The organism is Streptomyces sp. NPDC091387 (assembly GCF_044756945.1).
Classification (GTDB): Bacteria; Actinomycetota; Actinomycetes; order Streptomycetales; family Streptomycetaceae; genus Streptomyces.
In genome coordinates, this window is record NZ_JBIVTZ010000008.1 from 172662 (window position 1) to 387285 (window position 214624).

Sequence of the window (214624 nt, forward strand, 5' to 3'; positions counted from 1 at the left end):
AGGTCGGCCGCATCCGCGCGCCACGCCGGATTGCTGAACACGGCGAAGAGCCGCACGCTGTGTCCCGGACCGGACAGCGTCGTCGTCGGCGACACCGGGCGGTCCCAGCCCCCGGTGAACGGGATGGAGACCTCTGCGAGGATCGGCCCGGCCGGGGAGCCGGACCGCAGTTCGAGGGTGCCGCCGATGCCGCCGGAGGCCGCGCGGACCGTGACCGAGCCGATGCTCTCCAGGGACACCGTGCCGAGGCCGATCCAGTCGCCGTCCTCGATCTCCACGGCCCGCTGTCCGCCGGAATCACCGGGGCGGCTTCCCGTCGCCGCGCCCCCGTGCGTACCGCCGGTCGCCGTGAACCACTCCGCCTCGCAGAAGGCTGCTCGCAGCGTCACCGACGCGGACCCGGTGAGTGCGGGCGCGCCCGGGGCCTCGTCGTCCTCGTACCGGGCGGTGAGGCCGAACGCGACATCGTCCGCCGCTCCGCGACCGGTCACCAGCGTGCCGGTGCAGCCGGAGCGGCCGCCGAGCCGGCGCAGTGGCGGGACGCGGCCGAGCGGTGACTCCACGACCACCCGCGAACAGTCGACGGCCCTGCCGTGTCCGTCTTCCGCGTCCGTCACGCCCACGGTGAGCGAAAGCGTGTCGCCCATCCCGAACACGCCGTGATCCAGGGGCTGTTCGATCGACACGACAGGCCGGCTGTTCCCCACCACGATCCGCCGCGCGGCCCGGCTCGTGCGCCCGCCCGGCCCGGTGACGGCCAGCCGGGCGGAGTGCGAACCGTTGCTCCGGTACGTGTGCGAGGGGTTCGCCTCCGTCGAGTCGGTGCTGCCGTCGCCGTCGAAGTCCCATGCGTACGCGAGGTGTCGGGCGGGATGCGTAACGGCACGGGCGTCGATGGCGCCCTCGCCCCTGCCGCTTTCGTTGCGCTCGTCGCCCGTGATGCCTCTGTCGCCTTCGGCGGCGGAAAACGTGACGGTCAGGGGAGCCGGGCCACTGTCCCGGTCGGCGGATATGTGGATCCTGCGCGGCTTCTGCCGAGCTGAACTGCCCTGTGTTGCAACGCAATCGTCAGTGGCCGCGCCCGGCCCGACCTCGCCGAGCAAGTGTCTGGGGGAGGGGTGGGAGAGTCTCTCCTTGGATTCGCCGGCGGCCGGGCACCCGCCGCTCATCCCTTCGTGCCGGACCGTGTTCTGCTCGTCGGCTGCGGGAGCCCCGGCCGGTGCGGGCGACACCGTCGCAGGCACTGCGGGCCGCAGGTGGACGGCCGCGTGCGCCCGGGGCTGCGAGGTCACCAGGAGGGCGAGGATCAGGACCGGACCGGACGCGAGGGCGGCGAGCGGCAGCAGACCGCGCGCCGGGCGCGCCGGACTCCCTGAGGCATGACGGATCGACGGTCGGTGACTCATGGGCGCTCCCTGTGCGGTAGATGCCGGCATGGGGGTTAGAAAGCGCTTTCTAGGGCGCCGTTCAGATTAGGTTCACGTCTTCCGTGCGGTCAATGGGCCGGTGCCGCCCTGCCGTGCCCTCAGTGGCCGAGAAAGTCGCCGATCCGCTGCCGCAGGCCCCGCGGGTCCAGACCGTGAGCGGTGAGATGCTCGTCCATCTGCCCGTACCGGCGCAGTTCCTCGCGGGCGACACCGAGTCCCAGGATCCGGTGGGGGAGTGCGGCGAGCGCGTCGTTGGCCGCGGCCGTGGAGGTGCCCGCCAGGTACGGCTCGACGATCACGACATCGGCGGCCGGCTGGTGGCCCACCGCCCGGCGCAGGCCGTCCGCGTCGAACGGCCGCACCGTCGTCGCGTACAGCACGGTTGTGTCGAGCCCCTCGGCCGCGGCGAGGACGTTGTCGAGCATCGGCCCGACGGCGATCACCACGCCGCTCTTCCCCTCGCGCACGGTGGTGAACCCGCCCGCCCCGCCGACCGGGCGCGCCCGCTCGTTGGACTGCAGCGACAGCCGCACATAGACCCGGTCGTCCCCGGCGGCGGCCTCCCGCAGCAGGGCCTCGGCCTCGTCGGGGTGTCCCGGAACGTGCACCGTCCAGCCGTCGAGGGTGTCCAGGAGTGCGACGTCCCCGGGCGCCATGTGGGTGAAACCGCCGGCCGGCCAGTCGTACGAGGCTCCGGCGCTGACCAGCACCCCGCCCACGCCCTGATGGCCGAAATCCAGCTTCACCTGTTCGAAGGGGCGCTCCACCAGGAAGCTGGCGAAGGTGTGCACGATCGGCCGGAGTCCGGTGAGTGCCATTCCGGCACCGGCACCGACAAGCAGCTGCTCCCGGATGCCGACGTTGACGACGCGGTGGGGGTGGGCGCGCTCGGCCCGTTCGAAGCCGTCCCGGCTGATCTCCGCCAGCACGAGCGCCAGCCGGGGGTCCTCGTCCAGCAGGCGCGAGGTGGTGGCGATGAATCGGTCGCGCATCGTGTCCATGTGAGGTGTTCCTCTTCTTCCGTCCGTGGTTGCGGTGGGTTGCTGACGCGGGGGCTCAGGCCTTGGCGGCGACCCGGGCGACCACGGCCCGCGGCTGCCCGGGATGCGGTGCGGTGAAGGCGCCGTACAGCGCTTCGTGGTCCCGCCCGTCCACGGAGGCCACCGACCAGCCCGCGGTCGCGAACCGGTCGGCGATGCCGCCGGGGCGGCCGTACGACGCCGAAGCGTTGTCGATCACCACGGTGTGCAGCTGATCGAGACCCGCCGGGCCGGCGTAGGCGATCGCCTCGTGGTTGCTGCCCTCGTCCAGCTCGGCGTCCCCGGTCAGTACCCACACGCGGGGACCGGTCAGCCCCTGGGCCCGCAGCCCCAGCGCGGTCCCCACGGCCAGCGGCAGCCCGTGCCCCAGCGAGCCGCTGCCGATCTCGGCGCCGGGCACCAGCAGCCGGTCCGGGTGGTGGCCGAGCGGTGAGTCGTACGAGCCGAAGCCCGCCAGCAGCTCCTCGCCGAAGAACCCGTGCGCGGCGAGGACGGCGTAGTACGCCATCGGCCCGTGCCCCTTCGACAGCAGGAAGCGGTCGCGGTCGGGGGCGTCCACTGTTTCCGGTGTCACCCGCAGCACCCGGTCGTACAGCACCCACAGGGCGTCGAGCGTCGAGGTGGCGGCGGGGCCGTGCTTCTCGTCGCCGGTCATCAGGCTCATCAGCCGGTGCAGATCGCGGTATGCGGGCGTAAGGGTGGCGGTCGATTTCGTCATGTGCCACAGCGTTCAACATCAAGCGTGGTTGAGGTCAAGCACCCAAAGGTGTTCGTAACCACCCGCTGAAGTGCGGTATTGTTCTCATGCACGTTCGGCCACGGGGAAACCCCAGGTCAGGCGGGTATCGGGACGTGGCGCAGCTTGGTAGCGCACTTGACTGGGGGTCAAGGGGTCGCAGGTTCAAATCCTGTCGTCCCGACTGGAGACAGTCGTAGATCAGGGCCGGTTTCGGAGCAATCCGAAACCGGCCCTTGGTCGTTCTTGGGGACCAGCTGGGGACCAGCCTCCTTGACCGGGCCAGCGGGTCATGACGATCGGGCTCGGCAGGGAACGCGGTGCACGGAGCGCGCTGAGGTGTGCGGAGAGGGCTGTGCCAGCTGCCGTGATCTTGTGTACGTCCTCGTGTAGGTACCCGCTGGGTGGTCATCAGTGATCCGTGGCCGGCGATTATGCGGAGGGCGTGCACTTGGACTCCGGCGTCGGCGAACCAGGTCAGTCCCGTGTGTCGGAGGTCGTGGCGGCGCGGGTGCTCGTAGCCGAGTTTGGTGACCACGTCGTCCCGGTGTGTGGCGTCGTGCAGGACGCCGGTGGAGTGTCGGACGGCGACCGGGACAACGGGTTTCTCGGCCATCAGGCCTCTTGGCGCGGGACGGTCCGGTGGCTGTGCAGCCATTCCTCGACGTCGAGCGCGCTGCGTATCACTCGGCACGCGCTGCACTACGACAGCCTCACCGCGATCGCCGGGGGTGCTGAACGCCCACGAAGGCCGGTGCGGCCGTGGAGCGTCAACGCGACGCCGTATCCGATCCGTTGGAGGCGAGGCCAAGGCCACCGCCGCTCGCCGCGGAACCGGCGATCTGCAACGCCTGTAGTGCATCCGAAGTCTGCTCGCCGGCCAGGGCCACCACGCGACGGGCCCCACGCCGGCCCTGCTTTCGAAACCTGCCTCGTCAGAACCATTGACGAAAATATATATATCTTCGTATCTTTCCTGTGGCGCGCGCCACAGCAGCACCTGATTGCAGGGCAACACCGCAGAGCCGAAGGGAATTGCTATGAGCCGAGGTTCGATCCTGATTGTCGGTGGAGGTATTGGCGGTCTCGCGACAGCCATCGCCGTCCAGCAGAAGGGCTACGACGCGACGGTCGTCGAGCTCCACTCCGACGTCCACTCGTCTGTCCACGGCGTCGGCATCATCCAGCCGATGAACGCTCTGCGGGCGCTCGACATGATCGGATGCGCCCAGGACTGCATCGCGGCCGGATACCCGGCCAAGCGCTGGGGCGGTCTCTACTCGACCGACGGCACCTTCATCAAGGAGATGCCGGGCACGCCCGTCCCCGGTGTCGACCTGCCTCCGATGAACGGCCTCACCCGTCCGAAGCTGCACGAGATCCTGACCTCTCACGCCGTCGAGGCGGGCGTGACCATCCGTTACGCGACGACCTTCGCGGAACTCAAGGATGACGGTGCCGGCGTCGACGTCAGCTTCACCGACGGATCCACCGGTCGCTTCGACATCGTCGTCGGTGCCGACGGCGTCTACTCCAAGACCCGCGGCTACGTCGTCGAGGGCGAAGTCGCGCCTTACTACATCGGTCAGTCGGCCTACCGCGTCAACATCCCGCTCCTGCCCGAGATCGACAGCATCATCCTGCAGGCCGGCCCCGAGGGCATGGCCGGTCTCGTCCCGATCGGCAAGGACCTGGCCTACCTCTTCTACAACGCCCACATGGAGAAGCAGGCGCCTGACTCGGGCATGGACAGTGCCGAGAAGCTGCGCGCGTACCTCGCTCCGTTCGGTGGCTTCATGGGCCGCATCCGCGACGAGTTCATCACCGACGACTGCGACATCGTGCTGCGGCCGGAGGAGTCCCTGATCGTGGACGCCCCGTGGCACAAGGGCCGCATCGTCCTGATGGGCGACGCCGTCCACGCGATCACGCCGCACCTCGGACAGGGTGCCGCCCAGGCGATCGAGGACGGCGTCGTGCTCGCCGACTGCCTCGCCGAGCACGACGACCTCGAGGCGGCCTTCGCGGAGTACACCGACCGCCGTTTCGAGCGCTGCAAGCTCGTCGTCGACACCTCGCTCGACATCGCGGAGTGGGAGATGGGTCGCAAGCCGGACTTCGACAACATCGCCGCCACCGATCACGTCCTCGAGGTCATGGCCCAGCCGCTCTGAGCTGTGCTGCCGCGCGCGGCGGTTCGTTACGATGAGCGGGATGAGCCTTACCTCTCACCAGCGTGAGCTGGCCGACGTCCTGCGCGAGCTCGGGTGGACCGTCCACCGACGGTCGCCCGAGCGAGCGGGCGTCGGCCCGATCCCGACCACCGAACTGGTACTGCTCAAGCAGGTCATCGACGCGCCGGGATCCACCGTCGGCGAGCTGGCGCAGGCGCTGGGACTGCGCCAGCCCAACGTGAGCGCGGCGATCCGGGTTCTGGCCGGTCGCGGCTTCGTGGTCAAGGAGACCAGTCCCAAGGACCGTCGCATCACGCTGGTCAGGCCAACCGAACTCGGGCGTTCGGAGCACGAGGCGATCGCGGACAGCTGGGCCGAGCCGATCCGGGAGGCCCTGGAGGGAATCAGCGCGGATCACCAGGCGGCGATCGAGCAGGCCACGGAGGCGCTGGCGGCCCTCCACGAACGCCTCCAGGCCCTCGATCCGGGCGGGGCGCAGACCGGGGCCTCGGCCTGAAGCGTGGTGCGGAAAACTGCGTCCGGGCAGGGCGGGGCCCCATTGTGCGGGGGTTTCTGATCACGCGACGAAGGCGATGCTGTGCATGTGAGCGACGGCCTGGACCGCGTGACGGAGCCCGGTGCCGCGCCGCCGGCAGCCGTCAGCAGCCGCCGAGGATCTGTAACGCTTCATGCGGGCAAAGGCGTGCTTGACGCCGGCCCGCATCCGTCGGTGCGCCTTCACGCCGGACGGCCGGAGCGGAGTCCCGCCATGCCCTTGTCTCCGCCGTGTCGCCGGGAACGGGCCGGGCCGCGGCACCCACGAGTTCCGTGTCCGCGTCGATGATGACCTGCGTGTTCGCCGAGCACCGGTAGGTGCGTGACGAGGCGCCGGCCTTCCGGTCGCGGACCGGGATGGCCTCGACAGCCCGGTGTACTGCGTCGCAGGAGCCGCGGCGAAGAGGGCCCCGGGGAGCGTGGCCACGCTCGGCGAGGCGACGAGTCCGGGGCGGGGTGCGTGAGCGAGGCTGTCCGGGCCGTTCGTCGTATCCGCTCGGCATGCTTCTCCCGCGCCGGCCCGGTGGGCGCCGCGGCGGCTCCGGCCGGCGGGGGTGCACGGCGGGGTGAAGTGGTGCTTCAGCACGTTCGGCTGCCTGATCGTGCCTGATCGCCGGGCGGCCCGTGACCGGCGGCCCGGCGATCGACTTGCTTTACGGCTCGTCAGTGCTTCACGTAGACCTCCGGGACGTACCACCCTCCGGTTTCGAGCGGGGCGTCCTTGGCCGGCCGGTTCGACACCAGCCGGCGCCGCAGGTGCCGGCCGTCCGGGCCGTGCCGCGCGTAGTGGTCGAGCAGCAGGTCGTGACCGAGGTCGTTGTTGAGGTCACGCCAGATCGCGTGGACATGCTGGCCCGCGGCGACCGCGTTGTCGGCCTCGACGAGCAGGTCACGCGTGGAGATCCGGTAGTAGTGGGCGGTATTCGCCTCGCGTCCGCCTGCCCAGGCGAAACGGATGTCGCACGGGTCGGCCGCGAGAAGCTGCTCGCGGTACTGCCGGGACAGCTCGTCGGGACCGGTCTCCACGTAATAGAGGAGAAGATCGCGTACGGCATCGAGCTGATCGCCGGTCAGGTCGGCGCCGCTGATGCCCGACGGGTCGGCCTTCACGAAGCGCAGGCGCTCGCGGTCCTCGTCGGTCGTCTCGTAGCCGACGATCCCGAGGTCGACCCAGTCGGGCCATTCCTCGGCGCCGACGTAAGGCACCTGACGGGTGACGAAGTCGGCAGGCGCGACCTCGTGGATGACGGCCTGTTCCTGTGCGTCGGGGGACAGCGAATGCAGGATCGTCAGAGCCCGGCGCTCGTTCTCACCGAGCGCGTCCAGCACGCCCGCGCCGACGGGCTGCGCGCCCATCGCGAGCGGCGTGACGGTGAGGTAGCGCTGCGCGACGATCGTGTAGTTGAGGGAGAGGTGGTGACCGATGACCCGCCAGCCCCACGTGTCCTCGAAGCCGGGCCGCCCCCAGAAGCTGAACCAGTAGCCCTCGGGATCACGGAAGTTGCCGGCGAGGACGCCGAAGCCGCGCTCGATCACATCGAGTTCGCGCAGCATGTTCTCCGTGGCCATCACGGAAAGCGCCTGGCTGTAGCCGCGCATGCTGAGGCCGGCCTTGAGCAGCGAGTGCGCGATGACCTTCTGGTGGCGGTCGAGCGAGTGCATCGGGATGCCGGCTCGGTCGGGCTTGGGAATGAAGTCCCAGTCGAGACGGCCCGGAGCATCCATGTCGGGCACGATCGCCGCGGCCTTGAGGTCGGGCCGGAGCGAGTCGAGCAGTGCCCAGGTGGCGAAGAGCATCCGCTTGATGGTGACGGGTGCCTCGTAGGTCACGGGGCCGGGCGAGGAGCCGCCGGGGTCGGGCAGGTGCTTCATGGTTCCTTCCTCAGTCGCTGAGCACTGCGAACAGGTCGCAGTGGACGACGGCGCCGCGGTCGAGCTGAGCCGCGATCGCCTGCCGGGCGGGGCGGTTGGCCGGGTCGGGGAACATCGCCAGCCACTCCCGGTTGAGTGCTTCGCGGTCGTTGGGGTCGGCGAGGTGGAACGTCATCTTGAGGATGTCGTCCGTCGTGCCGCCGAGCTGGGCCATCAGGGTGCGGACGTGGGCGAAGACGTGTGCGAACTGCCGGTCGGTGTCCGGGGGCATCTCGCCGGTCACCGGGTCGCGTCCGGTGATGGCGCCGGTCGCGACGAACGGGCCGATCCGGCTGGCGGCCGGGATCGGGTTGACGTGGCTGAACCCGGGGAGGTCGACGCTGGTGCGGGTGCTCATGGCTGCTCAGCCCTCGGCGATGACGCGGTTCTCGATGTGGCCGAGGCCCTGGATCTCCGCGCGGACGACATCGCCGGTCTTGAGGAACTTGCCCTGCATCGCGCCGATGCCCGCGGGCGTGCCGGTGGCGAGGATGTCGCCGGGCATGAGGGTGAAGACCTGCGAGAGATAGGCGATCTGTTCGTAGATGTCGTGGACCATGTCGTTCGTCGGCCAGTCCTGGCGGACCTCGCCGTTGACGCTGAGGGTCATCCGCAGGTCGTGCGGGTCGGCGATCTCGTCGTCGGTGGTCAGCCACGGGCCGATCGGGCCGTGGGTGTCGAACGACTTGCCGAGCGTGAACGTCGGCGACTTCTTCTGCAGCCAGTCGCGGACCGACACGTCGTTGGTGACGAGGTATCCGGCGATGACGGAGCGGGCATCCTCGACGGACACGTGCTTGCAGCGCCGGCCGATCACCACGCCGAGCTCGATCTCGTAGTCGAGGGCGTCGGAGAGGTTGGGCTTCACGATGCCGTCGTAGGGGCCGACGATGCAGGAGACCTGCTTGTTGAACCACATCTGGTTCTCCGGTATGGGGATGCCCGCGGCGCGTGCCTCCTCGGCGTGCTCCTTGTAGTTCATGCCGATGCCGAGGTACTTCTGCGGATTGTCGATCGGAGCCTCGAGGACCACGTCGGCCAGCGCGTGCGAAAGGCTGCCGGCCGCGAGGATCTCGTGCTTCAGCGAGGGCAGCAGGGGCAGGATCGACCGCAGCGACGTGTCCCCGACGACGTCGGAGATGTCGGTGACCCGGTCACCGTCGACACGGCCCAGCCGCGTCGGCCCGTCTGCGGTGTGGAAGCGTGCGATCTTCACTGCTGCTCCTCCTGAGCGATCTTGTCGAGGCCGGCCTTCTCCTCGGCGGTGGGGGCCCAGACGTGCTCGCCGTCCGGGGTCATCTGGAAGCTCACGAAGCGCCAGGCGCCGTCCTCGCAGCGCCGCAGCACCTGGATCACCTGGCCGGCGACCGTGCGTTCGGAGCCGTCCGGACTGCCGAGTCGGTTGATCAGACGGCCCGTCATGATCGCGACGTCGCCGATCACCCGGATGGTCGGATCGCCTCGGGAGGCGCCCTTGTAGGGCGCTCGGGTGGCGATGTGCTCCAGGAGTTGGGCCTTCGTGTGGGTCAGGCCGGGCGCATGGGTGTGGATCAGCGAGTCGTCGTACACGTCGCGCAGCGCGTCGAGGTCGACCTCCAGCAGCGCCCGCTGACGGCGCTCCTCCACATGGAGGATCGCTGCGCGCGTGGCCCTGTCGGCGAGGACCACCGAGGCGACGGTCATGCCTTGGCTCCGTACTCGTCGCGGTCGTTGGTGCGGTAGCCCGTCGCCTCGCCGGCCTCGAAGCCGGGACGAGGCGAACCGACCAGCGCGTGGTACTTGCTGAAGATCTCGTCGGCCTCCGCGAGCGGGAGAACCTCCTCGACGTCCTCGAAGCGAGTGCCTCCGGTGCGCTCGGCGACCATGCGGCGGATGACCTCGTAGCCCTCGCCACGCATGTTCATCACGATTCGGTTGACGCCCTCGCGGCGAGCCGCGTCGTACGCGACGAAGGCCGCGCGCGGGTCGTCCGGGGTCTCGGCGAGCATTTCCACGATGACGCGGGCGTCGAGCATCGCCTGGGTGATGCCGTTGCCGCCGCGGGGGTACATCGCGTGCGCGGCGTCGCCGAGCAGGACGACCCGGCCGTCGACCCAGTTGTCGAGCGGGTCGTGGCGGATCAGGGGGAAGAGGTAGACCTCGCGGGCCTCGCGAATCATCCGGCGGACGTCGAGGAAGGGCAGCTCGACGGTGTCGAAGAGCGGGATGACCTCGCTGATGTCGCCGACCTGGTTCCAGTCCTCTATGGTCTCCTCACCGTTGGTCTCGGCGACCCAGTTGACCAGGGTTCTGCCGGTTCCCTCGAAGTCGTCGGCGATGGGGTAGACGATCATCGAGGCGGTGTTGGGGTCGCCGATGTGCAGGATCGTGTGGCCGTTGCGGAAGGGTTCCATGACCGTGGTGCCGCGCCACATGGTGATGCCGGAGAAGTGCGGCTCGGAGAGCTCGGGGAACATCTGCTTGCGGATGGCGGACTTGATGCCGTCGGCGGCGATGACCGCCGCATGGCGCACTTGCTCCGTGCGGCCGTCGGCGTGCAGGAGGTGGAGCGTCACGCCGGTCTCGTCCTGCGAGTAGCCGGTGACATCGGTGCCGAGGCGGATCGTGTCCGCACCGAGCCGCTCGAGCACGACCTTGTGGAACAGCATCTGGAGGGTGCCGCGGTGCACGAAGCGCTGCTCGTGCCGGTAGCCCATGTGCACGCCGCACTTCTCGGCGTAGATCTCCTGGCCGAAGTGGTTGTAGAAGATCGAGTCCTGCGCGTCGACGGAGATCGCACGGAACTCCTCCAGCAGGCCGAGGTCGTCGAGCTCGGCCGTGCCGACGGTCTTGATGTCGACGCCGACGCCGAGCGGCTTGAGCTCGGGCACGACCTCGTAAACAACCGGACGGAAGCCCTTCTGGTGCATGCGGAGCGCGGTGAGCAGGCCGGCCGGCCCGGCGCCGATGATCGCGATGTCGAGGTCGGTGGTGGTCATGTCGTTGTCCTCGTCGTTTGAGGGGGATGGGTGGGCGGTCAGGAGGCCGGAGCGGAGAGCTCGGCGAGGAAGCCGGTGGTCGCCGCCCAGGCACGCGCGGCGCTGCGCGCGTTGTGGGCGAACACCTCGGGCTCGGGGGAGGCGGCGGCCTTCGGGCTGGTGAAGGCGTGGGTGGTGTCGCTGTAGAGGTGGAACTGGTGGTCCAGCCCGGCGGAGCTCAGGTGTTCCTCGAGCCGGTGCCGCTGGGGAGGCGTCGCCATCGGGTCGTCGGTGCCGATCATCAGCAGCACGGAGCCCGATCCCGGAGTGCTCCAGTCCTGGTCGAGCAGGTCGAGCCCGGGATGCACCGCGGCGACGCCGGCCACGACTGCCCCGGTGCGGAGGTACTCGAGGGCCGAGGAGCCGCCGAAGCAGTAACCGAGGAGGGCCAGTGGACGGCCGGTGAACTCCGGCTGCGCGTCGAGCGCCGCGTGGGCGGCGGCGACGCGACCCAGCCATCGGTCGCGGTCCTGGGCCATGGCACCGATCAGCGGGCCGATCTCGGTGACCGAGGCAGGCGTGGCGCGCTCGCCCCACACGTCGGCCAGAAACACCGGATGCCCGGCCGCGGTGAGCCGCATCGCGTTGCCGATCATCTCCGCGCTGATGCCGAAGGCGTCGTGGATGAGGAGGACCGCGGCGGCGGAGGAGTCGCCGGCCGCTCCGCCCCGAGGTGCCATGGCCAGACCCAGCATGCGGGTCCCCTCGTGCTGGTACTCGACGTCACGGCCGACTGCCTGGGTCACGGTTCCCTGCCTCTCCGAGTACGGGATATGGCTTGCGCCACACGGTGATCCGAAACCGTAGGTCAGATCGTGTACGATTTCAACCACGATTTTTGATGGCATCAGGCCTTGTGTTGCAGGCGATTCTGTATATGGTTTCGTACACGATTCTGAAAGTGTTCGGCACCACAGCCCGTACGTACCAGTCAGGGAGCGCCCGATCCCATGTCAGAGATGCCCACGGCCGCCGGGCCGACCACCACCACCGTGACGTCGCCGCCCGCCCCGGCCTCCGCCCCGGCCGCCCCTGGGAAGCACAGCAGCGGCGGGGTCTGGTTCGCCTCCCGATTCGCCGTCATCGGCGTCTGGATCGCGCTCGCGGTCCTCTTCTCGGTCCTCCGTCCCGACACATTCATGACGTCGGGCAGCCTCAAGGTGATCTTCGGCAGTCAGAACCAGGCGGCGCTCGTCTTTCTGACCGCCGCCCTGCTCTGCACGATCGTCGTCGGTGAGTTCGTCGACATGTCGGTCGCCTCCAACTTCGGGCTCGCCGCCATCATGCTGACGACCCTCCACGTCAACCACGGGTGGAGTGTGGGTGCGGCGGTGCTCGCCTCGCTCGTCCTGTCCACCGCGGTGGGTGCCGTGAACGGCTGGCTGGTGGTCAAGGTCGGCGTCAATACCATCGTGGTGACGCTCGGCATGGGCACCTTCCTCCTCGGAATCGCGCTATGGGTCTCCGACCTGATGCCGGTCAGCGGCCTCCCCACGGATTTCAAGGACATCGCGCTCCAGCCGGTCGCCGGCCTTCCGATCAGCTTCTTCTACGGGCTCGTGCTCATGCTCGGGTTCGCCTACGTTCTGCACTTCACGCCGCTGGGCCGCACCATGCGCTTCGTCGGTGAGAGCCGTGAGGTCAGCCGGCTTGCCGGTGTGCGCGTGACCCGGGTCCGCATCGGGGCCTTCACGACCGCGGGCCTCATCGCCGGTGTGGGAGGGGTGCTCTCCGCTGCGGCCACCGGCGGCTTCGACCCCAACGTGTCGCAGAGCTACCTGCTGCCGATCTTCGCGGCGACCTTCCTCGGCACGGCGATCCTGCAGCCGGGGCGGTTCAATCCGATGGGCACCCTCATCGCTGTCTTCTTCCTGGCGACCGGCGTGCTCGGGCTCCAGCTCCTGGGCGCGACCTCGTGGGTCACGAGCGTCTTCTACGGCGGCGTCCTCGTCGTCGCCGTCACCATCTCGACCGTGCTGCGCAGCCGTTTGCGCTGATCACCCGCCGGTCGCTCTTCTGGATCAGCGGCACCGCGTCACTCTCAGCAAACAATGGAGTTCGCCATGAGACCCGCACGTCCCACCCCTCGGCGACGCGCCCGCACCTGGGCCACAGCCGCAGGCATCGTCCTCCTCGCCGGTCCCCTCGCCGCCTGTGGCGGTGACTCGCAGGACACCGCGTCCGCCGACGCCGGCGGCTCGGCCTACGCAGCCGGCGACAACCTGGTCACGGCGATGAAGCCGCTGGACGCCTACCCCGTCCCGACGGAGAAGCTCGACAACGTCGACTCCGTCGCCGGAAAGACGGTCTTCTACGTCCCGATCACCAAGCAGGCACCGCAGTTCACCACCACCGAGAAGACCCTCGCCGCCGCCGCCAAGACCGTGGGCCTCCGCCTCCAGGTCTGCGACGGCAAGGGAACGCCGACCGACATCGGCGGCTGCATAAGCCAGGCGACGGACGCCAAGGCCGCGGCCATCATCACGGACGCCATCCCGTACGCGCTGGCGGCCAACGGTCTCGACGCCGCGCAGAAGGCCGGCATCCCGGTCGTCATCAGCAACCAGGTGCCCGACCCGTCCCACCCGGCCTCCAAGACGCTCACCTGGGTGCGGGTCCCCGGGAGCGAGCAGCAGATCCGCCTCTTCGACTGGATGGCCTCGGACTCCAAGGGCAAGGCCAACACCCTGGTCAACCAGAGCTCCGACGGCCTGTCGCCCGCCAGTTACGTCGCCGACGGCAAGGCCGCGCTGAAGAAGAGCTGCCCCGACTGCAAGCTGACGGTCAACAAGGTCACGTCCTCCAACTTCGCGCTCATCCCCTCCTCGACCAGCGCCGTGCTGCTCAAGGACCCGACCATCAACTACGTCGACGCGCAGTTCGAGCAGTACCTGCAGCCGACCCAGGGCGGTGTCCAGCAGACATCGCGTACGGACATCAAGGTCGTCACCGGCTCCGCCTCCCTCGGCGGCATGAAGGCCCTCAAGTCCGGTTCGCTGGCGGCCGTCACCGCCCAGGCCGCGGCCTTCCAGGGCTGGGTCGACACCGACGCGGCGCTGCGCCTGATCCTCGGCAAGCCGGTGCCGGAGTACGACATTCCGACCCGTCTGTTCACCAAGGACAACATCGGCGACGTCAAGCTGACCGAGGAGGCCGAGCTCTCCGGCGAGTGGTTCGGCCCGGCCACCTTCACCGACGACTTCAAGAAGCTGTGGGGCGTCGCGTGAGCGGGCTCCATGACCAGGCCCCGGTGGGACGGACCGGTCTCCCGCCGGCCCCTCGCCTCGCTGTCGAGGGGGTCACGATGACCTTCGGCAGCGCCTCGGTCCTGCGCGACGTCGCCATGGACGTGCGTCCCGGAGAGATCCACGCCCTCATCGGGCAGAACGGGTCGGGCAAGTCCACCCTCGCCAAGATCCTCACCGGCCTCTACTGCCCCGACGCAGGCAGCCGTGTCACGGTCGACGGCGTCGGCCTGCAGCTCCCGGTCCGGCCCGACGAGTCCCGTGCCGCGGGGGTCGCGGTCGTGCACCAGAACCTCGGCCTGGTGCCGGACGCCACCGTGCTGGAGAACACCCGGATCGGCCGGTTCAAGGGCTCGCGCTTCCTTCGCCGGATCGACTGGAAGGCCGAGGCCGCGGCGACGCAGGCCGTCTTCGAGCGACTCGGCGCGCGCAGCGTTCCGCTCGACGCCAAGGTCGCCGATCTGCATGAGGACGAGAAGGCGGTCGTCGCGATCGCCCGTGCCGTGCAAGACCTTGAGGACGGCCGTGGAGTCATCATCTTCGACGAGTCGACGCGTGCTCTCGGCCGTGAGTCGCTCGAGCGGTTCTACGCCCTGCTCGACCGCATCGTCGCGACCGGCACCTCGGCCCTGCTCATCACGCACCGCCTGGAGGAGGTCGTGGAGGCCGCCGACCGGGTCACCGTGCTCCGCGACGGCGAGATCGTCGTGGCCGGCAAGGAAGTCGAGGGCATGACGAAATCCGACCTCGCTCACCTCATGCTCGGGCGCGAGGTCGAGGGCCTCGAGCACCGCACGGCGGCCGACGCCGCGGCCGACGCCGCCCCCGTCGTGGTCGACCGCCTCACGGGACGCGCCGTGCGCGAGCTGTCCCTGCGTATCCGACCCGGTGAGGTCGTCGGCCTCACGGGCCTCGGCGGGTCGGGCCACGACGACGTCCCTTATCTGATCAGCGGCGTCAGCAAGGCGAAAGGCGGCACCGTGACCCTGCCCGCAGGGCAGGTCGCGCTCAAGGGCCTGTCGCCGGCCTCGGCGATCAAGAGCGGCATCGCGCTCGTCCCGGAGGGCCGTGAGTCGGCCGGTCTCGTCGGCGGGATGACCGTGACGGAGAACATCTCGTTCCCGCAGACCTGCGCCGCGAGTGCCTCCGGCAAGGTGCGGCCGCTGCGGAGCGGAGCCGAGAAGCGGCTGGCGGCCGACTGGATCGAGCGCCTCGACGTGCGACCCCCGTGGCCGCACGCGGTGCTCGAGAACATGAGCGGGGGCAACCAGCAGAAGGTGCTCCTGGCCAAGTGGCTCGCGACCGACCCGGCGCTGCTGGTGCTCCACGAGCCCACCCAGGCCGTCGACGTGGGCGCGCGCAAGACCATCGTCGAGGCGGTCCGTGGGGCCGCTCGCGAGGGCCGCGCCGTTCTCGTCGCCAGCTCCGACGAGAACGAGCTCGCGCTGCTGTGCGATCGCGTACTCGTCTTCAGCGACGGTGTCGTCGGGTGTGAGCTCACGGGTGAGCTCACACCGCATGACATCGTCCGGACCATCTACACCGACAGCTCGCGCACCAAGCTGCGCGAGCACAGCCCGCAAGGAGCGTCATGACCGTCGTCGACATCAACATCCACCACCTGCCCGAGGACCTCTTCACCAACGAGAAGATCCTCAACGGCTTCCTCAACAGTGCTCCGCGCGGCTTCGGCGAGGTCGCCGACGTCATCACCATGGAGGACGGCAGGAAGCAACTGGTCCTGGAGAAGCCGAAGGGCTACCCCAACCTCAACTACGTCGAGGGCGACTACTCGACCGAGGCGAAGCTGAACGCGATGGACGACGCCGGCGTCGACTACGGCATCATGCGAGTCCCGGTCTGGCAGGAGTGGCTCGGCCTCGAGACCTGCAAGGCGGTCAACGACAACGCCGCCAAGATCGTCGCCGAGTCGAACGGGCGTCTCTTCTCGACCGCCTGCGTCCCGCCGTGGGGCGGCAAGGAGAACATCTACGAGCTCGAGCGCTGCCTCGACAACGGCGCCGTGGGCGTCCAGCTCGCCTGCCACTACGGCCAGCTCTACCTCGACGACGAGGCGTTCAAGCCCTATCTCAAGGTGCTCAACGACAAGAAGGTCCCGGTCATCGTCCACCACACGCCGCTCCCGGTGGAGTGGAAGTCGGTCATCGACTACCAGAACTTCCGCCGTGAGTACGGTCGCATCATGGACCAGGGCATCGCGGTCGGGCGCGAGCTCTTCAGCGGCATGTTCGACGAGTTCCCCGACCTCAAGTTCATCCACACGATGCTCGGCGGCAACTGGTTCGCGGCCACGGCTCTGCTCACCCCGCGCGCACCCAAGGCCGGCGAGGCGATGCAGCGCCTGTCGACGACCGGTGGCGACAAGATCAAGCAGTACCTCGAGAACAACCTCTTCTTCGACCTCACCCACCCGCACTCCTGGGGCAAGATCCAGGTCGAGGCGGCACTGAAGATCAACGGCGCCGACCACTACATGTTCGGCTCCTCGTTCCCCGTCTTCCGCTCCTGGATGAGCCAGGGCGTCGACTTCGTCAAGAACGAGCTCGACATCAGCGACGCCGATCGCGAGGCCGTGTTCCACGGCAACGCGAAGAAGATGTTCAACCTCCCGATCTGACCCTCACCCGAGCAGAGCGAGACCGATGAACGCCACACCTGACGAGGACATCGACGGCTTCTTCACGACCTCCCGCACGACGGGCCGTGAGGAGGCGGTCGAGCTCACCGACGAGAGTTATCGCACCTTCCTGCTGGGCCTCGACGACCCCAAGCTCACCGAGGTCCGCGGGATGACCTACGAGGAGTTCGCCCAGGACCGCTACCAGGCACCCTTCCTGCGCGACCTCCTCGTCCACTGGGACGGCCTCTACCGTGAGCCGTTCGTCGGGATCACCTCCGACGGCGCGGTGCGCGAAGGGCTCTACGCCCTGCCGGGCACCGCGCGGTCGGACACCGGGAGCGAGCCCTCGGAGGCAGCCGTTCGCTTCCTCGGGATGCTCACGCCCGGCGAGCTGGACGCGGTGTGCCACGACATCGACGCACCCCAGTGGCGGGCATGGAGCAACCCCGAGTTCATGGTCTACCGCGTGGGACTGAGGATGGAGGTGCTCGCCGACGACACGACGTCGGCGATCCACGACATCCTCCGCGCGTCGCTGAGTTCCGACGGCTATGCGCAGGTCTCGGGTGCGATGGAGCTCAACGGCCACCTCGGCGAGCTGACCGGCCTGCCCACGGTCATGAACCGGCACAGCTACTGGTTCTCAGTCTTCGGCGACCCGTCGACGGGCGCGCGGGGTGAGCCGTGGGGCTGGCAGCTCTTCGGCCACCACGTGGCCATCAACTTCGTCTCCGTGGGCGGCCGGCACGTCATCGCACCGGTCTTCCTCGGGGGCGAGCCCGCGCTCATGGACGACGAGGCCGGCGTCCAGGAGCCGCTCTTCGGGACGCGAGAGCGGCTCGCCCTGGAACTGGCCGGTTCCCTCACGGCCGCTCAGCGCGCCCGGGCCGTCGTCTTCGAGTCCGTACTCGACCCGGCGATGCCGGAGGGACGACTGCACCCCGCCGACGAGCGGCACGTCGCGGGCGCGTTCCGTGACAACCGTGTGATCCCGTACGAGGGGGTTTTGGCGGACGAGCTCGACGACGCGCAGCGCCGCCTGCTCCGCCGCGTCGTCGCCGACTTCCTGCACCTGCTGGTCGAAGGGCAGCGGGAGCTCGCGCTGGCGGAGTACGACGCGCACGTCGACGAGACCTGGTTCTCCTGGTACGGCGCGACGGACGGCTCCCAGCCGTTCTACTTCCGGGTGCACAGCCCGGTGCTGATCGCTGAGTTCGATGACCACGCCGGGGTCTGGCTGAGCAACAGGCTGCCCGCCCGGTTCCACGTGCACACGACGCTCCGGCATCCCAACGGCAACGACTACGCCAAGGCGCTCATCGCCCGGTGGCGCGAGCGGGGCGAGTGATCCGTGCCCCCTTCAGAACCGCTGGTCGGGCAGGGTGGCCTCGTACTTCGTGACCGCCTCGATGGTGTTGACCTCGTGCTGCTTCGCGGCCGCCTCGATGGCCTCGGCCGACGCGCCCGACTCGATGAGCTGGAGGATGCCCTCGTGCTCGGCGATGGCGGCCTGGGCGCGCCCGGGGGCGTACCAGAAGGCCGACCTGCGGACGATTTCGAGCCGGGCCCACTCGTTGTCGACCATGTCGACGAGGCGGCGGTCGGGGCAGCGGCACGCGAGCAGCCGGTGGAACTCCCGGTTGAGCCGTCCGAAGCGGGCCGGGTCGAAGTCGGCGAGCGCCTCCTTCATCTGCCGGTCCAGTGTGTGGGCCGCTGTCAGGTCGGCCTCGCTCAGGTGGGGCGCCGACAGGGCCGTCGCGTAGCCGCCGAGGCGCGCCACGATCTGCAGGCCCCGCTGCCACGCGTCGGTGTCGAACGTCGCCACCAGCGCGCCGACATTGGGCACGATCTCCACCCAGCCCCCGGCCTCGAGCCGGCGCAGCGACTCGCGCCACGGCACCGAGCTGATGCCGTGCTCGCGCACCAGCTGGTCGATGACCAGGCGGTGCCCAGGTCCATAAGTGCCGTTCATGATCCGTTCCTTGAGGATCATGAATGCCTGTTCGGTCTTGGTCGCCATGAAGCGAATCCAACCACAATTCCGTACACGATATTGAAGCGAGCTCTCCCTTGAACAGCACACCCGCCTCCCCCCTGACCCCGGCGCTGCGGGCCAAGCTCGAGTCGGCGCCCGTCGCCGGACTCTCGGCCCAGCTGCGCCGCCGGGGCCTCGAGGGCGTGTTCATCGACGGCGTCCGTCCCCTGGTGGCGGGACAGAAGTTCGTCGGCACCGCCCGGACGCTGCGTTTCGTCCCCTTCCGCGAAGACCTCTTCATCAGCCATGGCGCCGGTTACAACGCACAGAAGCGTGCCTTCGACTCCGTGGAGGAGGGCGAGGTTCTCGTCATCGAGGCGCGCGGCGAGAAGGGATCGGCCACGCTCGGCGACATTCTCGCGATCCGCGCCCATGCCCGCGGCGCCGCGGCCGTCGTGACCGATGGCGGGGTGCGCGACGCCGAGACCGTCGCCACCGTGGGCATCCCCGTCTTCACGGCGGGGCCGCACCCCGCCGTGCTCGGCCGCAAGCACGTCCCCTGGGACGCCGACCTCACCATCGCGTGCGGCGGTGCCACCGTGCAGCCCGGCGACATCCTCGTCGGCGACGCCGACGGGGTCGTCGTGATCCCGCCGGGGGTCGCGGCGGAGATCGCCGACGCCGCCATCGCCCAGGAGGAGGAGGACGGCTGGATCGCCCGGAAGGTCGCCGGGGGACACCCCGTCGAGGGGCTCTTCCCGATGAACGCCGAATGGCGGGCGAGGTACGCGGCCGAACGCTCCGCCCGGCCGGACACTGCGCCGTCGGACACGGTGCGGACCACCTCGTGACCCGGACCCGGCCGGCACCGGCCGCGAGCAAGTCGCGGGTCGCCTACGAGTGGATCCGTGAGCGGATCACGTCCGGGGCGTTCGGTCCCGGCTACCGCCTCGTCCTGACGGCGCTCGCCACCCAGCTCGGCATGAGCGTGGTGCCGGTCCGCGAGGCCATCAGTCACCTCACGGCCGAGGGGCTGGTGACCTTCGAGCCCAACGTCGGCGCGAGCGTCTCCATGGTCGACCCGGACCGCTACATCCACGCGATGGAGGTCATCACCGTGCTCGAGAGCGCGGCGACGGCGCTCTCGACGCCGCACCTCACCCGGCGGGACCTGGCGCACGCCCGTGAGCTCAACGCGGCGATGCGCGGCGGGCTCAGCGATTTCGACTTCCGGCACTTCAGCGCCCTCAACCAGGAGTTCCACCACACCCTCTACTCCGGGTGCCCCAACCCCCGGCTCCTCGAGATGGTCGACGCGGAATGGTCCCGGCTGGGCCACATGCGCGACTCGATCTTCGGGTTCGTCCCCCACCGGCCCCGAGAGTCCGTGTGCGAGCACGACGACCTGCTCGACCTCATCGAGGGGGGCGGGACGTCCGACCGGATCGAGCAGGCCGTGCGCCGGCACCGCACCGGCTCCCTCGACGCCTTCCGCACCCACAAGACCCATGGCGCCCACCGCAGTGACCGCAGTGACCGCGTCAACCAAGGAGCCTGACCGTGCTTCCCGACCAGACCCTCACCGAGCTCGCCGCCGAGCTCGAGCGGGCCCACGGCGACCGCGCCGTGCTGCCGCGCATCACCGCCCGGTACCCCGAGGCGACGGTGGAGGACTCGTACGCCATCCAGGGGTTCTGGCGCGACCGGCGGATCGCGGCCGGCCGCCGCGTCGTCGGCCGCAAGATCGGTCTGACGTCCAAGGCCATGCAGGCGGCGACGGGCATCACAGAGCCGGACTACGGCGTGATGTTCGACGACACCGTCTGGGAGAACGGCGCTGTCGTGCCGTTCGACGAGTTCTCCAACGTCCGCATCGAGGTCGAGCTCGCCTTCCTGCTCAAGGCGCCGCTGAAGGGTCCCCACTGCACCGTCTTCGACGTGCTCCGTGCGACGGAGTACGTCGTCCCGGCGCTGGAGATCCTCAACTCGCACCTGGAACTCGAGGGACGCACGATCGTCGACACCATCGCCGACAACGCCGGGTACGGCGGCCTGGTGCTCGGCGGGAACCCCGTCGCGCCCGACGCGGTCGACCTGCGCTGGATCTCCGCGCTGCTCTACCGCAACGAGACGATCGAGGAGACCGGCGTCGCCGCCGGTGTGCTCAACCACCCCGCCACGGGCGTCGCGTGGCTCGCCAACAAACTCCACCAGCACGGCACCGGCCTCGACGCCGGCGAACTGATCCTCGCCGGATCCTTCACCCGGCCGATGTGGGTGTCGCGCGGCGACACGGTGCTCTGCGACTACGGAACGATGGGAACGATCTCGTGCAGCTTCCGGTGAACCTCCCGGCGACCTTTCGCGAGGCGCTCGCCGCCTCCGACCGCCCCCTCATCGGCATGTGGGTGTGCAGCGGCAGCCCGCTCGTCGCCGAGATCTGCGCGGGCAGCGGCCTCGACTGGCTGCTGATCGACATGGAGCACGGGCCCAACCAGCTCGATTCGGTGCTCGTGCAGCTCCAGGCGGTCGCCGCCCACCCGGTCAGCCCGCTCGTCCGGGCGCCGGGCCTGCTGCCGGTCATGATCAAGCAGATCCTCGACCTCGGTGCCCAGAACATCCTGATCCCGATGATCGACACTCCGGAGCAGGCCGAGGCGGCCGTGCGGGCGGTGCGCTACCCACCGCGCGGCGACCGCGGGGTCGGATCGGCCCTCGCGCGGTCGGCCCGGTGGAACCGCGTCGACGACTACCTGGCCAACGGGGACGACCACGTCTCGCTCTTCGTCCAGATCGAGTCGGTCGCCGGAGTCGGGAACGCAGCCGAGATCGCCGCGGTCGACGGCGTCGACGGTGTCTTCGTCGGTCCGTCCGACCTCGCCGCGTCGATGGGCCTGATCGGCCGTCAGACCCACCCCGACGTGGTGGTCGCGGTCGAGCGGGCCTTCGAGGCCGTCCGCGGCGCCGGTAAGCCCGTCGGCGTCAACGCCTTCGACCCGGTCGTCGCGTCCGCCTATCTCGGCCAGGGGGCGTCGTTCGTCCTCGTCGGCGCCGACGTCGCCATGCTCGCCCGAGGCTCCGAAGCCCTGGCCGAGCGGTTCATCGGCGCGCCCGGCCCGGGCCGCGCCGGCAAGTGAAGGAGCACCTCTTGTCCCTCCCCCCGGACTACGGCCGTCCCCGATCCCAAGGCCGCCCCGGTGGCCCACGCCGCCGGCCGCCGCGCCACGTCGAGGTCGTCGACGTCAAACCGCTGACCCCTCGGACGGTGGCGGTGGTGTTCGCCGGCGAGTCCCTCGCCGACTTCGCCGAGCCCGCACCGACGGCGCACATCAAGCTCTTCCTGCCGGACACCGAGGGCAACGTCGCGCGGCCGGTGGTCGGCCCGGACGGCCACCTCGAATGGCCCGACGGCCGACCGACGATGCGGACGTACACCCCCCGGCGCTTCGATGCCGGGGCCGGCACCCTCGAGGTCTGGTTCGTGCTGCACGGCGACGGGCCCGCCGCGTGGTGGGCCGCGCAGGCCGAGCCCGGCAGCCGCGCCGCCATCGGCGGCCCGGCCGGCCGCTTCTCCGTCGATCCGACAGCGACCTCATGGTGGATCGGCGGCGACGAGAGCGCCCTGCCCGCCATCGCCACTCTGCTCGAAGCGCTGCCGGACGACGTCACCGGTCAGGTGCACCTGGAGGTCGAGGGCCCCGAGACCCGCATCGGCTTGCCGGCGCATGCGGGTGTCGAGGTGACCTGGCACCACCGGGTGGGCGAGCCGGGCGCTGCGCTCGTCGATACGCTCCACCGAGATGGCCTCGGGGACGACACGCACGTCTGGATCGCCTGCGAGGCGTCGGCGGTTCGCAAGGCCAGGTCGTACCTCCTCGGCGACCGGGCGCTGCCCCGCCCGCAGACAACGACGCGTGGCTACTGGCGCGTGGGCGAGGCCAACCACCCCGACCACGACTTCGGCGAGGACTGACGGACGTGCCCGTCGTGAGCCGGCGGGTGAAGCCGTCCGGTCCCGCCCGCTGATCGCCCCCGGCCGCCCTGGCGAGGCCGTGCGAACAGCGAGATCAGGCGCGCGCCGCCGGTGGCGCACCCGCTCGTCGAGCGCGTGGCGGCGGCCGGGACGCCCCGCCGGGCGGCTCACGGCCGAATGATGACGTCGGCGAGCGCGCGGCCGTGACGCCCATATGACGCTCCGGCCCGGGGCAGGCCGTTCCGATACCGGGGAAGCAGCCTCTGAACCGCAGAGATCCTGGCGTTCGGATCACCGGCGGATCTTGGCCTCCTGCCGCGGGGCCGGGGCTTGCCGGGCTCGGACCGGAGCGCTGCGGCCGTCATCGCTCGCCCCCGTTCACGAAGGGGCGACGCCGGTGCGGACCCCCTTCCCGACCAGTACGACGCTCTCGTGCCGGGTGCCGGGTGCGGCTGTCAGGCCACTGCGAGCGCGGCGCGGGCGTCGACGCGCTGGTGATGGCGGCGCATGACCTGCCGGGCGACCGGCTGGGCGAGCAGCGCCTCGACGAGGAACGCGATGGTGCAGTTCCGCGGCCACAGGTGGGCGAACTGCTCAAGGGGCTCGGTGGACACCTGCCGCGTCCCGATCCACGTGCCGACCACCGTCATCACGAGCGAGATCAGCAGAACGCTGCACAGGGCGTTCAAGATCATATGGGCGCGGAAGCTGTCGCCCGGGCGCACGAGTCGCGAGGTGAGCAGCTGGGCGGGCTTCATCGTCAGCAGCACGACGGCCACGACCGCGACCAGCAGGACCGGCATCACCCGCAGCAGATCGGTCCACATGGCCACGGTGAAGCCGGCGGTCAGGCCGCCGATCGCCACCGGGATGGTGTTCACCGAGATCAGGGCGATGACCAGCATGAACGTTACGGATTCCTTCGGGTTGCGCGGCAGGTGGGTGTGAAAGGGGTTGTCGCTCACAGTGCAGCTCCTCGTTGTTTGATAGGGAGACCGGCAATAAAAAAACAGCGCCCGTCTCCCGAGCTGACTCGGGAGACGGGCGCTGTTTCGAAGTGCTTGTACGCGCCGGGCTTCGCAGCAAAGAATACAGGCCCGCAGCGTCTGTCGCGGACGAGGACGGCGACGTGCGGCCTCTGCTCATTCCTACGGCAGGGCTCGGACCCCGAGACTTGCGAAGCTGCTCGGCAGCCTGACGTCACCGTTGGCGCCTCTGCCGCAGCGGTACGGCGAGTGACCGCTCCCGCCGCCGAGCGGAGTGCTTGATTCAGCCCACCGTGGCAGGCGTGGTCGGCCAGTGATCATGGTCTGCTGCCGCTTGGGAGCGGTTTCGGCCCGTCCTCGGCCCGTCCTCGGCTGCGCGTCCGGAGCCGTAGACGGGCGCGGGTGGGGGCGCGGGTCCTGCCGCGGATTCCGCTGTGGCGGGCGGCGCCGGAGCGGGTGGCGGGGCGGCGCGCTCGGGGCGGTGGCGGCGCGGGCGGGTGACGGCCGGGTTCGCCGCCTTGACGGCGGTGCTGCTGGTGTTCCCCCGGATGGTGCCGAACACCCCGGGCCGGCTGGGCAGTCTGCTGGAAGCGTTCCCTCCCAGGCTGGCGCTGTGCGTCGTTCCGCTGCTGGCGGTGGCGCGGCGTTCGGCCACCGCGCTGGTCGCGTCGGTGCTGGCGGCGTGGGCGTACGCGTTCGGCGGGCTGTTCCTTGAGGCGCCCGCGCCCTTTTGACGTACGAGAAGGTGCTCGCGCCGCAGTGCCGGTTCCACGAGGTGCGCGGCACCGTCGGCATCTGGTCGAGGCTCCCGCTGTCCGGTACTCGTGTCGCGGACAGCAGGCCGAAGGGCGTCGAGGAGGGCTGGCGCCGGGGCCTGCGGACCGTCGTCCACACGGCGCGATCCAGGCGCTGCCCGCCACAGGGAGCGACCATCTGCCGTTGCTGGCACGAGTGTTGCTGGACTGAGGCTCGGGAAGCCCGGTCCCGTGGCGGGCGGGCACTGTCGGCCCAGGGGCCCTGGCGGCGGGGCGGAGCCCTTCTGGTGCTGCACGTAAACGGGGCAAACTCTGCAATACAGGTGAATTGTATGTGGATTCATTGGATCGATCGACAAGTGAACTGTGTCGGTGAATCGCAGTCAACAAGCGGTTCGTGCCCGTGGGTAGAGTTTGTTATTGATGCCCAATTGTATATTCAATGCCCCGATACCCGGGGTCGCGTGGATAAAAGCCCTCGCAAAATCCGCGCCCGGTGCGATACTCTCCGTGCGCAAGGGTTACTTGGTCATCACATCTGGGGGGAAACGTGAAGATTTCTGTAGGGATTGCCGGCGTTTGTGCTGTCGTTCTTGCCGCGACCGTGGCGGCGCCGGCGGCATCCGCAGCCGACGGGAATTCCCCGACGGGAGGCGCGTCGATCGCGACCGTGAATATTCAGGGGATCACTGTCGACAAGCAGGCCAGCGACACGACCAAGAGCATTATTGCGGCCGACGCGAAGGCCGCCGTAGCCGCCGCGAATGTGTGTGGGGCCGGATATACGATATCCGTGAGAGCGGCCCGGTACGAGACGTACGGCACCACGTACACGTGGACGAATGGAAAGACCACGGGGAGCAGTTACTACGACAAGCCGATCTGTGCCGTGTTCTTCAACGACACCGGGGTCGCCCACTCGATGCGCCTCAAGCTGTCGACCAACTACACGAGCATTCCGGACGTCGAGGACTCGGGGACGTTCAGCAGCTACGCCGGTCCGCTCTACCAGAACCGCGGGTACTGCGGGCAGACGTACTCGTACATGAAGGTCGGCACGAAGGTCGTCGTCGACAACTACATGACCGTCGGCGCGTGCAACTGACGCGATTCCGCCGGTCTGTGCCGCGCTCCATCACCTGGAGCGCGGCACTGCTGGGCACCGTGCTGGTCACGGGATGCTCAAGCTCTTCCCCGTCCGATACCCCGCCGCAGGGCCCCGCCGTGACTTCCTCGGTCTCCCCTCCTGCCGCGTCGAGCGGTGCGCCGAGCGCTCCGGAGACGGATGCGGATGCGGGCGCGGGCTCGGACACGGACGCGGAGGTCAGTGCGGAACCGTCGCCGGTCGTCAGCCATATGGGGAAGACCAAGGTCGTCACGCTCGGGGATGTGGAGGTCCGGGCCACTCGCGGCGCGATCGGCTTCACTGTGGCCTGTAATTACCTCAACAGCAGAAGCCAGACCCTCAATTTCAAGGTCACCGTGAGCATTGGCGACGGCAAGGAATGGGTGCGGAGCACCAAGTTCGACTTTCCGCACCTGGCGGCCGGTCAGACGGGCAGAGGTTCCACCACCGTCATGGGGGATTTCCCCGAAGGTGAATCCCCGGACGATCCGAAGATCTATATCGACTCGGTCATCGAGTACTGAGATCTCGCTCCATTTCCCGCGCTCCATATCCATACCCCATATCTCATACCCTGCACGCCGTGCGGGGTATGTGTAGTTTGCCGTGCTCCATCGAGCTCGGCCCGCCCGATATAGGGAATAATAAATGCGTATAGGACCGAAAAGGCTGGCCACAGTGCTGGCGTTTTCGATAGTGATATCGACACTGTCGGCCTCTGCTCAGGCCGGGGGACCGCAGGTCCCCGAGGACGCTGTGCAAGCCGGCGCGACTCTGCCGGATGTCACCCATAAACCCCGTGAGGTCGCCGCGAAGGACCGTGCCTCGGTGCTGGGCGCGGGCTCTTCCTCGTCCAAGGATGTGGCGCTCTCCACGTCCGGCGACGGCATGGGATTCCATGTACTGGCCGGAAAGGAGCGGGAGGGGTACAAGTTCGGCACGGTCGCCACTCTGCGTGAGGACGGCTTCGACGCGGATACCTGGATCGGCAATACGTGTGTGACGGGGTCGGGGAAGTACGCGGCTGTCGCGTACGCGCCCCGGACGTTCACGAACAACCCGGAGCTGATGGTGCGCGGTGCGTTCACCGCGGTCGTCGAGCTGGGCAGTGGCAAGGTCACCAAGCTGCCGTTCACGGCGTCGCTGGCCTATTTCTCGCCCGGCTGCGGTTCCGGGGACGCTGTGGTGTTCACCCAGCTGAGCCATGACGGGGACAAGGCGCAGCGGACTCGTCTGGTCACGGTGGACGCGGTCACGGGCAAGGGGTCCGAGCCGGTGGCGCTGCCCGGGCAGGTGACGTCGGCCGTTCCGACGCGGCACGGGATCGTGGCCGGTCACGGGAACAAGCTGGTCCGCATCAATGGCCGGAAGGAGACCGTTCTCGCCGCGACGAAGCATGTGCCGTTCCAGATTGCTGCCGACAGCGGTGACGGTGTGACGTTCATCGACCGGGACGCCGACACCAAGGACACCAGGACGCGGTCCTGGGCGAAGCGTCTGGACGCCGCGCAGGTCAAGGGGAGCGGGAAGTCCACCCCGAGGACCGTGGCCGAAGGGCGGCTGGCCGACTGGGACTTGTCGGTCACCCCGGGCGGCACGGTCTTCGTCACGGGCCGGGCTACGAGCAAGGGCGCTCTGCCCGGTTCGGTGAAGAACCCGGGGCATCTGGCCAAGGGCGCCCGTATGTCGAGTCTCGGCCACGCGGGTGTGTCCACGTCCTGGGCCGATGGCAGGACGAGCCTGATCACTCCTGAGGAGACCGGGCAGGTACGCGATGCGCGTATCGCCCTGGATGTGGTCGCCACCGGCAGGGGCACAGAGCTGGACGCCACGCCGCGGCTGTCCGCCGGGCGGGCCGAGGCGGGCAGCAGGCCCTCCCCGGCGCTGGTCGTTCCCACGGGCAGGAAGGCGTCCCCGAAGCCGTCGAGCACGGACGCCGGCGCCACCGCGGACGCCCGGGGCGCCGACGAGGGCCTGTCCACGCAGACCGTGCGTACGCAGGTGCTCGCCGCGTCGCCGACCGGGCCCAGTGAGGGCACCGACGAGCGGTACTGCGCGGTGGCCCGGAACGATGTGAAGAAGCAGGCGTTCCAGCCGACTCCGCGGCAGGTGGAGTGGGCGGTGGACCAGGCCGTCGTCGGTGAGCTGCACGTCAGCCGGCCGGCGAACTGGAAGAACACGGGGATGGACTCGTACACCCCGCAGGGTTTGTTCCCGCCGCTCACGCTGGCCGGTGACCCCACGGGTTCGCTGGACAACGAGGACCCGGACGTCACCGACCGCTGGCACATTCCCTCGCAGGTGATGCTCGGCGTCACGGCGCAGGAGTCGAACATGTGGCAGGCGACCCGCTTCGCGGTTCCCGGTGTCACGGCCAACAGCCTCGTCGGCAACTACTACGGCACGCAGTACACCGCCGACGGCACCCAGGCCGATCCCTGGCGGATCAACTTCTCCGAGGCGGACTGCGGTTACGGTATCACCCAGGCCACCGACGGCATGCGGCTCGGCGGCAAGACCAAGCCGGGCGAGACGGCGCTGCCGCCGGCCACGCAGGAAGCGGTCGCGCTGGACTACGCGGCGAACATCGCGTACGGCGCGACGATCCTCTCCCGTAAGTGGAACGACCTCCACGGCCAGGAGATGATGGTCAACGACGGTCATCCGCAGTGGATCGAGAACTGGTTCTTCGCCCTGTGGGCGTACAACTCGGGCTTCTACCCGGCCGCCGACTCCGGCGGGCACAAGGGGCTCGGCTGGACGAACAACCCGGCGAACCCGCTGTGGAAGGCCAACCGGGTCCCGTTCCTGCAGAATGCCGTCGATCCGCACGGGGACGACTACTCCCACGCCGCTCACCCGCAGGACTGGCCGTACGAGGAGAAGGTCCTGGGCTGGGCCGCGCGTCCGATCTCCGCGATGTTCGGTCCTGGTGACTTCCAGGCCGGCTATCTGGCCGCCTGGTGGAACAGCGACCTCCAGCGTTCCGGGGTGAAGCCGCCGCTGGACACCTTCTGCGACGCCTCTAACTCCTGCGACCCGTCGAAGATCGCGGACAACGACTCCAACGATCCCGGCATGGGCGCCTGCGGGCTGGACGCCGGGGACAGCGACACCAACGCGCACTGGCTGCACTGCTGGTGGAGCAAGTCCGCCGAGTGGAAGGACTGCGACAAGGCCGCCGCGTGCGGGCACCAGGTCCACCGGTTCAACACCAGCTATCCGGAACAGCCGGACGCGGCCTCGTACCCGCCGCAGTGCAGCACCGGGCTGCCGTCGAACGCCCTGGTGGTGGACGATGTCAGCAACGGTACGGCTCCGGCGGGGTCGGCCTCACGCGGCTGCGGGGCGGCCAAGTCGGACGGCACGTTCAGCCTTACGTATCAGCCGTCCGACATCATCGACGCCGATACCGGGCAGTCCGTCACCACCTACCCCGGCAAGATCGACACGCACCAGATCGGCGCCGGCTACGGCAACCACTTCTGGTTCACCCACACCCGCTCCCCGGAGTCGTACCCTCCGCCGGGCGACCGGATGAAGGTCACCGGGACGTGGACCCTGGGACAGGAGCTGACCGCGAACGAGGGTCAGGCCAAGGTGTACGCGTTCGTGCCCGATCACGGGGCGCAGACGGGCGCGGCCCACTACCGGATCACCACGGGCGGCGGTGTCGTCGAGAAGGTGATCTCCCAGAAGGACAACCAGTCCAACAAGTGGGTCGATCTGGGCGCCTACTCGTTCGCCGGGGTGACGCCCAAGGTCACGCTCGACAACTTCAACGGTGGTGACGGGAGCGCGGACATCGCGTACGACGCGATCGCGTTCGTGCCGGGCGACTACTGGGGCCTGCCCAGTGATCTGGCGTTCTCCGATCCCACGGACGAGAACGGTCCCGACCCCGATTTCCCCGAGGACCCGCAGGAGATCACCGGGCACCCGTTCTGGACGCAGGGCGTGGCCGGTCTGACCGTGAGGGACACGGGCCCGCAGATGAAGGGCGGGCCCGCCTCTCTCCGTTCGGCGGCGGGGGCGACGGCCACCGCGGCGGACACGGTGTCGTGTTCGCTCACTCAGCTGTCCATCAACTACAGCCGCACCGACGCGTGCATCGTCAGTTCGATGGGTGTCAGCGGGGTCTTCCAGAACAACCCGATCGACATCGAGTTCAACTACCGCCACGAGATCCATACCAACTACAAGACCAAGACCATCACGCAGAAGGTCGACATCAGCGTCCTCCGTGCCACGGCGAACGTGACCAGCGCGACGGTCAACCTGGACTTCGAGTGCAAGCTCGGCTACTGCAAGAACAACCCTCCGACCTGGACCGGTTCGAAGACGTTCACGGGCGCCAGTGATCTGCACCATCTGACCGCGACGCAGACCACGGAGTGGACCGGGACGGGCAAGAGCAACATTCAGCTGTCGTGGAGCAGTAACGCCAGTGTGAACGGGCTGTCGGCACCGAACCCGATCAAGGCGAGCGAGGACGACCTCGAAATCCGCTGCGACGACCAGCTGACCAGCCGGCCGGCGGGCTGCGTCTTCCCGCGCTACAAGCCGACCTACACGTTCAGTGAGTCCAAGTACCCGGCCGCGGCGGCCCATATCTCGCTGCTTCAGAAGCGGCTCCCCTCCCACTTCGGGCTGAAGGGGAAGGGCGACCCGCTGAACTTCCTGGCCAACGACACACCGCAGAAGAGCGACCCGACCAAGATGCAGAAGGACGTCAACCGCGACGTCATCTGCCCCAGGGGATGGGCCAACCAGTTCAATCCGACGCTCGTCACGCCCACGGACAAGCCGAACTGTGACGAGTTCACCTTCGCCTCCACCTACCAGAGCGGTGGCATGGCCAAGGTCGACAACGGAAAGAATCCCAAACCGGTCGATTCCGGGGCCGAATGCGTCAACACCGTCACCATGAAGGACCCGGACGGCAAGTGGCGACTGCACCCGGCAGCCGGTGAGAACGTCCCGACCTGGACCGAGACCTGTGGCCGGTCCTCCATGTCCGGCCGGCACAACCAGGGGTCCATGAACCGCTTCGGCACCTCGTTCATGTACTCGTACCGGGTGCTCGACGGCGACCCGTACTGGCTGGATGTGAAGGAGCCCCATTAACCCGGGACGCAACAGCGGCAGGGCCCATGGCGTCGTCCGACGCCATGGGCCCTGCCCGTGCGGTGAGGACGTCAGCCCCAGACGAGCCGGCCGTCCTCCACATGTCCGGCCGTAGGCGACGCACCCGCGGAGATCTGCTCCATGAGGGCGACGGTGTCGTCGAACAGGCCGGCCAGCGAAGCGTGGACCTCGAAGGAGGGCGCGTCTCCGTCACCGAATGAACCGATCCGGCCGCTTCGCGCGTCCAGGAACTTTCCGTAACAGGAGTCCTCGTCCGAGACGACCGGAATCCACTGCTCGTGCCAGAAGGGGAACTCCGGATCGTCGGACGGGTCGTCGCGCTCGATCTCCATCTTGAACGCATAGGTACGCTCCATGGCCACGAGCCCCAGAAAGTCCCGGTTCCCGGGCGCGACCCCTTCGGTGGCCTCTCCGGCCCCCGACTCCAGCAGCCAGGCCCGCAGTTCGGCCGGGAACGCGACACCCATCCGGTCCTCCGTCGCGGAGATGTCCGCCGCAGCCGCAGGGCCCGGAACCGAGGCCGCGGTCACGGGAGCATGCGCCTCCAGCCAGCCCGCCAGCCGCCGCCACGCCCGTTGTGCCTCATCCATGACCGGCCCCCACTCCCTCGTCGCGCCTCTCACGGCGCAGCCTACGACACGCCGGACCGGGGGGAGATCCCCGGCCGGCCCGGAACGGACCGCCCTGGACGGGCCCTTCGCCTCAGTCCGTGACCCTCTCGACCATCCGGTTCCCGTGAAGAGAAGGCGAGGTGGGCGTGGGATTCGGTGATGCGGTCCACCGGAAGCAGGCTGTATCCGAGAAGAAGGGCTCCGGGGCTGCCGCTGGACCGTCGTCGCTCGACACCGTTGTGCATCGACAGGAGGGACCGTCCAGATTGTCACCACCGCCCGCCGCCGGCGCTTCGGTTCGGCCGTCACTGGCCCTTGACCGACGTGATCACCAACGCGGTCCAGCGACTCGCGGCTCTCCCGAACCTCGGCTGACCAGCAGCGTCACCCGCCGAACAAGCCTGATCACCCCGCCGGAAATCGTGGAACCCGGCGCCCACCCGACGCGACAGCCGGGCCCTCACCGCACCCGGGACCAGCCACGGAACCGAAACGGTCCGCCGGAGAACCCGACGGACCGTCACGAAAGATCGAGGCTGAAGGACGAAAGGGCTGGCCCAATGAGCGCGAGGCCCGGCTCGACGCAATGTCGCCGGACCGGCACAGCCGAAAGATCTGCACTGCTTCAGGATCTTGATGGCTGGGCTCGCGTCGTAACGAACGAGGAGTGCTGATCAGTCGCCGGACTTCACGGGCTCCAGTTTGATGCTGAAGTGTCGGAGGATCGGGGACTGGCCCGTAACCCGGTAGCCACGGACCGATTCAGGATTCTTCGCGATATCTGCCAGGGTGGCGGCAACGTGGTCGTAGTGGCTGCGGGTGTAGACCCGTCGGGGGAGAGCCAGCCGTACAAGTTCGTAGGGCGCCGTCTTGACAGGGTTGCCGTGCTCGTCCTCTTCACCGAGGTAGAGCGACCCCAGCTCCGCCGAGCGGATGCCTCCGCGCAGGTAGAGCTCGCAGACAAGTGCGGTGCCGGGGTACTGGTGCGGGGGGATGTGGGGCAGGAGGCGCCCGGCGTTGACGTAGAGGGCGTGCAGACCGGCGGGTTCCACGATGTCGACGCCGGCCTCGCGGATGCGTGCGGCGAGATAGGCGGCTATGTCGGCACGCTCGGCGAGGTAGGCCGGCTCGGTCACTTCGAGGAGGCCGCGCGCCATCATCTCGAGGTCACGTCCGGACAGACCGCCGTAGGTGGTGAATCCCTCGGTGGCGATGAGCAGACCCCCGCACCGCTCGGCGAGTTCGGCGTCCTTCAGGCCGATGAAGCCGCCGATGTGGACGATCCCGTCCTTCTTCGCGCTCATGACGCAGCCGTCGGCGAGGCGGAAGGCTTCCTCGGCGACCTGGCGCGGGGTGCGGTCGGCGTAGCCGGGTTCGCGCTGGGTCACCAGCCAGGCGTTCTCCGCGAACCGGGCCGCGTCGAGGATCATCGGCACGTTGTGACGGCGGCACAGTTCGGCGGTGCGGTGCAGGTTGTCCATGCTGACCGGCTGGCCCCCGCCACCGTTGTTGGTGATGGTCATCAGCACGGCCGCAACGGGCGTCTGGGCAGCGTTCTCAAGGGCCTGTTCGAGGGCGATCAGGTCGATGTTGCCCTTGAACGGAAAGTCGCTGTCGAGGTCCTTCGCCTCGGCGCAGGGCAGGTCGTACGCCGTGCAGCCAGTCAGTTCAACGTTGGCGCGGGTGGTGTCGAAGTGCGTGTTTGACAGCACACTCGTGCCGGGCCGCAGCAGCGAGGAGAAGAGGATGCGCTCGGCCGCGCGGCCTTGGTGGGCCGGCAGGATGTGGGGGTAGCCGGTGAGTTCGGAGACGACCTCGTGCCACCGGTAGAAGGAGCGGCTGCCGGCGTAGGACTCGTCGCCCTGCATACCTGCGGCGAGCTGGTCTGCGGAGATGGCACCGGTCCCGGAGTCGCTCAACAGGTCGATGGTGACTTCGTCGGCCCGCAGCTCGAAGGGGTTGTAGGCGACCCGCTTCAGCGCGGCCTCGCGCTCCTCCCGGGTGGTGAAAGCAAGAGGTTCTACGACCTTGATGCGGTAGGGCTCCATGTGACTTCCTTCTGTGCGGTGTGCGGGCTGACGGGGCCGACGGCCTGGCGCCCGAGGTCCAGGACGCTCTGGGGGTGTTGCGCGGGCATCCAGCTGCCCGGCGGGTAGTGCTCCTGCGGCGGCCGGACGCGGTGGGCCTCGGAACTCAGGTAGGCGGTGAGCCGGGGGGGCCGGTCGCGCTCGTACACCAGGGCCAGGTAGGCGATCAGCCCCACGCCGTCGGCGAGGGTTCGCTGTGTGAGCGCTCCCAGACTTCGGTTCAGGACGGTCGGGTCCATGCCGGCCCGGGTCAGCAGGGCTGTGGCGCGGGCGAGGGCCTCTTCGTCATCGCGCACGTAGTCGCGAACGGGAACGTGGAGCGTGAAGCCGCTCGGGTTGCTGTCGCCTTCGGTGAAGGAGTGGCAGGTGAGCGCCGGCCGCCGCACCAGTCGCAGGGTGTCGTTTCCGCCGCGCTCGGACGGCCCGAGGGAGCCCGCGGCCGCGTGGAAGAAGTAGCGGATGTCGGCCGCTGTGGCTCCGGAGGTACGGCTGAGCGCGCAGGCGTCATCGGCTGACATGCGCGGGTGTCTCACGTAGACCTTGACGCGGGGGGACGTCCAGGCGCCCAGGTCCAGAGCGAGGAACGGATAGCCGGCCCCCGGGGGCAGTTGCTCGAAGGCCTGGCCGTAGCCGAGCCGCCGCAGTGCCTCGTGCACGGTGCGGGCCGCGCTTTCCGGGCCGGAGGCGGAGGGATTCAGGTAGACCTTGACACCTGGGACCCCTCCGGCGCGCAGATCGAGCGCGTACCACAGGGCCAGGGGGCCCTGGGCCGCAGCGGGGAAGAACAGGTCGGCGAGGGCGTCGAGCCGGTCGGTGGCGAAGCCCCAGCGGGCGCCCATTGCGCGGATGGCCGCAAGCCCGGCGCGGCCGCTGTCGACCATGTCGTCGTGGGCCCACCCGGGCTCCACGAGCACTCGCAGGGCCGGGGCGGCGCCCGGAGCGCTGGCGAGGGAGAACTCGACGGGGGTGTGGTCGTCGGAGAGGAAGGTGGGCGAGGCCGGCGGCAGGGACAGCGGCCGGTGGGCGGCGCCTGCGAGGGAGCCGATCAGGACCTGTCCGTACAGCTCGGTGTCCGCCTCGCTCAGGCCCACCGTGGCTCCCAGGCGCCGCAGCTGACCGAGTACGTGGTCGCCGAGCGTCGTCTCACCGGGGCTGGCTGCAGGTATGCCGTGGCCCGGGTAGGGGGTCATCGTGTGCCTCGCACATCGTGGCGCGCAACGCGTCTGGACGGTGCGGGTGTACGGGGACGTGCTCCGCCGACAAGGGAGGAGACGAGGGTCAATCCGCTGCCGGGAGCAGCGGGTATTCGGTCCTGCGGCTGGTCGGGGTCGCCGCCCCCGCACGGGTTCCGTCTCCTGGGGGTGGTGCGCTGTGGGCCCGTTCGGGGGCTCGCGGATGGGGGCGCGGAGATGTTTGTGAGGTCCACTGCCTCTCCTTCATCTTGTGTCACTCCAGACACTCCGCGCCGTCCTACCCAGGAAGTTGATCTTTCATGCAGGCAGCGTCAACTGCCTGTGTCACATGCATCACAGGGGGTGTGGGCTACTCGCCCGTCAGCCACTTCTTGAAGCTGCTCCAGCGCCCCGCCTTGCCGGTGGGCTGCGGCGCCGCCGGCGCGGTTGCGGCCGTGACGGGGGGTGCCTGGTAGCGGGGCACGGCCGTCGGCTCCGGTGCGGCCGCGGCGCGCGGGGTGACTGCGCTGAACCGGACGGGCAGGGAGGCCAGGGCCCGGTTGAAGGGGCCGGGCCGCCAGGCGAGGCTGTCCGCGGGAACGGCGAGTTCAACGTCGGGCAGGGCGTTGAACAGCGTCTCCAGGCCCGTCAGGGCGATCAGCCTGGCCGGCTCCTTCGACGGGCAGGCGTGCGGGCCCGCGCTCCAGGCGAGGTGACCGCGGGTGTCGGCACCGCGGTCCGCGAGCGCCGTGTTGGCGGCGGCGAAGGACACCAGCACCAGGTCACCGGCGCGCACCTTGTCGCCGGCCACGTCCGTGTCGACCACCGGGTAATGGGGCGCATAGTTGGACATCGGCGCATTGCGCCACAGAGTGTCGTCCACAGCCTTGTCGAACTGCCCCAGGCGCGCGAACTCCTCGTTGGTCAGCATCGTGTAGAAAGCGTTGCCGATCAGGTTGCCCTCCGGCTCGCCGCCCGCACCGAGGAGCAACACCAGCGTGTGCGCCAGTTCCTCGTCGTTCAGCTGCGCCGGATGCTGCATCAGGTAGGACGTGACGTCCTCCCCGGGCTGGGCGCGCTTGAGCGCCACCAGCTCGCCGACCGCTCCGAGCAGGACCTGGCTGGCCGCCTCGGCGTTGACTCCGTCGAACATGCCGGAGATGCCGAACAGCACCCGGTCACCGATCTCTGCCGGGCAGCCGAACAGCTCGTTGAACACGTACAGCGGGAGCTGCTGGGCGTAGTCGCGGAGCAGGTCGGCGCTGCCGCGGGCGCTGAACTGGTTGATCAGGAACTGGGCTACCTGGCTGACGATCCGGCTCAGCCGCTTGTTGCTGACGCGGGCGAAGGAGTCGGTGATGGCCTGCCGCAGCCGCACATGGTCGGCGCCGTCGGTGAACATCGCGTTCGGCCGGTAGGCCAGCAGCGGGAGGACCGGGCTGTCGGGACGGATGCAGCCCTCAGCCAGTGCACGCCAGCGGCGTGAGTCCTTGCGAAAGGTCGTCGAATCCTGCAGCAGTTCCAGAGCCGCGTTGTAATCGGTCACCAGCGTCGCCTCCACGCCGGGGGCGATGGTGACCGGCGCGGTGGGGCCGAGCTCGCGCATGTAGCGGTAGTACGCGTGCGGATTGGCGGCGAACTCCGCGCTGTCCAGGGGTATGCGCTGCCCGCTGCCGTGTGCGGGGCAGCCGGGCGGAGGTACAGAGGGGGTTGTCATGCGTGCTCCAGGTCGGCGCGCTCGTGCAGATAGCGGACCAAGGTGATCAGGGCGTCGACGGACGACTTCTCGTCGCGCGCGTCGATGGTGACGACGGGGGTGTCGGGCAGCAGGTCGAGTGCCTCCCGGACTGCCTCCGGGGTGTGGACCGTACTGCCGTCGAAGTGATTGATGGCCACGGCGAAGTCGAGGCCGTAGCTCTCGACCAGATCCATGACGTCGAAGGAGTCGGCCAGGCGCTCGGGGTCCACCAGGACCAGGGCGCCCAGCGCTCCGCGGGCCGTGTCGTCCCACAGACTCACGAAGCGCTGCTGTCCGGGGGAGCCGAACAGGTAGAGAACGATGCGCTCGCTCAGCGTCAGCCGGCCAAAGTCCAGGGCGACGGTGGTGGTGGTCTTCCCCTGAACCCCTTTGAGGTCGTCGACGCGCTCCGAGAGCGTCGTCATCCGCTCCTCTGTGGACAACGGCGTGATCTCGGAGAGTGAGCCGATCAGGGTGGTCTTGCCGACGGCGAAATGCCCGACGACCAGGATTTTCACTGCAGTCTGCTGTGCGCCGCTGGGCACGTAGGCATCCTCAGACAGAGAGAGCCTTGAGGCCATCGAGCACCTCCTTGAGCAAGGCCTTGTTGGTGGGACGGGCCGATGGCACCGGCGCCCGGGTCATGAGATAGCCCCCCTCGGCGAGGGAACTGAGCAGCACCTTGACCACCCCGAGCGGCAGTTGGGAGTGCGCGGCGATCTCCGCGACCGAGAGGTAGCCACTGGAGCACATCTCCAGGATCTGCTGCTCCTCGGGCGAGAGCCGCTGGGGGCGCTGCTGCTCGTCGGTGGCCGTCGTAACGAGAGTGATGAGGGCGAACTCGTCCTCATCGGGCAGGTCACGGCCACGGGTGATGACGTAGGGCCGGACCAGTTCTCCGGCCTCGGACACGAACTCGGGCTCGGGAAGGCCGGGTTCCGTCATGAGGTGACCGTGTCGCCGCGAAGGCCGGTCGACATCGCCTTGCCCAGCCGGCTGACCAGCTGCTGCATCCGGTACGTGATGTCCTGCATGTCGACCTCGGCCGACGCCGCCACGGCAAGGTAGCTCCCGCCGCCCGCAGCGTTCAGGAACACCCACCCTCCGTCGAACTCGATGAGGGTCTGGCGCCAGTTCGCTCCGCGCTCACCGCAGAAGAAGCTGACGGCCCGGCTGAGCGACTGCAGGCCGGAGACGGCGGCGGCCACCTTGTCGGCATCGCCCCTGTCTATCTCCGCGGTACGGGACATCTGGAGGCCGTCGGCAGAAATCAGGACCGCGTGGAGAGCATGCGGTATCTGCAGCGCGTCCTCAAGCATCCAGGACAGGTCGTCGCTCACGGGGCATCGAATCCTTCGTGTGAATCGGCAGTGGTGTCACCTTCGGCGGCCGGTACCCCCGCACCTCGGCCGCTGATAGTGCCACGCTGAAACGCGCCCATGGCCGCCACCCGTGCCTCTGCAGACCGGGCCGGCGGCGCTTCGTCAGACCTGCGGCCGCTGTCCGGCACGAGCGCCATGGCGCGCTTGTTCCGTCGCCGGGGCAGCCCGTCCTCTGTTGCCGCAGGAGCCGAACCGCGTCTCGCGGCAGCGGCATTGACTTCTTGCGTGGAAGTGGGCGTCTTGGGCTCGGGCATCTCGGTCAACAACTCCTTCGGCACCATCACCACCGCGCGGACGCCGCCGTAGGGAGAGGTGCTGTCGATGGCGACCGTGAACCCGAACCGCGCACACAGGGCACCGATCACCGCGAAACCGAACGCGGGAGGGTTGCCGAGCTCCGAAACGCTCACCGCGGACCCGCTGGACAGCAGAGCGGTGGCGTTCGTCCGTTCTTCCTCGCTCATGCCGACACCGGCGTCGTCGATCACGATGCAGATGCCCCGGGGCACCGTCCGCACCTCGACCTCGACCATGGTGGACGGCTCGGAATAGCTGGTCGCGTTGTCGAGCAGCTCGGCCACCGTCAGCGCGATCGGTTCGACGGCACGGCTGGTCACCGCGAAATCGACCCGTGAGGCGATTTCGATGCGCTGGTAGTGCCGGATACGGCCCTGCGCTCCGCGGATCACGTCATAGACCGATGCAGCCTCCCGCTGCCGGCCAAGCCACCCGCCGCACAGCACAGCAATGGACTGTGCACGCCGGTTGAATTGCGAGTTCATGTGGTCGATGCCCAGCATGTCCCGCAACACGGCCGAGTCGCCGTACTTCTTCTGCAGCCCGGAGATGGCCCGCTGCTGCTCCGCGGCGAGGCCTTGAAGGGTCCGCATGGCCGACTTCAGTACGGTGTTTGTGGCCTCCTCCGCCTCTTCCTTGGCCTGGCGGACCACCTCGTCGTAGCCGCTGCGCAGCTCGGTGACGGTGGACTCGAGGTCGGCGGCCCTGCCCTGCGATGCGGTCAGCTCACCTTGGAGGCCCTGCTTTTGACGACGTAGCGCCTTGATCGTTTTTCGCTGGCGAGTGAATACCGTGGCGGCGACAGCGACGCCGACGGCAAGCGCCCAGACTGTCGGATCCTGCCAAAAATTCGTCATGTGACTCTCTATTGAGCGGCTGGAGTCCAGCTCTCGAATCTGTCCAAGCGGACCCTCGGCTGTGGGCAGACGTCACCGCCCGGAGAGCCCCCCTGGCTGTAGCCATGCCAAGGCGAAAGCGCACGTGGCATGTGCACGTGAGCGTATCACCAGACGATCATGAAGCTCTGTCAAGTCCGCCACGTCGTCGCCCCGCTGGCGAGAAATGCATGTTCATGTCAGTGAGGGAGGTGTGCCTGCGAGGTGGAGGCCCGCAGTGGCGGAGCGCGCACCATGCCGCTCAGTCGTGTGGCACCTGGGTTCTTGCGGCTCTTCGGCGCATCTCGCCATGTAGCGGGCTGACGCAGCGATGCGGAGCAGGGCGAGTGTCATCCGGCCAACAAGCTTTCCCAGGGCACAAGATGGCCGATTCGAGAGCGGGCCACGGACAGATACACGAGCTGCGACTCAGGACATGTGACGCAGCCTCACGGTCTGGGCTTCCTTGCCGCCAGCAGCCTGTCCAGAACGCGGCGACGCGAGCGACCGAGGGGGAAGCGCCCCCGTGAAGACCGCGTCACCCCGTGATCGCTGACCCGCCCGACTGCGATCTGCACGGACGCCCCGCCTGGACGCCGGTACGCCACCAGACGGCGCATCGAGCCGGACGCGTGTGCTGAAGCAGGTGTGGGCCGAGCTTGTTGGCAGGTGCGGGATCGGATCACGCTGTCATGGGTCGGCATTTCTCGCAGTTCGGCGGCCCGGGAATGTCGAGAACGTGCCACCGGCTCCGTCCCAGGGGTATCAGAGGCCACCACCGGCCGCACGAGAATGAAGGAGAATCCGTCATGGCGATTCAGCGGATGGACAACGTCGGCATCGTCGTCGAGGACCTGGACGCCGCCGTCGCGTTCTTCGTGGAGCTCGGAATGGAGCTGGAGGGCAGGGCGGAGGCCGAGGGCCTTTTCGCCGACCAGTGCACCGGACTCGACGGCGTCCGCTGTGACATCGCGATGGTCCGGACCCCGGACGGTCACAGCCGGCTCGAGCTGGCGACGTACCGCAGCCCCGAGGCGATCAGCGCAGGGCCGCGCAACCGGCCGCACAACATCCTGGGCACGCACCGCGTGATGTTCGCCGTCGACGACATCGAGGACACCGTTGCCCGCCTGCGCCCTCACGGCGCCGAACTGGTCGGCGAGATCGCCCGGTTCGAGGACAGCTATCGGCTCTGCTACATCCGCGGCCCGGAGGGCATCATCGTCGGACTGGCCGAGCAACTGTCCTGAGGAGGAGGAAGCGGCCCCCGCAGCCGGACGCGATCTTCGAGGTTCGGATTCCCGCGGCCGGTCAGGGCTGGTCAGGTGTCCGGGTGGGCATCTGTCTTCAGCCCCCACGCACTGCCTGAGCAGCCTGCCGGGAACGGAGGGAAGCGGTGGCCCTTGACGTCGGTGCTCCAGTGGTGGGCCGCACCGCAGTCACAGGCGTAGATCCCGCTCTCGGGCACGATCTCGCCCGGGTGCCATGTCGTCTGCGCGTCGCTCATACCTTCCGGTGTACGTCGCTCTGCCCGCTCTCGCGACTCGGGCGGGGCGTGGGCCGGGCGGGTGGCGGTACCTGCCGGGCCTGTGCGCTACGGCTGCTGCTCGTCGGGCAGCTGTGGAGCACCGCGGCCCCCTGTCAGGGGCTGACGCGGTCACCCCAGCCGAAAGTGGCGGCGTAGGCCCTCCGAACCGCTTCTCCGCCTCGGCCACCCCTGATGCGGATGATGGTCAGCGCGAGGATGAACCAGGCGGTGAAGCACCCCGCGACGATCAGAGTCCAGCGAGGTCCGGAGAAACCGGCAGTGACGACCAGGGCGATGATCGTGACGGCCAGGCCGATATGACCGCCGCCGATGTCCGTGCTGGATCTGCCGCCGCCCGCCATCAGGGTCTCCCGCCAAAGATCATGCCCGTCCTGTGCCGGAGCAGGCTACGGAGCGCTGTTCCGGCGGCGGACTGGCCTGCCGTGGCGGGATCTGCCCTCCCGCTTCGGCACGTGGAAATCTGTCTATGACCGTCACCGCAGGTGGTCAACGGCGTACGCCCCGTCGAACATCCCTCGATCTTCACAGCAGAGCCCTCACAACCATGAGCACCGACATCGCGACCGCCACCACGGTCAGGCACAGCAGGGTGGCCCACCTGCGCCGCACGTTTTCCGGCATGCTGGCGGTGAAATCAGCTCGCTTCGGCTTGTTCGGGTCGTAAACAACACCCACCAGCCCCGTCGGCTCGGTCGACAGCCCACGCCGCCACAAGGTGTGCTCGTCCCCGTTCGCCGCGAGATATCCGTACTGCACATCGATCCTGCCGTCGCGAGGAATCGTCCGCGGACCGGTCAGAACACTGCCGGCCCGATTCGCGCTGAGGGTAGCTGTCGCCTTCAACCGGCTCCGCGAACAGGCGGACTCCTGGTTCAACTTGACCCGTCGGACAGGCTCCGGTCCGGGCGTGGCTAGACGCTGCCCCTGTCGGAGCCGGCACGACAGCAGAAGTCCGCGTCGGGCCTGACCTGTTGTCAGGCCCGAGAGCTACCGTTGAGGGGTCTTCCCGAGGGGGATTGCACCACATCAGGTGCTGCTGAAGAGGGGGTACGGGTGAAGGTTGTCAGTACGGCAGTTGGGGTACTGCTCCTGGCTCTCGCTGCGGGATGCGGCGAGGACGACTCCTCGAAGCCCGAGACCGCTGACTACGCGGCCTACGGGGCGCGTTCCTGCGCTACCTGGTTCACTTACATGGGCGACGAGGACCGATTCGTGGGCGCCGAGTGGTTGTTGCGCAAGGTGATGGCCGCGAACGGCACCGAGGAGAACGTGGGCTCCGATTCGATGACCGTCGAGCAGTTCATGGAGGGGATAACCGAGGCGTGCGGTCAGGCGGCAATGGACACGCGCCTCGAGACGGTGGCGGATGATGTGTTCGCCGCAAACGAGGACTCCTGAGGCAGCGGCCTGTCACGCGCGGTATTCAGACCGGGCTCATGACACACCGAGCTCGGTGAGGATGTCGGCGACGTCCCTGTCCTGCTCAGTGAGATAGCTGGAGAACTCGAGGCCCGTCATGAAAGCGTCGGTCCAGCCGTGCTTGGTCAGTTCGGCCTTCCACTCCGCGGAGTCGTGCATCGCGGTCAGCGAGTCGATCCAGACCTTCCGCTCGGCGCCGCTGATGCCGGGGGGTGCGACGATTCCGCGCCAGTTGGTGAAGACCAGGTCGATACCCGAGGACTTCAGCGTCGGGGTGCCCTTGAGGACATCGATCGGCTGCTCGCTGGTCACCGCGAGCACCCGCACCTGCCCCGCCTCGATCTGTTCGATGAACTCACCGAAACCGCTGACGCCGAAGGCGATCTTGTTCTTGAGGATCGACGGGAGCAGCTCACCACCGCCGTCGTAGCTGATGTATTCGACCTTCTTCGGGTCGATGCCGACCGTCTTGGCGAGCTGCATCGAAAGGAGGTGGTCCGGTCCGCCGACCGAGGAGCCGCCCCCGACAGCGATGGCCTTGGGGTTCGCCTTCCAGGCGGTGACGAGATCGCTGATCGACTTGTACGGGGAGTCCTTGGGCACGACGATCGCGCCCGCCTCCTCCATCATCCTGGCGATCGGTGTGGTGTCGGCGAGCGTCGCGTTCGACTGCGAGGTGTACGAGGCACCCACGACTCCCAGCCCCATCTGCATGGCGAGGTTGCCGTTGCCCCGTTCGCTCACGGTGCGCTGCAGACCGACCGTGCCGCCGGCGCCCGGAAGGTTGAACACCTCGACGCCGGAAGCGATCTTGGTGTCCTCCAGCACCTTGGCCGCCGCACGTGCCGCGGTGTCGTACCCGCCGCCCGGAGTGTTGGGGACCATGATCCGCAGACCGGTCACGGTCGCACCGCTCTGGCCCGTCTCGTTCTCGCCGGTGGCGCCGCAGGCGCATATCACCAGCATGGACACGGCGGTCAGGGCGCTGACGACAGCGACTCTGCGAGTTCTCATGGTTTGTCCCTTCCACTTCGGACATTCGGGCGCCATGATTATGTGACGTTTGAGACACCGCGTCTGCGTTGTGTCGGCATTGAAGATTGAGTTGATTGTGGTCACAACTTTTCGCCGTCATACCCTCGCGGGCGAGCTGCTGGTGCTCCAGCTCTCCTTCATCGTTGTGGTGCCGATGGCGGTCGCCGCCGTCTCGCTGACCAAGTCGGAAGCGACGTTCGACCGGGGCGGGGCTCGGCGGATCACCGCGCTCGCCGAGCAACTGGCAGGTCACCCCCTGGTGTCCGGTCAGCTCGGCCGGTCGGCGCCGGGCGAGACGCTCGCTCCCCTCCTCCGGACCACGCAGACCCAGTCGGGCGTCACCTCCGTCACCATCGCCGACGGCAGGGGCCGCGTCGTCAGCTCGACGAACCCCACACTGATCGGTACAAGGCTGTCGCTCGGCCCAGGCGTCGCCGACGCCCGCGGCTGGTCGGGGGAGCTGGGCCCGGACGGTGACCGCGAACTGGTGGCCCAGGTGCCGGTGCTCAAAACGGCTCAGCCCCACCTCGGCCGGCCTCTCGGTACGGTGATGATCGGTGAGACGTCACCGACGGTACGGCAGCGGCTGAGTGGCGCGTCATCGGATCTGCTCGTCTGCCTCGGCATCGCGAGCGGGCTCGGCCTGATCGGATCGTGGCTGCTGGCCCGGCTTACCAAACGCCAGATCCTCGGTCTGGTGCCACGGGAGATCGCGGGGCTCGCCGAGCACCGCGAGGCCATGCTGTCCGCGATCGCGGAAGGCGTGATCGCCCTCGACCCGCAGTTGCGGCTCACTCTGGTGAACGAGGTCGGCAGGGAGTTGCTCGATCTGCCCGATCACTGTGTGGGAATGAGCCTGGCCGACCTCCGCATCGAGGGCCGGCTGCACGACGTACTCGCCGGACCCCCCGGTGAGACCGAGCAGCGCGACGAAGTCGTCATACACCGGAGCCGAGTGCTGGTGCTGAACCGGATGACCGTCACCAAGGACGGCCGCCGGCTCGGCTCGGTCACGACCTTGCGGGACCGTACCGAACTGGCACAGCTGGAACGCGAGATCGGCTCGTTCCGCAGCTCCGCCGAACTGCTGCGCGCGCAGGCCCACGAGTTCGCCAATCAGCTGCACACGATCTCCGGGCTGATCCAGATCGGCAGGCACGACGATGTGGTGCAGTACGTCCGCGCGCTGAGCCGACACCGCCAGTCGCTGGACACGACCCTGACCACACGGGTCCGTGACATGGCGGTCGGCGCCCTGCTGATGGCGAAGTCCTCGCTCGCGGCCGAACGGAAGGTCGTGCTGCGCGTCTCGGAGGACACGGCGCTCGACCGGCTGGCGCCGGAGGACTCGGTGGACGTTGCGACGGTGATCGGCAACCTCGTCGACAACGCCGTCGACGCCGCGGCGGCGGGCGCCGACCATCACGAGGCGTGGGTGGAGGTCGCATTGCGGCAGGACACATCCAGCGTGGAGATCGTGGTACGCGATTCGGGTCCGGGCGTGACCCCCGAGCTCGCCCAGCAGGTCTTCCTGCACGGTTTCACCACGAAGGCCGCCCAGGAGGGGGAGCGCGGCATCGGGCTGGCGCTCACCCGGCTAGTCTGCGAGCGCCGGAGCGGCGAGGTCGCGGTGACCAACACGCCCGACGGTGCCATGTTCACCGCGAGAATGTCCGTCGACCACCTGTCCGCCGCGGCACCGGAAGGAGCTTCCCGATGATCGACGTACTGGTCGTCGACGACGACTTCATGGTGGCAAGCATCCACCAGGCGTACGTCGACCGCGTCGATTCCTTCCGGGTCGTCGGGACGGCGAACACCGGCGAGCAGACGATCAAAGCCGTCGGTGAACTGCGGCCCGACCTGGTCCTGCTCGATCTCCATCTTCCGGACATGTTCGGCCTGGACATCATTCCCCGCCTGCGGGCCGACGGGCACGACTGCGACTTCATGGTGATCAGCGCCTCGCGCGAGGCCGACGCGGTCCGCCGCTCCGTCCGCCAGGGCGTGGTCAACTACCTGCTGAAGCCGTTCGACTTCGACGACCTGCACCCTCGCCTCCTGCAGTACGCCACCCAGCGCAACAGCCTGCTCACCGCGGTCGTCAGAGGCCAGGCCGACGTGGACCGGGCACTGACCGGGGGCCATTCGCCGGCCTTGAGTGTCATGCTGCCGAAGGGCTTGAGCGTGGAGACCTCGAAGCTGATCGAACGCACGCTGTGCGGTGCCGACGGAACGCTGTCCGCCGCCGAGTGCGCGGCCCGGACCGGCGTCTCACGGGTCAGCGCCCGTCGTTACCTCGAATACTTCCACGACACCGGCCGCGCCGAACTGTCCCTGCGGTACGGAGCCGCCGGCAGACCCGAGCGCCGCTACGGCTGGCTCGCCTGAGCGCGCTCGCGCCGTACGACTCCTGGCCGGAACCGTCCGATGTGCTGCCCGGAGCGACAACGACCCGGCGCGGCAGTGGCGTTGCCCGCAACGAGCCCCTGAGTGCTGAAGCCGTGCGGGGCAGAAGGATCTCCATCGCGGCCCGCGCGGTACAGGGCCTCGGTGCCGCGATGGCAGCCTCGAACACCCTCGCCCTCATCGCCACCAACTTCGAGGAGGGCGCCTCGCGGACCCGGGCCCTGAGCGTGTACTCGGCCACCACGGCGACCGGCTCGTCCACCGGACTGATCCTCGGAGGCAACCTCACCCCCGAGGCGTCGTGGCGCTGGGTGCGGTACGTCAACGTGCCCATCGGCCCGGCCGTCGTGATCCTCGCACCTCTCTACGTGCGCGAGCCCGAGCGGCACCCGGGACGCGTCGACATCGCGGGCATGGCGACGGCGACCCTCGGCCTGGGCGGCCTCGTCCTCTCCGTCTCAGCCGCCCGCGGCCGCCGGGGACCCCGTCGGCCGTGCGATCTCCGCGATCAGCCCTGCGCGGTCGATGGCGTCGCTCCCGGTGGCCGGGACGGTGCAGGCGTACGCGCCTGCCACCGAGCCGTAGAGAGCGCAGCGGCCCAGGTCCTCGCCCGTCAGCCGGCCGAAGAGGAAGCCGGCGGCGAAGGCGTCGCCCGCCCCGTTGGAGTCGACCACCGGCCTTCGCGGCTCGACCACCGGAACATGGGCCAGTCCGTCGGCGGTCAGCAGGTACGCGCCCTCGGCCCCCGCGGTGGCGATCACGGCCTCGGCCCGTCCCCGTTCCAGGATCCGGCGCATCGTCTTCTCCTTGTCGGCCAGGGCGGCCGTGGACACGAAGACGATGTCCGCGCCGTAGGCGAACGGCTCGTGGTACGGGTTCTCGCCGTCCCAGTCGTGGAGATCGGTGGAGACGGTGACACCCGCTTCGCGCAGTTGGGGAAGGGCGAAGGCGCACGGATACGTGATGCTGACGTGTGCGTGGCGGCTCGCCGACGCCAGGGAGCGGACCAGGTCCTCGGGCAGGCGGTCGGACTCCCGGGAGCGGCTGTCGTCGTAGAGGGAGAGCCGCCGCCCGTCGGGGCCGACGAGGTTGACGGCCCGCTTCGTCCCGCCGGGCAGGGGCACTTCGGTGAACCCGATGCCGTGGTCCCGGTGGAACGCCCGGACGAGGTCGCCGCTGGGGTCGTCCCCGATCATGTCGAGGTGATGTGTGCGCAGCCCCAGCGCGCTCAGGCCCAGGGCCACGAAGTCGCCGGTCTGTCCGGCGCGGGTCTCGATGCCCGGCCGGATCATGTAGCTGTCCGCGTACGGGAGCGGCAGCTCGGGGACGTACACGATCGTGTCGACGCCCGACCCTCCCAGGACGAGGACGTCGTACTCGCTGCTCATCGCTGTTCCTCTCGCACACGAGGGGCGGACCGGTAACTACCTTTGATCGCACGTGAGTCAATCAGCCCACACCGATCCGGGCAAGAAATTGCAGAGTATTTCAGCAACACCTTGCGGTCCGCCCGGGACACAGCCGTCGTTCCACCTCGCCGGACCCCGTGCGCGAGGCCCTCTCATGATTCAGTTGGCCGGCAGCCGCTGATTTCGATCCATCGCCAAAAGAATCGGCCGGCGATGTCGAGAACCCGTGACCGGCTCCGTCCCCGCAGTGAACGCGACCGAAAGAACGGTTCGCACCAGCGCCGAGGAGAACACCATGGCCAAGTACCTGCTTCTGAAGCACTACCGCGGCGCCCCGGCCGCAGTCAACGACGTGCCCATGGACCGGTGGACGCCGGAGGAGGTCTCGGCCCACATGCAGTACATGAACGACTTCGCGGCCCGGCTGGAGGGGACCGGCGAGTTCGTCGACGGCCAGGCGCTCGCCCCCGAGGGGACGTTCGTCCGGTACGACGGCGAGGGCCGCCCGCCGGTCACCGACGGGCCGTTCGCCGAGACCAAGGACCTCATCGCGGGCTGGATGGTGATCGACGTCGACAGCTACGAGCGCGCCGTCGAGCTGGCCGGGGAGCTGTCGGCCGCCCCCGGGGCGGGCGGGAAGCCGATCCACGAGTGGCTCGAGCTGCGCCCGTTCCTGTCCGCGCCGCCCACCATCACGGAGTGACCTCGCCGATGGACGGGGCCCTGCTCCGGAGCCTCACACCGAGCGTGCTCGGTATCCTCGTCCGCCGCGGAGCCGACTTCGCGGCGGCCGAGGACGCCGTGCAGGACGCGCTGGCCGAGGCCGTCCGCGTCTGGCCGGCCGACCCGCCGCGGGACCCGAAGGGCTGGCTGGTCACCGTGGCCTGGCGCCGGTTCCTCGACGCGGCGCGGGCGGACACCGCCCGCCGCCGGCGTGAGGAGCTCGTCGACGAGGGGCCGGCGCCCGGACCCGCGTCCGCGGTGGACGACACGCTCCAGCTCTACTTCCTGTGCGCCCACCCGTCGCTGACGCCGTCGTCCGCCGTCGCGCTCACGCTGCGCGCCGTCGGAGGGCTGACCACCCGCCAGATCGCCCAGGCCTACCTGGTGCCCGAGGCGACCATGGCGCAGCGCATCAGCCGGGCCAAGCGCACCGTCTCCGGTGTGTCGTTCGACCGGCCGGGCGATGTCGCCACCGTGCTGCGCGTCCTCTACCTGGTCTTCAACGAGGGTTACTCCGGTGACGTCGACCTCGCGGCCGAGGCCATCCGGCTCACCCGGCAGCTCGCGGCCGCGATCGACCACCCCGAGGTGGCGGGGCTGCTCGCGCTGATGCTGCTCCACCAGGCCCGGCGCGCCGCCCGGACCACGCCCGACGGCAGCCTGGTTCCGCTGGCCGAGCAGGACCGCGGCCGGTGGGACACCGAGTCGATCGCCGAGGGGGTCGAGATCCTCCAGGCGGCCCTCGCCCGCGACCGGTTGGGCGAGTTCCAGGCCCAGGCGGCCGTCGCGGCACTCCACGCCGACGCACCCACCGCCGAGGAGACCGACTGGGTCCAGATCGTCGAGTGGTACGACGAACTCGTCCGGCTGACCGGCAGCCCGGTCGCCCGGCTCAACCGTGCCGTGGCCGTCGGCCAGGCCGACGGGCCCCGCGCAGGCCTGGCGGCGCTCGCGGAGCTGGACGACTCACTGCCCCGGTACGCCGCGGTGGCCGCGTACCTCCATGAGGGCGACGGCGACCACGCGACGGCGGCACGGCTGTACGCAGAGGCGGCCCGGAAGGCGACCAATCTCGCCGAGCGCGACCACCTGACGTACCGGGCGGCCCAGCTCAACACCCGCCGCTCCGGTTGCTGACGCGAGGCCGGCCGACGCCCGGCGGCGCGGTTCAGTGCGCGGTCAGCGTCATCTCGAACGAGTACCTGGACGCCCGGTAGAGGTGTGAGCCGAACTCCACCGGCCGCCCCGCGTCCCCGAGGACCGTGCGCTTCATGGTGAGCAGGGTGCCGCCGCGGGTCTCGTCCAGCAGCCTGGACTCCGCCGCGGTGGCCCGGCGTGCCCCGATGGTCTGGTCGGCGGTCCGCAGGGCGATGCCGGCCCGCCTGAGGAGTTCGTAGAGGCCGTGACCGGTGACTTCCTCCTCGGTCAGCCTCAGGAGGTCCGCCGGCAGGTGGTTCTCCATGACCGCTATGGGCTCGTCGTCCGCGTAACGCAGCCTGCGCAGCGCCACGGTGTCCGTGCCGGGTTCGAGCTTGAGGGCGGCCGCGACCTCGGCGGAGGCGGGCACGGTCCGCAGCGACAGCAATTCGGTGCGCGGCCGCCGGCCGTCGCGCCTGAGGTCCTCGAACAGGCTGGACAGCTCGATCTGCCTGCGGACCCGGTTGTTGACGACCTGGGTGCCCACTCCCCGCTTGCGTGCGAGCAGCCCCTTGTCGACCAGGTGCTGCATGGCCTGGCGCATGGTCGGGCGGGAGAGCCCGAACTGGTCCGCGAGAGCGATCTCGTTCTCCAGCCGCGTCCCCGGTGCCAGCGTGCCGGACTCGATGAGTTGTTGAAGCTGCTGCGCGACCTGGAAGTACAGCGGCACCGGGCTGCCTCGGTCGATGGTGATCAGCCTGGTGATCGACTCCATGTGGGCTCCTCAAGACGTTGTGCCACGCGCTCAGTATGCCGCACATTCGACTCAAGCTCTGTACGTATTTATGTCAGAACAAATACGGGAAGGGGCCCACACCTGCCCACCCCGCGCCCGCGCGGTGGCGCCTCAGCCGGCCAGCTCGCCCAGCAGCTCCCAGGTCCGGCGCCGGTCGGCGTCGCCGGCCAGGTCCGTCCCCGAGAACACCACCTCCGTGGCCCCGGCGTCCCGGTAGCGCTGCACCTCGGCGGCGACCGTCCGCTCGTCGCCGATCACGGCCACGTCGGCGGCGCGCCGGCCCCCGGACAGTTCCACCACCCGTGCGTAGGACGGGATCTGCTCGTAGAACGCGAGCTGTTCGGTCGCCGCCTCGCGTGCGGCGTCGGGGTCGCCGGTGACCACGCCGTGCACGAGCGCCACGATCCGGGGCGCGGGGCGGCCCGCCTCGCGCGCGGCCGCGGTGACCGCCGGGACGATGTGCTCGGACAGGGCGCGGGGACCGGCGAGATACGGCAGGATCCCGTCGGCCAGTTCGCCGCTGACGCGCAGCGCCTGCGGACCCATCGCGGCGACGAGCAGGGGCACGCCCGCCTCCGCTCCGGCCACGCGGGCGGGGACCGGAGTGGTCGCGGTGAGCAGTTCGCCGTGGAAGTCGGCGCTGCCGGTCTCGGTGAGCTGCCGCAGTGCGGTGAGGAACTCCCGCAGCCGGGCGATGGGCCGCTCGAAGGGGATGCCGAAGCCCGCCTCGGTCAGCAGCTTGGTGCCGAGCGCTAGTCCCAGGTGGTACCGGCCGTGCGTGGCCGCCTGCGCGGTCTGGGCCTGGCTGGAGACGAGCAGGGGGTGGCGGCCGAAGACGGGGATCGCGGACGTGCCCACGTCGATGCCCGGCACTTCCCGCCCGACGATCGCGGCGAGCTGGGGCGAGTCCGCCCCGAAGGTCTGCCCGAACCAGGCGGACCGCAGCCCCGCGGACGCGGCCTCCCGGGCAAGCCGCACGGTCGCGTCGATCTGGTTGTCGGCGCCGGTGGCGCTGATTGCTACTCCAACAGTCATGTCACTTCAGAACCGGGCGAGTTGGGCGCGCATTCCGTCGGGTGTGTGACGAGTTCATGTCTGCCGTGTGTACGCGCCCGAGCCGGAACGGTCCAGGCGAGAGGCCCTGGAGAAGCACCATTTGGATGATCAAAACAGCAGCGGGTTACCATATGAGCGCCCCCTAGCTCGAAAGATAAACCTGTGACTGTCAATGACGACTCGTTCACCAACTGGAAGAACCGCGAGGAGATCGCGGAGTCGATGATCCCGATCATCGGGAAGCTGCACCGGGAGCGGGACGTCACCGTCCTGCTGCACAGCCGCTCCCTGGTGAACAAGTCGGTGGTCAGCATCCTCAAGACCCACCGGTTCGCCCGGCAGATCGCCGGTGAGGAACTCTCGGTCACCGAGACGCTGCCCTTCCTGAAGGCGCTCGCCGCCCTCGACCTCGGCCCTTCCCGGATCGACATCGGGATGCTCGCCGCGATGTACCGGACCGACGACCGCGGTCTCTGCGAGGCGGAGTTCACCGCCGGGGCCGTCGCCGGTGCCACGGGGGACGACAAGATCGAGCGCCGCGAGCCGAGGGACGTCGTCCTCTACGGATTCGGCCGCATCGGCCGCCTCCTCGCCCGGCTGCTCATCGAGAAGGCCGGTTCCGGCAACGGCCTGCGGCTGCGCGCCATCGTCGTCCGCAAGGCGGCCGGCCAGGACATCGTCAAGCGCGCCTCACTGCTGCGCCGCGACTCGATCCACGGCCAGTTCCAGGGCACGATCACCGTCGACGAGGCCAACAACAAGATCATCGCCAACGGCAACGAGATCAAGGTCATCTACTCCGACGACCCGACGACGGTGGACTACACCGCGTACGGGATCAAGGACGCCGTCCTCATCGACAACACCGGCAGGTGGCGCGACCGCGAGGGACTGTCGCAGCACCTGCGCCCCGGCGTCGCCAAGGTCGTCCTCACCGCGCCGGGCAAGGGCGACGTCCCCAATGTCGTCCATGGCGTCAACCACGACATGATCAAGCCGGACGAGCAGATCATCTCCTGCGCCTCCTGCACCACCAACGCGATCGTCCCGCCACTGAAGGCGATGGCGGACGAGTACGGCGTCCTGCGCGGTCACGTGGAGACGATCCACTCGTTCACCAACGACCAGAACCTGCTGGACAATTACCACAGCTCCGACCGTCGCGGCCGCTCGGCGCCGCTCAACATGGTGATCACCGAGACCGGCGCGGCGTCGGCCGTTGCCAAGGCGCTGCCCGACCTCGACGCGACGATCACCGGAAGCTCGATCCGGGTCCCGGTGCCGGACGTCTCGATCGCGATCCTCAGCCTGAAACTGGGGCGCGAGACCAACCGCGCCGAGGTCCTCGACCACCTCCGCGAGGTGTCGCTCACGTCGCCGCTCAAGCGCCAGATCGACTTCACCACCGCCCCGGACGCGGTCTCCAGCGACTTCATCGGCTCGCGCCACGCCTCGATCGTCGACGCCGGCCCCACCCAGGTCGACGGCGACAACGCGATCCTCTACCTCTGGTACGACAACGAGTTCGGCTACTCCTGCCAGGTCGTCCGGGTCGTCCAGCACGTCTCCGGGGTGGAGTACCCGACCTTCCCCGTCCCCGTGCTCTGACCCCGCCGTCCCACCCCGTGTGCGGGCAGCCCTGGAGCTGCCCGCACACGGGACCGGTCGCGCGGACTACCGGGCCGGTGCCGTGTGCGGCGCCGGGGCGTAGCCCGTGGCCCGGGTGGTGAACGTCCCCCGTCCCTGGGTCCGGCTGCGCAGCCGGGTCGCGTAACCGAACAGTTCGGCCAGCGGCACGGTCGCCGTGATCACCGCCGTACCGGGCCGCGCGGTGGAGCCGGACACCTGGCCACGCCGTGCGGCCAGGTCGCCGAGCACCCCGCCGACGGCGTCGTCGGGCACGGTGACCGTGACCTCGGCCACCGGTTCCAGCAGCACCATCGCGCAGCCGCGCAGCGCCTCCCGGAGCGCGAACCGCCCGGCGGTGCGGAAGGCCAGTTCCGAGGAGTCCTTGGGATGGGTGGCGCCATCGGTCAGCGTCACCCGCACCCCGGTCACCGGATGCCCGCCCACGGGACCCTCGACCAGGGCGTCCCGGCAGCCGGCCGCCACCGCCCGGACGTACTCCTGCGGCACCCGGCCTCCGACGACGGCCGAGCGGAACACGAACTCCGCCCCGCCCTCACCGCCTTGACCGCTCTCGGCCCCCAACGGCTGCACGTCGAGGACGACATGGGCGAACTGCCCGGCCCCGCCGTCCTGCTTGACGTGCCGGTAGACCAGACCCGACACACCGCGCACGACCGTCTCCCGGAAGGCGACCTGCGGCCGCCCGACCCGGACCTCCAGACCGTGGGCACGGCGGATCTTCTCCGCCGCCACCTCCAGATGGAGTTCGCCCATGCCCGAGAGCACGGTCTGACCCGTCTCGGCGTCCGTCCGCACCGTCAGCGACGGGTCCTCCTCGGCCAGCCGCGCCAGTGCCGACATCAGCCGCTCCGTGTCGGTGCTCCGGGCGGCCTCGACCGCCACCGACACGACCGGATCGGCCACCGTGGGCGGTTCGAGGACCAGCGGGGCATCCGGCGCGCACAGGGTGGCGCCGGCGCGGGCGGCCTTGAGACCGATCACCGCGACGATGTCCCCGGCCACCGCCTCGTCCACATCGACGTGCCGGTCCGCCTGGACCCGCAGGATCCGGCCGACGCGCTCGCTGCGCCGCGCACCCGCGTCCAGCACGGTGTCCCCCTTCCTGAGCGTGCCCGAATACACCCGCAGACTGGTCAGCCGTCCCGTGGCGGTCGCGGTCACCTTGAACGCCAGCGCGGCGAACGGAGCCGCCGGATCAGCGGCCCGCTCCTGCACCGTGTCGCCGAGTGTGCCGCGTACCGGCGGCACGTCCAGCGGAGAGGGCAGATAGGCCACGACCGCCTCCAGCAGCGGTTCGATACCGCGGTTGCGGTAGGCCGAGCCGCACAGCACGACGACACCCTCACCGCCGCGGGTCAGACCGCGCAACGCCGAGGCCAGCGTCCGTTCGGAGAGCGTGGACCGTGCGCAGAACTCCTCCAGGGCGACCGGATGGAGCTCCGCCACCGTCTCCTCCAGCAGCCGTCGGCGCCGTTGTGCTTCCTCCCGCAGCGCATCGGGCACCTCCCTCTCCTCGTACGTGTCACAGCCGTCGGCCCACACCAGGGCCCGCATGCGCACCAGGTCCACCACGCCGGTGAACCGCTCCTCGTCCCCGATCGGAAGCTGGACGACCAACGGGACCGTGTGCAGCCGCTCCCGGATCGACGCGACCGCCGCGTCGAGGTCGGCCCCCACGCGGTCGAGCTTGTTGACGAACGCGATACGCGGCACCGCGTGCCGGTCGGCCTGGCGCCACACCGACTCGCTCTGCGGCTCCACGCCCGCGACCGCGTCGAACACCGCGATCGCACCGTCGAGCACCCGCAGCGAACGCTCGACCTCGTCGGCGAAGTCGACGTGCCCCGGGGTGTCGATCAGATTGATCCGGTGGCCCGCCCACGTACAACTCACCGCGGCGGCGAAGATGGTGATGCCCCGGTCGCGTTCCTGCGGGTCGAAGTCGGTGACGGTCGTCCCGTCGTGGACCTCGCCGCGCTTGTGGGTGGTGCCGGTGGCGTAGAGGATCCGTTCGGTGACGGTCGTCTTGCCGGCGTCGACGTGGGCGAGGATGCCCAGGTTGCGAACGCCGTTCAGCGTGCTGGTGGGATGACGGTTCGATTCGGTACGCACGGTCCGTGGCCCTTCGGGATGATCCGGAAGAAGACGGCGCGATCCCCGGACGACGAGGCCTGGGTCCAGGCCCGCGGAACCCTTGACCGCGGCACGCCGCAGGGGGCGTCGCCGCGATGACGGTCCGTCAAGGAACGCACAGGGCTCAGGTGTTCGTCACGGGTGTCCGGGGCAGGCCGCGCAGCCGGCGCCGGGCCGGGGTGGACACCAGGATCACCTCGTACCGCGACAGGGGAACGACGACAGCGGTGCGGTAGCGCACGGCAGGCCTCCCCCCACTGGTCACGGTGCGCGCCGGGACGTGCTGGGCGGCGCGCGATTTCGTGGCGAGTCTAGGGAAGCGGGTACGGGCGGGGGAACCGGTTTTCCGCAGGAGGCCGATGCTGTCGCCGGGCCGTGGCCGTCCGGGGACAGGTCCGTGTCACGGAGAGGGGAACCGCGAGGCATCCCCGGCGGTGTCGCGGCGAAGGGCGCCGGCAGACGTTCGGGGCTTCCAGGTCCTGCGGCACCGCCGGAGCGCGCTCCGGCCGCAGCCGCGCCACTCGGCGGGCGAGACGCCGGCGCCCCGACCGCCCCGGGTGATCAGCGCGTTCACGGGCGTATGGGGGTCCAGGGCCATCGTCCGGGCCAGCAGGACACCGATCACCAGCGGAGCCAGGGTGACGGCCAGCGTGGTGCCGGCACTGGTGACGTGCTGGATGCGGGGGCGCGGTGCGTCGGGAGCCATGGTCCCATTCGAGCAGTCACGGACCGGTGCCGGATCGGTCTGCGTACTCAGTCCCGGCGGCCCGGGTACTCACCCGGGCCGTGCGGCGCCCCCGCGGGAGCGCCTATGCCGTGGTGCCGGGGCCGGAACCCGTGCCCGAGGCGGCCTTGATGCCCTTGGTGATGTCGTCCAGGACGGACAGGGCGGGTGCCTTGGCGTTGATGTCGAAGCCCGAACGGACGACGATCAGCATGTTCTTGGCATGGGGGGAGGGGAAGGCCAGCGACTCGACGTACCCGTCGTCGCCGTCCTTCGTCACGACCTTCCAGCGCACCCGGTAGCCCTGCTGGCCGGCCACCGTGACCGCCTCGGACTTCAGCTCCTGGTGCGAGGTGATGCCGCCGTAGATCTTCTCGCCGTACGATTCCTTCGCGTTGGTGGCGATGTCCTTCTCGGCCGTCGCCTTCGCGGTCTTGGTGCTCAGCTTCAGCGCCTCGGCCGGTACGGAGAACACTCCGCCGCGGACGCACGTCTGCTTGGTGTCCCCGGGGCAGGCGTACGAACCGGTGGTCACTCCCGCGCCCATGCCCGACTCGCCCTTCCAGCCGTCAGGGACCGGGATGCTGATTCCGCTCGCCAGGTCCGTCGCGTAGCCGTCCTCGGTCTGCGGCTGCTCGGGGTTCTCGTTCCCGCCGCCGTTGCCGCCACCGCTGCCGCCCGGTGCGCCGGGCTGACGGCTGGGCGCGGGGGAGGACGAGGGAGACGGTGCGGTGGCCGTGCTCTCCGTCTTCTTGCCGGAGCCATCGGTCAGCAGGTACACGCCACCGCCGACGGCGGCGAGTACCACCACACCGGCGGTGATGCCGGCGATGATGCGTATTCGGCGGCTGCGGACGGTCGCCGGTGGCACGCGGAGGTGATCCGTCCACTGGCTGCCGTCCCACCAGCGTTCCTGGATGGGGCCAAATCCTGTGTACCCGGGGTCTGGATGCCAGCCGGGCGGGCTCGTCTGCGTCACGGCAGCCACCGTAGCCGGGTTGCGTGAGAATCCGATGAACCGGATGAAGGGGATGACCGGTTCCGGTCGTGTCCGGCCATGCTCCGGAGCTCATTATGGTCTAGACAATTGATGGCCAAGCTCGCTAGCATCCGCGACGGAGCGCGGTGGTCCTCGGGCGGCGATTCGCCCGGTCCGTCGGCCACGGCAGGATTGAGGGCACATGGAAGCGACTGCTCCAGACCGTCGGTTCGCCGAGGAGTACCGGATCGCCCGGGAGATACCGCGCGACGGACTCACCGCATGGCGCGCGGCCGTCGCGACCGAGGTGCCGCTGGCGCCGGGGGCGGTCGTCCTGGATGTCGGGGCCGGTACGGGGGCCTTCTCGGCCGCGTTCGCCGACTGGTTCGGGGTGCGGGTGCTGGCGGTGGAACCGGCCGCCGCGATGCGCGCGCTGATCCCGCGGACCGCGGACATCGAGGTGCTGGACGGCCGGGCGGAGGCGCTGCCGGTGCCGGACGGGTGCGCGGACGCGGCCTGGCTCGGGTCGGTCGTCCACCACATCGACGATCTGCCCGCCGCGGCACGGGAGGTACGCAGGGCGCTGAAGCCGGGGGCGCCGGTGCTGATCCGCAACTCGTTCCCCGGCCGGTGCACGCGGGACCTGCGGGTGCGGTTCTTCCCAGGGACCGCACGCATCGTCGACGGCTATCCGACCGTCGAGGAGACCTGCGCGGCGTTCGCCGCCGCCGGCTTCACCCGGGTCGCGCTGCACGCGGTGCCGCAGGAGAGCGCGCCGAGCCTGTCCGCCTTCGCGGACCGGATCCGGCGTGACACCGACGCGAAACTCCGGGCCCTCACGGACGAGGAGTTCGCGTGCGGGATGCGGCGGCTGAGGCGGGCCGCGGCGCAGGAACCGGACCGGCCGGCCGTCTGCTGGATGGACCTGCTCGTGCTGGCCTGACCGCGGGGGAACCGGCCGTGCGGGCCCAGGGGATCGGGACGAGAGGCTCTAGGGTTTCCGTATGAGCGGAAACGATGAGGAGGAGCGGTCCGTGCGGGCCGCGATCGAGGGGGAGCTGCGGCTGCTCGATCCACGGGTGCGGGCCCTGCCCGACGCGGTGACCGAACTCCTCGACCCGGAGTTCACCGAGTTCGGCGCGTCCGGACGGCGCTACGACAGGGTGTCGATCCTCGCCGTCACCTCCGCCGACGCCGAGGACGTTCCCGCCCCGGTCGCCGCCACCGGCATGTCCGGTACCCTGCTGGCCCCCGGCCTCGTCCACCTGACGTTCACGACGGAGCGCGACGGCCGCAGGGTGCGGCGCAATTCGATCTGGCGGCGGACGGAGTCGCGCTGGCGGCTCTACTTCCACCAGGGAACGCCGGTCAACTCCCCTTAGCCCCCACGGGAATTCGGCGGACTGCCGACGGCGCGCCGTCTAGGCTCCTCGAATGACGACCCCCAACTATCCCGCCAAGCCCCGGCCCGGTGACCGCGTCGCCGTGCTGTCCCCCTCGTCCGGGCTTCCCGGCATCCTCCCGCTCCCGCACGAGCTGGGACTGCGCAGACTCCGCGAGGAGTTCGGGCTGGAACCGGTGGAGTACCCGTGCACGCGGAAGATGGGCTCCTCGCCCCAGGAGCGGGCCGCCGACATCCACGCGGCCTTCGCCGACCCCGGGATCAAGGCTGTCATCTCCAGCATCGGCGGAGACGACCAGATCACCGTGCTGCCGTACCTGGACCGGGAACTGCTGAGGGCCAACCCCAAGCCGTTCTTCGGCTACAGCGACTGCACCAATCTGCTGGTGTTCCTGGAGAACCTGGGCATCGTCGGCTACCACGGCGGATCGGTGATGGTCGAGCTGGGACGCCCCGGCGCGATGCACCCGCTGACGGCCGACTCGCTGCGTGCGGCGCTCTTCACCCACGAGGACCGCGAGCTCACCCCGGCGAAGGAGACCGGCAGTGTCAACGGCCGCTGGGAGAACCCGCGGACCTTCGACCGCGAACCCGGCATGCTGCCCGCCGACGACTGGATCTGGCACAACGCCGACCGGGTGGTCCAGGGGACGAGCTGGGGCGGCAATCTGGAGATCCTGTCCTGGCTGCTGATGGCGGGCCGGGAGATCCGGCCCGCGGCCGAGTACGCGGGCCGGGTGCTGTTCCTCGAGACGTCCGAGGAGATGCCCGGTGCCGACGCGGTATACCAGATCCTGCGGAACATGGGGGAGCGGGGACTCCTGAAGCAGTTCCCCGCGCTGCTGATGGCGCGGGCGAAGAACTGGTCCTTCGAGAGTCCGCTGGGGGCCGAGGAGGGGGAGGAGTACCGCGCGCTGCAACGGCAGGCGGTTCTGCGGGCGTTGGCGGAGTACGCCCCCGGGACCATGGCCGTCCTCGATGTCGACCTGGGCCACACGGACCCTCAACTGATCATTCCCTACGGCGGCCGGGTGCGGGTGGACGGCGTGGCCCGCCGCATCGTCGTGACGTACTGACGCGCTGACGCACTGAGGAGCGCCAGGAGGGGGCGGCGCCCGTTCTGGTCCGACCACATGTCCTGTGTGACATAGTTGGAGATTCGGACAAGAGCGGCCGGCCCAGGGAACGGCTCCGGCCGCGGCAGGGGGTGACGGATGCCCGTCGAATGGCAGCCCGTACGGCAGTCGCGCACGCATGAGCTGGTGCTCCAGAGCATCGAGCAGCGGGTGTTCGCCGGCGAGCTCAAGGCCGGTGACCGGCTGCCGCCCGAGCGGGAGCTCGCCCCGGTCCTCGGCGTGAGCCGGTCCGCACTGCGCGAGGCGCTGCGGGTGCTGGAGACCATCGGCGTCCTGGTGGCCCAGCCGGGCCGGGGCCCGGACGCCGGGGCGCGGATCGTCCGTAATCCCGAAGGCGCCCTCGGCCGGCTGCTCCGGCTCCACTTCGCCCTCGGCAGCTACAGCCTGGAAGACGTCCTGGAGGCGCGCGTGGTCCTGGAGCGGTCCAGCTTCGAGGCCGCCGCGCGGCACGCCGCCGCGGCCGATCTGGACGAGGCCGAGGCGCTGGTCGTACGGATGGGGGAGCCGGATGTCGAGGTGCCGGAGTTCAACGACCTGGACACCCGGTTCCACGTCAGGATCGCCCGCAGCTCCGGCAACGAGCTGACCTCCACCCTCACCTCCGCGGTGCGGGAGTCGGTCCGGCCGCTGATCCTGCGCGCCCTGGAGGGGGCGCAGGACTGGCCGGCCACGGCCGCCGCGCTCAACGCCGACCACATCGAGCTGCTGCGCCTGGCGCGCGCGGGCGAGGGGGCGCGGGCGGCCGATGTCGTCGAGGCGCACATCCGCGGGCTGCACGGCACGCTGGTCGACGAGAAGCCCACCGACTGACCCCTGACTGCCTGGCCGAGCCGTCGCGATGCCCCCCGGGGGTGCCGCGGCGGCTTTTGCGTGGGCCGGTGCGGGCGGGGATCAGCCGTCCGCGCGTGTTGACCTCTTCTCGGTTCCGGCTTGAGGATAGTATGGTCGGACCATAAAACGCGCTCACGCACCACGTCATGCAACCGACGCCACGCACTGAGCACCACGCACCAAGCCGAGAAACGATCGGGGAGACCCATGCGCATCGGACTCTTCGCCACCTGTCTGGGAGACACGCTCTTCCCCGAGGCGGTGAAATCCACCGCGGTGCTGCTGGCCCGCCTGGGGCACGAGGTGGTGTTCCCGCCGGGCCAGACCTGCTGCGGCCAGATGCACGTCAACACCGGCTACCAACGCGAACCCGTCCCGCTGGTACGCAATTTCGCCGAGCAGTTCGGTGACGCCTCCATCGAGGCCGTCGTGATGCCGTCCGGATCGTGTGCCGGCTCGGTCCGCCATCAGCACGAGATCATCGCCGAACGGTACGGCGACGCGGCGCTGCGCGCGGGTGTCGCCACCGTCAAGGCGAAGACGTACGAGCTGTCGGAGTTCCTCGTCGACGTGCTGGACGCCACCGACGTCGGCGCGTACTTCCCGCACCGGGTCACCTACCACCCCACCTGTCACTCCCTGCGCATGCTCAGGGTCGGGGAGAAGCCGCTGCGGCTGCTGCGGGCCGTCGACTCCATCGACCTGGTCGAGCTGCCGGAGGCCGACGCCTGCTGCGGATTCGGCGGCACGTTCGCCCTGAAGAACGCCGACACGTCGACCGCGATGCTCCAGGACAAGATGCGCAACATCGCCGCCACCGGGGCCGATGTGTGCACCGCCGGCGACTCGTCCTGTCTGATGCACATCGGCGGCGGCCTCTCCCGGATCAGCTCCGGCACCCGCACCCTGCACCTGGCGCAGATCCTCTCCGCCACCCGTACCTCGCCGCATCTCCCGATGGAGGCCGCCCGATGAGCAGCACCTTTCTCGGCATGCCCGCGACACCGCCCCGCTCCCCGTACGGGACGGGCAATCTGCGCGGCGACCGTACGTTCCCCGCGGCGGCCCACGACGACCTCGGCAACGAACAGCTCCGCCGCAACCTCGGCCGCGCCACCCACACCATCCGCGCCAAACGCCTCGACGTCACCGGCGAGCTGCCCGACTGGGAGGAGCTGCGCGACGCGGGTTCCGCCATCAAGACGGACACCATGAACCGGCTCCCCGAACTCCTTGAGGAGCTGGAGCGCAAGGTCACCGCACGCGGCGGCACCGTCCACTGGGCACGGGACGGCGCCGAGGCCAACGAGATCGTCGCGCGGCTGGTCAAGGAGACCGGGAGCGAGGAGGTCATCAAGGTCAAGTCGATGGCCACCCAGGAGATCGGTCTCAACGAGCACCTCGAATCCGTCGGCATCACCCCGTACGAGACGGACCTCGCCGAGCTCATCGTGCAGCTCGCCCACGACAAGCCCTCGCACATCCTGGTGCCCGCGATCCACCGCAACCGCGACGAGATCCGGGAGATCTTCCTCAAGGAGATCCCGGGCGTCGACCCCTCCCTGGACAACGTCCCCGCGCATCTCGCCGCCGCCGCCCGCGCCTATCTGCGCGAGAAGTTCATGACGACGAAGGTGGCCGTCTCGGGAGCCAATTTCGCCGTCGCCGAGACCGGCACCCTGTCCGTCGTCGAGTCGGAGGGCAACGGGCGGATGTGCCTGACCCTGCCCGACACCCTGATCACCGTCATGGGCATCGAGAAGGTGCTGCCGCGCTACCAGGACCTGGAAGTCTTCCTGCAACTGCTGCCGCGCTCCTCCACCGGCGAGCGGATGAACCCGTACACCTCGATGTGGACCGGAGTCACCCCCGGCGACGGGCCGCAGACCTTCCACCTGGTGCTCCTCGACAACGGGCGCACCGCCGCCCTCGCGGACCGGATCGGCCGCGAGGCGCTCAACTGCATCCGCTGCTCGGCCTGCCTCAACGTGTGCCCGGTGTACGAACGCGCCGGCGGCCACGCCTACGGCTCGACGTACCCCGGGCCGATCGGCGCCGTCCTCACCCCGCAGCTCGCCGGTATGCACGCGGCCAAGGACGACCCCAACAGCTCGCTGCCGTACGCCTCCAGCCTCTGCGGGGCCTGTTTCGACGCCTGCCCGGTCAAGATCGACATCCCGTCGCTGCTGGTCGAGCTGCGCCACCAGCACACCGAGCAGTCCGGCATCACGGCCGAGAAGCTCGCCATGAGGGCGGCGGCCGGTGTGATGGGCAGGCCGAAGCTCTTCACCGCGGCGCAGAAGGCGTCGGGACTCGGCCGGGTCATCGCCGGGCGGGACAAGAAGATCTCCCACCTGCCGCCGCCGTTCAACGGGTGGAGCGACAGCCGGGACACCCCGGCCCCGCCCAAGGAAACCTTCCGTTCCTGGCTGGCCTCGGCCGAGGGCACGGCGACGATGCGGGCGGCCGCCGACGAACACACGCGCAACCAGCAGCAGGAGGAGGAGAAGTGACGACCGCTCGCGAAACGGTGCTCGGCCGCGTCCGGGACGCCCTGGCCCTCGCGCCCGCCGCGGAGACCCCGGTCCCGCGCGCCTACCGCACCGGCCGGACCCTCCCCGACGCGGAGCGCCTGGCCCTGTTCACCGACCGGCTCGTCGACTACAAGGCCCAGGTCCACCCCTGCACCGCGGAGCGGACCGCCGAGGTCGTCGCCGAGGTGCTGCGGGAGCGGGGCGCCCGCCGGATCGGGGTGCCCGCCGGACTCGACCCGCGGTGGCTGGCCGCCTATGACGGCGAGGTCCAGCAGGACTCCGCCGACATCCCGGCGCCGCGCCTCGACGCCCTCGACGGTGTCGTCACGGCCTCGGCCGTCAGCTGCGCGGAGACCGGCACGATCTTCCTGGACGGATCGCCCGACCAGGGGCGCCGCGCGCTGTCCCTGGTGCCCGATCTGCACGTCTGCGTCGTCGATCTTTCGACCGTGCGGGTGGGCGTTCCGGAGGCGGTGGCCCGGCTGGTGCCCGAGCGGCCGACGACACTGATCAGCGGACCGTCGGCCACCTCGGACATCGAGCTGGAACGGGTGGAGGGCGTACACGGCCCCCGCACCCTGGCCGTCGTCATCCGTACGGACGTGTGACGAGGCGGGGGTGCGCCGCCGCGTACCCCCGCCCAGGCCTGCCTCAGCCGTGGTCGACGCTCACCGTCACCGGCCCGAATCCGACACGGGTCGTCGCCGCATCCTCGGCCCAGCACACCTCGACCGTGTCCCCGTCGACGTTCACCCCGCTCACCACCGCGTCGAGCGCGGCCGCGCCGGGCTCCGCGGTGAGCGAGGCGAGCGCCACCAGCACCACCGTGCCCTCCGCGTCCGCGCCCAGCCGGGGCAGCACCGCCCAGCGCGTGTACGCCGTGCCCTGCGGGGCCCGTACCTCGTCCCGCGACTCCCAGCCGTGCAGACCGTGCAGGGCCGACGCGACCGCGGACCCGGGACCGGTGGCCCAGCCCGTCTGCTCCACCCGGGCGCCGGACGGGGCGCCCAGCACCCGGTGCACCCGCAGTTCGTACCGGCCGCGGACCACGGTCACGCTCTCCACCCGCAGCCCCGGCACCATCGGCGCGCCGCCGGCGAACACCGGCCGGTGCCAGGAGGCGGCCCAGCCCCAGCCGTCGCCGCCGCCCGCACCGAGCGGACGGATGGCACGGCGGCCGCTGCGGACCCCGTCGACCACGACGGCGAGATGGTTGTCGGCGGCGTTCCCCCGCGCGGTGGGGCCGGTGACCGTCGAGTACGACTGACGGCTGTACAGCGGGTCGTCCTGCACCGCCGACTCGCCCTCATGCGGCCGGACATGGTCGCTGCCGTGGTTGTGCAGCCGGACGATGCCGTCCGCCCGGGTGGACTGGACGAGCAGTCCCGGCGCGGGCAGCGCGAGGACCCGGTCGGGCCCCTCGCTCGGGGCGGGTTCCTCGGTGGCCGTCCACAGCGGATGGTCCGCCGGGGCGAGCAGCGAGACGAAGGCCTTGGACGCCCAGTAGGGGGAGGACGGGCCCGAGTAGGACTGGAGGGTCGCGTCGTGCGGCCCGTGCCAGCCCAGGCTCAGCAGCCCGTCGGTGCCGGTCGCGCCGCGGTCCAGGAAGTAGCGCAGCGCCCCGCTGATCACGCGCCGGGACGCGCCCGGCGCGAGCGGGGTGTGCCCGGTCAGCGCGCCGAGCCCGACCGCGGAACCGGCCGCGAACCGGTAGGACAGCGAACGGCCGAAGTGGATCGGCGCCCCGTCCCCGCCGAACAGCAGCGAGAGGCTCTCCAGATGCTCGCTCAGCCGCGCCCCGTAGTGCGCGGACAGCTCGGAGTCACCCGACAGATGGGCGTCCAGCACCGGGTAGAGGTGCAGCGCCCAGCCGTTGTAGTGGTCGAAGGCCCGGCCGTCGCCGTCCGCGTACCAGCCCTGCCCCCGGTACCAGCCCTCCAGGAGGTCGAGTGCCCGCTCCCGGGCGCGGGCCGTCTCCGCGTCGCCGCGCCCCACCGACTCCAGGAAACCGGCCACCGAGTAGGGGAACAGGTACCAGTTGTTGGGTGCGGGGGTGTGCCGCAGGGAGCCGCGCAGCCACTCCTCTGCACGGTCCTGCACGGCCGGGTCCAGCCGGTCCCAGAGCCACGGCCGGGTGAGCCGCAGTCCGATGGCGACCGAGGCCGACTCCACCATGGGCTGGCCGAACACGGAGTGGTCGCGGATCAGCGGCCAGGACTCGGCGTCGTCCCGGCCCGGCGTACGGGTACCTGCCGCGAGCCCGTCCGCGTACCGGTCGAGCCAGCCGTGCGGGTCCTTGCCGTCCGCGCCCGCGACCCGGAACGCGGCGGCGAGGAAGGTGCGCGCGTAGCCCTCCAGGCCGTCGGAGCGGACCCCGGACGCGGAAGGGCGTCCCGGCAGGTCGAGCAGCGCGCCGCCGGGGGTGGCCCACTGCCAGGCGGCCTTCAGCAGTCCGTCCGCCGCCGCCTCCCAGTGCGCGCGGGTGTAGCCGGTGACCGGGCTCGTCGACCGGTCGTCGGCGGGGAGCTCCAGGGGGGAGTTCGGGTGCGGTCGGTTCATGCGAGGAATGCCAGCCTTTCGCGTCGTACGGGATGGGCGAATCCGTCGCCCGCGGCCCAGCGTTCGGTCTCGCCCACGGCCAGATCGACGAGCCGCCGCCACTCGTTGCCCTGGGAACCCGCGAGATGCGGGGTGATCAGGGCGTTCTCGCATTCCCACAGGGGGTGTCCGGCCGGCAGTGTGTCGGGGTCGGTGACGTCGAGGACCGCCCGGATGCGGTTCTGCAGCAGGACGTCGGTCAGCGCGTCCTGGTCGACGACGGCGCCGCGCGAGGTGTTGAGGAGCACGCCGTCCGGGCGCATGGACATCAGCAGTTCACGGCTGACGAGTCCGTGGGTGGCGGGCAGCAGCGGGGTGTGGACGCTCACCACGTCGCTCCGCGCGAACAGTGCGCCGAGCCTCACCGGCCGGACACCGAGCGCCTCCGCCTCCGCGTCGGAGACGTACGGGTCGTGCAGCAGCACCCGGAGGTCGTAGGGGCGCAGCAGCTCGATGACCCGCCGGCCGATGAGCGAGGCGGACAGGATGCCCACGGTCCGGCCGTAGTTGCCCACCTCCGGAGAGGTGGCCAGCCAGTTGCCGCGGTGGCGTTCGGTCCGGTAGTCGCGGGCCCGTTCCAGGGCCCGTTTTCCGGAGAGCAGGATCATCGCGACGGTGTACTCGGCGACCGGCAGGGCGTTGGCGGCGGCGGCCGACGACACCTCGATGCCGCGCTCCCAGCAGGCCTCCGTGATGTGCCCGCGGACGCTTCCGGCCGTGTGCACGACGGCGCGCAGCCGGGGCGCCGCGGCCAGTGCCGCTCCATCCAGGGGCGGGCAGCCCCAGCCGGTGACCAGCAGCTCCGTGTCCGCGAGCACGGCGCGGGCCCGGTCGGTGGTGAAGTCGTCGAGCACGGGCAGCGGCGCGAGGTCGCACACCCGCGAGAGTGCCTCCAGGGACGGGGCGTCCAGCAGGGCGGCCGCGGCGTCCGGCTTCATCGCGACGGCGGCACGCGGACGGCGCCGCGCGGCAGGGGTGGTGGGGGTGGTGCTGGGCATCTTTCTCCTGGTACGGGGACGGTGTTGCGGGTGGTCCGGCTACTTGACGGCGCCCGCGGTGAGCCCCGACTTCCAGAAGCGCTGGAGCAGCGCGAAGGCGAGGATCAGCGGCAGGACCGCGAGCAGCGAACCCATGATCACCACGGGGTAGTACTCGGGCGAGACGGTGGCGGAGCTGTTCCAGGTGTACAGACCGAGGCTGACCGGATACAGATCCTGGTCGGAGAGCATGACCATGGGCAGGAAGAAGTTGTTCCAGATGGCCGTGAGCTGGAAGAGGAACACGGTGACCAGACCCGGCCCGAGCATTCGCAGCGCGACCCGGAAGTACGTGGTCAGCTCGCCGGCCCCGTCCACCCGCGCCGCTTCGAGCACCTCGTTCGGTACGTAGCCCTGGCTGAATATCCGTCCGAGGTACACGCCGAACGGGTTGAAGAGCACCGGGATGAAGACCGACCAGAAGGTGTTCACCAGACCGGTGCCGGACGCCATCAGATAGAGCGGCAGGGCCAGTACGGTCTGCGGCACCATCACCGCCGCGAGGACCAGGCCGAACAGCTTCTCCTTGTGCGCGAAGCGGTACTTGTCGAAGGCGTACCCGCAGGCGATGCTGATCAGCGCCCCGAGCGCCGCGCCGAGGACCGCGTACAGCAGGCTGTTGCCGTACCACCGGGTGTACAGCCCGCCGTCCATCGCGAACAGGTCCTTGAGGTTCTGCGCGAAGGAGAAGTGGTCGAGCGAGAGCACGTTGCTGCCGAACAGCGCGTCCCGGTCCTTCGACGCGGCGAGCACCAGCCACAGCACCGGCAGCAGTGTGTACAGCACCGAGATGCCGACGACCAGGTTGACGACGGAGCGCCCCAGGAGCCGGGGCCGCAGGGTGGCGGCGGTGCGGGTGGGAGTCGTCACGCTCATCGGGCGTCCTCCTCGGGGGCGTTGGCACGGTTGGTCCAGCGGGTCACGCCGTAGGAGAGCGCGATCGTGCAGACCAGCAGGACGACGGAGGCCGCGGCGGCCAGTCCGTAGTTGTTACGGGTGAACGCGGCGTCGTAGACGTACATGCTGGGCGAGAAGCGCGAGCTGATCATCGGCGTCGCCTGGCTCAGCAGCATCGGTTCGGTGAACAGCTGCAGCGCGAAGATCAGGGTGAACATCGCGACCATCACGACCGAGGAGCGCACCAGCGGCGTCTTGATCTGGAGGGCGGTGCGGACCGGTCCGGCGCCGTCGACGACGGATGCCTCGATGACCTCGCGCGGCACGGCCTGCAGCGCGGCGTAGAAGACCACCATGTTGTAGCCGAGGTTGCTCCACAGCGCGATGTTCACGATCGAGGGCACCACCGTGTGCACCCCGAGGAGGTTGATCGTGATGTCCGCCTTGCCGAGCAGGTCGATCACCGGGCTCAGCCCCGGTGTGTAGAGGTACAGCCAGATGACGGCGGCGATGATGCCGGGCACGGCGTGCGGCAGGAACAGCCCGAGCTGGGCCCAGGAGCGCAGCCGCACCACTCCGGAGTCCAGCAGCAGCGCGAGCGCGAGCGCGCCGATCACCATCAGCGGTATGTAGATCACGCAGTACAGGACGACGGTGCCCAGGCCGCTGAGGAAGGTCGGGTCGGTCAGTACGGCGGTGTAGCTGCGCAGTCCGACGAAGACCGTGCGCTCCGGGCCGAAGCCGAGCCCCGGCTGGTCGTCGCTGAAGAAGCTGAGCCAGACGGCGGTGGCGACCGGGATCAGGAAGACCGTCACCAGGAGGATGAAGAAGGGGGTCATCAGGGCGCCGGCCGCGCCGAGTTCACGGCGGCGGGCGGACTTCCGGGGTGTGCACGGGGACGGGGTGGGTGCCGGCGCCGCCGCGGTGACGCTCGCGGGGGCGGAAGCCGGTGTGGTCACCGGGCTGGTCATCGGTGTCACCTGCCTCTCTGCTGCAGGGAAGGGGGACGGACTGCGGCTCAGCTGCTGTGCTCGGTGGTGGCCAGGCCCAGCGCCCTGAGGTCGGGCATGGTGCCCTGCTGGGCCGCGCGCACGGATTCGAGCAACGAGCCCTGGCCGCCGCTGACCCGGGCGAAGCCGTCCTGCATGACTTTCAGCGTGGCGGTCATCCGGGGCCCCCAGGTCCAGCCGTCCCGGATCTTGTGCGCCTCCTGCTCGTACAGGGTGTAGATGTCCTGGCCGCTGTAGTAGCTGCGGTCGAAGGCCTCGCGGTAGACGTCGACGAGTCCGGGGACGGCCGGGTACTGGCTGCTGGCTCCGCTGGAGAGCCGGGCCCGCAGCGCGTCGGGGTGCGAGACCTGCCACTCGATGAACTCCAGCGCGGCCTCCGGGTGCCTGCTGCTCCTGGTGACCGCGAAGGTGGATCCGCCGTGGGTGCCGAGCGCGGCATCGGCCGGATCCCACTGGGGGAGCGGCGCGATGGCCCACTTGCCCTTCTGGCCGGGCCGGGCGTTCATCTGCGCCCCGGCGTCCCAGGCGCCGCTGAGCCGGACCAGCACCTGGCCGTTGCCGACCTGGGCGTCGTACTGCCTGCTGTCCACGGGTGTCATGAAGACCAGGTCCTGGTCGATCAGCCGCTGCCAGTACGCCGCCACGCGGCGGCTCGGCCCGTCGGTGAGCGAGACGTTCCAGGCACCGTGGCGGGTGTCGAACCACTGGGCGCCGGCCTGCCAGGAGAGCCCGGCGAACTGCGGCCCGCCGTCCGTGGCGAAGGCCGTCAGCCGCCGGCCGGGAGCCTTGCCGCGCACGGTACGGGCCGTTTCCTCGAACTCGTCCCAGGTGCGCGGGACTTCGATGCCGTAGGTGTCGAAGAGGTCGGTGCGGTAGTGCATCACCATCGGTTCGACGTCGAGCGGGATGCTGAAGACGCGTTTGTCGAAGGTGGTCAGTCCCAGGGCCTGCGGCAGCAGTTTGGCCCGTAGCCCGTCGCTCATCAGGTCCGTGAGTTCCAGGGGGACTCCGTCGATGGCGAAGCCCGGGATCTGGGGGTACTCGATCGTCGCGACGTCGGGGGCGTTGCCGGCCCGGGAGGCGTTGCTGAGTTTCGCGTATCCGCCCTGGCCCCCTGAGGGGATCTGCTGGAAGTCGACCTGGACCGTGCTGTGCGTCCGGTTGAACGCGTCCACCACTTCCTGGCTCCCGCGCAGGGCGGACCAGAAGGTGATGTGCGTGGCGTTGCGGCCCTTGTTGCTGACGGTGCTGGTCCTGCTCGTGCTCCCCGACCCCGATGTCCCGCCGCCGCAGGCGCTCAGCGCGCCCGTCAGCGGCAGTGCGGCGATCGTGGCGAGCACGGATCGACGGCTGTGTCGACCGGGCATGGGCGCCTCCCGCGGCTCCTGAATGAAGACACGGGGAATCCTGATCGGCTGATCGGAGGCGGTCAATAGATCGCTCAGAAGAAAATTGAAGCGGTCAAACGATCAGTCTGTGGCGAGGGTGATCGCCTGCGCCGATCCCCGTACCTTCAGCTCGGGCAGCAACTGCGTCCGGCGCACCGGGCCGGCCGCCCCGGCCGCTCCGGAGAGCCGGTGGAGCAGCAGTTCGGCGGCCGCCCTGCCGATCTCCGCCTTCGGCGGCGCCACCGCGGTCAGCGGGGTGCTGCCCAGGGCCGCGACCACATCGTCGTACGCCACCACCGAGCAGTCCCGGGGCACCTGCACCCCGCTCTCGGCCAGCCGTTGCACCAGCATCAGCGCGTCCACGTCGCCGTGCAGCACCGCCGCCGTCGCGCCGCGCTCGCGCAGCAGCGCGGCGAGGTCGAGACCGGGCGCCTGGGCACTGCTCACGGACGGGGCACCGGGCACCGGCCCCGACTCGTCCGGGCCCGGTCCCGGCACCGCGTCCGGCGAGCTCAGCACCACCGTCCAGTCCTCCACCTCGGGCCGGCCGGCCGCGATCCCGGCGAACGCGGCACGCACGCTGCGTGCCGTCGGGCTGTCGTCACGGGCGGCCAGCACGATCCGGCGGTGCCCCAGCGCCACCAGGTGCTCCACGGCCAGGTGCGTCCCGTACCAGTGGTCCGAGCAGACGGAGTCCAGGGCGTGCAGGGCGCTGCCCGGCCGGGGACGCCGCTCCATCAGCACGGTCGGCACCCCCACGTCCGCCAGCCAGCCGTAGTCCAGTTCCTCGGAACGCGCGTTGCGCCAGCGCGGGGCGATCAGCAGCCCGCGCGCCCCGTCCGCCAGGGCCCGCTCCACCAGCGGCCGCTCGGCACCGGCCGACTGCGGTGCGATGTGCAGCGCGATACGGATCCCGGCCTCCTCCAGCACGCTCCGGGCGCCGTGCAGCGTCTCGTACAGGTACGAATGCCGCTCCGGCACGACCAGGGCGACCGCGCCGCCCTCACCGGCCGGCTCACCTCCCCGCGGGGCCGGCACGGCGGCCGCGGCCGGCTCCCGCAACGGCCTGGCCAGGCCGTGACCGCGCCGCAGCCGCCCGGCCCGGGTCAGCTCCTCGACATCGCGCCGCACCGTGACCACCGAGACGTCCAGTTCGGCGGCGAGCACGCTGACCTTGACCGCGCCCCGCGACTCCACCACCGCCATGATCCGCTGACGCCTGAGTTCAACCGGCTCCCGCATGCTGCTGGCCCCCTCGCCGTACCGCTGCGCGTTGTGCGTTTGAACGCTTCGTGTGAGCGCTTGGAGCGCAGCATAGTCATGCGGGTTCCCCGGCTGGGTGCGGGCCGAAAATCATGGCACATTACGATCTGTTCCTGGCATGGACACTCTCACCCTCTGGCAACTGGCGGCACTGGCCGCGGCATCCGCGCTCGTCGGCTTCTCCAAGACGGCCGTCAGCGGTGCCAATACGATCAGTCTCGCGGTCTTCGCGGCGGTGCTCCCTGCCCGCGAGTCCACCGGAGTGCTGCTCCCGATCCTCATCGCCGGTGATGTGCTCGCCGTGCTCACCTACCGCCGCCACGCGCACTGGCCGACGCTGCTGCGGCTCTTTCCCGCCGTCGCCGTCGGCGTGGTGGCGGGCACGCTGTTCATGATGTGGGCCGGCGACGCCGCCGTACGGACCTCGATCGGCGCGATCCTCCTCTTCATGGCGGGCGTCACGGTCTGGCGGCGCCGCACCGCGGCCGGGAGCGCGGAGCCGTCGGCGGACGCGGGCCCGCCGGCCGCGGCCGAACGGCTCAAGGCCCGCTCGTACGGGGTGCTCGGCGGCTTCACCACCATGGTCGCCAACGCGGGCGGCCCCGTCATGTCGCTTTATCTGCTCTCCGCCGGGTTCCGCAAGCTGGGCTTCCTCGGCACCTCGGCGTGGTTCTTCCTGATCGTCAACACGTCCAAGGTGCCGTTCAGCGTGGGCCTCGGACTGATCGACGCGCGGTCGCTGCTGCTCGACGCCTGCATGCTGCTGTTCGTGCTGCCCGGCGCCTGGATCGGCCGGAAGTGCGTGGACCGGATCAACCAGACGCTCTTCGAACGCCTCGTCATCGGGGCGACCGTGCTGGGCGGTCTCCAACTGCTGCTGAACTGAGGGCGGCCCTCCCGGATCGCGGTGATCCGGAAGGGCCGCGGCCGGCGGTGGCCGGTGGATCAGATGATCCCTTCCTCGATCTCCGCCTGCTCACGGGCGTTGCCGTACGCCGACGGCGTGCTGTACGAACGCCGTGCGACGAACCACCACACGGTGGCCAGCACCAGCACGGCGACCAGCGCGATCGACGCGTAGTTCATCGAGTCGATCGTCACCGGCGACGACTGCGGCAGCAGGAACAGCACGGTCACGATGGCGACCCACACCACGGCGATCCAGCCGACCGGCTTCGACCAGCGGCCCAGGTGCCAGGGCCCCCGCTCGAAACGGTCACCGGCACGCAGCTTCAGGAAGATCGGGATCGCGTAGGCGGGCGTGATGCCGATGACGTTGATCGCGGTCACCGCACCGTACGCGGTCGCGGAGTACAGCGACGGAACGGCGAGCAGTCCGGCGACGACGACCGACAGCCACACCGCGTTGACCGGCGTCTGCGTGCGGGAGCTCACCTTGCGCCACAGCGCGGAGCCCGGCAGCGCGTTGTCCCGGCTGAAGGCGAACACCATCCGGCTGGCGGCGGCGACCTCGGCGTTGCCGCAGAACAGCTGCGCCGCGATCACGATGAGCAGCATGGCCGTGGCGCCCGAGGTGCCCAGCGCGTCGATCAGGATCTGGGCCGGCGGAACTCCGGTGGCGCTCTTCTGGGTGCCCGCGTAGTCCTGGATCGCGAACGTCAGCCCGGCGAGCAGCACGAATCCGGCCAGCCACGAGACCCAGATCGAACGGACGATGCCGCGTGGCGCCGAGACAGAGGCGTCCGAGGTCTCCTCGGACAGGTGGGCGGAGGCGTCGTAGCCGCAGAACGTGTACTGGGCCAGCAGCAGACCGATCGCGGCCACGTAGAGCGGGTTCTCCCAGCCGGTGTCATTGACGAATTCGGTGAAGACGAACGACGGCGACTGGTGGTGCGCGGGGACGATGGCCAGCACGGAGACGATCACCGCGACGCCGGCCAGGTGCCACCACACGCTGATCGAGTTGAGCACGCTGACGAGCCGGACACCGAAGAGGTTCAGCACGGCGTGCAGCAGCAGGATGCAGAGGAAGATGACCATGGTCTTGCCCGGGGTGGGGGTGAATCCCCACTGCAGATTCATCAGCGCACCGGTGAACAGCGCGGCGCCGTAGTCGATACCGGCGATCGCACCGAGCAGCCCGAGCAGATTCAGCCAGCCGGTGTACCAGCCCCACTTGCGGCCGCCGAGCCGGTCCGCCATGTAGTAGAGCGCCCCGGACGTCGGGTACGCGCTGGTGACCTCGGCGAGCGCCATGCCCACGCAGAGCACGAACAGGCCGACCCCGGCCCAGCCCCACAGCATCACCGCGGGCCCGCCGGTCGACATACCGAAGCCGTACAGGGTCATGCAGCCGGAGAGGATCGAGATGACGGAGAAGCTGATGGCGAAGTTGCCGAAGCCGCCCATCCGCCGCGCGAGCACCGGCTGGTAACCGAGTTCGCGCAGCCGCTGCTCCTCGTCCCTCGGTGCGTTGGCCTCGGAACCCGTATGGGTCGAGGTGGATATGGACATGGGGGACCTCCGTGAGCGGTGATCTTGCTGGGGACAGAAGAGGGCGGTGCGGGTCCCGGCTCAGCCGTGCGGTCCCCGGCCGGGGTCGCGGGCCGCGGCCAGGGCGCGGCTGCGGGCGCGCAGGAACACTTCCTCCGCGCCGCCGGGGTCCTTGGGCGTACGGGTGCGGTACGCCCAGGGCAGCGAGGTGAAGTAGGGCCCGAGCTCCTTGAACACGGGTGCCGCGTCGGCGAACTGGAGCGCGCCCCACAGCGCGTGCGCCAGATAGTTGAGGTCGAGCAGGGTGTGGGTGGGCGCGGACGTGCGAAGGAACCAGATGTCCAGAGCGCGGACGGCGTCGCGCTCTGCGTCCTCGGTGACCCAGTGCAGGTCCAGAGCCTTCTCATGGCCGCGTTCCCGGCGGTAGCGCTCGACTCGTACGTACAGCGGAAGCACGTGCAGAGCGGAACCGTCGGGCGCCGAGGAGGCCGCCCACTGAACGAAGTTGACCGCTTCCGAGAGGGCGCCCCCGGCCTTGCGGGCATAGACGAACTGCAGCATCCGGTGGTAGGCCTCACGGTTGAACGGATCGCGTTTGTCCGCCTCCGCCAGCAGACCCCACGGGCCCGGAAAGAGCATGGGCCCCGGCGGATGCAGCCGGTGCTCCTCCAGCCGCTGGCGTTCGTCCAGCTGCGAGAGGGCCAGCAGACACACCCAGGGCACCGGGTCGGCGGGCGAGGCGTGGGCGGCCGAGCGGCACGCCTCCCAGGCCTGCTGCCACAGCTCCTGTGCGCGGCGATGTCCCTCGCGGTGGGCGCGGACGGCCCGCTCCACGACGACGCGGGCGTGCATCACGACGGCCGCGACGCTCCGGGGCTCCTCGGTCAGCCAGGCCTGTACCGCGTCCGAACCCGCGGCGACCGCTCCGAGCACCTGGGTGCGCTGGGTCCACCGGGCCCAGTCCGCGGTGCTCTCCAGCAGATTCCGCATGGAGAGCCAGCGGCCCGTCCGTAAGTCCTGTAACGCGGAACGGAGTTCGTTGTCATGGCCGGCCGGATGGTAAACCGGCCGAAAATCACTGTTGGCCATGGATGCCCTCTGGGCATGGTGTCGGTCGCATCGATCCTCAAGGACGTGGGGGGTGAAGTAGCTGTTGAAATATGAACTGCTTTAAATCGTCCGGTTGTTGCTCGGCGGTGAGTGTAGAGCCCGCTGCGTCGAACTCCCGAATGATTCGTGGATCTTATTCAAGTCTCTTGAGGAAACGGGAGGTTGAGCGTCAAAGGGGGGTTCCGGACATAGCCTTTCCGGGTGCTTGACGTAACCGCTGGGCTGCACCACCCTGGGTTCCCGCAACCGAAGATCACGATTCCGTTCAAGCGCCGGAGCTTGCGTACGACTGGGGAGCCGATGACAGGTCCGGTACTCGCCGTGGACCAGGGGACCTCCGGCACGAAGGCGCTGGTGATCTGTCCGGAGCGCGGCGTGATCGGTTCCGGTTCGGCTCCGGTGCGCCCCCGGTTCGGCCCCGGCGGAGTGGTCGAGGCCGACCCCGCCGAGCTGTACGGTTCGGTCGTCGAGGCCGGAAAGCGGGCTCTGGCCCAAGCGGGTGAACCGGTGGCCGCCGTCGGCCTCGCCAATCAGGGCGAGACCGTGCTCGCCTGGGATCCGGACACCGGGAGTCCGCTCACCGACGCAATCGTCTGGCAGGACCGGCGGGCCGCCGGCTTGTGTGCGGAACTCGCCATGCATGAAGAAGAGTTGAAACAACTCACCGGGCTTCCCATGGACCCCTATTTCGCCGCCCCGAAGATGGCCTGGATCCGCCGTGAACTGACCCGCGAGGGAGTCGTCACCACCAGCGACTCCTGGCTGGTCCACCGGCTCACCGGAGCGTTCGTCACGGACGCGGCGACGGCCGGGCGCACCCAGCTGCTCGATCTCGACCGGGTCGGCTGGTCACCCGCCGCCCTGGACATCTTCGGCCTGGGCGGCGAACGCCTGCCGTCGGTGGTGGACGCCGCCGGAGTGTTCGGAACGACGACCGCGTTCGGGGGCGAGCTCCCGCTGACCGGCCTCCTCGTCGACCAGCAGGCCGCCCTGCTGGCACAGAGCGCCCTGGAGCCGGGCGCCGCCAAGTGCACGTACGGCACCGGCGCGTTCCTCCTGGCCCAGACCGGCCCGGCGCCGCGCCGCAGCACCACCGGACTCGTCAGCTGCGTGGCCTGGCGGCTCGGCGGACAGACCAGCTACTGCCTGGACGGACAGGTCTACACGGCGGCCTCCGCGGTGCGCTGGCTCACCGACCTCAAGGTGATCTCCGGAGCCGCGGACCTCGACCCGGTCGGCGGCTCCGTCCCCGACTCCGGGGGCGTCACCTTCGTACCGGCGCTCGCCGGGCTCGCCGCCCCCTGGTGGCGCGGCGACCTGCGCGGATCGGTGACCGGACTGAGCCTGGACACCACCGCGGGCCATCTGGTGCGGGCCCTGTGCGAGGGCATCGCCGCACAGGTCGTCGAGCTGGCCGAAGCGGTCGCGGCCGATCTGGGAGCGCGGCCCGGCGTGCTGCGCGTCGACGGCGGGCTGACCCGCTCCGCGCTGCTCATGCAGACCCAGGCCGATCTGCTGCAACGGCCCGTCGAGGTGTCCGCGCTGCCCGACGTCACGGCGCTCGGCGTGGGCGCCGTGGCCCGGCTCGGCCTCGACCCGGGGCTCACGCTCCGCCAGGCCGTGCCCGACTGGGAACCGGCCGCGGTGTACGAGCCGAGGATCGGCCCCGACGAGGCGGCCGAGCGCCTCGCCGGATTCCGCGCGGCCGTCGACACGCTCCTGGAGCGGTCGTGACCACTGCCGGGGGCCGCCGGTGAACCGCACCGTCACGACGGCCGGGCAGCCACTGCCCGACGGCCCGCCCTACGACGTCACGGTCATCGGCGCCGGAGTCGTCGGCACCGCCATCGCCCGTGAGCTGGCCCGCTACCGTGTCCGCACCGCTCTCGTCGAGGCCTCGGACGACATCGGCAACGGCACCTCCAAGGCCAACACCGCCATCCTGCACACCGGGTTCGACGCCGTGCCCGGTTCACTGGAGGCCCGGCTGGTACGCGAGGGGCAGCGCAGACTCGCCGGATACGCCGCAGAGACGGGCATCCCCGTCGAACGTGTCGGCGCCCTCCTCGTGGCCTGGGACAGCGAACAACTCGAAGCGCTGCCGGCCCTGTTGGCGAAGGCCGAGGCCAACGGCTACCACGCGGCACGGCTCCTGGACGCGGACCGCCTCGCCGAGCTCGAACCCCACCTGGGGCCGGGCGCCCTCGGCGCACTCGAGATCCCCGACGAGTCCGTCATCTGTCCCTGGACCACCCCGCTCGCCTTCGCCACCCAGGCGGTCCTGGCCGGCGTCCATCTGCACCTGGACTGCCGCGTCACGGGCATCGACCCCGGCACCGGCATCCACACACTGACCACCAGCCGCGGCCCGCTCCGCACCCACCGGCTGATCAACGCCGCCGGACTGCACGCCGACGAGATCGACCGGCTGCTCGGCCACGACGCCTTCACCGTCACACCGCGCCGCGGACAGCTCGTCGTGTACGACAAACTCGCCCGCGACCTCGTCCGCCACATCCTGCTCCCCGTCCCCACCGCGGCGGGCAAGGGCGTCCTGGTGGCACCCACCGTCTTCGGCAATGTGCTGCTCGGCCCGACCGCAGAGGACCTCGACGACAAGGACGCCACCGAGTCGACCGAGGGCGGAATCGCGCTGCTGCGGGAGAAGGGCCGCAGAATCCTGCCGCGGCTGATCGACGAGGAGGTCACCGCCGTCTACGCGGGGCTGCGGGCGGCCACCGGACACGAGGACTTCCGGATCAAGGAGTACCCGGACCGGCGCTACGTCTCCGTGGGCGGCATCCGGTCCACCGGCCTGACCGCCTCCATGGCCATCGCCGCACACGTCACCGGCCTTCTCGCCCGGACCGGCCTCGACCTGGGCGACCCGGCCGCACTGCCGCCCGTCACCATGCCGGGCCTCGGCGAGACGAGCGACCGCCCCTACCTGAACGCCGGACTCATCGCCGAGGACCCCGCCTACGGCACCGTGGTCTGCCACTGCGAACGCGTCACCGCGGGCGAGATCCGCGACGCGCTGGACTCCGTGCTCCCACCGCGCTCGGCCGAAGGACTGGCACGCAGGACGCGGGCCGGCAACGGGCGCTGCCAGGGCTTCCACTGCGGGGCCGGGCTCCGCGCACTCATCGAGGGGACGCGGACATGACCCGTCGCGAGCGTACGGTCGACGTGCTGATCGTCGGCGCGGGCCCCGCCGGACTCGGCGCGGCGGCCGAACTCGGCTCCTGCGGGGTGCGGGTGGAGGTCCTGGAGCGCGAGCAGAGCGCCGGCGGCATCCCGCGCCACTGCCACCACGGCGGCTTCGGCAGCCGCCGCGGCACGAGCGGGCCCGAGTACGCCCTGCGGTGCACAGCCGCCGCCGAACGGGCCGGCGCCACCCTGCGCACCGGCATCACCGTCACTGGCTGGGCCGGACCGCGCACCCTCGACGCCACCGGACCGGGCGGACTGGAACGGATCACCGCCCGCGCCGTCCTCCTCGCCACCGGCGCCCGGGAACGCCCCCGCAGCGCCCGGCTCGTCCCAGGCACCCGCCCCACCGGCGTCTACACCACCGGGGAGCTCCAGCAGGCCGTCCACCTCCACCACCAGCACATCGGCACACGAGCGGTCGTCGTCGGCACCGAACCCGTCGCCCACACGGCGGCCGACACCCTGCGCGCCGCCGGAGTCGAGGTGGCCGCCCTGGTGACCGGCCACCCGCCCGTACCCCTCGCCGTGCTGCGCCGGGGCCCCGGCGCCCCGGTGCTCAGCCGCACCACCGTGACCGGGCTGACCGGGCGCGGGCGGCTCACCGGCGTCACGGTGCGCCACCACGACGGCCGCACCACCACGCTCCGCTGCGACACCGTGGTCTTCACGGGAGACTGGATCCCCGACCACGAACTGGCCCGGCGAGGCGCGGTCGCCCTGGACCCCGGCACCCGCGGCCCCGCCCACGACGCCGCGTACCGCACCGGCGCGGAAGGCGTCTTCGCCATCGGCAATCTGCTGCACGCCGTGGAGCGCGCGGGCACGGCGGCGGCCGAGGGGCGGGCCGTCGCCGCCCCCGTACTGCGCCACCTCGCCACCGGGTCCTGGCCCGCCGGCCGTACGGCGCTCACGGTCGAGGCCCCGCTGACGTGGATCGCGCCCAATCTCATCGGCCCCGACGGCGACCGGCCCCTGAACAACCGCTTCGTCCTGCGCACCGAGCGGCGGCTGACCGCCCCGCTGCTCGTGGTCCGCCAGAGCGGGCGGCTGCTGCACCGGCAGCGGCTGCTGCCGCCCGCCCGGCCCGGCGTCTCCCTCCCGCTGTCCGCCGACTGGCTGGACCGGGCCGATCCGCACGGCGACACCGTACGGATCTCCGTGCGCTGACCCCGCAAGGGGCCGGCGCCGCTCACCTCAGGGAATCAGCAGCCAGTCCGAGCCGATCGCCGCCACCAGCCCGATGCCCAGCAGCCAACTGCCCAGCCGGGTACGGCCGTTCCTGCTCAGCTCGATCACGATCCCGCACAGGATCAGCGCCAGCCCGTACACCCCGACCACCAGCACCGAGGACCGGCTCGCGATCCGCAGCCCCAGGACGACCGCCATCGCGGCCATGCCGACGGAGGACAGGACGATGCGCAGCCGTCTCGCCTGGCGCGGCGTCAGCCGCCGCTCCTCGGCGTCGGGTGTGGGTATCGGGGTGTCCACGGCCTGGTCCTGGTCAGAAGTGCTCATGACGCGGGATGGTAATAGCTTCGCGCGGCCCTGTTCACCGCTCTCGGTCAAGCTCTCGGTCAAGGGGAGGGAAAGGACGCGTGTCCGCCGCCCGCCACCGTCCCGGCTACCGGCGCCCGGCCCGCAGCCGCGGCGCCTCGACAGCGGCGTCGACGGGCTCCGCGCCCGCCTCCTCCACCCGCCCGGCCAGCTCCCGCGCCCAGCCGACCAGCGCACTGACACCGATCCCGTGCGCCGAGGGTCCGGAGGAGCCGCCGGAGTCCGCCGACGGGACCGCCTCGGACGGGCGCGCGCCCCCGGACATGCCGGCATCACCGCGCGCGGTGAACTCCGCGAGCGCGGCCGCGCCCCGCCGCAGCAGCCGCGCCCCGCCCGTCACATTGCCCCGGGCGGCATGGGTCAGACCGACTGCCAGCTGGGCCAGCCCGCGCCACAACTCCCTTTCCGCCAGGGGGCCCGACTTCCACGCGTCCTCGAAAACCTCATGGGCGTGGAACGGCATCCCGGCGTCCAGCAGCCGCTGCGCCTCCCGGACGGTCTCCTCCGGGGCACGGACCACACCCTCGGGCTGCCGCTCCACCCCCGGCGAGCCGTACGGCAGAGGGCGCCCCAGCCCGTCACGGGGGCGCGCGTTGTGCGCCCGGCCTTCGGTGTCGCGGTCCCTGCGAGTCTCGTCCACCCCTCGATTGTGCCCCGCACCTGCGGTGAACTCCCGGAACCACTGTTGGTGGGCCCCCGCGCACGACTATTCTCGACAGTTGTCCGTACCACTTTGGGGGAGGGTAGGCATGAAACCGTCCCGGCCGCTGTACGAGCGCGAACCGGAACTGGCCGCCGCCGCGCAAGCAGTCGACGCACTCTGCGGCGCCCAGGCGTCCGGCGGGTTACTGATCTTCAGCGGTGAAGCAGGCATCGGCAAGACAGCACTGCTGGCCGAGATCCAGGCCATGGCGATCGACCGGTGCACCGTCTGGTCCGCACGGGGCGGCGAGACCGTCACCTCCGTACCGTTCCACGTCGTACGCCAACTGCTGCAGCCCGCACTGGAACAACTCCCCACCGACGACGTCCGTGCCCTGTTCGGCTCCTGGTACGAGATCGCCGCACCCGCCCTGGGACTCGTCGAACCGACCGGCCCGCAGCCCGATCCGCAGGGTGTGCGCGACGGTCTCGACTGGGTCGTCTCACGGCTCGCCTCCCGGCTGAGCCACCGCCCGCTGCTGCTCCTCATCGACGACGCGCACTGGGCCGACGGCGAATCCCTCGCCTGGCTGGACTCGTTCACCGCCCGGCTCGGAGAACTGCGGGTCCTGGTCGTCCAGGCACACCGCCCGGAAGAGCTCGCCGCCCGGGAAGCGGCGCGCACCGCCGCGGGCGGCCATCCGGCACAGGTACGGGTCGCCCTGCGGGCCCTCACTCCGGACGCCACCGCGGAACTGGTCCGCGCGGGCCTCGGCGAACATGCCGACGACCCGTTCTGCCGCGAGGTCTGGGCCGTCACCGGCGGCAACCCGTACGAGGCGGTCGAACTCGTCGCCAAGGTCCAGGACCGCGAGCTGGCCCCGTTGGAGGAGTCCGCCGGGCTGCTGCGCGAACTCGGTGCGTCGGCCCGCGGCAGCGGACTCGTCGCCCGGCTCGAACGGCTCGGCACCAATGCCAACCGGTTCGCCTGGGCCGCCGCGGTGCTCGGCACCGACATCTCCCAGGACCTCGCCGCCACCCTGGCCGGAATGAGTCCCGCGGAGGCGGCGGACTGCACGGCCCGGCTGCGCGAGGCCCGCATCGTCAGCGGCTTCGACCCGCTGGAGTTCGTGCACCCGCTGATCGCCACCGCCGTGTACCGCTCGATTCCGCCGGCCACCCGCACCGCCATGCACGGCAGGGCCGCCTGGGCGATCACCCGGGCCGGTCTCGGCCCCGCCGCGGCCTCCCGGCATCTGCTCGAAGTCCATCCGGACGACGACCACGAGCTGGTCGAGCAGCTCCGGGCGGCGGCCAACCAGCACCTCGCGGTCGGTGCTCCCGAGGCCGCCCGCCGCTGTCTGGAACGGGCCCTTCAGGAACCGCCGCGCCACGATGTGCGCGCCACCCTGCTCTACGAACTGGGCTGTGCCACGCTGCTCAGCTCGCCGCCCACCACGGTGCAGCATCTGCGGGCCGCGCTCGACCTCCCCGGTCTCGCCGACGACCTGCGGGTCGACGCCACCTTCCGGCTCGCCGCCGCGCTGTCCCACAACAACCAGCTGAAGGAGGCGGCGCTCGCCCTCGCGGCGGAGGCCGAGCGCACCGCGCCCGGCCCCGGCCTGATGCGACTCCAAGCCGCGCACTTCCTCTGGGAGGGCATGCAGGCGACCGAGGAGGACGGTCCGGGCCGCTCCCGCAGGCTCGCCGCGAACGCCGACCACCTCGCCGGCCGGGACAACGCCGAGCGGGCCCTGCTCACCCTGCGTGCCTTCGACGCCATGCTGCGCGGCGAGAACTCCCAGCTGATCGTCGACCTCTGCGAACGCGCACTGGTCAACGGCCATCCCGCCCGCGGTCTCGGCTGGACCGATACGGAATGGGGCTTCGAGCTCCCCACGCTGCTCGGCATCACCTACGCCTTCACCGACCGGCTCGACCGCGCGGAGGAGCTCTTCGGCGAAGCGGTGCGCGCCTTCGAGATCTCCGGCTGGAGCGGCGCCCACCTGGCCTTCGCCCATACACTCCTCGGCCTGGTCAACCGCCGTCGCGGCCGCCTCGCGGAAGCGGAGGGCTTCCTGCGCGAGGGCCTGCGCCTCGCCGACCGGGTCGGCAGCGGACTGCCCGTCCACTGGGACGCCGCCTGCCTGCTCATCGACACCCTGCTGGCCCGCGGCCGCGTCACGGAGGCCCGCAAGATCGCGGACCAGTACCACTTCGGCCTGCCCTATCCCAGCGCCATGGTCCTCCCCGACGCCCCGTGCGTACGAGGTCGCCTGCTGCTCGCCGAAGGCCGTCTCAAGGAAGCCGTCACGGAGCTGGAAGCCGCTGGACTGGCCCTCGAACCGCGCGGCAGGTTCAACGGCATCTGGGGCCCCTGGGCCGGCGACCTGGCACGCGCGCTCGCCGACGAGGACCCGGCCCGCGCCGCCCGGATCGCCAACTGGGCCCGGGTGCACGCCGAGCGCTTCGGAACGGATACCGCGATCGGTGAGGCACTGCGCTGCGTCTCGCTCTTCGCCCCTCCGGAGGAGGCCGAACGCCTGCTCGGCGAGGCGGTCCGCCATCTGGAGGCGTCCCCGTCCGGCTACGAGTTCGCGGTCGCCCTCGTCGAGCACGGCATCGCGACCCGCTCCCCGCGAGAACTCGCGCGGGCGCACAAGCTGGCCACGGCCTGCGGCGCGGAATCCCTGGCGACCCGCGCCCAGCAGGCACGGGCGTCGATCCGGTCCACCGAGTGAGGTAATGTTTGTCCTGCGCAGCACCCCGGTGACACCGGGGGAGTCGCAGCGGGACGTGGCGCAGCTTGGTAGCGCACTTGACTGGGGGTCAAGGGGTCGCAGGTTCAAATCCTGTCGTCCCGACTGGTGACAGTCGTAGATCAGGGCCGGTTTCGGAGCAATCCGAAACCGGCCCTTGATCATTTCTGGGGACCAGCTGGGGACCGGCGTCCTTGAGAGCGCGGTGCGCGCGCGGCACGCTGAAACGGGCCGAGAGCGCCACCCCGGCGGCCGTGATTCTGCGTACACTCCGCGCCTGGGTCCCGACGCTGCGACAGGAGAGACTGTCGGTGGTGCGATCCCTGCCCACGGCATCTCTCCAGGAGCGTGCAATGCATTCCGAATCGTCGGAGTTCGACCACCTTCTGCACTGCGTCCCCGATGTCGGTGCGGCCACCGAGGCGTACGCGGCGGCCGGCCTTCCCGCGCACGCCAACCCGCCGCACATGGGGTTCCGGAACGGCGCCTGGCGGCTCGACGCCCGCTATGTGGAGATCCTCACCGTGGAGGACCGCGCCGAGTTCGCCGACTCGCCCTTCGGCCGGGCCATGGCCGGGTGGATGCCGCATGTGGACGCGCTCCTCGCCGCGGGCGGAGGTGCGCTGAACTTCGCCGTGCACGTGACGGACGTGAGCGCCACCGCGGAGCGGCTCCGCCGCGCCGGCCACGAGGTGGACCTGCATGTCTTCGCCCGTGAAGGCTCGCCGGTGTCGTTCACGGAAGCCGTGCTGAGGGACGCTCCCGCATGGGCGCCCTTCTTCATCACGTACACCCCGGACCGGCAGACGATCCTCGACCGGTACAGCGTGGGACGAGTCGCGCGCGGGCCGCATGACCTGGCCGGGTTCGTCATCGAAACGCCCCAACCGGCACTGTCCGCAGCCTGGTTGGGTGAACTGGTCGGCATCCCGGTCGACGGAGCAAGGAACGTGGTGCCCCTCCCGGGCGGGGAAGTGCACTTCACGCCCGGTCCCGCCGACGCGCTCACCGCCCTGCTGCTCACCGAGGGCGATCCGCCCTCGGTATCGGTCGCCGGCCTGGATCTCCGCCCCTCCGGGCCGTGATCCGCCGGACCGGCCACAGGCTTCCGCGCCACGCTTCAGCTGGCACGGATGTACGTGGGGATGCACGGGGTCTCCTGTGCCGCGCCGTGCCGTCTGCGCATATCCGGGTGCTGAGCTGAACCCTGCATGAGCAGGTCAAAGAGCGACTCGGTCATCCGTCCGGGAGGGAGGTGAGCTGGTCGACGGTTTCGCGCACCCGATCACGTAGCCGACGTGAGGCCGGATCGTCGTTGACACGGCGGCGCCAGCGCAGCCCGACGTCGGCCTGGGCAGGTCGAGGGGTACCGCGTGGCGGCGCAGGGGCACACCCCGCTCGATCAGGTGTGCGACTGTCACGTTGAGCACGAGGCAGATGACGTTGTGCTCGATGGCCATCAGGGCGCCCACGGCGTAGGAAGGCACGACCGCCGCGACGCGGCGGGAACGCCCGATCCGGTCCCCACGCGGAGGACGGCCGCGCCAGGGGCCGGCACAGGGCGTCCGCGACGAGCGGAGTACGGAAGCCGTCGACCACGACGCGCCTGCAGGGCGACGGCGTTCAGACCGCCATGCTCGGCATCGCCCTGCCGCACAACCTCGCCCTCGCGGGGGGACACCCGCCCCGTACGAGGCCGTAGGCCAGGAAAGGCGGTCCCCGCTTCCCCGGACCGGAGAATGCTCAGTCGATACAGAACTCGTTGCCCTCGATGTCCAGCATCGGGATGCACGCATCATTGCCGTCATACAGCGTTTGCACGTGAACCGCGCCGAGAGGGACCAGCCGCGCGCATTCGGCCTCAAGTGCGGCGAGACGCTCCTTACCCACGAGACCGGTGCCGACCCGCACATCAAGATGCACACGGTTCTTGACGGCCTTTCCCTCCGGCACGCGCTGGAAGTACAGCCGCGGGCCCACACCCGAGGGATCTATGCAGGCGAACCACGCATCTTGCTGCTCAGGTGCCTGCGCACGCTTGAAATCGTCCCAAGTGGCAACCCCCTCGGGTGGCGGTGGCACGACGTACCCCAATACCTCGCACCAGAAGCGAGCGAGACGCTCAGGTTCCGCGCAGTCAAAGGTGACTTGGAACTTCTTGATCGCTGCCATGAGCGCACCCTACCGAGAGCGACGGAACCCTTGGCGTCGCAGCCCATCGGTGGGGCGGAGCGCTGCTGGTCCGGGTCCGTAGCCTTGCCGTATGGAGAACGGAATCGACCGCGTGGAGGACGGCTGGGAGGTCCGCTCAATGCGCGGGGTGGGTGTGGGCGAGGTGATCGTCGGCAACACGATGCGGCTGCACATCGGTTCGAACGGGATCGAGGTGCGGGGTCCTGCCGAGCTGACCGCAGACGGTAAGACGTATCTCGTGGACGCTTCCGCTCGGATCAACCTGGAGTGGGTGCCGAAGCTGCTTGATCAGGTGATCGCTGAGGTTCACGCCGCGGATTCAGGCGTTCTGACGGTGCGCTTTGCCAGTGGGTGGCGGCTGGACGTCCCGGTGGTTCCCGGTGGCCCCGGTTGGACCGTCGCTCTGCGAGGCCGCTGCTTCCTCAGCTCCGTACCGGGTGGCGGATCGGCGCCGAGTACGGCGAGAAGAAGCAATTCCTCGTTCTCACCCTGACGATCAAGAACGTCGAGCACAGTGTCGGCACCATTTCGACGGACGGAGCCGTCAAGTGGGAGGACGTGCGGACGTCCCCGCGGAACGCGACTACTCAGCACACCACGCAGGGCCCCGACGTCAGTGCCGAGGACCGGCCGGGGCAGTCCGTGACGGGCTCCCTCGTCCTCCATGTCGGCCGTAAGGGCGGGACCCTGTCGTACATCGATGACCCGAGCAGTCCGGCGTTCAGAGTGGCCCTGCCTGCCGCGTGATTCCCTTGTCGCGAGGCCACGGAGACAGTGCGCCCTACACTTGGGCTGCTCGGCTTCGGGTTCGGGAGCGCGACACTGACTGGACGGGAGAGCGGCGATGGCGGCAGGTGCAGGCGACTTCGGGGACCCGCCTGCCGAGGTGCTGGCAGAGGCCGCCGCCGCGTTCGGACTGCTGGCGTCACCCGCGCGGCTGCACATCGTCTGGACGCTCGCGCAGGGCGAGAGCGATGTGACGGGACTGGCGGAGCGCGTGGGCGGTGCGCTGCCCGCGGTCAGCCAGCATCTGACGAAGCTGAAGCTGGCCGGTCTCGTGCGCTCCCGGCGGGAGGGCCGGCGGCAGGTCTACTTCGTCGACGACACCGACGTGGTGACGGTGGTGCGGCTGATGGTCGGACAGCTGGCCGACCGTGCCGCGCAGGCTCCGTCCCGCCGGATCCGTGACCTGTTCGCCTGAGGCCGCCGTGGCTCCGCTACCGATCCCGTCGGCCGCCCGGAACAGCGGACATGGAAGACACGGCGGACACGGTGGTCGGACTGGGCGGCCGGTGGCCGTGCCGCAGGTGACCGCCGGTGAGCACCGGCGTCGTCGGCGATGGCCGCCGGGTCCGTTCCGGGCGCCGGACGTACACCGGTACCGCCCAGGGAGGGCCTGAACATGGCGGATTCCGGGGCGCGTCGGCGCTGGCTGGTCGTACCGGTGGCCGCCCTGGCTGTCTGGGGCGTCGCGTGCGGCGGCCACCCCTCCATGCCTGATGCCCCGTCGCGCCCCGCGTCCGGCGCGTCCTCCTCCCCGCCCCGCAGCGCTAGCAGCCCGAGCGCACCGGCACGCGGCGTTCGCTACGATCCGGCGGACTTCGCCGCGCCGGTCCGTTCCGCCTCCCGCCAGGCGGGCATCAACCCCACGTTGCTGATGGCCATCCTCTACAACGAGTCGTACAAACCGCACGACCCCGAACTGGAACGGGCCTGGCAGCGCAGCAAGCCTGAGGCGTCGTTCGGCATCGCCAACATGCACCGGGCGGCCTTCGACGAGACGAAACGCGCGCACGGCTTCGCCGACCGGAGATGGGAGGAGCTGCCCGACGACCGGGGCCTGGCCATCGAGGCGGCCGCCTGGCACCTGCACGACCTCGCCGCCCAGCTGCCCGCCCGGTGGGCCGGTCCGTACACCAGGGACGAACTGTCGGCCCTCGGCTACAACGCCGGGGCGGGCAACATGAGCGCGTTCGCCCGCGGCGTGGCACCGGGCGGCCAGGCCCGCTCCTACCTGGACCGGCTGCACGCCAACTGGGCCGAGGCCGCGGCAGCGCTACGGACATGACCGGCGCCGGTCACCAGTCCCCGCCGCCGAAGTCGCTGCCGGAGTCCCCGCCCCCGAAGCCCGATCCGAAGTCTGCCGGGTTGAAACCGGCACCCGAGAAGTCCCCGCCGTCCGGGAGATCCTCGGCCGGCGCGCCGGTGGCGGCGAATGCCGAGGGCGCGCTGATCACACTGCCGAGCATGGTGCCTACGAGCAGGCCGCCGAGCATGCCGCCCCCGCCGCCGCCGAAGTACCCTCCTGCCCAGGGCGTGTAGGCGGGGCCCGCGTTCCAGTAGGGCTGCCTGCCGTGGCCGGTGTCGACCATCCGGGACTGCGGTTCCCCGCCGTCGGCCATGCGCGCGGCATCCGCGGCACACGCGGGAACGGGCCGCGGCGCGCCTCCCTCCGGGGCCCACCGCACATCGCTGGCCGACGGGCCGTGCCGGGGATCGAAGAAGCAGGGGAGCCGGTGTCCGGGCAGCGGGTCACCGCCGCGCCTGGCGGCCAGGGTGGCCAGGGTGAACCGCCCCTGCTCCAGGGTGCCGGTCACCTGCTGGACGTCGTGGGGCCGGGTGGCCTCGGCCATCTGTGTCTTGGCCCGGTCGTACGCGTCCAGCGCGCGGGTGTAGTCCTGCCGCATGTCGTCCGTCGCGCCCGGCTCCGACGGCGAGAAGCCGAGGCGGTCCAGCTCTTCGCCGAACGCCGTGATGTCCTCGTCCACCACGACACGCAGGGCCTCCAGCTCGGTGCGCTCGCGCTCCTCCTTCTTCTTCCTCGAACGGCGGTGGAGGGCGTACGCGCCCGCTCCGACGGCGACGACCACGCCGCCGGCGACCAGCAGCCCGGTGCCCGAGTCGTCCCCGCCGTCCGCCGCCCAGGAGGACGGCGCGCTGCCGTCGGCCCGCAGGAGCGCCTGTTCGACGAAGCTGTTCAGCTGAGCCCCGGCGTCCTCGGGTGAGGAGCGCCTGGCCGCCCCCTTGAGGTTGGCGACGGCGTCGCGGGACATGACCTGCCCATCGGTGGCCGCGTTGAAGCCGTCACCAAGACGGACCGCGTACACCCCGGTGACACCGGTGAGCGCCCGCAGATCCTTCAGCAGGGTTGCCTGCGGGAACTCGGCGGACTCGGGCAGTACGGCGACGAACACCGGCCGGTCCGCGTCCTCGATCTTCTTCGCCAGTGCGTCGGCGTCGGCCGTCGAGAGCTGCTTTTCGGCCCGCGGGTCGACATAGACGGGACTCTTCCTCAGGGCCTCGGCCACCGTGCCGGTTCCGTCGGCGGCGTGGGCCGGTCCGGGGGCCGACACCGCGGCGAGGGCCAGGAATATCGCGGCCAGGGCCGTGGCAGGGCGGAGCACTGACCGGGCTCCGGTGATGACAGGCATGGGAGTTCTCCTGAAAGGACGAAGGGGGAGAGGGGCGGTGGGGCGGGTGCGGCGCTGGGATCAGCCGTACGAGAGCTTGGCGCAGAGGTCGTCGTCGGCGGAGCGGGCGTCGTCGGCGACCTGGGAGGGCACCGCGGTCGGTGCTGCGGAGGCGGTGGCGGTGGGGTCGTCCGCGTACGACTGCCCGAGGATCACGCTGATGCCCGCGGCCGTGCCGGAGCGGAGTTCCGCGGCGGCGAAGAGCCGGGCGACGGTCCTGGCCCCCTCCTTCTGGCCCGGCCCGTACTCGATGACGGTGGTGCGGTAGTCCTGCGTGCTCGCCGTCGCGGTGCCGGTCACCGTGAAGTCCGCTGCCTTCAGTCCCGCCGCCGCACGGGAGGCCAGACCGGTGTGGGAGGTGCCGTTGTAGACGGCGACGGCGATGCCCGCGCCCGAAGGCGGTTCGTCGGCGCTGGGCGACGGGGAGGGCCGGCTGGAGGGCTTCTCGCCGCCGGCGTCCTGACCGTCGAGGGTGCGGTCGGCCTTCAGCGCCGCCCACAGGGCGTCGGCGTCCGGCTCGACGATCGCGACGCGCGCGCCCTCGTACCGCCAGGGGATGGTGATGAACTTGGTGTTGTGCAGGTCGATGTTCTTCAGGGACATGGCGAAGGCGATCAGTTGCTCGGCCGATCCGAGGCCGGGGTCCACGGTCATGGACTTGGTGGCGGCGTTCGCGAGCGGAAGCAGCTTGGTCGGGGTCAGCCCGTCACTCTTCACCTTCTTCAACAGGCTGGCGACGAAGGCCTGCTGGCGCTTGATGCGGCCTATGTCGGAGCCGTCCCCGATCCCGTGCCGGAGCCGTACGTAGTCCAGGGCCGTCCGGCCGGAGACGGTCTGTTCCCCCTTGGCGAGGATGCGTTTGCCGCGGGTGGCCCGGTTGGGGTTGATGTCCTTCTCGTACACGTCCTGCGGCAGGCACACCTGGACGCCGTCGACCACCTCCGTCAGCTTGGAGAAACCCTTGAAGTCGACGACGACGGTGTGGTCGACGCGCAGCCCGGTGAGCGCCTCCACGGTGTTCTGGGTACAGGCGGGATTGCCCTTGGCGGTCTGGCCCACGGAGTAGGCCGAGTTGAACATGACATGGGACTCGGGCCGGCTCCAGCTGCCGTCGGGCAGTTTGCAGCGGGGGATGTCGACGAGGGTGTCACGGGGAATGGACACACCGACGGCGTGCTTGCCGTCGGCGTACACGTGCAGCACGAACGCGGTGTCGGAGCGGCCGATGTCGCCCTTGTCCCCGCCGCCCAGTTCGCTGTTGCCGTCGGTCCGCGCGTCCGAACCGATGACCAGGACGTTCTGGCCCTTCGAGGCGGCCGCGGGCCGGTTGTCGGAGATCCCGTCGGCACCGAAGGTGTCGATGTTGCCGCTGAGCCTGAAATAGGCCCAGCCGGCCCCCGCGGTCACAAGCGCGAGCAGCGACAGGAATATCCCGAGCACGAGCCGTATCCGGCCGCGCTTGCGCCGCCGGCCGCGGGCGGTCGACCGAGCGCCGCGGCGGTCCGGTGCCGTCTTGTGGCTGCCTGTCATGTGTGCGCTCTCATTCATCCGGTTCATCCAGAGGAGACGACTGCCCTCGCCTCAAGGTTGTACAGTTGCGCAATCTAGCAACCTTAAAGGCGGGTGCGGTCACCGAGGCGCGCACCGGAATGACTGAGGGGAAGGGTGAGTTGACGCATGCTCCGTAACGGACTGGAACCCTGGCATCTACTGATCGCGGCGATCGTGATCATCGTGCTGTTCGGGTCGAAGAAGCTGCCGGACGCCGCCCGCGGGCTGGGGAAGTCGATGCGCATCCTCAAGAGCGAGGCGAAGGCGATGGGGGAGGAATCCCCGTCGCCGGCGGCCGCCCCGGAGCCCGCTCCGGCCGAAGAGGCGCAGGCGCGGACGATCCGGGCCGCCCCTGGTGACGCGGCTTCGGCGCGCCCCGTCCCGGAGGGCGACGTCACCCCCCTCTGAGCCTCCATCGGGGGTCGGTGCGGGAGCCCTCCGGTGGCGGTTCGCCCCGTACCCGGCGGATACGGTGGCCGGTGTGCGGGGTGTCGCGGGCGCGGGGTCCGTCGTGTGATGCGCGTCCATGACAACACCTCAATGGTTGCGCAAGCTCTGAACTATGATGGGGTGTGTCACGCCGGAGCGGCCCACGGCAGGCTCGGCCCCACCTCGCCTCAGGAGAAGCAGCGCACATGGGCGTCAGCCTTGCCAAGGGTCAGAACGTCGTCCTCAACCAGGACGGCACCCCGCTCGCGGATGTCGCCATCGGCCTGGGCTGGGACGCCCGGCCGGTCGGTGGCGGGGACTTCGACCTCGACGCGTCCGCGATCGTCTGCGGGCCGGACCTGAAGGTCGTCTCCGACGAGCACTTCGTCTTCTACAACAACCTCACCAGCCCCGACGGTGCGGTGCGGCACACCGGGGACAACCTCACCGGCGACGGGGACGGCGACGACGAGCAGATCCTCATCGACCTCGACGGCCTCGACGAGAAGGCCGTCCAGGTCGTCTTCGCCGTGTCCATTCACGACGCGGAGACGCGCGGTCAGAACTTCGGCCAGGTCAGCGACGCGTTCATCCGGGTCGTGGACAACCTGACCGGCCGTGAGATGTGCCGCTACGAACTCTCCTACGACGCCGCCGGGGAGACCGCCATGGTCTTCGGTGCCCTCTACCGCAGGGGCGGTGAGTGGAAGTTCCGTGCCATCGGCCAGGGGTACGCGTCGGGCCTGGCCGGGATCGCCACCGACTACGGCGTGAACATCGGCTGAGTCCCTTGCGCGGCAAGGCGGACGACAGCCCTGGGCATCAATCTCACCGGGGGACACGTATGAACGGGCCTGGCCAGGTGCAGCCACGCGACCGGATCCACTTCGAGCGCGTGCTGGATCAGGCGCTGAACTCCCCGTCGGTCCGCGAGGCGCTGAGCCGCGCCGACGGGGCCGTGAACGCCGAACAGCTGCGTACCCGCGCGCTGGCGGCGAGCGCCGGGATCGCAGCCGCCGCGGACACCGAGTACCGCGACCTCCTGCGGATCCGCGGCCGGACGGACACCTCCGGTGGCGCATCGCCGAGCGCCGGGAGTTCGTCGGGCTTCCGGGGCGGGCTGATGACCGCACTGGTGGTGCTCACGCCCAGCGTGGTGGCCGTGGCCGCAGCCCTCTTCCTGCTGCTCGGGTACGGCCTGCGCCTGAGCGGCGCGCAGCCCCATCTCGCGGACGGGCTGGTGACCGCGGGATGGACGGCCGCGCTCGTGGCGGCGGTGGCCGCGCTGGCCGGCGTCATCGCGATGATCGTGGCGGCTTCGCGCAACCGCTCCACCTCCTACGACGCCGGCTCCGGTGACGAGCGTCCCGAGGTGGAGCGGGAACGCGAGCGTTGGCAACGGGTGCTGCTGGAGCGGGGGATGGTGCCGTTTCTGCACCGTGGGGTGCGCGAATCACTGACCGGGGAGGGCGTCCGCCCGTCCGAACGCCCCGCACTGCCCGGACCGGCCGACAGTGCGCGTGACCGTTCGGCTCGCCCGTCGGACCGGGGCTTCACCGCCCCCGGCTACGCGAGCCCGGACTTCGCCGGACCCGGCTCCTCCGGAGCCGAGTAGCCCGGTACCCCTGCGGACGCGGCGGCACCTCCACCGGCTGTGGACTCAGGTGGCGTCGTGATCGAACGGCGGCCGCTCCGCAGGCGCCGGGGTGTCCTTCCCCAGGGAGACCGGGCTCGCCCCCCGGTGTGCGGCGGGCTCCGCCGTGTCGTCGGCCGTGCCGCGTACCGCGTTCGCGACCTCCGTCAGTTCCCGTCTCGGGTCGAGGGCATCGCGGATTTCGTCGAGCCCCGGACCGTCGCCGTCCAGGACGTGTTTGCGCACGAACGTCCTGGGATTCAGATCCTCGAAGTCGAAGTCCTTGAAATCCGGGCCGAGTTCGGACCGGATCTCCTGTTGTGCGTTCTCCGAGAACTCCCGGTACTTCCGGATGAACGCCGACACGTTCTGAATGAGCCCCGGCAGTTTGTCCGGTCCGAACAGGAGTACCGCGAGGATGACCAGTGTCACGACTTCAAGCGGGCCCACATCAGGGAACACGGTGCCACTCCTCGGACCCTCACTGCCCCGCCGCCCTGTGCGCCGTCGGGCATCTCGCTTCGGTCTCCAATACTCTATAGGTTGCGCAAGTAACGAAGTGTCGGGGGTTCGTTCGCGCTCACCGGAGTGGCGGGCGGGAAGCCTTCCGGCCGGTCACGGGTCCGGGAGCCCGCACCGCGCATCCGGGATCCGGGGCCGACGACTACCTGCCGTCCGGGCCCGCGGCCAGGACGCGGCGGGCGCCGCGTACCACCGCCTCGTCGATCATGCGGCCCGAGTCGTCCACGACCACCCTCGAGTCGGACGTCTCGAACCGTTCGATCAGCGCGCGGGCCCGCTCCAGTTCGGCGGCCGCCGGGGTGAACACATCGTTGACGACCGGGACCTGCCCGGGATGAATGCAGCTCCGGCCGCCGAATCCCAGGCGTTTGAGCGCGGTGGTGGACCGGTACAGGGCGTTGAGGTCGCGGAAGTCGGTGCTGACAGGGCCGAGCGGCGGGGCCAGCCGGGCGGCCGCGCAGGCCAGGACGAGCTGCGCCCTGGGCCACAGCAACTCCCTCTGGTCCGGACCGGGTTCGATCCCCGTGTCGGCGCACAGGTCGGCCTCGCCCAGCTGCATGCGGCTCACCCGCGGCCCGCGCGCGATCACCGGGGCGGACAGCAGGGCGGCCGCGCTCTCCAGGAGCGGGCACAGCGCGATCCACGGGGCCGCGGACAGCGCGTCGGCCACGGCGACGAGGTCACCGACCCCTTCTGTCTTGGCCACCATCAGTCCGTTGACGGCCGGCAGAGCCATCCGGCGGGCGTCGGCGACCGCGTCCGTGCCGGGGTTGACCCGCACCCAGATCTCCGGGCCCGCACGACGGACAGCCGGTGCGATGCCCTCCAGCCAGGCCGAGGCGGTCGCCCGCGCGTACTCCTTGGAGCCGGGGGAGACGCCGTCCTCCAGGTCCACGATCACCGCGTCGGCCCCCCTGCCGAGGGCCTTCGCCAGCATGTCCGGGCGGTCGCCCGGTACGTACAGGGCGGATCTCATGCGCCGCTGCCTCTCTGTCCCGCTCGAATGGAATCGGCCGCTGGGCCCGACCGGCACGGCCGCTCGGAGCGCACGTGGTGGGGGAGGGGGCCCTGCCCCCACCGCGGTGCGCGGGCGGCCGTGCCGCGTCGCTCAGCTGCCGGTCGGCCGGTGCAGATAGGAGCCGACCGCCTTGCCGCCGACCTTGCCGTCGGCCATGATCCGGTTCCCGCGCAGGAAGGTGTCGGTGACCCGGGCCGTCAGCTCGAAGCCCTCGAAGGGGGTGTACTCCTGGGCGGACTCCGAGTCGGCCGCGCGGACGGTCCAGCTGCCGTCCGGGTCGACCAGCGCGATGTCGGCGTCGAGGCCGACGGCGATCCGGCCCTTGGTGGGGAGGCCGTAGCGCTGGGCCGGGTTCCAGGCCGTGAGGGCGGCGATCCGGCCCAGTGGCAGGCCGCGCCGGGTGCCCTCGGTGATCATGCCGGGCAGGAGGTACTCGGCGCCGCCGAAGCCGGACTTGGCCAGGAACACGTCGTCCGCGGGCTCGCCGAACTTCAACTCCTCGCGGCAGCAGGCGTGGTCGGAGACGACCCAGTCCACCGTCCCGTCCAGGACGTACTCCCACAGGGCCTCGACGTCCTCGCGGGGACGCAGCGGCGGGTTCACCTTGCCGCCGAGGCCGTGTGCGGTGTCGATGTCGGCCAGCAGGTGGCCGACGGTGACCTCGCGGCGGAAGTCGATGTGGGGGAACGCCCTGCTCATGCGTACCGCCGCGTCGACCGCCTTGCGGGAGGACAGGTGCAACAGGTTGATCGTGGGCAGGCCGGTCTCGTGGGCGAGGTAGGACGCGATGGAGACGGCCAGCCCCTCGGAGTGCTGCGGGCGGGAGGCGCTGTAGGCGGCCAGGCCGGTCAGCTCGCCGCCCTCCTCCACCAGCTTGGTGTACGCCGTCATGATCTCGGCGGTCTCGCAGTGCAGGGACAGCGAGATCTGGTCGGCGATCTCGGGGAACTGCTCACGGGCGGCCTGGATCCCGCGCATCACGAACTCGAAGTGCGCGTAGTCGTAGCGCTCGCCCTCGGGCGTCATGAGGAAGGAGCTCTGGTCGGCCGAGCGGCCGTGCAGTCCGTGGCTGCCGTAGAACATGAACACCTTGAACGAGGTGACGCCGTGGTCACGGACCAGGGCCGGGATCTCGGCGATGTGACCCTTGGACATCGGGGCGAGGTGGTAGGCGTAGTCCACCTGGGCGCGGCCCTCTGTCAGTTCCAGCACCTCGGGGAAGAAGTCGGCGTACGTGCCGCCCTTGTTGAGGTAGTACTGCCCGGTGCGCATGTAGCTCAGTGCCGAGGTGACACCGCCCTGGGCGCAGGCGCGGCTCTCGCTCGCGGCGTCCTGGTCGAGCGGGTTGTAGATGCCCCAGTGCTGGTGGGCGTCGACGACACCGGGGAAGGCCAGCTTTCCCCCGCCGTCGACCACCTCGGCGGCGCCGGTGACGTCGATTCCGGGGGCGACTTCGGCGATCTTCCCGCCCAGGACGGCGATGTCCGCCGCCGCCGGCTCGTCCTGTTCGTCGGTGACGACCCGGACGTTCCTCACCACGAGGTCGTAGTCAGTCATGATGGCCTCCTGCCACTGTCTTCAGCTCGGCCAGGGGGCTGAGCAGATCTTGGATACGGTCGAGTCCGGCGAGGTTCAGACCCCGGTCCATCACGAGAGCGACGGCGGAGCCGGACAGCCGGCCGGCGGTGTTGTCGCGGAACTTCAGGGCGAGTTCGGCGTCCGACAGCGGTCGGTCGGGGCCGCCCCGGTTGCTGAGCACCTCCTGCCGCCAGACGCGGCCGTCGGTGTCATGGGCGGTGAGCACCGCGGGGAACTGCTCGGGGAAGATGCCGGTGGCCATGTCGTCGGCGACGACCTCGACCTTGGCCATCAGCTCCCGGCGGGCGGGGTCGCGGGCGAGTTCGTCGGTGAAGTCGTCCAGCCCCAGGCCGAGTCCGTGCCCTCCGCCGAGAAGCCCGGCGGCCACCATGTAGGGGCCGGAGAACTGGGCCTGATAGCCCGTCTCGGGGGCGCGCTTGCGGTCGATCGGCTGGCCGATCGTACGGACCACCGGCGCCGGCACGCCGAGCACCAGTCGCTCCACGCGCGCCGGGTCCAGGCCCTGCTCGCGCAGCGCCATGGCGGCGTCGGCCGCGGTGTGGGTGAAGTGGTTGGCCGGGTACGGCTTGAAGAAGATGCCGGGTACCGCCCACTCGGTGCCCAGGCCGTTGGTGATGGCCGTGGGGTCGTAGACGCCGTGCAGGAACGCCTCGAAGAACCCGAAGCGCCCCTCCAGGACGGTGGGCGGTCCGGTGAAGCCGCGGCGCACCAGCTGGGCGGCGGTGACGGCGGACTGCGCGGCCAGACCGCAGTGCAGCCGCTTCACCGTGCCGCCGGTGCGGTTCGCCTCGATGATGCCGCCCGCCATGGAGGCCGTGATGCCGAGCACGTCCACGAGGCCCTCCGTGGTGAGGCCGAGGAGCAGCCCGGCGGCGACGGCGCCGCCGAGCGCGCCGCAGATCGAGGTGGCGTGCTGCCCGTGTTCGAAGAAGGTGGAGTTCCCGGAGTCGCGGTCGTAGCCGGCCATGCCTAGCCGTACGCACACCTCCAGGCCCACCGCGATGGCCCGAACGGTGTGGCGGCCGTCCGCGCCGGTGGCCTCTGCGGCGGCGAGCGCGGCGGGGACGACGGAGGCGCTGGGGTGCAGGACGGACGGCAGATGGGTGTCGTCGTAGTCGAGGGAGTGCGCGAGCACGCCGTTGGCGAGAGCGGCGAGCGGGGCGGGCACCCGTGTGCCGCCGCCGCCCACGACCGTCGCCGTCGGCCGTCCGCCCTGTTCGCGGACATGCTCGACGATCGCGGCGGAGGTGGGCAGCCGGTGGGCGGCCACACAGAGGCCGAGCACGTCGACGACCCGTTTGCGGACGCTGTCGTCGACCTCGCGCGGAAGGGCCTCGTACGAGGTCTCCGCGGCGAACTCGGCGAGGTGCCGGGCGAGGGTGGGCTCAGCCACGGCCGTCTCCCGCCGACGGGTCGCTCACCACGGCCAGCGGGCGCACGGGGGACCCGGTGGCACCGAACAGCGGCAGCGGCGACAGGACGAAGGTGAACTCGTGGACCTGCCGGGCCGCGAGCTCCTCCAGGTCGAGCGTCTCGATGATGTAGATGCCGGACTCCACCAGGAGGACTCGGTGCGCGGGCAGGCTGGCGTGACCGGCCCCCGGCGCCAGCCGTTCGAAGGCGATGGAGTCGGCGCCCGCCGCGTGCACCCCGCGTGCGGCGAGCCACTGCGCCCCGGCCTCGCCCACGCCGGGGACGCCGGAGTCGTTGCCTATGAAGCCCTCGCGGTCCGGGCCGTCGAACCGGCGCCCCCAGCCGCTGCGGACGAGCACGACGTCACCGCGCTCCACGGGGGTGCCCTGAAGGCGTTCGGCGGACTCCAGTTCGGCGACGGTGATCTCGTGGCCGGGCTCGCAGACCTCGGTGCCGAGCGCCGCGGGCACATCGAGCAGGACGCCCCGGCGCACCATCGGGGCGATGGTGTGCACCCCGTGGTCGGGGTAGACGCCGCCGATCCCGGCGGTCCGGGCGTCGGCTCCGCCGTACAGCTTCCCGTTGTGGGAGACATGGGCGAGGGCGTCGATGTGGGTGCCGACATGGGTGCCCATGACGAGCATGTCGTTGGCGGCCGAACCGCCGTCCGCGCGCACCCGGTCACCGTGGCGGCGCGGCAGGGTGTGCCAGTAGGCGGGGTGGTTGGGCGACTGGGGCATACCGATGTGGAGCCGGCGGCCGAGGTCGAGGACGCGTACTCCCTCGCGTACCGCTGCCAGGAGCGGATCCCGCCTTCCGATGGGCGCCGGCTGGATGATCGATGCAGTCTTGTTCATGGTGCGTCCCCTCTCTGTCTCTGTGGTGCTGAGTGCTGCTTCGGCCCGGCGGGGCCGTGGCCGCGGCCCCGGTCAGGAGACGACCTTGCGTTCCCGCAGGTCCGTCAGTTCCTCGGGGCCGACGCCCAGTTCCCCGGTGAGTACGTGTTCGGTGTCGGCGCCGTGCGCGCGTCCGGTGAAGCGGATCGCTCCCGGGGTGCCGGACATCCGCCACATGACGTTGTGCATGAGGAGCGGGCCGAAGTCCTCGTCCTCCACGGTGGTGAGCATCTCGGTGGCCCGGATGTGGGGGTCCTCGACGAGGTCCCGCGCGTCGTAGACGGGTGCCACCGCGGCGCCGGCCGCGGTGAACTCGGCGATGACGTTCTCCCGGGTGCGTTCGGCGATCCAGCCGCCGACGAGGCCGTCGAGCAGATCGGCGTGGGCGGCCCGGCCGCCCCCGGTGGCGAACCACTCCTCCCGGACGACCTCCGGATGGCCGACGAGTTCCAGGACGCGTTCGGCGATCCGCTGGGCGCTGGTGGAGATTGCTACCCAGTGGCCGTCGCTGGTGCGGTAGGTGTTGCGCGGGGCGTTGTTGGTGGAGCGGTTGCCGTGCCGTCGCGCCACGACGCCGAGCTGGTCGTAGACCGTCGGGGACGGCCCGACGGCGGCCATGATGGGCTCGATCAGGTTCATGTCGATGACCTGGCCGCGGTGGTCAGGGTCCCGTTCCCGGTGGTAGAGGGCCATGGTGACGGCGGACGAGGCGGCGATCCCGCAGATGGTGTCGGCGAGGCCGAACGCCGGGAGCGTGGGCGGGCCGTCGGGTTCGCCGGTCAGATGGGCGAACCCGCTCATCGCCTCGGCGAGGGTGCCGAACCCGGCCCGGGAGGCGTAGGGGCCGGTCTGCCCGAAGCCGGTGACGCGGACGAGCACCAGACCCGGGTTGATCCCGTGCAGGACCTCGGGGCCGAGGCCCCAGCGCTCCAGGGTGCCGGGCCGGAAGTTCTCCACGACGACGTCGGCGTCCGCCACCAGAAGGCGGAAGAGGGCGGCCCCGTCCGGGTCGGAGAGGCTGAGGCCGACCGTGCGCTTGTTGCGCGATATCTCCTTCCACCACAGCGGTATGCCGTTCTTGGACTCGCCGTGACCGCGCATCCCGTCCCCGGCGACGGGGTGCTCGATCTTGATCACGTCGGCGCCGAAGTCGCCGAGCAGCTGGGCACAGAGCGGCCCGGCCAGGATGGTGGAGGCGTCGATGACACGGATGCCCCGCAGGGGGCCGTGTCTGGAGTCCGGGGCCTCCCGCGCGGGGCCGGCCTCTGCCGAAGTCGTCATGGTGCGTCCTTTCGTTCCCCGGCGGTGTCCCGTACGGAGCCGAGGTCGGCGGAGATGTTGTCGGCGGCCGAGGTGACCCATTCGCCGAGCTGACTGCTGCTGGCCTCGCTGAACATGGCCTTCGTCCCGCACACCGAGACCGAGCCGACGACCTGGCCGATCGGCCCGTGCAGGGCGGCGGCGACGCTGGCGGCCTCCACCTGCCGTTCCCCCACGCTCACCGCGTAGCCCGTGGCGCGGATGACCGCGATCTCCTCGCGCAGCGTCGCGGCGGAGGTGATGGTGGCGTCGGTGACGCTGTCCAGACGGTGGTGGTCGATGTAGTCCTCCACCTCGGAGTCGGGGAGCGCGGCGAGGATGGCCTTCGAGGACGAACCGGCGTGCAGGGGATGGCTGGTGCCCAGTGCCACCGACATCCGGATCTCCTGGCGGGAGAGGACCTGGTCGACGTACACCCGGGACCAGCCCTGGCGCAGCGAGAGGGTCGTGGTCTGGCCGGTGCGCTCTGACAGGGCCACCAGATGGCGGTGGGCGACGGTGGCGATGTCGAGTTCACGCATCGCGGCGAGCCCGATGGTGAGGGCGCCGGGGCCCAGCCGGTAGGCCTTGGTGTCCTCCTCGAAGGCGAGGAAGTTCCCCGCCACGAGTTCGCGCAGGATGCGGTGGGCCACCGCCTTCGGAAGCTCTGTCTCCCGTGCGATCACCGAGACACCCTGTGCGTGCGGGGCACGTGCCACGGCGTCGATCACCGCGAGCGCTCGGGCGATCCCGGAACGGCTGCGGCTGTTGTGCTCTTCGGTGTCATCGATGACGGTCATGGGATCCTCGGTCGGTCGGCCGCCCCGTCTGCGGGGCCGGCGTGGGTGGTCACGGCGGGTGGAGGGCCCGGCGGTGTCAGGAACCGCCGGCGACCTCCGTGATGACCTCGATATCGCCTCGAACGGCTTTGGAGTAGGGGCCGATGGTGTGGGTGAGGGCCACCAGCTCCTCCAACGTCTTCTGCGGGCACTCGGGCGCCGTGACGGTCAGCCGGACCGCGATCGCGTACGCCCCCGCCGCGACGGTGCCGAGGGTGCCGGACGCGGTGTCGGTGACCGGTCCGGCGGTGACGCGCCGACGGCGTTCGACCACGCCCAACGCGCCGCCGAAGCAGGCCGCGTACCCCGCGGCGAACAGTTCCTCCGGGTCGGTGCCGGTGTCGCCCTCGGCGCGCCCGGCCGGCCGGGTCAGGGCCACGTCCGGCGAACCGGTACGGGAGCGTGCCCGCCCGGCGCGCCCGCCGGACACGTCCACGACGGCCGTGACGCCGGTGAGTTCCTCGGTGTGGCCGCAGAGCGTGTCACGCAGGGCGACGGTGTCGGCACGCACCGCCGCCACGTCCCGCACGAGGTGCGACCTGATTCCCAGTTCGCCCATCCGGCTGGTCAGCGCGAGCCTGGAGTACGTGGTGATCCTCGAGGCGAAGGACGCGGTGGGCGACAGCACGTGCACCCTGGCCCCCTCGCGGGCGAGGCTCTCGGCGACGGAGGAGGCCGCCCAGGTGCCCTGGTCGTCGCGGACGAGGACCGTACCGCGGAGCGGTGAGTCCGGGTCCCCGAGTCCGGCGACCGTCTCCAGGATGTCGAACACGGGCGGCCTGTAGGGCAGTTCGCGCTCCCCGGAACGGGCGCCGGCCGCCACGACGACGTCGTCGAAGCCGTCCAGCTCGGCGATGTGCGGGCGGGCCGGCCCGACGAGGTCCGCCTCTCCCGCCGCGACGAGGTCGGCCGCCTCCGGAAGGCTGTCCAGACGGCAGACCGCCAGCACCGGGAGATCGGGGAACGCCGCCTTGAACAGGGCCGCGTGGTGCCGGAATCGGGCGTGCCGGAAGCTCATGTCCGCCATCTGCGTGCCCAGCGAGTAGCTGCCGTGATGGGCGGCGTGGCTCACGTGGACGTACAGCAGCGGGAATTCCCGCCGCAGCCGGCCGACGATCTCGGCCATGTCGGGGGGCGTGAGCCCGCCGGGGAGGAACTCGTCCGCGCCGATGCGGATACCCATCGGCAGGTCCGGCGACCAGGCGGCGGTGCGGGTGGCGTCCCCGGCGGCCTGGCGGCCGGTGTGGAGCAGCTGGGCGTACATCCGCGTGCCGTGGACCTGTACGGACTCGGCGATGCCCACGTGGTGCGGAATGGAGGAGTCGTCGAAGCTGCCGAGACCGATGTGGCGGCCGGCGCTGGTCGGGTGGACCCGGATGCCCTCGGTGATGATGAGCCCGACACCCCCGCGAGCCCGTTCGCCGTGGTACGCGGCATGACGCTCGGTGGGGTGGTCGGCGTGGCCGAAATTCGTCGTGTGCCCGGGAACGAACACCCGGTTGCGTAAGTGGACTTGACCAAGCGCGAAGGGGGACAGAAGGGTACTGACGTCAGATCTTGTCACTATTACTCCCTCCCGAACGAGGGGTGGCGACCGAGACCGTTCCGTTCACAGGTACGCCGTTCGATTGAACGGAACAATAAGAACCCTCAGATGGCCGAGTCAATGAGTACCTACGGGTAACTTGCGTTATTGGCTTTCGATCAATTTCGGCCGTTTCTCGCTCGCGGCCTTGGTGTCGGCTGCGGGAAGGCGGAAACCGCGGGCGCCGAGGTGTGGCCCACCCGCGATCCGCGTCCCGGGAAAGGCCGGTGTCCGGCATTCATCTGTCGTCCAGGGACGGAGCCGCCCAAGTCATGCTCAATGCATCGCAGTCAGGGCGGAACGCCCTACTGTCGTCGATATGACGGAGCCAGTGGCAGAGGCGTGCCCCCACGACGACGACCCGGGCATGGCACGCTTGATCTTTCTGTCCGACGGCATCTACGCCATCGCGATGACACTGCTCGTCATCAACGTGGCGATCCCCACGGACCTGGGAGATGCCGCATTCCACAGAGCCCTGAGCGACGCGCTTCCCGACGTCGGCGCCTTCGCCCTCAGCTTCACCCTCATCGCCGGATTCTGGCGTGACCACCGCCGCATCCTCACCACGCTGCCCGCCGAGACGGTCGTGGTCACCCGCCTGATCTTTCTCGGCCTCGGCCTGGTCGCCCTGCTCCCCTTTCCCACCGGGCTCCTGGCCGAGTACGCCTCTCAACCCGAAGCGGTCGCCCTGTACGCGGGTGCGGTGGCCGCGACCCACGCGGTGCACGCGATCCTGCTGCTGATCACGCAACGCCAGGCGCGCCCGTCGCCCGCAGCATCATCCGCCGCCACGGGCCGCCGCTCCTTCACCGCGCAGCTCGGCTCCAGAGTGCTGATCTTCTGCCTCTCCATTCCGTTGGCCTACGTCAGCACGGAAGCAGCCATGTTGTTCTGGCTCACGCTGATCCCCGCCCACTACATCCTCGGCCGCCACCGCCACGGTGTACCAGCGATCCGAAACCGCCCCTGACCGCTTCCGGGGCGCGCGTCCCGTGTCCTCAAGCGGGCGAACGGCCGCCTCACCGGAGCATTCGGACTGGCCGTCATCAGGGGCCGGGAACAGCTTGGCACCCCTACGCGGCCGAGGTGCCTCCGACTTCGCCGTCGCAGCGTGCCTGGTGGCCGCGGTCGTCTCGCTGCTCCGCGGCCGCCGTTACATCCACGGCGAGACGGCGACCAAGAAGGCATGACCCCGCGCGGCCCACGAGCTGCCGGGGACCGTCACCCGCGTCGGCGCAGCCGCAGCGGGGCGTAGACAGCCAGGGCGGTGAGGAACGCCACCCCGTAGGCGAGGTCCGCCCCGTGCAGCGCCTTCGCCACCGGGCCCACGTACAGGCCGGTGCTCATGAACGGCACCGCCGCGGCGAAGGCGACCGCGAAGGCGGCCGCGAGGACGAAGGTCATCACGGTCTGGAGCCGGTGGATCACCTCGTACCCCAGTACGCCGAGCGCGCCCTGGGCGGCCATCATGACCAGCACCCCCAGCCAGAACGGCCAGCCGCACAACTGGGCCAGCGCCTCCCCGCCGAACAGGCCGATCAGCGCGTCCCAGGCGATGGAAGACAGCCACTGGAGCGCGCCCGGCAGTACGACGCCCCGACCGAACGCCAGCCGCGCGAGCGGGAGTTGCCCGGCACCGGTCTGGCTGCCCCAGGTCCCCAGATACGCGGTGGGCGCGGCGCCCACGAGCGTGCCGAGCACGACGGCGGTGAGCGCCGTGGCGAAGTCCAGGCCCAGCGCGATGCCGACGGTACCGGTGAAGACGCCGGTCATGGTCAGGTTCGGGGCGAACCAGACGGTGAACAGCCGGCCGGGCCCGCCGTAGCGTCGGTCCTCGGGAACCGGGGCTATCCCGTGCGCCTCGACGCGCAGATCGCCGGGGGCGCTGGGCATCCGCCCGTCGAACGCGGGCCGCGAATCCTGGGTATACGGCAATGACATGAAGACATCCCTCCGCCAGTGCTAACTGGTTCAGGTTCGACGGGTGTGTTCTCAGCCCTCTGCGGGGCACCCCGTGTCCGGTGCGGCGGTCAGGATAGCTGGGTGTGCGGATCGCGACGCGTTGCGGGGGTCGATGCCGAGGGCATGACCTAGAGGGCGCAGCGGAAGCCGCCGTGGCCCGTCGTGCTGTCGGGGGTGTTGGAGGTGCGGGCGGCGATCCGGTAGCGGTTGCAGTAGGAGCGGTGGCAGAGATACGAGCCGCCGCGCAGTACCCGGTTCTCGCCGTGCGGCGGTCCGGCGGGATCGGTACGGGTCTCGGGGCGGTCGGCGCGGTGCCAGTCGGCGCTGAAGCGGTCGGCGCACCATTCCCAGACGTTGCCCGAGGCGTTGTACAGGCCGAAGCCGTTGGGGGCGTACGCCTTGACGGGTGCGGTGCCCGCGTGGCCGTCCTCGCGCGTGTTGCGTACCGGGAAGTCGCCCTGCCAGATGTTGCAGCGGTGCCGGCCGTTCGGGGTGAGGTCGTCGCCCCAGGGGAACCGCGCCCGGACGAGTCCGCCGCGGGCCGCCTTCTCCCACTCGGCCTCGGTGGGCAGCCGCTTGCCGGCCCATCGGGCGTAGGCCGTCGCGTCGTTCCACGACATGTGGACCACCGGGTGGTCCCGGCGGTCGCCGATCGAGGTGCCCGGTCCCTCGGGAGCCCGCCAGTGCGCTCCGGTCACCGCGCGCCACCAGGGGGCGCCGGGTACCGTTCCGGGCAGTACGGCACGGCGGGCGGCCGGGGGTACGAAGGAGCCGAACACGTAGGACCAGCCCAGGAGTTCGGCCTCGGTGCGGTAGCCGGTGGCCTTGGTGAAGACGGCGAACCGGGCGTTGCTGACGCAGGCCGCGTCGATGTGGAACGGCCCGGTCGTGACCTCACGTACCGGCCCCTCGCCGTCGTCCGGGAACGCGTCCTCGTCCTCGCCGCCCATCAGGAACGGTCCGCCCGGTACGGCGACCATGCCGCGCAGGAGCTCTGCCGTGCCGCGTACGGGCACGGCGAACTCCGCCGGGGGAGCGGCGGTCGCCGTCGGCGCACTCTCGCGGGCGGGCCCGCAGCAGGCGTTCACCGTGCGGCCTCCCTGTCGGGCGCGCCGGGTGCCGGCCGGTCGAGCAGTTCCGCCAGGTCCTGGCCGGTGGTGCGCAGCAGCAGGGCGACGCCGCCGAGCGCGGCCGCCTCACCGCCGAGGGTGGAGCCGCGCACCTCGATGGTGCGGGGAGCCGAGGGCAGGGAGAGCGCGGCGAGTTGCTCCCGGATGGGGGTGAGGACGAGGCCGTCCAGGGCCGCCGGTTCGCCGTAGACGACGATGCACTCGGGGTCGACCTGTGCGGCGAGTGCGGCGAGGACCCGGCCCGCGAGGACGGCCGCGGTCCGGAGCACGTCGGCGGCGTCCGGCTGGCCGTCGGCGGCGAGGGTGATCAGCTCCGCGGCGTCGCGGGCCGTGACCCCGCGGTCGGCGCAGGCGGCGAGCAGTGCGGGGACGGAGATGAGCCCCTCCAGACAGCCTCGGCCACCGCAGTGGCAGGGCCTTCCCTCGGGATCGCAGCTGGTGTGGCCGATCTCGCCGGCCGCGCCATGGGCGCCGTGCACCAGCGCGCCGTTGACGACGAGCCCGCCACCGACCCCTTGTGACCAGCGCAGATAGACGGCGTTGTCGAATCCGCGGGCGGCGCCCCAGGTCACCTCGGCGAGGGCGGCGAGCCGGGAGTTGTTGTCCGTGAGCACGGGGGCGTCGAAGTGCCTGCCCAGCTCGGCGGCGACGTGGCCGGCGAACGGTGTCATCGTGCGCGGGTCGCCGGAGGCCGGGTTCTGCACGAAACCGGGGAGGCCGAGGCCGATGCCCTCGACGGGCGCGAGGCTGATGTTCTCGCGCCGCACCAGGTCCTCCACGGCGCGGATCGCCTGCGCCGCCCGTTCGGCGGCGCCGCTCTCCGCCGGTACGGGGGCGCTGGAACGGCCGACGATCTCATGGGCGCAGTTGGCCACGACCACATGGAGCCGGTGGCGCTGGAGGTCGATCCCGATCAGCTCGGCCCCGCGGGAGTTGAGGGAGATCTCCAGGGCCGGTCTGCCGCGGCCGCGCGGCTGCTCCGGATCGGGGGCCGGCTGTTCGATGACGGCCTTGCGTTCCAGCAGATCGGACACGATCGCGAACAGGGTGGTACGGGAGAGCCCGACCCGCGCCTTCAGCTCGCCCCGGCTCAGCGCGCCCGACCTGCGCAGTTCACCGAGTACGGCGGCTTCATTGGCCCTGCGCAGGCGCTGCAGGGCATCGGTGCGTTCCGTCATGGACGCATGGTCGATCGGGCCGGGGCTTTCTGTCAACGCGCCGGACGAATTCACACACTGTTTATTCCCAAGGGTTGACGTAAAAAAGTCGACGTCCCTACAGTTCCGGTCATTCGGCTGCTCCGGCACATGCCGAAGCACCGCCGGACCGGGCATCGACCGGGTCCCCGGCAGCACAGTGAGCGACCTTTCGAAAGGGCGGCCCGAGTGGCTCCGCGCAACGTCCTGTTCCTGATGACCGACCAGCACCGGGTCGACACCCTGGGCTGTTACGGCAACCCGCTCGTCGACACCCCCGCCCTCGACGCCCTGGCGGCCGAGGGAACCCGCTTCGACCGCTTCTACACCCCGACCGCGATCTGCACCCCGGCCCGCGCCTCGCTGGCCACCGGTCTCCACCCGTTCCGCCACGGGATGCTGAACAACCCCGAGCGCAACGGCGGGAGCAAGGACGAGCTGTCCGACGACAGCCCCACGCTCTGGGGCCAGTTGATGGACCAGGGCTATGCGGTGGGCCATGTCGGCAAGTGGCACATCGGCCGCGAGCGCGGCCCCGAGTTCTACGGCCTGGACGGCGAGCACCTGCCCGGCGCCCTCAACCCCGTGCACCACCCCTCGTACGAGAAGTGGCTGGAGGACAACGGCTTCCCGCCCTTCTCGGTACGCGAACCCGTCTTCGGGACCGCCGCCAACGGCACGGGCCGCGGGCACCTCATCGCGGGCCGGCTCCAGCAGCCCGCCGAGGCCACCATCGAGGCCTTCCTCACCGACCGCACACTCGGCCTGCTGGACCGCTACGCCGGTGAGTGGAAGGCGAACGGCACGCCGTTCATGCTGTCCTGCCACTGGTACGGCCCGCACCTGCCGTACCTGATCCCCGACCACTACTACGACCTCTACGACCCCGCCGACGTCCCGCTGCCCGCCTCGATGGCCGAGACCTTCGCGGGGAAGCCCGAGGTGCAGCGCCAGTACAGCGCGTACTGGTCGTCCGACGGATTCGACGCCGCCGCCTGGCGCAAACTGATCGCCGTCTACTGGGGCTACGTCACGATGATCGACCACCAGGCCGGGCGGCTGATCGAGGCGCTCAAGGGGCACGGCCTGTGGGACGACACGACGGTCGTCTTCACCGCCGACCACGGCGAGTTCACCGGCGCGCACCGGCTCAACGACAAGGGCCCGGCGATGTACGAGGACATCTACAACATCCCCGGCATCGTCCGCGTCCCCGGCGCCCCCGCTCAGGTCAGCGACGACTTCGCCAGTCTCATCGACCTCAACCCGACCATCCTCGAACTGGCCGGCGCACCCGTGCCCGCCCCGTGCGACGGCACCAGCCTGCTGCCGCTGCTGCAGGGGGCCGGGGCCGGGGACACCCGCGACGAGATCGTCGCCGAATTCCACGGCCACCACTTCCCGTACTCGCAGCGCATGCTCCGCGACCGGCGCCACAAGCTGGTCCACAACCCGGAGAGCGTGCACGAGCTGTACGACCTGGAGACCGACCCGCACGAACTGCACAACGTGTACGAGGCGCCCGCCTACGCCCAGGTCCGGCGCGACCTCACCGTGCGGCTCTACCGCGAACTGCTGCGCCGCGGCGACCCCGCCTACACCTGGATGAGCTACATGGCCGACATCGGCGGCGACCGGGCGGCGGACGTCGACGGAGTCGCGGAGGAAGTGGCATGAAGACACCGTCCGAAGCCCCCGCGGAACAGCGGACCGGGCACCCGGACCCGGAGCGCACCACCGGTCCGGCCATCACGAAGGGCACGCGGACCCCGGGGAAGAAGGCGCGCGGGACCGGCCGGCTCACCGCCGTACTGCTCGGCCTCGCGTCCGCCGCCCTGGGCCTGCTCACCTGGGTGATCCTCGCCAACAGCGGCATCGAGGGCTTCCCCGGACCCGTTGCGGTGGCCCGCCGCGCGGGTGAACTCATCGCCGACGGAACCCTCTTCACCGACGCGGGCGCCAGCCTGAAGCGCGTCCTCATCGGCTACGTCCTCGGCGTCGTCCTGGCGATTCCGGTCGGCTTCCTCATGGGCTGGTACCCGGTCGTCCGCAGGCTGATCGAACCGTGGCTGCAGTTCTTCCGCATGGTGCCGCCCCTCGCGATCATCCCGCTCGCCATTGTCCTGATGGGCATCGACGAGACCCCGAAGATCTTCGTGATCTTCCTGGCCTCGTTCCTGTCGTCCGTCGTCTCCACCTTCCAGGGCGTCGTCGCCGTGGACGTCACCCTCGTCAACGCCGCCCGGGTGCTCGGCGCCCGCGACCCGCAGGTCTTCCTCGGCGTCGTCGTGCCCGCCTCCACCCCGTTCATCCTGGTCGGCATGCGGATCGGGCTCGGCGCGTCCTGGGCGACCGTCGTCGCCGCCGAACTCATCGCGGCCCAGGGCGGACTGGGCTTCCGGATGCAGCAGGCAGGGCTCTACTACGACCTGCCGACCATCTTCGTCCAGCTCATCGCGATCGGCGCGATCGGCCTCGCCATGGACCGGCTGCTGCTCCTCGCCGAGCGCAGGCTCACCCACTGGCAGGAACGGCGGTAACCATGCCCACCATCAACTTCCGTGAAGTCACCCGGGACTTCGCCGTCAAGGACGGCGACTTCCTGGCCCTGGACCGGGTCAGCCTCGACATCGACGACGGAGAGTTCGTCACCGTCGTCGGCCCCTCCGGCTGCGGCAAGAGCACCCTGATGAACATCGCCGCCGGACTCCTCGACGCCACCGGCGGGGAAGTGACCGTGGACGGCATCCCCGTCCGCGGCCCCGCCCCCGAACGGGGCGTCATCTTCCAGCAGTACGCGCTCTTTCCCTGGATGACGGTCGCCGGCAACGTCGAGTACGGACTCAAGGTCGCGGGCGTCGGGAAGGCGGAGCGCCGGCGCCGGGCCCGCGAGGTCATCGAACTCGTCGGCCTCACCGACTTCGCGGACTCCCTGCCCAAGACCCTCTCCGGAGGCATGAAGCAGCGCTGCGCCATCGCCCGCGCCTACGCCGTGGACCCGAAGGTGCTCCTCATGGACGAACCCTTCGGCGCGCTGGACTCCCTCACCCGGGTCCGGATGCAGGAGTCGCTGCTGGACACCTGGGGCCGTGACCGGCGCACCGTCATGTTCATCACCCACGACGTCGACGAGGCGGTCTTCCTCGCCAACCGCGTCGTCGTCATGGCGGCCCGCCCCGGCCGTATCCACACGGTCATCCCGGTCACGCTGCCCTATCCACGTACCGAGGAACAGCGGCTGTCGCCCGAGTTCGCCGAACTGCGTGCCCAGGTGTGGCACGCCGTCCACCACCAGCCGGCCCCCCTCGAAGGAATGGTGTCATGAAGTCGATCCGTGCCGTCGGCCGCCGTACGGCCGGCCTGTTCCTGGCCCTGTCACTCGTCTCCGTCGCCACCGGCTGCGGGGGCGACTCCTCCGACGCCGCGGACGGCGGACCGCAGAAGGTGAGGTTCGGCTACATCGCCGACTACAGCGGTTCCGTCGCACTCGCCGTCGCCCAGAAGCAGGGGCTGTGGAAGAAGTCGGGCGTCACACCCGAACTGAAGGTCTTCACCAACGGCCCGCTCCAGGTCCAGGCGCTCGGATCCGGCAGCCTGGACTTCGGCTACCTCGGCCCCGGGGCACTGTGGCTGCCCGCCTCCGGGCGCGCGTCCATCGTCTCCGTCAACATGCTGGGCCTGGCCGACCGGGTCATCGCCCGGCCCGGATCCGGCATCGAGAAGCCCGCCGATCTCAAGGGCAAGAAGGTGGCCGTCGCCGAAGGCACCTCCGGGGACATGATCCTCGATCTGGCGCTGAGCGAGGCCGGTCTGAAGCCGGACGACGTCACGAAGGTCGCCATGGACGCCTCCACCGTCGTCACGGCGTTCTCGTCCGGAAAGGTCGACGCGGCGGCCACCTGGTACCCGCTGATCGACACGATGAGGAAGAACGTCCCCGGTCTCAAGGAGATCAGCCGGACCGAGGACTACTACCCCAAGCTGACCTTCCCGAACGTCTTCGTCACCCAGCCGAAGCTGGCTTCGGGGAACCCGGAACTGGTCAAGAAGGTGACCGGGGTGCTCAAGCAGGCCGGTGACTGGATCGCGGCGCATCCCGAGGAGTCGGAGAGCGTCGCCGCCGACTTCCTCAAGCTGCCGGCCGGTCAGCTCAAGGGCTCCACCAAGTACGTGAAGCTCCTTCCCTCCGCCGAGCTGACGAAGCTCAGCAAGGACGGCACGGTCGACGGCTGGTTCGACGAACTGGCCGCGATGTTGCGCCGGATGGGGAAGCTGCCCAAGCCGGGCAAGGCCGAGGACTACTACCTCGGTGACCTGTACGCCGAGGCCGGAAAGGCGGACCGTTCATGAACGGCTCAAGCGACACCACCGCATCGGGCGCCATGACATCGAACGCCGTGAGACGGCGCGGATTCCTCGTGGGCGCGGCCGGTCTCGCCGGTGCCACCCTGCTGCCGGCGCTCACCGCCACCGAGGCCGCGGCGGACACCGTCCGGGCGGCCGGCGCCCCGCTCCGGGTGGTCTCCGGCGGCCGGGCCCGTGCCTCCGTGCTCTGGTGGGGCGCGGGCAGCGCCGAATTCGCCGCCACCGAACTGCGCGACCACGTCCGGAGGATCACCGGTGTCCGGCTGCCCCTGCGCGCCGTGGCCGTCTCCTCGGCGCCCGAGGGCGTCACCGGTCTGGTGGCGCTGAGCGCGGGCACCGGAACGGGCGGGATCCCCGCGAGCGCACTGGCCGACGCCGGACGTGAACTCGACGGCGCGCCGGATGACTCCTTCACCCTGCTCGGTGACGACACCAGCCTCCTGCTGACGGGACAGGGCGACCGGGCCCCGCTGTACGCCGTCTACGCGCTCCTGGAGCGTGCCGGAGTGCGCTTCTTCGCCCCGGCCTTCCCCGCGTACGAGGGCCACCACGAGCACATACCGAGCACCCGCACCCTCGACCTCCCGCCCGTGCGCCTCACCGACCGGCCGGCCACGGAACTGCGGCGGCAGTACGCCGAGGAGGGGTTCAGCCACACCGCGCAGAGCCTGCCGCCGCTGCTCGACTGGATGGCCAAGAACCGGCTCAACACCTTCGTCTACCCGACCGACTACCTCGGCCTCGGCGTCACCACGTACGACGGGGTGCGCGACGTCCTGGTCCGCGAGGCCGGCCGGCGCTCCATCCGTATCGAGACCGGCGGCCACGGCTACGACAGCTTCCTGCCGAAGGCCGACTACCCGCAGTTCTACGAGTCCGGCGGCCCGGTCTTCGACATCTACAACCCGCAGGCACTGGACGCGTACGTGGCCAAGGTCGTCGACTTCCTGCGGGAGCGCCCCGAGATCACGCTCTTCGACTGCTGGCCACCGGACGTCGGCGCCTTCCAGAAGCCCGTCCTCGACCGGTACGGCACCGCGTCCAACGCGGAGTCGGTGGTGGTCAACGAGCTCGCCCGGGTGCTGCGCGAGGAACTGCCCGGGGTCCGGGTCGAACGGATCGCGTACGCGTCCACCGTGCAGCCGCCCGGCCCGGAGTACCCCTGCGACCCCGACGTCGTGGTGGACTTCGCGCCGTACTCCCGGAACTACGACGGTCACCTGGGTGACCCCGCGGTGGGCGCCAACACCGGCCTTGCGAAGGCGTTGCGGGCCTGGCGGTCCACCCACCGGGGTCCGCTCGCGATGTACGAGTACTACCGGCGCTACCGCTGGCGCAGCCTTCCGGTCCACCCGCTCACCACCATCGCGGGCGACGCCGTCTTCGAGTCGGGGCTCGGTCTCGACGGCATCGGCATGTACAGCGAGCCGGGCGACTGGATCACGTACGAGCACGTCCAGAGCCTGGTCGCCGCGCTGGCCTGGGACAGCGCTCTGGACGCGGGCGGTTTTCTCGACGGCTACCTGCGGGCCCGGTTCGGCGCGGGCGCGGCCGACGCGATGCGGCGTTATTACGACCTGACGGGTCTGGACCCCGACACCCACGGTCCCGGCGTACTCAGCACGAACTACGGGCAGGCGCGGGCGGCCCTCCAGGAGGCGGCCGGGCGGACGGAGGAGCCCGCGCCCCGCACCCTGCTCGACCGGCTGACCCGCAACATCGACATCGCGCTGGCCGACATGAGGATCGGACTCGCACCGGCCGGCAGCACCGAACTCGACGCTGCACGCCGGGAGTACCGGGCGCTCGTGCACCGCAACCGGTTCAACGGCATCTGCCTGCCCAACATGCAGGCTTGGTGGCGCTGGAACGGTCCGGACGGCCAGGCGCCGTACGACGACGCCGGGATCCGCCAGGATGTCGTCGACGCCTACGCGAGCCCGGCGGCCGGGTTCGGCGATCCGGGGTTCCTGGTGCTCGAACGGGCCGGTGACCCCGTCGCGCTCGACGTGGAGGCCCAGGACGTCGACTTCGCCGGCCACACCGTCCACTGGACGGCCACCGCGCCCGACGGAGTCGTCCTGGAGCCGTCGAAGGGCACGCTGAAGGTGCGCGGTACCCGGGGCGCCGCCGCCCGGGTTTCGGTACGGGCCACCGCGGACGCGGCGGCGGGCACGTACCCGGTCACGCTGGAGTTCCGGCTGGCCGACGGGACCCGGCTGGTCCCCTCCCGTGTGGAGGCCGACATCCGCTGACCGGCGCGGTACGTCCCGACCGGCTCCTCGGCCTCCGGCCGACGGAGCCGGTCATCCGGCCTGCGCCACCGAACCCCCGATACCCAACATTTGTAAACGTCTAGACCAAACAGGATCAAACGAAAGTCCTTGACTGTCCGGCCCGGTTGCGGAATTCTCCTGAACACTTCGCTGGTTTAGACCACTTGGAGGATCTGTGAGACGTCGTGACCTGACATCACTCGCATGCCTGCTGGCCACGGCGACCGCCGTGATGTGCCTGGCATCGCCCGCCGGCGCCGCCCGCGCGGCCGGTCCGCCCGGCGCAGCCGCCCTCCCGCCGGTCTCACCCCATCCGCAGTCCATCAGCCGCGCCGGATCCGACGCCGCGGTCACCGGCCGCACGCTCGTCGTCGCCGACGACCGGACCGACGCCGCGGCGCTCTCCCGCCTCGTGGCGGAACTCAAGGCGCACGGCGCCCACCGGGTGGACGTCGTGGCACCCCGCGACGTACCCCGAGCCGCCGCAGGGCTGCTCACCGTGCGGCTCGGCCCCGCCACCCGTGCGGACATCGCCCGCCAACTCGGCACCACGGCCGCCCCCGACCACGCGGAGGGATACGCCCTGCGGGTCTCGGCGCACGGCCCGGGTCCGTCGGTGGCCCTCGGCGGCACCGACGCCAGCGGGCAGTTCTACGCCGTACAGACGCTGCGCCAGCTGTTCCAGCGCGCCGGCCACTCCTGGAAGGTCGCGGGCGCACAGGCCTCCGACTTCCCCTCCATGCCGCTGCGCGGCACCATCGAGGGCTTCTACGGAGAGCCGTGGACACACGCCGAGCGGCTCGACCAGATGGACTTCTACGGCGACGTGAAGGCCAACACCTACATCTACGCGCCCAAGGACGACCCGTACCACCGCGGCAAGTGGCGCGAGCCCTACCCGGCCGACAAGCTCTCCGAACTGGGCGAGCTGGTGAAGCGGGCCACGGCCAACCACGTCCGGTTCACCTTCGCCGTCTCCCCGGGCGAGTCGGTCTGCTACTCCGACCCGGCCCACCGCAAGGACCTGGAAGCCAAGCTCCAGGCGATGTACGACCTCGGCACGCGGGCGTTCTCCATCCCGCTGGACGACATCAGCTACACCCGCTGGAACTGCGAGGGCGACAAGGCGGCCTACGGCGAACCGGGCCGCGAGGCGGCCGCCAAGGCGCAGGTCGACCTCCTCAACGACGTACAGCACACCTTCGTCGCCACCCACCCGGGCGCGCAGCCGCTGCAGATGGTCCCGACCGAGTACGGGGACCTCACCGACACCGCCTACAAGCAGACCCTGCGCGCCACGCTGGACCCCGCGATCGAGGTGATGTGGACCGGCACCGACGTCGTGCCGCCCACCATCACCAACGAGCAGGCCGAAGGAGCGGCGAAGCTGTTCGGACGCAAGGTGTTCGTGTGGGACAACTATCCCGTCAACGACTTCGGGAACACCGCCGGACGGCTGCTCCTCGCCCCGTACGACAAGCGTGAGGCAGGCCTGTCCGCGCACCTCACCGGCATCGTGGCCAACCCCAGCAACCAGCCCTACGCCAGCAAGGCCGCCGTCTTCGGCGCGGCCGACTTCGCCTGGAACGACACGGCCTACGACGCGTCCGCCAACGGACGGCGCGCCATGGCCTACCTCGCGGGCGGAGACCGGGCGGCGACCGACGCCCTGCTGGTGTTCGGCGACCTGGAACACATGGCGCCCACCTTCGGGGACACCCCCTGGCAGCCACAGGCTCCCGAACTCGCCCGCCGGACGGCGGAGTTCTGGACCTCATGGGACTCCGGCGACCGGACCGGCGCGCTTCGGGCGCTGCGCCCGTACGCCACCGCCGTACGGAACGCGCCGGCGGTCATCCGCGGCGGCGCCGTCCAGCCCGGGTTCGTCACCGACGCCGGGCCCTGGCTCGACGCCACCGCACTGTGGGGCGGCGCCGCGGTGACGATGCTGGACGCGCTCGACGCCTGGAGCTCGGACCACAAGGACACGGCCGCACGGCTGCTCGCCGAATCGGAGCGACTGCAGGAGCAGGCACGCGCGGTGCGGGTCGACCCGCCGCGCAACTCCTGGGGCAGGGTCCAGCCCAAGGTGGGTGACGGCGTGCTCGACACCTTCCTCGCGCAGGCCGCCGACCGGATGAGCTGAACAGGACGCCCCGCCGGCGCGTGGGGCCACCTCTGCGCGGGGCCGGTGCGTCCGGCCCCGCGCACCGATGAACCGCACCATGAGCACACCAGCGAAAGGGCGTTCATGACGCATCAACCCCACGGGCCGCGAAGGCGCCCGCGCGCCGCGCGAGGGCGAGCGGTCCTCGCAGGCCTGGCCACCGGTCTCGTGCTGTCCCTCCTGTCCCCGCTGCCGTCCTCGGCGAGCGCGGCCGGGCCCGCCTCCGCGAGGCCCGCCGGACCGGCCCCGCAGCCTTCCCGCGCCGTGACGACCACGCACCGCTTCCCGGGCAACGACAACCGTTCCCACACCGTCACCTGGGACGAGAAGTCCCTCAAGGTCGACGGCGAGCGGCTGGTCGTGTGGTCCGGAGAGTTCCACTACTGGCGGCTGCCGAGCCCCGACCAGTGGCGCGACGTGCTGCAGAAGCTCAAGGCCTCCGGCTTCAACGCCGTCTCGCTGTACTTCTTCTGGGGCTACCACTCCAGCGAACCCGGCTCCTACGACTTCACCGGCGTCCGGGACGTCGACCGGCTCCTGACCATGGCCGAGGACGAGGGTCTCTATGTCATCGCCCGGCCGGGCCCGTACATCAACGCCGAGGCCGGCATGGGCGGTCTGCCGCCTTACCTGAGCACCTACGGCGGCGAGCAGCGCACGGCAGATCCGCAGAACCTGGCGGCCGACCTGGAATGGCTGAAGGCCGTCAACGGCATCATCGGCAGGCACCAGGTCACCGACGGCGGCGGCAGCGTCATCGCGTACCAGGTCGAGAACGAGCAGATCGACAACTCGGCCAAGCACATCGACTACATCGAGAAGCTGCAGAGCGCCGTCGTCGAACAGGGCATCACCGTGCCGCTGTTCCACAACGACTACGGCGACGGCCACGGCTGGAACGTGCCCGGCGGACCGGGCGGTTCCAAGCTGGACCTCTACGCCTTCGACACCTACCCGCTCGGCTTCGACTGCACGGGCGCCCGGGACCGGCTGAGCGACTTCGAGTCCCGGATCCGTGCCTACTCGCCCCGGACCCCGGTGTTCGTCGCCGAGGGCCAGGGCGGCGCGTTCACCGCCTGGGGCCGGGACTTCCAGACGGACGAGTGCGCGAAGTTCGCGGACACCGCGTTCACCCGGCAGTTCGCCGTCAACAACGTCGCCAACGGCGTCACCATGTTCAACTCCTACATGGAGTACGGCGGGACGAACTGGGGATGGACCGGCGACCCCGGATCCGGATTCACCTCCTACGACTACGGCGCCGCGATCTCCGAGAACCGCGCCGTCACCCCGAAGCTCGCCGTCCAGAAGGAATTCGGCTACCTGCAGAACGCCGTGAAGCCGATCGCCTCCGCCGACGCCGTCACCGCCCCGCCGGTCACCGTCACGGGCGGCGGCCCCGTCAAGGCCCAGCAGCGCCTCTCCACCGAGCACGCGGGCGACACGTCCGTATCGGGCAACGGCATGCGGCTGATCACGCTGCGGCACCCCGATTCCAACGACACCTCGACCAGCCGCGTCACCTTCCCGCTGGACCTGGCGGACCCTCCCGAACCGCCGGAGGACGCCACCTACCGGTGGAACGACTCGGACACCGGAGCGCTGAAGTTCACCGGCTCCTGGGAGCACGCCACCGGCGAATCCTGGACCGGCGGGGACTACCGGAACGACGAGACGTTCTCCGCCACGGCCGGCGACAGCGTCGAGGCCGCCTTCGACGGGCCGGCCGTGCGCTGGATCGGACCGGACTCCTCCAACCACGGCACCGCTGACGTGTACATCGACGGCGTCAAGAAGGCGACCGTCGACAGCTATGCCGCGTCCCCCGAATTCCGGCGTGTGCAGTACGAGGCGAACGATCTCGGCGGCGGATCACACACCCTCAAGATCGTCGCCACCGGCGAGAAGGGCACATCCGCCTCTCAGGCAACGTTCGTCTCCGTCGACGCCATCGACACGAACCCGAGCGCGGGAACGCCCACGGGCGACACCGCCTACCCGCGCGTCCCGCAGAAGCCGGACACCGCGATCACCGTGGACGGGCGTGACGCCGAGACCCTGGTGGCGGACTACGCCTTCGGAACGCACCGGCTCGTCTACTCCACCTCCCAGGTGCTCACCCGGCTGAACGCCGGACGCGATCTCCTCGTCCTGGACGGGGCGAAGGGCACGGACGGCGAGACCGTCCTGCGCTACGCGGACAAGCCCGAGGTCACCGCACTCGACGGCACCCCGGTGGAGAGCACCTGGGATCCGGAGCGCAAGGACCTGCGGCTCAACTACGTGCACGGCGAGACCCGGACGGTACGCGTCACCGGTGGCGGCAGCGAACTCACCGTCGTGATCTCCGACCGTGACGCCGTCGCGGACACCTGGCAGCTCGACGCCGGGAGCAGCGACGTGCTGGTCCTGGGCCCGGAACTCGCCCGTACTGCCGGGATCACCGGATCCCGGCTCGATCTGACGGGTGACACCCGCCGGGCCGGCCGGCTGAGGGTCTTCGCTCCCACCGGCGTGGATGTCCTCACCTGGAACGGCCACCCCCTGCCTGCGAGCCGGGACAAGGCCGGAGCGCTCGTCGCGGATCTGCCGGGTCCCGCCGCCGTGTCGCTGCCGGCACTGAACACCTGGCGCACCGCGGCCTCGGATCCCGAACGCGCGACCGGATTCGACGATTCGGGCTGGACCAAGGCGGACCGGACCACGGCCGCGAACCCGATGCACGGGCCGGGCGCGGCATCCGGCGTCGTCCTCGACACGGACGAGTACGGATTCCACGAGGGCGACACCTGGTACCGGGGCCACTACACGCCCACCGCCACGGGCAGCACCGTCAAGGTCACGGTGAAGACGGGCACGGCGGGTCACGCCCTCGTCTGGCTGAACGGCCGCTACCTCGGAGCCCAGGGCGACGGAACCGCCACCCACGCCGTGCCGGCGGGGCTGGCCGAGCCGGGCAAGCCCGCCGTGCTGGCGGTCCTCGTGCGGAACATGGGCCAGTACGAGGACTGGAGTTCCGACGGCCGGTCCAAGGGGGGACGGGGTCTGGCCGACGTCGGCATCGCCGGAGCCGGCAAGGTCGACTGGCGGATCCAGGGCGCTGCCGGCGGGCCGAGGCCCGTCGACACCGCTCGCGGGCTCTACAACAACGGAGGCCTGTACGGAGAGCGCATGGGCTGGCATCTGCCGGGTGCGCCGGAGTCGTCATGGGCGCGGACGGGCTCGCTCAAGAGCGGCCGCCCCGGTGTCCAGTGGTATCGCACCACGGCCCGGCTCGACCTGCCCAAGGACTCGGACACGGCGGTCGGTCTGCGCATCAACGATGACGGGGGCACGGCGGACAAGTACCGTGTCCAGATCTTCGTCAACGGCTGGAACACCGGTCAGTTCGTCAACAATGTCGGTCCTCAGCGGGAGTTCGTCATCCCGTCCGGCTTCCTGAAGGCCCACGGCGACAACACCGTCGCGCTGGCGGTCACCGCCGAACAGAGCGGCGTCGGACCCGACTCGGTCGAGCTGGTGAACCAGGGCACCGTACGGGGCGGTGTCTCCGCCGGGCAGAACGCCTCACCGGACTACGAAGCGGTCTTCGGCAAGCGCACCGCGCGCGACGACTGACCGTCGGTCCAGGACCCGTGCCCGCCCGGCATCCGGACCGCCGGGCGGGCACGGGTGTCCGCCTCTCAGGCGAAGAGCTTGGCCACGAACGCGGAGAGGTTGGCCGTGGTGCGGGCGATCTGCTCCTCCATCGTCAGCGACTCCTTGAAGCGGGCGCCCGAGGGCACGGCCTTCTTCCCCCGCACGTAGAGCGAGCAGGCCAGGTCGGTGCACATGTACAGGCCGACCGAATTGCCCTCGCGCCCCGCCGGTCCGGCCTTGCGGGCGGTCATCAGCGAGACCCCGCTGCCCGGATGCGTGGTCAGGCAGAGCGAGCACATGCTGCGGTGCAGAAAGCCGCGCTGCTGGGAGGGGAAGCGGAGCGTGATGCCCGCGGGCCTGCCGTCGTGCTCGGTGACGATGTAGCTGCGCCCGGGAGCGGAGAGATCACGCCAGCCGAGGAAGTCCAGATCCTCCCACGGCAGCTCCTCGAGATCGCGGGGGAGCGGCAGGCGCTTGGCTTCCCCCTTGGAGCAATTGACGAACGATGCGCGGATGTCCTGTTCGGTCACGGCCTTCATGTAATCGACGCTAACTCTGCCTACGACCCCTAGGCAAATGAATAAATGATTTAGGGTTTCACCTTTGTGTCCTCGGACAGTACGGAGAGCCGGTGGGCCGGCGGGTGCTCGATTCCGAGGTCGGGGCGCCAGGCCGCGAGGATCTGCGCCGAGGGGTCGAACAGCGGCGTCGGCAGCTCCTCGGGCCGGATCCACTGCCAGGCGCTGATGAGATGGGGTTCGGTCACCTGCGGACTGCCGGAGTCAACCGTGACCAGGGCGGCCATCGACACCCGGTTGATGCCGCCGACCACGTCGTGCAGCATCGCGAAGACGCCCATGTCGCGCTCGGTGACCGCGAGCCCCGTCTCCTCGCGGAGCTCCCGCACGGCCGCCGCCGCGATGGACTCGTGCGTCGGATCGACCTTCCCGCCGGGCAGCTCCCAGGTGCCGCTGTGGTGCCGGCCGAGCAGGACGCGCCCCTGTGTGTCCTGCACGATCACGCCCACGCCCAGTGCGGCCTGGGCCAGTGGCGGCTTCGAGTTGCGGGCGGGGATCCGCGACGCCGCATCGCTGTTCATGACGCTCCTCGTGTTGCTCGGTGACCGGTGGTCCGGTACGGGCGTCGAGCCTACGGCGCGCCACGGGGAGGGCTGCCCCGGCGGGCGGCGGTCACACGGTCAGCCGCAGTGACGTGGGTGAGATGCCGAGCCGCACGGTCTGCCCCCATGTCAGCTCCAGCGCGTCCGCCTCCATGCCGTCACCGAAGACCACCACCCGGTCGGACTCCACGGTCAGCCGCAGCCCCTGCCCGTGGCCCAGCTCGCCCGAGACCAGCGAGGTGCCGGTGACCGGCGACGGCCAGGCCTCCCGGACGAACCAGAGCAGCCGGGAGTCGGTGGGGCCCGGCAGGGCGAGCGGGCTGCGACGCTCCTGCCACACGGAGCGCAGCCAGCCGGTGGCGCCGGTGCCGGTGCCGACCAGGACCCCGGAGGAGGCCTGCGGTTCGGCGGGGGAGTCCGCCGCGTCCGGGCCGAGCCGGTAGCGGGCCGTCTGGTGCCCGGACGGGCCGAGGTAGATCTCGTTGAGGGCCAGCAGCCGCTGGGTGTCGTCGGCCACCGCCTCGACCATGGTGAGCTCGTCCGCCGCGCCGCCCGGAGTCACGGCCGCCCGCAGCAGCGCGGCCGCGTCGGCGGGCCGGTGGCGGACCAGCACTCCGGGATTGCGGCCGGGATCGGTGTCGATGCCGACGACCGGCTGGCCGGAGAGGTACTTGGCTGCGTTGGCGACCAGACCGTCCTGGCCGACGACGACCACCACGTCCTCGGGTGCGAACAGGAACCGGTCCAGATCCCGGCGCTCCACCCGCGACTGGCGCCACTGCAGCGGAACGGCCGCCGCCACATCGGCGAGCGCCTGCCGGCTCCGTTCGTGGCGCCGGGCGACCTCCTCGATGGACCGGCCCCGGCTCGTCAGGAAGAACGCCGCCTGGCCGTGGGTGCCGTGCCGGGCGAGCAACTCCTCGTACTCGGTGGTGCGGTGCACCAGAACCGCTCTGGGGGCCAGGCTCATGCCCGGGTCTCCGGGGTGGGCCGGCCGAGCTTGGTGAGCAGGCCGGTGAGGACGTCGGGCGAGAGGGTGAGGCTGTCGATGCGCGGCAGGTTCTCCGCGAGCCGGGTGGCGGCCAGGGCGTGCAGGGTCGCGGCCTCCACCTCTCCGTGCACCCGCAGCCAGGCCGCCTGGGACTCGGCGCGGGCCGCGCCGACCTCACGTGCCGATTCGGCCTCTGCGCGGGCGAGGCGCACCTTGCGCGCCGCCTCGGCCTCGGCGCGTACGCCGTCCGCAGCCGCGTTCTCCTCCGCCTCGCGCCGGGTGTTGGTGCCGCGCTGCTCGACCAACTGCTCCTCGCGCCGGGCGAGTTCGATCTGACTGGCGAGCTCGTTCTCGGCGATGGTCCGCTCGCGCTCGACGGCCACGGCCCGCCGTTCGTACGTCGCCCGGTCGGCCTCCTGCTGGATCTGCTCGCGGGCGGGGGTGCGCAGGGCCCGCTCCACCTCGGCCTCGGGCCGGATGGCGACGACGCGTACCGCCACCACCTCGATCCCGGTCGCGGGCAGCCGGGGCTCGTCGGCCAGGCCCGCGGCGACGCGTTCGCGTACGGCGGCGACGCCGTCGACCAGCGCACCGGCCAGCGGGGTGCGGGCCAGCACGTCCAGGGTGTGCTGCTGGGCCGTCTCCGTGAGCAGCGTCGCGATCTGCTCCAGCGGTGCGCCGCGCCAGACGCCGGAGTCCGGGTCCACGGAGAAGTCCAGGCGCGCGGCCGCCTCGGCCGGATCGCTGATGCGGTACGTCACGGTGGCCTGCACGGTCACGTCCTGGAAGTCGGCCGTGCGGGCGTGGAACGCCATGGCCAGCTCGCGGTCGTTGACCGGCACCTCGGAGAGCGCGGCGCTGAGCGACCGGTACCAGAAGCTCAGTCCCGCTCCGTCGTGGGCGAGCCGGCCGCGCTTGTGGTGGCGGATGTGAGCGGTGGGCGCGGAGCGCAGATGGCGCCAGCCGAAGCGCCTGGTGATGTCGGCCATGAGAGGACCCCCTTATTTTCGTCATGGAGACGATAAAGGGGATCGCGTCATATCGTCAAGAGGACGAGAAGAGGGGGATGTGTGCGGGGGTGACGGATGCCGACCGGGCGTGCCGCACGAAAACGGGCGGCCGGTGACCTCCGAAGAAGTCACCGGCCGCCCGGATGGCGCGCCGCCCCCGTCCCCACGGTGCGGCGCGGGCGGGCCGTCGTCATCCGCTGGGACGACGGCCCACGTCTGTCAGGACCCGGACGCCGGGGCGTCCAGTCCGAGTGCGGGAAAGACCGCGCCCTCCACGAAGCGGATGAGAAAGGTCTCATCCGCGTAGGCCCCGTCGAGCAGGGGCCGGGCACGCATCACGCCCAGCAACTGAGCGGAGACGAACTCCGCGGCGGGGTTGTCCGCCGCCACCTCGCCTCGCTCCACGCCGCGCCTGACCATGGCGTCCAGCGCCGCCAGCTCCGGCAGGATCAGTGCTTCGCGCAGCGCGCACAGCAGCTCCGGGCTCTGGAGCGCGGCGTGGCTCAGGGCCAGCATCAGCGAGGTGTCGCGCCCGGAACCCTCACCGATGGCCTTCGCCGCCTCGCGCAGGTCTCCCGCCAGGGTGCCCGTGTCGATCCTCGGCAGCAGTCCGCGCCGGGTGCCGTGCAGGGCGGCGACGACCAGCTCCGGCTTGGAACCCCACTGACGGTAGAGCGTCGACTTGCCGCAGCGCGACCTGGAGGCGACGCCCTCCATGGTGAGTGACTCGTAGCCGCTCTCCCTGAGCATGTCGAGGACGGCCGTGTAGAGCTCCTGTGCCCGCTCCGGCGTGATCTTCGAGCGGCGTGGCGCGGGGGCCGTCTCCTGCTCGGTTTCCTGCGACGACATGCGCGTTCCCTCTCTGCGACTCTGCGACGAGGTCCATCGATACGCCAGTGTACCGATACGCGAGTGTTCCGATACGTTCGCGTATCGGTACACTGGCGTATCGATACGGCACGGACCGGTCCATGCCGCCTTAATACCGCTTCGTCAGCAAAGGGGCACCGGGTGATGTTCGCCGGTAGCAGGCCCGCAGATCGGGAGCCGGACAGTTCTGCCCGACCGCCCCTCGTCCGCGAGCTACTTCTCGTCGCAGGACTCTTCGTGATCTACAAGTTCGGCCGCCAGGCGGCCAACGGTCACGTCGATGAGGCGTTCCACAACGCCGGACGGGTCTGGGACCTCGAACGCGCCGTGCCCCTGCCCGGCGAGGGAGCCGTGCAGAGTCTGCTGCTCCACAACGAGACGCTGATCCACCTGGCGAACACCTACTACGCGACCGTGCACTTCCCGGCCACCCTGCTCTTCCTCGGCTATCTGTACTGGCGCCGCCCCCGCCACTACATATGGTCGCGGCGCGTCCTCGCCGCACTCACCGGCGCCGCACTCGCCCTGCACCTGGTCTTCCCGCTCGCCCCGCCGCGACTGCTCGCCGCGACCGGGCTGGTGGACACCGGGCAGGTGTACGGGCCGACGGTGTACGGGTCGACGCCCGCCACCGACTCGATGGCGAACCAGTTCGCGGCGATGCCCTCACTGCACTTCGGCTGGGCGGTCATGGTCGGCGTCGGCCTGGTCGTCGCGACCCGCTCCCGGTGGCGATGGCTGTGGCTGCTGCACCCGGCGATCACCCTGTTCGTCATAGTCGGCACCGCCAACCACTACTGGCTCGACTCGATCGTGGTGGCCGCACTGCTCGCGGTGGCCCTCGCCGCCCTGCGCCTGCCGCGCGCGGAACCGGTCCGGGCGCACATCCCCTGGCCGGCCGCCCCCGGTCACTCCACCCCCGCACAGGCCCACGGCCGCTCGCCGTCCTACGCCTCGTCCGGAGCCGGACGATGAACGCCACCCTGATCGCCGTCGCGCTGTCCCTGGTCTCCGCCGCCGCCTACGCGTCGGCAGCGGTGGCGCAGGCACGGCTCGCCGGGCGCACCGCACCCGGTACCGGGACGCTCCGGCTGCTCGGGCGCGGCGCGTGGTGGTCGGCCGTCGGGCTGAACGCCGGCGGCGCGCTGCTGCACGTCGCCGCGTTGAACTACGGCCCGCTCACCCTCGTCCAGCCGCTCGGCGCCCTCACCCTGGTGGCAGCCGTCCCGCTGGGCGCCCGCGCGGCCGGACGCCGCGTCTCCACGACCGAGTGGCGCGGCACCCTGCTCACCCTGCTCGGCCTCGGCGCCCTGCTGATGACCGCGGGCGGTTCCGCCCCGCACGAGACGCTCACCCTGGTCGAGGCCCTGGCCGTCGGTGCCGGAACCATGGCGGTCGTCGCGGGCCTCAGCCGGCCGGGCGCCCGCCCGGGGCTGCGGCACGCGGCCGCTTCCGGCATCACCTCCGGTGTCGCCTCCGCGCTCACCCAGACACTGACCGTCGCCGTCACCGACCACACCACGGGCCCGCTGTTCACCTGGCGCCTGGTGGTCGTCGCCGTGCTCGTGTCGGCGTTCGCGATGGGCGGGCTGCTGCTCTCCCAGACCGCCTACCGCGGCGGCCTCGGCGCACCGCTCGCCGTCGTCACCCTCGCCAATCCGGTCGCCGCGGCGGCCATCGGCCTGGCACTCCTCGGGGAGCGCCTCCAGGGCGGGACGATCAGCCTCGTCCCGGCGCTGCTGGGCGCGGCCGCCGCGGTACGCGGAGTGTTCCTGCTCAGCCGCGCGCAGGCCGGCACGGCATCCGCCGCCGCCGCGGCCGGGCCCGCTCCCGCCGCACCGTCGCGCGTCGTCATCAGGAGCCCGCGCGCGCTCCGCCCGGAACACGGGCACCTCCGGCGGATCAGGGCCGGCCGGTCCTGAAGCGGGTCGTCGGGCTCCCGCCCGGTCCTGAAACGTGTCGCGACGGTCCCGCCCGGTACGCCTACTCCGGCTCGGGCGTCGCCGGGACGGCGTCATCGGCCAGTGCGCGGGTCAGCCAGCCGATCCAGAAGTTCTCCAGATCGATGCCTCCCCGCAGCACCAGATGCCGCAGCCGGTCCTCCGCCGCGGTGCGCTCCGGCGGGAAGTCCCGCTCCTCGATCGCCAGGTACTCCGCGAGCTGCCGCCGGTGCAGCGCCAGATGCCGGCGCAGCTCCGCGTCCAGGCCGGTCGCTCCGACGACCGCCGCCGCCCGCATCCGCAGCAGCAGCGGGTCGCGCACCTGTTTCGGGTCCTCCGGGCGGGCCACCCAGGCGGACAGCGCCTCGCGGCCCGCCGGCAGCACTTCGTACTCCTTCTTCTGCCCGCGTGCGGGCTGCGCCGGCACGAGCGCCCTGATCTGCCCGGCCTGCTCCAGCTTTCCCAGCTCGCGGTAGATCTGCTGGTGCGTGGCCGACCAGAAGTAGCCGATCGACCGGTCGAACCTGCGGGTCAGCTCCAGCCCCGAAGAAGGCTTTTCGAGCAGGGCGGTGAGGATCGCGTGCGGGAGTGACATGGGGTGCATCCTAAGGACGGCCGGACGGGCGGCCCCACGGCGCCGGCTCGCGCCCTGCGCCGTCGAGAGGCGCCCGGTCAGAGCGAGGCGGCGAGTTCCGTGCCCTGGCGGATCGCCCTCTTGGCGTCCAGCTCGGCCGCGACGTCCGCGCCGCCGATCAGATGCGCGGGACGGCCCGCGGCGAGCAACTCCTCGTACAGGTCCCGCCGTGGCTCCTGGCCCGCGCACAGCACCACCGTGTCCACCGGCAGCAGCCGCTGCTCGCCGTCGACCGTGACATGCAGCCCGTCGTCGTCGATCAGGTCGTAACCCACGCCCGCCAGCATGGTGACGCCGCGGTGCCGGAGTTCGGTGCGGTGGATCCACCCCGTGGTTCTGCCGAGCCCCGCACCGACCTTGCTCGCCTTGCGCTGGAGCAGATGGACCGTGCGCGGCGGCTCCGGGCGCTCGGCGGTGCCCAGCCCGCCCCGCTCCCGGTACTCGGTGTCGACACCCCACTGCCGGAAGAACACCTCGGGGTCCAGGCTCGCGCCGCCCCCGCCGTCGGTCAGGAACTCGGCCACGTCGAAACCGATCCCGCCCGCCCCGACGAGGGCGACCCGGTCGCCCACCGGCGCCCCGTGGCGCAGGACGTCGAGGTAGCTCACGACGCTCGGGTGGTCGACGCCCGGGATCGCGGGGGTGCGGGGAGTGACCCCGGTGGCCAGGACGATCTCGTCGAAGCCGTCGAGCTGCCCCGAGGTGGCCGGGGTGCCGAGCCTGAGCTCGACCTTCTCCTCCGCCAGCCGGGTGCGGAAGTAGCGCAGCGTCTCGTTGAACTCCTCCTTGCCGGGCACCCGGCGCGCCACGTCGAGCTGCCCGCCGATCTCGTCGGCCGCGTCGAAGAGCGTCACCTCGTGACCGCGCTCGGCCGCCGTCACCGCGCACGCGAGCCCGGCGGGACCGGCACCGACGACCGCGACCCGCTTGCGGGTCCTCGTCGGTGACAGCGTGAGTTCCGTCTCGTGGCAGGCCCGCGGATTGACCAGACACGAGGTGACCTGGCCGCTGAAGATGTGGTCCAGGCAGGCCTGGTTGCAGCCGATGCAGGTGTTGATCGCGTCCGCGCGGCCCTCGCTCGCCTTCACGACGAAGTCCGGATCGGCGAGGAACGGCCGGGCCATCGACACCATGTCCGCGCGCCCCGCCGCCAGGATCTCCTCCGCGACCTCCGGGGTGTTGATCCGGTTGCTCGTCACCAGCGGTACGGAGACGGCGCCGCGCACCTTCTCGGTGACCCAGGTGAAGGCGCCGCGCGGCACCGACGTCGCGATGGTGGGGATACGGGCCTCGTGCCAGCCGATGCCGGTGTTGATGATCGTCGCCCCGGCCGCCTCGATCTCCCGGGCGAGCCGCACGACCTCCGCCAGCGACGAGCCGCCGGGCACCAGGTCCAGCATCGAGAGCCGGTAGATCAGGATGAAGTCGCTGCCGACCCGCTCACGGACCCGGCGCACGATCTCGACGGGGAAACGGATGCGGTTCTCGTACGAGCCGCCCCAGCGGTCGTCACGGTGGTTGGTCGCCGAGGCGATGAACTCATTGATCAGGTAGCCCTCGGAGCCCATGATCTCGACGCCGTCGTACCCCGCGCGCTGCGCCAGCGCGGCCGCCGTGACGAAGTCCTCGATGGTCGACTCGACCTCGTCGTCGGTGAGCGCGTGCGGGGTGAACGCGCTGATCGGAGCCTTGACCGCGCTCGGTGCCACCAGGCCGGGGTGGTGGGCGTAACGCCCGAAGTGCAGGATCTGCATGGCGATCCGGCCGCCCGCCGCATGCACGGCCGAGGCCACCCGCGCGTGCTGCGCCGCCTCCGCCTCTGTGGTCATCTTCGCGCCCCCGGGGAACGTACAGCCGCGTTCGTTCGGCGCGATGCCTCCGGTGACCATGAGGCCCACGCCGCCCCGGGCGCGGGCGGCGTAGAACGCGGCCATGCGCTCGAAGCCGTTCTCGACCTCCTCCAGGCCGATGTGCATCGATCCCATCAGGACCCGGTTCGGGAGGGTGGTGAACCCGAGGTCGAGCGGGCTCAGCAGATGCGGGTACGGGCTCATGCGGCGGCTCCTCGCGCAGTGTCGTCGCACCAGTTCTAGAGCACCGCGACGCCATTGTGCAACAAGTTGCACAATGGCGTACGTCGCACTGTGCCACGCGTCACGCCCGGTCCGGCCGCGCCCGGACGGCGTAACAACGTGCCGCTCGGGGCCGCGGCGGCGCGGAGAGTGGACACGTAGCGCACCGCACCCGGGCCCCTTCGTTCGCAGCGGGCCCCCGAACCCTCCCGGAGACCCCATGGGCAGCGTGAACCGTCGTGACCTCGGCCTGCTCCTGCTGCGCGTCGGAACCGGCGCGGTGCTGGCCGCGCACGGCAGCCAGAAACTGGCCGGCTGGTTCGGCGGCGGAGGCATCGAGGGAACCACCGCCGCGATGGAGGCCATGGGCTTCCACCCGCCGAAGCACAGCGCGGTCGCGGCCGGACTCGGCGAGGCCGGCGGCGGAGTCCTGCTGGCCCTGGGCCTGGCCACGCCGGCGGCCGGAGCGGCGGCCGCCGGTGCCATGGCGGGGGCCGTGGCCGTCCACGCGCCCGCCGGATTCTTCGCACAGGGCGGCGGTTACGAGTATCCGGCCTTCCTCGGTTTCACCGCTGCCGCGATCGGACTGATCGGCCCCGGCCGCTACTCCGTCGACCAGGCCACCTGCCACGTGTTCAACCGGCCCTGGACGGTGGCCCTGGCCTTCGCGGGCGGTGCGGTGGCGGCCGCCGCCGTCGTCGGCAAGCGGGCCAAGGCGCAGGTCCCGGCTCCGGAAGAGTTCTGATCCCGCACGATCCGTCGCCGGCCGGCCCGGTCAGTTCGGCGGTCTCCGGCGGCCGCCCTTCGCCGCCGCGACCAGCGCGGGCACCGTGGCGAGTTTGACCCGTGGACGGCCCTGCTCGCGGCCGCCCGCGAGCTCGGCCCGGTCGATGGCCGCCTGACCCCGGGCGTCGACGACGTCGCGGCCGCGGCTCCGGGCGAGGCGGTGGAACGCCTTGAGCGGGTGCGTGGGGGAGGGCAGCACACCCCCGACGGCGTCTTCCAGGAGGGCGCCGACGGTCTCGGCGGCGCAGGTGCGATTGGCCCCGATGCCGCCCGACGGGCCGCGCTTGATCCAGCCGACGACGTACGTCGCGGGCAGGCCCGTGACCCGGCCGCCCTCGTGCGGGACGGTACCGGTGGCCTCGTCGAAGGGCAGTCCCGGCACCGGCAGACCCCGGTACCCGATCGCCCGCAGGAACAGGCCCGCCGCGATCTCCTTCCTGCCCTCGCCCGCCGTCACCCGCACCGCTTCGACGCGGTCGTGGCCGAGCACCTCCACCGGGGCCGAGTGGAAGCGGAAGACGATGCGCCGTCCCGTGGCCGGAGGGAGCGACCAGTCGACCGCCTCCCGGCGCGCGTTCCGCAGCAGCGCGGCCTTCTCGCCCGGCGCGGCGCCGTCGATCGCCGCACCCGTTCTCGGATCGCTGTCGTCCACGACCAGTTCCACACCCGGCAGGTGGCCGAGGGCGAGCAGCTCGGAGGACGTGCAGGCCGCGTGCTCGGGGCCCCGTCGCCCCAGCAGTACGACCTCGCGCACCTTCGAGTCCCGCAGGGCCGCCAGCGCGTGATCGGCGATGTCCGTGTCCGCCAGGGCGGCCGGATCCGTGACGAGGATGCGCGCGACGTCGAGCGCGACGTTGCCGTTCCCGGCGACGATCACCCGCTCCGCAGTCAGGGCCACGGTCTCCGCCGGTGCCTCGGGGTGGGCGTTGTACCAGGACACGAACGAGGTGGCCGAGATACTGGCCCGCAGGTCCTCGCCCGGCACGCCGAGCCGCCGGTCGGTGGAGGCGCCGACCGCGTATATCACCGCGTCATGGTGCGCGGCGAGCTCCTGCGCGGTGAGGTCCCTGCCCACCTCGACGCCCAGGGCCATCCGCACCCGGGGATGCGAGTGGAACCGTGCGAACGTCTCGCCGGCCTTCCTCGTCGCGGGATGGTCGGGCGCGACGCCGTACCGGACGAGGCCGCCGGCCACCGGCAGCCGGTCGACCAGTGTCACCTCGGCGTTGGTGTGCAGCAGCAGATCCTCTGCGGCGTACATCCCGGCCGGTCCGGTGCCGACGACCGCCACCCGTATCGGCGCGAAGTCGGACGGCAGGCTGCGCGGGAACGAGGGCTCGCCCCAGGCATGGAAGTTCGGCCCGGCCACCGGCTCCGGCTCCCGGCCCTCGAAGTAGGCGGCGTTGATCGCGGCGTACTCCTTCTGCGCCCCGAAGAGGCTGTCCACCGGGAAGACCGCGTCGACCGGGCAGGCGTCCGCGCAGGCTCCGCAGTCGATGCAGGTCGCCGGGTCGACGTACAGCATCTCGGTGCTGCCGAAGGCCTGTTCCTGGGGCGTCGGGTGAATGCAGTTGACGGGGCACACGGCGACACAGGTGGCGTCGCTGCAGCAGGTCTGGGTGATGGCGTAGGTCATCTCGTCAGCTCGGGTCGGTGGGTCCGGGTCAGATCAGTGAGGCGCGCTTGTAGAAGAACAGGGCCGGCTTGGTGAGCAGCCGGGCCGAGGCGAGGAACTCCATCAGACCCGAACAGCTGGACCGCATAAGGGACTTGTGGTGCTCGTTGGTGCCGGCCTCGGCGCGGGCGCGCTCGCTGTCCAGCCCGGCGTTCGCGTAGACGTCCCGGTTCACCATGCTGGTGACGATGTAGTACGAGGCGATCGCGACCACGAGGGAGTTGAGGTGCCGGCGCACCGGCCCCGCGTTCCGCAGGCGCCTGCGGGTCTCGTCGCGGGCGAACTTCATGTGCCGTGACTCCTCCACCACATGGATGTTGTTGATGGTCCGGACGAACGGCGCGACCCGCTCGTCCCGCATCCAGTCGCGCTGCATCACGTCGAGCACCTCCTCGGCGACGAGGATCGCGGCGTACGCGGCCTCGCCGAAGGCAAGTGTCTTGAAGGCCCTGCCCAGTTCGACCACCGCGCGGCGCGGCCGGTAGGCCGGGGCGCCGAGCTTCGCGGCGCCCCGGGCGAACATGATGGAGTGCCGGCACTCGTCGGCGACCTCGGTGAGCGCCCACTGGAACCGCGGATCGGTCGGGTCCTTGGCGTACATGTCGCGCAGCACCATCTGCTGCAGGATCATCTCGAACCAGATGCCCGTGCTGGCGACCGAAGCTGCCTCCTGGCGGGTCAGCGCCTTGCGCTGGGCATCGGTCAACTCCTGCCAGTACGCGGTCCCGTAGAGCGTGCTCCACTCGGGGCTCGCACCATGGTGGTCCGTGTCCAGGGGAGTGTTCCAGTCCACCTCGGTGGCCGGGTCGTACGACAGCTTCGCGGCCGAGTCGAGCAGACGCCGGGCGACGTCCTGCCCGGCGCGCCGGTCCTGGTTCTGGTCCTCCGGCCGAACCGTGCTGCTTGCCATGCTGCGGCTCCTTGAATCGAGAGAGATCGACCCGACGCCGCCCGGCCCGTGTCTCATCCCGTGCCCACTCGATGAGACAGGTGGCCGCCGAACGCCGCCCTCGCTTGTTAGACGTCGCGTCTAGCAAGCTGTTAGACGGAAGGTATAGCAAGAGCGGGCGGCGGCCTACCCCTGTGCGGAAAATCCGTACGGTCTCTCCACGTCGCGGCAGCACCGCGGCCGCAACTCCGCCCGCTCGCACGGGTGGTCGGTTGGGCCAGCCGGCAGCCGAGGTGTCGACCCCGTGGCACACGCCATCGAGGTGAAATGCACCCGTTCGGGTGAATCTCGATGGATTTTTCGTGCAGGGGATGAGTGTCGGTCGGATAGTGAAAGAACGGCCGGATTCCGGAAGTTCGGATCAGGCCGGTGACCGATCATTCATTGATTCCTTTTGGCCACCCGGCAAGGCGTGGCCAAAAGAAAGGCGGCGGGGCTGTGCGCGTAGAGGCGACCCATCGGGTCAGGCTCGTTTTCACCCTGTTCGACGCCAACGGAAACGGTGTCCTCGAAGCCGACGACTTCGAACTCATGGCGAGCCGTGTCGTCGAGGTGGCACACGATTCCGACGACGCGGCGAAGGACGCGATGGTGGCCGCCTTCCGGCGGTACTGGTCGACCCTGCGCGCCGAACTGGACGCCGACGGCGACGGCAGGATCACCTACGACGAGTACGCCGCCTGCGTACTGTCACCGGAGCGTTTCGACCTGACGATCAGCGAGTTCGCCGAGTCCCTCGCCGCGCTCGGCGACCCGGACGGGGACGGGCTCATCGAGCGGCCCCTCTTCATGGCGCTGATGACCGCGATCGGTTTCGGGCGCCCGAACATCGACGCCCTTTTCGACGCCTTCCAACCTTCGGATGCCGATCAGGTCGAGGTCGCGACCTGGGTCACCGGAATCAAGGACTACTACAGCCCGGACAAGGCGGGAATTGCGGGCGACCACCTCGTCGGGAGCGCGGCAGTCTGAAACACGGGCCCTCACTCACAATGACGGATTGACGCACCGCACTCGGCCGGAATGCGCTGGGCGGCTGGAATTATCCAGCCGCCCAGAATTCCATCCATCGGTGCACCGCAGGAACGGAATGCGAATTTCTCGCTCTTCGTGGTGCCGACCCGCCTCAAGTGCGTGGTCCCCAGCTCGGCTCAAGAAGGGCACGTGATCGGCGTGGCGCACCGGGACACCGGAGTGGAAGAGGGTGTCGGCCTGACCGCCCTCCTGGTCGCCGCGGCACGGGCGATCGAGACCCACCGCGACGACTCCCTGGCGCGGGACGTCTTCGCAGAGCACTTCGTGCTCGCCGCACCGGCGTCCGCGGGCTGGCCGGTCCGTGTCCAACAGGCTCCCGACGGGGACGCGAATCCACTGTGGGGGCGGTTCGCGCGCTACTTCGGTCTGCGGACGAGGGTCCTCGACGACTTCCTCCTCCGGTCGGTGCGCGCAGGAACCCGCCAAGTGGTCCTGCTCGGAGCCGGGTTGGACTCCCGTGCGTTCCGGCTCGACTGGCCTCCCGGCTGCGTGATCTACGAGATCGACCGGGAAGGCGTGCTGGCGTTCAAGCACGGGGTGCTCGACGGGCTGTCGGCCGCCCCCAAGGCGGCACGCGTGCCCATCCCGGTCGATCTGCGCGCCGACTGGGCCGGAGCGCTGACCGACGCCGGCTTCGACACGGCCGCACCGACTGTCTGGCTCGCCGAGGGGCTGCTGTTCTACCTGCCCAACGCCGCCGAGACCTCCCTCATCGACACGGTGGACGGGTTGAGCGCGGGAGGAAGCGCTCTGGCCTTCGAGGTCAAACTCGACAAGGACCTGCTGGAATACCGCGACAGCCCCCTCTACACCTCGACGACACAGCAGATCGGCATCGACCTGCTCAACCTGTTCGACAGAGAGCCGCGGCCCGACTCCGCCGGCAATCTGGCGGGCAGAGGCTGGTCCATAGCGGTCCACACCCCCTTCGACTTCACTCGCCACCACGGACGCGGTCCGCTGCCCGAGCAGAACGACGCCCTGGCGGGCAATCGGTGGGCGTTCGCGCACAAGCCACACCCGTAACCCCGCCACCGGTCGGCCCGCTCCCTCGCCTACGCCCTCCCCTACGGAACCAGGACCGGTTTGACCACGCGGCCCGCGTCGCAGTCGCGCTCGGCCTCGTTGATGTCGACGAGCGGGTACCTCCGGATCAGCTGGTCGAAGGGGAACCGCCCGGCCTGCCACAGCCGGGTCAGCCTCGGGATCAACAGTCGCGGCACCGCGTCCCCCTCGCAGATGTGGGAGATCCTGCGCCCCCGGTCCAGCGCCCCCGGTTCGATCGGCAGAGGGGTGCGGAGCCGTGCCACCAGCCCGAGATGGCCGGTCGGGCGCAGGGACCGGAGCGCTTCGTTGATCAGCGGCGCGGAACCCGTGGTGTCCAGCGCGTACTGTGCGCCGCCGTCGGTCCGGCTCACGATACGGTCGGCCAGCCCGGCGGATCCGGTGCGCAGCGGGATCGCGCCGAACCACTCGGAGAGGGCCAGCCGTTCGGGTAACCGGTCGACGGCCACGGTCACCGCCCCGGCGGCGGTGGCCGCCATCACCGCGGCGAGACCCACCGCCCCGGCACCGAAGACCGCGAGGGTGTCGCCGGGGCCGACGCGGAAGGAGTTGAGGACTGCTCCGGCGCCGGTGAGGAAGCCGCAGCCGAGCGGGCCCAGCAGTTCGAGGGGCAGCGAGGGGTCGACCCGGACGGCGTTGCGGGCCGGGACCATCGCGTACTCGGCGAACGACGACTGGCCGAACCACCGCGGTGCCAGACCGCCCCCGCCCACGTCCTTGAACCGCGCCGCGTGCTCCGTGCGCCCGCCGAAGAGGTTGAGCGAGGCGAACGAGTCGCAGTAGGCGGGGGCCGCGTCCAGGCAGGTCAGGCAGTGACCGCAGGAGTCGAAGCCCAGCACGACATGGTCACCGATGCCCAGGCCGGTGTCCGGACCACCCGTCTCCACCACCACCCCGGCCCCCTCGTGGCCCAGCACCGCAGGCAGCGGTGAGCGCCCCGCCGATCGCCGTACCGCGAGATCGGTCCGGCACATCCCGCAGCCCGCGATCCTGACCAGGACCTCGCCCTCGGCCGGCCCCGCGTTCAGGACCACCTCCTCGACGGTGAACGGGCTCTCGTACGCACGCAGGACCGCCGCGTCGAACTTCATCGTCAGACCTCCTGCGGGCGGTGCACGACGAACGGCCTGAGGTTTCCGTAGAGCCCCCACGGCCCGCCCGCGACGCCGACCCCGCTGTCCTTGACGCCCGCGAAGGGCTGGGCGAGGGACAGTTCCGCGTGGTGGTTGATCCACGCCGTCCCGCACTCCAGCCGGTCGGCCACCGCTTCTGCCCGGTCGAGGTCGGTCCCCCAGACCGAGCCGCCCAGCCCGTAAGAGGTGTCGTTGGCCGCCTCGACGGCTTCGTCGAGGCTCCCGTACGGCAGCACCGGCAGGACAGGGCCGAACTGCTCCTCCGCCACCACCGGGCTGTCGGAAGGGACATCGGCCAGGATCGTCGGGGCGTAGAAGTAGCCCGGCCGGTCCAGCCGGTGGCCACCGGAGACGGCCCGGCCGCCGTCCGCCAGGGCCTGGGCCGTGAAGCGCTCGACCCGGGCCAGCTGGGCGGCGTTGTTGAGCGGCCCCAGCTGTGTGCCCGGGGCGAGCCCGGCTCCCACGACGGCGGACTTCGCGTACCGCGCGAGTGCCTCGGCCACGGAGGAGCAGAGCCGGGCCGGGGCGTAGACGCGCTTGACCGCCATGCAGACCTGCCCGCAGTTGCGGAACGCCGCCCAGAACAGCCGCTCCGCGATCCGCTCCACCTCCACGTCGTCCAGCAGGATGGCGGCGTCGTTGCCGCCCAGCTCCAGCGTGACCCGGGCGAGCGAGGCCGCCGCCCCCTCGGCGACGGCCCGCCCGGTGGGTACCGAACCGGTGAAGGTCACATGGCGGATCCCCGGATGGGACGCGAGGCGGGCGCCGAGGGGTTCGCGGCCGGTGACGACCGTCAGTACGCCCTCGGGGAGGGCGGCGGAGACGACGGACGCCAGCAGCCGGGTGGCCAGGGGGGTGAACGGGGACGGCTTGAGCACCACCGTGTTGCCGGCGGCGAGCGCGGGAGCGAACTTCGCAGAGGCGAGCTGGAGGGGGAAGTTCCACGGGACGATCGCGGCGACCGGCCCCAGCGGCCGCCAGCGGATCTCGCTGCGGACCGGCCGGCCGTCCGTGATCGGCCGGGGCCCGGGGGCCGGTTCCGCGAAGTAGCGCAGGCGGGCCGCCGTGCGGGCGATCTCCGCGTACGACTCGGCCAGGGGTTTGCCCTGTTCGCGGGTGAGCAAGGGAGCGAGGCCGGCCCCGGCGGCCTCCACGGCGTCGGCGGCCGCGAGCAGCGCGGTGGCGCGGGCGACGGGGTCGGTCCGCCAGCTCCGCCAGGCCTCGTGGGCCCGGCCGACGACGGCGTCCAACGCGTCCGGCTGCTGGTCGGGGGCGTCGTCGAAGGCCTCGCCCGTCGCCGGATCGATGACGGTGAAGCGCCCGCCGCGCGTGTGGGGCGCGCGGCAGGGCCGGCAGTTCGGCATACCGGCGGTCAGCCCGCGGCGGCGGGAGCGGTCGCGGCGTGCTCCCGGGCCTGCCGGTCCATCTCGGCCCGGAAGGCGGCCACCAGCTGTGGCCGGATCCTTCCGGCGTTGCGGTCGCCCCCCTCGCAGACCGCCCCGCGCACCCCCACGATGTCGGTGCCGATGCGGGTCAGCGCGCCGAGGTCTGCCGCCTTGACGCTGCCCGCGAGGGCGGCGAGCAGACCGGCCGCGTGGGCCAGCCGGACGAACTCCGCGCAGCCGTCGGGCGGAACGTGGTCGAACAACCGGGTCCCGTCCTTGACCGCGGTGTCGAGCATCACCGCGTCGGAGCCGGAGCGGCGGGCGATGTCGGGCAGCGCGAGCGGGTTGACGCAGCCGATCCGGTGGGCGTCGGCGTACCCCGAGGCGACGACGAACGCGTCCGGCCGGTAGTCCTTCACCGCCCGGACGACCCCTCGCATGACGTCGACGGCCTGCTCGGGCGTCGTGCATCCGTAGAGGCCGACCTTGATGTACGTGGCCCCGGAGACAGCCGCACCGAGTGCCGCCTGCGCCACCGTGCCGGGCTTGTACGGCACGTCTCCCACGGTGGCGGAGACCGGCTTGTCCGCCGGGACCACGTCGCGGATCTCCCTGATGACCCAAGGGAAGTTCGCGCCGAGCGACCCCTCGTCGGGCTTCTTGACATCGACGATGTCGAGGTGCTCCGCCGCCTTCGCGCAGTCGAGGGCCTCCTCGACACCGTCCGGGGAGATGAGAAGCAACAACGTGGATTCCTTCCACCGCAGGTCCACCTGCCCAGGGGCCGGTGTGCGGAGCCGTGGATCACTTGCCGTCCGCCCATCATCGCTGCGGGCCGTCGTCCCCGGCAGGGCGTGCGGAGTCGGAACGGGTCACTGCCAGGCCCGGCCACGCGCCGCAGTCCGCCGTCCACGCCGGTCCGGACCAGGTGCGCGGCCGCGAGGCGAGATCACGGCCGCCGCACCCGTGGGCTACTTGCCGACGTTGAAGCCCTGATCGCTGCCGTACTTGGCGGTCTTCTTCTGCCAGTCCTCAAGTCCCTTGCCCAGAGGCGTCGATGAGACGTACGCCTTGCCGACGGTGTCGTTGAAGACGGAGTTCGCGTACACCTGGTACGGCAGGTACGACCAGCCCGTGCCGACGTTGGCGGCCGAGTCCGCGAAGATCTTATTGGCCTTCTGGCCGTCGAAGTAGGGGAACGGGGTTTCCAGGAACGCCTTCGACTCCAGGTCGGCCTTCGTGGCGGGGAAGGCACCCTCGGCGACGCGGGCCGAGGCGCCGGCGCCGGTGGTGGCGTACTTGATGAAGGCGTAGGCCAGTTCCTTGTTCTTGGCGGCCTTCGGCACGGCGAGGGAGCTGCCGCCGTTCTCCGCGCTGGACGTGTCGCCCTTGGTCCACTGGGGGAGCGGGGCCACCCGCCAGTCTCCCGACGCCGACGAGACGCCCGAGGTGAAGTTGGCGGGCATCCAGGCACCTATGGCCAGGGTGGCGATGCTGCCGTCGGCGAGGCCCTTGTACCACTCGTCGCTCCAGGAACTGATCGGGGCGACCAGGTCCTCGTCGAGCAGCTTCTGCCAGGTGTTCGTATAGGTCTTCGTGCCGGCGTCCCCGAAGTTGATCGAGACGTCGGTGTCCTTGGTCTTGTAGGGCCGGCCCCCGGCCTGCCAGATGAGGCTGGTGGTGGCGCCCGCGTCGCCCGTGTCGTTCGTGATGAAGACCTTCGGGTCGGCCTTGTGCAGGGTGCGCGCGGCCTCCACGTACTCGTCCCAGGTCGTCGGGATCTCGAGGCCGTGCTTGTCGAAGACCTTCTTGTTGTAGAACAGCGCCATCGGGCCCGAGTCCATCGGCAGCGCGTAGACGGACTTGTCGTCCTTCACCGCGTTCCACGGACCGGGGGTGAACGTCTTGTCGTACGCGGCGGCGCCGTAGCCGGAGAGGTCCTCCACGGACTTGCCGATCGCGAACTGGCCGAGCGCGTAGTACTCGATCTGCGCCACGTCGGGGGCGCCGGAACCAGCGGCGATGGCGTTCTGCAGCGCCGTGTACTGCTTGTCGCCGGTGCCGGCGTTGACGAGTTCGATGTCGACCTTGGGGTACTTCTTCTCGAAGTCGGCCGCCACCTTCTTGAGCGTGGGTTCCCAGGCCCACACGGTCACCTTGCCGCCCTTCTGCAGCGCGGACGCGACGTCCTTCTCGGTGCCGCCGTCGGTGGCCGGGTCGGACGAGCCGCAGGCCGTCGCGCCGATGGCCAGCACGCAGGCCGTGGCGACGGCACCGAGAAGCCGTCGGGTGCTGTTCGTTCTCATGGGTGGTGCTCCTGGTTCGGTGTGCGCGAAAGGGAAAGGGGTGGAGCGGTGAGGAGGGGCGGAGGTCATTCCTTGACGCTGCCCGCGGCCAGGCCCGACTGCCAGTACCGCTGGAGCAGGAGGAAGATCGCGACGATCGGTACGATCGTGAGGAGGGAGCCGGTGATGATGAGGTCGAACACCGCCTCGCCGCCGGCCGTCTGCGCCTGGGAGTTCCACGCGTTGAGGCCGAGCGTGAGCGGGTACCAGTCCGGGTCCTTGATCATGATCAGCGGCAGGAAGTAGTTGTTCCACGTCGCCACCATGGAGAACAGCAGCACGGTGACCGTTCCCGGCATCAGCAGCGGCAGCGCGACGCGGAAGAAGGTACGCAGTTCGCCGGAGCCGTCGATACGGGCCGCTTCGAGGAGCTCCGTGGGCACGGCCTCGGCCGCGAACACCCACATCAGGTAGAGCCCGAACGGGGAGATGAGGGAGGGGATGATGACGGCCCAGGGCGTGTTGGTCAGCCCCATGTTGCTGAACATCAGGAAGGTCGGCACCGCCAGGGCCGTGCCCGGCACGGCCACGGCACCGATGACGACCGCGAACACCGCGCGGCGTCCGGGGAAGTGGTACTTGGCCAGCGCGTAGCCTCCGAGGACGGCGAGGACCGTGGCGCCGCCCGCTCCCGCGGCCACGTACAGCAGGGTGTTCAGCAGCCAGCGGACGAAGACGCCGTCGTCGTAGGACAGCGTGCGGGAGATGTTGTCCCAGAGGTTGAAGTCGTCTCCGAACCACAGGCCGAAGGAGTCGAGCAGGCTCTTCTGGTTCTTGGTCGAGTTGATGACCAGCCAGGCGAGCGGGAGCAGCGTGTAGACAAGGACCAGCCCGGTCAGGAAGGTCAGCCGGATGCTCGGGCGCGGGTGGAGCGGGGTGTGGGGGCGGCGTCGGCGTCGCGGCGCCGGCGGACCGGCGGCATCGGTCGTCCTCTTGGGGCCGGAGGGGCCGGAAGCGTCAGTGGGGTCGGAGGGGTTCGAGACGGTGCTGGAGACGTACGCGCTCATGGCTCAGCCCTTCCGCATGCCGCGCAGTTGGACGGTGTAGGCGATGATCGCGGTGATGACACCCATCACGATCGCCACGGTCGCTGCGTAGTTGTGCTGCTGGCCGGAGAAGGACAGCGAGTAGGTGTACAGGTTGGGTGTGAAGTCGCTCGTGATCGCGTTGGGGGCGAGCTTCTGCAGAATGCTCGGCTCGTTGAAGAGCTGGAAGCTGCCGATGATCGAGAAGATCGTCGCGATGACCAGAGCGCCGCGGATGGCGGGCAGTTTGACCGCGGTCACGAGCCGCCATTCGCCGGCTCCGTCGATCGAGGCCGCCTCGTACAGGGACCGGGGGACGACCTTCAGCGCCGAGTAGAAGATCAGCATGTTGTAGCCGACGAACTCCCAGGTCACGATGTTGCCGATGGAGGCGAGCACGAGCGAGGGGGAGAGCGGGTCGGGCAGGGAGACGCCGAACGCGTCGTTGATGTTGCCGACCAGGCCGAACCTGGTGCCGTAGATGAAGCCCCACATGAGGCTGGCCACCACGGCGGGCACGGCGTAGGGCAGAAAGACGGCGATGCGGAAGAAGGCCTTGCCGTACAGCCTCCCGCTGTCGATGGCGAGCGCGGCCAGCAGCGCGATGCCCAGCATCACGGGCACCTGTACGGCCAGGAAGAGCCCGACCCTCGCCAGTCCCTCCCAGAACTGCGGATCGGTCAGCGCCTGACGGTAGTTGTCCAGTCCGACGAAGGAGTTGCCGCCGATCAGCCGGTCGCGGAACAGGCTGAGGTAGAGGGCGTATCCGATCGGCGCGAGAAAGACGAGCGCGAAGACCGCGACGAACGGACCGGCGAATCCCCAGCCGACGAGGGCCTCTCTGCGGAGGCGGGATCGTACGCGTGGGCGGGGTGGTGGTGCGGCCTTCGCGGGCGTCGACAAGAGCGTCATGACTGGTTCCTTGTGTCGGTGACCGACCGGTCCGGACTAGGGGGAGAGGGGAGGGGCCTTCGGGCCCGAGACCGTCGGGTGGAGGCTGGCCCGATGTGAAATGTTTACGTAATCATCGGTAGCGTGATGGTGACACTCCCGCTGGGGGGCGTCAAGCACGAAGCGGTAGTGAGAGGAAGGATTTTGGTGACGGACAAGGACACGGCCGCTCTTGGGAGGACGGCCGACAGCGAGGGCCGGCGTACCGCGAAAGGGCGGCAGCGCCGCGTCTCCATGGCGGACGTCGCGCAGGCCGCCGGCGTCTCGTCGCAGACGGTCTCCCGGGTCTCCAACGGTGACCCGGCCGTCATCGACAGCACCCGGCAGAAGGTGCTGGACGCCATGAAGGAACTCGGCTACCGGCCCAACAGCGCCGCCCGCGCCCTCAAGCGCGGCGACTTCCGGACCATCGGTGTCATCACGATGAGCCTCTCCAGCACGGGCAATGTGCGGACCCTGGAGGCCATCGCCAACTGCGCCTCCCGGGCCGGCTACGCGGTCACGCTGATCCCGCTCGACGCCCCGACCCAGGACAACGTCAGGGGAGCGTTCACGCGGCTGGGCGAGCTCGCGGTGGACGCGGTCGTCCTGATCATGGAGGTGCATCTGGTCGACACGACGTCGCTGACACTGCCGCCCCATGTGAAGGTCGTCGTCGTGGACTCGGACGCCGGTGATCGGTTCCAGGTCGTGGACACCGATCAGCAGCAGGGCGCGCGCCTGGCCGTGCGGCACCTGCTGGAGCTCGGGCACCGCACGGTCTGGCACCTGGCCGGACCCGAGGAGTCGTTCGCGGCGGGCCGTCGCGAGGCGGCCTGGGAGGCGACACTGCGCGAGCAGGGGCGCGAGGTGCCGTCCCCGCTGCGGGGCGACTGGACCCCCGAGTCCGGCTACGAGGCGGGTCTCCGGCTGGCGGACGAGGCCGACTGCACCGCGGTGTTCGTGGCGAACGACCAGATGGCTCTGGGTGTCCTGAGGGCCCTGCACGAGCGGGGCAGGCGGGTGCCGGAGGAGATCAGCGTCGTCGGTTTCGACGACATCGCGGACGCCGCCTCCTACATCCCTCCCCTGACCACGGTGCACCAGGACTTCGCCAGGGTGGGGGAGCTGTGCGTCGACGCGGTGCTGCGGGAACTCAGCGGCGGGAGCCCCGGGGGTGGTACGACGCTCGTGCCGACCCGCCTGGTGGTCCGCGGGAGCACCGCCTCGTGCCCGGCGCACGCCGTGAGGGAGGGGTGAGGCGGATCAGGGGGAGTGCCGTGGCGGCGAGGGTGTGCGCCTCGGGCCGCAGCGTTTGACTCCTCGCGCTCAGGACCCCGGTCCGGCCGCTGGGGGTGCCGTGCTGGCCCGTACGACGAGGGCGGGCTCCACGGCCATCCGGTGCGGTCCGTCCGTCCTGCCGTTGATCTGGTCGAGGAGCAGGGTGACGCAGTGCCGTCCGACGATGTCGAAGTCCTGGTGCACCGTGGTCAACGGAGGGTGCAGGAACGCGGCCTCGGAGATGTCGTCGAATCCGGCGACGCTGATGTCGCCGGGCACGTCGCGGCCGGCCTCGTGCAGCGCCCGCATCAGGCCGAGGGCCATCTGGTCGTTGGCGGCGAACACCGCGGTCACTTCCGGGCGGCCGGCCAGCTCCCGGCCCGCCCGGTACCCCGACTCCGCGGTCCAGTCCCCGTGCAGCACATCGGGAACCGGGGCGCCCGACTCGGTGAGGGTGCGTTGCCAGGTCTCGGCGCGCCGCCGTGCGGCGAAGGAGTCGCGGGGTCCGGCGACATGCCAGACCGTGCGGTGGCCGAGGCCGAGCAGGTGGGCGACCACGCTGTGAGTGCCGTGGGCCTGGTCGAAGTCGACGTTGGGATAGCGGTGGCCGGTGTCGCCGTCCGCGACGACGACGGGCATGGTGGGAGGCAGCTGCAGTGACGGGGTGTCGAGTATCTGGGACTCGATCAGCACGATGCCGTCGACGGACTGCAGCATCAGATGCTGGAACGCCTGTCGTACGGCGGCCTCCGTCTGGGTCCGCACACCCATGAAGTTCACGGAGTAGTCGGCCTCGCGGGCGGCGTCGGCGATCGCGGCGAGCGTCCTGGCGTTGCCGTGCGCGCCGACGTCGAAACTGACGACACCCAGGGCGCCGAACCTTCCGGTCACCAGTGCGCGGGCCGCGGTGTTGGGGCGGTAGCCGAGGTCCCGCATCGCGGACAGCACCTTCTCGCGCGTGGCCGCGTCCACGTTCTCGCGGTTGTTCGCCACCCGGGAGACGGTCTGCGACGAGACGCCGGCCCTCGCTGCCACATCCGCCATGGACGGCCACTGGCGGGGCGGGCGCGAACGCGGCGACCTGGGTCTCTTCTCCGTCGCCATGTACGGGCCTTTCGCTGGGACTCAGGAATCTGACCGCTGAACGGCAGCAGCCTGTTCCGCCTGCATGGTGACGCAAACATGGCGGTGGGTCAAACCGGTGGGCGTTCTTGCGCAAGTCCTTGACAGCTCCGGGTGACACTTCCAAACTCTCCCCGAAACCGCTCGTGTTTACGCGAACATGAAGGGTTGATCCAACAACGTGGCGGAGCGGTCGTCTTCCGCACCCCGGCCTGGGGGCCGCACTCGGGCCTTCTTCCGCCGCCCGTCCCGGCTCGGCCGTCGCGCCCGCTCCAGCAGGTTCTTGCCGGGCTCATGCGCGGTCCTGCCCTGTCCACCGAACAGTTAGAGGTACGCGATCATGCGACGCAAGCCCTTCGGGGTGGCGACGGCCGTGGCCGTTCTGTCCGCCCTCCTGCTGTCCCTCCTCGGAGCCCTGGGCACCGCTCAGGCAGCCTCCCTGACCGTCACCAACGCCACCCAGTTCACCGATCCGAACGGTGATCCCGTGCACGCCCACGGCGGCGGGGTCGTCAAAGTGGGGCAGTACTACTACTGGTTCGGCGAGAACCGGAACGCCGACAACTCCTTCCGGTACGTCTCCGCCTACCGTTCCACCGACCTCAAGTCATGGGAGTTCCGCAACCACGTTCTGACCCAGGCCACCGATCCGGAGCTCCGGTCCGCCAACATCGAGCGGCCCAAGGTCATGTTCAACAGCGCGACCGGCCAGTTCGTGATGTGGATGCACAAGGAGGGCGCCAACGACTACTCCGAGGCGCGGGCCGCGGTCGCGGTCTCCTCGACGGTGGACGGTGACTACACCTGGCGCGGCAGCTTCCGTCCGCTGGATCACATGTCACGCGACATCACCACCTTCGTCGACACCGACGGCACCGGCTACATGGTCTCGGCGGCCAACGAGAACGCCGATCTGCACGTGTACCGGCTGACCGCGGACTACACAGCCGTGGAGTCGCAGGTGCAGAAGCTCTGGGCGGGGCAGTCGCGCGAGGCACCGGCCATGTTCAAGCGCAACGGCGTGTACTTCCTGCTGACTTCCGGCGCCACCGGCTGGTCCCCGAACCAGCAGAAGTGCGGCACGGCCACCAGCGTCACGGGATCCTGGAGCGACCTGAAGGACATCGGCGACAACACCACGTACGGCTCGCAGACCGCCTACGTCCTGCCCGTCCAGGGCGCCTCTGGCACCTCGTACCTGTACATGGGAGACCGCTGGGGCGACTCCATGGGCGGCACCGTCGAGGACTCCCTGTACGTCTGGCTGCCGTTGACGTTTCCCACCGACGACACGATGAGCATGGAGTACTTCCCGCAGATCGGCATCGACACGGCGGCGGGCACGGTGACGGGCCTCGGCACCTGGGAGACCTTGTCGGCCGTGCACAGCGGAAAGTGCGCGGATGCCGCCGACCGGTCCACCGCCGACGGGGCTTCCCTGATCCAGTGGTCATGCGATGCGAACGCCGCCAACCAGCAGTTCTGGTTCAAGGACGTCGGGAACGGCTCGGTGCGGATCATGCTGCGTCACAGCGGCAAGTGCCTCGGCGTCCGCGACGCTTCCAAGGACGACGGCTCCGCTGTCGTCCAGTCCCTCTGCGACGAGGGTGCGGCCGCTCAGCAGTGGACCGTGACCGGAACGGGCACGACCGTACAGCTCGCCGCCCGGCACAGCGGCAAGTGCCTCGACGTCACCAACCAGTCCACCGCCGACGGCACGCCGCTTGTCCAGTGGACCTGCAACGCCGGTGACAACCAGAAGTGGCGCCGCTCAGCCGCCTGACCGGCGGGCCCCACCCGTCCGGCCCTCGGCGACGCACGGCACGACTGCGCGGGCGAGCCCCGTGTTCCCGGCGCGCACCCGCACGGCGCCGGGAACACGGCGCGCGGCCTCGCAGTACGTGCGTCGCCACCCGACCCACCCCCCCCCCCACACATCAGGGAGCAGTACGTGAATCCCACCCGCAAGCGATCCTCCGCGCGCCTCCGCGCCCGTGCCGCCAAGGCGCGCGGCGCCGACACCTTCGAGGCGTTCTCCAACTCGGCTCCCTACTTCATGACCAACAGCGGACGCGTGTCCGGAGCCGAGAACGGGACGCGGGACAACCTTCGGCCCGACCAGTACGAGCGGTTCTCGGCCTACCTCTCCGGCGCGCTCCAGCGCGTCCAGGACTCCACCGGCGTGGCCTTCGACTCCCTCTCGCCGGTCAACGAGCCCAACACCGACTACTGGCACGCCGGGGGCCGCCAGGAGGGATCCCACTGGGACCCCGGCTCCCAGGCGCACATGATCTCGGCCCTTCGCGCCGCCCTCGACGAGAAGGCCATGTCCACCCCGATCGCGGCCATGGACGAGACGAACCCCGATATCTTCCGCACCGACTGGGAGGCGTACGGCCCCACCGTCCGCGACTCAGTGGGCCGGCTCAACACCCACACGTACGGAACGAACGGCCGCACCGGAGTGCGCGACATCGCCAAGGGCGAGGCCACCGCGCTGTGGATGTCCGAGGTCGATGTCGGCGGAAGCGTCCCGCAGAGCTTCACCGACATGAGCCCCGCCTTCGATCTGGCCGGCCGCATCAACGACGACATCCGGGAGCTGGAACCCCGGGCCTGGGTGCAGTGGCAGGCCGTCGAGGACTACGAGAACATGAACCCGGACCACGAGAACTCGAACTGGGGCCTGATACAGACCGACTTCACCCCTGAGGACGCGGCGACCGAGCCGCTGCGCAAGAACAAGAAGTACTGGGCGATGGCCAACTACAGCCGCTTCGTCCGCCCGGGATCCCGCGTCATCAACACCGACGACCCCCAGACCCTGGCCGCGCTGCGCCCCGGTGGGCAGGGCGCCGTCGTCGTCCACACGAATCCCATCGGCGAGGAGCGTGAGGTCACCCTCGACCTCACGGGCTTTGAGAGCGTCGGCAGCGCGCCTGTCGAGCGGTACACCACGGACGCCACCAAGAACCTTCAGCGTGAGAGCGACGTCACCACGGACGGGAAGGTCCTGAAGGCCACGGTCGGCGCGGGATCCGTCACGACGTTCGTGCTGCCGGGGGCCGAGGGCGTGAACACCGATGCCACGACCGCGCCCACCGGTGCGGCCCGCCAAGTGGTCAGCGACAACAGCGGGATGGCGCTCGTTGTCGCCACGGACGGCGACAAGAGCACCCCGGTGCAGCGCACTTCCGATGCGGCGGACACCGCCCGGCAGTGGACGTTCACCAAGTCGTCCGCGTCCGACTGGGGCAACACCGCCGCCTACCGGATCACGAACGTGGAGACGGGCCTGGCCCTTTCGGTGTCGGGCGACACGCTCGTTTTCGCGACACTCGGAGGCCCGGCCCAGCAGCAGTGGATCCGGTCGACCACCGGTGACAGCCACGCCACGCTGATCAACAGCGCCACCGGGAAGCTCCTGGACGTCACCGGCGTCGCCACGGACGACGGATCTCCCGTCGGGGTCTACCGGCCCACGACGGGCGCCAACCAGTCCTGGACCTTCCGCGGCACCGGCCGCCAGTAGGCCCGACGCGGAACGGCCGGGCACCGCCTGCAGAGGGCGGTGTCCGGCCGGGCCGAGAGCCGGGCCCCGCCCTGTGCCGTGCCGGACTTCCGGTCCTACTCCCCGGTCGGGCCGAGGTCGGGTGCCTGCCTGAGGTCGACGGTGCGGGAGCGTCGGGAGGCATGCAGTTCCAGCACGGTGATCTCGTTGGTACCCGTGCGCAGCACGGGCGCGGGGACGTACAGCGACCGCTGGGGGCCCCGCGACCAGTAGCGGCCGAGCGCGAAACCGTTGATCCACGCGTTCCCCTTCGTCCAGCCGTCGAGATGGAGGAAGGTGTCCGCGGTCCCTTCGAGTTCGAAGGTTCCGCGATGGAAGGACGGGCCGGTCGGCGCCGTCGTGGCGGCGGTGAACCGCACCGCGTCCAGGGACGTCAGCGGCAGCGGCCGGCTGGTCCAGCCGGTGTGCTCCGCGCCGTCCACCAGGACCGCGCCGGGAAGCCCCTTGCGGTCATGGATGCCGGGCCCGTAGTTGACCCGGCCCTGGTTCTCCACGAGCAGGCTCAGGACACTGCCGGCACGCGGCACGGTGAAGGCGAGGGCATGCTCATGGTTCTCCCGCTCCAGGACCCCGACGGGCTGCCCGTCCAGGAAGACCTGGGCACGGTCACGGACCTGCTCCAACTCGAGGAGTACGGGGCCGGGGGCAGGCAGGACGGTCTCGTACAGGACGAAACCGAAGTCCTGCCCGAGCTGCTCCATGGTCAGCGGCCGTTCGGACTCGACGGCGTCCCCGAGCACCGCCGCGGAGTCGAACAGGCCGGCGCTCGTGGTCAACGGGATCGAGTGGAGGGCGAGTTTGGCCGAGCGTGGAGGCACGGGCTCGGCGGGAACCGGCGCGTACTTGGCGATGACCTCGCGGAAGGCGGTGAACTTCTCCGTGGGGTCGCCGGCTTCGTCCAGGGGGGCGTCGTAGTCGTAGGAGGTGACAGTGGGCCGGTAGGTGTGCTTGTCGTTGGCCCCGTTGGTGAAGCCGAAGTTCGTGCCCCCGTGGAACATGTAGAAGTTGACCGAGGCCCCGGTCGCGAGCAGTTCGTCGAGCTCCTGGGCCGCCTGGACGGGGTCCCTGAGCACGTGGTGGCCGCCCCAGCGGTCGAACCAGCCGATCCAGAACTCGGTCGACATCAGAGGGCCGTTCGGCCGGTAGCCGCGCAGGGCGGTGAGGTTCTGGGCGGAGCGGCTGCCGAAGTTGGCCGTCGCGAGGACGCCCGGTATCGCGCCTCGTTCCAGATCGGCCGGCTGGTCACAGGTGAACAGCGGGACGTCCACGCCGCACCGGCGGAGTGTGTCGGCCAGGTGCTCCAGATAAGCGGTGTCCTCGCCGAAGGCTCCGTACTCGTTCTCCACCTGCACGGCGAGAACCGGGCCGCCGCGGGTGGCGAGGTACGGCTGGAGCGGGGTGAGCAGCCGGGTGAAGTAGTCGTCGACCGCCGAGAGGAAGAGAGGATCGCGGGTGCGCAGCCGGATGCCGGGTTCGGCCAGGAGCCAGGAGGGCAGACCGCCGCCTTCCCACTCGGCGCAGATGTACGGACCGGGGCGGAGCAGGACCTGAAGCCCCTCGGCGGCGGCCAGGTCGAGGAAGGCCGGCAGATCGACGTCGCCGTCCATGCGGAAGACGTCCCGCTGAGGCTGATGGAGGTTCCAGGGGACGTACGTCTCCACGGTGTTGAGGCCCATCAGGCGGGCCTTGCGCAGCCGGTCGGCCCACTGCGCGGGATGGACGCGGAAGTAGTGCAGCCCGCCGGACAGGAGCCGGAAGGGTTTGCCGTCCAGGCGGAATCCGCTGTCGTCAATCTGAAGAACGGGCATGTGCTGCTGCTCCTGTGCTGAAGGGAGGACGCGGTGGAGGGTGGCGTGCCGGCGGGTAGACACACCCCATAGGTATGTTTACGTAAACACTAGAGAATGGCAAGCCTTGGATCATCCAGCGACGGAGCGGAGGGGGAAGCGCTGTCGGACCAGGGCGAACCGGGCCCCGGAGGTGAAAGGGCGGCCGCACGTCTGCCTTCGGCGCCGGATGGCCGGCGCGGGCCCACACCGTCGGCGGCCCCGCCCCGGCCATCGGGGGGTCAGACGCGGTCGGCTGCGATGAGGAGGTACTGGAACGAGCCGTCCCGGTAGGAGTTGATGAACGCGTCCTCGATCCCCGTCACCAGCGAAGACGTGGCCCGCAGTTCCCAGTAGGGCAGGGTGTCGGGAGTGAGGTCGACGATGGCCTGCGGCACGAGCCGGTTGTCGGCCATGGCGCGGAGGTACTCCCGGCGCGAGTGGATGTTGCACTCGAAGTGCGCGTTGATCTGCGAGACCCACTTCGAGGGCTGGCCGTACCGCGGGTTCCAGCAGCCGGTGATGGTCACGTAGCGGCCGCCGACCTCCAGGACGCGGGAGTGTTCCGCGAACAGGTCGTGGAGGTCGACGTACATGCTCGACTCGTTGTTCCACGAGGCCGCCACCGACCCGGTCTCGAACGGTGTGGCGAGCATGTTGCAGACGCGCGCTCTGACGTGGTCCTGCAGGCCGAGTTCGCGGGACCGGCCGTTGGCGAAGTCGGCTTGCTTGGCCGACAGCGTGACGCCTTCGACCTTGCACCCGAAGCGCTGGTGAGCCATCACCATCGAGCCGCCGCGGCCGCAGCCGGCGTCCAGCAGGGTGTCCGTTCCCTTGATGTCGCCGAGGTGACCGAGGAGGTACTCGGCCTGCGCCGACTCCAGCCGGTGGAGCTCGGAGACCAGCTTCTTCTCGCTCGCGCCGTCCCCGGTGTCGCCGAGTGCGGCGGAGTCGATCTCACCGATGCCGTAGTGGTGGTGGTAGAGACCGTCGACATCACCGAGTCGCAGATTCACGGGCCTGGCCTCACCGTCCCAGTAGCGGGCGATGTCTCCCTGGTAGGGCGTCGCCGGGCTGGGGATGCGCAGCGAGGCGGAGCCGGACGCGGGAGTGGTGCCGGCGGTGGCGGTGAGTTCGGCGTTGGTCACGGATGAGTCCATTCTCTTACCAGAAGTCGGGAAGGCTGTAGCGGTAGGTGTTCGACTGGTGCCAGTGGTGATTGCCGTCGACCCAGGCGGCCACGCCGCGAAGGAAGCGCGGTACCCCTGGGAGGGGCAGGTCGGCGGCCAGGGACGCGGCCGCGGTCTCGAAGTCGTGCATGAGCTCGTTGTGGATCTCGACCGACTTCAGATAGGCGTCCCGGTCGGAGAGCCCCTCGCGTTCGGAGAGCACGACGGGGAGGTTCAGGTGCCGGCCGGGCGCGTCCAGTTCCTTGGTGTACGAGTACAGGTCGTTGACGATGGTCGTCGCGTTTCCCGCCAGGGCGATGACCTTCTGCATGTCGGGCCGGGCGTGCAGGTCCGCCGGGAGCTCATAGCCGCCGACGGTGTCGGTGATGGTCGGACAGGGGCGGAAGTTGTTGAACTGGCGCATGGCCAGGTACTCCCACACCTCCGGCACGTGGTCCATCTGGGCCCAGGCCGCCTCGGCGAGGTAGCCCAGGTGCAGCCGGGCCATGTCGTGCCGGAGCCGGTCCGCCTGGGAGGGGCCGGCCGCCTGGACGAAGTACTCCATGGCGGAGCGGTAGGCGCGCCTGGGCGCGTCCGCGTGCAGGGACTTCGCCCACTGCGGCTGGTACTCGGAGGTGGTGTGCAGGGCGTCCAGTGCGGTGTGCGCCAGCAGCAGCCGCTCGCCGAGTCCGACGGGCGATCCGCCGTGGTCCTCGCAGTAGCAGTCGTCCACGGCGTTCTCGGCCACCATCAGACGGGTGGCGATCATCAGGTGGTCGATGCTGGGTGCGTCCGGATGGCAACCGACCATGTAGCGGCCCACGGAGAAGCCGTCGAACTGCTCCTCCCAGTCCTCGGGATACAAGGAGACCTCGTCCAGGGCCCAGGACTTGATCCTTCGGCTGACCTCCTCGACCCGCACCGGATCGGGCTCGGGGATCGGGTGGTGGTAGAGGCCCGGGATCACCTTGCCTCCCGCCCTGCCCTCCTCCGCGGCTGCCGACGGCGCGGGGACCTTGTCCCGGAGGATCATGCGCAGGCTCGTGGTGCCCAGGCCGGTGGGCCCTCGCAGGATCCTCCCCGGCCCGGCACGCGGTGCCGGCGGTGCGGCGAGGCCGGGCGGTGACGTCGTACAGGGAGGTGAGCCGCCGGTGGCGGACGTGATGTCGTGAGCGCGGGCCGCTGCTTCGGCGAGTACGTGAACCCCGAAGTGGGAAGCGGCCTCCGGCAGGCTCGACTGCGGAGGTGGCAGCTCGGGCGCGGGCATCGATGGCTCCTTGCTGGGGTGGGCGGTTGGGCGACAGACCCGTGGGGCTCCGGGCGTGCGCGACCGCCCCGCTGGGTACGGGGTGTCGCGCCACGCAGTACGGGCCGGGCCGGCTACTTGGGCCGCCGGGCGATCTGCACGTTCTCCAGCACGCCGACCGCGTCCGGCACGAGGATGGCGGCGGAGTAGTAGGCGGTGACGAGGTAGGACGTGATCGCCTTCTCGTCGAGGCTCATGAAGCGGACCGAGAGACCCGGCTCGTACTCGTCGGGCAGCCCGGTCTGGTGCAGACCGATGACGCCCTGGTTCTCCTCGCCGGTACGCATGACGAGGATCGAACTGGTCCGCTCCTGTGTGATGGGGATCTTGTTGCAGGGGAGGATCGGGACCCCGCGCCAGGCCGGGACCTGTTGGCCGCCGAGGTCCACGTGGTCCGGGTAGAGTCCGCGCGAGTTGAACTCTCGCCCGATCGCCGCGATCGTCCGGGGGTGCGCGAGGAAGAACTTGGACCCGCGCCGCCGACAGAGCAGTTCGTCCAGATCGTCCGGGGTCGGCGGGCCGGAGTGCGTCTGGATGCGCTGCTTGAAGTCGGCGTTGTGGAGCAGGCCGAACTCCCGGTTGTTGATCAGCTCGTGCTCCTGGCGCTCGCGCAGCGCCTCGATGGTGAGCCTGAGCTGTTCCTCCGTCTGGTTCATCGGGCCGTTGTAGAGGTCGGCGACCCGCGTGTGGATCCGCAGGATGGTCTGGGCGACGGAGAGTTCGTACTCGCGCGGCTTCAGTTCGTAGTCGGCGAAGGCGCCGGGCAGCGCGTGCTCACCTACGTGGCCGGCCGACATCGCGATCTCGGCCTCGCCGCGATGGTTCTGCCGCTGGTGGGAGCGCGATGCGAACGCGTCGAGGTGCTCTCGGAGACTCGGCGCCGCGGAGAGCACGGCCGCGAAGTCGGCGCGCGACAGGGTGAGCAGCGTGCCCGAGGTCTCGGCGACGGCGGTGTGCTCCCACCGGGCGTCCTCGTCCAGCAGGGCGTGTTCTCCGAACCGGTCGCCGTCCGCGAGCACGTCCAGAGCGACCTCGTCGCCGTAATTGCCCACGGAGGTCTGGCCGATGCGGCCGTGGGCGATCAGGTGGAGCTGATCCGCGGGTGCTCCTCGCTCGACCAGCGTCTCGCCGATCCAGAAGTCGCGTTGAACGCACCGGTCGGCGATGGCGGCCAGTACCTCGGCGTCCTCGAAGCCACGCAGGAAGGCCAGTTCACCCAGCTCCTGGGGGATCACCCTGACGTCGGCGCCGTCCTGGACGAAGTCCACCCTCCCGTCGCCGACGGTGTAGGCCAGGCGACGGTTCACCCGATAGGCCCCACCCTTGGTCTCCACCCACGGGAGCATCCGCAGCAGCCAGCGAGAGGTGATCTCCTGCATCTGCGGCGCGGACTTGGTCGTGGTGGCGAGGTTGCGGGCCGCAGCCGTCCCGAGGCTGGATTGCCGGGGCAGTGCCAACTGCGTTTCCGAGGTCGAGTCAACAGTCATCGGGCAAGGGCTCCTTGGACAGGGCGGTGGCGGGCATATGCGAACACACCGAACAACAAGACGAAAGCAGGGGATACGAACGGGAATCCGTCCAGATTCAGGGGAACAGTAATGGCCGCTTTGCCGTCCGGGCCAAGGAAATCCGCCGATATTAACTCGATGCGATGATCGTGTCCGTGTGATGTTTGACGTGGTCCCGATGGGATTCGGTCATGATTCGGCACTTCGGCCACGGGCCTTGGTCCGAGGGTGCGTTCGCCGAGTGCGGCCAACGGACGAGTGCCACCTGGGGCGTAAGTGAAGAGAGCAATGCCGAGTGGCCGAGCCGTAGATCATTTACGGTGGTGGCAGCCTCGCCAGGTGCGGTCCGGCGTTCTTGCGGGACGGCCGGGTCGGCTGAACTCGAGGCGGCGGTGGCCCCGTCGTCTCTGCCGCGAGGTCATATCCTCTGAAAGGACACAACATGCCTCAGGACGTGCGCTTCGACCTTCCCTTCGAGACGCCGGTCAACCCTTATCTGGCATGGGCCCGGGAGCGTCATCTGCGGTGGGTGGTGGACAGCGGGCTGGTACGCAGCCAGGAGGGCTTCGACGAGTACGAGTCCTGGGACCTCGCGCAGGCTGCGGCGCGTACGTACCCGCACGCCTCGGCGCCGGACTTGAGCACCCTGATGAACTGGTTCTCGCTGGCCTTCCTCTTCGACGATCAGTTCGACGTCGTACGGCCGGACCGGATGGACCGAATAGCAGAGGTGGCGCGGGAACTGATCGTCACTCCGCTACGGCCCGCCGGCACGGCGCCGCGGGTGGTGTGCCCCATCACCGCGGCCTGGGCGGAGGTGTGGGAGGGGCTCTCGCAGGGGATGACGCTGACCTGGCAGACGCGGTTCGCCGCGTCCTGGGGGCGCTTCCTGGTGGCGCACTGCGAGGAGGTGGACCTCGCGGGCCAGGGGCGTTCCGGAACGTTGGGGCTTGCGGAGTACGCCGCCTTCCGGCGCCGGACGGTCGGTATCCACCACAGCATCGACGCGGGTGAACGCAGTCGCGGATTCGAGGTGCCGCCGGCCGCGATGGCGCATCCGCTGATGGAGCGGATGCGTGACCTGGCGGCGGACACCATCGGGTTCATGAACGACGTCCACTCCTTCGAGCGCGAGCGACGCCGGGGGGACGGGCACAACCTCATCGCCGTCCTGCACCGGGAACGGAACTGCTCGTGGCAGGAGGCCATCGACGAGGCGTACCGCATGACGGCCCGATGCCTGGATGAGTACCTCGCGTGCGAGGCCCGGATCCCTCGGATGTGTGACGAACTCGGGCTCGACGCGGGCGGGCGCGCACGCGTGGACATGGGAGTGGAGGCCATCCAGCACTGGATCAACGGCAACTACGAGTGGGCGCTGACTTCCGGCAGGTACGCCGACAAGGAAGGCGCGGTGGCCACGGCCGAGCTGGCCGGGCGTGGTTCGGTGGATGATCTGCTGACCATTTGAACGAGTGCCCGGCCGGGGGAGTCCCGGCCGGGCATCCGTGTCAGACGGGGAATTCGACCGGCAGGCGGTCCAGCCGTGACTCCCAGGTCGAGGCCGTGGAGGTCAGCTCCTGCGGCGGCACGGCCAGCCGCAGTCCGGGAAGCCGGTGGAGCAGGACGTCCACCGCTGTCTCGATGATGGCCGCGCCGATGTTCTGCGCGGGGCATTCGTGCGGGCCGGCACTGAACGCCAGGTGTGCGGCGTTGTCCCGGACCGAGACACCGGCGTCAGGGCGGATCTCCGGATCGTGGTTCCCGGCCGCGAGGCCCAGGACGAGCAGATCACCTTCCTTGACCGGGCAGCCCCCGAGCTCCACGTCGGCGGTGGCGAACCGTCCGGGGAGCACGGCGAGCGGCGGAGAATTCCACATCACTTCCTCCACCACGGTGGACAGATTGAGCCGCCCGCTGATCAGCCCGGACAGCCAGTCGGTGTCCGTGAGGATCAGCTGGAGAGTCCTGGCCAGCACGTTACTGGTCGTGGTGTGGGCGGTGATCAGCACGAGGCGGAGGTGGTTGACCACCTCGTCCTCATCGAGGCCGGAGTGGTGCTCGATGAGACCGGAGGTGAAGTCGGACCCGGGGCTCGTACGCTTACGGGCCGCCAGTTCACTCAGTATTGTCATGATGTGACCGTTGTGGGTGAGCGCGTCCGTACCCCCCTTGATGACCTGTTTGCTGGACTCCGCCAGCGCCCTTCCGTCTCTCGCCGCCAGCCCGAATACACGGGTCAGCGCCAGCATCGGAAGGTACTCGGCGAAGTCCTCGACCAGATCGGCCCGGCCCGCCTCCGCGAACGCGTCGATCTGCTGGTTCGCGAAGTGCGTGGCATGCCGGCGGATGCCCCGGCCGGCCACGGCGTACAGGTTGTCCGTCACCGCACCGCGCAGCCTCCGGTGCGGTTCACCGTCCTGCGAGACGCAGTCCGGGCGCCAGCCCACCATCTGCATCAGGGGCGATGCGGCATCGACACGGCCCTCGTTGAAGTCCCGCCAGATCCGCGAGTCACGGCTGAAGTGGGAGGGATTGTCCAGCACCCGCCGGTTCTCCCGGTAGCCGAGGACCAGCCAGGCGGGGACGTCGCCCTCCAGCAGCACAGGCGCGACCGAGCCGTGCTCCTGCCTCAACTGCGCGTAGATGCTGTGGGGATCGGTCGCCGCATCGGGGCCGTAGAGGCGGGTGGTGTCCCCGCCATGGACGACGGGGCAGCCGCCGGCCTGGAAGTTCTGATCGTTCATCGACCCTCCAGCGCGGCCGCCGCGTGCTCTTTCAGGTGCCGGACCAGAGTGACGAGGACACCACGGCTGTCGGACCGGCTTCGGGCGTCGAAGGTGACCACCGGAGTGTCCGCGGGGATGTCCAGCGCGTCCCGGATCTCGTCGGCCGGGTAGGCCTGGGAGTCCGGGAAGACGTTCAGCGCGATGACGAACGGCACCTTCTGCCGCTCCATCTCCTCGATCGCCCGGAAGCTGGAATCCAGCCGCCGGGTGTCCACCAGGACGATGGCCCCGAGCGCGCCCTTGAACAGGCCGTTCCACAGGAACCAGAACCGCTCCTGCCCAGGGGTTCCGAACAGGTACAGCATCAACGTGTCGTTGAGGCTGATCCTGCCGAAGTCCAGACTGACGGTCGTCTGCGTCTTGTCGGCGACACCGATGAGGTGATCGACGTCGGCGCTGGCCTGGGTGAGCGTTTCCTCGGTAGTCAGCGGCCTGATGTCACTGACCGAGCGGACCATGGTGGTCTTGCCCGTACCGAAACCTCCGGCAATCATCACCTTCACCGAGCGGGCGCCCGCAGCCGCAAGCTGCTGCCCTGATTGGTCAAATCCTTTGGAGTCCACTGAGTACTTCCTCCAGGAGCGCGAAGTCGGGCCCCCGGCCGGCGTCATGCGCCGAGACAGGGTCGCGGGCCTCGACGCGGCCCGCCTGCAACAGGTCGGACAGCAGGACCGCGAGAACGTTGAACGGCAGGTGGAGATGGGCTCCGAGCTCGGCCACGGAAAGCGGCTCACGGCAGCGCCGGATGATCTCCTCGTGCTCGTACTGCATGCCCGGTGACGCGGCGGCCCGTGAGAGCACGAGGGTCGCCACATCAAGGGTTGACGCCACATCACCCGGCTTGCTGCGCCCGCCGGTCACGACGTAGAAGCGCTCAAGACCGGACGGGTCGGTCCCACGGGGAGCACTCATCCAGAGCGCTCCTCCAGACGCGGCGTGGTGCCGAGGAGTTCACCCATTCGTCGAGCGAGGTCGTTCATCTGGTGCCCGAGAACTCCCTGGTCGAGACCTTCCCGCGCGATGACACCGAGATACGTCTCCAGGCCGGCACGGACGACGAACAGGTACCCGCCATCGACTTCGATCATCGCCAGCCGCAACCCGCCGGCGTCCTTCTCGAAGTGCTCGGAGACCGGCCCCGCCAGCGACTGGAGCCCGGCCACGACTGCGGCGAGCCGGTCCACCTCGTCGCGGTCGTCATTGCCGAATGAGGTGATGGCCTTGCCGTCGCTGGAGGCGACGATCGCGAAATGGATCTCGCTGATGCTCTCGACGAAGTCGCGGAGCGCCCAGCTCACGTCGTTGGTGGTCGTCACTTGTCGCTCTCTTCCGTGTGGTGCTCGGCGGACGTACCACCGGTGGTCGAACCGGAGACCTTGGCGGGCTCGGGTTCCGAGGGTGTGGCGGCCGGGTGTGCTCGCGCGGCGGTGGCGAAGGCGGCCATGCCGGCGAACGAGGAGTCAGGGGGAACCACGGAGTCAGTGGTCCGCCCGGTGCGCCCTGCCGGCGGGGACTGGAGAGCCGGGTCGCTGCGACGCCGGCGACGGGGCAGACCGCCTGGCGTGGTCAGTCCCTCGCCCTCGTCGGCAGGCCGGACCACGTGCGAAGCCAACGGAGCCAACGAAGCCACCGCAGTGGCAGGGGAGACCGGGGAGCTCCTCGGCGCGGGAACGGCGGGTGCCGCGACCGTGGGGGACGAAGAGCCGGACAGCGGGCTGAAGTACTTGTGGGGGATGACGACCACGACGGAGGTGCCCAGCCACGGCGAGTCGGCGAACGTGACCCGGATTCCGTAGCGGCGGGCGAGACGGCCGACGACCCGCAGCCCGACGTTGGCGTCCTCCGAGATGCCACCGAGACCGGCACCGGGCGAGGTGCCTGCCAGCGCGTGATCGGCCTCGCGCTTCTTCTCCTCGCTCAGGCCCTTGCCCAGGTCCTGGATCTGGATGCCGACGCCGTTGGGTACCTCCTTGCCCGAGATGGTGACCAGCTCACTGGGAGGCGAGTAGCGTGCGGCGTTGTCGAGCAAGTGGGCGAAGAGCAGGGTCAGGTGATCCACCAGACCACCGTCCACGCCGAGGTCGGGCAGCTGATCCACCTGCACACGGCGGAAGTCCTTGACCCTGCCGATGCCACCGCGCACGACGCTGCGCAGGTGCTGAGGCTCCTGCCACTGGCGGCCGGGCCGGTCGGAACCACCGAGCACGACGAGGCTGGCTGCCAGACAGTCGGCAGGGCCGACGGCCTGGTCCAGTTCCATCAGGCTCTGGGCGACAGCGGGGGACCGGTCGTGCTCGCCCTGCATCTCGTGGAGCCGCCCACGGAGCTGACTGGTCAGCACCTGGATGCGGTTACCGACACCGATGACGGCCTGCTCGGCGGACGTGGAGCGGTTCAGCTCCTCCTCGACGCCCGTCAGCGCGGTGCGGAGCACCTTGTTGAGAACGGCCCGCAGGCGGTCGTCGGCGCAGCCCTGCTGATCCGAGACCGGCAGGATGTCGTCGATGGAATCGCCGTCCCGCAACTGCCTGAACGATGACGGAAGTTGGTCGTCGGCGAGCAGTGTCAACGCGGACAGGTACTGATCCAGTCGTTCCTGCCAGACGCGATCACGCTCTTCGAGCTGGGACTCGAACGCGCCCTTCTGGTCGGACAGCTGCGTTGCGAGGGCGCTCGCCTGCCCCGCGTGATGCTCCTCGCGAGCGGCGCTCTGGACAGTGAACCTCGTGCGCAGTTCAGCCAGTTGCTGCTGCGAGTCGCGCACCTGGTTGTCTTGTTCTGTTCGGTGAGCCGACTTGACCTGGCGGAGTTGCGCGCGGGCGCGCAGGAGAAGCTGCACACACAAGGCGCTGGTTGCCGTCGCCGCCGCACCGGCGACTGCCACGGCTATCCGCTCGGAGCTCATGAACGTGGCGGTGACGGTCCCGCCTCCCAGCCCCAGTGGCATCAGCCACCAGCTGTACCAGACGATGGGGGCCCTCGCCGCCGGAAGCGGAGTGGAGTTTTCCATTGCATCCTTCGGAGCGAACGATCGGTATGAGGACACTGCACTCAGACGTATGGGATGCCCGGCAGATTCCCCCGTGCCGGGCGGCATATTCGCGGAGCATATAGGTTGCGGGGCCGGAATGATCAAACCGGCCGAGATGTGGGAGTGATGATCCCGCCACGCTCTGCCACCGCGCATAGCGGTCATAAATTGCCTTATGGGAAGGGGGGCCAGGATGCCGTCCGGCGTGCCAACGGGGCGCGATCCCGGGGCTGTGGGTGCCTTGTCGGCGGTCCGGACGACCGTGCCCTCGGGCATCGGCGATGACGTGTATCGCGACTGATGCGGCCCGAAATCGTCGTGAGGAAAGAGCCATATTCGTGCGCTCGAGGAGGCGTCCAAACGATCGCCGGAACTGCGACTTCAGCGCCAGGATGGCTGTCTTGGGCCGCGGCGGCGCCAACTACCGCTCGGTTATTCTCCCCTGAGGCGCCCTCAGGAGAGGTGGGTGGGATCGAGAACGGCGGTTTCCCCCGTAACCGGCGGCGTACCCATCACGGACGTGCCTGTGGAGGGGAGAGCGACGGAAGCGAGCGCGTGCGCGTCCAGCCCGGCACCGACGGGGCGGTAGCCGTCCCGTCGGAGTGGAGCGATGCTGCTGGAAACCGTCGGCTCCGAGGCGGGTCAATGTAGGGTGAAGGCTGCCCTTGACCTACAGAAAGCGGGCAGGGAGCCGTCTTCCAGGAGTCCAGAATGCTGCGTACTTTGTTCAAGTCGAAGATCTAGCAATTTGGCGTCGCCGCAGGTCAGGGGCATCATGTGTCCCCCTCGGGTCAGCAAACGGTCAGCATGCGTCCCGGACGTGTTCCCGCTTGCTGACCTGCGACCTGCAGTGAGGCGCCTGGGCATGGTTCTTGGGCTGGAACGGATGGTGCGACACATGGCCCGACAGCTCGCCCGCGGCATGGGGTCCTTCTTCAAGGACTGCGACTGCGCGAAGCCGACCCGCCGCCCTCATCTGTATCGCCCCTGCGAGGGGTCGCAACCTGGCTGAGCTTGTTCTTGAGCTCTGCTGGCCAGTGATGATCTGTCGTCATACTGGTCACTATGCTGCCGGGATGACCGCACAGTCGCCCCCGCCGCCGGCCCTGGAATCCGTCCGGAGCCTTCAGGACATGCTCCGAGCCGAGATCAGGCCTGGCCTCAGCAAGCGGGAACTCAACGCGGTCGAGGCGCGGTTCGGCTTCACCTTCTCGGCAGACCACAGGGTCTTCCTTGCCGCCGGACTTCCGCACGGGTCGCGAAGCTGGCCCGACTGGCGGAACGGCGACCCCGAGGACTTGGCCGAGCGGCTCTCCCAACCGGTCTAAGGTGTGCTCTTCGACGTGGAGCACAACGGCTTCTGGCACCCCGCCTGGCCTCCGAGGCCGGCAGGGACATCCGACGCGCTGCAGATCGCACATTCCGAGTTGGTGGCCGTCCCGCAGCTGGTCCCCGTCTACAGCCACCGCTACCTGCCCGGCACAGCAGGCGAATGCGGCCACCCCGTGCTGTCCGTCCACCAGACCGACATCATCATCTACGGAAACGACCTCGCCGACTACCTACGAAACGAGTTCACCGGCCGGGCGAGCAGCCTTCCTGCCCACTCGACCGTCGGCTTCTGGTCGTACTTCGTCCACGGCGGTCCGGGCACCGACGTTGCCACACCCACCCCGCACACCCCCTACGCCGTCAGCGCGCAGGAGGCGGTCGAGCACCTGCGGATGCTGGCATTGGAGCGCCTGATCGGCTGACAGCGCTACCCGCTCCAGCTGATCGAGGCGGGGCTCACGGCACTGGTCCTCGACTCTGAGACGGAGTCGCTCCCGCTGCTCGTCGGCCTGTCGCGCACTGAGCATGAGAACGCCGTTGTGCTCTTCGACCAGGTACTGGCTGAGCTGGGTCTGACCGGGGGCCTTCCCGCCCATGACACTGATATTCCCTGGGAGACGGCACGCTGGGAACTCGTGCGCTGGTGGCTCCGACTGATCGTGAGCGGGAGTCTGGCCTCCGGGGCCGGCGGTGACCTGATCACGTAGGGCTGGGGGGCGCTGGCCCGGCCTCAGTCGCTTCGTTCGCTGGTCGACAAGGTCGATGCGTACAACGACTGGGACGCGATCCGGCACGGCACACGCGAGCAGTTGGCCGGAGCGATCGTCGCGGAGGCCGAGCGTCTGCTCGCCGGTCCCTGGCCACCGCTGGATTGATCTCCCAGCGAGTCGGGGTTTCGGACTGCTGAACTACCCAGCATTGCTGATGTTGTAGCGGAAGTCGGTCTGTACGAGGCGCACGGTCCGCAGCGCGTGTCCGCCGGAGGCACGGATGTCAGGGTTCATGGGGGTGCGACCGGCCATTTGACGTTGCCGGGGTCCGCGGGGCAGCCGCCGTTCAACGCCGTGGCAGGCGGTGGCGTATCTGGCTCGCGATCATCGAGAGCACCCACCACCAGGCCCGCGACATCGGCCACGGCCTAGCTTCGACGCGGGAGCGGTGCGGTCCCCCTGAGGTCGTGGTGCGAGTGCGGCGCTTCACTTTGCGGGTCCCCTCGCCGCCAGTACGCCCACCCGTGCCACGTCCGCGCCCCTCATCGACGAAACGCCCTTCCCGGCGGGCCGACGCAGTGGCCTCCGTCGGCTCCAAGTGTGACTCCTACGGCAACGCCCTCGCCGAAGCGCGATGTCATGGACTCGGTGTTCCATCGGACGAGGCTGCCGAGTACTGCCCGGACCGATCCGGGCAACCGCTTCCGCGTACACCCGCGCCGCCCCGAGCGAGCAGGCCCGTCATGTCGAGTCAACCATCTGTCACGAACGCTGGGCCGACCTTTGCCAGGCCCTCCTCGATCCGGCATTCGGCATCATCCGTCTCCGGCGCCTCGACGGGTAACCTCACCCGCGCGTGCGGCGGCGGTTGCTGTGGAAGGCGTGATCGCGGCGTACAAGGGCAGCGGCGCGGTCCCGGGCTGCGGAATCGAGCGTGACGGGTGCCTCGCGGATGGCAGCCAGGAGGTAGTCGGTGCCGATACTGAGGGTGACCGTCGGATCGTGGCATATCCCCAGTTCCGCACGGTCGTTGACAACGGCCACGGCGGGATGCACCGGCACGTGAAGGCCCCTGGAGGCAAGGAACTTCTCCAACTCGCGGGAGATGTCGCCGACCTGCCGCCCCCAACTGCGGCCCCGCCGGTCCTGGAGGATCCCCTGATCGACCCGATTGCCGTACCGGTCGAACTTCTCGAACGTCCAACGCTCGCCGTCCACGTGCACCAGGACGGCCCGGCCCTTGACCTCCACCGCCCAGATGCCCTGGGGTCCGACCAATAGGATGTCCACCTCGCCGCGCCTGTTCGCGTAGCCCCGGAACAGCCGCCATGTGTCGGGCAGCAGCGAAAGTTCGTGCACAGCCCGGTCCTCGGCGGCCATCCCCGCTTGCCGCGAGGCGAGTGCCGATTGCAGCCCTGGATCGACCACCGGTCTTCGCACCCGCAGGGCCCGGACCTCCTGGTGGTCGCTGAGCATCCGCAGGATCTGCCACCACTTGCGCGCGGTCCTGCGTCGCTCCCGAAGCAGGGTGACCTGGTGGTCGTGCTCCGCCATGAGGCGGTACTGCTCGTCGAGCGCTACGACCGCTTCCCGGACGAGGACGGCGGGGTGGTTGGACAGGACCTCGGTAAGCATCAACACAGCCTATGAAGAACGCAGTTGCCGCGCACGGGATTCGGGGTGGCTGCGCACCGCCGCCCTAACTAGGTATTCCTTCTACGCGAGCGATCCCTCACAAAGTGACAGACCCGACCCCTCACCAACCAACGAACATGCTGTCCCGCAGCCGACCGTTCGCGCCTCCAGCGCCGGCTCCCTCGACCCGGGCGAGCAGCACGCGGTCGGCATGGTCGGGTAAGACCTCGAGGTACGCGACGACGACCACGGTCCTTAGCCTCGAAGTTTCGTGACGTCCGCCGGCGGTGTCGGTGGACCGTTTTCGTCCCGTGGTGCTGAGGCTGTGCAGGTTGAGGGCCCGAGTGTCGTCTCGGGTGGACGCCGGGTTCCACTGATCCGGGTGGTGCCGTGCTGTCGTAGGGACGGGGAATCCGCTGGTCAGCCGGGGTTCGGTAGGAGTGCCAGCCGGTTGAGGGCTGCGGTGATGTGGCGGGTCCAGGGCCAGTGCCGGGCGAGGCGGAGGATTCGTCGACGGCCGGTGGTGACGAGCTGTCCGGCCGTGGTGAACAGGCGGAGTCGCAGGCGGCGGGGTTCCCGGAGGCGGGCCTTGCCGGTCAGGGCGAGCGTCGGCATCCAGGCCAGCAGGTCGAGCGCGATCTGGACGATCTCCAGCCAGATGCGGTTCTGGGCCGTGCGGTGCAGTGGGTGATTCCGCAGGCCGGTGGCGCGGGCGTTTCGGATGCGGTCCTCGGCCCGGGCCCGCAGCCGGTGAGGGAGCTCGAGTTCGGCGATCGGCCTGCCCGAGGTGTTGGTGGCGAAGCACGTCAGCCGCATGCCGTCCGCGTCGGTGAGCCACAGCTGGGCCCCGGGGTGCGGTCGTTCCTTGCGGACGATCAGCCGCATGCCCTTGGGCCAGCCGTCCTGGACGTCGCCGGTGAGTTCGGCGACCCAGGCGCCTTCGCGGATCTCGCCGTCCGTTCCGACGGCCGCTGTCCAGGCCGATGCCGGAACCTTCAGCACGTGCTGGTGGACCTGCTCGGTGACCGTCATGCCGACCGAGTAGGACAGCCACCGTCCTCGCCGGGCGAGCCAGGCGACGAAGTCGTGGGTGCCGCCCGCGGAGTCGGTGCGGATCAGGGTCCGGTGCCCGCGCCGGTACTTCTTCGGCAGCTGGGCCAAAGCCAGTTGGGTGGCGGTGAGGTGGTCGGCCGCCGTGTTCGAGCCCGCGTTCCCGGGCCTGAGCAGGGCCGTGACCGGTTCACCGGTGCCGCCCGGCCCGTGGTCGACGAACCCCATCAGCGGGTGATGCCCGTAGGTCCGCTTCCAGGTCGGGGCCGCGTCCTCCTTGTCCGAGTGCGCGATCACCAGCACCCCGTCGAGATCGACGGTCACCGTGCCGCCCGCGTCAGGCGCTTCCCCGCCGGCCAACCCCCAGACTCGGCCGCGCGCTTGGGCCCGCGCGGCACGGATGGCCCGCAGGGCTTTCTCCCCGGAGGCTGCGAGGGTGTCGATGAGGCGGGAGACCGTCGGGTCGGAAGCCACCGGCCCGAACACCGCCGGCTCGGCCCGCAACATCCCCGCATCCGCGAGGCAGTCACCACCCAACGCAACCGCCAGCGCCACGTCCAGCAGGATCTTGCCCGGATCGTGCACCGTCCGAGCCTTCCGCCACGGCGTCAGCGCCGCTGATATCGCGGTGTCCAAACCGGACTTACGAACGGTCTCGACCGCAGCGCGCCCCCCGGCCTGCGAGATCACCGCCCGGCCACCACCCTCGATACGGACACGCGAGTACGACCCGATACTCTTCTTCACCTGAGAAGTGCCTCCGGCTGGAGCAGGAACAAGGACCTCGACAATCCTTATTCTTGCTGGTCAGGGCAATGCCGGTGATTTAGCGCGTCGGTGCAGGTCAGGCACTTGATGGTGCGGGTTTTGGGTGGGAATATCCCCTGGTGACGTTGCGTGATCCGTCACTTCTGGTGATGTGCCGGCGGAGGCCGGGACACGGCAACGGAGTTCCCGGTAGGACAGAGGATCGACCAAGATCCGACTGTCCGCGAGGGAACTCCGTTGGGTGCTCAGTGTGCCATCGCCCGCATGCCGTCTGCCATTGCCGAGGGCAGCCAGGCCCCGTTGAACAGGCTGGTGGCCCCCACGGACCGGCGCTTTGGCGAGCACGTCCGTCTCGGCGTGCTGACCGGGGAGATCAGCCCTGAACTGGTTGACGAGGTCGTGGAGTTGACGGGATGCGGCGAGCGTCGCCGTTGGTTGTTGCCGGCCCGGACAGTGGTCTACTTCGTCCTGGCGTTGTGCCTGTTCAGCAGCTCCGACAGTGCCGGGCCGCCGGGATACCGATCGGTCCTGCGCACGTTGACGCAGAAGCTGCGGCATCTGCCGGGCCTGTGTGTGCAGCGCTTGCCCACCAGTTCGGCCCTGACACGGGCTCGGCAGCGGCTGGGCGACAAGCCGCTGCAAGCACTGTTCGAGCGGCGGTGCGGCACGCTGGCCACGACCGTCACTCCGGGCGCGTTCGCCTTCGGGCTGCGGCTGGTCGCCTGGGACGGCACCGCGCTGGACGTCCCCGACACCCCGGCAAACGCGGCCGAGTTCGGCTTCACCGGAAGGGATGGAGCCAACCAGAGCGGACACCCGCAGGTCCGCCTGATGGCCCTGACCGAATGCGGCACCCACGCCCTGGTCGACGCGGCCTTCGACGCCGTGGCCAGGTTCAGCGAGCACAAGCTCGCCCGCCGGCTGCCGGCCTCCCTGCGACCGGACATGCTACTGCTGGCCGACCGCAACTTCGCCGGATACCAGCTGTGGGGCCTGGCCCGCGCCACCGGCGCCCACCTGGCCTGGCGGATCAAGACGAACGTGGTCTTCGTGCCGCTGCGGGTGCTGTCCGACGGCTCCTACCTGTCCATCATGCGCACGCCCGCGGAGAACATCCGCCACGGTCAGGCCCGCGCGGCCGGACGCACCCTGACCGAGCCGCCCCGGGGACACCTGGTGCGGATCATCGAGTACACCGTGACCATCCACCCGCAGGCCGGCCCACCCCGCACCGAGACGTTCCGGCTGGTCACCAGCCTGCTGGACCACCGCCTCGCCCCGGCCCACCAGCTGGCGAGGGCATATCACCAGCGGTGGGAGATCGAAAACGGATTCGCGGAACTGAAGAACCGCCTGCGCGGGGCCGGATTCATCCTGCGCTCCAAGGCGCCCGAGCTGATCTGCCAGGAGATCTACGCCCTTCTCACCGTCTACCAGGCACTATGCGCACTGCAGACGCGCGCGGCAGAGCACGGCGGGACCGATCCTGACCGGATCTCCTTCACCGTCACGGTGCAACTCGCCCGGCTGGCCGTCGCCGCCCAGGCCGCAGCCGACGTCACCACGCTGGACACCGCCCGCCGCGAAGTCACCACAGAGCTCCTGGCCGCCCTCCTCCCACCCCGGCGCAACCGGCAGTGCCAGCGCATCAAAAAGCCGTCCAAGAACACCTTCGAGGTCAGAAAACGGGACCAGCCCCGCACTCCCAGTAACATCCGCTATACAGTCAAAGTCACCAAGCACCCCACCTGACCTGCACCGACGCGATAAATCACCGGCATTGCAGGTCAGGGGCACTTTTTGCTTACCTGGCCACCCGTCGGACAGCCCACTTCACGAAAGCGCGAGGCTAAGACGAAGCGCACCCTGATCATCGTCGGCACCATCTTGGCAGTCGTCGGCTACGCGCTGCTTCTGTGGCGCGGACTCGGGTGGCTCGATGGCGGACACCTCCGCGAGGAGGATCTGCAGCCCGCCGACGGAGTTGTCATTACCGGTGTCCGCACCGCCCTCGTCGCACTCGGTGCCAGCATCGTTGCCGGACTCGGGCTCTACTACACGCACAAGACCTTGGAGCACACCCGGGAGAAAGACGAAAAGCAGGTCGACCTCACGCGCGAGGGACAGGTCACCGAGCGCTACGTTGAGGCGATCAAGCTACTCGGATCCGATAATTTGACCCAATGCCTCGGCGGCATCTACAGCCTCGAACGGATCATGTGGGACTCCGAGAGAGACCAGCCCACCATTGTCGAGGTCCTCTCCACCTACATCCGCACCACACTCGCCGCAGTGGGGAATGGATCGACTGTTCTCGAGACGACCATCCCCGAAGGACAGACGCTGCACTTGAGTACACCGGAGGGCCGCGAAAGGCGGTCTCCGGCCCGCTCCACGAGAGCAAGCCCCTACGGGAGGACGTCAAGGCGGCACTCAGGGGTGCCGTTAACGAGCGGCGAACCAGCCGACAAATAGCCCAGCAGTAACGTCCCGGGCTGGTTGTTTCGCTTGAACATCCGCGCTCATCTCGCCTGCCCGGCCCGTGTTCCCAAACCCCGGGCCACCGGGCCCGGACGGCCAGCCGGCGTCAAGAACAGGCACCGGGCACCCCGTTACGACGTCGGCAAGACCGTCAAACGCCCCGAGACCCTCAAGGCCATCGGCAAGCCCGGCAGATCTTGGTAGATAAAGAACAAGCTTAGTTCCGCTTTAGGCGGGTAAGTAGTAGTAAAACAGTGGTGTTTCGCTGCTCGGGGGCGAGTGTGGTGCCGAAGATTCTGATGGCACGTCAACCTTTGGACGGGGAGAAAGAGAAGAGGTTCCGGAGGCTGGCCGCAGCGCGTCACGCGCTGGCGGACCGGATTGTCCGCGCCGGGATCGTCACCCTGAGCTGGGAAAGTCTGCACGTGCCGCAGGTCGCCACCGGGGCGGGGTGCGAAGCCAAGACGGTGCGGCGGTGGCTGTACAGGTTCAACGAGCAGGGCCCGGACGGCCTCGGTGACCGGCGGCCGCAAACGGCGGATCGCCGAGGCCGCACCTACGCGTCCGGTAGTTGAATCGAGCATGTCCGTGATCTCCGCGAGCACGCGCCGTCACGCGGACGCCCGTCGGCGTCGCATGTCAGGTCCAGGCATCCTTCGAGACTGCGGGGAACGCCGCGTGGATCCGATCGGTGATCGTGAACAGGCTTCACCGTCTGGTCATGAAGTGTCGGCCCGACAGGGGTCCGGCGTTCGTCGAATTTCAACACCTTCTCCGTTGCTCCGTAGTCGGGCCTTGCGCGTATCGGCTCTGGTCCGGACCATTGGGAGAAAGCATGGTGATGGCTGCGGTCTCCGCTGTCAGCCGCTCTGTGGTCGGCTCTCGCCAAGTCATGGAGGAGTGTCATGGTCACACTGACGGCCAGGATTGCGCCAGGTGCGTCGCCCCTGGTGGGACACCTTCCCCGGTTGCTGCGTGCTCCTCTCGCGTTTCAGGTCGGCCTGCTGTCGGGTGATCCGGTCGTCAGGGTCAGATTGGGCCTGCGGGACCTCTATGTGGTCACCCGGCCAGATGTCGCCCGGAAGCTCCTCGTGTCCTCGGATGATGCGTTCGACCTGGGTGGTCCCTTCTTCGATTCCATGCGCCTAATCTTCGGTAATGGGCTGGGTACCTGCAGCAACGCGGACCAGCGCCGTCTGCGTCCCCTGATGAACCCCGCCTTTCGCATGGATCAGATGCCGGGCTACGCGAACATCATGCGTGAACAGGTCTCCGCCCTCGCCCGGACATGGGAATCCGGACAGGTCGTGGAGGTCGGTGCGCAGATGAAGCTCCTGACCACACGTGTCCTCACCTCTACGCTCCTCACCTCCGAACACGCCGCACCGGCCGTCGCCGAGATGACCCGGGCATTGCCCCTCGTGATGCCAGGCCTCTACTGGCGAATGATCATTCCTATGCCGGGACTGTTCCGCCTGCCGACCCCCTCCAACCGTCGATTCAACGAGGCCCGGAACAGTCTGCTCTCCGCCTGCGACCAGGCCGTTAGCCAGTACCGCAGTGCCGGAACGGGCCGGAGCGACCTACTGTCCAACATGATGGAAGCCCGCGGCAAAGACGGGGACGCCCTGGACGACAGAGAACTCCGGGACCAGATCAGCACCCTCATCTTCGCCGGAGCCGAGACCGCTTCAAGCCTGCTGACCTGGGCGATCCACTTGATCAGCAACCATCCCGCGGTGGAGCGGAAGCTCTGGGCAGAGGTCGACGAAGTCCTCCGGGGACACGTACCGGAATTTCACGAGTTGCCGGACCTGCCCTACACGCAGCGCATCCTAAACGAGGCCCTGCGGCTGTTCCCTCCCCTGTGGATGTTCACCATGGTGACCACAGCGGAGGCCTTCATCGCAGGTCACCGCATCCCCGTCGGCAGCCACGTCCTCCTCCCCATCTATGCCCTGCACCGTGACCCCTCGGTCTTCGCCGACCCGGAAACGTTCGATCCCGACCGCTGGCTCCCCGAACGCGTCGGCCCCGCACAGCGCCAGGGCCATCTCGGTTTCGGAGCCGGCGCGCGCAAGTGCATCGGCGACAATTTCGCCATGATCGAGTCGACGATCACCCTGGCTGGCCTTGCGGGACGCTTCCGGTTCATCCCGCACGGGAACAAACGGGTGGAACCCAAACTCAGGACCGCTCTGAGCCCCACAGCTTGCCCAATGCGCGTCCACTTACGGACAGCACGATGAACGAGAGAGGTCCCGTGCAACCGGCAGGGCGTCATCCGAACTGTCCGGCAGGAGGGGTGGGGCCACCGGCACCCGCGATGGTCAGGAGCAAGCCGGGAGCAAGGTGGTCCTCTCGCCCGCGGCGGCGCCACTGGCGGCGGACGGACCCAGCCCCAATACCGGCGATGCCTTGGGGCCCACAAGACAACTCTTCAATTCGTACGGGGAGAACGACCCACCACCTCGCAGTCGACCAGCCCGCGCGCGAGGGGTAGGACATGCCACAGAGCGTGCCGTTCGACATCCCCTATCCCGCACGGATCAGCCCGGACCTGGACAGGGCCCGCCAGCACCACCTCGAGTGGATGCGCGCGATGGGCCTGACCACGGGCGAGAAGGCGATACGGCGCTACGCCCGCTGGACGTTGTCGGAACTCGCCGCGCGTTTCTACCCCACGGCCTTCGCCGAGGACCTGGAGCTGGCGGCGGACGCCATCGGCTGGTTCTTCCCCTTCGACGACCAGTTCGACGGAGCCGAGGGAGATCGGCGGGACGCCGCCCACGCGGCATGCGGGGAACTCCGCGCCATGACACTCCGCCCCGCGGGCACCCCGACGCGCCTCCCCGTCGCGGTCACTCGGTCCTGGGGGAACATCTGGACCCGCGAGAGCCTCGGAATGTCACCGTCCTGGCGGGAGAGGGCCGCAGCGGACTGGCGCGAGTACTTCGCCGGCTATGCCGCGGAAGCAGCGGTCCGCCGGGAGGCCCGACCCATCCCGGTGGAGGAGTACCTGCACATCCGACGTGCGACCATCGGGGTCAAGCCCGTCCTGGGCCTGGCCGAACGGGTCCAGCACTGCGAACTACCCGCCTCATTGGCCGCCCACCCTCACCTCGATCAGATGCGCAACCTGGTGGCGGACACCGTGACCTACGCCAACGACGTCTGCTCCGTGGAGAAGGAAGAGGCCCGCGATGACACCTTCAACCTGGTCCTGATCCTGCAGCGCCATCACCTGACGCGGCGGTCGGAGGCGATTCGACACATCCAGGGCATGATGGCCGACACGATCCACAGGTTCGAACAGCTCCGGTACGCCCTTCCCGCGCTCTGCCGTGAAAACGGCCTCCGGGAGGACGAGGCGGCGGTCATCGGCCGGTTCGTTCGCGATGGCATGGAGTCCTGCATTCGGGGCAACTACGACTGGCAGCGCGAATCCGGCCGCTATACACCCGCAGACGTCATCCCGGGATCCCGGGCGAACTACCTGGAAGACCTCGTCACGCCCAGCCCCGAGAGCCGGCGACGGACGACTTCTTGATCCGACGGGCCTGTGAGTGTGCGGGTTGCCGGCAGCGGTTCCGGGTCCGGTTTCTCCTTGTTGAGCTGGGCTTTTGTCCGGCTGGTCGCGGGATTCATCGCTGTCACGGGATGACCAAACCGCTGTCGTGGCCCGCCCAAGGGCGCTAGTACTCCAGCAGTACTTCGTGGCTTGAACTGGGGAAACGAGGAGCGGTGGCAGTGTAGCGGGCAGAGTGCTGTCATGGACGGCTTCTGCCCGCGGGTCCCTCGAAGGAGTGCCCACGGCGGCGATAGTGGCAGCGGCGGGCCACCGCTTGGCGTCGGCGGCGCCAATGCGACCAACTCAGCTCGTGAATGCGGGTGCGGGGGTTTCGGGGTGCGTGAGCTGCCAGGAGTCGCCGCAAGCTGCCAGGAGTCGCCGCACTTCTGCCACAGTGAGCGCGATGACCTCGGCATCCTCACTGGTGGGTCCCCCTTTTCGGCTGCTTGCGCGCTCATCACGGCGAGGAAGGCGTGGGCGAGCATGGCGAGGGTGATGTGTCGGTACCAGCCGACGTAGCGGCGGACCTCGTACTCGTCCAGGCCGCATTCGTTCTTCGCCGCCTGGAAGCACTCCTCAATTGCCCACCGGGAGCCGGCGACGCGCACCAGTTCGTCCGCTGCGACATCCAGCGCTGCGTAGCCGAGGTAGTAGGCGATCTCGCCCGGTCGGCTCACGCTGCGCCGTGCCAGCGCCCACAACCGACGGATGAGCACACCGTCCCGGTGGTCGTACTCGGCCACCGGGCGTAACTGGGCGGCTGCCCAGTCGTACTCGCGCTGCCCCTTCGCGCCCGCCCCGCAGGAACGGCGTTGCCACGCCTGGTCGGGGGCCTGGTCGAAGACCGTCGATGTGTGGGCCGGCCAGGGAGAACTGGGACTTGGGGACGGCCAGGACGTAGCCGACGCCGGATGCTTCCAGCATCCGGCGGAAGCGGTTGTCCTGTCCGTAAGCGGCGTCCGCCGTCACCCAGGCGATCGGCAGCGGCGAGGACAGTGTCCTGCGGACGATCGTCGCCGCCAGGGTGTTCTTGGTGGCGAACTCCCGCTCTTCGGGGACCTTTGCCGCGCGACAGCGCTCTGGTTCGCCGGTCCAGGACTTGGGCAGGTAGAGCTCCCGGTCCACCAGGGCGCGGCCGACCGTGCTGGCATAGGCGGCAAAGACGCCGATCTGGCAGTTCTCGGTGCGGCCGGCGGTGCCGGAGTATTGCCGCTGGACGCCGACGGAGGTGGTGCCCTTCTTCAGGAAGCCGGTGTCGTCGAGGATCAGTACTCCGTCGGGGCGGCCGAGGTGTTCGGCGACGTAGGTCTGCAGGTCATTGCGGATGTCATCGGGGTTCCAGCGGGCGCGGGAGAGCAGGTGCTGCAGACCGTCGGGGGTGGAGTGGCCGGCGTGTTCGGCGAGCTGCCAGCTGTTCTTTTCGAGGAGGGCCTGGCGATGGCGACGAACGGCGAGAGCCAGGCGACGTCCAGCTCGCGCGCGTCGAAGCCGTGGGTGCGGAGCCGGTCGAGGACGGCGTCCATGTAGCGAGTGGTGAACAGCACCGCCGCGTTGAGGGTCAGGCCGAACGCGCCGATCTGGTCATATCCGAACCAGCCCAGCACAACGGATCCTGGTCGGACTTGCTTCGGTTCGTCTTCGTCGTCACCGCGACCAGGCTCCGGTCGGCCCCGAGGTCATTCGCGTAGGCCTCGCACCGTGCCGCGGTCCACTGGGAGGCGCAAGCTGGCGGGGAGCGTCATTCCGACGTGCGATATTCCCGGCTGCGGAGCACCTGGTGGGCCAAGGCGGGGGAATCAGGGGCGGTCGTGGCGCCACTCGTAGCGCCGCACCGCGTCGAGGTAGCCCTCCTCTTCCAGGGAACCGCGCCGCGGCGGGCCGAGAAGGCGTGCTGCTTCCACGCACCGTTCGTCGTTGTGGAGGGCGAGTCCGTAGACGGCGGCTAGCTGGATTAGGCGGTCCGCGTCGCCCAGCACAGCGGCCATGGCATCGGCGAGCACGGGATCGTTGTCCCTGCACTCGGCAATCCTGTGGCAAGCGGTCTTCCGTACCACGGCGTCCGGATCGGTTATCAGCTGCAGCAGCGCCCTGCGAGCGTCGGCAGAAAAGGCTGGCGGCGAGGACCACTCGCTGAATCCTTGCGCCACCGCACACCGTACTCGGGCGTCGGGATGGCCGACGTGGGGCAGAAGTGCCGCCTCCGCGCGGGGGTCGATGTGTTCTCCAAGAGCGACCAGCACCTCGGTGAGCACGGCCAAGTCCGTCTCCTCGGCCGACCAGTTGGTAAACATGTCCAGAGCGGGACCAGCGAATGCGTCCTCGTCGCTGTCGTCGAGCAGATGGGTCAGCCGGAGGACCTCGGCACCGAACAGTCGGCGGGATGGGTCCGGGCTCGTGCACAGCGCTGCGGCAGCCGTCCAGGTCGCCTGTTCACGTCGGCCGGCCAGCAGGATGGTGACGCTGCTCCATGTCGGGTGGTTCTGCTGGTCGGCATGGGCCAATGCGCGGTCCATCAACTCCTCGAACGAGGTCCGTACTCCGAGCAGTTCCTCGGCATACGTGAGGATGGCCCCATGGCCGTCTCGCACGGTCATGCCACCAAGGGTGAACTCGTCGACGCTGTAGTACTCGTCGTCTTGAACCTGCCTACGGGCGAGGGCCTCCCGGCAACCGGTACGGCGTCGCAGTTCGGCCTCGACCCCGGTCTCGTGCCAGCGGCGCGCGAGGTCCCGCGCCTTCAGAAGCTCGGTCTCGGGATACCTGCCCTGGATCCCGTGGTCCAGGAGCGCCTCAAACAGAGCAGGCGAACCCGAGTCGACCCCCTCGTTCAACGGGATGAGGTCCTCGGGCCTGCTCTGGCCGCAATCCGCACCGTACTGGAGCAGTAGTTGGGCGATGTGCCCGGCGTGCACCCGGACGGCCAGGCCGAACGCGACGCCGAGGTAATCGGGGTCGTTGTACTCCCGGACAAGGATCCTCACCAAGTCGGTGTCTCCAGCCCGGACCGCGGAGGTCAGGGCGCACTCGCCGTCCACCGGATTGCTCGAACCTGTACCCACGCCCATGACTCAGCTCCCCGTAGCGTTCTCGCAGCTCAGTGTAGATCTGCCGAATTCGGCCCGACGGGGGAACAAAACTGGCACGGCACGGCGGGAATCCCTGGCGACCGGATCAGTGCGCGGGGTGTAGAGGCGCGTCGGTAAGGGCGCGCTGGCGTGCTTGGAGGTAGGCGGTCCAGTCGGTGGCGGCGCGTTGGCGCCACCGGACGGCCGTGATCGGGGGGAGGCCGCCCCATCGCGCCGAGAACCGCGGGCGGGAGGTTGGAGGCGAGGGCTACCAGGGCGGTCGTCCGGGCGGGCCGGTTGGGGACGCGATGGGCGGCCAGGCGTCGGCTGAGGGCCGCGGCGGAGATGTGGGCGCCAGGCAGGTGGCCGGGGACCAGCCGGCCGGTGCTGGTGTTCGCGGCCCAGCTCTGGGGAGCGCGGGGTTGTCGGCGAGGGTGGTGAAGATGTCGGTCAGGGGGCGGGCAGCGGGAGCGGGGTCTGGCCGAGGGTGAGGAACGTCGTCCCGTCGTGGGTGGTCAGGGCGGCGGAGGGCAGTGCTGCGACCCGGGTGAGGTGTTGGCCGAACAGCAGGAGGATCGCGCCAGCGGCGCGGACGTCGACGTCGAGGCGGGTGTCGGTGAGGCATTGGTGTAGGAGGTCCCGGCGGGAGTCCTCGCCCGAAGGCCGACCGGGTCGGCCGGCGGGCGATGCGGCACGAGGAGGTCGCGGGCGTGGTGGCGGCGGTGGGCCCAGACGACGAAGTCGCGGACTTCGTAGGGGCTGCCGGGCTTGGTCGCGAGCCAGGCGTCGAGGCTGCCTTGGTCAGGGCTGGCGATGGTCAGACCGTGGCTGGTGGTCGTGGTGAGGAGTTCAGCGCCGAGGGGACGCCCGTATCGTGCGCGAGTCAGCGAGGAGAGCCACCAGCGGAGCGATGACGCCATCGCGGCGGCCGAGCAGCGGGAAGCAGAGCGCCGGCAGGGCGGAGAACGGCGGCCGCCGGCACCGGACTGGGTCCTTGAACTGGGCATTGGGAACGGCACACCGCCTACCGAGGTACACGCCGGGCACTGCTACGCCATCGGGAATCGCCGCCGCGTCATCGACCGGGACCAGGCGCTCGCCCTGCTCGCCGACGGGGTCAGGGCCTGTTCGCACTGCCGCCCGGACACCACTCTCGGGGTGCTCGGGTAGCACCGGTCGGACGCTCTTCGGTATCCGCACCGCCGCGGTCTTCTTCCCGGTGGGCGCGAAGACCACCCCCGGCACGCACCGGTCGTACCCCTGACAAGGACGCTGGTCCTGTACGTGGCGGCCACCGGGAAGCCGTACCCGCTGCGGCTCACCCTCCAGGGCGACGGAGCGGACGCGACCGTCGGCTGCTCGGCCTTCGACGCCCCGGTGCCCACGTCCACCCCGCCACCGGACCGGACCTTCGAGATCAACGCGCTGCTGGGCCGCTCGACGGGGACGGCGTGACGCACCGTCTCCTCGGCAGGGTACGGAGCCCAGGAGAAAGCAGCGGGTGACATGAATCCGGGCCGCGACGCACCGTCGTCGCGGCCCGGATTCATGTCATTGCGGTCCTGTGGAATCGACGCACCAAATAGTCCGCCATCCATGTGTGGGGTCCCGGATACAGGGCACCAGAACTTCTGAGAGCGCGTCGCCGAATACTTCGGAGACGCCGGCCGACTCCACGGTTTTGGTGGTGGAGAGGCGAATAATCTCAATGAGGGAGTAATTTATGAGTGACAAAATCTGGGGCTATCAGCCGACTGCGGGCCACACGGCGGGCTCTGACCTCATCGGCTACAAGGTTGAGGCCACCGACGGAAGCATCGGCAAGGTCGACAAGCACTCGGACGACGTCAACTCTTCGTACCTCGTGGTCGATACAGGTGTCTGGATCTTCGGCAAGCACGTCATGCTGCCCGCCGGTACGGTACGCACCGTCGACCAGGCCGAGCGCAAGATATTCGTCGACCTGACGAAGGACCAGATCAAGGACTCCCCCGAGTTCGACAAGGACAAGCACGTCGGTGACGCCGGATACCACGAGCAGGTCGGTGGCTACTACGACAGCTACCGCCGCCCCTGACTCTGCGGCACCATCCTCACGCCAGGGCCGGCCAGTAGATTCTGGCCGGCCCTGGCGTGCGCGTACAACGGCCCTGGCGTACGCGTACCAACGGCGCCGACCGGCCAGGGAGAGCGGTGTTTCGGCGGAAGCCGATTCCTCCGAAGTCCCTGCCTCCGTAGCAGGAATCCCGCACTTCACCAGAATGTCGACGGTCGACGTCTATTACAGTGAGCCTCTTCCAATCTGGCGGGTTGTTGGATCGGCAGCCCCGGGGGCTCCTTGCCCTCGGCGTACAACTGGTCAGTGCTGTGTATGACCCTGCGGCCTGCGCTCTCGTCAGTTCATGCGGCGGCTTGGAGTTTCGAGTTTGACTGATGTTCAGTGGACCTTCTGTTGCTCCAGCTATTTGAAGACCTCAGTCCTCTTGTGCAGGACCTTGGTGTTCTTCCCTCGGCCGAGTCTGTACCCTTTCAAGCCCAGCTTCGACGCCTCCCTGTAGACCCCACTCGTTGACATGCTGAGCATCGCGGCGACCTCGGAGGTTTCCATGAGGACGGCCTCGACGGGTCGATATTTGCGTGGTCGGCTGTTTTCGGAGGAGTGCGGCCGCGATTCCATGGGGGAGGCGGATCCTTGCGAGTAGGCGAGTGGCGGGTCGCGTTGTGTTGTGGCAGGGGACGGTGGAATGGGGTGTGGCCATAGTCACGAGAGCAGCCGGCTTTGCTGAACCGGGATTCACCGCTAGGTAGTCGCGTTGCTTCGAAGGTGCTTGCGGAGGCAGAGCCCTCGTATGCGTCCGGGGCGTAACCCTGCTGTTGGAATGACGATGATCACGAGCGCTCTTGAGAGGAGTGCTGCGTAGGCTTTGAGGGTCGTGGGGTGGAGGTCGCGAGAGCGGCCGGGCCCTCCATCGCCACCTGATGATGCGTCAGGGAAGTCAGCAAGTGGTCAGCGTGAGTCCTGAAGAACCTAGGCACAGCTGCCTGAACCTGCGATGCGTTGTAGAGTGTGGAAACAGCACTTGACCTGCAAAAATGCGGGCAGGGAGCCTATGCCCAGGAGTACCTCAATGATACGAACGATATTCAAGTCGAAGATCCACCGGGCCACCGTGACCCAGGCCGACCTGCACTACGTCGGTTCCGTCACTGTCGACGCCGAGCTGATGGAGGCCGCTGACCTGCTGCCCGGCGAGCTCGTGCACATCGTCGACATCGACAACGGCGCCCGGCTGGAGACGTACGTCATCGAGGGCGAACGCGGCTCCGGAGTCATCGGGATCAACGGGGCGGCCGCTCACCTCGTGCACCCCGGCGACCTGGTCATCCTGATCAGCTACGCGCAGGTCGACGACGCCGAGGCGCGCGGCCTGGTTCCGCGTATCGTCCATGTCGACGCGGCGAACCGGATCGTCGCGCTCGGCGCCGACGCCTCCGCGCCCGTGCCGGGCACCGACACCGCGCGCAGCCCGTACGCCGTGCCCGCGGCGCGCTGAAGCGACCGACCCACCGAGGGAGCACCCGCCATGACGGACCAGACCGGCCGGACAGGGCCCGACATCCGTGACGACCGGGCAGCGGGCAAACTGTTCGCGTACGAGAACGGCACGGCTGCCGGGGTCATCGTGTACTTCGTCATGGACGGGGCGCCCGCCGCCCTCGTCGCCGTGCACACGGTCGTCGAGCCGGGGCACGAGGGCAAGGGCATCGCAGGCTCCCTGGTCAGGGAGTTCTACGCCATGGCCGGCCGCGAGGAAGTGCCTGTCGTCCCGCTCTGCCCGTACGCGGCTAAGTGGGCGTCGCGCCACCCCGACGAAGCACCGGAAGCCCCGGCCGAACTGGTGGAGCGGGCGAAGGAGCAGCTCGCCTCTCGTCCCGAGCTGTACTGACTCCTGTGCGGGCGGCGGGGGCCGGTAGCGTTTCGCCCGTGATCCTCGCTCTGCTGCACACCTCCCCGGTCCATGTGCCGGTCTTCGACGCCCTGCGCGACGCCGGCCATCCGGGGCTCGTCCTGCGCCACCTCGTGCACGAGGAACTGCTCGACCGAGCCGGAGCGATGGGGCCGGAGGCGGTGACGGGCGAGATCGGGGCGCTGCTCACCGGTGCGGTCGCCGAGGGGGCCACCGCCGTGCTCTGCACCTGTTCGACGATCGGCGGGGCCGCCGAGTCCGCCGGTGCGGCGCTCGGCGTCCCGGTGCTGCGGGTGGACCGCCCGATGGCGGCGGCCGCCGCCCGTGCGGAGCGGGTGACCGTCATCGCGGCACTCGCCGCCACCCTGCCGCCGACCCTCGCGCTGCTCGCCGAGGAGGCGGACCGGGCGGGCCGGCGCCCGGCGGAGGTGCGCACCGTCCTGGTCGAGGGTGCCTGGGCGCGTTTCCAGGCCGGCGAGCGCGAGGGGTACCTGGATCTGGTGGCCGCCGCGGCCGACGCGGTGACCGACGCCGACGTGATCGTGCTGGCCCAGGCCTCCATGGCAGACGCCGTCACCCGCACGGCCACCCGGGTCCCGGTGCTGTCCAGCCCGCGGCCGGGGCTCGCGGCCGCGGCCGCTGCGGCCGGTTCAGTGAGCGTGGCGGATCATTCGTAGCCCGTACGTATGGACTCACCGGGCGAGGGCAGCCGCTCCGGGAGACGGTGGAGGAGATCCACCCCGACCGTTCGGAGGCCCGATATGACCCATCCGTTCCCCGACCCCGTTCCGCCCGCGCCCACCCCGGGGCCGGTTCCGGGGCCGCCCCGGCCGCTGCCGGAGCCGACGCCCGTGCCGCCGGGTCCGGGGCCGACACCGCCCGTCCCCGCCCCGCCGGGCCCCTCGCCCGATCCGATTCCGCAGCCGCCCGCGCCGAACCCCGAGCCGGTGCCGCCGCCGGAGCCGGAGCCCTCGCCGGTCTGACAGGCCGCCGCTCCCGCCTCAGCCCCCGGCCCGCCGCTGCCAGGTCACGGTCAGGAAGGCGGTGATCTGCCGGGTGCCGAGCCTCTCGTTGATCTCCTCGGCTCCGGCCGGGCGTACGGCTCGCCGCAGGAGCCGAGCATACGAGCGGCAGCTCCCGGACGGCCGGGGGCTGCCGCTCGTATCAGGCGACGATCGGGACCACGGCCTCCGGCGTCAGCATCCGGAACGTGAACGACTGGTGGAAGTACAGACTGACGGTCGTCGCGTCGTGCTCCTGGTAGCCGATCGCCAGATCCTCGCCCAGGCACAGTTCGAAGTCGCCGCCCCGGGTGGACAGCAGCACCCCGCCCGCCACCGCCGGCGCCCACAGGATCTGGTCGTCCAGCAGCCGGGCCAGATGGGTGGAGACCGGATAGCCGTGGTCGGACGTCTCGGTCGCCTCCGTGAACGCGTCCGCGCCCAACAGCAGCCGGTAGGGTCCGTCGACACCGGCCAGCCGCAGCTGGGTCAGCGCCTGGCTGACCGTGGCCGGATAGTCCCGGGCATCCGCCGGAAGCGGCAGCGGGGTGTGTGAGGAACCGCCCCGCAGACCGGTGATCCCGGCCGCCGCGTAACCGTCGATGAGGGCCATGTCCTCGGCGAACGCGCAGGTCCGGGCGGCGTCCTTGACGGGCTGCCAGTCACTGTCGTCGGAGCCGCGCTCGACATCGTCCAGCGCCGCCCGGGTCACCGTGAACGGCACCCGCCACTCGATGACCGGCACCGATGTGCGGGCGCGGGCCAGGACGTCGGGGGTGGGCGGGTCGATCTCCCGCAGGTGGCCGTCACCCACGGCCGCCAGCTGCGGGCCCTCCGGCCCGCGGACATCGACGACACGGCGGCCCGCGAGATGGCGGCTGAAGGTGCGCCGGGCCTCCTCCTCGATCTGGTCCCAGGCGGCTTGCGTGACAGGGGCGAGTGCGCGGTGGAGGTTGTTCATCACTGGGCGCTTTCTTGCAGGCTGCCGATGTGCAGCGAACCGTCACGGGCACCCGGCGGGACCAGGGCCTGCGCCGTCGGCGCGGGCGCCGGCTCCGGCAGTGCCCCGGCCCCGTCGGACGAGGGCGACGGCGGCGGGGCGTCGAGGAAGTCGGCGCTGGGGGCGTGGAAGAGCGTGCCGGTGACCGCGGTCGAGAAGTCGAGGATGCGGTCGTGGGTGCCGGGAGGGCTGCCGAGGAACATGTTGCGGAGCATCTGCTCGGTGACGCCGGGATCCGCGGCGTACCCGATGAAGTACGTACCGAACTCGCCCTGCCCGAAGCTGCCGAACGGCATGTTGGCACGCAGGATGTCGCGCTCCGTGCCGTCCGGGTCCGTGATGGTGTTCAGCGCGACATGGGAGTCGGCGGGCTTGACGTCGTCGGCGAACTCGATGTCCGTGAACTTGGTCCGACCGATCACCCGCTCCTGCTCCTCGGTGCTCAGCGCGTTCCACGAGGCCAGATCGTGCAGATACTTCTGGACGACGACGTAGCTGCCGCCCGCGAAATCCGGGTCCTCGTCACCGACCAGCGCCGCCGACCGCGCATCCGCACCGACGGGGTTCTCTGTGCCGTCGACGAAGCCCAGCAGATCCCGGTGGTCGAAGTAGCGGAACCCGTGGGTCTCGTCGACGACCTTCACGGCGCCGCCGAGCCGGCCGAGCAGTTGGGAGGCCCACTCGTAGCACACGTCCATCCGCTCGGCCCGGATGTGGAACAGCAGATCGCCCGGGGTGGCGGGGGCGTGGTGGCGGGGCCCGTGCAGCTCCTGGAAGGGATGGAGTGAGGCAGGCCGCGGACCCGCGAACAGCCGGCTCCACGCATCGGAACCGAACCCGGTCACACAGACCAGACCGGCGCCGGGGAAGCGGAACCCGATGGAACGGGCGAAGGCCGCCAGATCCGGCAGCGCGTCGCGGACCGCGGGCTCACCACCTGGCTCGATCGTGGCGACCAGGATCAGGGCCGCGCTGGTCAGCGGTGCGACGACGGGCTGCGCCGCGGCCGCTTCCTCGGTGGTCTCTGGCATGCGGCGGCTCCATGAAGTGGCGTGGGCGATAAGGCGGTGCCCGCGTGGGTGCGGGCAGCGGGACCCGCTGCCACTTACCCACACCCGCAGGAGTGCCGCACCCCGGGGCACCCGACCGGGCGACACCTCCGCCGGTCCGCCGCCCACGCTCCGGGCCGCTTCCGGCGCCCGCTCGCCGGGGCGGTGCGTTCACTCGTCCGCGAGGTCGCTCCGGCTGCACGCCAGCACCCCCGTGGTGCCCGACAGCCGGGCCATCAGCGCGTCCGGGTCCCCTCTGCCCTGCACGCTGAGCGCGACCTCGACGGTCCGCTCGGGCGGGGGCACGGTCTCCGAGCGGCGGCGGCGCCGGAACATCCCCTCGCCGTCCGCGGCGAGCGTGGTCAGCTCGGAGATCGCGAACCCCGCCTCCGTGCAGTGTCTGACCAGCTCCCGCAGCGCGCCCACGCCCTCGGTGTAGGTGATCCGGTAGCCGATCGAGGCGTTGCGCAGCACCGGGAGGCGGTGGGCCAGCGGGCGGACACCGTACGACACCAGGAAGTAGGCGAGCGTGGCGAGCGTGGCCAGGACCGGCAGACCCGCTCCGGCCGCGCAGCCGACCGCGGCGGTGAGCCAGATCGACGCGGCCGTGGTCAGTCCCCTGACCGAACCGCGGTGCACGAAGATGACGCCACCGCCGATGAAACCGAGGCCGGAGACGATCTGCGCCGCCACCCGGGACGGGTCCAACTCGACCTGACCGGTGACCAGTACGTCCGAGAAGCCGAACTTGCTGACCAGGGTGAAGAGAGCGGCCCCGAGCCCGACGATCGTGTACGTGCGCAGGCCCGCCGCCTTCTGGCGGATCTCGCGCTCGATCCCGATCGCGCAGGAGAGACCGAACGCGATGCCGAACTGCGCCGCGTGCGTCCAGTTCTGGCCGAACGGTTCGTTGATGTCGATTGCCACAAAACCTCCGATGCCCTTGGACCTTCCGGGCAGCCGGCCCCCGGGAGGAAAGCGCCGTGGCTCCGCCGTGCCGGGCGGTGCGACGGTTGCGGCGGCGCGATGCCCACCGTACCGTTCGCCCTCGCACGGCCCGGGGCACCGCCGATGCCGCCGAGTGCGGGGATCACGCTGCCCTGTTCGTGGAGTTCTCCGTCTCCTCCACGCACGCGGCCCCGGCTCCGCGGACACCCGCCGTCTGCTCCAATCCCGTCATCCCATCGGCTCTCCTGCTCCCTCACCGCGGCGCCCCCGCCGGGCTCCGGCTGGTGCGCAGCCGTACGGTCGGCCCGAAGGCGTGGTGTGGTTCCGGCCTGATCCGGAACCCCGCCACGCGGAAGCGTCCCGGGCGGATGACGTCAGGGCCCTGCGGAAGATGTGACATGGCAAAGATTCTTTTCGTGATGACCGGTTCCGACCACTGGACCCTCGCCGACGGCACCGTGCACCCGACCGGCTTCTGGGCGGAGGAGGCCGTCGCACCGTACGAGAGGTTCAAGGCCGCCGGGTACGAGATCGTCGTCGCCACCCCCGGCGGCGTGGTGCCGACCGTGGACCGGGGGAGCCTGGCGCCCGAGTTCAACGACGGTCAGGAGAACGCCGACCGGGTGGCGGCCGTCCTCGCCTCCATGAGCGAACTCCAGCACCCGCTGAAGCTGGAGGACGTCGACCTGGCGGACTACGCGGCGGTGTTCTACCCCGGCGGGCACGGCCCGATGGAGGACCTGGCGGTGAACGCGGACTCCGGGAAGCTGCTGACCCGGGCGCTGGAGTCGGGCCTGCCCCTCGGCATCGTCTGCCACGCCCCGGCCGCCGTGCTGGCGGCCACGAAGGCGGACGGCACCAACGCCTTCGCGGGCTACCGGCTCACCGGCTTCACCAACACGGAGGAGGCCCAGGCCGGCTTCGCCGACAAGGCCAAGTGGCTGCTCCAGGACCGGCTCGTGGAGATCGGCACCGACTTCCAGGAGGGCGAGCCCTGGGCTCCGTACGTGGTCGTCGACCGCAACCTGGTCACCGGTCAGAACCCGGCCTCCGCCGCGCCGCTCGCGGGCGAGCTGCTCAAGAAACTCGCCTGAGCCGCACAGAAACCCTGCCGGAACACGCACCGGAGAAACTCCGGCCGGAGGAACTGATATCCGAGCCGCCCGCGGCGGTCTCCCAGTCATCGGGCATCATCAGCGGCCTACAGGACAGGGACCCAGTCACATGAGCAATCAGCACACGGTGGACCCGGTGCCACTGGTGATCGCCGCGCGCGACGGGGACGCGGGGGCGCAGGACGCGCTGGCGAGCGCGTACCTTCCGCTCGTCTACAACATCGTGGGCCGGGCGTTGAACGGTTCGGCGGACGTGGACGACGTGGTGCAGGACACCATGCTCCGTGCGCTGGACGGCCTCGGCGGTCTGCGGGCGCCGGAGAGTTTCCGCTCCTGGCTGGTGGCGATCGCGATGAACCAGGTCCGCGCGCACTGGCGGGACCGCACCGCCGCGCCCGGCCCGCTGGAGGAGGCCGGGGAGACAGCCGACCCGGGGGCCGACTTCGTCGATCTGACGATGCTGCGCCTGCAGCTGTCCGGCCAGCGTCGGGAGACGGCGTGCGCGACGCGGTGGCTGGAGCCGGACGACCGGGGCCTGCTGTCGCTGTGGTGGCTGGAGTGCGCGGGGGAGCTGACCCGGGCCGAGGTCGCCGAGGCGCTGGAGCTCTCGCCGCAGTACGCGGCGGTCCGGGTGCAGCGGATGAAGGCGCAGCTGGAGACGGCCCGCGTCGTCGTGCGGGCACTCGGCGCGCAGCCGCCGTGCCAGGAACTCCGCGGCCTCCTCGTGGCATGGGACGGCCACCCCTCGGCGCTGTGGCGCAAACGCATAGCCCGGCACGCCCGCGACTGTCTCCGGTGTGCCGGACTGTGGAGCGGCCTGCTGCCCGCCGAGGGCCTGCTCGCGGGGCTGGCCCTCATCCCCGTGTCTGCGGCACTCCTCGCGTTGTGGCCCGCCCGGGACGTGACGGCGCCCGTCGCCGCCGCACACGCGCTCGACGAGACGGCGGCCGACGGCGCGGCAGCCGTCCGGCCCGGCCGCCACCGTTCCCCGGGCGGGCGGAACACGGACGGCCGGACGGCCTCCCGCGCCGCCACGCGCCGGCGCCGCCGGATCCGGCGCCGGGCGGTCGGCGGCGCCGTGGTGGTGGCGTGCATGGCGGGTGGGGGCCTGTGGTACGGGTCCCTCGGGCCCGGAACCGAGACCGGGGGCGACAGCGCCTGGCGTGCGTCGGCGGATCCGATCACCGACCTCGCGGCCCCCGAGAACCAGGCCACCACCTCAGCGTCGCCGTCGCCGTCGGCGTCCGCGTCGGCCTCCCCCTCGCCGTCCGCGAAGAAGAGCACCTCCGCCGCCCCGGTCCGGAAACCGACCAAGAGCGTCGCCCCGGCGCCGAAGAAGACGGCAGCCGCGCCGCGTCCGTCGAGCGCCCCCGCCACACAGCCCGCCCCGGCGGGCACCACGGCCCAGGTCGTCGCCCTGGTCAACCAGGAGCGTTCGGCGGCCGGATGCGGGCCGGTCACGGAGGACGCGCAGCTCACGGACGCGGCACAGCGCCACTCCGACGACATGGCGGCCCGTGACTTCTTCGAGCACAGCAACCCCGACGGCGCCGACCCCGGGCAGCGCATCACCGACGCCGGGTACCGCTGGTCGACGTACGGCGAGAACATAGCCAGGGGTCAGCAGACCCCCGAATCGGTGATGGAGTCCTGGATGAACAGTCCGGGCCACCGCGCCAACATCCTCAACTGCTCCTTCAAGAACATCGGCATCGGCGTCCACAAGGGCCCCGGCGGACCGTGGTGGACACAGGACTTCGGCGCGAAGCAGTGAGCCCGGCCGGTCACGGGCCGGCTCGCGCCCCGTGCGCCGCCATGACGCGATCGGATCCGGGTGAAGAGGCCCCGCTGCCGGCCGGTCGCGGGTGCGGTCAGCTTTCGACCTCGGTCTTGTCACCGCCCCAGAGCGTGTGGAAGACCCCGTCGCGGTCGACGCGGCGGTAGGTGTGAGCGCCGAAGTAGTCGCGCTGGCCCTGGGTGAGGGCTGCGGGGAGGCGGGTGGCGCGCAGCGAGTCGTAGTAGGCGAGGGCGGCGGTGAATCCGGGGGCGGGCACGCCCTGGAGGATGGAGGTCGCGGTAGTCGCGCCAGGAGAAGCTTTTGCGCCCGTCACGGTTGCCGTCGTCCCGTCGCGGCCGGTAGATCGGCCGGGATCGGCGGCCGGGTTTGTAGCAGGTCAGCGCGGCGATCGATATCCGTCTGCGCGAGCGGCCGCGGACCCGCACCACCGGGGTCCGCCCGCGCTGGGACCAGGTCCTGGCTTGCGACGACGTCATGGAGAAGCCGGCTTCGTCCTCGAAGACCAACCAGGCTCCACGGGCCGCCGCTGGCCTTCCGCGCGGGGCCACACCTCCTTGACCCACCCGGCCACCGCGTCGTCGTCCCGTTCCATGGCACGACGGGCCGGGACCTGGCAGGACCAGCCGTTGCGCACCAACAGCTTGCGGACGCCCTGAATCGTGTACGTGAGGTGGAAGCGCCGTCCGATCACCGTCTTCACACGGTTCAGAGTCCAGCGTTGGTCCTCCCAGCCGTGCGCGGCCGGCCCTTTGGCCAGCTCGGACTCCAGCTGCGCGAACTGCTTCTCACTCAGTCGCGGCAGCGACGCGGGCCCCTGCGACCTCAAGGATCGTGGGCCGCCCTCGGCCCACGTGTGACGCCACCGCTGCACCGATCGGACACTGACCCGCAGATCCCTGGCGATCAGCGTACTGCCCTCGCCCCGAGCGAACCGCTCAGCTGCCTGGAGCCGTAACTCCTCGCGCTTGCACTGCCGTTCAGCAGTCAACCCGCCACCCTGTGGATACCTCATCCTCTCGTGATACCGCAGGCAGACACCCCTCGTCAGCCCCTATGACTTCACGAGTTCAATCTCAGTAGTAAGGAAGCCGGCGTCCGGTTCAAGGCCGGCGGGGCGACGTGCGACGTGACGCCCCAGAATCCGCACTGGTCCTCCGGCGCATCCGACCGCAGGATCCTGTTCAAGACACGCGTCAGTTGCAAGGGCACCTATCCCTCTGTCACCGTCCGGCTCAGCGGCAGCCTCCAGCGCGGCCCCCACATCGGTCCCAAGGTGGTCGTGGCAACCTCCACCCAGTCCCAGGTGATCAAGTCCGGCCAGACGGAAACCTTTTACATACCGCAAGCCGGCGGGAAGCAGATCTCCACTCCAGGCGAGTACACCGGATTGATCACTGGCCAGATCACCGCACCTGTTCCGGGCAATCTCGACGACGGTCACAGCAAGACCGTCACACTGAAGTAGGTATCTCTCCTTTACGCTCGGCACATGGACATCCGCGCCATCGATCCCCGGGACACTGCCTGGGAACAGGACCACGCCCGGTACCGCGTGTACTTCTGGGACCGGCCAGGCGTCACTGCACACGAGTACGAGGTAGTGGACGACGTCGACATCGACCACGTTCTGCCCTGGGCTTCGACATACGCGGCCGAGCATGGATGGGCTTACACCGTCTACGTCTCAACCCGCGACGGTGACAGCCCGGGGCTCATCCGACTCGCTGGTGTGCAGGGTGACCCGTTCGCCGATGTTTAGCGGCCTTGCCCCTGGCTCGGAGGAGATCAGCTGTCCGCCTCACCCGCTTGAGCAGGATCCGGCCGAGCGGATGAGTGACCGCGACCGGTGCGTTCACCCGGACTGCGTGGCGTATTCGGGCGTACTGGGACGCCGACCGGGGGTGGGAGCCGGTTCGGTGGCGGTCGGATAGGAGTGGACTGGCGGCAGGCCGGGGATGACGCCGGGCCAGACGGCCTTCAGGGCCTGGGCGCTCGGTGTGAACACCGGGCCGAGACATCCCAGACCGTGCAGGTCGTGCCATTCCCAGCGGGTGAACTTATGCGGCTCCGCGGTGGTGAGGGTGCCGGTGAAGCCGGCGATCCGGATCACGGCGGTCAGCCGCGGGACACCTTGGGCGGCGTCGGTGAGGATGGTCACCACGGTGGCGCCGGTGGCGTGCAGGCCGGTCTCCTCGGCGAGTTCGCGCACCCCGGCTCCGTCCAGCGGTTCGGCACCCTCGATCTTCCCGCCCGGAATTTCCCACATGCCGCGTTTGGACCAGCCGAGCAGAACGCGTCCGTGCTCGTCGGTGACGACGGCCAGCGCCCCGGCAACGGCGTAGCCGGTGGCCGGCACGGACCGTTCCGTGGCGACCGTGCCCGCGCACGGCCCGCGCAGGACCAGTGCCGCCGAGTCGCCGACGGCGATGCGCTGCACGCTCGTCCATCCGCAGGTGAGGGCGCTGATCTCATCCTCGTCCAGTGCGATGTGCCGCTTCTCGGCGGAAGTGCGCGCGGCCAGCGGGGTGATGACCAGTACGGTGCCGCCCTCGCGCAGCCGACGTCCGAGAGCGTGCAGGACACGGGTGCGGTCGTTCACGAAGGCCACCGACATCCGGAAGACCACCAGGTCGTACAGGGTGTCGTCCAGCGGGGCGGGGCCGTCGCGTTCGATGTCCAGGCGTAGCCACCGCACCTTCACGTCGGGGTGGTCCGTGCGGGCCCGCGCGAGCGCGGCGTCAACCGCATCGAGGGCGTCCACCTCGTACCCGAGCGCGGCAAGGTAGACGGACATCTCGCCCGTTCCGCAGCCGACGTCGAGCGCGCGGCCGCCCTCGGGTGCCGGTGCGTGCTTGACGAGCAGGGTCTTCTCCTCGCTCCCGAGCCGCCGGCAGCCTCGCCCCTGGGTGTAGTGCTCGGACCAGCCGGTTCGGGTGGTTCCCATAGATCGCTCCATGTTCGTGAAGGGTGGGGTGGTCGGTGTCAGGGCAGTTCGACGGGGCCGTAGAGGGCGGCGGGCTGCTGGGTCTGCAGCGCCCAGTACCGGTCGCCGAACGACCAGTGCCACCACTGCGTGCCGTAGTTGATCAAGCCTGCGGTGGACAGCGCGCCGCCCAGGGCGGCCCGGTTCGCGCGGGCCCGGGCGCTCGGGTTGGGGGCGTCGGTGTAGCAGGCGCCGTCGGACTCCTCCGGGGAGGCGTTGACGCGTGTGCCCATGTCCAGTTCGCGGCCCTGGTGGTCGATCAGGGTCACATCGACGGCTGCACCGGCGGAGTGTGGCGCGATCTCCGGAGGCGATACGAAGCGGCTGGTGGCCTCACGGAGTTCAGCGGCCTGCCAGTCCGGGTTGGCGCGTGCTAGCTGGGCGGAGTACTCCTCGAAGTACCGGCGCTGCAGGGACGGCGGCCGGTAGCCCTCGATGAACAGCAACTGCACACCGCCGGGGAGCAGCGCCTGCGCCCGCTGGAGCCGCTTGAGCACGCCCTGGCGGACGTGGGCCCAGGCGCCCGCAGCGTCCTGCTTGCGGTCGTCGACCACCAACCCGTGCACGCGTGCGTCGAGGAGAGCCTCGCCGCGTTCCTGGACGGGGATCGCGGCGACTCTCCGGTCGGACATCAAGACGATGCTGGTGGTGGTCATGCGTTCCCCCAGGTGTCGACGTATGCGGCCACGCCGGTACGGCGGGCCTCCTCCACGGCGCGCAGCCGCGTGAAGTCGCGGGCCGGCATCAAGGCCTCCCACTCGGCCAGGGGCAGGACGCGGGCCTCGTCGTGCTCGCGCGCGTGTGAAGCGGCGCCGGGATCCTTCACGCACGGGTTCCGTGCCTCTCGCCGTCCGCCTCGGAGGTGACCTGGTAGGACAACAGCCGTTTGAACAAGCCGTCTTGTTCGGCAAGGACCTTGTAGGTGCCCTCCTGGACAACCCTGCCCTCGTCAAGGACCACGATCCGGTCGGCCACGGCGACGTTGGTGATGCGATGCGTGACCAGGAGAACCACTCGGTCCCGGGCCACCTGCTCCCACAGCGCCTGCGGGTCGGCCTCGCCGGTGGGGACGCCGTCCCACAGCACCTGCCCGCCCGTGGGCAGGTACAGGCCGCTGACCAGTTTCGATAGCGTCGATTTTCCGGAGCCGTTGAAACCGACGAGGGCCGTGACCTCGCCTCGGCGCAAGGTGAGTGAGACGTCGGTCAGCGCGTCCTGGTCCTTCCCGGCGTAGCGGTGAGAAACCGACTTGATCTCGATCGCCTCTGGCGGCGGCGGGTGGTGCTCGCCGCGGCGCATGGTGTATCCGCCGGCCAGGTCGAGGAACCGCGACCAGTCGTCCATGTACAGGCCCGTGCGCACGGCCCTGGCTCCGACGGCGACGAGCCCGCGCACCGACTGGCCCACCGTCTGCAGCGCGAAGACGGCCGTTCCGGCGTGCCCGACGCTGATGCGGCCGGTGGCCAGCAGCCACACCACCGCCGCCCACACGACGGCCGATCCGAGGCCGCCGCACAGTGCGCCGAGCAGCGACATGCGGGCGCCCTTGTCGGCCGCGGTGCGGTCCTCGCGGTTGATCCGGGCGACTGTCTGCCGGTACCGGCCGGAAAGGAAGGCGGCCATCGTGCCGGCCCGGATCTGGTCGGCGGCCTCCCGGGTGAAGATGTGCCAGCGCAGGACCGACAGCATGCGGTTGTCGCCGTTGCTGCGGAGGTTCGCCAGGTAGCGCACCCGGGCGGCGCTGACCTGTGCGAGGGCCTGCGGCAGGCTGGCCGCGACCAGGAGGGGGAGAAGCATCCAGTTCACCCCGGCGAGCACGGCGGCACCGGCGAGGAAGGACGCCGTCGAGGCGATCAGGTCCTGACCCTCGTTGATCAGGTCGCCGGTGACCTGCGCTCCCCGGTCGGCCGCTTCGCGGTCGCGGTTGAAATCGGGGTCGTCGTAGGCGGAGAGCTCCACCGTGGCGCAGCTGGTGAGCAGCATCTGCTCGGCTTCGCGCGACATGAGGGGGCTCATGCGGGAGGAGAGCCAGCTGACGGTGATGCCCAGCAGGGCCCGTACCCCGGACGCTGCGGCAAGCAGGGCCACGGACGGCCATGCCTGCAGGAGCCGGTGGTAGACGTCCCCGCTGGTCAGCAGCGCGGTGAGGGTGCCGCTGATCGCGATCAGGCCCAAGGCCTGCATCACGCCGGCCGCCGTCTGGCACACCAGAAGGCCGATGGTGGCCCGCCGGTCGACACGACTGGCCAGGGCCAGGGACCGCCGGACCAGCTGGGGCAGGCGGCGGGCCATGTCACGCATCCGGATCGACCGCCCGGCCGCTTCACGGCTGCCCGTCAGGTCCACATACCGCATCTCCGGGACGGCGGAGGCCTGCTCGGAGCCGGTGGCCTTCGCGTGTCCTGCTGACGCGGCCGGCGGGGTGGGGCGCGGCCCCGGGACACGCCCGGTCGATTCATCGGTCGGCTCACTCATGCCACCCACCCCGTGTCCGGACTTGCTGAGCAGCGGGTGCGGTCGATGAGGAGCATCGTCGCGGCGGCAGGGCGCCGTTCGAGTCCGGAGGGCTGATGCACGGGGGCGGGGGCGGGATTCATGGCGTTGCTCCATCCGGGCGGCAAAGTGGCACTGGTGCTCTATGAACGCGGTGGATCAGGCTCCGTAACGGCTCATTTCGTGAACACATGTTCTGATCGAGGCGTTGGGGCGGGCCGGATGCGGCAACGGGCCTTGGAATCTGTTCGACGCGGCCGGGTCACTCCTTCGGGGGATTGCCGTGCCGGCCGGGGCTCCGGTGTGGGGCATGGCCGACCGGGCCGTGGCGAGGTTGAGGCACGGCCTTGGTGGAGAGCGGTCAGATCAGGTAGGGGGCCGGTCGCGGATTCTTCTGCGCTTCTACTCGGAGAGGAGTCCTGCGGCGGTCTTGGCCAGGAGTTCGGCGGACGTATGGCTGTTGTGGTTGAGGACCAGGGCGCGGCGCGGCAACTGCGCGAGCCGGTCGGCCAGGTCGGTGTCCGGGGCAGCCTTGTCGGGGGCGAGGCGGAAGATGTCGGGGTAGCGATCCTCCGTCTTGCCGGTGAAGAAGTCCTCCTTGCCCAACGCGCGGGGCGTGTCGAGCACGTGCGGTTCAGCGGCCTTGTCGACCTGGGAGAACAGGAGTGCTGCGGCGTGGGCCTGGGTGGCGAGCGTCATGTGCAGCAGGGAGGAGAGCTGGTCGGGGAAGAACTGGGGCTTGAGCTCTTTGCCCTTGGCGTTCCAGATGGGCTTGGTGCTGCCGGCGTGCAGGGCGTCGGTGACGCGCCGGTCCTGGGTGGGGTGCATCTGTTCGCCGTCAAGGACGCGGGCGCGCAGCGGTTCGTACAGGCCGGCCGAGTCGAGCAGGCCGAAGCCGATCGCCGCAGCGGACGGCCAGGGCAGGATCCGCAGACCGGCGTCCTCGGACGCGGTCGTTGGCCAGGAGCTCGAAGCCCTCGCGGGCCAGCAGCAGCGCGGTCGTGGTCTTGCCCGCGCCCTTGGGACCGAAGGTGAGGATCGCCTGCCGCCGCGGACGGCGCAGGAGGCGTGCAGGATGTGGAACCCGGTGCGCAGCAGCTGTCCGCGGATGAGTTCGCGGGCGAGGCGGGCGCTGTCCACGTCGACCAGGAGCAGGGAGCCGCCCTCGGCGATGCTTCCACTGCGTTCGACCGGGACGGTCACAGCGGTGGCGTTCCACCAGCTGCCGAAATAGCGCAGGGCCCAGTCGGTGATCTTCTTGGTGTCGCTGACGACCGTGACGGTGGCGGTATCGGCGGTGATTCGGGTGGCGCTCAGCATGTGGGGTCTCCTTGAAGGATCTGGTGGAAGGCGGAGTCGAGCTTGGAGCGGGAGGCGGCGAACCGCTGTTGTTCACCGGAGTTGAGGTCGGGCAGGCACACGGTGGGGTGGGCGGCCGTGAACTGCAACGGGATTCCGAGCCAGACGCCATCGTGGTTGACGGACAGCACCTCGGTGCCGTCGCTGACGCCAAGGGTCTTGCGCAGCGCGGCGAGGACGGCACCGGCCGGGCCTCAGCGGGTCCGGCCTATGCCGGCGTTGATCTGGCGTGTCCGGTAGGAGAGTTGGGAGCGTACGAACGTCAGCGGGACGTCGGCACGGCAGCCGTTGACGGTGGTGGTCGAGGCGCAGATGACGGCCCCGTCGCCGTGTTCGCCGATCACCCAGCTGCGTACGGCGCTTGGCGGGACCTGGTGGCGGGCTGCGAGCGCGATGCGGTAGCGGGCGGAGTCCGTGCTGGAGCCGATGCCGTACACCCGCGCGGCCTCGCCGACGGTGGTGGCGAAGAGGCGGATCAGGATGTCGACGGGGTTGGTGACCACGATGACGACACCGGCGCAGCCGACCAGATCGCGGGCCAATCCGGTGATCAGCGGGGCGTTCGCAGTCAGTCCCGCCATACGGACGTCACTCGTGGCAGTGGTGGTGAAGGTGGCCCGGGGGCAGACGATGATGGCGTCCGCGGTGCGCATCTCGGAGAACCGGGATGGACTCCGCATGTACGGAGGACAAGGTGATCTCCCGCATGTCCTCAAGATCGGTGACGAGCCCTGTCGCGGACTCCTGCGTGCGCGCCGCGATCATGACGCGGGTGCACCAGCGTTCCTGTACGAGGAGCACGGCCGTGCTCTGTCCGACCGCACCGGCGCCGATCATCCCCACAGTGAAGCCCCTCATCGCGTGGCCGCCTTCGCCGCCTGGCTCAAGGCCAGGCGCCAGGAGGCCGCAGGTTCGGCGTCGGCCATCAGCAGGGCACTGACCCGGTCCAGCAGCGTGCAGACCGCCTCGATCCGGTCGATGACGGCCGCGGCGTGCTCGGGCAGCGGCAGACCGACGGGGAGCGGACAGATAGGTCGTGGTGATGTTCGTGGTGTCCATCAGCCACGTCACCAGCAGCCGCCGCAGATACAGCCCGCCCGTCGCACGACGCATCGGCCGCAGCTGATCCTGGACGAAGGCGTCGATGCCTTCGAGGATCGCCGCCGCCCCGTCCGGCGGGGGTGCTGCGATCAGGGAGAGGACGGTACGGGAGACGAGCTTGGCGGCATCCGTGTGCGCGGGCCCGCGCTGCAGTCCCGGGTCGATGAACACGGGCAGCTCATCCGGACCGGGCTCCCTCGGCGAACGCGGCGACGGACACCGCCGTCGACGGGGATGAGGTCGCCGTCCAGGGTGCGGCGCACTCCCGGCACCGGGACCCCGCCGAGCGCGGCGAACTCGGCCAGCTCGAGGGCGCGTCGCCCGGCCCTGCGGAGCGTTGCCCCTCCACCCGATCGGTGGAATATGGCTGGGAGTTCCCGTAACGCCGGTGATCACCGGGCTACGTTCGTCGGCAAGACCGGCAGCAGCACCCTTCACACTTGAGGATGATGACCATGAGCGCGGAAAAGATGAGGGTTCTTGACCTGTTCGAGCGGCTTGACAAGAACGGGAGCGGCTTCATCAGCCCGGACGATCTGGCGTTCCTCGCGAGGAGTTCGGGTTCCCAGCCGACGCCACAGGCCCTCATGACCGTGAGGCTGGTCCAGGGCTTCATCCAACACAGCGACGCGAACAAGGACCGCAAGGTGAGCAAGGACGAAATGCTCACCTACGTGGACAAGGCGATGGCCGACACGACTCCCGAGACCCTTCCCGACTACGTCCGCGGTTTCGTCTCCACAGTGTTCGCCCTCATGAATACCGACAAGTCCGGCAAGGTCAACAGGGCCGCGTTCGAGGAGTACCTGAAGGCCCACCATGACGACGCCCACGCCGAGGTCGTCAGCTACGAGTTCGAGCAACTCGACCGCGACCATGACGGATTCCTCACCCCCGACGACGTCCAGGCGGCGGCCCACGCCTTCTTCACCGCACCGGACCGAGCCCCGCAGCGCTGGCTCCTCGCCGCCGTTCCCTACCGCACGGCCCAGGACGCGACCGCGTGACGAGACTTTTCGGGCCGCCTGCCGCACGGGCCGGGCGGCCCGAAGGAATTACCGCCCTGCGCCGCACCGGCGGGGGAACTCGATGCCGGGGACGAGGTGCGCGGCCGGCCGCGCAGGGCCAATTCGAGGGTGCATCACTCTGATGGGTGGTCCCAACGGCTCCGTCGGCCGGGGTCGTTGCCTGCCGTCCTGCGCGCGGATAGGTCTGGTGCGGACGGCCTGCCGCCCGGCGTTACGGCCGGAGGCGCTCAGCAACGAGAGGACGGCATGATGGCCACCGATGCCCTGACCACCCGGTACGAGAAGCTCTTCGACGCCTTCGACGCCTTCGACGCCTTCGACGCCTTCGACGCCGACAACGACGGCACCGTCGAGTCGGCCGACTTCCAGCGTGTGAGCGAGCGCGTCATCGAGAGCTACCACATCCCTGCGAGCGACCGACGTGCGGAGGCGGTGAAGATCGCCTACAACACGTTCGAGGTCGCACTGATGAGTCAGATCGACGGCGGCCGTCTCCTGTCCAAGGACCAGTTCGTCACCGCGCTGCGTGCCACAGTCAACGACAGCATCCGCCTGGACGTGATCGAGGCTCTGCCCCAAGCCCTGTTCGGCATCGCGGACAGCACGCGAGACGACGAGCTGGACAGGGGCCGGTTCCGCCACCTCGTCCAGGCGGTCGGCGGTGCCGACGGAAGTACCGCGCAGGAGACCTTCACCCAGATCGACACGGATGGCGACGACACGATCAGCCGCCAGGAATTCATCGGCAGCGTCCGCGAGTTCCTGACCAACCCGGACGCGCAGGCCGCCGTCGGCGGCATCGTCCTCGGCGTGAAGTAGGCGCCGGACACGATTCGCCCGGGGCAGGCCCGAAGACGGCCCGCCCCCCCATCGCGAGCCCACAGGCCGGGCCGCTATGTGGAGCTAACCCGCCACCGGGGGCCGGGGCCCCGCCCCGGCCCCCGGCGTCAACCGACCGGAAGAGAGACCCTTCGTGCACCGCATCACCCGAGCACTCGCCACCGCCACGCTCGCCCTGGCAGCCTGCGCCCTCGTCCCCACCACCGCCGGGGCGGCCGCCGCCCCGGCGGACTTCCCCTCCGGGCCGCCGGTCGCGTTCTGGCAATGCGAAGCGGGCGGCGGCTTTGTGGCCACCGACCCCGGCACCCACCGCGAGGTCTGCGAAGGCGGCGAGTACGACAACCGGTACGTGCACTGGCTGTAGGCCCTGGCGGCCACGTCTACCGGCTCGAAGCGCCCGTCGACCTGACGACGGTTGACGACCCGGACACCGTCGTTGGCCGTATCGCCGCGTTCGACTACCTCGTCCGTAACGGCGACTGCTTCCGCCCAGCGGCCCGACCCGATGGGGTGCAGTCAAACACCGCACCGGCTTTTGTACCTCAGTGCAGCCCCGATGCGGAACCCCTGGGTCCGGCCGCGGCACCGGACGCCGCCGGACCCCGTCTCCTGGCGCGGGCCCGGCGCGGTCCAGGGCTTCGGGCTCGCGCATCCGCGCAGTCGCTCCGTAGCGCTCCGAAGGGGCGCCGGGGCGGCAGTAGAAGAAGAGGCCCTTCGGGGCCGCACGCGGCCCTGACCTCGAAGAACGCGCCCCCGCGGGCCCGGCGGCGTGAGCGCCGGGCCCGCGGGCGGACGGTCAGCCGTACGGGTAGAACCCCGACCCCGTCTTCCGCCCGAGCCGGCCCGCGTCCACCATGCGCTGGAGCAGCGGGGGAGCGGCGTACAGCGGCTCCTTGTACTCGGCGTACAACTGGTCGGCACTGCGTGTAGCCCTGTGACCTGCGGTTTCGTCGGTTGTGTGGCGGCTTTGACGGCGCCAGGGACTTCTCGGGGACTTTCGAGCCTGCATCACACGAGCCATGTATCCATCGCGGCCAGCCCGCGCTTGCCTGCGCCAGGCATGAAGTGAGCGTAGTAGTCGAGCGTGACCTTCGGGGAGGAGTGCCCCAGCCAGGTCGCCACGCTCACGATGGACTCGCCGGCCTCCAACTGCACACTCGCGAAGGTGTGGCGCAGGACGTGGAACATGTCCGGCCGCGAGCGCTCGTAGACCGGGTAGAGGTGGATGCGCGAACCGTAACTCTCCGCCTCCTCGCCGACTTGGCGCAGTACCCCTGCGGCTACGAGCGCGGGCTTCCAGCTGCGCTCGTTCCAAGTCCGGGGGTTGATCCGAAGGCCGTGGGAGGTGCTCAGCGCAAGCCGCACCGTGATCGGCTTGCGTTGGCGCTCCTCCAGCTCGGTCGTCGGCGTCTCGGGATTACGCCACGGCAGGGTGCACTCGACCGGCGGGAAGAGCTGGAAGTGGAGCCGAACGCGGCGAGCGAGGTTCGGCGGAAGGGGAACATCACGGGTCTTGCGGCCCTTGGGCAGGCAGAAGTAGGGCCGTCCTTTCCCGTCCCAGCGGAGCTGGCGCCTTATGTGGACCACATCCGCCCCAAAGTCGAAGTCCTCTTCTGCGAGCCCGAGTACCTCACCTTGACGAACTCCGAGTGCGAGCCCGAGGTCAACGGCGATCCGATACCGCTCCTGTATTCCGTTCCGCACCGCGTCGACTGTGGTTCGAGACCACGCCTTCGCCTTCGTGCCGACCGGCTTGGGCCGTTTGATCGATCGGTGGACAGCGACGGGGCTCTTCAGTAGGCGCTTGTCATCAACCGCGGCATTCAGGATGGTGGTGAGGTGTATCCATATGATCTCGGCGGAAGACTCCTCGACTCGAGAGAGCAAGTCGGCCTTGAACCGGCGAAGGGCCGAGGCGTCGATCTCGCGTAGAGGATACGAGCCGAGCAGAGGAATCAGGTGGTTCCAGATCCGGCTCCGCATGGGACCCGCAGTTGACGGCTCATCCGTTCGGCTGGGCCACCAGTGGTCGGCGATGTACTCGGTGAGCAAGATGGCACCATTCCGTGGGTCGACGAAGTCGCCCCTGCTGGAGTCCGTCTGCGCCTCAGCGAGCCAGCGCTTGGCATCTTCGCTTGTGTCGAAGGACCTGTCCTGGATACCAGGAATTCCCTTGACACGGTACCGCTTTCCCTTCCCCCAGATGGAAGTACGCTCTCGCTTGCCGGACGTCTTGTCCGGCCTCTTCTTGAGCCAACGATCCTCGATGTAGCCCGCCATGAGGGCCTCCTGCCTGTACGAATGATGCGTCCCGAGTGCTTGACGGTGTTGGGAACGCTTCTTCGCGACAGGTCATATCCCGCTGTGGCAGGTGGAATTGATGTCGGGTTGGTGTCGATGCTCTGTGCTGCTGTGAACGTCACGATGTGCGACGCAGCGGCTTGCGATTCAGTGGATTCAAGGCAGGATTCGATCGAGAGTCTGCCCTTTCTTGCCGGGCCACCCACTCGTCAAGCGCAGAGATCCTGTACATCACGCGTCGGCCCATCTGGAAGCTGGGCGGCCCTTGTCGGCGATGGCGCCACACGTAGAGGGTGTTGGGAGATATGCCGAGATAGACCGCTGCTTTGTGCAACGTGAGGAATGCTATTTCGGGCACGCGGATCGTATTCTCGTCCATGGTGTGCTCCTGCCTGTCGAATCGACCGGCTGCAAGAGTCCCTGACGAGTCATGGTTTGGGCGTGCCGTGCTTTTGTGGTACCAGGGGATCGCTACTCCGATGCCCAACACGACCGTGGCACTCACCATCGCGCTCAGCGTCCTGGACAGCACCGAGGTCGCCGTCCCCAGCGCCGTCTACGGGGTCCTCATCTACACCCTCGCCACCGCCTTCGGTTACGCGATAACCAGGCGGCACTCGAACGCCGCGAAGAGCGTCGATCAGCCGCGCGCCTGACCTCGCCTTTTGTCGCGACCGACTTAGATCGTGTCCTACATGGTCAGTTTGAGGAACCGTTTGTAGCAGCAGAGAGCGGCGGCGAGTCCGAGAAAGGCCAGGTAGTTGCGGGGGGAGCGTTCGTAGCGGTGGTTGAGACGGCGGTAACCGGTCAGCCAGGACATGGTGCGGTCGATGACCCGCCTGCGTCGGCCGAGCCGTTCGCTGGACTCGATGCCCTTGCGTGCGATGCGGACCCCGATGTGCTTGCCCCAGAGCCATCGCCGCAGATGAGGGATGTCGTACGCCTTGTCGGCATGCAGGCGGACCGGTTTGGATTCGGTCGCGTGGGATTCGTGTCCCATGTGGAAGTGGGACAGCATCGGCTTCAGGGCCTGGCTGTCGTGGGTGTTGGCCGCGGAGAGCCCGACGCGTAGGGGCAGTCCGTCCGCGTCGGACAGGACGTGCATCTTGGAACCTGGCTTGCCCCGGTCCACGGGGGTCGGACCTGCAAGTTCGCCCCTTTTTTAGCGCGGACGTGCGCGGAGTCCAGGACCGCCCGGGACAGGTCGATCAAGTTCTGTTCGTCCAGGAGGTGGAGAATCTTCTGATGCAGCCGGCCCCACACCCCGGCTCTCGACCAGATGACGAACCGGCGGTGCACGGTCGACTTCGACGCCCCGAAGCACGGCGGTGCGGCCCGCCATGCACAACCGCTGACCAGCACATAGATGATCGCCGCGAAGACGGCCTCATCATCGATGTTCGCGACCCCGCCGCCCTGCGGACGAACTCGGGCCGGTGGCAGCAACGGCCGCGCTACCTCCCACAGTCCGTCCGGAACGATCCATCCCCACCGCCCACTCCCCATACCCAGCACAACCGCCAACCGACCATGTAGGACACGGTCTTTAACGCACACGGTAATTCAGTGTAGAAATAAGGTTGTTGGTGGAGTATGAAGTGATGAACAACTCTTTGTTCGCCGCGTCGGCGGCGGACCTGACGATCGAGCGCATCCGTGCCCTCGCCGCGCGTCCGGACCAGGTGGAGAGCCTGACGCTGGAGTTCAAGCGCGAGTACTCCAAGAGTCTGGTGACGACGATCGCGGCCATGGCCAATACCTACGGCGGCATGATCTTGGTAGGTATCAACGACAAGGTGGAGCCGGGCACCGAGCGAGTCGTCGGTGTCGACGCCCAGGACACGATCGACAAGACTGCCAGCGGGTGCCGCGAGAAGTTCGACCCGCCCTGGGAGCCGACCTTCATCCCCGTCCCGTTCGACGACGGTTCCGGGAGGAGCGTGGTGGTCATCCGGGTCGACGCCAACGTCGCGCCCCGGCCCCTGCTGATAGATCTGAAGGCGCCGATCCGACTGAGCGGGCAGAACTCCACCGCGGACCGCGACCGGTTTCTCAAGCTCGCCCGTGAAGAGCCGTCCGCAGGGGTGCTGCCCACGGGGCAGAACGTCATGTCCCCGAACCTGGACAGGGACAACGAGGGCAACCCCGTCGCTGACTTCATCCTCCGTACCGGCATCAACCTCACGATGGGAGAGGCCGGCGCCTGGCGCCCCCTGTCGGAGAGGTCTGTTGCCGCTCTCGCCCAGGCACTCAACAACTCGGCCTTCCCTGCCGCCCTGAACACCCTCGGGCATTCGTCGTACTCCTCGTCCACGGGCTTTCGTCAGCATGGGTACAACAGGTCGCGCACGGCCCGGCTGGTGTACCGAGCCCTCAGCAGGTCCGCAGTGCCGCATCCTGTGGAAACCGTCGTGACGGTTGCCCTGCCCGAGATCTACGGCTCCTCCACGGCGGTGGCGACGGTCACCATCGACGTCCTCTCCCGGGTCCGGCGGTACGCCAGCTCCCTCGACAGGGTGGGCCTGGCCGGGGAAGAGTACCGGTACCCGGTACCGAATCTGCTGGATCTGTTCGAAGGAATCCTGAAGACCACCGCCGACCCCAAGGTCGTCGCGGAGATCGCCCGCATCACCGACATTGACTCCTCTCTGGTAGCGCAGCCACGCGAGCTCCATCTCGTTGCGGATCGGCAGATCAAGGAACTCCTCCGCTCCGACAGCTTGCAGGAGATCCCGGGCGCCGGGGCGTCGCACGGCGGCGTCTTCCGCGCCAACCCGGCCCTGGACCTGCGCGACGCCGCCGACCGCCAGGAGCAGGCAGACGACTGGCTCCGCCAGCTCGGCCTGACCGGCATGGAGAACCTGGTCGAGCACTGCCGGGCCGAGACTCGGTCGAAGACGTAGCGCAAAGGATTCGAAACGCCTGGCCCCTCGGCAGCTCGAATGCCGGGGGATGTGACTGAGTACTTCAGTTGGCCAGTTGAGCGTGGCGTTGTGCCGTCCAGTGCGCGGCCCCGCCGACCGACATCGCGTTACCCGACGTTGAGGTCCGCATCCCAGTCCTCGATGGTGCAGTCGCCTGTGTGTACCTGCGCCGGGTCATCGGCGAGGTCCCAGTCCGCCACAAAGGAGAACGTTCCGCTGACCCTAGCGTCGCCCTGCAGGTCGTCCGTCCCGCCCCCGTCCGAGCTGCTGCGGACCACGGACGCTGCGAAGCCTGCTTCGAAAGCGCCCTGGAAGGTGAACTCGACCTGCCCGGCGTAGCGTAGGAAGTCGAGAGAGTCGATGTTGAGGGTGATGAAGTCGCTGGTGGGCGGCCCGGCGGTGATCGGGTCGCTCGTATCCATGGACTCGAACCCGGCTGTGACGCGGCTGCGGATCTCCTGGATGAGCTGCTTCACCGGATCCTGGAGAACTTCCTCCAGTTCGGCGGCGCACAGGTTCTCCAGGAGAGCGATCGTGAGCCGTCCTCGGTCGTCCAGTGCCACTTCGATGCGCTGCCACAGCCCATCTTCGTCGTCGATACAGACCTCTGCCTCCCGGAACGACCGGTAGTCGCCGATGCCTTGTTCTGTCATTGCCAGGACCCGGACGACCGCGGGGGCGGTGTCCAGGAACTCCCGCCGGATGTCGGGTTGGCTGAGATCGGCGGTGGCAGCAGCAAGCAGGTGGGCGGCCACCTTGCCCGACCTGCCGAGGTTCTGAACTCGTTTGAGCACGGCAGGACGGCGCTTCTCCGCGCCGGCCAGATAGCTCATCGTGACGCCCGCTTGGCGTACGGAGTTACTCTTGCCCTCCACTCCGTTGCACGGGCGGCAGATCGGAGCGAGGTTCCGCGGGTCATGGAGGTCGAAATCGGCCCGTAGTCCGTAGGCCGTCTTGAGCTCTGCCAGGTCCGCTTCGGTGACGTCCTTGGGGATGATGTGGTCAATCTCGGAGAAGCTGAACTCCACGGGCTTGGTACACCAGTAGCACTTCGAATCCCACGCTTCCCACAAGGCCAGACGTAGAACTCTGTTGGACCGGCCTGCTCGATAGCGGACGACGGTGGCTGTCGTGTGTCCCATGCTCTTCCCCCCAGCAGGCACCAGTTGCGTGAGCAACCGTTGTACCGCAGGTCGTACGAGCGCGCCGACCAGTCCGACGAACGAAGATGTAGACGGCGCGCGGGGAGTGAGTTCCCGCGCAGGCCGGGTGGTCCCGCACCGGGACGGCGGTAGGAGCCTCAGTTTTCAGAGGGGCACCGGCCGGTGAGGTTTCCGTCAGTGGCTCAGGCGAAACAAAGTGCCTCTCTACCAGCAGATGAAGCTCCTCCTCGACTCAACCGGCCAACCGACACGCTCACTGGCCAACTGAAACGCTCAGTCACATCCGGTGTGACTGAGCGCTTCAGCTGGCGAGTGAGCGCCAGAGCGGAGGCCGGTAGCTGCCTCTACGCCATCCGGCCGCCCGCGCCGTGCTCGTGGATCGCAGCATCGAGCACCCCGAGAACTCGGACTACCAGGTCTGCGGCATGATCTCCGTGCTCGGTCAGCGCCCAGGAGAGAGCAGCGATATGTCCGGGCACCGGGGCGGCTCCGCCGGACGCGGTCTTCAGGATGCGCGCCACCTGGCCGTGGCTGACGGGCTTGCCCTTCTCGATCAGCGCGGTCAGGTCAGCCGTTGCGGTACGCAGCCAGCCGAGGCCGTCGGCCGCGGTCGCAGGGACGGGCTTGTGTGCGACTGGGCGTAGGTCGGCTTGGTCCAGTACCTCCAGTTCCAGTCCGGCTGCGTCGCACAGTTCCCGTGCGGCATTCCGGACGGCCTCGTCGACTGGGGTGATCGAGGCGAGCAGGTGCACGTCCGCTCCGAGTCGCTGGCTCAGGGCGACGTCGCGCTGGAGTTGGGCCTCGGTGAACTCCGAGGCTGAAGTCTTCACTTCCCCGGAGAGGACCTTCCCGTCCCAGACACCGAAGATGTCCACCTCCTCCTGGGTGCCGTCGGCGAAGGTCACATCGGTGCCGGGGAGGAAGTGAGAACGGGGCTTGCGTCGGCAGAGCTCGGCGATGACAAGCAGATGCGGCAGCAGGCCGTTGTCGCTGGCCCGGTCGGTGAAGCTGTCGAGCCGGTAGTGCACGGCGGTCAGCGTGCCGCCGGACTGGTAGGCGGACACGGCGCCGCACCCGGGGCACTGTGGGGAACCGCTGGTCTGGACGAGCGGAACGAACGACCGGCTGGTGCACGAGGGGCAGACGCTCTCCAGTCCGCGCTCGGCCCAGCCCAGCGCGCACAGCCGCTCCAGCGCCGTCGCCCGGTCCTCCGCCTTGACGTTCGGCAGCTTGTCGGCGGGCAGATAGCGACGCTCGGACCGGCCACCCCACGTGGCGGCCAGCTCGGCAAGGTCGGCGTCCGGATCGCCGTCCGCCCGAAGCTCCTGCAGCCGCCTCAACAGCTCCTTGGACCGCGGCGTGGTCAGGGCTATGGCCGCCTCGTAGACACCGGGCTCGAGAAGCGCGGAGCTGTCGGCGCGCTCGGCCAGGGCTGTTCCCAGCCGTCCTGCGGAGGACAGTTGGTGCCCGGTGGCGACATCGTCCAGAAGCCGTTCCGTGGCCTGGGGCAGCAGGGGGAACGTCATCTGAACGGCGAGCTGATGGGGCATCGTCTGGAACGCGAGTTGCAGCTTGTCGTCCCGCCACTGGGCATCGGGATGAACTAGCTCGGCGATGGACGGGCGGGTCGGCAATCCGAGCAGGGGCTCGCCCCAGAACCTCACCAGGGCCCCGGCATACCCGTTGAACCGGACGGGCTGAATGAAGCGCAGGGTGCTCGGCCCGTCCGCGAAGACCTGAACGTCGAACGACGTCGGCACGCCGTAGTGGCGTTCGAAGGTCACCCACGCCGTGGGGTCCAGGTCCGTCCGGAAGGTGAACGGGGCGGTCCGGGCCGGGGACGCGGGCATGCGAGCTCCGGCCCGCGGCTCCTCCTCGGTGGGCTCCAGGCCGAGCGCCGAGGCGAGTTCCAGCAGCTGCTCGGGCGATGCCGAGCGGCTGACGAGCGCCACGTCGGAGGTGAACTCGCCGAGGCGAGACTTGAGGGAACCGGCTACCTGCTCGGGGAAGCCGACCCAGTGCTTGACCGTTTCGGCGCCCGGCAGCAGCAGCATGGGCGCCTCCATCATGTAGACCGGTCGCAGCGCCCTGGTGTTCCAGAAGTCGATGCTGTCGGTGAAGCCCCCGCCCTCGACGACCCACAGGATCGTCGGGGTGCGCCTCAGGGGGGTGCTCGGGTACTCGCCGAACTGCGCGAGCGTGCTATGGATCCGGGTGTCGTCATGCAGCTGGTATCGGCCGAACTCGTCCTCCCGCCCGCTCACTCTCACGTGTTCGAGAAGGTGGTGCGGCGGCTCTACGCAGCCGGCTGCCGCCAGCTGCCAGAGCGCTCCGGTCGGGCTCGCTGCGATCGGAGGGTAAGCCGGGTCCTGGAATCTAGTGACCTCGGCCAGGGAGCAGGTGAACGCCACGTCGCTCTTCCGTATGACCGCAAGGTCGACGATGGGCAGCCCGAGGCCCTGCGCGATCTTCTTGGCAGTCTGAAAGTCGGCGTCGATGTTGACGAGCGCCTCGACCTTGGCCACGCGGACGGTCTGCTCGTGCAGCGGGGACAGGCCCGAAGCCTGGGCTTCGACGATGGGCTCGGTCATGCCGCCCCACCGGCTGCTGGCCTGCGTCACGGCCGTACGGAACCCGGCCGCGCTGCCGCCCGCAATCAGGTAGGCCGCCCGGGAGGGGAGGACGGCTGCCTCCATACCTGCCTGCCCCAGATATCTCCTCGAATTCACGGCGCCAAGCCTCCCATGGCAGTGGACGGGCGCGGAATGACGGGGGTGCCACCGAGAGCCGCCCCGGGAGTGGCCCACCTGATGCCGGGCTACAGCTCAGCGACGACCAGACGTCGACGCGCTCAGCTCGCCATCTCGACCGCTCCCCCCGCCAACTGAAGCGCTCAGTCACAGGGGACCAGGCGTTTTTTACGAGGCGCCGGGCTACAGGTCGAACTCGAGGTGTTCGATGTCCGTGAACCGAACCTCTTCCAGGGAGCCGGCGCGGCGGCCGCCGTCCTGGAAGTAGACCTCATCGAGGGCTTCGGCCGCGATTTCCCGGAGCTGGGTGCCGCTGGCGCCGGCGTCTTGGACGTCGAAGAGGCGGGCGGCGAAGTGGGGCGGCAGGGCAACGGTCAGGTGCCGGATGCGGTCCTGGTCCGTCGATCCGATCGGGCGGTGTTATGTGGGGGAGTGGGTGTCGACCAAGCTCCGCTGGCAGCTCACCGCGGACGACCGTGAGCTCGAGGCGCTGAAGGTATACGCCGAGGGCCCGTGCGAGGACACCATCGTCCGCTACACACCGGCCGCCTGATCCCCTGCCGTGCAGGTGCCGGGTCAGCGTTTCACGGCGGTCCAGGCAGGTCTCCAAAGCCACGCGCCTCGCGGGCCCCACACTCGTCGAGAGTAAGGCAGCCGACCGGATGGGAAACCCAGCGGTCGAGATGCCCGCCAGACTCCTACCGCCGGTGAGAGTAGGGCAGTGTTCTGCTGGCGGCGGTGTCACACCGGGCCGCTACGGTTCGGCTATGGCCGCGCACACCACGGGTCCCAACGGACTCGTCCCCGTACACGTCGCTGTTCACGATCCCGCGCAGATGGAAGAGCCTGATCCGCGGGCCGCCGACTACGCGCGCAAGCTCTTCGCGGCTTCGGCCAAGTACGCGGACATCTCCTGGACCAGGTATGGGGCGGAGCCGCGCTGGCTCGACATGGACACCAGCACCTGCGCCGCCGCTATCAACCCGAGCCACTTCTCTGGTCACGGCGCCGACGAGTTCGACAGGTTCCTGTCCGGAGTGGCCTTGCGCGGCGAGCCCGCGCTCATCATTGCGACGATGGGCACGGCGGACGATGACGAGGACCGCGTGCGGTCGGTCTTCGGCTGGCCCGGCGGCCGCGTGGACTTCCGCCATTTCAACGGCGCGATCATCGGCGAGCGGCTGCTCGCGGGGGCGGAGGTCTCCCTGGTTCCCGGTCTGGACGCGGCCGACCACGACCTCGGATTGAGACTGCTCAACCGTAAGGACGCCCCCTGGTGGGCGATGACCTTGCAGGCGAGCGCCTTGGCGAGCCCGCGCGGAACGACGGTTCACGAGCCCGAGGGCGAGCTCTTGCCGATCCTCGTCGACAGCCTGGGCAAGCCCGTCGTCGCACGCTGGACATCCGCCGACGGCCAGCAGATCTGGTATGTGATCCCTGACGCCGTCGACTGGAACCAGGTCGTCGACTGGCTCGTCCAGCGCGCCCTTCCCGAGCACGTACCGGCCGCACTGCGCCGCGTCCGCTCACGCCACCATCTCGATCCCGCCCTGGAGACCCTCACAGAGACGCAAGCACGCAGCGACCTGGAAGAGTTGGAGCGCCGCTACCTGGAGGACAAGACCCGCATGGAAGACGAACTGCAGCGGGCGCGGCAGGAGGCCGAACCCGTGCGGGCCGGTCTGCTGTACGGCACCGGCAGCGTGCTGGAAGACGCCGTGGCCGTGGTGCTGCGTGCCGCCGGCTTCGTCGTCATCGATCTTGACGAGGAATTGGGCGGCACCTTGTCGGCGGACCTGCTTGCCGTGCGGAACGGGTCTACCTGTCTGGTCGAAGTGAAGGCCGCCGCAGGGGCTGCGGGGGAGAAACTGATCTCGCAGCTTCAACGTCATCTGGACAAATGGCCACAGCTGCGGCCCGGTCAGCCTGTCACCTGCGCTGCCTTGATCGTCAACCACCAGCATCGCCTCGACCCCGCCGAGCGCCCGGCCGAGGTGTATCAGCGCAGGGTCGTCGACGTCCTCCCGTTTCCCGTGATCGCCTCCGGCGACCTGTTCCGCTGGTGGCGCACGCAGGACTGGTCGGCCGTGCAGGCCGCCGTGCTCGGCCAGGCCCACTCAGGAGGCGAACGGGACGAGCCCCCTGCCGGAGGGCGCGAGATCCCGGCGGTCGGCCGCAAGCGGTGGCTTCCCTGGACTAAAGGCGGAACCGCGTAGCGGTCGCGCTCCCGTTCCAGGACTGCACGCGTCGCCGGAGCCCAGCATCGCCAACCGGAGCACCCGCCTACGCGAGCATGGCCGGAACGGGCCTGCAGGCGTACGGTGGCAGGTTTCTACCAGCACGAGGTGCATCGGCGTGCCAGCTTGTGGCGGTTCGTGTTAGCGGAATCCGGCCCGTACGGCCCTGGTGTGCCGGTATCGTCTGCTCCACGTGTATCGCCTGCACGTGCTGCGGCCGGGGCCCACCTCTTGGCCGAGAGCGAACCTGAGCGGCCGCTCGGAAGGCGTGAACATCTTGGTGTGTTCGCAGACATGTCCATGATGTCCCGCGCACCTGGCACCGCCGGGGTGGGACGGCACCGCCAGCGCGCAGGAGCTGTCATGACGAGCCGGAACACCACCCATCAGCAACGCATCGCCAAACACCTGCATGCCATTCTGGGCTGTGGCCACCAAGAGGCCCTACGCCGCGTGAGGGAAGCCGCAGCCGCCGGTCGGCTCCCCAGCCCCCTCAACGCCCAGGGACGGGCAGCGGCCGTCGAACTTCTGGCCCGCGAAGCGACGATGGCGACAGGAAACCGGACAACCGCCACCCCTGCGCTGCCGGAACCGCGTGGACAGGTGCGGTGTGACTGGCCTTGGAGCGGCGCAGCCGGGCTCGCCTCCCTGGCCCCAGGGACGGTGACAAGTCTGGTATCGCTGCCCACGGCCGGCCGTTCCACACTGGCGCTGAACGTTGCTCTGCACAACGCCATGAAGGGTATCGCCGCCCTGTTCACCTCGGGGGAGATCACCAGCAAATCTCTCGGGCAGAAGGTCCTCGCCGCCCGGTACGGCTTCGACGCGCGATCCCAGGAACCCCCCGGCGGCTGGGAGGCGTTTAAGGCCACCGCAATGCCTGAACTGACCGCCGCCCCCTTGCTCAGGCACGGAGCACGGGTCGGCACCAGCGCACGCGACAGCCTCCGCGCCGGCCTTGTGGCCGCGGCGCGTAGGAACCGGACACTGCGGCTGTGGGTCGTCGACTCGGTATGGCACTTCAGCGACCTCACGGACGAGGGACGCGACACCGCCTCAACCATGGCCGAACTCAGGGCCCTCGCCCGCGCACACTGCCTGGCGGTGCTCGTGACCTCACAGGTCCTCACCACCGATGCGCAAGACCCGGACGAGCCGGTCACCGCAGCGCACCTGCCGGACGGCATGGCCTCGCACAGTGACAGAGTTCTCGTCCTGGACCGGCCCGGTACCGAGCGGCTGCAGGGTGGCGACACCTATCCGACCGCCGCCACCCTGCGTAGCCTGTCCGGGTCAGGGCTCGAACTCGAACTCGAACTCGAGCCGGAGCACTGCCGGTTCGTCCTGGCATGACCGGCTCCTTCTTTGCGTCCACCCGGGTGGACGCAAAGAAGGACCACGTGCGGCCGAGGGCGACTCCCCATCCGGCCTGCGCGCTGTCGGCCCTGTACGTGCTGCGAAGCTCTCTGCCGCCGGATGCGGTCTGGCTGACGGCGTCGAAGACCTGGACGCTGGTAAGCGGATCAGCGCGCCCGGTTCCACCACTCCACGCCGGGAACCGCCAGCACCCTGCTCTCCAAGGCCATAGCTTGCTCACGGTTTTCGGAAAGAGCCCAGCACACGTACAAGTCAGCCCAGGACAGTGCGGCCTTGCCCCACTGAGAAGCCCGCATCGGTCGGCCCCTCTCCACCTTCGTCAGCCGCTCACGCAGCCAGTCCCGATCGGCCAGAGCCCGGTCGAAGAGCCCTTCACCCAGCCCGGAGGTCAGCGCCTTGCCGCTGGTGTAGCGCCGCAGCCGCCCGCGCAGCCCTCCGCCCTTGCGATCCCCCGTCCCACTCCCTCGTACACCACGGGCCCACCCGTGCCCTGCCTGGCCAGGTAGACACCCGGTCAGGGCGGCGGATCAGCACTGATCAACGGCACCCAGTCCGTCCATGGGGCCATGTCCTGGATCTCCCGGCTCATCACCACTCCGTCCCTCCCACTGCGTGCTCACTGGACGAGGCCAGCCCGGCGACACCCAGGTGCCTGCGTGCTGCGCGTTGCGTCAGCGCGGTTCGGGGAAGCCGGGCAGGCCCAGCGGCACGGGATCCTGTCCGGTGCCGACCGCGGCGTCCTGCAGCAGCAGCCGGAAGCGTTCGCCGTCGGCGGGCCGCACCTCGACCACATACCCGTCACCGTGCCCGGCATCGAGAGCGGCCAGAGCCCTTCGGCCATCTGCCTCCTCGGCTGCGACACGGGGATGGAAGAAGAGCACAGGCCCCAGATTCAGACGCCGCCCGGCGAGCGTGATAGCGAACTCCTCGCTACCGCCCCGCACGGACTGCTGCTCGCCACCGAGCAGGGCTCGCAGAGAGGGGGAATTCTGCCCGGTCAGCGTGAAAGACAGCCGGGGCAGGAACGGGGAGATCACGCAGTGCCCGTCCAGGAGGAGGCGTGCCATGCGCAGAGCGATCCGGTCGGTCGGCGTCAGCTCGGTGGGGACGGGGAAGTACTGCTCACAGTGGCGCTGGACGACGTCCAGGTCCTCGACGTAGCGGCGCAACTCCGTCACCTCCTGGTGGGTTGCCCCGGACTCTGCTGGCAGCTGGCCGCCCCCGATCACCCCCGTGCTCGTGCGGACCTCGAAGGCGCCGCCGGCCACGATGCGCTGGCGTATCCGCAACAGACGCAGGGCGGCGGCGGGCTCCAGCCGCTCCAGCCAGAACGCGAAACGCATCGAAGCCGGCACGCCGGCCGCCCGGGGGATCATCAACTGCATCTCCCCACCGCTCAGTTCCACTTTGACGGACCGGCCGATGCTGCCGCGACCCAAGTGGCCCAGCGTGCCCGGGTAGGAGGCGATGACCTGCCCACCGTCGAGGAAGACCACATCCACGCCCGTCTCGCCCGGCGGGGCCGAAACCACCGGCCGCCACCGCACCTCGACGTTCCGGTGCTCCCCGGACAGCCACTCGGGCCCGGAGACCGTCATGCTCTCCACCGCCTCGCGCGGAAGCACCACTTCCTCCGGCAGCCCGAACCCCAGGCTGCGCCGTACCGCTGCGGCGAGCTCCGGGACCCAAGGGCCATTCCCGGTCAGCGTGAATTCCACGGGCGAAACCTCGTGAGCCCGAGGGTGCTTGCCGCGCAGCGTCTGCACCACCCTCTCGCCCTGCCGAGTGAAGTCCACCGTCCAATGGTCGTCCAGTCCGTCGGCCTGGCGCCCCAGCGCCGCCACCCGGGCACTCACATCCCGCATCCCGTCCATCAGCAGCGCCCGCTCCTGCCCGTAGACCTGCGCCGCCTCGAACAACTGCTTTCGGGTGAAGGAGGCTTCCAGGTCCGCGTGCGTGGCCAGCAGTCCGTCCAGCTTCGCCCGGTCCCACACCCCGACCCGTACCGCCTGCCCGACCGCCAGAGAGGTGACAAACTCCCGCTCCGCCGTGGTCAGGGTGCACGGCACCACCAGGATCCACTCCCACGGGTAGTGCTGCACGGCCCGCGCGAACGACTGCCTGATCGACTTGCGTCGCCCCTTGTGCGCCGTGGTCGGGAAACCGTCCAGGTAGTACTGATGCGGATCTGAAATTTTCCCCAGACCTGCTCTTCGCCTCAGTTGGTTCACGAAGTGAACCAACTGAGGAATGCGGGGAGCGAGGCTGAGCACGACTGGGTTGCTCTTCGGCTGGTGTCAGACCCGTCGGCGATGATCGGGCCATGCTGCAAGCGAGAGACGAACATGGTCGCCGGGTGGGAAACCCGAAGACGTCAGCGTTGAGCCGGATGGTGGCGAACCTCGGTAGGGGAAATGCTTTCGTGATCGTCGAGCGAGTCGGCGCTGAGGCTGATGGCGACTGGTATGTGCAGGTGTGGCTGAGGGATGACAACACCTATCAGCTGGAGTTCCGCGATGGGACCGCTGCGGAGCATTACCAGACCCGGACGATCTCCCAGGAAAGGGTGATTGCTGCCTTGAGTGGCTGGTCTGAGGGGCGTCCGGAATGGAAGGACACCTTCATGTGGAACAACATCAGCACCCTGTTTGAAGACGCCGACTGACTCTGCCGGCCAGCGGGTCGGCAGAGTCAGCGACCTGCGTCAGCTCAGTTGCGGCGCATCGGGATCACGTCCCGACTTGCTGCTGGGATGGTGGGTCGCGCGGCCTCGGGAGTGGCCAGTAGGGCGACGATGGTGACGGGCTTGTCGCAGTGCGGGCAGTTCCGGACGGCCGTGGGCGCGAGTGGTGTCGGGTCTGGCGACGCTGGCTTCATCGGTTCGCCCTCAGCGACGTCGGCGGCTTCGTCGCGTTCGCGGCGTCGGCTACGAGCGGCCTCTGCTTTGCAGCGGGGGGTGCAGTAGGTGTGCCGGGCTGCAGCATTGCGGTTGACCTGGAATGACGTCCAGCAGATGGGGCACTCCCGGAATTCAACCTGCACGTCCAGTCACTCCTTTGCGGAGGTTGTCGGCGTGGGACTGGTGTGATCGGAGCCGGTAGGAGGGTCCGTCGATGCCGACGACGGCGGCGCGGTGAAGGAGCCGGTCGAGCATCGCGGCGGCAACGGTCGCGTCGCCGAAAGCGCCTGCCCAGTCAACTGGGGCTGGCACTTGTTCCGTGAGAGACGTCGGCCCTGCGACCTGCCTGTTTCAGGGGTCTGGGCGTCTCTTTGATTGTCTAGCTGACAGCGATGTTTTGTAGGCGCTACCTTCATTCGTCAGGTGCGAGGAAGGTGTGTCGGATGGTGGAGTCGCGTCTGCGGGTGATCGAGGGCCGGACCGTGCCTGAGATACCCGTCGCCTGGGATCCGTGGGAGTTCCAGGCCCTGTGCGTGGAGGCATTCGTGGCCTCCTGGCGGGCCCGGGGATTCAGTCCGGTGACGGTCGACAACGACATCGGCCTGCTGGAGCGGACGTTGAAGGCGCTGGGGCGGCCAGCGTGGGATGTCACGCCCGAGGACATTGATCGCGTGGTCGGCGGCCTGGCGGTGGAGGGGCGGGCTCCGTCCACACGCCGTGGATACGTCCAGATCTTCAGGGGGTTCCACCGGTTCCTGCAGGCCCGCAAGGCCGTCGAGATCGAGGCCGCGTTCGGGGTTCGACTGGTCTGTCCGGTAGACGAGTTCAACGCCTCGCGGCATGTCGGCGACGACTCCCCGGCTCTGCTGCCGCCGCCGACCCCCGAGCGGGTCGAGGAGTTCTTCGACTTTCTGAAGGCCCGGATCGCAACCGCCCGCAAGTACGCGCCCGCGGCCCGCGACTACGCGCTGTTCCGGACGCTGTATCACGCCGGCCTGCGCTCGGAGGAGGCCGCGCTCCTGGACCGCCCGGACGTGCACTTCGGTCGCGGACCGTTTGGCAAGCTGCACGTGCGTTTCGGCAAGGGCGCCCACACCTCCGGGCCCCGGCCGCGCTGGGTGCCCATGCTCGACCATCTGGACCTGGTCCTGCGCTGGTTCCTCGACGACGTCCGCGGCAAGTTCCCCAGCTCGCTCGCGCTGTTCGCCGACGAGTCGGGCGGCCACCTGCACCAGGGCACCGTCCGCAACCGCCTGCGCTATCTGATGGAGTTGGAGGGCCGTCCGGCCGCGGACCGGTTCAGCCCCCATGCACTGCGGAGGGCCTGCGCGACCCACAACTACGAGCGCGGAGTGGATCTGGTGGCCATCCAGCAGCTACTCGGTCACTGGACAGTCAGTTCGACCATGAGATACGTCCGGCCCTCGGCCACGTTCATCGAGGACGCCTATCGACGCGCCGTGACCAGCACGCTCGGCGAGCTCACCGGAGAGGAACCCACGCCGTGAACATCAAGTGGAAGCTGCGGATGGCCGCCGCCCAGCGCGAGGTCTGGACCGGAGCCCAACTGCGGCGGCTCCTGGCCGAGAAAGCCGGCCTGGAACTGTCCTCCGCTTCGGTGTCGGCCCTGTTCACCAAGGAACCCTCGCAGGTGAAGATGTCCACGCTCGCAGCGTTGTGCACCGCGCTGGAGTGCACCCCCAACGACCTGATCGAGGTCGACACCACCCCCGCCGAACGCCCTGCGGCTCCTCCTCGACCGGCAGCCGATCTGCCCCGGGTCGCCTCGGCCCGGGGCCGGTCGATGCCGCCGATCTGAGCGAAGGAGGTGCGGGCGAGACATGGGCAAGAGGCAGCGGGACTGCGTCGGTTGCGGGGCGCCGGTCGGGTTCATCGACCGGCAGCACTGCTGCCGCTGCACGGCCCGGATGAAGGACGAAGCCGCCCGTGCGTCCTGCCCTGCCTGCGAAAGGTCACGCGTCCTGCAGGCCGACACCGGACGGTGCATCACCTGCTCGCGGACCTGCGCGGGCTGCGGACGCCCGGTTCGCTCGCCGACCGCCAGCCACTGCGGGATCTGCCGACGCGAAGCCGACCGGCAGGCCGCGAAGCAGGTCTGCCCGCGCTGCCAGCGGCCCGGCTTCCTGCAGGCCGGCACCGGATGGTGCGGCCACTGCTCGCGCCAGCGGCAGAGCAAGCAGCCACCGCGGCAGTGCGCCGACTGCGGTCAGGTGCGGCGCCACGCCGGACTCGGGCTCTGTTCGGCCTGCTGGCAGAAGCACCCCGACCGCCCCTTTGTTGCCGCCGAGAATCTGGCCGCACGCCTCGCCGAGCCCGTGTCCTGGCTGGGTGACTTCGCCGGCCATCTCGCCGACCGGCACTGCGCGAGTCGCGTCTGCACCATGATCAGCACCCTGGGAAGGCTCCTGGACGACGAACAGCCCAACCACCCACAGGCCCTGCTGGACCGCGCCCGCCGCCCCGGCCGCTCGATGGGCTCCCTCGCCCGCGCACTCGAAGACTTCTTCACCCAGCGCGGCCTCGCCCTTCCCACCGACCAAGCGCAACGGCTCGCCGCCGGACGCCGCCGAGGCCGCATCGACGCCACCCCACCCGCGCTTCGACCGCAGGTCCAGGAGTTCGCCGAGTCCATGTTGCGAGCACGCGAGCGCGCCCTGAAGGCCGGCACCCTGCCTCGCACCGACAGCACCATCGAGGCGGCCCTGGCGATCGTCCGCGACCTCGCCCTCTTCCTGACCGGCACGCGCAGCAAGCAGGACTGGGCCCTGACCGATGTCCACGACGTCGAGGCTTTCCTGGCGACCATGCCCAAGGCCCGCCAACGCCGACTGACCGTGCTGCGGCAGTACTTCCGCTTCGCCCGCTCCCGCAAGGTCGTGCTCATCGATCCCACCCGGGAGGTGAAGGCCAAGGGCCCGTCCGGGTTCAGCGGCACCACCCTCGCCGTCGACCAACAGCGACAGCTGTTCCGCCGCTGGACCACCGGCACCGACGCGCACCCTCACGAGGCACTGCTCGGAATCCTGGCAATCCTCCACGCGGCCTCCAGCAGGGAGGTCCGGCTCCTGCGCGTAGACGACCTCAACCCTGCCAACCGCACCATCCGCCTGGGCAAACGACCGCACCCGGTGCCCATGGACCCGGCCAGCTGGACGTCACTCCAGCGCTGCCTGGCCCACCGCGCAGACCAGCGCACCGACAACCCCCACGTGATCGTCACCCGGATCAGTAAGACCGGCCGGGCATCGGCCTCGACCGCCTACGTCAGTCACCTCCTGGACCCCTGCGGCATCCCACCCCGAACCCTGCGAAGCACCCGACTCGCCGACCTGGTCAACACCCTCGACCCCAAGCTCGTCGCTGCTGCCCTCGGCATGGAGCCCGAAGGCGTCATGATCTACCTCGCCGATCACGTCGACGCCGGTCGGCTCCCGACTGGCACAAACTCCGGTGCCGGATAGCCAGCGGACGTCTACCCTCCGCTGGGAGCCCCGGGCCAGCAACACCACCAGACGAAGCGAGCAATCATGGCTGATCAGACGAACGCCCAGGGACTGTATGCATGGGGACGTTCCCGGTTCGAGAGCCAACCCGCCCCCGTGACCTGGGCCGGCAACGTACTTCGAGCCGCGAACCGAAACCTCGGGGACTTCCCAGAAGTCGACAACGCTCTGTTCCTGGCCGAGACCGAAGAGCAGTGGCCGCAGGCCCGCGAAGTCTTCGACCGACTGCGGCGACGGAGCCTGGATCAAAACGCCCCGCTGAACGAGGAGCAGGCCCTGCTATTCACCCTCGCTGAGTTGGTTGCCAAGGTGGCCCACAACGCTGCCGGTATACGTCCCCCGTTCGACCATGACTCGGGATGGCGCATCGGACTCATCGCCTCCCGCCTCATCTCAGTCACGGACGCCCCCCAGCTTCAAGCTGAGCTCACAACCGCTCTTGGTGGACAGCCAAAGGCCGTCTGACACGTCGAGACGCGGCAGAACCCGTGCTGTTCAGGCACCGCCTCGCACAGGTTCGCCGGAACATGTGCGCTTTGGCGATACCGACATTGGTCGTGAGGATCGTGCTCGACTTCAGATACCTCTGGTTGATCACCTGGAAGAGGGCTGAAGCGCCGTCGCCCGGCAGCGGGAGGTATCCCAGTTCGTCGATCACGAGGAGGCGGGGTCCGGCAAAGAACCTCATGATGCTTGACCAGCGGCCTTCGAGTGCGGCTTTGTGGCACTTGGCGGCGAGTTCGGCTGCGGTGGTGAAGTAGACGCGGTGGCCGGCATCGACTGCGGAGCGGGCGAGTGCGACGGCCAGCATGGTCTTGCCGACGCCGGGCGGTCCGACGAGCAGGACGTTCGAGGCGTTGTCGAGGAACCTCAAGGTGGCCAGGTCGCGGATGAGTTTCTCGTCGACGCCGGGCTGGGCGGCGAAGTCAAAGTCGTTCAAGGTCCACGGTTCTGGCAGGCAGGCGAACCGCAGCCGGGAGGAGAGTTTGCGGGCTTCAGTCGCCTCGACCTCGATCTCGAGGAGTTTCTCCAGGGCGGTGGTGAGGGTCATTCGCTCGGCTCGGGCCTGGTCCAGGACGCGGGGAAGGGCTTCGGCGGCGTCGTTGAGTTTCAGATAGGACAGGTGGCCTCGTAGCTGTTGGTAGCGGCGGGCCTCGCTCATCGGCATGGGGTCACTCACTCTCGCGCTCCTGGTCTTCGTGGGTGGGGGCCTGCCGGAGCCGGTCGGCGACGGCGGCGTAGTGGGACAGGTCGATCACGACCCGGTTCGCGACGTCCGATTCAGGTCGGCCGCGAAGCTTCTCGGCTTCCGCCTGGGCTGCGGCCGATGGAGGCCGGCGGACCTTGGTGCGACAGGGCGCCTTGTCGGAGAACGAGGCGAGGACGGCTCGTTCGAGGGCGACGACGTGTCCGGCGTCCCGAATGGTCTGCCCGGCTCCGTCCGGTGCCCGGCGATGGTGGGCGATGACCGCGCGGCCAGCGGTGACCACATGCAGATCGTCCTCGCCGAGCCGGATCCGGACCGTGACGTGGGCGCCGGTCAGCCCGGGTGGGACCGAGTACTGGTTGCCGGCGAAGGAAACCAGTCCTTGCGGGCTGACGACGCGCGTCTGTTCCAACTCGGCGGGGAACGGTCGGGTCGGCAGGTCCAGCAGCGGCTCGGCCTCAGCGAGCGCGGCAACCGTGGTCGAAGCTCCGTCGAGCTTGCGTTTACGACTGTCCATCTGCACGGCCAGCTTGTCGATGCCGTTCTGGCCTGCCTCGATGCTGATGCCGTCCGGGACCGTTCGCCACCAGCGTTGGGCCGCTGAGTGATTGGCCTTCTCGACGACACCCTTGCGGTTGCCCCGTCGCGGCGGACAGATGTCGACGCCGACTCCGTAGTACTTCGCGACGGCGGCGAATGTCGGCAGAACCCGTCCGGTCGGCGGGTGGCAGACGGTGGCCATCCGGTCGAACCGCCACCTTCGGGCGGTTCCGCCCAGGCGCCGCAGCACGGCGTCGATGGACTGCACCAGGTGCGGGAAAGTCTCCGCCTCCGCAAGCACGGCCCGCCATCGGCCCGAGTGAGCCAGGGCACCGACGAGGAGATGCGCGTTGGCACCGACGCCCCACTCCGCGGGCGGATCCGGAAGTTCAACCCAGTCGAACTGGATCTCCTCGCCCGGAGGATGCGCGATGATCGCGACGTCGCGACCGCTCGAAGCCCGGCACGGTTCGCAGTGCGGTCGTGCCTTGTATCTCCGCAAGGCACGGGTGAAGGTGGAGTAGCCGCCCAAATAGCCCAGTTCCACCACTTCGTCGAAGAGCGTCGATGCCCACAAGTGCGGGTCATCGCTCAGCCGTTGGCGGCAGTACTCCACGAAGGGCATGAACGCGTCCGGCGACTGGCGGCGATATCCGGAGACTCGCTCGCCGTTCAGATAAGCGCGGATCGTCTTGCGGTCGTGCCCCAGGTGCCGGGCGATCGCCGAGATCGACCAGCCCTGGCGACGCAGTGCGTGAGCATCCACGTCTTCCTCCCAAGTGAGCATCCAGGGCCCTTCAACAGGCCGAACTCCGTGCTCACGCAGGCTCTCCACGACACGCCGACACCATCTCGACACGCCGGGAGGATCACGCAAAGGGTGGGGAGATCACCTGAGCAGGTTTGGCCACTTGAAGAGCGGCACCTGAGGAGATTCAAAGAGCGCCATCAGTACTTCAACTGGAAGATCCGCACCCTCGACCCGTGAGTGACCTTAATGTCGATACCGTCATCCCCGCCGCGCCCGTTCACCACCTCCACGCGAGCGGACGCGTCGAACATCCGGTGCACCAGCGCCTCGACTATCCGGTCGAACCCCGGCTGCCCGACCCGGTCCCACTCCACCGCCACAACCGACCCCCTGCCCTCGCAGCCACCCCAGGCGATGATCCCACCCGGCACTGACACTCCCCGCCGGCGCTACGCCTCGCACCCCTGCCGGGCCGAACTGCTCAGGCCAGGCGGCACCGCCGTACCACCGGGCCGGGTGAAGCACCGGTTCACAGCGTGGGCTTCTGGTGCCGGGTGAGGAGTTCGGTGAAGAACTTCTCCAGGAGCTGCCTGCCGCCTGGGGCAGAGAGCTCGTATCCGCCAGAACCGTAGATCTCGTATCTGGCGAGCCTGAGCCGACGGTCCTCGGCGACCATCTCCACATACAACCGCGGTACCGCGGTCCAGGTGGCCTTGCCGTGCTCGTCGGGCGGGTTCTTCCGCCCGTAGTGTTGGACTCCGTCGACTCGATCACGATCCGCGAGCGGTCCGGGGCCAGGCACATTGGCTGCTATCGGCTGTTCGGTGACGGCAATTTATGACTGCGTAATCGACCTGGTGGTAGAACGAGCCGGGGTGCTCCGCAACGGCGTCGATCCAGCTCTGGGTCACCGCTTCGGGGTCCTCACATGAGTCGAGTTCTTCATCCGATAGGACGCGAGGCGCCTGAAGCTGCTGCTGAGCTTAGATGTCTGGGGAGTTGCAGGTTGACGGCGGCGGATAGCGCGCGAGCCAGTCAGAAGCGAGCGAAGATCCTGCTTCTGCTGCTGCCTGGTTGAGGCGGTATGCGTCGGCCCACCGCCCCTTCGACATCCGGAGGTGTGCGAGTGCGTGTAGAGCACCGCTGTTGCCAGCCCTTGACGCATCCTGGGCAAGGCGCTCGGCAAGCTTCTCGTCTCCATTCCCTTCACTTCTGTGCGACAGCCATTCCAAAGCTGCAGGGTGCGATACGTCAGCAGCAGCTTGATAGAAGACCTGAGCGCCGGCGTGGTCGCGACGATCGGCCTGCTCTTTGGCCGCTACGACAAGCTGGTCAGCAAAGCCGCATTCCGCCAGGGTTCTGCACAGGTTGCCTGCCTGGGATACGGCACCTGCCGCAGCGTGATGTCGCGCAAGTGCCAGGAGCGGGCCGTGGCTGTAGTGCTTCAGCAAGGCCTGTTTTGATACCTGTGCCGCCTCCGCATGCCTGCCGCGCCTCGCTGCTCGCAGGGTGACCCACTCAGCAGCGAACGCGTCACCTCGCTCCGCAGCCCAGTAGTACTGGCGCTCAGCTTCCTCGTCGAGCCCCGCAGTCACTAGATGGTGGGCAAGGCGGCGACTACCGCGCAGGTCGCCGCTTGCCGAGCGGGCGAGCTGGCTGACTTCCTCGTACTCACGGCGCCGTCCAGCAGAAGCGAGGGCAGCGGCCAGTTCACCCAGCAGGAAGCTATGGTTCGGACAGTGCGCCTCGATCAGATGCCGCGCCCGTGCGTAGTCTGCGGCGGCGATCAGCTGGCGGATGAACCAGTGAAGCGGGCCGGAGTAGCCCGTCGCGTCAGCCCGAATGTACAGAGGCTCGCAGCCGAGTGCTTTGTGCTTATGGGCGGCGCGTGCCATCGCGCGGACGTCACTTTCCGTGGGTGCGTACTTGGCTGCTGCTGTCCACAAAGAAGCAGGGGGGACTACCTTCTCCCGAAGGTCCCGACTGCGGTCATGCAGGTAGTCAGCCAATAGGTACAGAGGTTCAGCAGAGCCAGTCCCTCCCGCGCGGGGCCGGTAGCGCTGCAGGGGCCCGGGCAGATGACGATGCTGTGAGAGGGCGGTATGCGAGTTTTTGCCTTGCATCTGACTCTGCTACGGGATTGGCGTGCAGACCAGGGCTGTTAACGAGCGCCGGTTGCACGGCG

The 214624-nt window shown here is 69.9% G+C and carries 194 protein-coding genes, 2 tRNA genes, 11 pseudogenes and 1 riboswitch (1 of these 208 running past the window's edge); of the genes and pseudogenes, 95 read left to right on the plus strand and 112 right to left on the minus strand.

Annotated features, from left to right (window positions below; translation table 11 throughout):
* From ACIQM0_RS18200 to ACIQM0_RS18210, 3 genes are all read right to left on the minus strand, one after another.
* Window positions 1–1406 carry the 5' portion of a carbohydrate-binding protein gene (locus ACIQM0_RS18200; protein WP_401287566.1) on the minus strand. It extends 67 nt beyond the left edge of the window, so 1406 of the gene's 1473 nt are visible here — the first part of the coding sequence; it begins with the start codon at window positions 1404–1406; its stop codon lies off the left edge, out of view.
* A 119-nt stretch (window positions 1407–1525) separates the two neighbouring features.
* Complete coding sequence (locus ACIQM0_RS18205; RefSeq protein WP_401287569.1) at window positions 1526–2428, minus strand: transketolase family protein; 903 nt, start codon at window positions 2426–2428, stop codon at window positions 1526–1528.
* 55 nt (window positions 2429–2483) lie between these two features.
* Window positions 2484–3185, minus strand: a complete 702-nt coding sequence (locus ACIQM0_RS18210) for a transketolase (RefSeq protein ID WP_401287572.1) — start codon at window positions 3183–3185, stop codon at window positions 2484–2486.
* A 128-nt stretch (window positions 3186–3313) separates the two neighbouring features.
* On the opposite strand from ACIQM0_RS18210, the gene ACIQM0_RS18215 reads away from it, so the two are divergent.
* The 3 genes from ACIQM0_RS18215 (at window position 3314) to ACIQM0_RS18225 (ending at window position 5894) form a co-directional block, all read left to right on the plus strand.
* A tRNA-Pro gene (locus tag ACIQM0_RS18215) sits at window positions 3314–3387 on the plus strand.
* 856 nt (window positions 3388–4243) lie between these two features.
* On the plus strand, window positions 4244–5377 hold the full coding sequence (locus tag ACIQM0_RS18220; RefSeq protein ID WP_401287575.1) for an FAD-dependent monooxygenase: 1134 nt from the start codon (window positions 4244–4246) through the stop codon (window positions 5375–5377).
* Between the two features lie 40 nt (window positions 5378–5417).
* Window positions 5418–5894 carry a MarR family winged helix-turn-helix transcriptional regulator gene (locus tag ACIQM0_RS18225; RefSeq protein ID WP_401287577.1) on the plus strand — a complete coding sequence of 159 codons (477 nt, stop codon included), beginning with the start codon at window positions 5418–5420 and terminating at the stop codon, window positions 5892–5894.
* A 701-nt stretch (window positions 5895–6595) separates the two neighbouring features.
* On the opposite strand, the gene ACIQM0_RS18230 is transcribed toward ACIQM0_RS18225, so the two are convergent.
* The 6 genes from ACIQM0_RS18230 to ACIQM0_RS18255 are packed head-to-tail and all read right to left on the minus strand — an operon-like array spanning window position 6596 to window position 11606.
* The gene (locus tag ACIQM0_RS18230; RefSeq protein WP_401287580.1) at window positions 6596–7804 is read right to left on the minus strand and encodes a DUF3500 domain-containing protein; all 1209 of its coding nucleotides are present in this window, start codon (window positions 7802–7804) and stop codon (window positions 6596–6598) included.
* Window positions 7805–7814: 10 nt separating this feature from the next.
* Window positions 7815–8201: a RidA family protein gene (locus ACIQM0_RS18235; protein WP_401287583.1), complete on the minus strand. Its 387-nt coding sequence runs from the start codon at window positions 8199–8201 to the stop codon at window positions 7815–7817.
* 6 nt (window positions 8202–8207) lie between these two features.
* Window positions 8208–9059: a fumarylacetoacetate hydrolase family protein gene (locus ACIQM0_RS18240; RefSeq protein ID WP_401287586.1), complete on the minus strand. Its 852-nt coding sequence runs from the start codon at window positions 9057–9059 to the stop codon at window positions 8208–8210.
* Entirely contained in the window at window positions 9056–9526 is a 471-nt protein-coding gene (locus ACIQM0_RS18245) for a nuclear transport factor 2 family protein (protein ID WP_401287589.1), read from the minus strand. The genes ACIQM0_RS18240 and ACIQM0_RS18245 overlap by 4 nt, the downstream gene beginning before the upstream one ends.
* Window positions 9523–10821, minus strand: a complete 1299-nt coding sequence (locus tag ACIQM0_RS18250) for an FAD-dependent monooxygenase (RefSeq protein WP_401287591.1) — start codon at window positions 10819–10821, stop codon at window positions 9523–9525. Before ACIQM0_RS18250 ends, ACIQM0_RS18245 begins: the two co-directional genes overlap by 4 nt.
* 38 nt (window positions 10822–10859) lie before the next feature.
* Window positions 10860–11606: a dienelactone hydrolase family protein gene (locus tag ACIQM0_RS18255; protein WP_401287594.1), complete on the minus strand. Its 747-nt coding sequence runs from the start codon at window positions 11604–11606 to the stop codon at window positions 10860–10862.
* A 204-nt stretch (window positions 11607–11810) separates the two neighbouring features.
* On the opposite strand from ACIQM0_RS18255, the gene ACIQM0_RS18260 reads away from it, so the two are divergent.
* From ACIQM0_RS18260 to ACIQM0_RS18280, 5 genes are all read left to right on the plus strand, one after another.
* Window positions 11811–12857: an ABC transporter permease gene (locus ACIQM0_RS18260; protein WP_401287596.1), complete on the plus strand. Its 1047-nt coding sequence runs from the start codon at window positions 11811–11813 to the stop codon at window positions 12855–12857.
* Window positions 12858–12923: 66 nt separating this feature from the next.
* Window positions 12924–14087, plus strand: a complete 1164-nt coding sequence (locus tag ACIQM0_RS18265) for a sugar ABC transporter substrate-binding protein (RefSeq protein WP_401287599.1) — start codon at window positions 12924–12926, stop codon at window positions 14085–14087.
* Between the two features lie 77 nt (window positions 14088–14164).
* The gene (locus ACIQM0_RS18270; RefSeq protein ID WP_401287602.1) at window positions 14165–15700 is read left to right on the plus strand and encodes a sugar ABC transporter ATP-binding protein; all 1536 of its coding nucleotides are present in this window, start codon (window positions 14165–14167) and stop codon (window positions 15698–15700) included.
* Window positions 15697–16743 (plus strand): amidohydrolase family protein, encoded by a 1047-nt coding sequence (locus ACIQM0_RS18275; RefSeq protein WP_401287605.1) that lies wholly within the window; start codon window positions 15697–15699, stop codon window positions 16741–16743. Before ACIQM0_RS18270 ends, ACIQM0_RS18275 begins: the two co-directional genes overlap by 4 nt.
* 25 nt (window positions 16744–16768) lie before the next feature.
* Window positions 16769–18094, plus strand: coding sequence for a DUF3500 domain-containing protein (locus ACIQM0_RS18280; protein WP_401287607.1), 1326 nt, complete (start codon window positions 16769–16771; stop codon window positions 18092–18094).
* 12 nt (window positions 18095–18106) lie between these two features.
* Here the strand turns inward: ACIQM0_RS18280 and ACIQM0_RS18285 are convergent, their stop codons facing one another.
* The gene (locus tag ACIQM0_RS18285; protein WP_401287609.1) at window positions 18107–18766 is read right to left on the minus strand and encodes a GntR family transcriptional regulator; all 660 of its coding nucleotides are present in this window, start codon (window positions 18764–18766) and stop codon (window positions 18107–18109) included.
* Between the two features lie 50 nt (window positions 18767–18816).
* Between ACIQM0_RS18285 and ACIQM0_RS18290 the strand changes: the two genes are divergently transcribed.
* The 5 genes from ACIQM0_RS18290 to ACIQM0_RS18310 are packed head-to-tail and all read left to right on the plus strand — an operon-like array spanning window position 18817 to window position 22694.
* The gene (locus ACIQM0_RS18290; RefSeq protein WP_401287611.1) at window positions 18817–19572 is read left to right on the plus strand and encodes a hypothetical protein; all 756 of its coding nucleotides are present in this window, start codon (window positions 18817–18819) and stop codon (window positions 19570–19572) included.
* Complete coding sequence (locus tag ACIQM0_RS18295) at window positions 19569–20279, plus strand: GntR family transcriptional regulator (protein WP_401287613.1); 711 nt, start codon at window positions 19569–19571, stop codon at window positions 20277–20279. The genes ACIQM0_RS18290 and ACIQM0_RS18295 overlap by 4 nt, the downstream gene beginning before the upstream one ends.
* A 2-nt stretch (window positions 20280–20281) precedes the next feature.
* The gene (gene hpaH, locus ACIQM0_RS18300; RefSeq protein ID WP_401287615.1) at window positions 20282–21067 is read left to right on the plus strand and encodes a 2-oxo-hept-4-ene-1,7-dioate hydratase; all 786 of its coding nucleotides are present in this window, start codon (window positions 20282–20284) and stop codon (window positions 21065–21067) included.
* Window positions 21052–21858, plus strand: coding sequence for an HpcH/HpaI aldolase/citrate lyase family protein (locus tag ACIQM0_RS18305; RefSeq protein WP_401287617.1), 807 nt, complete (start codon window positions 21052–21054; stop codon window positions 21856–21858). Before hpaH ends, ACIQM0_RS18305 begins: the two co-directional genes overlap by 16 nt.
* Window positions 21859–21869: 11 nt before the next feature.
* On the plus strand, window positions 21870–22694 hold the full coding sequence (locus ACIQM0_RS18310) for a siderophore-interacting protein (RefSeq protein ID WP_401287620.1): 825 nt from the start codon (window positions 21870–21872) through the stop codon (window positions 22692–22694).
* A 455-nt stretch (window positions 22695–23149) separates the two neighbouring features.
* Here the strand turns inward: ACIQM0_RS18310 and ACIQM0_RS18315 are convergent, their stop codons facing one another.
* Window positions 23150–23659: a hypothetical protein gene (locus tag ACIQM0_RS18315; RefSeq protein WP_401287623.1), complete on the minus strand. Its 510-nt coding sequence runs from the start codon at window positions 23657–23659 to the stop codon at window positions 23150–23152.
* Window positions 23660–24177: 518 nt separating this feature from the next.
* Between ACIQM0_RS18315 and ACIQM0_RS18320 the strand changes: the two genes are divergently transcribed.
* The 4 genes from ACIQM0_RS18320 to ACIQM0_RS18335 all read left to right on the plus strand — a co-directional run bounded on the left by ACIQM0_RS18320 (window position 24178) and on the right by ACIQM0_RS18335 (window position 30688).
* Window positions 24178–24414: a hypothetical protein gene (locus ACIQM0_RS18320; RefSeq protein WP_401287624.1), complete on the plus strand. Its 237-nt coding sequence runs from the start codon at window positions 24178–24180 to the stop codon at window positions 24412–24414.
* A gap of 814 nt (window positions 24415–25228) precedes the next feature.
* Window positions 25229–25540, plus strand: coding sequence for a hypothetical protein (locus ACIQM0_RS18325; RefSeq protein ID WP_401287626.1), 312 nt, complete (start codon window positions 25229–25231; stop codon window positions 25538–25540).
* Window positions 25531–26085 carry a hypothetical protein gene (locus ACIQM0_RS18330; protein ID WP_401287629.1) on the plus strand — a complete coding sequence of 185 codons (555 nt, stop codon included), beginning with the start codon at window positions 25531–25533 and terminating at the stop codon, window positions 26083–26085. The genes ACIQM0_RS18325 and ACIQM0_RS18330 overlap by 10 nt, the downstream gene beginning before the upstream one ends.
* 124 nt (window positions 26086–26209) lie before the next feature.
* A complete protein-coding gene (locus tag ACIQM0_RS18335; RefSeq protein ID WP_401287632.1) occupies window positions 26210–30688 on the plus strand; it encodes a hypothetical protein in 4479 nt (1492 codons plus the stop codon).
* 71 nt (window positions 30689–30759) lie between these two features.
* Here ACIQM0_RS18335 and ACIQM0_RS18340 read toward each other — a convergent pair whose 3' ends face one another.
* The 8 genes from ACIQM0_RS18340 to ACIQM0_RS18375 all read right to left on the minus strand — a co-directional run bounded on the left by ACIQM0_RS18340 (window position 30760) and on the right by ACIQM0_RS18375 (window position 38853).
* Window positions 30760–31299: an SMI1/KNR4 family protein gene (locus ACIQM0_RS18340; protein WP_401287634.1), complete on the minus strand. Its 540-nt coding sequence runs from the start codon at window positions 31297–31299 to the stop codon at window positions 30760–30762.
* Window positions 31300–31994: 695 nt separating this feature from the next.
* Window positions 31995–33368: a tryptophanase gene (locus tag ACIQM0_RS18345; protein ID WP_401287637.1), complete on the minus strand. Its 1374-nt coding sequence runs from the start codon at window positions 33366–33368 to the stop codon at window positions 31995–31997.
* Window positions 33341–34597 (minus strand): tryptophan dimethylallyltransferase family protein, encoded by a 1257-nt coding sequence (locus ACIQM0_RS18350; protein ID WP_401287639.1) that lies wholly within the window; start codon window positions 34595–34597, stop codon window positions 33341–33343. Before ACIQM0_RS18350 ends, ACIQM0_RS18345 begins: the two co-directional genes overlap by 28 nt.
* Window positions 34598–34949: 352 nt before the next feature.
* Window positions 34950–36296: a cytochrome P450 gene (locus ACIQM0_RS18355; RefSeq protein ID WP_401287642.1), complete on the minus strand. Its 1347-nt coding sequence runs from the start codon at window positions 36294–36296 to the stop codon at window positions 34950–34952.
* The gene (locus tag ACIQM0_RS18360; protein ID WP_363031231.1) at window positions 36293–36898 is read right to left on the minus strand and encodes an ATP/GTP-binding protein; all 606 of its coding nucleotides are present in this window, start codon (window positions 36896–36898) and stop codon (window positions 36293–36295) included. Before ACIQM0_RS18360 ends, ACIQM0_RS18355 begins: the two co-directional genes overlap by 4 nt.
* Window positions 36873–37262 (minus strand): DUF742 domain-containing protein, encoded by a 390-nt coding sequence (locus tag ACIQM0_RS18365; RefSeq protein ID WP_363031230.1) that lies wholly within the window; start codon window positions 37260–37262, stop codon window positions 36873–36875. Before ACIQM0_RS18365 ends, ACIQM0_RS18360 begins: the two co-directional genes overlap by 26 nt.
* Window positions 37259–37657 (minus strand): roadblock/LC7 domain-containing protein, encoded by a 399-nt coding sequence (locus ACIQM0_RS18370; protein WP_363031229.1) that lies wholly within the window; start codon window positions 37655–37657, stop codon window positions 37259–37261. The genes ACIQM0_RS18365 and ACIQM0_RS18370 overlap by 4 nt, the downstream gene beginning before the upstream one ends.
* On the minus strand, window positions 37654–38853 hold the full coding sequence (locus ACIQM0_RS18375) for an ATP-binding protein (protein WP_401287646.1): 1200 nt from the start codon (window positions 38851–38853) through the stop codon (window positions 37654–37656). The genes ACIQM0_RS18370 and ACIQM0_RS18375 overlap by 4 nt, the downstream gene beginning before the upstream one ends.
* 827 nt (window positions 38854–39680) lie before the next feature.
* Between ACIQM0_RS18375 and ACIQM0_RS18380 the strand changes: the two genes are divergently transcribed.
* A complete protein-coding gene (locus ACIQM0_RS18380; protein ID WP_401287648.1) occupies window positions 39681–40121 on the plus strand; it encodes a VOC family protein in 441 nt (146 codons plus the stop codon).
* Window positions 40122–40192: 71 nt separating this feature from the next.
* On the opposite strand, the gene ACIQM0_RS18385 is transcribed toward ACIQM0_RS18380, so the two are convergent.
* Together ACIQM0_RS18385 and ACIQM0_RS18390 are read right to left on the minus strand one after the other, a co-directional pair.
* Entirely contained in the window at window positions 40193–40378 is a 186-nt protein-coding gene (locus tag ACIQM0_RS18385; protein ID WP_363026582.1) for a hypothetical protein, read from the minus strand.
* Between the two features lie 134 nt (window positions 40379–40512).
* Window positions 40513–40761: a hypothetical protein gene (locus tag ACIQM0_RS18390; RefSeq protein WP_401287651.1), complete on the minus strand. Its 249-nt coding sequence runs from the start codon at window positions 40759–40761 to the stop codon at window positions 40513–40515.
* A gap of 49 nt (window positions 40762–40810) precedes the next feature.
* Between ACIQM0_RS18390 and ACIQM0_RS18395 the strand changes: the two are divergent.
* Window positions 40811–40909, plus strand: a pseudogene (locus ACIQM0_RS18395) (transposase); the annotation flags it as partial.
* 33 nt (window positions 40910–40942) lie between these two features.
* Here ACIQM0_RS18395 and ACIQM0_RS18400 read toward each other — a convergent pair.
* Window positions 40943–41176 carry a hypothetical protein gene (locus ACIQM0_RS18400; protein ID WP_401288029.1) on the minus strand — a complete coding sequence of 78 codons (234 nt, stop codon included), beginning with the start codon at window positions 41174–41176 and terminating at the stop codon, window positions 40943–40945.
* A gap of 435 nt (window positions 41177–41611) precedes the next feature.
* Between ACIQM0_RS18400 and ACIQM0_RS18405 the strand changes: the two genes are divergently transcribed.
* Window positions 41612–41818 carry a hypothetical protein gene (locus ACIQM0_RS18405; protein WP_401287654.1) on the plus strand — a complete coding sequence of 69 codons (207 nt, stop codon included), beginning with the start codon at window positions 41612–41614 and terminating at the stop codon, window positions 41816–41818.
* Between the two features lie 36 nt (window positions 41819–41854).
* On the opposite strand, the gene ACIQM0_RS18410 is transcribed toward ACIQM0_RS18405, so the two are convergent.
* Complete coding sequence (locus ACIQM0_RS18410; protein WP_401287656.1) at window positions 41855–42853, minus strand: Bug family tripartite tricarboxylate transporter substrate binding protein; 999 nt, start codon at window positions 42851–42853, stop codon at window positions 41855–41857.
* A 97-nt stretch (window positions 42854–42950) separates the two neighbouring features.
* Here ACIQM0_RS18410 and ACIQM0_RS18415 point away from each other — a divergent pair, with 97 nt between their 5' ends.
* From ACIQM0_RS18415 to ACIQM0_RS18425, 3 genes and pseudogenes are all read left to right on the plus strand, one after another.
* Window positions 42951–44594: an ATP-binding protein gene (locus tag ACIQM0_RS18415; protein ID WP_401287659.1), complete on the plus strand. Its 1644-nt coding sequence runs from the start codon at window positions 42951–42953 to the stop codon at window positions 44592–44594.
* On the plus strand, window positions 44591–45265 hold the full coding sequence (locus tag ACIQM0_RS18420; RefSeq protein ID WP_401287661.1) for a response regulator: 675 nt from the start codon (window positions 44591–44593) through the stop codon (window positions 45263–45265). The genes ACIQM0_RS18415 and ACIQM0_RS18420 overlap by 4 nt, the downstream gene beginning before the upstream one ends.
* 170 nt (window positions 45266–45435) lie before the next feature.
* Window positions 45436–45633: pseudogene (locus tag ACIQM0_RS18425) on the plus strand (MFS transporter); the annotation flags it as partial.
* 108 nt (window positions 45634–45741) lie between these two features.
* Here ACIQM0_RS18425 and ACIQM0_RS18430 read toward each other — a convergent pair.
* Window positions 45742–46671: an adenosine kinase gene (locus ACIQM0_RS18430; protein WP_401287663.1), complete on the minus strand. Its 930-nt coding sequence runs from the start codon at window positions 46669–46671 to the stop codon at window positions 45742–45744.
* A gap of 316 nt (window positions 46672–46987) precedes the next feature.
* On the opposite strand from ACIQM0_RS18430, the gene ACIQM0_RS18435 reads away from it, so the two are divergent.
* Complete coding sequence (locus ACIQM0_RS18435; RefSeq protein WP_401287666.1) at window positions 46988–47395, plus strand: YciI family protein; 408 nt, start codon at window positions 46988–46990, stop codon at window positions 47393–47395.
* An 8-nt stretch (window positions 47396–47403) separates the two neighbouring features.
* The gene (locus ACIQM0_RS18440; protein ID WP_401288016.1) at window positions 47404–48552 is read left to right on the plus strand and encodes an RNA polymerase sigma factor; all 1149 of its coding nucleotides are present in this window, start codon (window positions 47404–47406) and stop codon (window positions 48550–48552) included.
* 31 nt (window positions 48553–48583) lie between these two features.
* On the opposite strand, the gene ACIQM0_RS18445 is transcribed toward ACIQM0_RS18440, so the two are convergent.
* Window positions 48584–49327, minus strand: coding sequence for a GntR family transcriptional regulator (locus ACIQM0_RS18445; RefSeq protein ID WP_401287668.1), 744 nt, complete (start codon window positions 49325–49327; stop codon window positions 48584–48586).
* 132 nt (window positions 49328–49459) lie between these two features.
* Window positions 49460–50383, minus strand: a complete 924-nt coding sequence (locus ACIQM0_RS18450; protein WP_401287671.1) for an LLM class F420-dependent oxidoreductase — start codon at window positions 50381–50383, stop codon at window positions 49460–49462.
* Window positions 50384–50566: 183 nt separating this feature from the next.
* On the opposite strand from ACIQM0_RS18450, the gene ACIQM0_RS18455 reads away from it, so the two are divergent.
* On the plus strand, window positions 50567–52012 hold the full coding sequence (locus ACIQM0_RS18455; RefSeq protein ID WP_401287673.1) for a glyceraldehyde-3-phosphate dehydrogenase: 1446 nt from the start codon (window positions 50567–50569) through the stop codon (window positions 52010–52012).
* 66 nt (window positions 52013–52078) lie between these two features.
* Here ACIQM0_RS18455 and fusA read toward each other — a convergent pair whose 3' ends face one another.
* The 3 genes from fusA to ACIQM0_RS18470 form a co-directional block, all read right to left on the minus strand.
* Entirely contained in the window at window positions 52079–54166 is a 2088-nt protein-coding gene (fusA, locus tag ACIQM0_RS18460; protein WP_401287676.1) for an elongation factor G, read from the minus strand.
* 421 nt (window positions 54167–54587) lie between these two features.
* The gene (locus tag ACIQM0_RS18465; RefSeq protein WP_401287679.1) at window positions 54588–54893 is read right to left on the minus strand and encodes a hypothetical protein; all 306 of its coding nucleotides are present in this window, start codon (window positions 54891–54893) and stop codon (window positions 54588–54590) included.
* A 103-nt stretch (window positions 54894–54996) separates the two neighbouring features.
* Entirely contained in the window at window positions 54997–55890 is an 894-nt protein-coding gene (locus ACIQM0_RS18470) for a DUF2510 domain-containing protein (protein WP_401287681.1), read from the minus strand.
* Window positions 55891–56092: 202 nt separating this feature from the next.
* Between ACIQM0_RS18470 and ACIQM0_RS18475 the strand changes: the two genes are divergently transcribed.
* From ACIQM0_RS18475 to ACIQM0_RS18505, 7 genes are all read left to right on the plus strand, one after another.
* Entirely contained in the window at window positions 56093–56833 is a 741-nt protein-coding gene (locus ACIQM0_RS18475; RefSeq protein ID WP_401287684.1) for a class I SAM-dependent methyltransferase, read from the plus strand.
* Between the two features lie 61 nt (window positions 56834–56894).
* Window positions 56895–57272 (plus strand): DUF4440 domain-containing protein, encoded by a 378-nt coding sequence (locus ACIQM0_RS18480; protein WP_401287686.1) that lies wholly within the window; start codon window positions 56895–56897, stop codon window positions 57270–57272.
* 52 nt (window positions 57273–57324) lie between these two features.
* The gene (locus ACIQM0_RS18485; RefSeq protein WP_401287688.1) at window positions 57325–58368 is read left to right on the plus strand and encodes a S66 peptidase family protein; all 1044 of its coding nucleotides are present in this window, start codon (window positions 57325–57327) and stop codon (window positions 58366–58368) included.
* A 138-nt stretch (window positions 58369–58506) separates the two neighbouring features.
* Complete coding sequence (locus ACIQM0_RS18490) at window positions 58507–59238, plus strand: FadR/GntR family transcriptional regulator (RefSeq protein WP_401287690.1); 732 nt, start codon at window positions 58507–58509, stop codon at window positions 59236–59238.
* Between the two features lie 228 nt (window positions 59239–59466).
* Window positions 59467–60234 carry a (Fe-S)-binding protein gene (locus ACIQM0_RS18495; RefSeq protein ID WP_401287692.1) on the plus strand — a complete coding sequence of 256 codons (768 nt, stop codon included), beginning with the start codon at window positions 59467–59469 and terminating at the stop codon, window positions 60232–60234.
* Window positions 60231–61772 carry a lactate utilization protein B gene (locus ACIQM0_RS18500; RefSeq protein WP_401287694.1) on the plus strand — a complete coding sequence of 514 codons (1542 nt, stop codon included), beginning with the start codon at window positions 60231–60233 and terminating at the stop codon, window positions 61770–61772. The genes ACIQM0_RS18495 and ACIQM0_RS18500 overlap by 4 nt, the downstream gene beginning before the upstream one ends.
* Window positions 61769–62401, plus strand: a complete 633-nt coding sequence (locus ACIQM0_RS18505) for a lactate utilization protein C (protein ID WP_401287696.1) — start codon at window positions 61769–61771, stop codon at window positions 62399–62401. The genes ACIQM0_RS18500 and ACIQM0_RS18505 overlap by 4 nt, the downstream gene beginning before the upstream one ends.
* A gap of 43 nt (window positions 62402–62444) precedes the next feature.
* Here ACIQM0_RS18505 and ACIQM0_RS18510 read toward each other — a convergent pair whose 3' ends face one another.
* The 6 genes from ACIQM0_RS18510 to ACIQM0_RS18535 form a co-directional block, all read right to left on the minus strand.
* Window positions 62445–64352: a DUF2264 domain-containing protein gene (locus ACIQM0_RS18510; RefSeq protein ID WP_401287698.1), complete on the minus strand. Its 1908-nt coding sequence runs from the start codon at window positions 64350–64352 to the stop codon at window positions 62445–62447.
* A complete protein-coding gene (locus ACIQM0_RS18515) occupies window positions 64349–65389 on the minus strand; it encodes a hydroxyacid dehydrogenase (RefSeq protein ID WP_401287700.1) in 1041 nt (346 codons plus the stop codon). The genes ACIQM0_RS18510 and ACIQM0_RS18515 overlap by 4 nt, the downstream gene beginning before the upstream one ends.
* Window positions 65390–65428: 39 nt before the next feature.
* Window positions 65429–66304 (minus strand): carbohydrate ABC transporter permease, encoded by an 876-nt coding sequence (locus ACIQM0_RS18520; protein ID WP_401287703.1) that lies wholly within the window; start codon window positions 66302–66304, stop codon window positions 65429–65431.
* Window positions 66301–67296, minus strand: a complete 996-nt coding sequence (locus ACIQM0_RS18525; protein WP_401287706.1) for a carbohydrate ABC transporter permease — start codon at window positions 67294–67296, stop codon at window positions 66301–66303. The genes ACIQM0_RS18520 and ACIQM0_RS18525 overlap by 4 nt, the downstream gene beginning before the upstream one ends.
* A 47-nt stretch (window positions 67297–67343) precedes the next feature.
* Complete coding sequence (locus ACIQM0_RS18530; protein ID WP_401287709.1) at window positions 67344–68702, minus strand: ABC transporter substrate-binding protein; 1359 nt, start codon at window positions 68700–68702, stop codon at window positions 67344–67346.
* A 102-nt stretch (window positions 68703–68804) separates the two neighbouring features.
* The gene (locus ACIQM0_RS18535) at window positions 68805–69965 is read right to left on the minus strand and encodes a substrate-binding domain-containing protein (protein ID WP_401287711.1); all 1161 of its coding nucleotides are present in this window, start codon (window positions 69963–69965) and stop codon (window positions 68805–68807) included.
* A gap of 139 nt (window positions 69966–70104) precedes the next feature.
* On the opposite strand from ACIQM0_RS18535, the gene ACIQM0_RS18540 reads away from it, so the two are divergent.
* Window positions 70105–70872: a sulfite exporter TauE/SafE family protein gene (locus ACIQM0_RS18540; RefSeq protein ID WP_363026540.1), complete on the plus strand. Its 768-nt coding sequence runs from the start codon at window positions 70105–70107 to the stop codon at window positions 70870–70872.
* Window positions 70873–70931: 59 nt separating this feature from the next.
* On the opposite strand, the gene ACIQM0_RS18545 is transcribed toward ACIQM0_RS18540, so the two are convergent.
* Window positions 70932–72461 (minus strand): amino acid permease, encoded by a 1530-nt coding sequence (locus tag ACIQM0_RS18545; protein WP_401287715.1) that lies wholly within the window; start codon window positions 72459–72461, stop codon window positions 70932–70934.
* A 60-nt stretch (window positions 72462–72521) separates the two neighbouring features.
* Window positions 72522–73529 carry a hypothetical protein gene (locus ACIQM0_RS18550; RefSeq protein WP_401287718.1) on the minus strand — a complete coding sequence of 336 codons (1008 nt, stop codon included), beginning with the start codon at window positions 73527–73529 and terminating at the stop codon, window positions 72522–72524.
* A 321-nt stretch (window positions 73530–73850) separates the two neighbouring features.
* Between ACIQM0_RS18550 and ACIQM0_RS18555 the strand changes: the two genes are divergently transcribed.
* From ACIQM0_RS18555 to ACIQM0_RS18565, 3 genes are read left to right on the plus strand one after another with little or no spacing between them, the layout of a single operon-like run.
* Entirely contained in the window at window positions 73851–75284 is a 1434-nt protein-coding gene (locus ACIQM0_RS18555; protein ID WP_401287719.1) for an FGGY family carbohydrate kinase, read from the plus strand.
* Between the two features lie 19 nt (window positions 75285–75303).
* Window positions 75304–76716 (plus strand): NAD(P)/FAD-dependent oxidoreductase, encoded by a 1413-nt coding sequence (locus ACIQM0_RS18560; protein ID WP_401287721.1) that lies wholly within the window; start codon window positions 75304–75306, stop codon window positions 76714–76716.
* Window positions 76713–77930 carry an NAD(P)/FAD-dependent oxidoreductase gene (locus ACIQM0_RS18565; protein ID WP_401287724.1) on the plus strand — a complete coding sequence of 406 codons (1218 nt, stop codon included), beginning with the start codon at window positions 76713–76715 and terminating at the stop codon, window positions 77928–77930. Before ACIQM0_RS18560 ends, ACIQM0_RS18565 begins: the two co-directional genes overlap by 4 nt.
* A gap of 27 nt (window positions 77931–77957) precedes the next feature.
* On the opposite strand, the gene ACIQM0_RS18570 is transcribed toward ACIQM0_RS18565, so the two are convergent.
* Both ACIQM0_RS18570 and ACIQM0_RS18575 read right to left on the minus strand, forming a co-directional pair.
* Window positions 77958–78278, minus strand: coding sequence for a hypothetical protein (locus ACIQM0_RS18570; protein ID WP_401287726.1), 321 nt, complete (start codon window positions 78276–78278; stop codon window positions 77958–77960).
* A gap of 106 nt (window positions 78279–78384) precedes the next feature.
* Window positions 78385–78957, minus strand: a complete 573-nt coding sequence (locus ACIQM0_RS18575) for a DUF309 domain-containing protein (protein ID WP_401287729.1) — start codon at window positions 78955–78957, stop codon at window positions 78385–78387.
* A 109-nt stretch (window positions 78958–79066) separates the two neighbouring features.
* Here ACIQM0_RS18575 and ACIQM0_RS18580 point away from each other — a divergent pair, with 109 nt between their 5' ends.
* The 3 genes from ACIQM0_RS18580 to ACIQM0_RS18590 all read left to right on the plus strand — a co-directional run bounded on the left by ACIQM0_RS18580 (window position 79067) and on the right by ACIQM0_RS18590 (window position 82803).
* Window positions 79067–81700 (plus strand): ATP-binding protein, encoded by a 2634-nt coding sequence (locus ACIQM0_RS18580; RefSeq protein ID WP_401287731.1) that lies wholly within the window; start codon window positions 79067–79069, stop codon window positions 81698–81700.
* 49 nt (window positions 81701–81749) lie between these two features.
* Window positions 81750–81823 (plus strand) — tRNA-Pro (locus ACIQM0_RS18585).
* 248 nt (window positions 81824–82071) lie between these two features.
* Window positions 82072–82803, plus strand: coding sequence for a VOC family protein (locus ACIQM0_RS18590; protein ID WP_363026526.1), 732 nt, complete (start codon window positions 82072–82074; stop codon window positions 82801–82803).
* Between the two features lie 658 nt (window positions 82804–83461).
* Here the strand turns inward: ACIQM0_RS18590 and ACIQM0_RS18595 are convergent.
* Entirely contained in the window at window positions 83462–83890 is a 429-nt protein-coding gene (locus ACIQM0_RS18595) for a VOC family protein (RefSeq protein ID WP_401287733.1), read from the minus strand.
* A 91-nt stretch (window positions 83891–83981) separates the two neighbouring features.
* Between ACIQM0_RS18595 and ACIQM0_RS18600 the strand changes: the two genes are divergently transcribed.
* The 3 genes from ACIQM0_RS18600 to ACIQM0_RS18610 all read left to right on the plus strand — a co-directional run bounded on the left by ACIQM0_RS18600 (window position 83982) and on the right by ACIQM0_RS18610 (window position 85979).
* A complete protein-coding gene (locus tag ACIQM0_RS18600; protein WP_401287736.1) occupies window positions 83982–84404 on the plus strand; it encodes a DUF6188 family protein in 423 nt (140 codons plus the stop codon).
* A gap of 351 nt (window positions 84405–84755) precedes the next feature.
* Complete coding sequence (locus ACIQM0_RS18605) at window positions 84756–85112, plus strand: ArsR/SmtB family transcription factor (RefSeq protein ID WP_385343993.1); 357 nt, start codon at window positions 84756–84758, stop codon at window positions 85110–85112.
* Window positions 85113–85313: 201 nt separating this feature from the next.
* Window positions 85314–85979 (plus strand): transglycosylase SLT domain-containing protein, encoded by a 666-nt coding sequence (locus ACIQM0_RS18610; protein WP_401287739.1) that lies wholly within the window; start codon window positions 85314–85316, stop codon window positions 85977–85979.
* A 10-nt stretch (window positions 85980–85989) separates the two neighbouring features.
* On the opposite strand, the gene ACIQM0_RS18615 is transcribed toward ACIQM0_RS18610, so the two are convergent.
* Both ACIQM0_RS18615 and ACIQM0_RS18620 read right to left on the minus strand, forming a co-directional pair.
* Window positions 85990–87342 (minus strand): hypothetical protein, encoded by a 1353-nt coding sequence (locus tag ACIQM0_RS18615; protein WP_401287741.1) that lies wholly within the window; start codon window positions 87340–87342, stop codon window positions 85990–85992.
* A 60-nt stretch (window positions 87343–87402) separates the two neighbouring features.
* The gene (locus ACIQM0_RS18620; RefSeq protein ID WP_401287744.1) at window positions 87403–88911 is read right to left on the minus strand and encodes an LCP family protein; all 1509 of its coding nucleotides are present in this window, start codon (window positions 88909–88911) and stop codon (window positions 87403–87405) included.
* Between the two features lie 147 nt (window positions 88912–89058).
* Here ACIQM0_RS18620 and tatA point away from each other — a divergent pair, with 147 nt between their 5' ends.
* The 3 genes from tatA (at window position 89059) to ACIQM0_RS18635 (ending at window position 90976) form a co-directional block, all read left to right on the plus strand.
* Window positions 89059–89340 (plus strand): Sec-independent protein translocase subunit TatA, encoded by a 282-nt coding sequence (tatA, locus tag ACIQM0_RS18625; RefSeq protein WP_401287747.1) that lies wholly within the window; start codon window positions 89059–89061, stop codon window positions 89338–89340.
* Between the two features lie 227 nt (window positions 89341–89567).
* Window positions 89568–90146, plus strand: a complete 579-nt coding sequence (locus tag ACIQM0_RS18630; protein ID WP_401287749.1) for a TerD family protein — start codon at window positions 89568–89570, stop codon at window positions 90144–90146.
* A gap of 59 nt (window positions 90147–90205) precedes the next feature.
* The gene (locus ACIQM0_RS18635) at window positions 90206–90976 is read left to right on the plus strand and encodes a hypothetical protein (protein WP_401287751.1); all 771 of its coding nucleotides are present in this window, start codon (window positions 90206–90208) and stop codon (window positions 90974–90976) included.
* A gap of 45 nt (window positions 90977–91021) precedes the next feature.
* Here the strand turns inward: ACIQM0_RS18635 and ACIQM0_RS18640 are convergent, their stop codons facing one another.
* From ACIQM0_RS18640 to ACIQM0_RS18675, 8 genes are all read right to left on the minus strand, one after another.
* Window positions 91022–91456: a sec-independent translocase gene (locus ACIQM0_RS18640; RefSeq protein ID WP_401287754.1), complete on the minus strand. Its 435-nt coding sequence runs from the start codon at window positions 91454–91456 to the stop codon at window positions 91022–91024.
* Between the two features lie 202 nt (window positions 91457–91658).
* A complete protein-coding gene (locus tag ACIQM0_RS18645) occupies window positions 91659–92492 on the minus strand; it encodes an HpcH/HpaI aldolase/citrate lyase family protein (RefSeq protein ID WP_401287757.1) in 834 nt (277 codons plus the stop codon).
* A 132-nt stretch (window positions 92493–92624) separates the two neighbouring features.
* Window positions 92625–94091, minus strand: coding sequence for a dihydroorotase family protein (locus ACIQM0_RS18650; RefSeq protein WP_401287759.1), 1467 nt, complete (start codon window positions 94089–94091; stop codon window positions 92625–92627).
* On the minus strand, window positions 94084–95526 hold the full coding sequence (locus ACIQM0_RS18655; protein WP_401287762.1) for an MmgE/PrpD family protein: 1443 nt from the start codon (window positions 95524–95526) through the stop codon (window positions 94084–94086). Before ACIQM0_RS18655 ends, ACIQM0_RS18650 begins: the two co-directional genes overlap by 8 nt.
* Entirely contained in the window at window positions 95519–96403 is an 885-nt protein-coding gene (locus ACIQM0_RS18660) for a cyclase family protein (RefSeq protein ID WP_401287764.1), read from the minus strand. Before ACIQM0_RS18660 ends, ACIQM0_RS18655 begins: the two co-directional genes overlap by 8 nt.
* A 72-nt stretch (window positions 96404–96475) precedes the next feature.
* Complete coding sequence (locus ACIQM0_RS18665) at window positions 96476–97723, minus strand: CaiB/BaiF CoA transferase family protein (protein ID WP_401287767.1); 1248 nt, start codon at window positions 97721–97723, stop codon at window positions 96476–96478.
* On the minus strand, window positions 97720–98541 hold the full coding sequence (locus ACIQM0_RS18670; protein ID WP_401287769.1) for an IclR family transcriptional regulator: 822 nt from the start codon (window positions 98539–98541) through the stop codon (window positions 97720–97722). Before ACIQM0_RS18670 ends, ACIQM0_RS18665 begins: the two co-directional genes overlap by 4 nt.
* 76 nt (window positions 98542–98617) lie before the next feature.
* Window positions 98618–100144 (minus strand): Ohr family peroxiredoxin, encoded by a 1527-nt coding sequence (locus tag ACIQM0_RS18675; RefSeq protein ID WP_401287772.1) that lies wholly within the window; start codon window positions 100142–100144, stop codon window positions 98618–98620.
* Window positions 100145–100484: 340 nt separating this feature from the next.
* On the opposite strand from ACIQM0_RS18675, the gene ACIQM0_RS18680 reads away from it, so the two are divergent.
* The gene (locus ACIQM0_RS18680) at window positions 100485–101138 is read left to right on the plus strand and encodes a TMEM175 family protein (RefSeq protein WP_401287774.1); all 654 of its coding nucleotides are present in this window, start codon (window positions 100485–100487) and stop codon (window positions 101136–101138) included.
* 94 nt (window positions 101139–101232) lie between these two features.
* A complete protein-coding gene (locus tag ACIQM0_RS18685; protein ID WP_401287776.1) occupies window positions 101233–101358 on the plus strand; it encodes a hypothetical protein in 126 nt (41 codons plus the stop codon).
* 64 nt (window positions 101359–101422) lie between these two features.
* Here the strand turns inward: ACIQM0_RS18685 and ACIQM0_RS18690 are convergent.
* The 3 genes and pseudogenes from ACIQM0_RS18690 to ACIQM0_RS18700 all read right to left on the minus strand — a co-directional run.
* Window positions 101423–102109: pseudogene (locus ACIQM0_RS18690) on the minus strand (cytosine permease); the annotation flags it as partial.
* Window positions 102100–102193, minus strand: a riboswitch (TPP riboswitch). (Overlaps the previous pseudogene by 10 nt.)
* Before the next feature lie 65 nt (window positions 102194–102258).
* Window positions 102259–103218 (minus strand): formylglycine-generating enzyme family protein, encoded by a 960-nt coding sequence (locus ACIQM0_RS18695; protein WP_401287778.1) that lies wholly within the window; start codon window positions 103216–103218, stop codon window positions 102259–102261.
* The gene (locus tag ACIQM0_RS18700; protein ID WP_401287781.1) at window positions 103215–104438 is read right to left on the minus strand and encodes an ROK family transcriptional regulator; all 1224 of its coding nucleotides are present in this window, start codon (window positions 104436–104438) and stop codon (window positions 103215–103217) included. Before ACIQM0_RS18700 ends, ACIQM0_RS18695 begins: the two co-directional genes overlap by 4 nt.
* A gap of 207 nt (window positions 104439–104645) precedes the next feature.
* Between ACIQM0_RS18700 and ACIQM0_RS18705 the strand changes: the two genes are divergently transcribed.
* From ACIQM0_RS18705 to ACIQM0_RS18735, 7 genes are all read left to right on the plus strand, one after another.
* The gene (locus tag ACIQM0_RS18705; RefSeq protein WP_401287782.1) at window positions 104646–106133 is read left to right on the plus strand and encodes a sulfatase-like hydrolase/transferase; all 1488 of its coding nucleotides are present in this window, start codon (window positions 104646–104648) and stop codon (window positions 106131–106133) included.
* Entirely contained in the window at window positions 106130–106996 is an 867-nt protein-coding gene (locus ACIQM0_RS18710) for an ABC transporter permease (RefSeq protein ID WP_401287784.1), read from the plus strand. Before ACIQM0_RS18705 ends, ACIQM0_RS18710 begins: the two co-directional genes overlap by 4 nt.
* 2 nt (window positions 106997–106998) lie before the next feature.
* On the plus strand, window positions 106999–107781 hold the full coding sequence (locus ACIQM0_RS18715; RefSeq protein WP_401287787.1) for an ABC transporter ATP-binding protein: 783 nt from the start codon (window positions 106999–107001) through the stop codon (window positions 107779–107781).
* Window positions 107778–108806 carry an aliphatic sulfonate ABC transporter substrate-binding protein gene (locus ACIQM0_RS18720; RefSeq protein ID WP_401287789.1) on the plus strand — a complete coding sequence of 343 codons (1029 nt, stop codon included), beginning with the start codon at window positions 107778–107780 and terminating at the stop codon, window positions 108804–108806. The genes ACIQM0_RS18715 and ACIQM0_RS18720 overlap by 4 nt, the downstream gene beginning before the upstream one ends.
* On the plus strand, window positions 108803–111076 hold the full coding sequence (locus ACIQM0_RS18725; RefSeq protein WP_401287792.1) for a DUF4838 domain-containing protein: 2274 nt from the start codon (window positions 108803–108805) through the stop codon (window positions 111074–111076). The genes ACIQM0_RS18720 and ACIQM0_RS18725 overlap by 4 nt, the downstream gene beginning before the upstream one ends.
* A 253-nt stretch (window positions 111077–111329) precedes the next feature.
* Entirely contained in the window at window positions 111330–113243 is a 1914-nt protein-coding gene (locus tag ACIQM0_RS18730; RefSeq protein ID WP_401288019.1) for a beta-N-acetylglucosaminidase domain-containing protein, read from the plus strand.
* Window positions 113244–113528: 285 nt separating this feature from the next.
* Window positions 113529–116882, plus strand: a complete 3354-nt coding sequence (locus ACIQM0_RS18735) for a beta-galactosidase (RefSeq protein ID WP_401287794.1) — start codon at window positions 113529–113531, stop codon at window positions 116880–116882.
* A 65-nt stretch (window positions 116883–116947) separates the two neighbouring features.
* On the opposite strand, the gene ACIQM0_RS18740 is transcribed toward ACIQM0_RS18735, so the two are convergent.
* From ACIQM0_RS18740 to ACIQM0_RS18760, 5 genes are all read right to left on the minus strand, one after another.
* On the minus strand, window positions 116948–117442 hold the full coding sequence (locus tag ACIQM0_RS18740; RefSeq protein ID WP_401287796.1) for an FBP domain-containing protein: 495 nt from the start codon (window positions 117440–117442) through the stop codon (window positions 116948–116950).
* A gap of 50 nt (window positions 117443–117492) precedes the next feature.
* Complete coding sequence (locus tag ACIQM0_RS18745) at window positions 117493–118002, minus strand: NUDIX hydrolase (RefSeq protein WP_401287798.1); 510 nt, start codon at window positions 118000–118002, stop codon at window positions 117493–117495.
* A 91-nt stretch (window positions 118003–118093) separates the two neighbouring features.
* Window positions 118094–118993 carry a hypothetical protein gene (locus tag ACIQM0_RS18750; RefSeq protein WP_401287800.1) on the minus strand — a complete coding sequence of 300 codons (900 nt, stop codon included), beginning with the start codon at window positions 118991–118993 and terminating at the stop codon, window positions 118094–118096.
* Entirely contained in the window at window positions 118990–120003 is a 1014-nt protein-coding gene (locus ACIQM0_RS18755) for an SPFH domain-containing protein (RefSeq protein ID WP_401287802.1), read from the minus strand. The genes ACIQM0_RS18750 and ACIQM0_RS18755 overlap by 4 nt, the downstream gene beginning before the upstream one ends.
* 240 nt (window positions 120004–120243) lie before the next feature.
* Complete coding sequence (locus tag ACIQM0_RS18760; protein WP_401287805.1) at window positions 120244–120873, minus strand: TetR/AcrR family transcriptional regulator; 630 nt, start codon at window positions 120871–120873, stop codon at window positions 120244–120246.
* 165 nt (window positions 120874–121038) lie between these two features.
* Between ACIQM0_RS18760 and ACIQM0_RS18765 the strand changes: the two genes are divergently transcribed.
* Window positions 121039–121869, plus strand: a complete 831-nt coding sequence (locus ACIQM0_RS18765) for a phosphatase PAP2 family protein (protein WP_401287807.1) — start codon at window positions 121039–121041, stop codon at window positions 121867–121869.
* Window positions 121866–122816 (plus strand): hypothetical protein, encoded by a 951-nt coding sequence (locus ACIQM0_RS18770; RefSeq protein WP_401287809.1) that lies wholly within the window; start codon window positions 121866–121868, stop codon window positions 122814–122816. Before ACIQM0_RS18765 ends, ACIQM0_RS18770 begins: the two co-directional genes overlap by 4 nt.
* Before the next feature lie 61 nt (window positions 122817–122877).
* Here the strand turns inward: ACIQM0_RS18770 and ACIQM0_RS18775 are convergent, their stop codons facing one another.
* Both ACIQM0_RS18775 and ACIQM0_RS18780 read right to left on the minus strand, forming a co-directional pair.
* Window positions 122878–123429, minus strand: a complete 552-nt coding sequence (locus tag ACIQM0_RS18775; protein WP_401287810.1) for a PadR family transcriptional regulator — start codon at window positions 123427–123429, stop codon at window positions 122878–122880.
* Window positions 123430–123506: 77 nt separating this feature from the next.
* Window positions 123507–125522 (minus strand): FAD-dependent oxidoreductase, encoded by a 2016-nt coding sequence (locus tag ACIQM0_RS18780; RefSeq protein WP_401287813.1) that lies wholly within the window; start codon window positions 125520–125522, stop codon window positions 123507–123509.
* A gap of 238 nt (window positions 125523–125760) precedes the next feature.
* Here ACIQM0_RS18780 and ACIQM0_RS18785 point away from each other — a divergent pair, with 238 nt between their 5' ends.
* Window positions 125761–126285, plus strand: a complete 525-nt coding sequence (locus ACIQM0_RS18785) for a DoxX family membrane protein (RefSeq protein ID WP_401287816.1) — start codon at window positions 125761–125763, stop codon at window positions 126283–126285.
* A 30-nt stretch (window positions 126286–126315) separates the two neighbouring features.
* On the opposite strand, the gene ACIQM0_RS18790 is transcribed toward ACIQM0_RS18785, so the two are convergent.
* Both ACIQM0_RS18790 and ACIQM0_RS18795 read right to left on the minus strand, forming a co-directional pair.
* Window positions 126316–127962 carry an FAD-dependent oxidoreductase gene (locus ACIQM0_RS18790; protein ID WP_401287819.1) on the minus strand — a complete coding sequence of 549 codons (1647 nt, stop codon included), beginning with the start codon at window positions 127960–127962 and terminating at the stop codon, window positions 126316–126318.
* 28 nt (window positions 127963–127990) lie between these two features.
* Window positions 127991–128911, minus strand: a complete 921-nt coding sequence (locus tag ACIQM0_RS18795; protein ID WP_401287822.1) for a diiron oxygenase — start codon at window positions 128909–128911, stop codon at window positions 127991–127993.
* Between the two features lie 477 nt (window positions 128912–129388).
* Here ACIQM0_RS18795 and ACIQM0_RS18800 point away from each other — a divergent pair, with 477 nt between their 5' ends.
* Entirely contained in the window at window positions 129389–129922 is a 534-nt protein-coding gene (locus ACIQM0_RS18800; RefSeq protein ID WP_401287825.1) for an EF-hand domain-containing protein, read from the plus strand.
* A 192-nt stretch (window positions 129923–130114) separates the two neighbouring features.
* The gene (locus ACIQM0_RS18805) at window positions 130115–131011 is read left to right on the plus strand and encodes a class I SAM-dependent methyltransferase (protein WP_401287828.1); all 897 of its coding nucleotides are present in this window, start codon (window positions 130115–130117) and stop codon (window positions 131009–131011) included.
* Between the two features lie 41 nt (window positions 131012–131052).
* Here the strand turns inward: ACIQM0_RS18805 and ACIQM0_RS18810 are convergent, their stop codons facing one another.
* The 6 genes from ACIQM0_RS18810 to ACIQM0_RS18835 all read right to left on the minus strand — a co-directional run bounded on the left by ACIQM0_RS18810 (window position 131053) and on the right by ACIQM0_RS18835 (window position 137850).
* Window positions 131053–132141, minus strand: a complete 1089-nt coding sequence (locus ACIQM0_RS18810) for an alcohol dehydrogenase catalytic domain-containing protein (protein WP_401287831.1) — start codon at window positions 132139–132141, stop codon at window positions 131053–131055.
* 2 nt (window positions 132142–132143) lie between these two features.
* On the minus strand, window positions 132144–133547 hold the full coding sequence (locus tag ACIQM0_RS18815; protein ID WP_401287834.1) for an aldehyde dehydrogenase family protein: 1404 nt from the start codon (window positions 133545–133547) through the stop codon (window positions 132144–132146).
* Window positions 133548–133555: 8 nt separating this feature from the next.
* Complete coding sequence (locus ACIQM0_RS18820; RefSeq protein WP_401287836.1) at window positions 133556–134314, minus strand: (5-formylfuran-3-yl)methyl phosphate synthase; 759 nt, start codon at window positions 134312–134314, stop codon at window positions 133556–133558.
* A 225-nt stretch (window positions 134315–134539) separates the two neighbouring features.
* Window positions 134540–135874: an ABC transporter substrate-binding protein gene (locus ACIQM0_RS18825; RefSeq protein WP_401287838.1), complete on the minus strand. Its 1335-nt coding sequence runs from the start codon at window positions 135872–135874 to the stop codon at window positions 134540–134542.
* 65 nt (window positions 135875–135939) lie between these two features.
* The gene (locus ACIQM0_RS18830) at window positions 135940–136920 is read right to left on the minus strand and encodes a carbohydrate ABC transporter permease (protein ID WP_401287840.1); all 981 of its coding nucleotides are present in this window, start codon (window positions 136918–136920) and stop codon (window positions 135940–135942) included.
* 3 nt (window positions 136921–136923) lie between these two features.
* Window positions 136924–137850, minus strand: coding sequence for a carbohydrate ABC transporter permease (locus ACIQM0_RS18835; RefSeq protein ID WP_401287843.1), 927 nt, complete (start codon window positions 137848–137850; stop codon window positions 136924–136926).
* Window positions 137851–138123: 273 nt separating this feature from the next.
* On the opposite strand from ACIQM0_RS18835, the gene ACIQM0_RS18840 reads away from it, so the two are divergent.
* Complete coding sequence (locus tag ACIQM0_RS18840) at window positions 138124–139128, plus strand: LacI family DNA-binding transcriptional regulator (RefSeq protein WP_401288021.1); 1005 nt, start codon at window positions 138124–138126, stop codon at window positions 139126–139128.
* Between the two features lie 69 nt (window positions 139129–139197).
* Here the strand turns inward: ACIQM0_RS18840 and ACIQM0_RS18845 are convergent, their stop codons facing one another.
* Window positions 139198–140193 carry a LacI family DNA-binding transcriptional regulator gene (locus ACIQM0_RS18845; protein ID WP_401287845.1) on the minus strand — a complete coding sequence of 332 codons (996 nt, stop codon included), beginning with the start codon at window positions 140191–140193 and terminating at the stop codon, window positions 139198–139200.
* Between the two features lie 418 nt (window positions 140194–140611).
* Here ACIQM0_RS18845 and ACIQM0_RS18850 point away from each other — a divergent pair, with 418 nt between their 5' ends.
* On the plus strand, window positions 140612–142054 hold the full coding sequence (locus tag ACIQM0_RS18850) for an RICIN domain-containing protein (protein ID WP_401287848.1): 1443 nt from the start codon (window positions 140612–140614) through the stop codon (window positions 142052–142054).
* 168 nt (window positions 142055–142222) lie between these two features.
* Complete coding sequence (locus ACIQM0_RS18855) at window positions 142223–143803, plus strand: RICIN domain-containing protein (protein WP_401287850.1); 1581 nt, start codon at window positions 142223–142225, stop codon at window positions 143801–143803.
* Window positions 143804–143898: 95 nt separating this feature from the next.
* On the opposite strand, the gene ACIQM0_RS18860 is transcribed toward ACIQM0_RS18855, so the two are convergent.
* From ACIQM0_RS18860 to ACIQM0_RS18875, 4 genes are all read right to left on the minus strand, one after another.
* Window positions 143899–145650, minus strand: coding sequence for a beta-galactosidase (locus ACIQM0_RS18860; protein ID WP_401287853.1), 1752 nt, complete (start codon window positions 145648–145650; stop codon window positions 143899–143901).
* Window positions 145651–145910: 260 nt separating this feature from the next.
* Window positions 145911–146816 carry a geranyl diphosphate 2-C-methyltransferase gene (locus tag ACIQM0_RS18865; protein WP_401288023.1) on the minus strand — a complete coding sequence of 302 codons (906 nt, stop codon included), beginning with the start codon at window positions 146814–146816 and terminating at the stop codon, window positions 145911–145913.
* A gap of 16 nt (window positions 146817–146832) precedes the next feature.
* The gene (locus ACIQM0_RS18870) at window positions 146833–148104 is read right to left on the minus strand and encodes a family 2 encapsulin nanocompartment cargo protein terpene cyclase (protein ID WP_401287856.1); all 1272 of its coding nucleotides are present in this window, start codon (window positions 148102–148104) and stop codon (window positions 146833–146835) included.
* Between the two features lie 113 nt (window positions 148105–148217).
* A complete protein-coding gene (locus ACIQM0_RS18875) occupies window positions 148218–149630 on the minus strand; it encodes a family 2B encapsulin nanocompartment shell protein (RefSeq protein WP_401287859.1) in 1413 nt (470 codons plus the stop codon).
* Window positions 149631–150093: 463 nt separating this feature from the next.
* Between ACIQM0_RS18875 and ACIQM0_RS18880 the strand changes: the two genes are divergently transcribed.
* The gene (locus tag ACIQM0_RS18880) at window positions 150094–151122 is read left to right on the plus strand and encodes a terpene cyclase (protein WP_401287862.1); all 1029 of its coding nucleotides are present in this window, start codon (window positions 150094–150096) and stop codon (window positions 151120–151122) included.
* A gap of 40 nt (window positions 151123–151162) precedes the next feature.
* On the opposite strand, the gene ACIQM0_RS18885 is transcribed toward ACIQM0_RS18880, so the two are convergent.
* The 5 genes from ACIQM0_RS18885 to ACIQM0_RS18905 are packed head-to-tail and all read right to left on the minus strand — an operon-like array spanning window position 151163 to window position 155450.
* Window positions 151163–152398: a cytochrome P450 gene (locus ACIQM0_RS18885; RefSeq protein ID WP_401287865.1), complete on the minus strand. Its 1236-nt coding sequence runs from the start codon at window positions 152396–152398 to the stop codon at window positions 151163–151165.
* A complete protein-coding gene (locus ACIQM0_RS18890) occupies window positions 152395–153003 on the minus strand; it encodes a GTP-binding protein (RefSeq protein ID WP_401287867.1) in 609 nt (202 codons plus the stop codon). The genes ACIQM0_RS18885 and ACIQM0_RS18890 overlap by 4 nt, the downstream gene beginning before the upstream one ends.
* Window positions 152984–153352 carry a DUF742 domain-containing protein gene (locus ACIQM0_RS18895; RefSeq protein ID WP_385343864.1) on the minus strand — a complete coding sequence of 123 codons (369 nt, stop codon included), beginning with the start codon at window positions 153350–153352 and terminating at the stop codon, window positions 152984–152986. Before ACIQM0_RS18895 ends, ACIQM0_RS18890 begins: the two co-directional genes overlap by 20 nt.
* Window positions 153349–153756 (minus strand): roadblock/LC7 domain-containing protein, encoded by a 408-nt coding sequence (locus ACIQM0_RS18900; protein ID WP_363026414.1) that lies wholly within the window; start codon window positions 153754–153756, stop codon window positions 153349–153351. Before ACIQM0_RS18900 ends, ACIQM0_RS18895 begins: the two co-directional genes overlap by 4 nt.
* Window positions 153753–155450 (minus strand): ATP-binding protein, encoded by a 1698-nt coding sequence (locus ACIQM0_RS18905; RefSeq protein WP_401287871.1) that lies wholly within the window; start codon window positions 155448–155450, stop codon window positions 153753–153755. Before ACIQM0_RS18905 ends, ACIQM0_RS18900 begins: the two co-directional genes overlap by 4 nt.
* A gap of 1097 nt (window positions 155451–156547) precedes the next feature.
* Here ACIQM0_RS18905 and ACIQM0_RS18910 point away from each other — a divergent pair.
* On the plus strand, window positions 156548–156799 hold the full coding sequence (locus ACIQM0_RS18910; protein WP_401287873.1) for a hypothetical protein: 252 nt from the start codon (window positions 156548–156550) through the stop codon (window positions 156797–156799).
* A 3-nt stretch (window positions 156800–156802) separates the two neighbouring features.
* On the plus strand, window positions 156803–157225 hold the full coding sequence (locus ACIQM0_RS18915; RefSeq protein WP_401287876.1) for a hypothetical protein: 423 nt from the start codon (window positions 156803–156805) through the stop codon (window positions 157223–157225).
* A gap of 1134 nt (window positions 157226–158359) precedes the next feature.
* Here ACIQM0_RS18915 and ACIQM0_RS18920 read toward each other — a convergent pair.
* Window positions 158360–159148: a nuclease-related domain-containing protein gene (locus ACIQM0_RS18920; protein WP_401287878.1), complete on the minus strand. Its 789-nt coding sequence runs from the start codon at window positions 159146–159148 to the stop codon at window positions 158360–158362.
* Window positions 159149–159568: 420 nt separating this feature from the next.
* Window positions 159569–160945: an IS1380 family transposase gene (locus tag ACIQM0_RS18925; RefSeq protein WP_401287881.1), complete on the minus strand. Its 1377-nt coding sequence runs from the start codon at window positions 160943–160945 to the stop codon at window positions 159569–159571.
* 285 nt (window positions 160946–161230) lie between these two features.
* Between ACIQM0_RS18925 and ACIQM0_RS18930 the strand changes: the two genes are divergently transcribed.
* The 6 genes and pseudogenes from ACIQM0_RS18930 (at window position 161231) to ACIQM0_RS18955 (ending at window position 166997) form a co-directional block, all read left to right on the plus strand.
* Window positions 161231–162718, plus strand: coding sequence for an IS4 family transposase (locus ACIQM0_RS18930; RefSeq protein ID WP_401287883.1), 1488 nt, complete (start codon window positions 161231–161233; stop codon window positions 162716–162718).
* Window positions 162719–162853: 135 nt separating this feature from the next.
* Window positions 162854–163441 (plus strand): hypothetical protein, encoded by a 588-nt coding sequence (locus tag ACIQM0_RS18935; RefSeq protein ID WP_401287885.1) that lies wholly within the window; start codon window positions 162854–162856, stop codon window positions 163439–163441.
* Between the two features lie 36 nt (window positions 163442–163477).
* Window positions 163478–163651: pseudogene (locus ACIQM0_RS18940) on the plus strand (transposase); the annotation flags it as partial.
* A gap of 80 nt (window positions 163652–163731) precedes the next feature.
* Entirely contained in the window at window positions 163732–164022 is a 291-nt protein-coding gene (locus tag ACIQM0_RS18945; RefSeq protein ID WP_401287887.1) for a helix-turn-helix domain-containing protein, read from the plus strand.
* 330 nt (window positions 164023–164352) lie between these two features.
* The gene (locus ACIQM0_RS18950) at window positions 164353–165696 is read left to right on the plus strand and encodes a cytochrome P450 (RefSeq protein WP_401287890.1); all 1344 of its coding nucleotides are present in this window, start codon (window positions 164353–164355) and stop codon (window positions 165694–165696) included.
* A gap of 257 nt (window positions 165697–165953) precedes the next feature.
* Window positions 165954–166997: a pentalenene synthase gene (locus tag ACIQM0_RS18955; RefSeq protein WP_401287893.1), complete on the plus strand. Its 1044-nt coding sequence runs from the start codon at window positions 165954–165956 to the stop codon at window positions 166995–166997.
* Between the two features lie 458 nt (window positions 166998–167455).
* Here ACIQM0_RS18955 and ACIQM0_RS18960 read toward each other — a convergent pair.
* The 4 genes and pseudogenes from ACIQM0_RS18960 to ACIQM0_RS18975 all read right to left on the minus strand — a co-directional run.
* Window positions 167456–168560: pseudogene (locus ACIQM0_RS18960) on the minus strand (IS701 family transposase); the annotation flags it as partial.
* A 55-nt stretch (window positions 168561–168615) separates the two neighbouring features.
* Window positions 168616–168738 (minus strand): annotated as a pseudogene (locus ACIQM0_RS18965) (HNH endonuclease); the annotation flags it as partial.
* A gap of 76 nt (window positions 168739–168814) precedes the next feature.
* Entirely contained in the window at window positions 168815–170083 is a 1269-nt protein-coding gene (locus ACIQM0_RS18970) for a hypothetical protein (protein WP_401287896.1), read from the minus strand.
* A 515-nt stretch (window positions 170084–170598) separates the two neighbouring features.
* Window positions 170599–171003 (minus strand): hypothetical protein, encoded by a 405-nt coding sequence (locus ACIQM0_RS18975; RefSeq protein WP_401288031.1) that lies wholly within the window; start codon window positions 171001–171003, stop codon window positions 170599–170601.
* Here ACIQM0_RS18975 and ACIQM0_RS18980 point away from each other — a divergent pair.
* From ACIQM0_RS18980 to ACIQM0_RS19005, 6 genes are all read left to right on the plus strand, one after another.
* Window positions 170897–171253, plus strand: coding sequence for a DUF6233 domain-containing protein (locus ACIQM0_RS18980; protein ID WP_401287898.1), 357 nt, complete (start codon window positions 170897–170899; stop codon window positions 171251–171253). The two genes, ACIQM0_RS18975 and ACIQM0_RS18980, sit on opposite strands and share 107 nt — an antisense overlap.
* A gap of 114 nt (window positions 171254–171367) precedes the next feature.
* Window positions 171368–171538 (plus strand): hypothetical protein, encoded by a 171-nt coding sequence (locus ACIQM0_RS18985; RefSeq protein WP_401287901.1) that lies wholly within the window; start codon window positions 171368–171370, stop codon window positions 171536–171538.
* Between the two features lie 268 nt (window positions 171539–171806).
* Complete coding sequence (locus ACIQM0_RS18990) at window positions 171807–172160, plus strand: PRC-barrel domain-containing protein (protein ID WP_401287904.1); 354 nt, start codon at window positions 171807–171809, stop codon at window positions 172158–172160.
* A gap of 1051 nt (window positions 172161–173211) precedes the next feature.
* A complete protein-coding gene (gene panD / locus ACIQM0_RS18995) occupies window positions 173212–173637 on the plus strand; it encodes an aspartate 1-decarboxylase (protein WP_401287906.1) in 426 nt (141 codons plus the stop codon).
* A gap of 30 nt (window positions 173638–173667) precedes the next feature.
* Complete coding sequence (locus tag ACIQM0_RS19000) at window positions 173668–174030, plus strand: GNAT family N-acetyltransferase (RefSeq protein ID WP_401287909.1); 363 nt, start codon at window positions 173668–173670, stop codon at window positions 174028–174030.
* Between the two features lie 38 nt (window positions 174031–174068).
* A complete protein-coding gene (locus ACIQM0_RS19005) occupies window positions 174069–174728 on the plus strand; it encodes an arylsulfatase (protein ID WP_401287911.1) in 660 nt (219 codons plus the stop codon).
* Window positions 174729–175215: 487 nt separating this feature from the next.
* Here ACIQM0_RS19005 and ACIQM0_RS19010 read toward each other — a convergent pair whose 3' ends face one another.
* From ACIQM0_RS19010 to ACIQM0_RS19020, 3 genes are all read right to left on the minus strand, one after another.
* The gene (locus tag ACIQM0_RS19010; protein ID WP_401287914.1) at window positions 175216–176013 is read right to left on the minus strand and encodes a family 1 encapsulin nanocompartment shell protein; all 798 of its coding nucleotides are present in this window, start codon (window positions 176011–176013) and stop codon (window positions 175216–175218) included.
* Window positions 176013–177083, minus strand: coding sequence for a Dyp-type peroxidase (locus ACIQM0_RS19015; RefSeq protein ID WP_401287916.1), 1071 nt, complete (start codon window positions 177081–177083; stop codon window positions 176013–176015). The genes ACIQM0_RS19010 and ACIQM0_RS19015 overlap by 1 nt, the downstream gene beginning before the upstream one ends.
* A gap of 189 nt (window positions 177084–177272) precedes the next feature.
* On the minus strand, window positions 177273–178028 hold the full coding sequence (locus ACIQM0_RS19020) for an MgtC/SapB family protein (RefSeq protein WP_363026383.1): 756 nt from the start codon (window positions 178026–178028) through the stop codon (window positions 177273–177275).
* Window positions 178029–178447: 419 nt separating this feature from the next.
* On the opposite strand from ACIQM0_RS19020, the gene ACIQM0_RS19025 reads away from it, so the two are divergent.
* Window positions 178448–179143 (plus strand): type 1 glutamine amidotransferase domain-containing protein, encoded by a 696-nt coding sequence (locus ACIQM0_RS19025; RefSeq protein ID WP_401287919.1) that lies wholly within the window; start codon window positions 178448–178450, stop codon window positions 179141–179143.
* A gap of 130 nt (window positions 179144–179273) precedes the next feature.
* A complete protein-coding gene (locus ACIQM0_RS19030; RefSeq protein WP_401287921.1) occupies window positions 179274–180938 on the plus strand; it encodes a sigma-70 family RNA polymerase sigma factor in 1665 nt (554 codons plus the stop codon).
* Window positions 180939–181035: 97 nt separating this feature from the next.
* Here the strand turns inward: ACIQM0_RS19030 and ACIQM0_RS19035 are convergent.
* The 3 genes and pseudogenes from ACIQM0_RS19035 to ACIQM0_RS19045 all read right to left on the minus strand — a co-directional run.
* Window positions 181036–181233, minus strand: a pseudogene (locus ACIQM0_RS19035) (NADP-dependent phosphogluconate dehydrogenase); the annotation flags it as partial.
* Window positions 181232–181438 (minus strand): annotated as a pseudogene (locus ACIQM0_RS19040) (IS630 family transposase); the annotation flags it as partial. The pseudogenes ACIQM0_RS19035 and ACIQM0_RS19040, both read right to left, overlap by 2 nt.
* Window positions 181435–181974 (minus strand): winged helix-turn-helix domain-containing protein, encoded by a 540-nt coding sequence (locus ACIQM0_RS19045; protein WP_401287924.1) that lies wholly within the window; start codon window positions 181972–181974, stop codon window positions 181435–181437. The gene ACIQM0_RS19045 and the pseudogene ACIQM0_RS19040, both read right to left, overlap by 4 nt.
* A 114-nt stretch (window positions 181975–182088) precedes the next feature.
* Between ACIQM0_RS19045 and ACIQM0_RS19050 the strand changes: the two genes are divergently transcribed.
* Together ACIQM0_RS19050 and ACIQM0_RS19055 are read left to right on the plus strand one after the other, a co-directional pair.
* Complete coding sequence (locus ACIQM0_RS19050; RefSeq protein ID WP_401287927.1) at window positions 182089–182427, plus strand: hypothetical protein; 339 nt, start codon at window positions 182089–182091, stop codon at window positions 182425–182427.
* Window positions 182428–182451: 24 nt separating this feature from the next.
* Complete coding sequence (locus tag ACIQM0_RS19055) at window positions 182452–182721, plus strand: hypothetical protein (RefSeq protein WP_401287930.1); 270 nt, start codon at window positions 182452–182454, stop codon at window positions 182719–182721.
* Window positions 182722–182814: 93 nt separating this feature from the next.
* Here the strand turns inward: ACIQM0_RS19055 and ACIQM0_RS19060 are convergent, their stop codons facing one another.
* The 8 genes from ACIQM0_RS19060 to ACIQM0_RS19095 form a co-directional block, all read right to left on the minus strand.
* Complete coding sequence (locus ACIQM0_RS19060) at window positions 182815–183906, minus strand: bifunctional class I SAM-dependent methyltransferase/NUDIX hydrolase (protein ID WP_401287933.1); 1092 nt, start codon at window positions 183904–183906, stop codon at window positions 182815–182817.
* 38 nt (window positions 183907–183944) lie between these two features.
* A complete protein-coding gene (locus ACIQM0_RS19065; protein WP_401287936.1) occupies window positions 183945–184601 on the minus strand; it encodes a M15 family metallopeptidase in 657 nt (218 codons plus the stop codon).
* Entirely contained in the window at window positions 184598–184771 is a 174-nt protein-coding gene (locus ACIQM0_RS19070; RefSeq protein ID WP_401287939.1) for a hypothetical protein, read from the minus strand. Before ACIQM0_RS19070 ends, ACIQM0_RS19065 begins: the two co-directional genes overlap by 4 nt.
* Window positions 184768–186300, minus strand: a complete 1533-nt coding sequence (locus tag ACIQM0_RS19075; RefSeq protein ID WP_401288026.1) for an ATP-binding cassette domain-containing protein — start codon at window positions 186298–186300, stop codon at window positions 184768–184770. The genes ACIQM0_RS19070 and ACIQM0_RS19075 overlap by 4 nt, the downstream gene beginning before the upstream one ends.
* Before the next feature lie 540 nt (window positions 186301–186840).
* Window positions 186841–187758 (minus strand): hypothetical protein, encoded by a 918-nt coding sequence (locus ACIQM0_RS19080; protein WP_401287941.1) that lies wholly within the window; start codon window positions 187756–187758, stop codon window positions 186841–186843.
* Window positions 187752–187928, minus strand: coding sequence for a hypothetical protein (locus ACIQM0_RS19085; RefSeq protein WP_401287943.1), 177 nt, complete (start codon window positions 187926–187928; stop codon window positions 187752–187754). Before ACIQM0_RS19085 ends, ACIQM0_RS19080 begins: the two co-directional genes overlap by 7 nt.
* 63 nt (window positions 187929–187991) lie before the next feature.
* The gene (locus ACIQM0_RS19090) at window positions 187992–188378 is read right to left on the minus strand and encodes a hypothetical protein (protein ID WP_401287946.1); all 387 of its coding nucleotides are present in this window, start codon (window positions 188376–188378) and stop codon (window positions 187992–187994) included.
* Between the two features lie 7 nt (window positions 188379–188385).
* Window positions 188386–189069, minus strand: a complete 684-nt coding sequence (locus ACIQM0_RS19095) for a hypothetical protein (protein ID WP_401287949.1) — start codon at window positions 189067–189069, stop codon at window positions 188386–188388.
* Window positions 189070–189353: 284 nt separating this feature from the next.
* On the opposite strand from ACIQM0_RS19095, the gene ACIQM0_RS19100 reads away from it, so the two are divergent.
* The 3 genes from ACIQM0_RS19100 to ACIQM0_RS19110 all read left to right on the plus strand — a co-directional run bounded on the left by ACIQM0_RS19100 (window position 189354) and on the right by ACIQM0_RS19110 (window position 191130).
* A complete protein-coding gene (locus ACIQM0_RS19100; protein ID WP_401287952.1) occupies window positions 189354–189905 on the plus strand; it encodes an EF-hand domain-containing protein in 552 nt (183 codons plus the stop codon).
* A 267-nt stretch (window positions 189906–190172) separates the two neighbouring features.
* Window positions 190173–190745 carry an EF-hand domain-containing protein gene (locus ACIQM0_RS19105; protein WP_401287954.1) on the plus strand — a complete coding sequence of 191 codons (573 nt, stop codon included), beginning with the start codon at window positions 190173–190175 and terminating at the stop codon, window positions 190743–190745.
* 154 nt (window positions 190746–190899) lie between these two features.
* Complete coding sequence (locus ACIQM0_RS19110; protein WP_401287957.1) at window positions 190900–191130, plus strand: hypothetical protein; 231 nt, start codon at window positions 190900–190902, stop codon at window positions 191128–191130.
* 432 nt (window positions 191131–191562) lie between these two features.
* Here the strand turns inward: ACIQM0_RS19110 and ACIQM0_RS19115 are convergent.
* From ACIQM0_RS19115 to ACIQM0_RS19125, 3 genes and pseudogenes are all read right to left on the minus strand, one after another.
* Window positions 191563–191685, minus strand: a pseudogene (locus tag ACIQM0_RS19115) (3-hydroxyacyl-CoA dehydrogenase family protein); the annotation flags it as partial.
* A gap of 89 nt (window positions 191686–191774) precedes the next feature.
* Complete coding sequence (locus ACIQM0_RS19120) at window positions 191775–193046, minus strand: tyrosine-type recombinase/integrase (RefSeq protein WP_401287958.1); 1272 nt, start codon at window positions 193044–193046, stop codon at window positions 191775–191777.
* 139 nt (window positions 193047–193185) lie between these two features.
* Window positions 193186–193446 (minus strand): helix-turn-helix transcriptional regulator, encoded by a 261-nt coding sequence (locus tag ACIQM0_RS19125; protein ID WP_401287960.1) that lies wholly within the window; start codon window positions 193444–193446, stop codon window positions 193186–193188.
* 100 nt (window positions 193447–193546) lie between these two features.
* Here ACIQM0_RS19125 and ACIQM0_RS19130 point away from each other — a divergent pair, with 100 nt between their 5' ends.
* A complete protein-coding gene (locus ACIQM0_RS19130) occupies window positions 193547–193723 on the plus strand; it encodes a hypothetical protein (RefSeq protein WP_401287963.1) in 177 nt (58 codons plus the stop codon).
* Window positions 193724–193758: 35 nt separating this feature from the next.
* Here the strand turns inward: ACIQM0_RS19130 and ACIQM0_RS19135 are convergent.
* Window positions 193759–194573 (minus strand): IS5 family transposase gene (locus tag ACIQM0_RS19135; RefSeq protein WP_401288028.1). Its coding sequence is split into 2 segments (ribosomal slippage): window positions 193759–194225 and window positions 194225–194573, totalling 816 coding nucleotides; the frame shifts between segments, so codons are not numbered across the junction.
* Between the two features lie 95 nt (window positions 194574–194668).
* Between ACIQM0_RS19135 and ACIQM0_RS19140 the strand changes: the two genes are divergently transcribed.
* A complete protein-coding gene (locus tag ACIQM0_RS19140; protein ID WP_401287965.1) occupies window positions 194669–195970 on the plus strand; it encodes an ATP-binding protein in 1302 nt (433 codons plus the stop codon).
* Between the two features lie 128 nt (window positions 195971–196098).
* Here ACIQM0_RS19140 and ACIQM0_RS19145 read toward each other — a convergent pair whose 3' ends face one another.
* The 3 genes and pseudogenes from ACIQM0_RS19145 to tpg all read right to left on the minus strand — a co-directional run.
* The gene (locus ACIQM0_RS19145; RefSeq protein ID WP_366872473.1) at window positions 196099–197019 is read right to left on the minus strand and encodes a hypothetical protein; all 921 of its coding nucleotides are present in this window, start codon (window positions 197017–197019) and stop codon (window positions 196099–196101) included.
* A gap of 479 nt (window positions 197020–197498) precedes the next feature.
* Window positions 197499–199883 carry a hypothetical protein gene (locus ACIQM0_RS19150; RefSeq protein WP_401287968.1) on the minus strand — a complete coding sequence of 795 codons (2385 nt, stop codon included), beginning with the start codon at window positions 199881–199883 and terminating at the stop codon, window positions 197499–197501.
* 204 nt (window positions 199884–200087) lie between these two features.
* Window positions 200088–200318: pseudogene (gene tpg, locus ACIQM0_RS19155) on the minus strand (telomere-protecting terminal protein Tpg); the annotation flags it as partial.
* A gap of 4 nt (window positions 200319–200322) precedes the next feature.
* On the opposite strand from tpg, the pseudogene ACIQM0_RS19160 reads away from it, so the two are divergent.
* From ACIQM0_RS19160 to ACIQM0_RS19170, 3 genes and pseudogenes are all read left to right on the plus strand, one after another.
* A pseudogene (locus tag ACIQM0_RS19160) lies at window positions 200323–200457 on the plus strand (HNH endonuclease); the annotation flags it as partial.
* 214 nt (window positions 200458–200671) lie between these two features.
* Entirely contained in the window at window positions 200672–202120 is a 1449-nt protein-coding gene (locus ACIQM0_RS19165; protein WP_401287970.1) for a hypothetical protein, read from the plus strand.
* A gap of 384 nt (window positions 202121–202504) precedes the next feature.
* Window positions 202505–203494 carry a hypothetical protein gene (locus ACIQM0_RS19170; RefSeq protein WP_401287974.1) on the plus strand — a complete coding sequence of 330 codons (990 nt, stop codon included), beginning with the start codon at window positions 202505–202507 and terminating at the stop codon, window positions 203492–203494.
* A gap of 695 nt (window positions 203495–204189) precedes the next feature.
* Here ACIQM0_RS19170 and ACIQM0_RS19175 read toward each other — a convergent pair.
* Entirely contained in the window at window positions 204190–205749 is a 1560-nt protein-coding gene (locus ACIQM0_RS19175; RefSeq protein WP_401287976.1) for a hypothetical protein, read from the minus strand.
* A 92-nt stretch (window positions 205750–205841) separates the two neighbouring features.
* On the opposite strand from ACIQM0_RS19175, the gene ACIQM0_RS19180 reads away from it, so the two are divergent.
* Window positions 205842–206183: a hypothetical protein gene (locus ACIQM0_RS19180; protein ID WP_401287979.1), complete on the plus strand. Its 342-nt coding sequence runs from the start codon at window positions 205842–205844 to the stop codon at window positions 206181–206183.
* A gap of 366 nt (window positions 206184–206549) precedes the next feature.
* On the opposite strand, the gene ACIQM0_RS19185 is transcribed toward ACIQM0_RS19180, so the two are convergent.
* Window positions 206550–206729: an ATP-binding protein gene (locus ACIQM0_RS19185; protein ID WP_401287982.1), complete on the minus strand. Its 180-nt coding sequence runs from the start codon at window positions 206727–206729 to the stop codon at window positions 206550–206552.
* 131 nt (window positions 206730–206860) lie between these two features.
* Here ACIQM0_RS19185 and ACIQM0_RS19190 point away from each other — a divergent pair, with 131 nt between their 5' ends.
* The 4 genes from ACIQM0_RS19190 to ACIQM0_RS19205 all read left to right on the plus strand — a co-directional run bounded on the left by ACIQM0_RS19190 (window position 206861) and on the right by ACIQM0_RS19205 (window position 210406).
* Window positions 206861–207925, plus strand: coding sequence for a tyrosine-type recombinase/integrase (locus ACIQM0_RS19190; protein ID WP_401287984.1), 1065 nt, complete (start codon window positions 206861–206863; stop codon window positions 207923–207925).
* Window positions 207922–208236: a helix-turn-helix domain-containing protein gene (locus tag ACIQM0_RS19195; RefSeq protein WP_401287986.1), complete on the plus strand. Its 315-nt coding sequence runs from the start codon at window positions 207922–207924 to the stop codon at window positions 208234–208236. Before ACIQM0_RS19190 ends, ACIQM0_RS19195 begins: the two co-directional genes overlap by 4 nt.
* A gap of 22 nt (window positions 208237–208258) precedes the next feature.
* A complete protein-coding gene (locus ACIQM0_RS19200) occupies window positions 208259–209899 on the plus strand; it encodes a tyrosine-type recombinase/integrase (protein WP_401287988.1) in 1641 nt (546 codons plus the stop codon).
* Window positions 209900–209965: 66 nt separating this feature from the next.
* Window positions 209966–210406: a hypothetical protein gene (locus ACIQM0_RS19205; protein ID WP_401287991.1), complete on the plus strand. Its 441-nt coding sequence runs from the start codon at window positions 209966–209968 to the stop codon at window positions 210404–210406.
* Here ACIQM0_RS19205 and ACIQM0_RS19210 read toward each other — a convergent pair.
* From ACIQM0_RS19210 to ACIQM0_RS19230, 5 genes are all read right to left on the minus strand, one after another.
* Entirely contained in the window at window positions 210369–211121 is a 753-nt protein-coding gene (locus ACIQM0_RS19210; RefSeq protein ID WP_401287994.1) for an ATP-binding protein, read from the minus strand. The genes ACIQM0_RS19205 and ACIQM0_RS19210 overlap by 38 nt on opposite strands.
* Window positions 211114–212475, minus strand: coding sequence for a transposase (locus tag ACIQM0_RS19215; protein WP_401287996.1), 1362 nt, complete (start codon window positions 212473–212475; stop codon window positions 211114–211116). Before ACIQM0_RS19215 ends, ACIQM0_RS19210 begins: the two co-directional genes overlap by 8 nt.
* Before the next feature lie 161 nt (window positions 212476–212636).
* A complete protein-coding gene (locus ACIQM0_RS19220) occupies window positions 212637–212819 on the minus strand; it encodes a hypothetical protein (RefSeq protein ID WP_401287998.1) in 183 nt (60 codons plus the stop codon).
* A gap of 149 nt (window positions 212820–212968) precedes the next feature.
* The gene (locus ACIQM0_RS19225) at window positions 212969–213241 is read right to left on the minus strand and encodes a hypothetical protein (protein ID WP_401288000.1); all 273 of its coding nucleotides are present in this window, start codon (window positions 213239–213241) and stop codon (window positions 212969–212971) included.
* Between the two features lie 181 nt (window positions 213242–213422).
* Window positions 213423–214334, minus strand: a complete 912-nt coding sequence (locus ACIQM0_RS19230) for a hypothetical protein (protein ID WP_401288002.1) — start codon at window positions 214332–214334, stop codon at window positions 213423–213425.
* Window positions 214335–214624: the final 290 nt, after the last annotated feature.

What these genes read in the sequence shown, in the direction of transcription:
- ACIQM0_RS19015 (WP_401287916.1), bottom strand. Translation starts at nt 177,083, where the DNA reads ATGCCAGAGACCACCGAGGAAGCGGCCGCGGCGCAGCCCGTCGTCGCA.
- ACIQM0_RS18885 (WP_401287865.1), bottom strand. Translation starts at nt 152,398, where the DNA reads ATGAACGATCAGAACTTCCAGGCCGGCGGCTGCCCCGTCGTCCATGGC.
- ACIQM0_RS18795 (WP_401287822.1), bottom strand. Translation starts at nt 128,911, where the DNA reads ATGGCAAGCAGCACGGTTCGGCCGGAGGACCAGAACCAGGACCGGCGC.
- ACIQM0_RS18840 (WP_401288021.1), top strand. Translation starts at nt 138,124, where the DNA reads ATGGCGGACGTCGCGCAGGCCGCCGGCGTCTCGTCGCAGACGGTCTCC.
- panD (WP_401287906.1), top strand. Translation starts at nt 173,212, where the DNA reads ATGATACGAACGATATTCAAGTCGAAGATCCACCGGGCCACCGTGACC.
- ACIQM0_RS19125 (WP_401287960.1), bottom strand. Translation starts at nt 193,446, where the DNA reads ATGGACGAGAATACGATCCGCGTGCCCGAAATAGCATTCCTCACGTTG.
- ACIQM0_RS19025 (WP_401287919.1), top strand. Translation starts at nt 178,448, where the DNA reads ATGGCAAAGATTCTTTTCGTGATGACCGGTTCCGACCACTGGACCCTC.
- ACIQM0_RS18810 (WP_401287831.1), bottom strand. Translation starts at nt 132,141, where the DNA reads ATGAAGTTCGACGCGGCGGTCCTGCGTGCGTACGAGAGCCCGTTCACC.
- ACIQM0_RS18870 (WP_401287856.1), bottom strand. Translation starts at nt 148,104, where the DNA reads ATGCCCGCGCCCGAGCTGCCACCTCCGCAGTCGAGCCTGCCGGAGGCC.
- ACIQM0_RS18385 (WP_363026582.1), bottom strand. Translation starts at nt 40,378, where the DNA reads ATGAGCGACGCGCAGACGACATGGCACCCGGGCGAGATCGTGCCCGAG.
- ACIQM0_RS18610 (WP_401287739.1), top strand. Translation starts at nt 85,314, where the DNA reads ATGGCGGATTCCGGGGCGCGTCGGCGCTGGCTGGTCGTACCGGTGGCC.
- ACIQM0_RS18515 (WP_401287700.1), bottom strand. Translation starts at nt 65,389, where the DNA reads ATGCCCAGCACCACCCCCACCACCCCTGCCGCGCGGCGCCGTCCGCGT.
- ACIQM0_RS18580 (WP_401287731.1), top strand. Translation starts at nt 79,067, where the DNA reads ATGAAACCGTCCCGGCCGCTGTACGAGCGCGAACCGGAACTGGCCGCC.
- ACIQM0_RS18500 (WP_401287694.1), top strand. Translation starts at nt 60,231, where the DNA reads ATGAGCAGCACCTTTCTCGGCATGCCCGCGACACCGCCCCGCTCCCCG.
- ACIQM0_RS18525 (WP_401287706.1), bottom strand. Translation starts at nt 67,296, where the DNA reads ATGACCAGCCCGGTGACCACACCGGCTTCCGCCCCCGCGAGCGTCACC.
- ACIQM0_RS18830 (WP_401287840.1), bottom strand. Translation starts at nt 136,920, where the DNA reads ATGAGCGCGTACGTCTCCAGCACCGTCTCGAACCCCTCCGACCCCACT.
- ACIQM0_RS18850 (WP_401287848.1), top strand. Translation starts at nt 140,612, where the DNA reads ATGCGACGCAAGCCCTTCGGGGTGGCGACGGCCGTGGCCGTTCTGTCC.
- ACIQM0_RS18235 (WP_401287583.1), bottom strand. Translation starts at nt 8,201, where the DNA reads ATGAGCACCCGCACCAGCGTCGACCTCCCCGGGTTCAGCCACGTCAAC.
- ACIQM0_RS18435 (WP_401287666.1), top strand. Translation starts at nt 46,988, where the DNA reads ATGGCCAAGTACCTGCTTCTGAAGCACTACCGCGGCGCCCCGGCCGCA.
- ACIQM0_RS19205 (WP_401287991.1), top strand. Translation starts at nt 209,966, where the DNA reads ATGGCTGATCAGACGAACGCCCAGGGACTGTATGCATGGGGACGTTCC.
- ACIQM0_RS18565 (WP_401287724.1), top strand. Translation starts at nt 76,713, where the DNA reads ATGACCCGTCGCGAGCGTACGGTCGACGTGCTGATCGTCGGCGCGGGC.
- ACIQM0_RS18620 (WP_401287744.1), bottom strand. Translation starts at nt 88,911, where the DNA reads ATGACAGGCAGCCACAAGACGGCACCGGACCGCCGCGGCGCTCGGTCG.
- ACIQM0_RS19200 (WP_401287988.1), top strand. Translation starts at nt 208,259, where the DNA reads ATGGGCAAGAGGCAGCGGGACTGCGTCGGTTGCGGGGCGCCGGTCGGG.
- ACIQM0_RS18445 (WP_401287668.1), bottom strand. Translation starts at nt 49,327, where the DNA reads ATGGAGTCGATCACCAGGCTGATCACCATCGACCGAGGCAGCCCGGTG.
- ACIQM0_RS19130 (WP_401287963.1), top strand. Translation starts at nt 193,547, where the DNA reads ATGCCCAACACGACCGTGGCACTCACCATCGCGCTCAGCGTCCTGGAC.
- ACIQM0_RS18420 (WP_401287661.1), top strand. Translation starts at nt 44,591, where the DNA reads ATGATCGACGTACTGGTCGTCGACGACGACTTCATGGTGGCAAGCATC.
- ACIQM0_RS18750 (WP_401287800.1), bottom strand. Translation starts at nt 118,993, where the DNA reads ATGAGCCTGGCCCCCAGAGCGGTTCTGGTGCACCGCACCACCGAGTAC.
- ACIQM0_RS18895 (WP_385343864.1), bottom strand. Translation starts at nt 153,352, where the DNA reads ATGAGTGCTCCCCGTGGGACCGACCCGTCCGGTCTTGAGCGCTTCTAC.
- ACIQM0_RS19000 (WP_401287909.1), top strand. Translation starts at nt 173,668, where the DNA reads ATGACGGACCAGACCGGCCGGACAGGGCCCGACATCCGTGACGACCGG.
- ACIQM0_RS18715 (WP_401287787.1), top strand. Translation starts at nt 106,999, where the DNA reads ATGCCCACCATCAACTTCCGTGAAGTCACCCGGGACTTCGCCGTCAAG.
- ACIQM0_RS18760 (WP_401287805.1), bottom strand. Translation starts at nt 120,873, where the DNA reads ATGTCGTCGCAGGAAACCGAGCAGGAGACGGCCCCCGCGCCACGCCGC.
- ACIQM0_RS19180 (WP_401287979.1), top strand. Translation starts at nt 205,842, where the DNA reads ATGCTGCAAGCGAGAGACGAACATGGTCGCCGGGTGGGAAACCCGAAG.
- ACIQM0_RS18250 (WP_401287591.1), bottom strand. Translation starts at nt 10,821, where the DNA reads ATGACCACCACCGACCTCGACATCGCGATCATCGGCGCCGGGCCGGCC.
- ACIQM0_RS19230 (WP_401288002.1), bottom strand. Translation starts at nt 214,334, where the DNA reads ATGGCACGCGCCGCCCATAAGCACAAAGCACTCGGCTGCGAGCCTCTG.
- ACIQM0_RS18280 (WP_401287607.1), top strand. Translation starts at nt 16,769, where the DNA reads ATGAACGCCACACCTGACGAGGACATCGACGGCTTCTTCACGACCTCC.
- ACIQM0_RS18825 (WP_401287838.1), bottom strand. Translation starts at nt 135,874, where the DNA reads ATGAGAACGAACAGCACCCGACGGCTTCTCGGTGCCGTCGCCACGGCC.
- ACIQM0_RS18495 (WP_401287692.1), top strand. Translation starts at nt 59,467, where the DNA reads ATGCGCATCGGACTCTTCGCCACCTGTCTGGGAGACACGCTCTTCCCC.
- ACIQM0_RS18205 (WP_401287569.1), bottom strand. Translation starts at nt 2,428, where the DNA reads ATGGACACGATGCGCGACCGATTCATCGCCACCACCTCGCGCCTGCTG.
- ACIQM0_RS18340 (WP_401287634.1), bottom strand. Translation starts at nt 31,299, where the DNA reads ATGGATGAGGCACAACGGGCGTGGCGGCGGCTGGCGGGCTGGCTGGAG.
- ACIQM0_RS18990 (WP_401287904.1), top strand. Translation starts at nt 171,807, where the DNA reads ATGAGTGACAAAATCTGGGGCTATCAGCCGACTGCGGGCCACACGGCG.
- ACIQM0_RS18975 (WP_401288031.1), bottom strand. Translation starts at nt 171,003, where the DNA reads ATGGCGTCATCGCTCCGCTGGTGGCTCTCCTCGCTGACTCGCGCACGA.
- ACIQM0_RS18775 (WP_401287810.1), bottom strand. Translation starts at nt 123,429, where the DNA reads ATGTCACTCCCGCACGCGATCCTCACCGCCCTGCTCGAAAAGCCTTCT.
- ACIQM0_RS18380 (WP_401287648.1), top strand. Translation starts at nt 39,681, where the DNA reads ATGGCGATTCAGCGGATGGACAACGTCGGCATCGTCGTCGAGGACCTG.
- ACIQM0_RS19060 (WP_401287933.1), bottom strand. Translation starts at nt 183,906, where the DNA reads ATGGGAACCACCCGAACCGGCTGGTCCGAGCACTACACCCAGGGGCGA.
- ACIQM0_RS19075 (WP_401288026.1), bottom strand. Translation starts at nt 186,300, where the DNA reads ATGCGGTATGTGGACCTGACGGGCAGCCGTGAAGCGGCCGGGCGGTCG.
- ACIQM0_RS18980 (WP_401287898.1), top strand. Translation starts at nt 170,897, where the DNA reads ATGGTCAGACCGTGGCTGGTGGTCGTGGTGAGGAGTTCAGCGCCGAGG.
- ACIQM0_RS18730 (WP_401288019.1), top strand. Translation starts at nt 111,330, where the DNA reads ATGTGCCTGGCATCGCCCGCCGGCGCCGCCCGCGCGGCCGGTCCGCCC.
- ACIQM0_RS18860 (WP_401287853.1), bottom strand. Translation starts at nt 145,650, where the DNA reads ATGCCCGTTCTTCAGATTGACGACAGCGGATTCCGCCTGGACGGCAAA.
- ACIQM0_RS18780 (WP_401287813.1), bottom strand. Translation starts at nt 125,522, where the DNA reads ATGAGCCCGTACCCGCATCTGCTGAGCCCGCTCGACCTCGGGTTCACC.
- ACIQM0_RS18680 (WP_401287774.1), top strand. Translation starts at nt 100,485, where the DNA reads ATGACGGAGCCAGTGGCAGAGGCGTGCCCCCACGACGACGACCCGGGC.
- ACIQM0_RS19065 (WP_401287936.1), bottom strand. Translation starts at nt 184,601, where the DNA reads ATGACCACCACCAGCATCGTCTTGATGTCCGACCGGAGAGTCGCCGCG.
- ACIQM0_RS18540 (WP_363026540.1), top strand. Translation starts at nt 70,105, where the DNA reads ATGGACACTCTCACCCTCTGGCAACTGGCGGCACTGGCCGCGGCATCC.
- ACIQM0_RS19105 (WP_401287954.1), top strand. Translation starts at nt 190,173, where the DNA reads ATGATGGCCACCGATGCCCTGACCACCCGGTACGAGAAGCTCTTCGAC.
- ACIQM0_RS18765 (WP_401287807.1), top strand. Translation starts at nt 121,039, where the DNA reads ATGTTCGCCGGTAGCAGGCCCGCAGATCGGGAGCCGGACAGTTCTGCC.
- ACIQM0_RS18970 (WP_401287896.1), bottom strand. Translation starts at nt 170,083, where the DNA reads ATGGGCGTGGGTACAGGTTCGAGCAATCCGGTGGACGGCGAGTGCGCC.
- ACIQM0_RS18670 (WP_401287769.1), bottom strand. Translation starts at nt 98,541, where the DNA reads ATGACCGTCATCGATGACACCGAAGAGCACAACAGCCGCAGCCGTTCC.
- ACIQM0_RS19090 (WP_401287946.1), bottom strand. Translation starts at nt 188,378, where the DNA reads ATGGCGGGACTGACTGCGAACGCCCCGCTGATCACCGGATTGGCCCGC.
- ACIQM0_RS18480 (WP_401287686.1), top strand. Translation starts at nt 56,895, where the DNA reads ATGAGCGGAAACGATGAGGAGGAGCGGTCCGTGCGGGCCGCGATCGAG.
- ACIQM0_RS18410 (WP_401287656.1), bottom strand. Translation starts at nt 42,853, where the DNA reads ATGAGAACTCGCAGAGTCGCTGTCGTCAGCGCCCTGACCGCCGTGTCC.
- ACIQM0_RS18790 (WP_401287819.1), bottom strand. Translation starts at nt 127,962, where the DNA reads ATGACCTACGCCATCACCCAGACCTGCTGCAGCGACGCCACCTGTGTC.
- ACIQM0_RS18785 (WP_401287816.1), top strand. Translation starts at nt 125,761, where the DNA reads ATGGGCAGCGTGAACCGTCGTGACCTCGGCCTGCTCCTGCTGCGCGTC.
- ACIQM0_RS18635 (WP_401287751.1), top strand. Translation starts at nt 90,206, where the DNA reads ATGAACGGGCCTGGCCAGGTGCAGCCACGCGACCGGATCCACTTCGAG.
- ACIQM0_RS18490 (WP_401287690.1), top strand. Translation starts at nt 58,507, where the DNA reads ATGCCCGTCGAATGGCAGCCCGTACGGCAGTCGCGCACGCATGAGCTG.
- ACIQM0_RS18745 (WP_401287798.1), bottom strand. Translation starts at nt 118,002, where the DNA reads ATGAACAGCGATGCGGCGTCGCGGATCCCCGCCCGCAACTCGAAGCCG.
- ACIQM0_RS19120 (WP_401287958.1), bottom strand. Translation starts at nt 193,046, where the DNA reads ATGGCGGGCTACATCGAGGATCGTTGGCTCAAGAAGAGGCCGGACAAG.
- ACIQM0_RS18465 (WP_401287679.1), bottom strand. Translation starts at nt 54,893, where the DNA reads ATGGCTCCCGACGCACCGCGCCCCCGCATCCAGCACGTCACCAGTGCC.
- ACIQM0_RS18755 (WP_401287802.1), bottom strand. Translation starts at nt 120,003, where the DNA reads ATGGCCGACATCACCAGGCGCTTCGGCTGGCGCCATCTGCGCTCCGCG.
- ACIQM0_RS18550 (WP_401287718.1), bottom strand. Translation starts at nt 73,529, where the DNA reads ATGGCCAACAGTGATTTTCGGCCGGTTTACCATCCGGCCGGCCATGAC.
- ACIQM0_RS18725 (WP_401287792.1), top strand. Translation starts at nt 108,803, where the DNA reads ATGAACGGCTCAAGCGACACCACCGCATCGGGCGCCATGACATCGAAC.
- ACIQM0_RS19100 (WP_401287952.1), top strand. Translation starts at nt 189,354, where the DNA reads ATGAGCGCGGAAAAGATGAGGGTTCTTGACCTGTTCGAGCGGCTTGAC.
- ACIQM0_RS18360 (WP_363031231.1), bottom strand. Translation starts at nt 36,898, where the DNA reads ATGGCCTCAAGGCTCTCTCTGTCTGAGGATGCCTACGTGCCCAGCGGC.
- ACIQM0_RS18905 (WP_401287871.1), bottom strand. Translation starts at nt 155,450, where the DNA reads ATGGAAAACTCCACTCCGCTTCCGGCGGCGAGGGCCCCCATCGTCTGG.
- ACIQM0_RS18950 (WP_401287890.1), top strand. Translation starts at nt 164,353, where the DNA reads ATGGTCACACTGACGGCCAGGATTGCGCCAGGTGCGTCGCCCCTGGTG.
- ACIQM0_RS18510 (WP_401287698.1), bottom strand. Translation starts at nt 64,352, where the DNA reads ATGAACCGACCGCACCCGAACTCCCCCCTGGAGCTCCCCGCCGACGAC.
- ACIQM0_RS18555 (WP_401287719.1), top strand. Translation starts at nt 73,851, where the DNA reads ATGACAGGTCCGGTACTCGCCGTGGACCAGGGGACCTCCGGCACGAAG.
- ACIQM0_RS18210 (WP_401287572.1), bottom strand. Translation starts at nt 3,185, where the DNA reads ATGACGAAATCGACCGCCACCCTTACGCCCGCATACCGCGATCTGCAC.
- ACIQM0_RS18650 (WP_401287759.1), bottom strand. Translation starts at nt 94,091, where the DNA reads ATGACTGACTACGACCTCGTGGTGAGGAACGTCCGGGTCGTCACCGAC.
- ACIQM0_RS18285 (WP_401287609.1), bottom strand. Translation starts at nt 18,766, where the DNA reads ATGGCGACCAAGACCGAACAGGCATTCATGATCCTCAAGGAACGGATC.
- ACIQM0_RS18275 (WP_401287605.1), top strand. Translation starts at nt 15,697, where the DNA reads ATGACCGTCGTCGACATCAACATCCACCACCTGCCCGAGGACCTCTTC.
- ACIQM0_RS18225 (WP_401287577.1), top strand. Translation starts at nt 5,418, where the DNA reads ATGAGCCTTACCTCTCACCAGCGTGAGCTGGCCGACGTCCTGCGCGAG.
- ACIQM0_RS18335 (WP_401287632.1), top strand. Translation starts at nt 26,210, where the DNA reads ATGCGTATAGGACCGAAAAGGCTGGCCACAGTGCTGGCGTTTTCGATA.
- ACIQM0_RS18530 (WP_401287709.1), bottom strand. Translation starts at nt 68,702, where the DNA reads ATGCCCGGTCGACACAGCCGTCGATCCGTGCTCGCCACGATCGCCGCA.
- ACIQM0_RS18570 (WP_401287726.1), bottom strand. Translation starts at nt 78,278, where the DNA reads ATGAGCACTTCTGACCAGGACCAGGCCGTGGACACCCCGATACCCACA.
- ACIQM0_RS18595 (WP_401287733.1), bottom strand. Translation starts at nt 83,890, where the DNA reads ATGGCAGCGATCAAGAAGTTCCAAGTCACCTTTGACTGCGCGGAACCT.
- ACIQM0_RS18245 (WP_401287589.1), bottom strand. Translation starts at nt 9,526, where the DNA reads ATGACCGTCGCCTCGGTGGTCCTCGCCGACAGGGCCACGCGCGCAGCG.
- ACIQM0_RS18450 (WP_401287671.1), bottom strand. Translation starts at nt 50,383, where the DNA reads ATGACTGTTGGAGTAGCAATCAGCGCCACCGGCGCCGACAACCAGATC.
- ACIQM0_RS19170 (WP_401287974.1), top strand. Translation starts at nt 202,505, where the DNA reads ATGACGAGCCGGAACACCACCCATCAGCAACGCATCGCCAAACACCTG.
- ACIQM0_RS18835 (WP_401287843.1), bottom strand. Translation starts at nt 137,850, where the DNA reads ATGACGCTCTTGTCGACGCCCGCGAAGGCCGCACCACCACCCCGCCCA.
- ACIQM0_RS18390 (WP_401287651.1), bottom strand. Translation starts at nt 40,761, where the DNA reads ATGGCGGGCGGCGGCAGATCCAGCACGGACATCGGCGGCGGTCATATC.
- ACIQM0_RS18660 (WP_401287764.1), bottom strand. Translation starts at nt 96,403, where the DNA reads ATGAACAAGACTGCATCGATCATCCAGCCGGCGCCCATCGGAAGGCGG.
- ACIQM0_RS19080 (WP_401287941.1), bottom strand. Translation starts at nt 187,758, where the DNA reads ATGCTGAGCGCCACCCGAATCACCGCCGATACCGCCACCGTCACGGTC.
- ACIQM0_RS18770 (WP_401287809.1), top strand. Translation starts at nt 121,866, where the DNA reads ATGAACGCCACCCTGATCGCCGTCGCGCTGTCCCTGGTCTCCGCCGCC.
- ACIQM0_RS18930 (WP_401287883.1), top strand. Translation starts at nt 161,231, where the DNA reads ATGCCGTCTGCCATTGCCGAGGGCAGCCAGGCCCCGTTGAACAGGCTG.
- ACIQM0_RS18545 (WP_401287715.1), bottom strand. Translation starts at nt 72,461, where the DNA reads ATGTCCATATCCACCTCGACCCATACGGGTTCCGAGGCCAACGCACCG.
- ACIQM0_RS18600 (WP_401287736.1), top strand. Translation starts at nt 83,982, where the DNA reads ATGGAGAACGGAATCGACCGCGTGGAGGACGGCTGGGAGGTCCGCTCA.
- ACIQM0_RS18920 (WP_401287878.1), bottom strand. Translation starts at nt 159,148, where the DNA reads ATGCTTACCGAGGTCCTGTCCAACCACCCCGCCGTCCTCGTCCGGGAA.
- tatA (WP_401287747.1), top strand. Translation starts at nt 89,059, where the DNA reads ATGCTCCGTAACGGACTGGAACCCTGGCATCTACTGATCGCGGCGATC.
- ACIQM0_RS18350 (WP_401287639.1), bottom strand. Translation starts at nt 34,597, where the DNA reads ATGACCCCCTACCCGGGCCACGGCATACCTGCAGCCAGCCCCGGTGAG.
- ACIQM0_RS19030 (WP_401287921.1), top strand. Translation starts at nt 179,274, where the DNA reads ATGAGCAATCAGCACACGGTGGACCCGGTGCCACTGGTGATCGCCGCG.
- ACIQM0_RS19055 (WP_401287930.1), top strand. Translation starts at nt 182,452, where the DNA reads ATGGACATCCGCGCCATCGATCCCCGGGACACTGCCTGGGAACAGGAC.
- ACIQM0_RS18630 (WP_401287749.1), top strand. Translation starts at nt 89,568, where the DNA reads ATGGGCGTCAGCCTTGCCAAGGGTCAGAACGTCGTCCTCAACCAGGAC.
- ACIQM0_RS18665 (WP_401287767.1), bottom strand. Translation starts at nt 97,723, where the DNA reads ATGACGACTTCGGCAGAGGCCGGCCCCGCGCGGGAGGCCCCGGACTCC.
- ACIQM0_RS18615 (WP_401287741.1), bottom strand. Translation starts at nt 87,342, where the DNA reads ATGCCTGTCATCACCGGAGCCCGGTCAGTGCTCCGCCCTGCCACGGCC.
- ACIQM0_RS18440 (WP_401288016.1), top strand. Translation starts at nt 47,404, where the DNA reads ATGGACGGGGCCCTGCTCCGGAGCCTCACACCGAGCGTGCTCGGTATC.
- ACIQM0_RS18645 (WP_401287757.1), bottom strand. Translation starts at nt 92,492, where the DNA reads ATGAGATCCGCCCTGTACGTACCGGGCGACCGCCCGGACATGCTGGCG.
- ACIQM0_RS18535 (WP_401287711.1), bottom strand. Translation starts at nt 69,965, where the DNA reads ATGCGGGAGCCGGTTGAACTCAGGCGTCAGCGGATCATGGCGGTGGTG.
- ACIQM0_RS18710 (WP_401287784.1), top strand. Translation starts at nt 106,130, where the DNA reads ATGAAGACACCGTCCGAAGCCCCCGCGGAACAGCGGACCGGGCACCCG.
- ACIQM0_RS18700 (WP_401287781.1), bottom strand. Translation starts at nt 104,438, where the DNA reads ATGACGGAACGCACCGATGCCCTGCAGCGCCTGCGCAGGGCCAATGAA.
- ACIQM0_RS18475 (WP_401287684.1), top strand. Translation starts at nt 56,093, where the DNA reads ATGGAAGCGACTGCTCCAGACCGTCGGTTCGCCGAGGAGTACCGGATC.
- ACIQM0_RS18740 (WP_401287796.1), bottom strand. Translation starts at nt 117,442, where the DNA reads ATGAAGGCCGTGACCGAACAGGACATCCGCGCATCGTTCGTCAATTGC.
- ACIQM0_RS19190 (WP_401287984.1), top strand. Translation starts at nt 206,861, where the DNA reads ATGGTGGAGTCGCGTCTGCGGGTGATCGAGGGCCGGACCGTGCCTGAG.
- ACIQM0_RS18485 (WP_401287688.1), top strand. Translation starts at nt 57,325, where the DNA reads ATGACGACCCCCAACTATCCCGCCAAGCCCCGGCCCGGTGACCGCGTC.
- ACIQM0_RS18845 (WP_401287845.1), bottom strand. Translation starts at nt 140,193, where the DNA reads ATGGCGGATGTGGCAGCGAGGGCCGGCGTCTCGTCGCAGACCGTCTCC.
- ACIQM0_RS19165 (WP_401287970.1), top strand. Translation starts at nt 200,672, where the DNA reads ATGGCCGCGCACACCACGGGTCCCAACGGACTCGTCCCCGTACACGTC.
- ACIQM0_RS18875 (WP_401287859.1), bottom strand. Translation starts at nt 149,630, where the DNA reads ATGACTGTTGACTCGACCTCGGAAACGCAGTTGGCACTGCCCCGGCAA.
- ACIQM0_RS18520 (WP_401287703.1), bottom strand. Translation starts at nt 66,304, where the DNA reads ATGAGCGTGACGACTCCCACCCGCACCGCCGCCACCCTGCGGCCCCGG.
- ACIQM0_RS18345 (WP_401287637.1), bottom strand. Translation starts at nt 33,368, where the DNA reads ATGGAGCCCTACCGCATCAAGGTCGTAGAACCTCTTGCTTTCACCACC.
- ACIQM0_RS18265 (WP_401287599.1), top strand. Translation starts at nt 12,924, where the DNA reads ATGAGACCCGCACGTCCCACCCCTCGGCGACGCGCCCGCACCTGGGCC.
- ACIQM0_RS18880 (WP_401287862.1), top strand. Translation starts at nt 150,094, where the DNA reads ATGCCTCAGGACGTGCGCTTCGACCTTCCCTTCGAGACGCCGGTCAAC.
- ACIQM0_RS19140 (WP_401287965.1), top strand. Translation starts at nt 194,669, where the DNA reads ATGAACAACTCTTTGTTCGCCGCGTCGGCGGCGGACCTGACGATCGAG.
- ACIQM0_RS18220 (WP_401287575.1), top strand. Translation starts at nt 4,244, where the DNA reads ATGAGCCGAGGTTCGATCCTGATTGTCGGTGGAGGTATTGGCGGTCTC.
- ACIQM0_RS18815 (WP_401287834.1), bottom strand. Translation starts at nt 133,547, where the DNA reads ATGCCGAACTGCCGGCCCTGCCGCGCGCCCCACACGCGCGGCGGGCGC.
- ACIQM0_RS18955 (WP_401287893.1), top strand. Translation starts at nt 165,954, where the DNA reads ATGCCACAGAGCGTGCCGTTCGACATCCCCTATCCCGCACGGATCAGC.
- ACIQM0_RS18590 (WP_363026526.1), top strand. Translation starts at nt 82,072, where the DNA reads ATGCATTCCGAATCGTCGGAGTTCGACCACCTTCTGCACTGCGTCCCC.
- ACIQM0_RS18605 (WP_385343993.1), top strand. Translation starts at nt 84,756, where the DNA reads ATGGCGGCAGGTGCAGGCGACTTCGGGGACCCGCCTGCCGAGGTGCTG.
- ACIQM0_RS18365 (WP_363031230.1), bottom strand. Translation starts at nt 37,262, where the DNA reads ATGACGGAACCCGGCCTTCCCGAGCCCGAGTTCGTGTCCGAGGCCGGA.
- ACIQM0_RS19010 (WP_401287914.1), bottom strand. Translation starts at nt 176,013, where the DNA reads ATGAACAACCTCCACCGCGCACTCGCCCCTGTCACGCAAGCCGCCTGG.
- ACIQM0_RS18230 (WP_401287580.1), bottom strand. Translation starts at nt 7,804, where the DNA reads ATGAAGCACCTGCCCGACCCCGGCGGCTCCTCGCCCGGCCCCGTGACC.
- ACIQM0_RS18430 (WP_401287663.1), bottom strand. Translation starts at nt 46,671, where the DNA reads ATGAGCAGCGAGTACGACGTCCTCGTCCTGGGAGGGTCGGGCGTCGAC.
- ACIQM0_RS19045 (WP_401287924.1), bottom strand. Translation starts at nt 181,974, where the DNA reads ATGAGGTATCCACAGGGTGGCGGGTTGACTGCTGAACGGCAGTGCAAG.
- ACIQM0_RS18910 (WP_401287873.1), top strand. Translation starts at nt 156,548, where the DNA reads ATGACCGCACAGTCGCCCCCGCCGCCGGCCCTGGAATCCGTCCGGAGC.
- ACIQM0_RS18405 (WP_401287654.1), top strand. Translation starts at nt 41,612, where the DNA reads ATGGGCGACGAGGACCGATTCGTGGGCGCCGAGTGGTTGTTGCGCAAG.
- ACIQM0_RS18720 (WP_401287789.1), top strand. Translation starts at nt 107,778, where the DNA reads ATGAAGTCGATCCGTGCCGTCGGCCGCCGTACGGCCGGCCTGTTCCTG.
- ACIQM0_RS18375 (WP_401287646.1), bottom strand. Translation starts at nt 38,853, where the DNA reads ATGACGAATTTTTGGCAGGATCCGACAGTCTGGGCGCTTGCCGTCGGC.
- ACIQM0_RS18260 (WP_401287596.1), top strand. Translation starts at nt 11,811, where the DNA reads ATGTCAGAGATGCCCACGGCCGCCGGGCCGACCACCACCACCGTGACG.
- ACIQM0_RS18270 (WP_401287602.1), top strand. Translation starts at nt 14,165, where the DNA reads ATGACCTTCGGCAGCGCCTCGGTCCTGCGCGACGTCGCCATGGACGTG.
- ACIQM0_RS18355 (WP_401287642.1), bottom strand. Translation starts at nt 36,296, where the DNA reads ATGACAACCCCCTCTGTACCTCCGCCCGGCTGCCCCGCACACGGCAGC.
- ACIQM0_RS19215 (WP_401287996.1), bottom strand. Translation starts at nt 212,475, where the DNA reads ATGCTCACTTGGGAGGAAGACGTGGATGCTCACGCACTGCGTCGCCAG.